This is a genomic window from Thauera propionica, assembly GCF_002245655.1.
Taxonomy (GTDB): domain Bacteria; phylum Pseudomonadota; class Gammaproteobacteria; order Burkholderiales; family Rhodocyclaceae; genus Thauera; species Thauera propionica.
The window spans coordinates 226,810-449,958 of record NZ_NOIH01000003.1 but is presented as its reverse complement, the minus strand read 5'-3'; the positions used below and the strand labels follow the sequence as shown (position 1 = coordinate 449,958).

Below are 223,149 nucleotides of genomic sequence, written 5' to 3'. Positions count from 1 at the left end.
TCGACGCCCCCGGCGGCAGCACGCTGGCAACGCAGATCGAGAAATACCGCCACTCGCCCGACGGCATCACCTACGACGCCCGCGAGAAGCTGCGCCAGATGGTGTCGGCCAGCGTGCGCGCCTACCGCGAGGGCGAGCAGACCCTGCCGGTGCGCCGCAATCTGGTGCTCGACTATCTGAACACCGTGCCGCTGTCGGCCGCGCCTGGCCATGGCGAGGTCAACGGCCTGGGCGACGGCCTGTGGGTTTGGTTCGGCGCGGATTTCGATCGCGTCAATGAACTGCTGTCAGCGCCCGACGACGAGGGCGACACGCTGAAGGCGCAGGGCCTCGCGATGCGTCAGGTGGTGGCGCTGATGATCGCCCACCGCCGTCCGTCCTGGTACCTGGCGCGCGGCCGCGAGGAGCTGACGCGCACCACCGACGCCTACCTGCGCCTGCTGACCGAGGCCGGCAGCATCAGCGCGGCGATGCGCGACGCCGCGTTGTCGCAGCCGCTGCTGTTCCGCGACCTGGTCGCCAACCCCGCGGTGCTGCCGGCGAACCCCGGCAAGGGCACGACCGCGGTGCGCGCGCGCCTGGCCGGCATGCTCGGCACCTCGCTGTACAGCCTCGACCGTCTCGACGCTGAGGTCGACACCACGCTGCACGGCGGCCTGCAGCAGGCGGTCGGCGCTTATCTCAACCGGCTGTCGGATGCCGACTTCGCCCGCAGCCAGGGCCTGATCGGCGACCGCATGCTCAATCCGGCCACGCTCGGCGCGGTGCGCTACAGCTTCACGCTGGTCGAGCGCACCCCCGGCGGCAACCGCGTGCGGGTGCAGACCGACACCACCGACCAGCCGCTCGACATCAACGAGGGCAGCAAGCTCGAACTCGGCTCCACCGCCAAGCTGCGCGTGTTGACGACCTACCTCGAGATCGTCGCCGAGCTGCACGGCCGCCTGGCCGAACTCGACGTGCCGGCGCTGCGCCAGGTCGAGGTTGCGCGCCAGGACAACCTCACGCGCTGGGCGATCGATCATCTCGCCACCGCCAGCGACCGCAGCCTGCCGGCAATGCTCGAGGCTGCGCTCGAACGGCGCTTCTCCGCCAGCCCGGCCGAGAATTTCTTCACCGGCGGCGGGGTGCATACCTTCGGTAATTTCAACCGCAGCGACGACGCGCGCGAGCCCACGCTGCGCGAGGCGCTGCAGGCCTCGATCAACCTGCCTTTCGTGCGCCTGATGCGCGAGATCGTGCGCCACACCATGTACCAGGTGCCGGGCAGCACGGCGCGGTTGATGGAAGACGCCGAGGACCCGCGGCGCGCCGAGTACCTGGCGCGCTTCGCCGACCGCGAGGGCCAGACCTTCCTGCGCCGCTTCTGGCGCAAGTACCAGGGCCGCAGTCCCGAGGAGATGCGCACCCTGCTGCTCGACGGCCTGCGCCCGAGCGCCGAGCGCCTGGCCGCGGTGTTCCGCTACCTCGAACCCGAGGCGCCGCCCGAAGCGCTCGCCGCCTTCCTCGGCCGCCGCCTGGGCGATGCCCAACTGTCGGAGTCGCGCATCGAGCAGCTCTACAGCCGTCACGCGCCCGAGGCCTTCGACCTGCCCGACCGCGGCTACGTCGCGCGCGTGCATCCGCTGGAGCTGTGGCTGGTGGGCTACCGCATGCGCAACCCGCAGGCCAGCCTGTCCGAGACGGTGGCCGCCAGCGCGGACGAGCGCCAGGCGGTCTACCGCTGGCTGTTCCGCACCCGTTCGCGCAGCGCGCAGGATTCGCGCATCTTCACCATGCTCGAGGTCGAGGCCTTCCTCGACATCCACCGCCGCTGGGCGCGGCTGGGCTACCCCTTCGGCCATCTCGTGCCTTCGCTCGCCACCGCGCTCGGCAGCTCGGGCGACCGCCCGGCAGCGCTGGCCGAACTGATGGGCATCATCGTCAATGACGGCGTACGCCTGTCGACGCGGCGCATCGACCGCGTGCGCTTCGCCACCGACACGCCCTACGAGATCGCCTTTTCGGTGCGGCCCGGCGTGGGCGAGCGGGTGATGGCACCGGAAGTGGCGGCGGCGCTGCGCGGCGCACTGTCCGACGTCGTCGAGAGCGGCACCGCGCGCCGGCTGGCGGGCAGCTTCCGCCTGGCCGACGGCAGCGCGTTGACGCTGGGCGGAAAGACCGGCACCGGCGACAACCGCATCGTCATCGGCGGCCGCCCCGGCATGGCGCTGAACCGCACCGCCACCTTCGTCTTCTACCTCGGCCCGCACCATTTCGGCTCACTCACCGCCTACGTCATCGGCCCCAACGCCGCGGCCTATCGCTTCACCTCCGGGCTGCCGGTGCAGATCCTGAAGTCGATGGCGCCGGTGCTCGTGCCTCATCTGGCGCCGGGCGCCGACATCGCCTGCCTCCCGGTCGAAGACCTGCCGTTGCCGCTCGCCGTCCCTGCGACGGCGAACGAGAGGGCTGTGCCGGTAGACGAGGAAGTGCTGCCGGGCGATGCGGGCGGGTCACCGCCGGTGGAGTCGGCCCCGGTCATGGTCGAGCCGCCCCTGCCGGATCCGGCGCAGTCGGCAACCGAAGGCGTGCTGCCGGCTGCGCCGCTGTCCGAAGGCGGCGTGGCGCCGGATGCGGCGGATGTGGGTGTGGTGGCTTCGCCGGTGCCGGACATCCCGGCCGAAGAAGGCACGGACGCTGCGCCGCCGCGCGCCCGCGCCGGCCGCATCGACGCCGGCCCGGCTATCCCCGTGCCGCCGACAGCCGAGCCTGGGCTGCCCGGTTCAGTTCCGGCGCCCGGGCCTGCAGAAAGCGCAGGAACGCATCCGCCAGCGGAGTAAGGCGCTTGCCGGTCGGGTGCACGACCTGCCACTGGGTCACGACCGGCGTGTCCTTCACCGCGAGCACGGCGATGCCCTCGTCCGGCGCATGGGCCAGGGCATGGGCTGACAGCAGCGACAGCCCCAGTCCACCCGCCACCGCCTGGCGCACCGCCTCGTTGCTGCCCAGCTCCAGCCGCGGCCGCAGCACGATGTCGTGCTCGGCGAAGAAGCTTTCCGCCGCCTGACGCGTGCCCGAGCCGGGCTCGCGCAGCACGAACTCCTCGCCCGCCAGCGCCTTGATCGGCACCGCGCGGCGGCCGGCCAGCGGGTGGTCGGCGGCAGCGATCACCACGAGCGGGTTGGCGAGGAAGGGCGTGGCGGTCACCGGCGGCGCGGCGGGCGGACGGCTCATGATGTAGAGGTCGTCGCGGTTGTCCGCCAGTCGGCGCAGCACCGCGTCGCGGTTCAGTACCACCAGCGACACCTCCACCGCCGGCCGTTCGCGGCGGAACTCGCCCAGCAGGCGCGGGATGAAGGTCTCCGCGGTGCTCACCACCGCCAGCCGCAGCTTTCCCCCGACGTCGCCGCGCAGCTCGGCCAGGGTCTCGTCAAGGCGCTCCAGCTCCTCCTCCAGCCGCGTCGCGCTGTCGACCACCGCCTCGCCGGCGGGGGTCAGGTGCAGGCGGCGCCCGATGCGCTCGAACAGCGGCAAGCCCACCTGGTCCGACAACTGGCGCAGCTGCGCCGACAGCGTGGGCTGCGTCAGATGCAGGCGCTGGGCGGCGCGCGACACGCTGCCTTCGCGGGTCACGGCGAGCAGCAGGCGCAGCTGGTGGAGGGTGAGGCGCATCTTTATATAGAGTTATGTCTATTTAAAACAAAAGAATAAATCAATTTTCTACATGTGTGCGCTGCGGCAGAATGCTGCACAAGGTTTCGCATCAAAGTTCGGCGCGAGACAGATGAATGCCACTTGCTGGAAATTGAATTCATGATCGATGCTGTTCCCTTCTTTTTCGCCCTCGGTGCCGTCGCCTCGCTGGTCAAGAGCGGGCTGCGCCTGCCGGCGGCGGTGTTCGAAACCCTGTCGATCTACCTCCTGCTGGCCATCGGCCTGAAGGGCGGGGTCGAGATCGCGCGCTCCGAAAGCGCCACGCTGTGGGTGGATGCGCTACTGGCGATCGGCCTAGGCGCGGTCATCCCGTTGCTGGTGTTTCCGCTCTTCCGCCTGCGCTTCTCGCGCCCGGATGCCGCTTCTCTGTCGGCGCACTACGGCTCGGTGAGCATCGTCACCTTCGCGGTGGGTGCGGCGGTGCTGGCCGGCCGTGGCATCGAGGTGGAAGGCCACCTGGCCCTGCTCGCCGCACTGATGGAGGCGCCGGCGCTGATCGTCGCGACGCTGATCGCGCGCTGTGGGGTGAAGTCGGCCGATGGCAGCTCCACCGCGAGCGCGCTGGTGCACGAGGTGTTCGCCAACAAGAGCGTGGTGCTGCTCGGGGGCGGCATCCTGATCGGCTGGGTTGCCGGGCCGCAAGGGCTGGAGCCGCTGTCGCCGCTGTTCGTCGATCTGTTCAAGGGCGCGCTGTGCCTGTTCCTGCTCGAGATGGGCCTGATCGCCGCTGATCGCCTGCCGGACCTGAAGAAGGCCGGGCTGTTCCTGGTCGGCTGCGCGCTTGCTCTGCCGCCGGTGCTGGCCGTGCTCGGCTGGGGCGTGGCGCAGGTGATGGGCCTGGGCGTGGGCGGGACGGTGCTGATGATGACCCTGGCCAGCAGCGCGTCCTACATCGCCGCACCCACCGCGATGCGCATCGCGGTGCCCGAGGCCAACCCCGCCCTGGGCGTGGCCGCGGCGCTGGCGGTGACCTTCCCCTTCAACCTGCTGGCGGGGATCCCGCTGTACCTGTGGTGGGCGCAGACGATGGCGGGGGCGTGAGCGGCGGCTCGACGTCGGTCTGAACCGCGTCGGCCTGCTGCGCGGTTACGATGCCCGACTCGGGCGCGACCATCTCCAGCACCGTCGGCGAGGTGCGCAGCATCGGCGCGAACTGCGCCGCCTCATCCACAATCTCGTCGGCCCCGCCCCGGGCCTGCAGCATCGCGAATACGGCCAGCGGCGCGAAGGCCAGCGCGAAATGCAGCGGCAGGCCGACCGAGCCGACCCAGCCCAGCAGCACGCCGGCCAGCATCGGCCCCAACGCCGCGCCCACGCCATGCAGGAACAGCACGCCGGTGTTGCCGGCGAGGATGTCCTGCTGGTGGAGGTGGTCGATGAGGTGCGCGACCACGATCGGATAGACCGCGAAGGCCGCCGCGCCGAACACGAAGAAGCCTGCCAGCGCGACCGAGGCGAAGCTGCCCAGCGCCACCATCACCGCGCCGCTGGCCGCGGCCACGGCGGCGACCAGACCCAGCGCGCGGCGGCGGTCGCCGCTGTCGGAGAAGCGGCCGATCGGCCACTGCAGCAGCGCGCCACCCAGGATCGCGCTGGTCATCAGGGTGGCGACGCCGGCCGCATCCAGCCCGACGCGCTCGCCGTAGATCGGCCCCAGGCTCCAGAACGCGCCCATCGCCACGCCCGACGACAGCGCGCCGACGAAGGCGGCCGGCGCGGCGCGCCACACCATGCGCAGGTCCAGCCTGGGCGTATGGCCGAGCTGGGGTTGGGGCAGGCGGGTCATCGTCACCGGCAGCAGCGACAGGCAGACGAAGATCGCCGCCACGGCGAACAGCGTGAAGGTCTCGGGGCCGTCCAGGCGCAGCAGTTGCTGCGCGCCGGCCAGCGCCAGCAGGTTGACCGCCATGTACACCGCGAACACCTGGCCGCGCCGTTCGGCGGCCGTCTGTTCGTTGAGCCAGCTCTCGATCACCGCGTAGAAGCCGACCAGCGCGACGCCGGTGATCACGCGCAGCAGCATCCAGAACGCCGGCTGCACCACCAGCGCGTGCAGCAGCATGCAGGCCGCAACCGCCGCGCCGAAGAAGGCGAAGGCGCGCACGTGGCCCATGCGCCGGATCAGGCGCGGCGCCACGAAGGTGCCGAGGAAGAAGCCGAAGAAGTAGGTGGAGCCGATCAGGCCCAGCGTGGTGTCGGAGAAGCCTTCCAGGCTGCCGCGCAGGGCAACGACGGTATTGAGCAGGCCGGAGCCGAGCAGCAGGAGGGCGATACCGGCGAGCAGGGCGCCGATCGGCAGCAGGGTAGGAAGCATGGGCGAAACCTTGTGAGCCGGCCGCACCCCGGCGGGTGCGGCGCATGGATCACGGTCGGATAACTATTTGGCCAAATAGTTTAATCGGCCTCGTGCCGCCCGCCCACCCGCGGAAACCCGCGGAAAACCGTCAACCGAAGGACGGCAGGCTCGGTTTGGCCACCGGCTTGCCCGCCGCGGCCCAGGCGTCGAAGCCGCCGAGGATGGACTTCACCTGCGCGTAGCCCATGTCCTGCATCGCGCAGGCCGACAGCGCGGCGCGGCCGCTGGTCTTGCAGTACAGCACCACCTTCAGGTCGCGCGAGTCGTACTCGGGCATGCTGCCGAGCTTGAATTCCAGCAGTCCGCGCGGAATGTTGACTGCGCCGGGGATGTGGCCGGCGCTGAATTCGTCGGGTTCGCGCACGTCGATCACGACATCCGCGTCGCGGATGGCGGCTTCGGCGGCGTCGATGCCGATCTCGTGGGTGCGGGCCTTGGCTGCGGCAACGAGGTCCTGGGCTGTCTTCATGGTGTCGTCCTGGGGGAGGGGTTGAACATGCCCGGATGTTAGCAGCGGGCACGGCTTGCCAGGCAGCCGGCCGATTTGCTAAAAAGGACGGCGGCCCGATGCGGCCGATCCGGTTCCGACGCGGGGACGACCCCGCCCGCCATGCGCAACGACGCAGCGACCGTCGGTTTTACACGGGACGACCCGTGCTGATGGAACCCCGCCCCGGGGTCGCTTTCGTTGCAGGACTTCATCGTGTCATCCAAACCCAAGCTTCGCTCCTTCGGCGATCGGCTGCGCCAGATCGCGATGTTCGAGATCGGCGGCCTGTTGCTGATCACCCCGCCCTTCGCCTGGGCCAGCGGCGTGCCGATCGCCGAGTCCATCGGCCTGCTGGCGCTGCTCGCGCTCGTGGCCGCGATCTGGAACGGCTGCTACAACACCAGTTTCGACTGGGTCGAAGGCCGGCTCACCGGCCGCACCGCCGACCGCCGGCCGTTCCGCCTGCGTTGCATTCATGCCGTCGGTTTCGAGGCCGGCCTGTTCACGATGACGCTGCCCATCATCGTGTGGTGGACCGGCATGGGCTGGATCGAGGCCGCCGTGGCCGACATCCTGCTGGCCATCACCTACACGGTGTATGCGCTGCTCTTCAACCTCGGCTACGACCGCCTGTTCCCGATTCCGCAGGACGCCGCGCGCGCTACCGGCGATGCGGCGGTCCTGGAGCGCGGGCATGGCTGAGCCCGCGCACGTCGAGTACGACGCCGACCTGTCCGGCTTCAACACCTTCGGCCTCAAGGCGCGCGCGGCGCGCCTGCTGCGCCTGCGCTCGGCCGAGGAGGCCGTCGCCGCGGTGCACGCGCCCGGCTGGGCGGATGCGCCCCGGCTGGTGCTGGGCGGCGGCAGCAACCTGGTGCTCACCGGCGACTTCGCCGGCACCGTGCTGAAGGTCGAGATCGCCGGCCGCCGACTGATGCGCGAGGAGGCCGACGCCTGGATCGTCGAGGCCGGCGCCGGCGAGAACTGGCACGACTTTGTGCGCTGGACGCTAATGCAGGGCTGGCCCGGGCTGGAGAACCTGTCGCTGATCCCCGGCACGGTCGGTGCCGCGCCCATTCAGAACATCGGTGCCTACGGGCTGGAAGTCGTCGACCGCTTCGATTCGCTCGACGCGGTTGACCTCGAGACCGGCGCCTGCCGCAGCTTCGCGCTCGACGACTGTGGCTTCGGCTACCGCGACAGCGTGTTCAAGCGCCAGCCGGGGCGCTGGCTGGTGACGGCGGTGCGCTTCCGCCTGCCGCACCCCTGGCAGCCGGTGACGCGCTACGCCGACGTCGCGCGCGAGATGGAAGCGCGCGGCGTCACCGCGCCCACACCCCTCGACGTTTCCGACGCGGTCATCGCCATCCGCCGCCGCAAGCTGCCCGATCCCGCCGAGATCGGCAACGCCGGCAGCTTCTTCAAGAACCCGGTGGTCGACGCTGCACACTGCGCGCGGTTGCTGGCCGACCATCCCGCCATGCCGCACTACCCGCAGGCCGACGGCGGCGAGAAGCTGGCGGCCGGCTGGCTCATCGAGCAGGCCGGCTGGAAGGGGCGCAGCCTCGGCCCGGTGGGCAGCTTCGAGCGCCAGGCGCTGGTGCTGGTCAATCGCGGCGGTGCCTGCGGGGCGGACGTCGCGCGCATCGCGCAGGCCATCATGGCCGATGTCGAGGCGCGCTTCGGCGTGCGTCTGGAGCCCGAGCCGGTCTTCGTCTGACCGGTCGCGGGCTGCGCGAAAGCGCCGGGCATGGCAGCATGGCGGCCCTGTCCCGATCCGATCCGCGAGCCGCCATGTCCCACGCCAATGCTGCTGCATCCCCTGTAATCGATGCGCTCGTCGCCGCCTTCGGTGCCGACGAGGTGCTGGCCGGCGACGCCAGCCCGCGCCACCTGAAGGACTGGAGCGGCGTGGCCGGTGGCGTGCCGCTGGCCATCCTGCGTCCGCGCAGCACCGACGAGCTGTCGCGCATGGTGGCGATCTGCCACGCGCACGGCCAGCGGGTGGTGGCGCAGGGCGGCCTCACCGGCCTGGTCGGCGGCGCGGTGCCGGGCGAGGGCGAGGTGGTGGTGTCGCTCGAGCGCATGAACCGCATCGAATCCATCGACGTCGATTCGGGCACGGCAACGGTGCAGGCCGGCGCCGTGCTGCAGGCCGTGCAGGATGCCTGCCGCGAAGCCGGCGCGCTGCTGGCGGTGGATCTCGGCGCGCGCGGTTCGTGCCAGCTCGGCGGCAACGTGGCGACCAATGCCGGTGGCAACCGCGTGATTCGCTATGGCAACACGCGCGAGTCGGTGCTCGGGCTCGAGGTCGTGCTGGCCGATGGCACCGTGCTGTCGATGATGAACCGCATGGCCAAGAACAATGCCGGCATGGACCTCAAGCACCTCTTCATCGGCAGCGAAGGCGTGCTCGGCATCGTCACTCGCGTGGTGCTGCGCCTGCAGCCGCTGCCGCGCGGCACCAGCACGGCGCTGGTCGCGCTGCAGGACTACACGGCGGCGCTGCGCTTCCTGCGCCACGCGCAGCAGAGCCTGTCGGGCCAGGTCAGCGCCTTCGAGATCATGTGGCGTGACTATCTGGAAACCGCGGTCGAGGCCAACCGCCTGCGCCGGCCGCTGGCGGGCGACTACCCGGTGTATGTGCTGATCGACATGCACTGCGGTCAGCCCGAAACCGACGGCGAGCGTTTCGAGGCGATGCTGGAGCAGGCCATCGAGGCGGGCTGGATTCTCGATGCGGCGATCGCGCAGTCGGTGGCGGACACCGAGGCCTTCTGGGCCATCCGCGACGGCATCGCCGAGGTGCTGCGTGACTACGCGCCGACGCTCAACTTCGACGTCTCGGTGCCGGTGGCCGACATCGGCGACTGCGCCGCCCGCGTGCGCGCTAACCTCGAACGCGACTGGCCGCAACTCAAGGCGCTGTTCTTCGGCCACGTCGGCGACGGCAACCTGCACGTCGTGGTGTGCCGGGTGCCGCGGGACGCCGACAGCCTGCACCGCATCGAGGACGCGGTGTACAGCGTCGTGCGTAAGCAGGGCGGCTCGGTGTCGGCCGAGCACGGCATCGGCCGGCTGAAGAGGGACTGGCTGCACTACTCGCGCAGCGAGGCGGAAATCGCGCTGATGCGCACGCTCAAGACCGCGTTGGACCCGCAGGGCATCCTCAACCCCGGCCGCATGATCTGACTTGCAGCCGAGCGTGAAATCCTCCACGGCGGCGCCGGTGCATGTGCACGGAACTTGAGCGCGATCATGACGCCCGGCTTGACGGACGCCTAGACTCCGCTCCCTGTCCGATCTCTGCAACATGCCGAAGGAGTTTCACATGATCCAGCCGCACTCTGGCCTGCGGGCCGCGTTCGTCGCCCTGTTGATGGTGCTGTTCATGCAGCCGCTGCTGGCCACCGCGCAGGTCACCGACATCAACTCGGCGGTCAACAAGGCCGGTCGCGAGCGCATGCTGTCGCAGCGCATGGCCAAGGCCTACTTCCAGCTTGGCCAGGGCATCGACACGGCCCGTTCGCAGCGTGTGCTCGACGCCTCGATCGCGCTGTTCGACCGCCAGCTCGTCGAGCTGAAGAACTACGCCCCCAATGCCCAGACCCGCGAGACCAGCCTCAAGCTGGAGAAGGCCTGGATCGCCTACAAGGATGTGCTGGTCGGCGCCGCGCCCTCGCGCGAGCGTGCGCCCGAGGTGCTGAAGCTGTCCGACGAGGTGCTCGGCCTCGCGCACCAGCTCACCGGCCAGTTCGAAGCGCTGTCCGGCACGCAGGCCGGTCGTCTGGTGAACATCTCGGGCCGCCAGCGCATGTTGTCGCAGCGCATGGCCAAGCTGCACCAGGCGCTCAACTGGAACCTGCCGGCAGGCACCATGCGCGAAGATCTGGCCGCGGCACGCAAGGAGTTCGCCGCCGCGATGGCCGAGCTTGAAGCCGCGCCGATCAACACCGACAAGCTCAAGAGCGACCTGAAGCTGGCGTCGCAACAGTGGTTCTTCTTCCAGAACGCACTCGACGAAAAGGGGCAGGACACGCTAACCCGCGCCACCAACGTGGCGACCACGAGCGAACGCATTCTCGAGATGATGGAGGCGGTGGTGACGGGCTACGAAGCCTTGCACTGATCCTCGCCGGCGCCTGCCGCTGCAGGCGCGCGCAGCTTCAGGCGCCCGCCAGTTCGGCATAACTTCGCGCCAGCGCTGCGGCGAGCCGTGCTGGATCGTCGACGATGCGGTAGCCCGCGTGGCCGAAGATGCGGCGCACATCCGCTTCGGACGCGCGGTCCAGGCTGAGGCAGAAGCAGCGCACGCCCTTGCGCCGCGCCTCCACCACCGCGCGCGCGGCGTCTTCCACCAGATGCCGGGCGTCGAACACGTCGATGTCTGACGGCGTGCCGTCGGACAGCACCAGCAGCGTGCGTTGCGCGCTGGTCTCCTTCGCCAGCCGCGCCGTGGCGTGACGCAGGGCCGCGCCCAGCCGGGTGGAGAGGCCCGGCCGCGCGGCGCCCAGCACTGTCGCTGGGTCCGCCGGCACGGGCTGGCCGAAATCGAGCAAGCGCAGGTAATTCACCGCCTGCCGTCCATCCGAATCGAAGCCGGCGACTTCCAGCCTGTCCTCACGCTCGCGCAGCGCATCCATCAGCAGCGCGGCGGCCTCGCGTTCCAGGTCCAGCACGCTGCGCCCGCATGGCTGCAGGTCCGCCGTGGAGGCGGACAGGTCGAGCAACAGCAGCAGGCTGGTGCGCGGCACCGCGCGGCCGTTGCGGCGGAACAGGCGCGGGTCCGGCGCCAGCCCCAGCCGGCGGTCGATGAAGACCTCGGTGGCCGCATCCAGATCCAGCTCGTCGCCTTCCCACTGGCGGCGGATGCGCTGGCTGCGGTCGAGGCGCCGGCTGCGCGCCAGCCGCAGCGGCGCACGAGCGGGCAAGGTCGGGGCGCTGGCCGAGGCGGGTGGCACGGCGCGCTCGATCACGGTGCACCAGTTGTCGCGGGCACGCTCCAGGCGGTAGTGCCATTCCGGGTAGTCGTGGCGGGCGAGTTCGGGCAGGGGCGCCGGTTCGGGCGCTTCTTCCGGCGCCTGTGGCGGTGCGGGCTGGGGTTCGCCCTGCGGTGGCGGGCGGCGCAGCGGGGTCTCGGCCTGCTCGGCGTCGGCGCCGTGCGCCCACAGGTGGCTGTTGTCGTCGTGCCAGGGCAGGGGCGGGGCGTAGGTCTGCAGGTTCATGCGCACGCGCAACTGGCCGAGATCGTTGGCCAGCACCGACACCACCTCGCGGAAAGCCTCGGCATCGTCCAGACGGCCAGCCTGCGCCTCGAACAATGCGCGGCCCTTGCGCACCCAGGCGTCGCCGCCGTCCTTGTCGTGGTCATCGGCCTGCGGGTCGAGCAGCACGCGCTGCAGGCGCGCAACCATTGCCTCGAAGCCCATCTGCGGCAGTTCCGGCTGGCCGCGCAGCAGGCGGCGGAACAGACGGCCAACGCCGGGGTGGCGGCGCATCAGCAGGCGGTCGACGCGCACATCCTCGATGGCGCCGGCCAGCGCCAGGCTCATCGGCTTGCGCTTGCCTGCCGCCTGGCGGCGCCACGAATGGCGCAGGTGGCCGATGGCGTGCAGCGTGGCGGCGAGGTGGAGCTCGTCGGCAGGTAGCGCCCACGCGGGCGGCGCCTCGGGCAGCAGCAGGGTGGCGCCGTGCAGCACCGGGCGCGGCGCAGGGCCGTCCTGCGGCGGGCGTTCCAGCGCCTGCACATCGCCATCGTCGATGCCGAAGGCGTGCATCACGTGGCTGAGGGCGGCCAGGCGCGGGGCGAGGCTGTCGATAGCGGCCACCGGCCACCACGCCGCAGGCAGGTCAGAAGGCCGATTCAAGGATGGCCCCCAGCGCACGCTGCATGTCGGGGTCGTCGGTGATCGGGGCGGTCATTGCCATGCGGCAACTATCGACCGGCGGCAGGCCGTCGCGGATCAGCACGCCGGCGTAGATCAGCATGCGGGTGGAGATGCCCTCGTCCAGCCCTCGCTCACGCAGGCGGCGCGACTGGTGGGCGATATCGACCAGCCGCATGGCCAGCGCGCGATCGATGCCGGCCTCGTGGGCGACGATGTCCGCCTCGGCCTCCGCCGCCGGGTAGTCGAATTCGAGCGCGGCAAAGCGCTGGCGGGTCGATTGCTTGAGGCTCTTGCTGTGGCTCTGGTAGCCGGGGTTGTAGGAGACGACGAGCTGAAAGTCGGGATGCGCGGCGACGATCTCGCCCTTCTTGTCCAGCGGCAGGATGCGGCGGCTGTCGGTGAGCGGGTGGATCACTACCGTGGTGTCCTGGCGCGCCTCGACCACTTCGTCCAGATAGCAGATGGCGCCGTGGCGCACGGCGGTGGTGAGCGGGCCGTCGTGCCAGCGCGTGCCCTCGGCGTCGAGCAGGTAGCGGCCGACGAGGTCGGCGGCGGTCATGTCCTCGTTGCAGGCGAGGGTGATCAGCGGCTTGCCGAGGCGCCAGGCCATGTATTCGACGAAGCGCGTCTTGCCGCAGCCGGTCGGGCCCTTGAGCACCAGCGGCAGGCGGTGGGCGTAGGCGTGCTCGTAGAGGGCGATCTCGTGGCCGGTGGGGTGGTAGTAGGGCTCGGCGGTGAGGCGGTAAGGGGTGAGGTCCATGGCGTTCGTCCGGATGGGCGCGCCCGACGCCCCGCGGGGCATCGGGCGGCCGAAGGGGCAATCAGCGATGGGCCGATGGCTGGTTGGGGATGCCCTCGATCGGGCATTCCGGCGTGCCCACGGTCGAACGGGTGATCGCTTCCACCTTCTTGCGCGTGCCTTCCGGGTCGTTGATCCATTCGCCGTAGAAGCTGTAGGGGCAGGCGGCGACGCCGGTGGGTTCCTCGCCGGAGTTGATCTTGCCGGTGTAGCCGCGGTGCAGCAGCTTGAAGAGGTGGTTCTGCGACTGCGCGTTCTTGCGGAAATCGCGGATCAGGCTGGTGGAGAGTTCGGCGTACTGGATGCCCATCTCCTCCTCGCCGCATTCGCCCAGCGTGCGACCGTCGAAGCCGACGAGGGCCGAGTGGCCGAAGTAGGAATACACGCCGTCGAATCCGGTGGCATTGGCCACGGCCACGTAGCAGTTGTTCATCCACGCCATCGCCTTGGCCACCATCACCTGCTGGTCCTTGGCCGGGTACATGTAGCCCTGGCAGCGCACGATCAGCTCGGCGCCCTTCATCGCGCAGTCGCGCCAGATCTCGGGGTAGTTGCCGTCGTCGCAGATGATGAGGCTGATCTTCATGCCCTTCGGGCCGTCGGACACATAGGTGCAGTCGCCCGGATACCAGCCCTCGATCGGCACCCAGGGCATGATCTTGCGGTACTTCTGCACGATCTCGCCCTGGTCGTTCATCAGGATCAGCGTGTTGTAGGGCGCCTTGTTCGGGTGCTCCTCATGGCGCTCGCCGGTCAGCGAGAACACGCCCCACACCTTGGCCTTGCGGCAGGCGGCGGCGAAGATCTCGGTCTCCTCGCCCGGCACCGTGGCGGCGGTGTCGTACATCTCCTTGGCGTCGTACATGATCCCGTGGGTCGAATACTCGGGAAAGATCACCAGGTCCATGCCCGGCAGGCCCTGCTTCATGCCCACCACCATGTCGGCAATCTTGCGCGCGTTGTCCAGCACCTCGGCCTTGGTGTGCAGGCGCGGCATCTTGTAGTTGACCACCGCAACGCCCACGCAATCGGCGCTGCTCGAAATATCTCCGTGTCTCATGGATTGGGTCTCCCGGTGAGGCGGGTTGCAAAGAATGTGGCCTCATTGTCGGGAGGGTGGTGCGCTGCACAAATACGTTGTTTGACGTATCGGGGCTGCTTGGGTGATTCGATGGTGAATCTGAATTGCATAGATGATTCCACCGTCCCTGATATCGTCTACGCTCGCTGCGGCGCGCAAGGGCTCGAGCGCGAAGAGACGTTGCACGAACGAGGAACACATGACTGGACACGACAAGAAGCTCATCCGTAACAGCACCGCCGACTTCCTGATCTTCACCGGTCAGGCGGGCGACCAGAGCATCGAGGCGCGCTACGAGGATGAAACCGTCTGGCTGACGCAGAAGCTGATGGCCGAGCTGTTTGCTGTGGATGTGCGCACGGTCAGCGAGCATCTGAAGAACATCTACGAGTCGGGCGAACTGGTGCGTGACGCAACTCTCCGGAAATTCCGGACAGTTCAAACCGAGGGCAGTCGGGAGGTTGCCCGCAACGTCGATTTCTACAACCTCGACGCCATCATCTCCGTCGGCTATCGCGTCAATTCGGTGCGGGCGACCCAGTTCCGCCAGTGGGCGACGCGGGTGCTGCGTGAGTTCGCCATCAAGGGCTTTGTGCTCGACAGGCAGCGGCTGGAGAACGGCAGTTTCCTGGGCGAGGACTATTTCGAGCGCCTGCTGGCCGAGATCCGGGAGATCCGCCTGTCTGAGCGCAAGTTTTACCAGAAGGTGACGGACATCTACGCCACGGCCGTGGATTACAACCGCGATGCACCGACGACCAAGGCCTTCTTCGCCAAGGTGCAGAACAAGCTGCATTTCGCTATCCATGGCCACACGGCCGCGGAGTTGATCCTGCAGCGTGCCGATGCGAGCCAGCCCAATATGGGGCTGACGCATTGGGAGAAGGCGCCCGACGGCAAGGTCCTCAGGACCGATGTGACGGTCGCCAAGAACTACCTGAGCAGGGACGAACTGGAGTCGCTGGGCCGCATCGTCAACGCCTACCTAGACCTGGCCGAAGAGCGCGCCCGTCGCAAGATCCCGATGACGATGGAGGACTGGGCCAAGCGGCTGGATGCATTCCTGGCGTTTTCCGACTACGACATCCTGCAGGATGCGGGCAAGGTCAGCGCCGAAGTGGCCAAGGCCCATGCCGAGAGCGAATTCGAGAAGTACCGCGTCGTGCAGGATCGACTGTTCGAGAGCGATTTTGATCGCGTCATCAAGCAGCTCGAGGCGGGCGGGAAGCAGGGTGGTGGCGGGGCTTGAATGCCGATTTGTCGCCCCCGTGTCATGTGGAGGTTGATGCCCCTCACGTGTCGAAGATCGGGCAAATCAGAGCGGAACGTCGTTCGTCACGCTCGGGTCGCGTTCGAGGGTGATGTCATCCGCGCCAAGCAAGGGCGAGCGTCGCATGAAGTCCACCAGAGACTCCTGCGCCTGCGACAGGCGGTCGAAGGTCTCGCGCGACATGACGACGGCGACCGACTTACCGTGCAAAGTGATGTCCTGGGGCTGGGTCTGGGCCCGCTTGACCAACTCGGCGAAGCGCGCCTTCGCTCCATGCATTTGCCAAGCTTCCATCGTTCCGTCCCCTGCATTTGATCTGCCTGATCAGATTCTGGTGGCGGGTCCGGCAACACTCAAGTCGCGACGCTGACGCTGATCATCCTTCAGAAACCCTGATAAGTTCCGACTTCTTCGATTGAAAAAGACTTGGACACTCCAGTCGTCCGAGGTGAATGGCTATGAATTTTGTCAAGAACGGCCCAGATATCCCCGAACGCCTGCTACAAGCGCATGAGGATGGGCGCGTGGTGTTCTTTTGCGGCGCGGGCGTTTCCTACCCGGCGCGGCTGCCGGGCTTCGCGGGTCTGGTGGAGAAGCTTTATACAGCCTTGGGGGCCACGCCTAGCGCCGTACAACAGGCGGCAATCAAGGCCGGGCAGTTCGACACCGCTGTGGGCCTACTGGAAGCGGACATTGTCGGTGGCCGCAAAGAAGCCAAAGTACGGAAAGCACTCGCTGAAATTCTGAAGCCCGACCTCGGCGCGCCCAATGCAACCGCGACCCACGAGGCGTTGCTGACACTGTCCAAGACCCGCGAAGGGCGCACGCGAATCATCACCACCAACTTCGATCGTCTGTTTGAGGAAGTGATTGCAGCGAAGTCGCTCCCGGTCGAGCGTTTTCAGGCACCGTTGCTACCGGTACCCAAGAACCGCTGGAATGGTTTGGTGTATTTGCATGGCCTCCTCACTTCAGCGTCGACACCGAGTGATTTGGATCGGCTGGTCGTCTCCAGCGGCGATTTCGGCCTCGCCTATCTCACCGAGCGCTGGGCTGCGCGTTTCGTCAGCGAGTTGTTCCGCAACTACACCGTCTGTTTCGTTGGTTACAGTATTAACGACCCGGTGTTGCGCTATATGATGGACGCACTGGCCGCCGATGGTCTGCTCGGCGAGGCGCAGCCCGAGATGTTCGCGTTCGGCAGTTGCTCCAAGGGCAAGGAAGAGGAACGGGCCAACGAGTGGCGGGCCAAGAACGTCACGCCGATCCTCTACCGCGAGCACAATCGCCACGCCTACCTGCACAAGACCCTGCGCGCCTGGGCCGACACCTACCGCGACGGGGTGCGCGGCAAGGAGCGCATCGTGGTCGAATGTGCCATGGCCCGCCCCTTGGCAAGCACCCGGCAGGACGACTTCGTCGGCCGCCTGCTCTGGGCACTGAGCGATCCGGGCGGCTTGCCCGCCAGGCGCTTTGCCGATCTGGACCCTGTGCCGTCACTGGATTGGCTGGAGCCCCTGAGCGAGGAGCGCTACCGGCATTGCGACCTGGGCCGCTTCGGCGTCCCGCCCAGAGCGACCGTGGATGACAAGCTCACCTTCAGCCTGACCGGACGGCCTTCGCCTTATCCCCTGGCGCCATTGATGTGTTTGGTCGATGCTGGCGCGCGCAGCAGCCGCTGGGACGAAGTGATGCGGCAACTGGCACGCTGGCTGATCCGTCATCTTGACGACCCGGCGCTGCTGCTTTGGCTGGTCAAGCGCGGCGGGCAGCTTCATGACGATCTGGTCTGGTGGATCGAACACCGTCTGGACGAGCTAGCCAAACTTGAACGCGAGGGCAACACCGCTGAGTTGGCGCGCATTTGTGAGGGCGCACCCAACGCGACCCCCGGCCCGCTAATGCGCACCCTGTGGCGGCTGCTGCTGACCGGGCGAGTGAAATCGTGGCTGCGCGACTTCGACCTGTATCGCTGGCGCGACCGCTTCAAGCGCGATGGGCTCACCACCACCCTCCGCCTGGAACTGCGCGAAACGCTGACGCCACGCGTATCACTGCGCGAGTCGTTCCGTTGGCCCGCCGAGGAAAGTGACGACTCCAAACCCGAGCGCATCAAGGATCTGGTCGAATGGGAGATTGTGCTGTCATCGGATCACGTCCACTCCAGCCTGCGCGATATGCCGAAGGATAAGCACTGGACGGCTGCCTTGCCGGAACTGCTTCCCGATTTCAGCGCCTTGTTGCGCGACGCGCTGGATCTGATGCGCGAGCTCGGCAGCGCCGAGGACAGGAGCGATCTCTCCTACATGCATCAGCCGTCGATCAGCGAGCACCCACAGAACCGGGACTTTCACGACTGGACGGCATTGATCGAGCTGACGCGTGATGCCTGGTTGGCCACGGCTTCCCGATCCCCCGAGCGGGCAGTGCTCGCAGCGGAATCCTGGTGGCACACGCCATATCCGCTGTTCCGGCGCCTCGCCTTCTTTGCCGCCGCGCAGGACGACGTGATACCCCTTCGGCGCGCACTCGACTGGCTGCTGGCGGCTGACCACTGGTGGCTTTGGTCGGTGGAAACAGAACGTGAGGCCATGCGCCTGCTGGTGGCCCTTGCACCGCAACTCGATGCAGTAATGCTGCGGGAACTGGAACAGGCTGTGCTCGCTGGGCCTCCTCGCGAGATGTTCAATGACGACATCGAGCCCGAGCGTTGGATGCGGATTGTTGACCGCGAGATCTGGCTGCGGCTGGCAAAGATCGCCGAGGCCGGCGCGGCCTTGGATGTGACAGGTAAGGAACGACTGGAGGCGCTCGCAGCCCAGTATCCAGATTGGCAACTCGCGGCAGATCAGCGCGACGAGTTTCCTTACTGGATGGAAAGTGGCTGGATGGGCGACAGGGACCCGTGGCGAGATTTTGTCTCAATACCTCGCAGCAGGCGCGGCTTACTGAATTACTTGATCGCAAATCCAGTGTTGGCCGACTCGAAGCAAGACGACTGGCGGAAACGTTGTGAAGACAGCTTTCAAGCCACAGCGTACGCCCTGTGCCATATGGCAAGACAGAACGTTTGGCCGGACGATCGCTGGCGGGATGCTTTACAGGCTTGGTCTGAAGCGAAGCTACTCGGGCGCTCTTGGCGCTACATGGCACCAGTACTCGCGGATGCAGACGATGATCTGCTGCAAACACTCGCTCATGGCGTCAGTCGGTGGCTACAAGTTATCGCCAAGACCTTCGAAGGTCACGAAGCGCACTTCTTCGGGTTGGCTCGCCGAATCCTGGCGCTGGACCATCAGGACGGCGTCGATACCGACGAGCCCGTCATGCGTGCCATCAACCACCCGGTCGGCAAAGTCACAGAAGCATTGCTGCGCTGGTGGTATCGAGGCTCGCTGGAGGACGGGCAAGGCTTGCCAGCGAAGCTCAAGCCCACATTCATCGAACTCTGCGATACTCGGATCGAAAAGTTCCGGCATGGCCGTGTCTTGCTGGCAGCCAATGTCATTGCGCTATTCCGTGTCGACCGGGAGTGGGCGATGCAGCATCTGTTGCCGCTGTTCGACTGGCACCGTTCCCAAGCCGAAGCGCGTGCGGCTTGGGAAGGCTTCCTGTGCTCGCCCCGCCTGTACCGACCCTTTATGGAAGTACTCAAGCCAGCCTTTCTCGACACCGCGCACCACTATGCGGCACTCGGCAAGCACCGGGGGCAATACGCATCGCTGCTCACATTCGCCGCCCTCGACCCGGGTGACATTTTCACCACCGCCGAGCTGGCGGCCGCTACCCGCGCACTGCCACCGGACGGTTTGCACGATGCCTCACAGGCATTGGTGAGGGCGCTCGAGGGCGCGGGCGATCAACGGGCCGACTACTGGAGCAACCGGTGTGCCCCGTACCTTCACGCCATCTGGCCCAAGACCCGGGACAACATTTGCCCAGCCATCGCCAAGAGCCTCGGCAGCCTGTGCATCGCGGCACAGGATGCGTTCCCAGAGGCATTGGCGCTGCTGCGCGCCTGGCTGCAACCTTTGGCCCATCCTGATTACTTGGTGCATCGGCTTCATGAAGCCAATCTTTGCGGCAGGTTCCCTGAACAGGCGCTCGAGTTTCTGAGTCTGGTAATACGCGAACAAGCCCAATGGCCTCCGCATGACCTGGGCGCATGTCTGGAGGCGGTCCGGACAGCCATGTCAGAATTGGAGGCTGATCCGCGCTTTGATCGACTCATGGCATATCTTCGCCGACACGGGTGAGCATGGAAGATGGATGGCGTATGCATTTCTGCCTGGGAGCTTCGGGATCAGGTCTACCTCGAAAGCATGCATTTCTCCGACCGATGACTGAATTGGGATTTAGCACCAGCCGTTCCTTGCTGGCATCGTGGCCGGCCGCTTAGGTCGATTTGCCGCCCCGTCTTTCCAACGGTCGCGCGCAAGAGACTGAGGGGCGGGTTTCTTCATCCCCCTCAGTGACTAATCATCCACGGCCTCTTCGTCGGAAACGCCTTCGACCCATCGGCCGCCCTGACCGTCGACTTTGACGGTTTCCCGCTGCAACACCCACACCCCGGCCCGTGCTTGTGCCGCGCCGCATACTCCGCGCTGGTCATTGGTGCATTGGCCGCGCGTTCGTTGGTGGCGTGGGCGCTGCGGGTAGCACCGTCCATCGTCGCCAGCGTCGGGGCGCTGAGCATGATGCGGTAGGACTCGGTGCCGCAGTGGGGGCAGGCGCAGGGTTCGTTGCGGGCGCTCATGGGGCGCAGGGCGGAGAAGTCGCCGCAGTCTTCGCAGAAGTATTCGTAGGTCGGCATGGTGGGCTCCCGGTGGCGGTGCCCGCCGCGCGGGCTGCGGCGGCGGGCGGGCTGCGGTGGAAGGCGCAGCGGTTGAGGCGGGCTCAGGTCTTGTCGTAGGCGATTGGCATGTCGACGCCGCCGCTGATGAACTTCGTCGGCCCTTCGGCGGTGGGGTTGATGTCGAAGTCGAAGATCTCGGTGGGCAGCCACAGCGTGGCGCAGGCGTTGGGGATGTCGACCACGCCGCTGATGTGGCCCTGCACCGGTGCGGTGCCGAGGATGGAGTAGGCTTGGGCGCCGGAGTAGCCGAACTTCTTCAGGTACTCGATGGCGTTGAGGCAGGCCTGGCGGTAGGCGACGTGCACGTCCAGGTAGTGCTGCTTGCCCTGTTCGTCGACCGAGATGCCTTCGAAGATCACGTAGTCCTTGTAGTTGGGCGTGATCGGGCTGGGCTTGAAGATCGGGTTCTTGATGCCGTACTTGGCCATGCCGCCCTTGATGAGGCTGACCTTCATGTGCACCCAGCCGGCCATCTCGATGGCGCCGCAGAAGGTGATTTCGCCGTCGCCCTGCGAGAAGTGCAGGTCGCCCACCGACAGGCCGGCGCCCTTCACATACACCGGGAAGAACACGCGCGAGCCGCGCGACAGATCCTTGATGTCGCAGTTGCCGCCGTGTTCGCGCGGCGGCACGGTGCGGGCGCCTTCGGCGGCGGCCTTGTCGCGGGCCTCGCCCTTCAGCTTGCCCATGTGCGCGGTCTTGGGTGCGGGCGGGTTGGCCAGCGGCGGCACGCGGTCGGGCTGGGTGGCGATGAAGTCGACCTCGCGCTCGTTCCACATGTCGAGCATCTTCTGGTCGGGCAGGCAGCCGATGAGGCCAGGGTGGATGAGGCCGGCGAAGCGCACGCCGGGGATGTGGCGGCTCTTGGTGAACATGCCCTCGAAGTCCCAGATGGACTTCTGTGCGTGGGGGAAGTGCTCGGTGAGGAAGCCGCCGCCGTTGTTCTTGGAGAAGAAGCCGTTGAAGCCCCACAGGCTTTCGTCCTTGGCGCCGATGTCGAGCAGGTCGACCACCAGCAGGTCGCCGGGCTCGGCGCCTTCGACGCCCACCGGGCCGGACAGGAAGTGCACGGTGGACAGATCCACGTCGCGCACGTCCGAGGCGTCGTCGTCGTTCTTGATGGCGCCGCCGGTCCAGTCGTAGGTCTCGAGCACGAAGTCGTCGCCGGGCTTCACCCAGCACGCCATCGGGATGTCCGGGTGCCAGCGGTTGTGCACCATCTCGTTTTCGTAGGGGGACTGCTTCAGATCGACCTTGATCAGTGTTTCAGGCATGGCACACCTCTTTTTGGTGGGTTACACGGAGAGGAACTGCTTGATGTGGGCTTCGTCGGTGTCGGCGCGCGCGCTTTCATGGACGAGGCGTCCGCCTTCGATGACGAACAGGCGGTCGGCCACGTCCATCGCGAAGGAAAGGACCTGTTCGGACACGACGATGGTGATCTGGCGGATCTTGCGGATCTCGTTGAGCGCCTTCGCGATGTCCTTGATGATCGAGGGCTGGATGCCCTCGGTGGGTTCGTCGAGCAGCAGCACCTTGGGGTCGGTGACGAGCGCGCGGGCGATCGCCAGCTGCTGCTGCTGGCCGCCGGAGAGGTTGCCGCCCTTGCGCCGGCGCATGTCCCACAGTACCGGGAACAGCGCGTAGATCTCGTCGGGCACCTTCTTGACCTTGGCGTTCTCAAGGCCGGTGTGGATGTTTTCCTCGACGGTGAGGGTGGGGAAGATCATCCGCCCCTGCGGCACGTAGGCGATGCCCTTGGCCACGCGGCGGAAGCTCTCGTCCTTGCCGACTTCCAGGCCGTCGACCTCGACGCTGCCGGACTTGAGCGGCAGCACGCCCATCAGCGACTTGAACAGCGTGGTCTTGCCCATGCCGTTGCGGCCCATGATGGCGACGGCTTCATTGCGTTCGGCCGCGAACGAGATGCCGTGCAGCGCCTCGCTCTGGCCGTAGTTCACGACGAGGTTGGATACCTTGAGCATGGTGTTCTCCGAGGAGGCTCAGTGGCCTAGATAAACGTCGATGACCTTGGGATCGGACTGGACCTTGTCCATCGAGCCTTCGGCGAGGATCTTTCCCTGGTGCATCACCGTGACCTTGTGGGCGATGCGGGCGACGAAATCCATGTCGTGCTCGATGACGATCACCGACCGGTTCTGGCAGATGCGGTTGAGCAGGTCGGCGGTGAGCTCGCGCTCGCGGGCGCTCATGCCGGCGATGGGCTCGTCCAGCATCAGCAACTCGGGGTCCTGCATCAGCAGCATGCCGATCTCGAGCCACTGCTTCTGGCCGTGCGACAGCAGTCCGGCCTCGAGGTCGAGGCGGTCGGCGAGGCCGATCATTCCGGCGACCTCGTCGACCTTGGCCTTGACCGCGTCGTCGCACTTGAAGCCGAGCGCGCCGAACACGCCGCGGCCGCGCGGGTAGGACACCTCCAGGTTCTTGAACACGCTGAGGTTTTCGTAGATGGACGGGGTCTGGAACTTCCGCCCGATGCCGGCGCGCACGATCATGTGCTCGGGCAGCCGGGTCATCTCCTGGTTCTTGAACTTGATGCTGCCGGCCGAGGCCTTGGTCTTGCCGCAGATGAGGTCGAGCAGGGTGGTCTTGCCGGCACCGTTGGGGCCGATGACCACGCGCAGCTCGCCGCGATCGACGTAGAGGTTGAGGCTGTCGATGGCCTTGAAGCCGTCGAAGGAGACCGTCAGGTCTTCCACGGCGAGGACGAAGTCGGTGTTGCTCATGATGTGGGTCTCCCTGTTCCGTCAGGCCGACTGGCTGCTGACCTTGGCGCCGATGCCGGCGGTCGGTACGGCGGCGCTGGTGGTGGTGTGCGGGACCGTCGGGGCGGCCGGGGCCGCGCTTGCGCTGGGCGGCTCGCCGCCGGTACCGCCCGGTGCCGGCGCCTGCTTGCGGCGCGCCAGCCAGGGCTTGACGTGGCTCTCGTACAGGCCGGCCAGACCGTTGGGGAAGGCCATGACCACGCCGATGAATAGCGCCGCCATCAGGAACAGCCACAGGTCGGGGAAGGTCTCGGAGAAGTAGGTCTTGCCGAAATTCACCAGCAGCGCGCCATACACCGCGCCCACCAGGCTCATGCGCCCGCCCACCGCGGCGAAGATCACCATCTCGATCGAGGGGACGATGCCGACAAAGGACGGCGACATGAAGCCGACCTGCAGCGTGAACATCGCGCCGCCGATGGCCGACAGCGCGGCCGCCAGGCAGAAGGCGAAGACCTTGAACATCGACACGTCGTAGCCCGAGAAGCGCACGCGGTCTTCCTTGTCGCGCATGGCCAGCAGCAGGGTGCCGAGCTTGCTGAGCTGGATCCAGCGGCACAGCAGGATGGCGCCCAGCAGCAGGGCGGCGGTGAGGAAGTACAGCAGCGTCTTGGCTTCGTCGGTGCGGATGTCCCAGCCCATCAGCGTCTTGAGGTCGGTCATGCCGTTGACGCCGCCGGTGTAGCCCTGCTGGCCGATGATGAGCACGGTCAGGATCAGCGCCACCGCCTGGGTGATGATGGCGAAGTACACCCCGCCCACGCGGCGCTTGAACATGGCGTAGCTGATGATGAAGGCCAGCAGCACCGGCACCGCGACCACCGCGAACAGCGTGAAGCCGAAGGAGTTGAACGGCTCCCACCACAGCGGCAGTTCGGTGAGCTGATTCCAGTCCATGAAATCGGGGATGCCCGGCGTGGATTGGATCTTGGTGCTCTCGGGGTCGGACGCCTCGAGCTTCAGGAACATGGCCATGGCGTAGCCGCCGAGGCCGAAGAACACCCCCTGGCCCAGGCTCAGCACGCCGCCGTAGCCCCACAGCATGACAAGGCCGATGGCGACGAAGCCGTAGGTGAGGTACTTGCCCACCAGGTTCAGGCGGAAGGTGTCCATCGCCAGCGGGAACACCACCAGCAGCAGGACGGCGAGGATCGCGATGCTGGCAAGGCCGCTGCGTCCCAGCCAGGTTTTGATTGCATCCATGTTGGCTCTCCGGTCTTTGATTCGGGATTCGGTCGTGTCGGTGCCGCCGGACTCAGCGGCGCACCTTGGAGGCGAACAGGCCTTGCGGGCGCAGCATCAGGATGGTCACGATCAGCAGCAGCGTGAGCACCTTGGCCATCGAGCCGGACAGGAAGAACTCGGAGATCGACTGCGTCTGCGCGATGCCGAAGGCCGAGACCACCGTGCCCCACAGGCTGGCTGCGCCGCCGAAGGTCACCACGAGGAAGGCATCGACGATGTAGAGCGAGCCGCTGGTCGGGCCGGTCGAGCCGATGGTGGTGAAGGCGGCCCCGGCCACGCCGGCGATGCCGCAGCCGATAGCGAAGGTGACGCGGTCGGTGCGCGTGGTGTTGATGCCGATCGCGTTGGCCATGCTGCGGTTGGCGACCGTGGCGCGGACCCGCAGGCCCCAGCGTGACTTGTACAGCGCGAGCAGCACGCCGCCGGTGACGACGATGGTGAGGCCGAGCACGAACATGCCGTTGATCGGGATGTCGAGCCCTTCGGCCGGCGACCACGAGCCCATCAGCCAGTCGGGCAGGGTGGGGCTCACTTCCTTCGGCCCGATGATGGTGCGGAAGGCCTGCTGCATGCCCAGGGACAGGCCCCAGGTGGCGAGCAGGGTGTCGAGCGGGCGCTTGTACAGGTGCCGGATCAGCGCCCATTCCGCCAGCCAGCCGAAGGCGAAGGCGACGAGGAAGGCGCACACGATGGCGAACGGGAAGTAGGCCTGGATCAGGCCCGGTGCGTAGCTCTCGGTGAGGCTGGAGAGCAGGAAGATGGTGTAGGCGCCGATGGTCATGAACTCGCCATGCGCCATGTTGATGACGCCCATCTGGCCGAAGATGATCGCCAGGCCAAGACCCATCAGCAGCAGCACCGCGAACAGGCTCAGGCCGGCAAAACCCTGCATCAGGGCGATGTTGTAGATTTCGTCGAACGACATGACGGACCTCCGGAGGGGTGGGCGGAAGGCGGCTGTTAACAGCCGGAAACCGCCGCGGCACACGCCGCGGCGGCCGCGTGGGTCTTACTGGTAGCCCTTGGGGAAGGGGTCCGGAACGATCAGCTCGGGCGATTCCGCCACCACCTTGAAGGTGCCGTCGGCCTGGCCCTGCGCGATGCGGGCCTTGCTGTACAGGTGGTGGTTCTCGTGGATCTTCACGTAGCCCTCGGGTGCGGTCGGCAGCTCGATGCCCGGCGAGGCGGCGACCACCTTGTCCACATCGAAGCTGCCCGCCTTCTCGACCGCCGCCTTCCACAGCCACGGGCCGAGGTAGGCCGCCTGGGTGACGTCGCCGATGACCGACTTGGGTCCGTAGGCTTTCTTGAAGGCCTCGACGAAGGCCTTGTTGTTCTCGTTGTCGAGCGACTGGAAGTACTTCATCGAGGAGTAGAAGCCCTCGAAGTTCTCGCCGCCGATGCCCAGCATCTCGTCCTCGGTCACCGACAGCGTGAGCAGGAACTGCTTGGCGCCGGTGATGCCGGCGGCCTTGAGCTGCTTGTAGAAGGCGACGTTCGATCCGCCCACCACGGCCGCGAAGATGCAGTCGGGCTTGGCGATCTTGATCTTGTTGATCAGCGAGTTGAAGTTGGTGTTGCCGAGCGGGTAGTACTCCTCGCCGACGACCTTGCCGCCCTGGAAGTTCTCGATGTGCTTGCGCGCGATCTTCATCGAGGTACGCGGCCAGATGTAGTCCGAGCCCACCAGGAAGACCTTCTGTGCGCCCTTTTCCTTCTTCGCCCAGTCGAGGCCGTAGAGGATCTGCTGGGTGGCTTCCTGGCCGGTGTAGATGACGTTCTTCGACTGCTCCAGGCCTTCGTAGAAGGTGGGGTAGTAGAGCAGGCCGTTTTCCTTCTCGAAGATCGGCAGCACCGCCTTGCGCGAGGCCGAGGTCCAGCAGCCGAACACGGTGGCGACCTTGTCATTGACCAGCAGCTTGCGCGACTTCTCGGCGAAGGTCGGCCAGTCGGAAGCGCCGTCTTCCTTGATGACGCGGATCTTGCGGCCGAGGATGCCGCCCATCGCGTTGATCTGGTCGATGGCGAGCTGTTCGGCCTGGATGGAGCCGGTCTCGGAGATGGCCATGGTGCCGGTAGCCGAGTGCAGCTGGCCGACCACGACTTCGGTGTCGGTCACGGCCAGGCCGGTGGTGTTGACCTGGGCGGTAGGCAGCGCGGCGGCGTGACCCATGCGGGAAATCGCCAGCGCGAGCGGGAGGGCGGCGGCGCCGAGCATGAACGTACGGCGCGAGGACGAAGGCAGGTGCTTGTCGGACATGGATCGCTCCTTGATGAGTGGGCTGCAACACGAATCTGGCGAGGCGGCGGGCCGGTTTGGCTGAGTGCGTCGTCGTCTCGTTGCGGTGCACAAGCTATCCATCGGGGGCGAAACAGCGAATACGTCAAACGACGTATGGGGATACGCAGGGGGGCTGGTTACCTTCTTGTGCGGCGCACAAGAGGCGCCGGGGGCGAGTCATGCCCGTTGCCGGATGTGGTGCATGCGCCGCGGCGGGCGCCCCGATCTGGTGCGCGCGCGGTCGGCAAGGTGGCGCAGGTGGGGCGGCAGCGGGCGCGCAATGCACCGCGATGGGTGGGAATGCTTCTTGCTGAAGCACCGGGATCGATCCTGACCGCCCTTCATCGCCCACTGCCGTGACCGCCCCTGCCAGCCAGCGCATCATCCACATCCGTCGCGAGTACAACAGCTGGGTCGCCGACGAGACGCTGGAGGACTACGCCTTGCGCTATGCGCCGCGCAGCTTCCGCAAGTGGTCGTTCTCGCGCATTGCCCACACCGCGCTCGGCGCCGTGTCCTTCCTGGCGATGGAGGCCATCGGCGGCACCATCGCGCTGAACTGGGGCTTCACCAATGCGGTGTGGGCGATCGGCCTGGTGGCGCTGGTGATCTTCCTCACCGGCCTGCCGATCAGCTACTACGCCGCGCGCGAAGCGGTGGACATGGACCTGCTGACCCGCGGCGCCGGCTTCGGCTACATCGGCTCGACCATTACCTCGCTGATCTACGCCTCCTTCACCTTCATCTTCTTCGCCATCGAGGCGGCGATCATGGCGCTGGCGCTGGAGCTGTGGTTCGGGTTGCCGCTGCTGTGGGGCTATCTGCTGAGTTCGCTGGCGGTGATTCCGCTGGTGACGCACGGCATCACCTGGATCAGCCGGCTGCAGGCGTGGACGCAGCCGGTGTTCGTGGTGCTGCTGCTGACGCCCTTCCTCGTCGTGCTGCTGCGCGAGCCCGAGCTGTACGCCGCCTTCACTGAGTTCGGTGGCCGCCACGGCAACGACTTCGACTGGCTGGCGGTGGGGGCGGGCTGCACCGTGGCCTTCGCGCTGATCGCGCAGATCGGCGAGCAGGTGGACTTCCTGCGCTTCCTGCCGTCGGCGGGAAAGCGCAACCGCGGGCGCTGGTGGGCCTCGGTGGTGGCGGCGGGGCCGGGCTGGATCATTCCCGGCGCGCTGAAGATGGTCGGCGGTGCCTTCCTCGCCTTCCTCGCGCTGCAGGCGATGGTGCCGCCGGACAAGGCGCTGCAGCCCACGCAGATGTACCTGGCCGGCTTCCAGCACGTGGTCGACGATCCGCGCGCGGCGATCGCGCTCGCCTGCATCTTCGTCATCATCTGCCAGGTCAAGATCAACGTGACCAACGCCTATGCGGGGTCGCTGGCGTGGTCCAATTTCTTCTCGCGCCTCACCCACAGTCACCCGGGGCGGGTGGTGTGGCTGATCTTCAACGTGCTGATCGCGCTCATGCTGATGCTGCTGGGCGTGTTCGAGGCGCTGGAGCACGTGCTGGGCGTGTATGCCAACGTGGCGGTGGCGTGGATCGGCGCGGTGGTGGCCGACCTGGTGGTGAACAAGCCGCTCGGCCTGTCGCCGCGCCACATCGAGTTCAAGCGCGCCTACCTCTACGACGTGAATCCGGTGGGGGTGGGTGCGATGCTGGCGGGCTCGGTGCTGGGCATCATCGCCTTCGGCGGCCACCTGGGGCCGGTGGCGCAGGCCTTCGCGCCCTTCATCTCGCTGCTGACGGCCTTTGCGCTGGCGCCGCTGATCGCGTGGGGCACGCGCGGCCGCTTCTACCTCGCCCGGCCGCGCGAGACGCAATGGCGCGCGGCCGAGCCGTTGCGCTGCGTGGTGTGCGAGAACCACTTCGAGGCCGAGGACATGGCGCAGTGCCCGGCCTACGGTGGCGCCATCTGCTCGCTGTGCTGCACGCTGGAAGCGCGCTGCCGCGACCGCTGCAAACCCGACGCCGGCCTGCTCTCGCGCTTCGCGCCCTTGCTGGCAGGCTGGATGCCGTCGTCGATGTCGGCGCGGGTGGCCCGCCGCGTGAGCCAGTTCGTGATGGTGTTCTTCGTCAGCAGCCTGGTGATCGCCTCGGTCGTGGGCCTGGTGTACCAGCAGGAGCTGCTGGCAGAGCAGGCGGGGGCGACCGATCTGGGGCTGGCCTTCCTGCGCATCTTCGCGGTGCTCGTGCTGCTGGCGGCGGTGGGGGTGTGGTGGCTGGTGCTGGCCAACGAGAGCCGGCGGGTGGCGCAGGAGGAGTCCGAGCGCCAGAACCAGTTGCTGCTGCGCGAGATCGACGCCCACCGTGACACCGACGCCAAGCTGCAGCAGGCCAAGGAGGATGCCGAGGCCGCCAACGCGGCCAAGAGCCGCTACGTGCGCGGCATCAGCCACGAGCTGCGCACGCCGCTCAACACCATCCTCGGCTACTCGCAGATCATGCTGCGCGATACCGACCTGCCGCGGCGCCGGCGTGAGGCGATCTCCACCATCCAGCGCAGCGGCGAACACCTGCTGGCGCTGATCGATGGCCTGCTCGACATCGCCAGCATCGAGGCCGGACGCCTGCAGTTCAACCGCCAGGAGTTCCGTTTCGGCGAATTCCTCGCCCACGTCGAGAAGATGATAGCGCTCGAGGCCGGGCGAAAGGGGCTGGCGTTCCGCACCGAGTTTGCCGGGCGCATGCCCGAGGTCGTGCAGGGCGACACCAGCCGCCTGCGCCAGATCCTGATCAACCTGCTCGCCAACGCGGTGCGCTACACCGAGCGCGGCGAGGTGGTGCTGAAGATCACCTACCAGAGCGAGATCGCGGTGTTCGAGATCCGCGACACCGGCTGCGGCATTCCCGAGGCCGACCTGGAGCGCATCTTCGAGCCCTTCGAGCGCGGCACCGGCAACCAGCCGCCGAGCGCGCCGGGCACTGGCCTGGGCCTTACCATCACGCGCCTGCTGATCGAGCTCGCCGGCGGCCAGCTCACGGTCAGCAGCTCGCCGGGGCGCGGCAGCGTGTTCCGCGTCAAGCTGCATCTGCCGCGGGTGGCGCATCCGCGGGTGGCGACGCGGCCCGAACGTGAGATCCGTGGCTACTTCGGTCCCCGACGCAAGCTGCTGGTCGTCGATGACCAGCCCGCACAGAGCCACCTGATCGCCGACATGCTGCGGCCGCGCGGCTTCCTGGTCGAGGAGTGCGAGCGCCCGGACGAGGCGCTGCGCCAGGTGGAGGCGTTTGCGCCGGACATCGTGTTCCTTGACGTGTCGATGCCGGTGACCGACGGGTGGACGCTGAGCCGCCAGCTGCGCGACGGGGGCTACAGTGGGCCCATCGTCATGGTGTCGGCCAACGCCTACGAGAACCTGCCGGACCGGCGCACCGCCGCGGGCTGCGACGACTTCATCGTCAAGCCGGTGCTGGAGACCGAACTGTTCGCCCGCCTCAGCACCTGGCTGGGACTGGCGTGGATCTATGCGGAGAGTGGCGATACGCCGCCGGTCGATGCGCCGCCGGTCGATGCGCCGGCCGCGCCTGCGGGTGAGCTTGCGGCGCTGCTGCCGGTCCTGCCCGCCGACGACCCCGTGCCCGCCCGTCCCGCGCCACTTGCGCCGGCGGCGCTGTCAGCCCTGTCCGGACACATCCGCGCCGAGCTGCGCGAGTTTGCCGATCTCGGCCACCTGCAGGGCCTGGTGCGTCGCCTCGACGAACTCGAAGCCCTGCACCCCGAACTCCGCGCCCCGCTGGAAACCCTGCGCGCGCTGACCCTGGAGCTGCGCTTTGACACCCTCATCCACACCCTCGATGGAGTCGCCGATGACTGCCCCGATGCCGTCGCTCCGTGAGCGCGAAGTCATCCTGCTGATCGACGACGCACCGGACACGGTGCGCATGATCGCCGAGGCGCTCGACGAGGCCGGCTACACCGTGCTGGTCGCCACCGACGGCGCCACCGCGCTGAAGCGGCTCGAGCGCATCACGCCCGACGCCGTGCTGCTCGACGCCTGCATGCCGGGCATGGACGGCTTCGAGACCTGCCGCCGGCTCAAGCAGGCGCCGGGGATGCGCACCGTGCCGGTGATCTTCATGACGGGGCTGGCGGAGACCGAGCGCCTGGTCGAAGGCTTGTCGGCCGGGGGCATCGACTACCTGGTCAAGCCGGTGGTGCCCGACGAACTGGTGGCGCGCTTGCAGGCGCACCTGCGCGTGGCGCGCGAGATGAATGCGGCGATGCGCGCGCGCGGCGAGGAGGCTGAACCGCCTTCGGCGCTGCTGCCCAATCCGCTGACGCAGCGCGAGATGGACGTGCTGGAGTGGGTTGCGCGCGGCAAGACCAATCGCGACGTGGCGGAAATCCTCGGCATGAGCCCGCGCACGGTAAACAAGCACCTCGAGCACATCTACGAGAAGCTCGGGGTGGAGACCCGCACCGCCGCGGTAGCCCAGTTCGCGCGGCTTGCGCGCGGCTGAGCCGTGGCTCGGGCGCCGGTCGGGCTGGCCGCTCAGCCGCCCTGCATCTTGCGTCGGGCTTCGTGGATCTCCTGCGCTTCGACGCTGAGGGTGGCTGTCGGCCGCGCGAGCAGGCGGGCGATGCCGATCGGCTCGCCGGTGTCCTCGCACCAGCCGTAGCTGCCGTTGTCGATGCGCACCAGGGCCTCGTCGATCTTGTGCAGCAGCTTGCGTTCGCGGTCGCGCACGCGCAGTTCGAGGGTGTGGTCTTCCTCGAGCGAGGCGCGGTCCGAGGGGTCGGGCGTGCTCTCGAACTCCTGCAGGTGCAGCGTCGTGCGGTGGGCGGACTCGAGCAACTGGTCGCGCTCCTCGATCAGCTTGGCGCGGAAGAAGGCCAGTTGCCGGGACGACATGTAGTCATCCAGCGGCGCTTTGCGGATCTCGGCTTCGGTCAGCAGGGCGTCGGGGACGGTGGCAGTTGCGTTCATGGTGCTTCTCCTCCTGACATGCGGCGTGGCGAACGGGGGTTCGTTCGCCGGATGACGTTCTGATCCCAACACCATACACGCGCGCGGCGGCTGAGGGGGCATTTCCGTCCGGGTGTCCGGCACAAAGTCTTGCCGCGCAGCGTCCGATGGGTCTCGCTTTCGATGCCCCAGCCTGCCCCGGGGGCCGTCCTGGAGAGCCGGCGCCCGATGATGCAGGCCGGATGAAGCCCGTAGAATCCTGCGCATGAGTTCCTTTGACGATAGCGCCGATGGCGATTGCGGCCTTGCCGCCTGTCCGGTATGTCGGGCGTCCGCCACGCGCCCGTTCATGCAGGTCGACGGCCGGACCTACCTGCGCTGCAGCGCGTGCGAGGCGACCTTCGTGCCGCCCGCGCAGCGCCCGGCGGCAGAGGTCGAGCGGGCGGAGTACGCGCTGCATCGCAATGATCCTGCCGATGCGGGCTACCGTCGCTTCCTCGACCGGCTTGCGGTGCCGCTGCTTGCCCGGCTGGCGCCGGCGAGTGCGGGGCTGGACTACGGCTGTGGGCCCGGTCCGGCGCTGGCCGACATGCTGCGCGCGGCTGGCCATGCGATGACGCTGTACGACCCCTTCTTCGCGCCGGACCCCGCCGCCCTCGCGCGAACCTACGACTTCGTCACCTGCACCGAGGTGGCCGAGCACTTCCACGACCCGGCCGGCGAGTTCGCCCGCCTCGACGGCCTGCTGCGGCCAGGCGGCTGGCTGGCGGTCATGACCTGCTTCCAGACCGACGATGCGCGCTTCGCGGGCTGGCACTACCGCCGTGATCCGACCCACGTGGTGTTCTACCGCGACGCGACCTTCCGCGTGCTGGCCGACCGCTTCGGCTGGCAGTGCGAGGTGCCGTGCAAGGACGTGGTGCTGATGCGCAAGCCGGGCGGCTGAACGCGGCGCCTAGGCCGGTGCGTCGCTTCGCGGTGTGAACACGGGGAGGGCGATGCTGGCGTGCCGGACCATGCGGTTGCGGCCGAGGCGCTTGGCCTCGTACATGGCGCGGTCGGCATTGCGGATCAGGTCCGTGGCGCTCTCCCCGTCGCGCGGATGCAGCGCCAGGCCGATGCTGGCCGAGACGTGGGCGGTGACGCTGCCGAGGGCATAGGGACGCATGAGCTCGCGCAGCACGTCGTGGCCGATGCGTTCGACCACGCCTTCGTGGGCCAGGTCGGGCAGGATGATGGTGAACTCGTCGCCGCCGAGGCGGGCAATGGTGTCGGTCTCGCGCACGCAGGTCTGCAGGCGCTCGGCGACCTGGCGCAGCAGGGCGTCGCCGGCATCGTGGCCGTAGGCATCGTTCACCGCCTTGAAGCCGTCGAGGTCGATGTACAGCAGGGCCATTGAATGCCGATGACGCCGTGCGCGCATCAGCTCGTGCTCGATCTGGTCCTGGAAGCGGTGGCGGTTGGCGAGGCCGGTGAGCAGGTCGAAGTTGGCGTGGCGCCATTCGAAGAGCTTGTCGTCGTGGGAGGCGCCTGCCAGCAAGGCTGTGGTGGTCGTGATGATCAGCCGCAGCTGCAGGTCCAGCACGGATTCGACCGGCAGCTCGAACAGCGCGATGGGGGCCAGTTCGATGACGCAGGTCAGCAGCGCGACGACGAAGCCGAACAGCACACCACGCAGCAGGCTGGCGACCAGTACCGGCAACACGCTGAGGATGGCGAGTCGCGGGCCGGCCTGACCCAGTTCGGGCAGGGTCACGACGATGAGGGTGAAGCAGGCCGCGGCGACGAGGAGCGCGGTGGCCGAGGCTTCGCCCGGGCGTTCGGCGAAGGCTTCCTTCCAGCGCCGCACGAAGCTTGCTCGACGCGGACCGAGGCGCGCCTGCAGCATCACGATGACCGGGATCAACAGCAGCATGCCCGCAAGGTCGCCGCCCCAGAAGGACAGGAAAACGCCGCCGAGTTCCGCCTGCGGCAGGCTGTCGAAGGGCGGGATGTGCAGCGAGAGGCCGGCCGACATGCAGCTTGCCACCAGCGCGACCACGGTGAAGTGCAGGGCGTCCTTGAGCGAGAAGCGGAACGCTGCCCGTTGCCAGCGCCGCCGCAGGTACAGCCCGGCCGCGCCGTAGACCGCCACCTGCCGCAGCGCCCCGGCGAGGTCGAGCGTCGCCAGCGACACCACGGGAAGATCCGGCAGGCGTACCAGACAGATTGCGATGCAGGCGAGCGGCAACGCGCGCCAGCCACCGATCATGCCGGCGGCGGTGGTCAACCCGGCAGACAGATAGAGCGCGCTGACGTCCGGACGGATCTCGAACAGCGCTGAACCCTGCCATGCCAGCCAGTAGCAGGCCAGCAGCACGCATGCCTGGCTAAGCAGGCCTGGAGTCGGGGCGGGGGGCGTCGGCGGCGTCATGCAAACAGGTCATGCGGGTATGCGACTGAGACTATACGCGCGCCAAAATATCTGTATGGACTGGTAATCCCAAAGTGGGTAGCGATCCGCCATGCACCGCGCTGGTGCAACCAGCCAGGCGCCGGGTGCCCCGCGCCGGTGCGTATGGCCGCATCGTGACTGGGCGGCATGTCCGATTTCCCGGGATTTGCACCGGATGGCAGCGCTGGCCCGCATTTTGCTGATACCGGCGCATGAACGCGCTTGTCGCCCCCTTCGCCGATCCCGCCTGCGCCCGAGCACCGCGGGGCTGGCGTGCGGACCTGTCGCTGGCCTATGCCCGCCGCGGTGAACGGAGCGTGCTCGTCCGCCGCAGCCATGTCGGGCCGCTCGTCGTGCAGCGGCCGCTCTATCCGGAAGGCGACGCCGTCTGCCACACCATCCTGGTCCATCCGCCGGCGGGCATTGCCGGTGGCGACAGTCTGCAGGTAACGGTGCAGGTGGACGATGGCGCCCATGCCTTGCTGACCACACCGGGCGCGGGCAAGTGGTACCGCAGTGCCGGCGCGCCGGGGTCCCTCGTGCAGCGCATCGCAGTGGCCGCGGGCGGCGTTTGCGAGTGGCTGCCGCAGGAGAGCATCGTCCAGGACGGCGCGCTGGGCGAGCTGGCGACCGAGGTGAGCCTGCAGGGCGACGCCTGCTTCATCGGCAGCGAGATGTTGTGCTTTGGCCGCACGGCCGCCGGTGAGCGCTTCGGCCGCGGTGAGATGGCGATGCGCATCCGCATCGAGCGCGATGGTCGCCCGCAGTGGCTGGAGCGCGGCGTGCTGCGCGGCGGCGATGCGCTGCTGGGCGCGGCCGTGGGGCTGCAGGGGCAGCCGGTCAGCGGCAGTTTCGTCGTCGCCTCGCCGCGCTGCAATGCGGACCTGCTGGCGGCGTGGCGCGACATCGTGCCCGCGGCCGGCGAAGGCGGCGTGACCCTGTTGCCCGGCCTGCTGATGGCGCGCTGGCTGGGGCCGGCCTGCGAACCCGGGCGCGAATGGTTTGCCCGCCTGTGGGCGAGCGTGCGGCCGGCGGTCGCCGGGCGGGCGGCGCAGACCCCACGCATCTGGAATACCTGATCAACCCGTTGGCGGCGCGCTGGCGCTGCGGAGGACACGATGGAACTGAGCCCACGCGAGAAGGACAAGCTACTGATCTTCACCGCCGGTCTGCTGGCCGAGCGTCGCCGCGCTCGCGGCCTGCGTCTCAACTATCCCGAGGCGGTCGCCTTCATCACCTGCGCGATTCTCGAAGGCGCGCGCGACGGCCGCACGGTAGCCGAGCTGATGAGCCACGGCGCCACCCTGCTGACGCGGGACGACGTGATGGATGGGGTGGCCGAGATGATCCCCGATATCCAGGTCGAGGCGACCTTTCCGGATGGCACCAAGCTGGTCACGGTGCACAACCCGATCGTGTGACTTCAATCAGGTGGCATAAGCGAAATGAGCGAAGCCGAACTCGAGACTGCGCGCCTGCTGGCGCGCTTCAAGCTGATGGTGCGCCGCAGCCTGGATCGCAGCGTCAACCTCGCCGCGATGCAGGCCGACCCGGCGCAGGCGGCGGCAGTGCTGGACGAGATCGAGGAACTCGCGGATGACGAGGAACTGCTGACGATGGTGGTGCGCCTGCGCGAACGCCTGCTGGCGCCCGCGGCGGAAGCCCCGGTGGAGCTGCTCCCCGAAACCGAGGTGCCGGCCGCAGTCACGCGCCCGGCAGTACGCGACTACCGTTTCGGCGCCCGCGGCGGTTGAACGCCCGATGCCAACGCAGGAGAAAAGGATGATTCCCGGAGAACTCATGCCGCGCGACGGCGACATCGAACTCAACGCGGGCCGCGCCACGCTGACGCTGGTGGTGAGCAACACCGGCGACCGGCCGATTCAGGTCGGTTCGCACTACCACTTTTCCGAGACCAACTCGGCGCTGGCCTTCGACCGCGCGGCGGCGCGCGGCTTCCGGCTGAACATCGCCGCCGGCACTGCGGTGCGCTTCGAGCCGGGACAGTCGCGCACCATCGAGCTGGTGGCGCTGGGCGGCGAGTGCGAAGTCTATGGCTTCAACGGTCTCGTGATGGGAGCGCTGGAATGAGCACGATCTCGCGCCGCGCGTATGCGGAGATGTTCGGCCCCACGGTGGGCGACAAGGTCCGGCTGGCCGACACCGAGCTGGTGATCGAGGTTGAAAGGGACCACACGATCTACGGCGAGGAGGTGAAGTTCGGCGGCGGCAAGGTGATTCGCGACGGCATGGGGCAGGGCCAGGGCGTCTCGGCCGACGTGGCGGACACCATCATCACCAACGCGTTGATCGTCGATGCGGTGACCGGCATCGTGAAGGCCGACGTCGGCCTGAAGGACGGGCGCATCTGGAAGATCGGCAAGGGCGGCAACCCGGACATCCAGCCCGGGGTGACGATCCCGATCGGCGCCGGCACCGAGGTGATCGCCGGCGAGGGCATGATCCTGACCGCGGGCGGCATCGACAGCCACATCCACTGGATCTGCCCGCAGCAGATCGACGAGGCGCTGATGTCGGGCGTCACCACCATGCTCGGCGGCGGCACCGGGCCGGCGACCGGCACCTATGCCACCACCTGCACGCCGGGGCCGTGGCACATTCACCGCATGCTGGAGGCGGCCGAGGCGTTCCCGATGAACATGGGCTTCTTCGGCAAGGGCAACGCCAGCCTGCCGGCGCCGCTGAAGGAGCAGGTGGCGGCCGGCGTGATCGGCCTCAAGCTGCACGAGGACTGGGGCACGACGCCGGCGGCGATCGACAACTGCCTGAACGTGGCGGACGAGATGGACATCCAGGTCGCCATCCATTCCGACACGCTCAACGAGTCCGGCTTCGTCGAGACCACGCTGGCGGCCTTCAAGGGGCGCACCATCCACACCTTCCACACCGAGGGCGCGGGTGGCGGCCATGCGCCGGACATTATCAAGGCGATCAGCCGGCCCAACGTGCTGCCGTCTTCGACCAATCCGACGCGGCCCTACACCATCAACACCATCGACGAGCATCTCGACATGCTGATGGTGTGCCACCACCTCGACCCCGCCATTGCCGAGGACGTGGCCTTCGCCGAATCGCGCATCCGGCGCGAGACCATCGCCGCGGAGGACATCCTGCACGACACCGGCGCGTTCTCGATGATGTCGTCGGACTCGCAGGCCATGGGCCGCGTCGGCGAAGTGGTGATCCGCACCTGGCAGACCGCGCACAAGATGAAGCTGCAACGAGGTCCGCTGCCGCAGGACGCCGGTAGCGGCAACGACAATTTCCGCGTGCGGCGCTATATCGCCAAGTACACGATCAACCCGGCGATCACGCATGGCATCGCACACGAGGTGGGCTCGATCGAGCCCGGCAAGCTCGCCGATCTGGTGCTGTGGCGGCCGGCCTTCTTCGGCGTCAAGCCGAGCCTGATCCTGAAGGGCGGCATGATCGCCGCCGCGGCGATGGGCGACCCCAACGCCTCGATCCCGACGCCGCAGCCGGTGCATTACCGGCCGATGTTCGGCAGCTTCGGCAAGGCGCTGAAGACCTCGGTGACGTTCGTGTCGCAGGCCGCGCTGGGCAACCCCGCGATCGCGGCGCTCGGCCTGCAGAAGCGGCTGGTGGCGGTGAAGGGCTGCCGCACGGTGACGAAGGCCGACATGGTGCTCAACGACGCCACGCCGACGATCGAGGTCGATCCCGAGACCTACGTCGTGCTCGCCGACGGCGAGCACCTCACCTGCGAACCGGCCGAGGTGCTGCCGATGGCGCAGCGCTATTTCCTGTTCTGACCGAATTCTGGACGCATCATGCCGATCAACAACGAAATGCTCGAAGACTTCGTCATGCCCGACGCCGCGCCGGCGGTGCTGCTGATCGAGGCCCTCTACGACGGCGGCGCGCCGGCGACCGAGGTGCTCGAGCTGGATTTCAGCACACGCACCAAGAGCCGCCTGCGCGCGCGACTCGCCTCCGGCGTCGAGGCCGGCTTGTTCCTGCCGCGCGGCACCATCCTGCGCGGCGGCCAGAAGCTGCAGTCGCGCGACGGCCGCATCGTCGAGGTACGTTCGGCGCCGGAAGACCTGCTCGAGACGCGCTGCGCGTCCTCGTTGGCGCTGGCGCGTGCCGCCTACCACCTCGGCAACCGCCACGTCGCCGTGCAGGTCGGGCGCGACGCCGGCGGCGACTGGCTGCGCATCCAGGCCGACCATGTGCTCGAGGGCATGCTGGTCGGGCTCGGGGCGCTGGTCAGCAGCCTGCGCGCGCCCTTCGAGCCGGAGGCCGGCGCCTATGCGCATGGCCACCAGCATCCGGGCGATGGCAGCGGCGCGCGCATCCACCTGATGGCGGGTCATTGAACATGCCGGTCGGCGCCACCCCGCTTGCAGCCGGTGCCGGGCTGCTGCCGCTGGTGCGCCTGCTGCAACTGGCCAGTCCGGCGCTGCCGGTGGGCGCCTACACCTACTCGCAAGGCCTGGAGTGGGCGGTGGAGAGCGGCACGGTGCGCACCGAGGCGGAAGCCGCGGCCTGGATCGGCGACCTGCTGCAGTGGAGCCTGGCGCGCTTCGAGGCGCCGCTGCTGGCCTGTCAGCTTGCGGCCTGGACGGCGGGCGATGACGTCGAGGTGGCGCGCCTGAACGGCGATTTCCTCGCCAGCCGCGAGACCGCCGAGCTGCGTGCCGAGACGGTGCAGATGGGCTGGTCGCTGGTGAAGCTGCTGGCCGAACTGGAGGCCTTCGCCGCCTTGCCCGGCTGGCGCGCACGCCTGCTGGCAATCGACACACCGTGCTTTCCCACCGCCTGGTCGGCGGCGGCTGCCGCCTGGCAGGTGCCGGTCGATCAGGCGCTGGCGGCCTACCTGTGGGCCTGGGCCGAGAACCAGGTCATGGCGGCGGTGAAGGCGGTGCCGCTGGGCCAGAGCGCGGGCCAGCGCCTGCTGGCCGCACTCGGCCAGCGCATCCCGCAGTTGGTCGGCGCCGCGTGCAGCCTGCCCGAAGCGCAGTGGAGCAACTACACCCCGGGGCTGGCGATCGCCAGCAGCCGGCACGAAACCCAATACACGAGGCTGTTCAGATCATGAGCATGAGCATTTCCGATCACCGCGGCCCGCTGCGCGTCGGCATCGGCGGGCCGGTCGGCTCCGGCAAGACCGCGCTGACGCTGGCGCTGTGCCTGGCGCTGCGCGACCGGTACAACATCGCCGTCGTCACCAACGACATCTACACCGCCGAGGACGCCCAGTTCCTGGTGCGCAATGAGGCACTGGCGCCCGAGCGCATCATCGGCGTCGAGACTGGCGGCTGCCCGCACACCGCGATCCGCGAGGACGCGTCGATCAATCTCGAGGCGGTCGATCGGCTCAACATGCGCTTTCCCGGACTGGACATCATCTTCGTCGAGTCCGGCGGCGACAACCTGGCGGCGACCTTCTCGCCCGAGCTGTCCGACCTGACGATCTACGTCATCGACGTGTCGGCCGGCGACAAGATCCCGCGCAAGGGCGGCCCCGGCATCACCCGCAGCGATCTGCTGGTGATCAACAAGATCGACCTCGCCCCGCTGGTGGGTGCCTCGCTCGAGGTCATGGACCGCGATGCGCGCAGGATGCGCGGCACGCGCCCCTTCATCTTCTCCAACCAGAAGACGGGGCAGGGGCTTGCCGATATCATCGACTTCATCGAGCGTCAGGGCATGCTGGTCGCTGCCTGAGCCGCCGCGCGCAACATTCATCTGCAGGAGAAAACACCATGAAGACCCGCTCCGCGCTTGCCGCTGTCGTCCTCGCCACCGCATCGGGCGCCGCGCTCGCCCACCCCGGCCACGAATCGGCCAGCTTCTTCACCGGCTTCACCCACCCGCTGGGCGGCCTCGACCACCTGCTGGCGATGCTGGCCGTCGGTCTGTATGCCGCGCGCCAGCCCGGCGCCACGCGCTGGATGCTGCCCGCCGGCTTCGTGCTGGCGATGCTTGCCGGCGCCGGCCTGGGCGCGATCGGGGTGGCGCTGCCGGCGGTGGAGGCGGGCATCGCTGCCTCGATGCTGGTGTTCGGTCTGTTGATCGCGCTTGCCGCGCGCCTGCCGCTGACTGTCAGCCTGCCGCTGGTTGCGGCCTTCGCGCTGTTCCACGGCCATGCCCACCATGCCGAGATGGGCGGTGCCAGCCTCGTGACCTACGCGGCAGGCTTTGCGCTCGCCACTGCGCTGCTGCACGGCGCGGGCTACGCAATTGCGCGCTGGATGCCCGAAACGCGCGTCGGCAACGCGATCAAGCGTGTCGCCGGCCTGTTGGTGGCGGGCGTGGGCGGCGCGATGCTAGGCGCCTGATTGAACGGTGCAGGCGGGGCCGATCGCGCCCCGCCTGCACGCATCACGCCGTGCGGAACTTGCCTGACAGTTCCGCCAGCCCCATCGCCAGGCGCTGCAGGCCGAAGGCCGCCTCGTCGGTCTGGCGTGAGGTGGCGACCATCTCGTCCGTGCCTTGCGACACATGCTCCACGCGGCCGGCGATCTCGCGCGCCGCTGCGGCCTGCTCCTGCAGCGCGAGGGTGATGGCATCCACTGCCTCGGTGACCTGCGTGCTGCCCTGGCGCATCTCGTGCAGTTCGTCCCCCGCGCGCGACGCGAGCGCCACGCCGGCCTGAACCCGCGACACGCCATGGTCCATGCTGCTGCCGGCGGCGCTGGCCTTGGCCTGGATGGGGCCGATCATCGAAGAGATCTGAACGGTGGCCGAGCTGGTGCGCTCGGCGAGCTTGCGCACCTCGTCGGCGACGACGGCGAAGCCGCGACCCTGCTCGCCCGCACGCGCCGCCTCGATGGCGGCGTTGAGTGCCAGCAGGTTGGTTTGGTCGGCGATCTCGCGGATCACGGTCACGATGGCCGAGATCTCGCCCACCTGGCCTTCGAGTTCGCGGATGCTTGACGCGGTCTCGGACACCGAGCTGGCGATCCGGTGCATCTCGTCGATGGTCTCGCGGATGATGCGGGTGCTTTCCTCCGAGCGCCGTGCCGAATCCAGCGTCACGGTGCGGGCTTCGCTCGCATTCGACTCGACCTGGTCAATCGACACCGACAGCTGCTGGACCGACGCGGCCATGCTGTTGGTGGCCGCCGCCTGCTGTTCGGCCGTACCCGAGACGTTCGCCGAGGCGGCGCCGAGTTCGCGTGACTGCCGCGACAGCTCGTCCATGTTGTGCCGTAGCTCGCCGATGACCTCCTGCAGGTTGTTGCGCATGATGCTCATCTGCGCGAGCAGCTGACCGATCTCGTCCTCGCCGTCGACGGCCACCGGTCGGGCGAGGTTGCCAGCGGCGATCGCCTGCGCGGCTTCGCCCGCAGCGGCGAAGCCGCGCTTGAGGCGGCGCAGCACGCTCCAGCCCATCAGGGTGCCGACGCTGACGCCGAGGCCGAACAGGATCGTGTAGATGATGAACTCGCGCTCCTGCCGATCCTCCATCAGCCGCATCTCGGCCGCGGCCTTCGCGGCGTGGTGCTCGCGCAGGGTGGCGAGCGCGGCGTGGGTGGCAGCGCCCTCGGTGCGCCGGGCGTCGAGCAGGGCCTGCAGCGCAGCCGTGCCGGTGTCGCCGGCGCGGATGCGTTCGGCGACGCTGTCGAGCTTGCGCCACCAGGCCTGCAGGGGTTCTTCGAACGCGCGGGCCTGCGCCTGTTCCTCCGGCGCGGTCGCGATCCGGCCGTATTCGGCCCAGCCGCCCTCGAGTTCGGCGCGGTTCGCGCGTGCGGCGTCGAGTTGCTGCTCCGTGGCGGCTTGCAGGCCGCCGGGCGCGGCCTGCATCGCCAGCAGTAAGGCGGTGTGGCCGACATCCAGATGCTCCGCGAGGGTGCCGAGCTGGAGTGCCGGGATCATGTTGTCGCTGTAGATGCGGTCCAGACTGTCGCGGGCCTGCATCAGGCCGTACACGCCGAGGGCGATCGACAGGTAGAAGAGCGCGGTGGCGAAGCTTGCCCAGGCCCAGAAGCGGTGCGAGATCCGCACGCGCTGCCACTGCTGGCGCAGCGTTGCGAGTGCCCCGCGGCGGACGACGCTGCCTTCGTGCAGTGCCAGCGATGCGTCCTTGCGCATGCGTGCGTACAGCGCTTCGGCGGCGGTGATTTCCTGCGCGCTCGGCGCGGTGCGCACCGAATGGTAGCCGCCGCCCGGCAGCGGATTGGCATTGGCCCGCACCCAGTAGTGGTCGCCATCCTTGCGCCGGTTCTTGACCAGCCCGCTCCACGGGCGGCCGCGCTTGAGCGTCGCCCACATGTCGCGGAAGGCCTCGGCGGGCATGTCGGGGTGCCGCACCAGGTTGTGCGGCTGGCCCATCAACTCCTCGCGTGCAAAACCGGAGATGCTGACGAAGGCGTCGTTGGCGTACTCGATGCGCCCCTTGGCGTCGGTTCGCGTGACGATCGTCGTGCCCTCCGGGACGGGCACATTGCGTTGAGTCACGGGCAAGTTGCTGCGCATGAATCGGGTCTCCTTTGTCTGTCTCGATGCGGCCGGTCTTGATGGGGCCTGCGATTGGGTTTGTCGGGGCTTACAGCGAGTCGGTGGAACGGGATGGCCGCAGCCAGGTTTCCGCGAAGTCGGCGGCGGGCAGGGGGCGGCCGAAATGGAAGCCCTGCGCTTCGCGGCAGCCGAGTGCCTGCAGGCTTGCGGCCTGGAGGGCGTCCTCGACGCCCTCGGCCAGCGGCGTGAGCCCGAGGTTCTGCGCCATGGCGATGATCGTGCGCACGATGCCGTGGTCGCTGCCGTCCTCGAACATGTCGCGCACGAAGGAGCGGTCGATCTTCAGCGTGTGCACCGGGAAGCGCTTGAGATACGACAGGGACGAATAGCCTGTGCCGAAGTCGTCGATGGAGAACGCGAAGCCTGCTTCCACCAGCGCCTGCATGACGTCCATGGCACAGCGCGGGTCGCGCATCATGCTCGATTCGGTGAGCTCGATCTCGAAGCGCGAAGGGGGCAGTGCCGCACCCTCGATGATCGCCAGCGCCCGCTCGGCAAAGTCCTTTTCGTCGATCTGGTGCGCGGAGATGTTGATGGCGACGCGGGGCGGCAGGGGTAACCCGGCGTCGCGCCATGCACACAGCTGGCGGCAGGCCTCGGCCAGCACCCATTCGCCCAGGCGCACCATCATGCCGCGTTCCTCGATGACGGGCAGGAAATCTGCCGGAGACACCCAGCCCCAGTCGGGGTCGTGCCAGCGCAGCAGCGCTTCGACGCCGGTGAGCGTGCCGTCGGCCAGCGAAACCTTGGGCTGGTAGTGCAGTTGCAGGCAGCCGTTGTGCAGTGCCTGGCCGAAGCGCTGCACCAGCTCGAGGTCGCGGCGCAGGCGCTCGCCCATCTCCGGGCTGTAGAAGCGGTGGCCGCCGCCGGCGCTCTTGGCGCGGTACATGGCGATGTCGGCATGCTTGATCAGGTTCTGCACGCTGGTGGCGTCGTCCGGATAGACCGCGATGCCGATGCTGGCGCCAAGCGGGAAATCGATGCCGCGCACGCCGACGGGCTTGCGCATTTCCGCCAGCAGGCGGAGCGCGATGGCCTCCGCGCCCTGGCGGTCGGTGTCGTCGGCGACTACGACGAATTCGTCGCCGCCGAGCCGGGCCAGCAACTCGTCTTGGCGCACCGTGTCGCGGAATCGGCGGGCGACTTCGGCCAGCACCCGGTCGCCGGCCTGATGGCCCTGGGTGTCGTTGATCTCCTTGAAGCGGTCCAGGTCAATGAACAGCAGCGCCAGCGGATGGCCCTGCGCGCGTGCGAGCGCGAGTTTCTTCTTCAGGCTTTCGCGGAAGTAGCTGCGGTTCGGCAGTTCGGTCAGGGCGTCGTAGTAGGCGAGCTTTTCGATGCGGCCGTCGCTGCGCTTGCGCTCCGTGACATCCTGCACCGTGCCGATCGCCCAGTACAGCCGGCCTTCGGCGTCCTGGCAGAGTTCGGCACGTTCCTCGAGCCAGCGCGTTTCGCCGTCGATCTCGATGCGGTGCTCGACCTGGTAGGGCTGGCCCTGGCGGGCGGTGTCCCAGGCGGCTTCGACACGTTCGCGGTCCTCGGGATGGACGCGTGCGAGGAAGTCAGCGTAGGTGACACGCGTGCCGACCGGGATGCCGAACAGGCGATAGGTTTCCTCCGACCATTCGAGCGCCTCGGGATCGGGGCCCTCCGGCTCGATGCGCCAGCTGCCGATGCGGGCGACGGCCTGCGCCTGGCGGAGCAGGGCTTCGCTGCGGGCGAGACGCTCTTCGGCCTGCAGGCGTAGCCATTCCTCGTGGCTGATCTCCTCGACCACCATCAGCACCCGGTCGCGCTCGTCGCCGAGACATACCCGCTTGAGCGTGATGCGGGCGCGGCTCTGCGTGCGGCGGCGCACGAGCTGCAGCGAGAAGATCCGGTCGCGTACCGCCGTCCCGCCGTGGAGGAGGGCACGAATCGCGGCGTCCAGGTCGTCGGCCCGCAGCACGTCGGCGAGCGGACGGTTGAGCGGCGGCGCGGTGTCCTCGCCGAGCAGGTCGAGGAAGCGGCGGTTGCACGACTCGATGGACAGTTCGGGCGAGAGCACGACGATGCCGTCGTGCATGCTGTCGAATACGAGTTCGGCGTAGTTCTTGAGGCCGAGGATGGTCTGGTCGCGCGCCTGGATGTAGGCGTCGATCGCCAGCCCCATGTCCAGCAGGACCACCTTGATGAAGGCTCGCATCGTGGCGATGAAGCCTTCGCGATCGTCGCCGAAGTGCTCGCAGATCGTCGGCAGCAGGCCGCTCAGGTACTTGGCGTAGGCACCCAGATACCACTCCGGCGCGAGGCCGACGCGCTGGTGGACGAGGCCTACGCGCAGGCGGTGCTCGAAGTAGTCGCGACCGTAGTTGCCTGCGGTCAGTCCCTGGAAATAGGCGGCCTGGGTGCGCTGCAACCGCGCCAGCCCCTCGCCGTCGGGCAACAGGCGCCGGGTCGCCTCGAATGCCTGCAGGTGGGCGTAGAAGCCGCGGGTGAAGTCGTCGGCGTGGAGATTCAGCGCGGCGTGGAGTCGGCGCAGATGGATCGCGTCGGATTCGTCAAAATCGAGGAATGCCTTGCGGCGGAGCATCTCGGCGTCGCCGAGCTCCAGCTCTCCCGCATTCGCATTCAGGCCTGCATCGTCGATCTTCACGTCGTTCGGCTCCTCGAGAGGGACGCACTGCATCCGCCGGTGGTGTAGGCGGGTGGTGGTGCATTGATTGCACCGCTTGCATCTCGCGTTCGGGGAGTCGGATCAGCCTTTACAAAGGCTTTTCTTGTTTGTGGCGAAGGACTATATACGAAGTGCGAATTTATAGTAATCGTCTATTCGAACGATATTTGTGGAATAAGGGCCCGGACTCGGCGGAAGCCGCCATGCGGGCGCGCGACGCATCGTTGCCTTCCGGCGGGGCAGCCGATCCTTGCCTTCGGCGCCGTATCATGTGGCGTACGCCTCAACTGCCCCGGAGACCGTGATGGACCTCGACGCCTACGTTCGCGCCTTGCCCAAGGCGGAGTTGCACCTGCACATCGAGGGCTCCCTCGAGCCCGAGATGATGTTCGAGCTGGCGCGCCGCAACGGCGTTGCGCTGCCGTGGGACAGTGTCGAGGCCACGCGCGCCGCCTATGCCTTCAGCGACCTGCAGAGCTTCCTCGACCTGTACTACGCGGGGGCGGCCGCGCTGATCCACGAGCGCGACTTCTTCGACCTGGCGATGGCCTACTTCGCGCGCGCGCGCGCGGACGGCGTGGTGCATGCCGAGCTGTTCTTCGACCCGCAGACCCATACCGCGCGCGGCATCGCCTTCGAGACCGTGCTCGACGGGCTGGAGCGCGCGTGTGGCGAGGCGCAGGTGCGCTGGGGCATAAGCTCGCGGCTGATCCTGTGCTTCCTGCGCCATCTCAGCGAGGAGGACGGCTTTGCCACGCTGCAGCAGGCGCTGCCGCATCTGGCACGCATTCACGGCGTCGGCCTGGATTCGTCCGAGAAGGGGCATCCGCCGAGCAAGTTCGCGCGCCTGTTCGCCCGCTGTCGCGAGCTGGGCCTGCACATCGTCGCCCACGCCGGCGAGGAGGGGCCGCCGGCCTACATCGTCGAGGCGCTGGATCTGCTCGGCGTCGAGCGCATCGACCACGGCGTGCGTGCGGCCGAAGACCCGGCGCTGATGGCCCGCCTGGCGCGCGAACAGGTGGCGCTGACGGTGTGTCCGCTGTCCAACGTGAAGCTCTGTGTCTTCCAGCGCCTGGAGCAGCACAGCCTGAAGCAGTTGCTCGACGCCGGGCTGAAGGTGACGATCAATTCCGACGACCCCGCCTACTTCGGCGGCTACATCGCGCAGAACTATGTCGACACCGCGCGGGCGCTGGGCTTGAGCCGGGCGGAGCTGAAGCGCATCGCGCGCAACAGCCTGGAAGCGAGCTTCGTGCCGGAGGCGCTGCGTCAGCCCTGGTTCGAGCGGCTGGACGCCATGCCGGCCTGAGCCGCGCCGGGGCGCTGCACTCAGAGGTGGGCGCGCACCCAGCGCACGATGTCGGCGGCACCCATTGCGCCGGCCTGGCGTGCGATTTCGCGTCCGCCGCGAAACAGCGCCAGTGTCGGGATGCTGCGAATGCCGAAGCGCGCGGCGATGGCCTGTTCCGCTTCGGTGTCGAGCTTCGCGAGCCGGACCTGGGGTTCGAGCTGGCGGGCGGCTTCGGCGAAGGCGGGCGCCATCATGCGGCAAGGGCCGCACCACGGGGCCCAGAAGTCCACCAGCACCGGGATGTCGTTGCGACCGACGTGACGGTCGAAGCTGCCGGCAGTCAGTTCCAGAGGTTCGGCGCGGAAGATCGGCTGCTTGCATTTGCCGCAGGCCGGCGCGTCGCTCAGGCGGTCGGCAGGAATGCGATTGACGGCATCGCAGTGGGGGCAGACGAGGTGGAGGGCGTCGCTCATGCCAGGGCTCCTTTGATCAGATTTTTCTTATATGCGGCCGCCGGCTGGCGATTCAAGGTGGCGTGCGAACCTTGGGGCCGATCGGTGTCCAATCGCCTGTCACCCTTCAGGAGCCCACGCCCATGAGTTCTCCCCGCATTGTCGTGATGGCCGGCAGCAGCCGGCGTGATGCGCTGTCGCGCAAGGTGGCCGCCGCATGTGTCGCTCCGCTGGAGGCGGCCGGGGCCGAAGTCGATCTGGTCGAGCTGGCTGACCACCCCGCGCCGCTCTACAACGGCGATCTCGAGGCGGAGTCGGGGCTGCCAGAGGGCATCGTTAGCCTGCAGCAGCGCCTCGCGGCCGCTGACGGGTTGCTGGTGGTGAATCCGGAGTACAACGGCTCGATCACCCCGCTGCTCAAGAACGCGCTCGACTGGTGCTCGCGGCCGAACCCGGCGGACCGTGCGCGCTCGGGCGGTGCGGTGTATGCGGGGCGCGCCGCGGCTGTGGTCGGCACCTCGCCGGGCGCGCTCGGCGGCATGCGCGTGCTGTTCCACGTGCGCGACATCCTCGGCTATCTGGGCCTGCAGGTGATTCCGCAGCAGCTCGCGATCGGCAAGGCGGGTGAGGCGGTCGGCGACGATGGGCGCCTGCGCGACCCGGCGCAGCGCGAGGCGCTCGACAAGCTGGCGCAGGCGCTGGTGGATACCGCGCGACGGCTGCGCAGCTGAGCCTGTTCAGTCGTCCTCGCCCGAGCGAGTCCGCATGGCGCGCACCAGGGCGCGAGCCTGGTTGAACACCTGCTCCGCCTGGGTGGGGTCGAAGTCGCTGGCATAGCGCTTCCTGACACCCTGCTCGTTGAGCAGCACATGCTGCGTGGGCACGACGCTGCGCTGCGCCAGGCTGCTGCGGGTGCATTCGAGCACGCAACCGTCGAGGGCGAGGATCGGCCGGCCCGACTGCGCGATCTTCACCAGATGCGGCACGTTGCCGCCCACCCCGGCAATGCAGGACATCTCGGCCTCGCCCTCGCGGTCGAGCCGCAGCGCGACGTGGTTGGCCAGCTGCGCGGCGCTGGAGCAGCCGGAGCAGGCATAGACGAGCGGCAGGTCGGGGTGGCGGCCGGACATGGCGGGCGTTCCTGGCGAAGACTGAGCGGCGATTGTCGATCGTCCGTCGGTCCGTCGCCTTGGCCGGGATCAAGTGGCGCGATGGCTGCGGGACCGGCACGGCGCCGGCGGTAGAATCCGCGACTTCGCCCTAACCGCCGGATATCTTCCGTGAGCACCAGACGCAGCTTGTACCGCGGGGCCAACCCGGCCCGCGCCCAGAGCATCGCAGAGCTTCGGGCGATGGCCGTCCGCCGCCTGCCCAACTTCTGCCTCGAGTACCTTGAGGGTGGCGCCGACGACGAGATCACGCTGGCGCGCAATCGTCGTGCGCTGGACGAGATCCTGCTGCTGCCGCGCACCCTGGTCGATGTGTCGCGACGCACGCTGGCGGTGCCGCTGTTCGGCCAGGATATTGCGCTGCCGGCCATCATCGCGCCGACCGGCTTCAACGGCCTGCTGACGCACGAGGGCGACCGCGTGCTGGCCGAGGTGGCGCGCGAGGCCGGCATTCCGCTGTGCCAGAGCATGGTGTCGACCGTGGCGCTGGAGGAGGTGGCGGCGACCGGCGTGCGCCACTGGATGCAGATCTATCCGTTCAAGGACCGCGCCAACCTCGCGTCGGTGGTCAAGCGTGCCGAGCGTGCCGGCAGCGAGGCGATCGTGCTGACGACCGACGCCTCGGTGTTCGGCAACCGCGAGTGGGACCGGCGCAACTACCGCGCGCCGATGAAGCTCAGCCTCGCCAATCTGCTCGACGTCGCGCTGCACCCGCGCTGGGTGTTCGACGTGCTGGTGCCGCACGGCGTGCCGCGCTTTCGCAACCTGGGCGATTTTCTGCCGCCGGGCATGGACAGTGCGAAGAACGCAGCCGCCTTTCTCGCGACGCAGATGGATACCTCGCTGACCTGGGACGACGTGCGCTGGCTGCGCGACCTATGGCCGCGCATGTTGCTGGTGAAGGGGGTGGTGCTGCCCGAGGATGCGCTGCGGGCGCGCGAGGCGGGGGCGGACGGCGTGATCGTGACCAACCACGGGGGTCGTCAACTCGACACCTGCCCGGCGCCGGTCGAGATGCTGGCCGCGGTGCGCGAGGCCGTCGGGCCCGGCATGACCGTGATCGTCGACAGCGGATTCCGCCGCGGCAGCGATTTCGTCAAGGCGCGCGCACTGGGCGCCGATGCGGCCTTGTCGGGACGTGCGACCCTGTACGGTCTGGCAGCGGCCGGCCACGCAGGGGCGGCGCGGGCGGTGGAGATCCTGCGCAGCGAGATGGAGCGCACGCTCGGCCTGATCGGTTGCGCGCAGATGCGCGAGGTCGACGGATGCTTCGTCAGTGCGCCGCCGGCGATCCGCGACGCGCGTGTGCTCAGGTCGTCCAGATGACCGGGGTTTCTTCCTTCAGCGAGGCTTCCATCATGTCGAGCAGCGGCCACGCACGCTGGGCGAGCCCGACCGGAGCCGCCATGCCGCTGCGGCCGGCTTCGCGATCGGCCGCTTCGTCGTCGGCCGAACGCTGGCGCTCCAGTTCGGCCTGACGCGCGCGGTCCTCCTCGATGGCTGCGCGCAGGCGGGCGATGGCGCCGGGCAGCTGCTCGACGGTGACGATGCCCTGCGTATCGGCCGGATCCTTGCCGATCAGGGCGACGAGTTTCTTCGCCGGCTCGCCCAGCATCAGCACGTCGGCGCTGGCCGCAGACTTGAAGGTGTAAAGCATGCGTGTCTCCTTGACGGTTTGTGGGCTTACAGCCCCTTGACCGCGTAGATGCCCGGTGCGTTGCGCCAGTAGCCCTTGTAGTCCATGCCGCAGCCGAACAGGAAGCGGTCGGCGATGTCGAGCCCGCTGAAGTCGGCGCGCATTCCCGGGGATGCCTTGCGGTCGTGAAGCTTGTGCACCAGCACCGCCGACAGCACCTCGGCGGCGCCTTCTTCCTTCAGGTGCTCGATGATGGCCTTCAGGGTGTGGCCTTCGTCGAGGATGTCGTCCAGCACCAGCACGGTACGGTCGCGCAGGTCCTGCGTGGGGCGCACGCGCCAGTCGAGCAGGGTGCCCTGCAGCGCATGCCCATAGCGCGTGGCGTGCAGGTAGGCGACTTCGAGCGGGAAGGGCAGGCGCGGCAGGATGCGGCCGGCAAAGATGAGGCCGCCGTTCATCACCGCATACACGAGGGGGTTGCGGTCGGCGAGGCGGGCGGTAATGGCTTCGGCCATGCTGTCGAGCGCCGCCTCCACGGTGGCGTCGTCAGCGAGGCAGTCGGCCTCGTCCATGGCGCGTTTGATCTGTTCGAGGTCTTGGGACATGTCGATGGCCGCGGGCCGGACGCCCTGCGCGTGTTCGGGCCCGCCATTTTAGCGCCTAACGCCGCGCGGAATTTGCGGCTTGTGCGCTTGTGCGCGGGACATCGGCGCGGTAAAAGAGGCGCTCATCGTCCCCTCGCCCGGAATCCGCCATGCCCATCCACGAAATCCGCCATCCGCTCGTGCGCCACAAGATCGGCCTGATGCGCGAGGCTGACATCAGCACCAAGAAATTCCGCGAACTGACTGCCGAGATCGCGCGCCTGCTGGCCTACGAGGCATGCAAGGATTTCCCGCTGGAAACAATCGAGATCCAGGGCTGGGCCGGACCGGTGGAGATCGAGCAGATCAAGGGCAAGAAGGTCACCGTGGTGCCGATCCTGCGCGCCGGGCTGGGCATGCTCGACGGCGTCCTCGACATGGTGCCGAGCGCCAAGGTGAGCGTGGTTGGGATCGCCCGCGACGAGGAGACCTTGCAGCCCGAGCCGTATTTCGAGAAGTTCGTTGGTCAGCTCGGCGAACGCATGGCCTTGATCATCGACCCGATGCTGGCCACCGGTGGCTCGATGGTGGCGACGGTCGACATGCTCAAGCGCAAGGGCTGCACCCAGGTGCGCGCGCTGGTGCTGGTGGCGGCGCCGGAAGGGATCGCGCTGATGAACGAGAGGCACCCCGACGTCGAGATCTTCACCGCCAGCATCGACAGCCACCTCAACGAGCACGGCTACATCATTCCCGGACTCGGCGACGCGGGCGACAAGATCTTCGGCACCCGCCACAACTGAGCTGCGGCACGCGGCGGCGTGCCATCCCCTTTCCTAAAACGACAATGCCCCGCCGGCCGCGGCCGGTGCCGAGGGGCGGAGAACGACCATGCGTGAAATCCCGATCCAGTCGCCCGATCCGTTGTGGCGCCAGGCGATCTCCGGAGCCCAGATCCTGTTCGTCGCCTTCGGCGCGCTGGTGCTGGTGCCCCTGCTGACCGGCCTCAACCCGAGCCTGGCCCTGCTCGGTGCGGGCGTCGGCACCTTGCTGTTCCAGCTTGTTACCGGGCGCCAGGTGCCGATCTTCCTCGGCTCCAGCTTCGCCTTCATCGCGCCGATCATCTTCAGCATCCAGACCTGGGGCGTGCCGGCAACGATGGGGGCGCTGGCCTGCGTGTCAGTGATGTATTTCCTCTTTGCCGGCCTGGTATGGAAGCACGGCGCCGAAATCGTGCACCGCTACATGCCGCCGGTCGTGGTCGGGCCGATCATCATGATCATCGGCCTGTCGCTGGCTGCGGTCGGGGTCAACATGGCGATGGGGCGCAGCGGTGACGGCAAGATCGAGCTCGTACCCTACGCCACCGCGCTGACGGTGGCGGCGATCGCCTTCGGCACCACGGTGATGGTGGCGGTATTCGCGCGCGGTTTCTTCAAGCTGGTGCCGATCCTGGCCGGCGTGGCCGCGGGTTACTTCGCGGCGATCCTGTTCGGCCTGGTCGACTTCGGCAAGGTGGCCGAGGCGCCATGGTTCTCGATGCCGACCTTCGTCGCTCCGAGCTTCGAGCTGGCGGCGATCCTGTTCATGCTGCCGGTGGCGCTGGCTCCGGCGATCGAGCACGTCGGCGACGTGCTGGCGATCGGCGGCGTGACGGGCAAGGACTACACCGAGAAACCGGGCCTGCACCGCACGCTGGCGGGCGACGGGCTGGGCGTGCTGTTCGCCGGCATGGTCGGCGGTCCGCCGATCACCACCTACTCGGAAGTGACCGGCGCGGTGACGCTGACCAGGAACTACAACCCGGCGATCATGACCTGGGCCGCGGTGCTTGCGATCATCCTGGCCTTCTTCGGCAAGTTCAATGCGCTACTGGCGACGATTCCGGTGCCGGTGATGGGCGGCATCATGATGCTGATGTTCGGCTCGGTGGCCAGCATCGGCCTGAACACGCTGATCAAGGCGCGGGTCGATCTGGACGAGCCGCGCAATCTCGTGATCGTGTCTGCGGTGCTGGTGATGGGGATCGGCGGCCTGGCACTGAACTTCGACGGCCTGACCCTGCAGGGCGTGAGCCTGTGCGGTGTGGTCGCCGTGCTGCTCAACCTCGTGCTGCCCGCTGCGAAATCGCGCGGCTGAGTACGCCGAGCAGCCGTCCCAGCACGGGGGCGGCCATGGGCAGCAGCGCCGCCAGCGGGCGGCCGCGGGCCTGGCGCAGCAGCAGCCAGCCGACCCAGGCGCGCCTGGCCAGGCGCAGGGTGAGGCGGGGTTTGAGCGCCAGAACGGTCAGCACACCAATCGACAGCAGCGGTGCCTTTTCCTTTGCCCAGGCGAGGTGCTCGCGCGCGGCATCGATGCGATCGAGCGTTGCATCGATGCCGCGCAGGCGATAAGTCATGTCGTCGCGCTGTGTTTCGGCGCGAAGCTGCAGGCGCTGCTTGCGCAGGGCGATCTCGACGAGTCTTGGGTCCATTTCAGGCCGGCCGGCGATGGTCACTCACGCGGCTTCAACGCATCGCGATCGCGCGCGAGTTCCGCGAGGCTGGCGGCAAACAGGCGGCTGCCGCGCTTGAACTCGCGCGCCGCGTTGCTGGCCGCAAGCAGTCCTCCGCCAAGGCATACCGCGGTCGAGATGCCGAGCGCGATCAGACGGTGCTCCTCCCAGAACAGCACGGTAAGGAACACCATCAGGAAGACCAGGCCGAAGCCCAGCAGCAGCCCGCACAGCACGATGTTGATCGCGAGTCCGGACAGGCGCAGCTTCTCTTCCTGAAGCTCGAGCGCCAGCAACTCGAGCCGCGTCTGCACCGTCTGCAGGCCGGCATCGACGATGCCGTGCAGACTGTCGGCCAGACGCGGCTTCGGTTCGGCAGCCATCTGCGGGATCAGCGACGGCCGGCGAGCAGGCCGAGCAGGAAGGCGACGCCGGCGGCGACGCCCAGCGATTGCCACGGATGCTCATGCACGTAATCGTCGGTGGCGCGCGCGGCCTTCTTCCCAGAGTCGATAATCGCGGCTTCCGCTTCCGAGATGCGCTCCTTGGCAGCGGCGAGGCGCTCGCCCATGCGGCCGCGGACATCGACGAGCTTGTCGCCGGTCTGGCCTGCGGTCAGCTTCAGCAACTCTTCCGCGTCGGCGATGATGGCCTTGAGGTCGCCAACCAGCTTGTCTTTCGGGGGGGTGGTGGTCGTGCTCATGATGAGTCTCCTTCTTCCGGCATGACAAATGGACTACTGCCTTACTGACACAAGGCTAACCCCCTGTGTTCCCGAAGGCAATGCGCGATCGGTAACAAAGCGCGGCCTCGCGCGGGCTTCGCGAGATGCTTGCGATGGCGCGCAGGCGCGACGCCCGGCTGCCAGGGTCGGGGAACGCAATCGGATGTCGTGCGATTTTCTGTCAGGCAATCCCGGTATAGTCGGAACAACCCGGAGGTCATTGGCGCCGCCTGCACGCAAAGTGCCGCGGCAGGGCGAGCCGGGCCGACGAACGTACGCCCTGATCTCGATGAATACACGCAACGAAACGACCGCCCCGCCTGTCGCCTTCCTCCCCGGCTACCTTTGCCGCACCTATGCCTGGGCCTATCTGAGCCCGCGAACGATGCCCTGGCTCGACCGCATGCCCGTCGTCTCCGCGATCCTGTGGGGCAACGCGGGGCGGCTGATGCGCTGGACTGTCGACCGGTTCGCGCCGGGCGACAGTGTGTTGCAGGCTGCGTGCGTGTATGGCGCGCTGTCGCCGATGCTCGCGCGTCGCGTCGGTGTTGGCGGGCGGCTCGACGTCCGGGATGTGGCGCCCATCCAGATTGCCAACGTGCGACGCAAGCTTGCGGGCCTGCCGCAGGCGCGGGCCGAGGTCTTCGATCTGGTGGAGCCGCTGGATGAGCGCTTTGACGGAGTGTGCTGCTTCTTTCTGCTGCACGAAGTGCCCGAGCCGGAGCGCCGCCGCATCGTCGCCAACCTGCTCGCCGCAGTGAAGCCGGGCGGTCGCGCGGTGTTCGTCGACTACCACCGCCCGCGCCGCGGCCATCTGCTGGCGCCGGTCATGGCGGTGGTGTTCCGCTGGCTCGAACCGTTTGCCGAGTCCTTGCTGGACGTGCCGCTCGAAACCCTCGCGGCCGAGGCGCGCGATTTCGACTGGCACAAGGAAACCCGCTTCGGCGGCCTGTACCAGCTCGTCGTCGCGACCCGGCGCTGAGGCGGTCGCCCTACAGCTGCCAGTCGTAGTCCACGGTCAGCGGCGCGTGGTCGGAGAAGCGCTGCGCCTTATAGACGGCGGCGGTGACCGCGGTGCTGGCGATCTCGGGCGTGGCGATCTGGTAGTCCAACCGCCAGCCGACGTTCTTCGCCCAGGCCTGGCCGCGGTTCGACCACCACGTGTAGCAGTCGTCGGTTGCATCCGGGTACAGGCGGCGATACACGTCGATCCAGCCCTGCTCGTCGAACAGCCTGCTGAGCCAGGCGCGTTCATCGGGCAGGAAGCCGGAGTTCTTCTGGTTCGATTTCCAGTTCTTCAGGTCGATCTCGCGGTGGGCGATGTTCCAGTCGCCGCACACGACGACCTCCTGTCCGCTTTCGAACAGCGCGGCCATATGCGGCAGGAAGCGCTCCATGAAACCAAACTTGATCTGAAGGCGCTCCTCGGAGCTGGAGCCGGACGGCAGGTACAGGGACACCACCGACAGGCGCCCGAAGTCGAGCTGCAGGAATCGGCCCTCGGCGTCGATATCGGCGAATCCCAGCCCTTCGACCACACGGTCGGGCGCGTGCCGGCTGTAGATGCCGACGCCGCTGTAGCCCTTCTTCTCGGCGTGGTGGAACCAGCCCTTCATGCCAGCGGGCTCTCGCATTTCCGCACTCAGGTCGCCAGCCTGCGCCTTCAGTTCCTGCAGGCAGACGACGTCGGCCTGTTGTTCGGGAAGCCAGTCCAGCAGGCCCTTGCTGACGGCTGACCGGATGCCGTTGAGGTTGAGGGAGATGATGCGTAACATGGGGGTTTTCCAGAAATGCTGCGCTGCAGCCGGAGAGCCGTGGATTTTAGCCGGGATTTCATCGCCCTCGCCTGCCGCAAGGGTGTGCTGCGCTTCGGCGCATTCGTCACCAAGGCGGGACGCAATTCGCCCTATTTCTTCAACGCGGGGCTGTTCGATGACGGCGCATCATTCCGCGAGCTGTGCGGCTACTATGCGCGTGCGATCCGGGCCTCGAGCGTGGCCTGCGACATGCTGTTCGGGCCGGCCTACAAGGGCATTCCGCTGGTCGCCGGCACGGCCATCCGCCTGGCGGAGGAAGGTATCGACCTGCCGTTCGCCTTCAACCGCAAGGAAGCCAAGGACCACGGCGAAGGCGGCACGCTGATCGGCGCGCCGCTACGCGGCAGGGTGCTGATTCTCGACGACGTGATCTCAGCAGGCACTTCAGTGCGCGAGTCGGTCGAGATCATCCGTGCGGCCGGCGCTACCCCCGCGGGTGTCGTGATTGCTCTCGATCGCATGGAGCGTGGCAAGGGCGAGTTGTCCGCGGTGCAGGAGGTGCGTGAGAATTACGGCATTCCGGTGATCGCGGTCGCCACCCTCGAGGACCTGATCGCCTATCTCGCAGACAGTCCGGACCTCGCCGCCAACCTTGACGCGGTGCAGACCTATCGGGAGCGTTATGGGATTGCGTCGCGCTGAACTCTGGTCCCTGTCGGGTGTGCTGCTGCTGGCGCTGTGGGCGCCAGAGGCCGCGTTCGCCCAGGCACCGCGTGCACGCACGATCTACTGCTGCGATGTCGGTGGGCAGCCGGTCTGCGGCGACATCCTGCCCGAGGTCTGCTACGGCCGTGCGTACCGCGAGGTGAGCCCGTCGGGGCTGGTGCGTCGCGTCGTTCCAGCACCGCTCTCTGCCGACGAGATCGCCCGCCGCAATGCCGAGGAGCGCCAGCGCCGCCTCGACGAAGTGGCGCGCATGAAGCAGCAGCGCCTCGATGAAGCCCTGCTCGAAACCTACCGCAGCGTCGAGGACCTCGATAGCCGCCGTGATCGCGAAGTCGCGGATCTCGACCGCACCATCCACACGCTGCGCGAGCGTGAAACCGCGCTGTTGCTGCAGCAGAAGGAGCTCATCGAGAGGGGCGCAGGCTACCCCGAAGGCCGCATGCCGGCCGACCTCGAGAACGACATTCGTAGCCTTGATGGCGAGATCGTCGCCCAGCGCAGCATCATCGACGCCAAGATGCGCGAGCGCAGCGCGGTACTCGACCGCTTCGAGGAAGATCGCAGGCGCTACCTAATCCTCAACGCGCCCGAAGGTCGCTGAGCGAGGCATGAGCCTGCCAGTGCATCACCTGCGTGTGAGGCGTTGCGCATGATCGGCGACCCCGTGCTCGATCGCGTGGCCTCGCTGCTGGGGCGTGCGCGGCGCATCCTGTTCATCACCGGCGCCGGGATTTCTGCGGATTCGGGCCTGCCGACCTATCGCGGCATCGGCGGCCTTTACCACGACCGGCTCACGGCCGAAGGGCTGACGATCGAGGAGGCGCTGTCGGGCGAGATGATGGCGCTGCGCCCCGACATCGCCTGGCGCTACATCGCCGAGATCGAGGCCAATTGCCGCGGCGCCCGACCGAACGCGGCACATCGCCTGATCGCCGCGCTCGAGCAGGAAAAACCGATGGTATGCGTGCTGACGCAGAACGTCGACGGCCTGCATGCCGATGCCGGATCGCGCAACCTGATCGAGATCCACGGCACGGTCCATAGGCTGCGCTGCAATGACTGTCCGCATGGACGCAAGGTGCCGGATTACGCCGGCCTGCAGATTCCGCCCGAATGCCCGCGTTGCGGCGGCGTCATGCGTCCTGATGTCGTGCTGTTTGGCGAGCCGTTGCCGCCGCGCGCCATCGAGCGTCTCGAACACGTACTGCAGGACGGTGTCGACCTGGTCGTCTCCATCGGCACGACCAGCGTGTTTCCCTATATCGCGGGGCCGGTCGTGTGGGCCGCGCGCGCCGGCGTGCCGAGCGTCGAGATCAATCCCGGCGACACCGAAGTCAGCCATATCGTCGATCATCGTCTGCGCCTCGGGGCTGCCGAGGCGATGGCGGAGCTGTGGCAGCGCATCCATCCGCACGAACCGGCCGAGGACTGAGCCCCGCCCGCAGCGGGCGCCGGATGTGACGCGGGCCGGAGGGCTTACGCCGCTCCGGCCCGCGCCGCGCGTTTCTGCCGCTTACAGCAGCACGCGTTCGATGCCGCCGCTGTTGGCCTTGCTGACGTAGTCCGGCAGCCAGTTCTCGCCCAGCAGGTGCTTGGCCAGCTCCACGACGATGTAGTCGGGCTCGATGCCGCCGGCGTCGTTGGCGTAGCGGTGCATGCCCTGCAGGCAGCTCGGGCAGGAGGTCAGCATCTTGACCTTGGCGTTCGGGTCGTCGCCACGCAGCTTGGCCGCACCCTTCTCGATCTCCTCCTGCTTGCGGAAGCGCACCTGGGTTGAGATGTCGGGGCGCGCGACCGCGAGCGTGCCCGACTCGCCGCAGCAGCGATCGGAGAGGTCGACGCGCGTGCCCATCAGCTCGTTGGCGACCTTGATGCCCGAATGCACCTTCATCGGCGTATGGCAGGGCTCGTGGTACATGTACTTCACGCCATTCACGCCCTCGAGCCTGACACCTTTCTCCATCAGGTACTCGTGGATGTCGAGCAGGCGGCAGCCGGGGAAGATCTTCTCGAATTCGTACTTTTGCAACTGGTCCATGCAGGTGCCGCAGGACACGATCACGGTCTTGATGTCGAGATAGTTCAGCGTATTGGCGACACGGTGGAAGAGCACACGGTTGTCGGTGGTGATCTTCTGGCCCTTGTCCTCCTCGCCGGCCGCGGTCTGCGGATAGCCGCAGCACAGGTAGCCCGGTGGCAGCACGGTCTGCGTGCCGACGTGGTAGAGCATGGCCTGGGTCGCCAGGCCGACCTGACTGAACAGGCGCTCGGAGCCGCAGCCCGGGAAGTAGAACACTGCTTCCGAATCGCCGTTGGCCTTCTGCGGGTCGCGGATCACCGGGATGACCTTGTCGTCCTCGATGTCCAGAAGCGCGCGGCTGGTCTTCTTGGGCAGGTTGCCCGGCATCGGCTTGTTGATGAAGTGGATCACCTGCGCCTTGATCGGCGCCTTGCCGAGCGTGGCCGGCGGCGTCTTCACCTGCGGCTGGATGAGGCCGAACTTCTTCGCCATCTCGTGCGCCCAGCGCTGCGCCTTGTAGCCCCAGTCCATCATGCCGACGCGCATCGCCTTGATGGTCGCCGGGTCCTTGATGGTGAGGAAAGCCATTGCCGCGGCCTTGCCCGGGTTGAAGGACTTCTTGCCCTGTTTGCGCAGCAGGTTGCGCATCTTGATCGACACGTCGCCGAAGTCGATGTCCACCGGACAGGGTTTCTCGCACTTGTGGCAGATCGTGCAATGGTCGGCCACGTCCTCGAACTCTGCCCAGTGCGCCAGCGACACGCCGCGGCGGGTCTGCTCCTCGTACAGGAAGGCTTCGATCAGCAGCGAGGTGCTGAGGATCTTGTTGCGCGGCGAATACAGCAGGTTGGCGCGCGGCACGTGGGTGGAGCACACCGGCTTGCACTTGCCGCAGCGCAGGCAGTCCTTGATGTCGTGGGCGATGTCGCCGACGTCGGTCTGCTCCATGATGATGGACTCGTGGCCCATCAGGTTGAAGCTGGGGGTGTAGGCGTTGTCGAGGTTGCCCTTGATCGGGCCATTGCGCATCAGCTTGCCGCGGTTGAAGCGGCCCTCGGGGTCGACCTTGGCCTTGTAGGCCCAGAACGCGCCCATCTCCTCGTCGGTGAGGTAGTCGAGCTTGGTGATGCCGATGCCGTGTTCGCCGGAGATCACGCCGTTCAGGCTGCGCGCCAGCGCCATGATGCGGTCGACTGCGCGGTTGGCGGTCTGCAGCATCTCGTAGTGGTCGGAGTTGACCGGCAGGTTGGTATGCACGTTGCCGTCGCCGGCGTGCATGTGCAGCGCGACGAAGACGCGGCCGCGCAGGATCTCGCGATGGATTTCGGTGATGCGCGCGAGGATGCGGGCGAACAGGGCGCCGTCGAAGGTCTGCTCGAGCAGCGGGCGCAGTTCGGTCTTCCACGACACGCGGATCGAGTAGTCCTGCAGGCGGTGGAACAGCGTTGGGTTGGCGGCGCGGTTGGAGAGTTCGCCTGCCTCGATGCCGTGCTCGGCGAAGTGCTGCTCGGCCTCGGCAAGCGGCGTGTCGAGGTTATCGAGCAGCCACTGCCAGCGCCGGCGCACCTTGGCGACCTGTTCCAGCGCTTGGGCGCGGTGGTCGGCGAGCAGCGTGTCGCGATCTACCTCCGCGTCCTTGACGTCGAGTGGCAGTTCGCCGCTCAGGAACTCGGTCAGGGCGTCGCACAGCTGGATCTTGTTCTGCGTCGACAATTCGATGTTGATGCGCTCGATGCCGTCGCAGTACTCGCCCATGCGCGGCAGCGGGATCACCACGTCCTCGTTGATCTTGAACGCGTTGGTGTGGCGCGAGATGGCCGCGGTGCGGCTGCGCTCCAGCCAGAAGCGCTTGCGCTGCTCGGGGCTGACGGCGATGAAGCCTTCGGCGCCGCGGCTGTTGGTCATGCGCACGACCTCGGAGGCAGCACTCATCACCGCGTTTTCGTCGAAGCCGACGATGTCGCCGATCAGCACCATCTTGGGCCGGCCGTGGCGCTTGGCCTTGGTGGCGTAGCCGACCGCCTTCACGTAGCGCTCGTCAAGGTGCTCGAGGCCGGCCAGCAGCACGCCGGCGGTATTGCCGGCACCGCCCGGCTTGAAGTAGTCGGTGATCTCGACGATGGCCGGCACCGCCTCGCGTACCTGGCCGAAGAACTCCAGGCAGACGGTACGTGTGATCGGCGGCATCTTGTGCAGCACCCAGCGTGCGGCCACGATGAGGCCATCCGTGCCTTCCTTCTGCACGCCGGGAATGCCGCCGAGGAACTTGTCGGTGACGTCCTTGCCCAGGCCATCCTTGCGACAGTGCGCGCCAGGCATCGACAGGACTTCCTCGCCCAGCGGCTTGTAGGTCAGGCCGTCGAAGCGGCGCAGGCGGAACCGCGCGGTGTGCTGCTCGTGGATCTTGCCGAAGTTGTGGTCGAGGCGATCGACCTCCAGCCAGTTGCCGTCGGGCGTGACCATCTTCCACCACGCCAGGTTGTCGAGCGCGGTGCCCCACAGCACGGCCTTCTTGCCGCCGGCATTCATGGCGATGTTGCCGCCGACACAGGAGGCGCTGGCCGAGGTCGGGTCGACCGCGAACACACGGCCGGCCAGCCCTGCGGCTTCGGATACGCGCTCGGTGACGACGCCCGCGCCGGTACGGATTGTGGCGTAGGGCGTGGCCATCGGCTTGCCGTCGGCGTCGGGCAGGGTCAGCTCCTCGACCGAGCCGATGTCGATCAGCTTCTCTGTGTTGATCACCACCGAGTTGGCGTCGAGCGGCACGGCGCCGCCGGTGTAGCCGGTGCCGCCGCCGCGCGGGATGATCGTCAGCCCGAGCGTGATGCATTCGCGCACCAGCGGCGCCATTTCGTCCTCGGTGTCGGGGTAGAGGACGACGAAGGGGTATTCGACGCGCCAGTCGGTGGCATCGGTGACGTGGGACACGCGGGCGTGGCCGTCGAAGCAGATGTTGTCGCGGCGGGTATGGCGCGACAGCGCCTTCAGCACCGACCTGCGCCGACGTGCCGTAGCGTCGAACCAGGCCTCGAAGCTGGACACGGCCTCGCGAGCGCGCGCGATCAGCAGTGCGACGCGGTCATTGCCCTGACGGCGCTTCTCGATCTCGTTCAGGCGGTGGTTGAGTGCGCCGATCAGCGCCTCGCGCCGCTCGCGGCTGTCCAGCAGGTCGTCTTCGAGGTAAGGGTTGCGGCGTACGACCCAGATGTCGCCGAGCACTTCGTACAGCATGCGCGCCGAGCGCCCGGTAACGCGCTCTTCGCGCAGTTCGTCCAGCACTGCCCAGGCTTCGTCGCCGAGCAGGCGCATGACGATCTCGCGGTCCGAGAACGAGGTGTAGTTGTACGGAATTTCGCGCAGACGTTGGGTCATCGGGATACCGGGTTAACAGCTGCAGGGGAGCATGCGATTTTAGCGAACCGCAGTGCACCATGCACCAAAAACAAGACCTTATGCCTCATGGGGCTTAGGTTTCCAGGTTGCGGGCCATCGTCGGGACGGCGTGTGGCGGAAACTGAATGGTGGCGTTTCGGGCCCGTCAGCAGGCGGCCGTCAGCGCAATCTCGATGCGCCAGCCCGGGTCGACCAGCCCGGCCACCTTCACGCAGGCGCGGGATGGCGCACTGCCGGGTGGCAGCCAGGCCTCCCACACCGTGTTCATGCCGGTGACGTCGGCGAGGTCGGTGAGGTAGATGGTCGCCATCAGGATGCGCGAGCGGTCGCTGCCATGCGCCTCGAGCTGGCGCGCGATGCTCTCGAGCACTTCCCGCGTCTGGCGGGTGATATCGCCGTCGGAGCTGGCCGGGACCTCGACGAGATGGATCACGCCGTTGTGGATGACGGCGTCGGCGTAGCGGGTGCTGACGCCATGGCGTTCGATTGCGGACATGCGTGTTCCTTGATGATCAAGTCCCGAGTATAGGCCAGCGCTGCCGGAGACGCGGCGCAACTCAGTTCAGCGCCCAGGCGAGGACCAGATAGCGCGCGCCTTTGCCGATCGCCATCCAGACCAGGCAGGCGAACCAGTTGAGGCGCAGCAGCCCGGCGGCAGCGCACAGGCCGTCGCCGACGACCGGCAACCAGGACAGCAGCAGACTTGCGCTGCCGTAGCGCCGCACCAGCTCAAGGCGGGGCGGTAGTTCCTTGCGCGGCAGCAGGCGGCCGAGTGCATAGGTGCTCATGCCCCCAGCGGTGTTGCCCAGCGTGGCGAGTACAAGTGCCGGGAGTGCAAGTTCCGGGCGTACCACCAGCAGTCCAGCGAACGCGGCTTCCGAGCCGCCGGGGAGCAGGGTCGCGGCGAGGAAGGCGGAAACAAGCAGCGACCCAAGGAGGATCAGATCCGTCTCAGGCATCGGCTGTGGCATCCCGGAGTGGGTTGTGAAAATACGAAATGCATAAATGTTTGACTTCAAAAAATGCAAAAAGAATAATTGCAGCGCGCCGATGCGCACATTAAAGGAGATTTTCCATGAAGAAGCTCGTTCCAGCCCTCGCCGCCGGCCTCGCCCTGCTCGTCATGAATCCGGTCGATGCCCAGGCCAATCCCCAGCACGAGCGCATGAAGCGCTGCAACGCCGAGGCGAAGGAGCAGGCGTTGAAGGGGGATGAACGCAAGGCGTTCATGAGCACCTGCCTCAAGGGCAAGCACGACCCGGCAGCCGTCGCCGGCCAGCAGGCGGCTGCGCCTGCAAGCGCGGGGCAGCCGATCAAGGCAGCCACGGTGCCGTCGCCGACGGCGGGTAACGAGGCTGCAGCGAAGGGCGCTACTGCAGGCAAGGGAAGCCAGGTCGCGCAGGCGGGGGCGCCGGCCGACAAGTCCGACAAGACGAAGGCGTGCAACCAGGCCGCCGTCGAGCAGTCGCTGAGCGGCGCGAAGCGCAAGGCTTTCGTGGCCGATTGCGTGAAGGGGTGATTCAGGTGTCCGCCGACGACGCCCGTGCCGAATGCGACGGGCCGTCGGTGGATGTCAGACGAGATCGAAGAACACCAGGTCGCGTTCGATCTCGTCGGCGGAGAAACCGCAGCCGAGGCGACCTGGGCCGCTTAGCACCATGCGCTCCTGCCGGACCAGGCGTTCGCCGCCGCCTTCGATCGAGACAAAGGTACCGTTGGTGCTCTCGTCGATGAGCGTGAAACCCTCGCGGCGGCGTTCGATGCGGGCATGCTGGCGCGACGCGCGCGGGTCCATGATCACGATGTCGTTGCCGAGCTCGCGACCGAGGAGCAGCACCGGGCGCTGTTCCTCGACGAAGAGAATGTCCTGCTGATGGCGCAGGCGCAGGCGTTGCGACAGACGTGAAGTGGGCGGAATGGACGTCACCATGCCGGCGCGCTGGCCAATCGCGAACACGGGCCACGCAAGGGCCTCGAGGGCAGGACTCTTGAGTGGCTGGGTGCCGGCGACATGGCGTGCGGCCGGGGTCAGCAGCATCACGACGGTGCCGGTTGCAAGCGCCTGTTCGGATTCGGCCACGCCCGCCAGGCGGCGCGCGACGTCGATACCTTCGCCCGAGGCCGTTGCCGTGTCGACGATGCCGTAGTGCAGGCCGATGCGTACCGGTTGGCGCATGCCGCTGAGCGCAGGCAGGCTGCGGATGCGGTCGAGCATTTCGCTGGCAGCGAGCACGCCGGCATCACAGCGCTCGAAACAGGCCAGCAGGCTGCCGTCCTGCATGGCCAGGACTTCGCCGTTGTGTGCCGCAACCGCGCGTTCGATGCGGTTCAGGCAGCGTTCGGTTGCGTGCTTGGCTTCGGTGGCCCCCAGGCGCGTGACGAAACCGTCGTCACCCACGGCAGTGGCGAAGAGTACGCAGATGTTCTTACGGTCGGCCATTTGGCATGTACAGGTCGGGGGCGGGTGGGCTTAGCGGTGCATGATGTTCAAATGCAGGGTGCCGTGCAAGTCCTTCATGATCGCATCCTACTGGCGGTCGATGTCGAGCGACGACAGGAACTGGACGGCCTGGGCGGCGGGCTTGGGCAACTCGACAGGGTCGAATGCGGTGTCGCCTTCCTCCACCTTGGTCTGCTGCGTCAGTCCGACGAAGTCGAACAGGCGGGGATCGGCCAGGTGGGACGGCACGATGTTCTTCAGCGACGTGGCCAGTGATTCGATGCGCCCCGGGAATTCGCGCGACCAGCTCTGCAACATGGCCTTGATCTGCTTGCGCTGCGCATTCTCCTGCGAGCCGCACAGGTTGCAGGGGATGATGGGGAAATCCATTGCGCGGGCGAAGCGCGCGATGTCGGCCTCGGTGCAGTAGGCCAGAGGACGGATCACGACATGGTTGCCGTCGTCGCTGACCAGCTTGGGCGGCATGGCCTTGATCTTGCCCCCGAAGAACATGTTCAGGAACAGGGTCTCGAGGATGTCGTCACGATGGTGGCCGAGGGCGATGCGGGTCGCGCCGATCTCCTTGGCCGTGCGGTAGATGATGCCGCGACGCAGGCGCGAGCACAGCGAGCAGGTGGTCTTGCCCTCGGGGATCTTGTCCTTGACGATCGAGTAGGTGTCCTCGGTGACGATGCGGTACTCGACGCCGATCGATTCGAAGTAGGCGGGCAGGATGTGATCGGGGAACCCTGGCTGCTTCTGGTCGAGGTTCATCGCCACGATGCGGAAGTTCACCGGCGCGCGTTCGCGCAGCGCGAGCAGGCAGGACAGCAGGGTGTAGGAGTCCTTGCCGCCGGAGATGCAGACCATCACCGTGTCGCCGTCGCCGATCATGTTGTAGTCGCCGATGGCCTCGCCGACGCTGCGCTCGAGCTTCTTCTTCAGGCGCAGGAAGGTGTTGGAGTGGCGGACTTCGACCTCATCTTCCGCAGCGGGGGCGAGGGTTTCAAGCGGGGCGGGGGCTGCACTCACGGGGTCGGCTCGGTCGGCGAAAAAAAGCGCCGAATTATACACTTGGCGCTGGCCGCCCGGGTTCACAGGTGGGCGCTGCGGCCGCCATCGACGGCGATGATCTGGCCTGTGATATAGGGAGCATCGAACATCAGGAAGCGCACCGTGCGCGCGATGTCGGCCGCCGAGCCGATGCGCTTGAGCAGGGTGTGGTCGATGATCTGCTGGCGCTCTTCGGCCGAGAACTGCTCGTCCTCGGGCCAGTCGATCGGGCCGGGCGAAACGCCATTGACGCGCGCTTCGGGGGCCAGTTCGATGGCCAGCGCGCGGGTCAGCCCCGCCAGTCCGGCCTTGGCTGCGCTGTACAGCGGGTAGCGCTGCAGCGGGCGCTCGGCGTGGATGTCGACAATGTTCACGATCGCGCCGTGGCGCTGCCGGAGCGTGGGCGCCAGGGCCTGCGACAGGAACAGCGGCCCCATCAGGTTCGAACCCATCAGGTCGTCCCAGGCGGCGTGGTCGATGCGGCCGACCGGCGTGGGGAAGAAGCTGGAGGCGTTGTTGACCAGGCCGTCGATGCGGCCGAAACGCCGCAGCGCGGCTGCGGCCACCTCCTCGGCAACGCCGGCGCGGCCGAGGTCGCCGCCGACGGTGAAGGCCGAATCGGCGCGGAGTGCATTGAGCGCGGCTGCCAGCGCTTCGGCTTCGCCCGCGCTGTTGCGGTAGTGCAGCGCGAGCCGGGCGCCGGTGGCGTGGAGCTGGCGCGCGATCTCGGCGCCGACGCGGCGCGCGGCGCCGGTTACGAGAATGACGGGGGCGTCGTTCGGGTCGGGAATCATCATCGTCGCTGCAGGTGTCATTGATCGTCGTGGTCGCGGCGCGAGCATGGCGGATTCGGCTTGCCGTTACAATCGCGGGCTTCTTTCTGCCGCGAGCCTGCGCCATGACTTCGCTACCCCAGCCCTCCGCCGATGCGCTCGCCCAGAGCGCGCACCTGCTTGCGCTCGTCGAGGCCGACATCGACGAAGCGGGGGGCTGGATCTCGTTCGCCCGCTACATGGAACGCGTGCTGTATGCGCCGGGCCTCGGGTATTACAGCGGCGGTGCGCGAAAGTTCGGCCCCGGCGGCGATTTCATCACCGCGCCCGAGCTCACGCCGCTGTTCGGCCAGGCGCTCGCCGCCCAGGTCGAGCAGGTGATGTGGGCGAGCGCGCCGCAGTTGATCGAAGTCGGCGCCGGCACCGGGCTGCTCGCGACCGACCTGCTGCTCGAGCTCGAGCGCCGTGGCTGCCTGCCCGACGAGTACGGCATCCTCGAACTGTCGGGCGAACTGCGCGCACGCCAGTTCGATACGCTGGCGCAGAAGGCGCCGCACCTGGCCGCCCGCGTGCGCTGGCTCGACGAGCTGCCCGCACAGTTCAGTGGTGCGGTGGTGGCCAACGAAGTGCTGGACGTGATGCCGGTGCACCTGCTGGTGTCGCGTGCGGACGGACTGTTCGAGCGCGGCGTCAGCCTGGTGGAGAATGGGGCCGGCGGGCGCCGCCTGTGCTGGGCCGACGTGCCGGCAGAGGGCGCCGTGCGCGACGCCGCGCTCGCGCTGGACCTGCCCGCGCCGGCGGGCGGCGAATACGTCACCGAGCTCAACCTTGCCGGGCGCGCCTGGGTGTCGGCTTGGGCGGAGCGGCTGGAACGGGGCGCGATGTTACTGATCGACTACGGTTATCCGCGTGTCGAGTACTACCTGCCGTCGCGCTCGAATGGCACCCTGCTGTGTTACTACCGTCACCATGCCCACGGCGACCCCTTCCTGTGGCCGGGCCTCAACGACATCACCGCCTTCGTCGATTTCACCGCCGTGGCCGAGGCCGCTTTCGACGCCGGGCTGGACGTGCATGGCTACACCACGCAGGCGCAGTTCCTGTTCAACTGCGGCGTGCTCGAATGTCTGGCGCGGCGCGGCCCGCAGGAAAGCGCCGACTACATTCGCGCCGCGCGCGCGGTGCAGCGCCTGACCGCGCCGCAGGAGATGGGCGAACTGTTCAAGGTGCTGGCGGTCGGGCGCGGCATTGACGGGCCGTTGCTCGGCTTCGTGCGCGGCGATCGCCTGCACGGGCTCTGAGCCCGTCCGGCGGTGGGCTTACAGGTTCCGCTCTTCCAGCCAGTCGGCGATGCGGGCGGCCACCGTTTCCCAGCCACGCTCAAGCATCAGGCCATGGCCCATGTCGGGGAAGATCTCCGCGCGGCGGGCGTAGGTGGTCGCGGTCATGTGCACCTGGTCCGGCGGGATCAGCGCATCATGGCTGGCGCCGAGGATCAGCATGGGCACCTGGTGCATGCGACCCGGGTGGGGCAGGTTGAACAGGGTCATGTCCCAGATTGCGCGATGCGACTCGGGCTGGCTGAGGCGGTAGTAGCGCTGCAGATCGTCTTCATCCACCGGCTGGTGGAACAGCGCCTCGCGCAGGCTGTCGATGTCGACGTCGTTGCCGGTCATGATGCGGTTGAGGTCGGTCAGTAGCGTCGGACGCTTCAGCATCAGGCCGAAGGCCGAGCCCATCAGCCCCTGTGGCGGCACGGACGACATCAGCACCGCCGCCGGTGCGTCGTGCTGTTCGAGATACTTCTGTACGACCATGCCACCCATCGAATGGCCGACGAGGACCGGCGGAGCGGGCAGTCGGGCCGCGACTTCGGCAACGTCGCGCACGTAGTCGTCGATGGAATACGAGTCCAGATGGTCACGGCGCCGGCTGTGGCCGTGGCCCGACAGCGACACTGCATAGGCTGCCCAGCCGCGTTCGGCGAACCAGGGCAGGAAATGCTCCTCCCAGCACCAGGCCGACACGTAGGCTCCGTGGACGAACAGCAGGGGCGCCGGCCGCGGCTGGCCGGAGGGGGTGCGGCACAGCACCTCGAGTTCGCCGAACCGGCCCGCGTTCATCGCGCGCCCTCGCAGTGGGTGCCGTACGTGGGGCTGGGTGCAGCGAGGGCGGTGGCGTATTCGGAGTGAAGGTGTTTCGTCATGAGGTGTCCGTCGATCGGGTTTTCGGAGGCGGGGTGCGCCCCGGCTTGCCGCGCCTCGTGGGCGCAGGTCTAATCCGGTTTTTGCTGCGGGGGCGCAGATGCTCAAGTGGGTGCTGGTCGTGGTTCTGCTGGTGCTGGTCACCGGACTGTTGCGGCCCGACACCGCCAAGCGGCTGCGCCTGGGCCGGCTGCCGGGGGATCTTGCCTTCCGCTTTCGGGGGCAGTCCTATCATTTTCCGTTTACCACCACGGTGCTGATTTCCCTGGTGGCATGGTTGATTCTGCGATCGTTGTGAGCGGCGGGGAAGGGCATTCGGTCACGTTCCGGGTGTAGACCCGGCGTTCGCGGCGGCGGCGCCATCGCGCAGCCTGAGCGCACGCACGGCTGCCACGCGGGCTTCGTGCACCGCCTGCGGAATGCGGGCCTTGTCGCTGCAGCCGCGCGCGATGGCGCCGGCATCGACGCCGCGCACGGCGGCGAGTGCCGCAAGCCACAGCGCGCGTGGCGCCCACTCGGGGCGCGGGCCGCCGCCGCGGCCGTGGTGGTCGCAGGCCGTGGCATCGAGTGCGAGGATGAAGCGCTCCGGGCGCCGCAGCGCGTCGCAGCGCTCCATGACCTTCACCATGGTCTCCGGACGCAGCACCGGGGCTTCGCCGAAGACACCGTGTTCGCGGGCAACCATCTCCGCCAGGTCGCGGCATTCGGATGGCGCCTTCAACCGGGTGGAGACTTCCCTCGCGCGCCGGGCGCTGGCATCCTCGTGGCGGTAGTGGTGCGGCAGGATCTCGGGCGGCGTGTCGGCCTTGCCCAGGTCGTGCATCAGGCAGGCCCAGCGTACCGCCAGCGGCTGCTGCGTGGCGGCGGCGTAGTCGATGACCATCAGCACGTGTTCGCCGGTGTCGATTTCGGGATGGTGATTCGCCATCTGCGGCACGCCGAACAGGTGTTCGAGTTCGGGCAGGATGTGGGCGAGCGCACCGCATTCACGCAGCGCGCGGATCATGCGCGACGGCTTGCCTTCCATCAGTCCGCGCGCGAATTCTTGCCACACGCGCTCGGCCACGAGATGGTCGACTTCTCCGGCCGCGACCATGTGCCGCATCAGCGCGAGCGTTTCCGGCGCGATGCTGAAGTCGGCGAAGCGGGCGGCGAAGCGCGCCACGCGCAGGATGCGCAACGGGTCTTCGGCGAAGGCGGGCGACACGTGGCGGAAGATGCGCGCCTCGAGATCCTGCACGCCGCCATGCGGGTCGATCAGGCGACCGTCCTCGTCGCGTGCGATGGCGTTGATCGTCAGGTCGCGGCGCAGCAGGTCTTCCTCGAGCGTGACTTCGGGCGCGGCGTAGCACACGAAACCGGTGTAGCCGTTGCCGGACTTGCGTTCGGTGCGGGCGAGGGCGTACTCCTCCTGCGTCCGCGGATGCAGGAACACCGGGAAGTCCTTGCCTACCGGGCGAAAGCCCCGCGCCAGCATGTCTTCGGGGGAGCTGCCGACCACGACCCAGTCGCGGTCCTTGACCGGCAGTCCGAGCAGGGCGTCGCGCACGGCGCCGCCCACCACATAGCATTGCATCAGCCGTACAGGTCCTCGGCGGGGATGGATTCGGTCTCCGCGCGTGCAGCCGCTGCCCAGTCCTGCATGTGCGGGTTCGAAAGCATGGCCGCGAGGTACTCGCCAGCTGCGCCGTCCGGCTGCACGCCATAGGTCTGGAAGCGGAAGCACACCGGTGCGAACGCCGCGTCGGCGAGCGAGAAGCGGCCGAACAGGTAGGGGCCGCCCTGACCGAAGCGCGCGCGGCAGTCATTCCAGATCGCGACGATGCGCGCGATGTCGGCGTCGACTTCCGGCGTGTGGCCGAAGCCGCGGTAATCCTTGCGGATGTTCATCGGCATCTTGCTGCGCAGCTGCTGGAAGCCGGAATGCATTTCGGCAGTGACGGCCCGTGCCGTGGCGCGCGCCACCGGGTCGGCCGGCAGCAGTGCCGGCTGCTTCTCGGCCAGGTATTCGCCGATCGCCAGCGAATCCCACACCACGACGCCGTGATCGTTTAGGCAGGGCACCTTGCCCGAGGGTGAGTGCGACAGGATGCGCTCGCGGCTGCCGGGAATGAACAGCGGAATGTCGATTTCGCCGAAGGCAATCCCGCTTTCGCGTGCTGCCAGCCAGGCGCGCAGGGACCAGGACGAGTAGTTCTTGTTGCCGATGATGAGTTTCATGGCTTGCTCCGTGGTGGTGAGGCCTTACCGGCGCGCGTGGCGACGGAAGGGGTAATAGTGGGCGCGCATGGCTTCGGTTCCAAGCCAGGTAGGCACGACGGCCTCGACCGCAGTGGGTACGAGACCGAAGGGCAGCGGATCGCCCGTGGCGACGTTGTCGACGCGCATCGAGCGCACGTTGTCACGGCTCATCAGCGGTTGCGGCGCCAGTTCCATCAGGCGCGCTTGCAGCATGGCCAGCCCTTCGGGCAGGGCGATGACCGGGCGCGGCTTGCCGACCAGGTCCGAGATGTACTCGACCAGCTGGCGCAGGGTGTAGACGGCCGGACCGGCCAGCTCGTAGGTCTGGCCGGCCGCCTCGGGCGAGGTGAGGCTGCGCCACACGACCTCCGCAACATCCTCGACATGCACGGGCTGGAAGCGGGTGCTCGCGCCTGCGAGCGGCAGCACCGGGAAAACGGCGGCAAGGTCGGCGAACATGTTCAGGAAGCGGTCGTCACGGCCGAAGATCACCGAGGGGCGCAGGATGACCCAGTCGAGATCGGCGCCGGTGCTGCGGATCGCGGCTTCGCCGGCCGCCTTGGAACGCTGGTACTCGGACGGGCCGTCGCCGCTCGCGCCGAGCGCGCTGACATGCACGAGGCGCTTCACCCCGGCGCCGCGGCAGGCGGCGACGATCTTCTTCGGCAACTCGACGTGGGCGCGGGCAAAGTCGGGCCCGTAGGGCTCGCCGCTGCGCGAATGCAGCACACCCACCAGGCTCACCACCGCGTCCGCGCCGGCGAACAGGCGGGCGAGGGTGTCGGGGTCATGCACGTCGGCCTCGACCACCTCGACGTTGGGCAGCAGGAGGATGTGGCCGGCCCGGCTGCGGCGCCGGGTGGGAACGAGCACGCTGACGCCGGCTGCGGCCAGCCGGTTGGCGATGGCCCGGCCGACAAAGCCGGAGCCGCCTACGAGTACGACGCGTTTGACTTGCATGGTGGAAGCTCGCTGTTGTTGTTTGCGTGAAGGTTCATGTTCATTCGCTCGCCGGGCGCGGACCGACCACCCCCAGCCGGTCCTTGAGCGACTGTGGCCGGCGGTCCAGCAGGGTGCCGTAGATCACGGCATTGGCCATCACCTTGCGGACGTAGTCGCGTGTCTCGTCGAAGGGGATGGTCTCGGCATAGATGGCGCCTTCGAGCGGCTTCTCGTCGCGCCAGCGGCGCGCACGGCCCGGGCCCGCGTTGTAGCCGGCGCTGGCCAGCACCGGGTGGTTGTCGAGGCCTTCGAGGATCAGGCGCATGTAGCTGGTGCCGAGCAGCACGTTCGTGTCCGGGTCGGATAGCATGCGCTGGTTGTAGTTGCGCAGCCCGATCTGGCCGGCGACCCATTTGCCCGTGGCCGGCATCACCTGCATCAGCCCCTGGGCGCCGGCGCTGGAGCGTGCCGGTACGACGAAGCGGCTTTCCTGGCGCATCAGACCGTAGATCCAGGCGAGGTCGAGCCCCTGGCTGCGTACCTGTGGCTCGATGAGGTCGCGATAGGGGGTCAGGAAGCGCAGTTCGTAGTTCGCGCGTGGGTTGGCGAGCTCGGCGGTATTGATCGCACGGTCGTAGAGTTCGTTGCGCAGGGCGATCTGTGCGGCGGCGAGGCGGAAAGGTTCGTCGCGGTCGCGCAGCGCCCAGACCCATTCCCGCACTGCCTCGGTGCGCATGTCGAGGCGGTACAGTGCCAGTGCGCGCTGCAGGCCCGGGTCGTTCTCCGCTTCGGCGAGCCCCGTCGCAGGCAGCGAGCCATCGGAGGGCGGCGGCGAGAACGGCTGGCCAAGTTCCTCGCCGGCAAGAATGCCGTAGAAGTGCGGTTCGCCGGCGATGCGGGTGAACAGGGACTCGGCCTCGGTTCGCTTGCCGGTCGCAGCATGCGCGCGTCCGAGCCAGTAGATCCATTCGGGCGCTTCGCGCTCGCCATCGGGAAGCGCCTCGATCGCCTCGCGCACGCCCTGCCAGTCGAGCGCGCGCAGGGCGGCACGCACCCGCCAGGCGCGCTGCAGCGCCGTCAGCTCGACGCCGGCCGTCGCGCGGTACAGACCCGGTGCCTCGGGGAACTGGTCCAGCGCTGCGTGCATCGCGATGACGGCCATGATGTGGCCGCGTTCCTCGCTGCCGAGGCGGTCCTGCAGGCGCAGCAGGCGATCGTAGGCCCCGCGCGAGTCGTCGCGTGCGACACGCGTGAGTGCGGCCAGCACCAGCTCGCGGGCGCCGCGGGTGACGGCAAAGTTGGCGGGCAGGCGGTCGAGCCAGGCGGATGGTGACTTCAGGGCGTGCTCGGCCTGTGCGGGTGCGGGCGCCGATTCGGCGGGCAGCCAGCGCCAGGTCAGGCGCGCGTCGTCGGGTTTGCGCGTGTCGATCTGACGGCGGGCGCGCTGCCACACTTCGTCCTCGCTCACGAGGCCGGATTCGAAGGCGGCGCGCAGCGGTGTGTCGCAGGCGGCAGGGGCGTCGTCCAGTGTGCGCCATTGCCGTGCGACTTCGTCCAGCGCACTACGGTCGCCGGTCATCAGACGTGCGGTCCAGGCGGTGCAGCGCATCTCGTAATCGGGGTTGCGCAGCGCCGGGTAGAGGGCGACAAAGCGCGCCCATTCGCCGTCCTTGGCCAGCCGGCGCAGCCAGTCGGCGCGCAGGCGCTCCGCGAGCACGGTGCCGGCCTCGGCACGCAGGAAGGCGTCGAGCTCGCCTTCGGGCGCAGGTTCGGGGCGCGCGAGTACATTCACCAGCCGCCAGTAGCGGACGTAGGCGTCCAGGACATGGGACCCTGTGCTCGCGGCCAACTGCTCGAGCGCGCGCTGGTCGCCCTTGCGCAGCGCTTCGCGAGCGGCGACGATTCGGTTGTCGCCGGGCTCGGACATCGCCTGCCCCGGCGCCGCTGTCGATGCAAGCAGCCCGACTGTCAGCAGCGCGGCTTTGACGCCATTCTTCATGCTCTTCTTGCTCTCCATTGCGACCTAACATACCACAGTGATGACGCCTGTTTTCGACCCGTGGGAAGACCTTGTGCAGCGCCGCAACGGAATGCGGCAACAGGCCCTGAAAGCCCGGCTGGACCTCAGTGCCGGGCACAGGCGGGACCTCACGAAACGGCTGGTGTTCCACCTCGATGCGGTGATCGGCGAACTGGCTCCGCGCTCGCTCGGATTCTGCTGGCCCTACCGCGCTGAGCCCGACCTGCGCGACTGGGTTGCGGACTGGCTGGCGAAGGATGCGGCGCGGATCGCGGCGCTGCCGGTGGTGGTCGAGAAGGACGCCGCAATGCATTTCCGGCGCTGGGTCCCCGGGGCGCCAATGGTCCCCGACCGGCATGGCATTCCGCATCCGGCAGAGGCGGTGGAGGTGCAGCCGGAGGTTGTGCTCGTGCCACTGAACGCCTTCGATGCAGCCGGCTATCGGCTTGGCTACGGTGGCGGCTACTTCGACCGCACGCTGGCGCAGATGCGCACGATCGCGATCGGCGTCGGCTTCGAACTGGGGCGGGTCGACAGCGTGCTGCCGCAGCCTCACGACCTGCCGATGAACTGGATCGTCACCGAGTCGGGCGCGGCGCGGGCGGCTTAGGGCCCTGCGGCTTCAGCTGGCGAGAAACAGGCGGTAGGCGGGGTTGTCCGTCTCGGCGACGTACTCGTAGCCGAGACGCTGCAGGAAGTCGTCGAACGCCACCTTGTCCTCGGGCGGCACCTGCATGCCAACCAGCACGCGGCCGAAATCCGAACCGTGGTTGCGGTAGTGGAACAGCGAGATGTTCCAGTCCGAACGCAGGTTGGAGAGGAAATTCATCAGCGCGCCGGGCCGCTCGGGGAACACGAAGCGGTAGACGACCTCGTTCTCGGCCTGCGGCGAGTGGCCGCCCACCATGTAGCGCACGTGGGTCTTGGCCAGTTCGTCGTCGGTGAGGTCGATGGCGGGCAGTTCGTGGCGCTCGAGCATCTCGACCAGGCGGCCGGCCTCGTTGCGGTTGTGCACGGTGACGCCGACGAAGATGTGCGCCTGCCTGGCGTCGGCGTAGCGGTAGTTGAACTCGGTGATGTTGCGGTTGCCGAGCACGCTGATGAACTTGCGGAACGAACCCGGCTTCTCCGGAATCGTCACCGCCAGCACCGCCTCGCGCTGTTCGCCCAGTTCGGCGCGTTCGGCGACGAAACGCAGGCGATCGAAGTTCATGTTTGCCCCCGAGGCCACGGCGACCAGGTTCTTGTCGCGCAGCTTGTGGCGCCTGGCGTATTCCTTGGCACCGGCCACAGCCAGGGCGCCCGCGGGCTCCAGGATGGAACGGGTGTCCTCGAACACGTCCTTGATTGCGGCGCAGATGGCGTCGTTGTCGACCACGATCATCTCGTCGACGTATTGCTGACACAGACGGAAGGTCTCGGCGCCCACTTCCTTGACCGCCGCACCGTCGGCGAAGATGCCGACCTGATCGAGCGCGATGCGCCTGCCCGCCGCCAGCGACTGGGTCATCGCATCGGCGTCCACCGCCTCGACGCCGATGATCTTCGTCTCCGGACGCAGGCGCTTGATGTAGGCCGCGACGCCGGCGATCAGGCCGCCGCCGCCGACACAGCAGAACACCGCGTGGATCGGCTTCGGATGCGCGCGCAGGATCTCCATGCCCACCGTGCCCTGGCCGGCGATCACGTCCGGGTCGTCGAAGGGATGGACGAAGGTGAGCTTCTCTGCCTTCTCGAGTTCGAGTGCGTGCGCGTAGGCATCGGAATAGGATTCACCTGCGAGCACGACCTCGCCGCCGCGCGCCTTGACCGCGTCGATCTTGATCTGTGGCGTGGTGCTGGGCATCACGATGACTGCGCGCACACCGAGCTTTGCGGCGGACAATGCCACGCCCTGGGCGTGGTTGCCGGCGGAAGCGCAGATCACGCCGCGCTTGAGAGCCTGCGGAGACAGCTTGGCCATCTTGTTGTAGGCCCCGCGGATCTTGAAGCTGAACACCGGCTGCATGTCCTCGCGCTTGAGGAAGATGCGGTTGTGCGCGCGTGCGGACAGATTGGTGGCGAGGTCGAGCGGCGTCTCGACGGCAACGTCGTAGACCTGCGCATTGAGGATGCGCTCGAGATAATCCGTGGGGGTGCTCATGAGGGGCTCGCGGTGAAGCTGAAGCAGCAAAAGGATCGAGGTTAGCAGCCGATGCCGCGCTGCGGCAAGGCAGGTGTCTTGCGACGCAGGGTGGTGGAACGCGAGGGGCGAGTGGCTCAGGCCCTCGGGTCGCTGCCGTCGGCCTGCTGCATTGTTCGCATCTGGCGGTCGATGAGCTCCTGCATCGTGTCGACGCCGCGCAACTGCAGGATCGTCGAGCGCACGGCTGCTTCGAGCAGCACCGCCAGGTTGCGGCCGGCGGCGACCGGCAGCACGACCCGTGCGACCTTCACGCCAAGGATGTCCTTGGTTTCCTGCTGCAGCGGCAGGCGCGAGGGGTCGCCGGCACCCGGCTGGCGGCGCTCGAGGTGGCACGCCAGGCGCAGGCGCATCTTCCGCCTGCAGGCGGTCTCGCCAAAGATGGTGCGGATGTTGAGGATGCCCAGGCCGCGGACCTCGATGAAGTCCTGCAGCATCGGCGGGCAGCGGCCTTCGAGCACGGTCGGGGCTACGCGCGAGAACTCGACGACGTCGTCCGCGACGAGGCCATGGCCGCGCGAAATCAGCTCCAGTGCAAGTTCGGACTTGCCCGCGCCCGAATCGCCGGTGATCAGCACGCCGACGCCGAGCACGTCCATGAACACGCCGTGAAGCGAAATCTTCTCGGCCAGTTCGCGCGACAGGTACAGGCGCAGCTGGTCGATCACGCCGGCCGCGGGCTGCGGCGTGGTGAACAGCGCCACGTCGTGCGCTTCGCACACACCGTGGATGATGTTGGACGCGGGACAGCCGTCGGCGATGATGATGGCCGGGGGGCGCGCCGACAGGATCTCGTTGAGGTGATGGGCGACCTTCTCGGTCGTCTGGCGCTGCGCCCAGGCCAGCTCTGCGGCGCCCATGATCTGCAGGCGCGTGGGGTGTATCAGATTGAGGTGGCCGACGAGGTCCGCCGGCCAGATGCGCTCTTCGGCGACGGCCAGCGTGGCGTCGAGCCGCCCGCTGACGTGGGTGAGTTCAAGGCGCTCGCGCTGGGCCTCAAACAGCCGCGCGACGCTTGTCTGCCGCATCGGTGCCCCAGTTCAGGAACATCTGGTGAATGTGTTCGGCATCGGGTGCGTTCAGCAGCGCTTCACGGAAGCTGCGGTCGCTGAACATCTGCGCGAGTTCGGACAAGAGCTGCAGGTGGGTCTCGTTGGCCTGCTCGGGCACCAGCAGCACGAACAGGAGATTGACCGGGCGGCCGTCGGGCGCATCGAACTGCACCGGGGCGGCCAGACGCAGGAAGGCGCCGGCGGCTTCCTTCAGACCCTTGATGCGGCCGTGCGGAATGGCGATGCCCTGGCCGAGACCGGTGGAGCCGAGCCGTTCGCGAGCGAACAGGCTGTCGAACACCAGGCTGCGGGCAATGCCCTGATTGTTCTCGAACAGCAGGCCGGCCTGTTCGAATACGCGCTTCTTGCTGCTCGCGTCGAGATCGACCACCACATTGGACAGTGGCAGGAGTTGAGGTATCAGGCTCATTCGCTGTGGAGCTTGCGCAGCGCCGTTACCGCTGGCGCCGCGCTGGGCGATCGGACGGACCGGGATGCGTTGAAGCCGCGTCTTGAAAACGCGCGCATTATACCCACACCCCGGACATAAAACCGCAACCCGGCAATCAGGCCTCGGGCTCCTGGTGCTTCAGGGCTTCGTGGTTGTGGTCCGCCATCTTCTGCTTGTACTTCTGGACCTGGCGGTCAAGCTTGTCGGCCATCGAGTCGATGGCGGCATACAGGTCGGCGTCGTCGCTCTCGACGAAGAGGTCCTTGCCGCGCACGTGCAGAGTGACTTCGGCCTTCTGCTTCAGCTTTTCGACGGAAAGGATCACCGCCACGCTGGTGACGTTGTCGAAGTGGCGAATGACGCGGTCGAGCTTGGTGCTCACGTAGTCACGGATAGCCGGGGTGACTTCGACGTGGCGCCCGGTGATGTTGAGATTCATGGTAACTCCTGTTGTTGTCAGATCGATTTGCGCAGACTGACCGGCGGGATATTCAGTGATTCGCGGTACTTCGCGATGGTGCGCCGTGCGACCACGATACCCTGCTGGCCCAAAACTTCTGCAATCCTTGCGTCGGACAGCGGCTTCTTGCTGTCCTCGGCGTCTACCAGTTGGCGAATCAGCGCACGAATCGCCGTGGAAGAGGCCGCTCCGCCGGTGTCGGTGGAGACGTGACTGCCGAAGAAATACTTGAGTTCGAACACACCGCGCGGCGTTGCCATGTATTTCTGTGTTGTCACGCGCGAAACGGTGGATTCGTGCAGCTCGAGCTGGTCTGCGATCTCCCGGAGAGTGAGTGGCCGCATCGCCACGTCTCCATGATCGAAGAACTGCCGCTGCTGGTCAACGATGGCCTGGGAGACCCGCAGGATGGTGTCAAAACGCTGCTGGACGTTCTTGATCAGCCAGCGTGCTTCCTGCAGCTGACCGGTGAGTCCGCCGCCCTGGCCGCGGTTCTGTTGCAGCAGGCTGGCGTACAGGCGATTCACGCGCAGGCGTGGCATCGCGTCCTGGTTGAGGCTGACGGTCCACCGGCCGCGGATCTTGCGCACGATGACGTCCGGCAACACGTAGCGCGTTTCGGAGGCCGAGTGGCGCGATCCGGGGTGCGGGTCGAGGCTGCAGATCAGGGCGTGGGCGGCGCGCAACTGGTCGTCGTCGCATCCGGTGTGTTTCTTGAGGCGGGCGAAGTTGCGCTCGGCGAGCAGTTCGAGGTGACGGTCGACAATCTCGAGGGCCAGCATCTGCGTCGGCGTTTCGGGCATTGCGCGCAGTTGCAGCGACAGGCATTCCTGCGGACTGCGTGCGCCGATGCCGGCGGGGTCGAGGTGCTGCACGTGACGCAGCGCGATCGACAGCTCGTCGAGATCGATGTCGAGCTCGGGCGGCAGCAGCTCGAGCAGTTCCTCGAGCGGCTGGTGCAGGTAGCCGTCGTCGTCCAGCGCCTCGATGATGAAGCGCACCAGCGCGCGGTCGCGGTCGGACAGCGGCGACAGCGCCACCTGCTGGTCGAGGTGGTCGCGCAGCGACAGTTCGGCCGCCTGGAACTCCTGGAAGTCGGTGTCGTCGTCATCGTCGCGCTTGGCCTGGGTGCCGCTGCCGACGTTGGACCAGTCGATGCCTTCCTCGTTGTCCTCGCGCTCGGCGCCCTTGCCGGCTTCCCCGTCGCCGGCAGCCTCGGCGCTGCTCTCGCGTTCGCGCTCCCGCTCACGCTCGGCGGGCGGCGTGCTGGTGGCGAGACCGGGCTGCGGCACGAAATCGTCGATCTCCTCGCGCTCGAGCATCGGATTCTCGAGCAGGAAGCGTTCGATCTCCTGGTTCAGCTCGAGCGTGGACAGCTGCAGCAGCTTGATCGACTGCTGCAGCTGCGGCGTCAGCGTAAGGTGCTGCGAGAGCTTGAGCTGGAGACTGGGCTTCATGCGGGCACTAGAGGCGGAAATGTTCGCCGAGGTAGACCTGGCGCACCTTCTCGTTAGCGATGATTTCGTCCGGCTGGCCGCTGGCGAGCACACGACCTTCGCTGATGATATAGGCGCGATCGCAAATGCCGAGTGTCTCGCGCACGTTGTGGTCGGTGATGAGCACACCGATGCCGCGTTCCTTGAGGAAGCGGATGATCTTCTGGATGTCGATGACCGCGATCGGATCGACGCCGGCGAAGGGTTCGTCGAGCAGGATAAGGCGCGGGTCGGTGGCGAGCGCGCGGGCGATCTCGCAGCGGCGGCGTTCGCCGCCCGACAGCGAAATCGCGGTGTTATCGCGCAGGTGGGTTATGCCCAGCTCCTCGAGCAGTTCCTGTAGGCGTTCGTCGATGCGGCGCGGCTCCAGGCCCTGCAGTTCGAGCACCGCGCGGATATTCTCGGCCACGGTGAGCTTGCGGAATACGCTCATTTCCTGCGGCAGGTAGGACAGCCCGAGGCGGGCGCGGGCGTGGATCGGCAGGTGGGTGAGGTCCTTGCCGTCGAGCCCGATCTGGCCGCCGTCGGCACGCACCAGGCCGACGATCATGTAGAAGCAGGTGGTCTTGCCCGCTCCGTTGGGGCCGAGCAGGCCGACGACCTCGCCCGAGCCGACCTCGAAGCCGACGTCGTGCACCACCGTGCGCGCCTTGTAGCGCTTCTGCAGACCGGCGACCTTAAGCAGACTCATCGTAGGGCTCTTTCAGCAGCTTGCGGATCAGATCGGGCGCAAAGCCGCGGGTTTGCAGGAAGCGCGCCTGTCGGGCCCACTCGCGGGCATCGGCAGGTGCCTCGCGGAAGCGGCCGTGCAGCACACTGCGGGCACGCTCCACCTCGGACTCGGTGCATTCGCCGGCGATGGCCTCGTCGATCAACTCGCGCTCGATGCCGCGACGGGCCAGCTCGTTGCGCAGCCGGCTCGCGCCGAAGCGCGCGGCCTTGCCGCGCACGAAGGCTTCCGCGAAACGGCTGTCGGACTGCAGCCCGAGTTCGCTCATGCGCGCGATGACGGCCTCGATCTCGTCGGCTTCGCCATGCGCGGCGAGCTTGCGCGCCAGCTCGGCGCGCGAGTGATCGCGGCGGGCGAGGTGGCGAAGGGCGCGCTCGCGCAGGCTGGGCTCGGCCATGGTTCCGGCGGTCAGGCCTCGGCCGCGGCCGGGGCGGGAGCGGCCGGCGGCAGTTCGGGCAGGCCGACCGCGACGCGGACCTTGTTCTCGATCTCGCGTGCCAGCGCCGGGTTGTTGCGCAGGAACTCGCGCGAGTTGTCCTTGCCCTGGCCGATCTTGTCGCCGTTGTAGGCATACCAGGCGCCCGATTTATCGACGATCTTGTGCTCGACGCCGAGATCGATGATCTCGCCTTCGCGCGAGATGCCCTCGCCATACAGGATGTCGAAGTGCGCTTCCTTGAACGGGGGCGAGACCTTGTTCTTGACGACCTTGACGCGGGTCTCCGAACCGACGACCTCGTCGCCCTTCTTGATCGTGCCGGTGCGGCGGATGTCCATGCGCACCGAGGCGTAGAACTTGAGCGCGTTGCCGCCGGTGGTGGTCTCGGGGCTGCCGAACATCACGCCGATCTTCATGCGGATCTGGTTGATGAAGATCACCAGCGTGTTGGTGCGCTTGATGTTGGCGGTGAGCTTGCGCAGCGCCTGCGACATGAGGCGGGCCTGCAGGCCGGGCAGCTGGTCGCCCATCTCGCCCTCGATTTCGGCCTTGGGTGTCAGCGCGGCGACCGAGTCCACCACGACCACGTCTACACCGCCCGAGCGCACCAGCATGTCGGCGATCTCGAGCGCCTGTTCGCCGGTGTCGGGCTGGGAGATCAGCAGGTCCTGGATGTTGACGCCGAGCTTCTCCGCATAGCCGACGTCGAGCGCGTGCTCGGCGTCGATGAAGGCAGCGGTGCCGCCCAGCTTCTGCATCTCGGCAATGACCTGCAGCGTCAGCGTGGTCTTGCCGGACGATTCCGGGCCGTAGATCTCGACCACACGGCCGCGCGGCAGGCCGCCGAGGCCGAGTGCGATGTCGAGCCCGAGCGAGCCGGTGGACACGGTCTGGATGTCGCGTTCGACGTTGCCGTCGCCCATGCGCATGATCGAGCCCTTGCCGAACTGCTTTTCGATCTGCGAGAGCGCGGCGGCGAGCGCCTTGGCCTTGTTGTCGTCCATGAAAGTCGTTCCTGAGTGATTGGCGAATTATGGCACAGAGCTTGCTGTGATGCTGTCGGGCATCTCTGACGGCGACAGTGTAAGACCTGTAAATGAATACAGCAATGCCGCGAGCCGGCGCCCGCCAGCCGCGTCAGCGAGCAAGTGCGATCACTTCGCCGAGCGCGTGGATCACGGTCTGACGACGCACGGCCGTGCGATCCCCCGCCAGCTGGAGCGTGCGGACAAGGGTCGGTGCTTCGCGTTGCGCCCAGGCTACGCACACCATGCCGACCGGTTTCTGCGGCGTGCCGCCGGTCGGACCGGCAACGCCCGACACCGCAACCGCCAGGTCCGCCCTGCTGCGCGTCAGCGCGCCCTCGGCCATCTCGACCACTGTGGCTTCGCTCACCGCGCCGTGGCGGGCGAGGGTTTGAGGAGAGACGCCGAGCATGTCCGTCTTGGCCGCATTCGAGTAGGTCACGAAGCCGCGGTCGAACCAGGCCGAGCTCCCGCTGGTGGCGGTGACGAGCTGTGCGATCCAGCCGCCGGTGCAGGATTCCGCAGTGGCCAGCATCCAGCCGCGCGCGGCCAGCGCGTTGCCCACCGCGACCGAGAGCGCGTCGAGTTCGGCGTCCATTTCCCCGTTCCCTGCCCGATCAGGCGCCGAACAGCGCGACCAGCGCCGCCAGCGCCAGCAGGGTGTAGCCGGCTGCGACGAGGTCGTCGAACATCACGCCGAAGCCGCCCTTGAAGCTGCGGTCCGCCCAGCGCACCGGCGGCGGCTTGACGATGTCGAAGAAGCGGAACAGCGCGACCGCGGCGGCTTGCCACAGCAGCGTCTTGGGCGCAAACACCAGCACCAGCCAGGTGGCGACCATCTCGTCCCATACGATGCCGCCATGGTCCGGGACGCCCAGCGCCTGTCCGGTGCGTTCGGCGGCGATCACGCCGGCGATGAACAGGCTGGCGAGCAGGGCGAGGAAGACGAACTCCGACAGCGGGGTGCGGATCAGCGGGTACAGCGCCCAGGCCAGCAGCGTGCCGACCGTGCCTGGTGCCCACGGTGACAGTCCGGCGCCGAAGCCGAGGGAGATGAAGTGGGTCGGGTGGCTCAACAGCAGGCGCGGGGTGGGGCGCATGAGGGGGTCCTGGTCGGTGTTGCGGGGCATGAGGGCGTGGCCGCTTGCGCGGACGCGCTCAGGCGAAATGATCGTAGCCCGATGCGCCGGCGGGTGCCAGTGTGCCGTCGGGTTCGCGCAGCAGGCAGACGCCAGCCTGTCCGGTGATCTGGCCGATGCGGTGCAGTGGCAGACCAAGGCTGGTGGAAAGCTCGGTCAGCGCGGGGCGTGCGCTCGCAGGTGCGGCAAACAGGAGCTCGTAGTCATCGCCGCCCGACAGCAGGCAGCGTCTGGCGATGGCCGCATTGGCGCCGGTCGCACGCAGCGCGTCGAGCGGCAGGGCGGCGGCATCGACAATGGCGCCAACCGCGGACGCTTCCAGGATATGGGCGAGGTCGCCGAGCAGTCCGTCGGACACGTCGAGCATCGCCGTCGCGATGCCCCGCAGTTGCAGGCCAAGTTCGACGCGCGGTTGCGGACGCTGCAGTGCGTCCACGCAGCGGGCGCGCCCGGCTGCATCCAGCGCGACCTCACCGTGCAGCGCGGCCAGTCCCAGCGCGGCCAGCCCGGGTTGGCCCGAGATCCACAGTTCGTTTCCGGCGCGGGCGCCGGTGCGGGTGATTGCTTGTCCCGCGGGGACTTCGCCGACGATGGTGACCGAGAGGTTCAGCGGGCCGCGGGTGGTGTCGCCGCCTGCGAGGTCCACGCCGAAGGCGTCGGCGCAGGCGAACAGGCCGCGCGCGAAGGCCGCGATCCAGGGGTCGTCGGCCGCCGGCAGGGCAAGCGCGAGGAAGGCCCAGCGCGGCTCGGCCCCCATCGCGGCCAGGTCGGAGACGTTGACCGCGAGGGTCTTCCAGCCGAGGTCCTCGGGGTCGGTGTCGGCGAAGAAGTGGGTGCCGCTGACCAGCATGTCGGTCGAGACTGCCAGCTGCACGCCGGCACGCGGGCGCAGCAGCGCGGCATCGTCACCGACCGCGAGGTCCGTATGCTGCGGGGACCGGGTGAAATGGCGCCGGATCAGGTCGAATTCGGAAGGCATTGCACGTCGGGGCCAGCACTGCGTCGGGGGCTGGCGCTGCATCGAGGGGGTGCAAGCTTAACGCAGATGAGGCGCTGGGGTTGCGCAGGGTTCGCGTGCCGGCAGTCAGGCTCTGTACGTCCTGCCGGACGCACAGGGCTGGGGGATGGGCGGCTGCGGCGGGTCGTGCAGGGGGCGCAGCGCTCAGGCGCGACGGCCGGCGATGCGTGCCTTGAGGGCGTCCCAGTCGACCGCGTCGAGCGTGTTCTTGACCAGCAGGCCGAGGTCGGTGTCGCCCTCCATGCGCAGGCGGCGGCTGAAGAACAGCGTGTCGGGGTCCTCCTCGCGCAGCGCCAGCGCCATGAAGTCGCGGGTGGTGGCGGAGATGATCAGGTCCGGTTTTCTGTCCGCCACCGGCGTGGCGCGGCGGAAGCCCTTGCCCGTGAGGGTGAAGTCGAGCGTGAGGCCGGCATCGAGCACGCGCATCTGCAGGTGATGGCCGGTGAGCGGCGCAAGCGTGTCGCGCGGCAGGATGCGATCGAGCGCAAGGTTCAGTGCCAACGTCAGCGCGTGCGTGGGGGGCTGCTGCGGCAGGCGCGACACCAGCTTCGCCACCGGAGCCGGCACGGTGAAGTCGGGAATGCGAAGGTTCTCCAGGCGTTCGCTGATGCGCTGGCGCAGGCTGCCGGGCAGCAGTTCAGTCGGCAGCGGGAGGCGGGGCAGGGCGGGAAGGGCTGGCATGTTCGGTCTCCGGAGGCGAGGCGGGCGGGGGACGAAAGCGGGCGTGGCGGGCAAGTCGGTTGGCTGGGGAGGGCCGTCGCCGCCATGTCAGGCCGCGACGTATTGTTCGACGCCGGCGCGGCCGTGCCAGAAGCCGTTGCACGGCGCCTCGACCATCAATGCGCGACTGGCGGCGAGGGCGTCGGCCGGTGTGCGGGCGCCATCGAGTGCAGCGCGGAAAAGCTCCGCGATGGCGCGGGTGTTCGCGCCCTGCGGGCTGATGCGCAACACCTCGGCGCTGCCTTGCACGGCCGCCAGGTCGCCGAGCAGGTTATGCACGCGCGCCGACTGGGTCTGCACGCCGTTCAGGGTCAGGAAGGGCTCGCCTTCGCGGGTGCGCAGCGTGATGCCGTCCATCAGCGACAGGCAGCGGAACTCGCAGGTGTCCTTCTGCAGGTTGAAGTGGCGGGCGGTGAAGCAGCGCGCCGAGTGCGCCAGCGGCAGGCGGCCATAGGCGAAGACTTCGGTCTCGACCGGTGCTGCGATCGCGGCGCGGACTTCGGCCAGCGCAGCGCCCGACATCTCGGGGGCGACCGCCCAGCGCGTGGCGCCGGAATCGATCATCAGTTGCAGCGTCGCCGGGTTGAAGATGTTCAGCGTCGGGCCGGCGATCCAGTTCCTGATGCCGGCTTCGGTCAGCAGGCGCACCGCACCCATGTCGTTGGCCTCGACGCGGAAACCCGGATCGCCTTCGGCGCACTGGCGCACGATGCGGCGCAGCACCTTGAGGTCGGATTCGGATTCGATCAGGCCTTGCGTGCTCATCACCACTTCCTTGCCGGCGGCGGTGAGCACCTTGCCGACCTCGAGCCAGTCGTCCAGGCGCAGTTCGTGGCGGCGGGAGCACACGGTCTCGCCGAGATAGATGCTGTCGACCGGCGCTTCGGCCATGTCGGCGTAGAAGTCGAGCACGCTCTGGTGCGGCCAGTAATAGAGCAGGGGGCCGAGGGCGAGTTTCATCGGGCGGATCTCAGTTCGTTCGGGTGATGCGGGGTGAGGCGGCTTGCGCGACGCTCACTTCCACGGGCGGTAGTAGGCGCCCAGCGTGTGGCTCTGGCCTTCGGAGACCTTGTTGAGCTCGGCCATCCACGCTGGCAGCACGCTGAAGCCTTCGGCGCCGCCCGCCTTCAGCTTGTCGAGCGCGGCGCGCCATACCTTGGTGACCTGGGCGACGTAGGCGGGGCTGCGCTGGCGGCCTTCGATCTTGATCGCGCGGATGCCGATGCGGGCGAGCTCGGGCAGCAGCTCGAGGGTGTTGAGGCTGGTCGGCTCCTCGAGCGCGTAGTACGTCTCGTCGTTGACTTCGAAACGGCCCTTGCACAGCGTCGGGTAGCCGGCGCGCTCGCCCTCGGCGAAACGGTCGATGAGGATGCCGTTGAGGCGCGTCTCCATGCCGCGCGGCGTGTCTTCCCAGCGCACGTGCTTGCCCGGCGAGCAGGCGCCGTTGCAGTTGGGCGACTCGCCGGTGGCGTAGGCCGACAGCGCGCAGCGGCCCTCGACCATCACGCACAGCCCTCCGAAGCCGAAGACCTCGATCTCGACCGGCGTGTTGGCGACCACGCTCTCGACCTGCGCCATCGACAGCACGCGTGGCAGCACCGCGCGCTGGATGCCGAAGTGCTCGTGGTACCAGTTGATCGCCTCGTAGCTCGTCGCCGAGCCTTGCACCGACAGGTGCAGTCGCAGTTGCGGGTGCGTCTTGGCCGCGTAGGCCATCAGGCCGGGGTCGGCGAGGATGAGCGCGTCCAGGCCGAACTCGGCGGCGCGGTCGATGGCCTGCGTCCAGCTCGGCCAGTTGCCGGTCTGTGGATAGGTGTTGAGCGCGAGCAGCACCTTTTTGCCGCGGGCGTGGGCGTAGGCGATGCCTTCGCGCATCTGCGGCGGGTCGAAGTTGAGACCGGTGAAGTTGCGCGCGTTGGTGGCGTCCTTGAAGCCGAGATAGACGCAGTCGGCGCCGTGGTCGATGGCGGTCTTCAGGGCCGGCAGGCTGCCGGCGGGGCAGACGAGCTCGATCGGGGAGGCATTCATGGGGGCAGGGTCGGGGCAAAAAAAGCCCCGCAACCATAGTGCCCAAAGCACGCAGGGGCTTTGACTCGCGTCAAAGCCCCTGCAATGGACCGTACGCCGGTGCGCTCAGCGCATGGTGTGATGCGTCGCCGCGGCAGCGTGGTGGTGACCGGCGTGCGGTCGGTGGTGCGAGGGTCGGCCGAACAGGCCGCCGACCAGCATGCCGAGGGCGCTTGCTGCCAGGCCGAAGAGCTGCGGCTCGATGTCGCCCTCGGGGACGAAGAGTTCGAACAGGATCCAGGTCGCCAGCCCGCAGACGATTGCCAGCGCTGCGCCGAGGTTGTTGGCGCGCTGCCAGAACAGGCCGGCGGCCAGCGGCACGAAGGCGCCCGCGAGCGTGATGCGATAGGCGTTCTCGACCATCTGGTGGATGGTCGATTCGGTGCTGGTGGCGTACCAGGTGACGAGCACGGTGAAGATCACGACGGTGACGCGCGTCGCCCACAGGAACTGGTGGTCACGCATCTGGGGGAAGAAGCCGCGCAGCACGTTCTCGGAGAACGTCACGGACGGCGCCAGCAGCGTGCCCGACGCGGTGCTCATGATCACCGACAGCAGTGCGCCGAAGAACACGACCTGCGCGGCGAAGGGCATGTACTGCAGGATCAGCGTCGGCAGGATCAGCTGCGAGTCCTGTTCCATCAGCCTGCCGACCATGTCGGGGTCGATGATCGTCGCGGTGTAGGCGAGGAACAGCGGCACGGCGGCGAAGAAGAAATAGCTGACGCCGCCGAGCGTGGTGCCCCACACCGCGACCGTCTCGTTCTTCGACGAATTGACGCGCTGGAACACGTCCTGCTGCGGGATGGAGCCCAGCGCCATGGTGGCGAAGGCGGCGATCCAGGCAATCATGTCGACCATGTCGAGCGTGGGCAGCCAGTCGAGCTTGCCGTCCGCTGCCGCCTTGGAAACGACGACATCGAAGCCGCCCGCCATGTCGCCGGCTAGGCTGGTCACGTAGAGCAGGCCCAGCACGATCACGATCATCTGCACGAAGGTGGTCATCGCCACCGACCACATGCCGCCGAACAGGGTGTAGACCAGCACCACCGCCGCGCCGATCAGCATGCCCTGGTTCATCGACACCACGTCGGCCGACAGCACGTTGAACACCAGGCCGAGCGCGGTGATCTGGGCTGCCACCCAGCCGAGGTAGGACAGCACGATGCAGATCGACAGGATCAGCTCGGTCGTGCGGTTGTAACGCATGCGGAAGAAGTCGCCCAGCGTCAGCAGGTTCATGCGGTACAGCGGGCGCGCGAAGATCAGGCCGAACAGCACCAGGCACACCGAGGCACCGAGCGGGTCCGAGATCAGGCCGCGAAAGCCTTCGTCGATGAAGGTGGCGGAGATGCCGAGCACGGTCTCCGCGCCGAACCAGGTGGCGAACACCATGGCCAGCACCACGATCATCGGCAGGTTGCGACCGGCGGTGATGTAGTCACGCGCGTTGTGTACGCGGGTGGCCGCATACAGGCCGATGCCGATGGAAACGACGAGGTAGGCGACGACAAGCCAGAGCAGCATCATGAGGCCCTTCGTGAAAGCGCAGCCAGGCGCGTGTTGTTTGCGAAAATCAGGCGCGAGTTTAGCAACATGCTGCGCTGCGGGGGCGCAGGTTTTCCATTGCTGGCAAGGGATCTGGCGATGGTTTATTGCACTTTTGCAACGCTCGGGTCGGCGGATGGTGCCGGCATGGTCTCGCGACCCAGGGCGGACTGCGCGAGCTTCACGATCCGGGCTGCGCAAAGGCCGTCAGGATCGAGGTCGGGGCGGTACTCGACGATCTCCATCGCGACGAAGTCGGGACAGGCGCGCAGCCGGCGCAACTCGGCCGCGAGCGAGGCGACACCGAGGCCGTCGGGCTCGGGGCAGGTCACGGCCGGCAGCTCGCCCGGGTCGAGGGCGTCCAGGTCCAGGCTGAGCCCGAAGCCGCGACCGCCGGCGCGGGTGATCGCCAGCGCGTCGCCCATCACCGCATGCAGCCCGCGGCGATGCACCTCGTCCATGGTGAAGATGCGCACCCCCAGTCGCTGCAGCAGGGCGTGCTCCTCGGCTTCCCAGGCGCGCGCGCCGACGACGCAGCAGCGCGCAGGATCGAGGCAGGGGCCGGGAAGATCGGTGAGTTCGGGCGCGCCCTCGCCGAGCAGGGCAGCCAGCGGCATGCCGTGGATGTTGCCCGAATGTGTCGTGTGCGCCGTGTGGCTGTCGAGGTGGGCGTCGATCCAGATCAGTCCGGGCGCTTGGCCGATGCGGTGCCCGACGCCACGCCAGGTGCCGGTGGCGATAGCATGGTCGCCGCCGAGGACGAGAGGAAATTCGCCGGCCGGAAGTCCGGCAATCGCGTCCGCGAGCCGTGTTGCGAAGGCACCGTTGACCTGAAGGCTGGTGCGCATGTCGTGCGCCGTGTCAGACAGTGGGCTGGGTTCGAGGGTGGCGCTCCAGCGTGCGGTGCGCCCGGCTGCGCGCAGGCTAGCCACGAGCCCACTGCCTTCGAGGGCTGACGGTCCGCGCGCGCTTCCCGGATCGGGTGCGCCAAGCGCACTGGCGGCGCCGAGCAGGGCGAGTGCCTGCTCTGGCTGTTGCGGGGTGCCGGCCGGGAGCGTCATCGCCAGTCTCCGTCAGGTTCTTGCGCACTGCCGGCCAGGCAGGCGCTCCGCGCGTTGGAGCGCGGACGGCGCCCGACGTTCAGCCGAACAGACGGTAAAGCTCCAGGGTGAGCAGTGCGGCGGCAATGGCGCCGATCACCGCGAGCATGCGCCCCTGCAGCCGCTGTCCGGCGGCCAGGCGCTCCATGCGCTGTTGTTGTTCAAGCTGCTGCCGGCCGGCGTCCGTCAGCGCGTGATGCACAAGGCGCGGCAGCTGTGGCAGCGTGCCGGCCCAGGCCGGGGCTTCTTCCTTCACGCCGCGCATCAGTGCGCGCCAGCCCATCTGTTCGTCCATCCAGCGCTGGAGGAAGGGCTTGGCGGTTTTCCACAGGTCGAGCTCGGGGTCGAGCTGGCGACCCAGGCCCTCGATGTTGAGCAGGGTCTTCTGCAGCAGCACGAGCTGCGGCTGCACTTCCATCTCGAAGCGGCGCGCGGTCTGGAACAGGCGCAGCAGGGTCTTGCCGAACGAGATGTCCTTCAGCGGTTTGTCGAAGATCGGCTCGCACACGGTGCGGATCGCGGCCTCGAACTCATCCACGCGCGTCTTCGCCGGCACCCAGCCAGCCTCGATGTGGGCGAGCGCGACGCGGCGGTAGTCGCGCTTGAAGAAGGCGAGGAAGTTCTGCGCAAGGTAGTTCTTGTCCACCTCGTTGAGCGTGCCCATGATGCCGAAGTCGAGCGCGATGTAGCGCCCGTCCTGATGCACGAAGATGTTGCCCGGGTGCATGTCGGCGTGGAAGAAACCGTCGCGGAACACCTGGGTGAAGAAGATCTCCACGCCCGCGCGCGACAGCGCCTTCAGGTCGGTGCCCTGGGCGAGAAGCGCTGGCGTCTGCGAGATCGGCACGCCGCGCATGCGCTCCATCACCATGACCTTGCTGCCGCACCAGTCCCAGTAGACCTCGGGCACGATCAGCAGCGACGAGTCCTTGAAGTTGCGCCGCAACTGCGAGCAGTTGGCCGCCTCGCGCATCAGGTCGAGCTCGTCGTGCAGGTACTTGCTGAACTCGGCGACGACCTCGCGCGGCTTCAGGCGCCGGCCTTCGGGCCAGATCTTCTCGAGCAGGATCGCAGCCACTTCCATCAGCGCGAGGTCATGTTCGATCACGCGCTCGATGCCCGGGCGCAGCACCTTGACCGCGACCTCGGTGCCGTCGGGTAGGCGGGCGAAATGCACCTGTGCGACCGAGGCCGAGGCCACCGGGGTGCGCTCGAAGTCGTCGAACACCTCGTCGATCGGCCGTCCATAGAAACCTTCCAGCACGCCGAGCGCCTGCTCGGTGGGGAAGGGCGGTACGCGATCCTGTAGCAGCGCGAGCTCGTCGGCGAGGTCGGGCGGCAGCAGGTCGCGCCGCGTCGACAGCATCTGGCCGAACTTGACGAAGATCGGGCCGAGCGATTCGAGCGCCTTGCGCAGGCGCACCGCGCGCGATTCGGAAAAGCGGCGCCAGAAGAACACGGTGTGCCAGATGCGCGCCAGCCTGCCGCTACTGTCGGCGTCGAGGATCATGCGGTCGAGGCCGAAGCGCAGGCCGACGGAAACGATCTTGGTGAGGCGGAAGAGACGCACTTTGCAGAGCCAGGCAGCCGGAAAGGCCGGACTTTAGCCCGAAAGCCCGAAACGGTGGAAGTCGCGCCCGGTGCTGTGCGCCCGGGCCGCATCGAAATGCCCGCTCACAAGCCGGGCCGGGGAGGGCGACGCGATCCGCTATAATCGCGCGTTTAGTTTGCCTACCGAGTGCCATGAGCGCCGACCCGAAAGTCCTGCTGACCGATCTGCTGAAGACCGCGCTGAAGAGCGTGGCGCCGGATCACGCCGATACCGCCATCCTGCTGGAGCGCCCGAAACAGGCGAGCCACGGCGACTTCGCCACCAACCTCGCGCTGCAGCTGGCCAAGCCGCTCAAGCGCAATCCGCGCGACCTGGCTGCACTGCTGCTGGCCGAACTGCCGGCCACCGGCCTCGTCGCCAAGGCCGAGGTCGCCGGCGCGGGATTCATCAACTTCACGCTCGCGTCCGATGCCAAGACTGCGGTCGTGCGCGACGTGCTGGCCAAAGGCGTGGACTTCGGCCGCGGCGCGGCCAAGGGCGTCAAGGTGCAGGTCGAGTTCGTGTCCGCCAACCCGACCGGCCCGCTGCACGTCGGTCATGGTCGCGGAGCGGCCTATGGCGCCTCGCTGTCGGACGTGCTGGCCTTCGCCGGTTACGAGGTCACGCGCGAGTATTACGTCAATGACGCCGGCCGCCAGATGGACATCCTGGCGCTGTCGACCTGGCTGCGCTACCTGGCCTTCTTCGGCGTCGAGATCCCGTTCCCGCCCAATGCCTACCAGGGCGACTACGTGATCGACATGGGTCGCGACATGCGCGACGCCCACCAGGACCGCTTCGCCGGGGTCACGCGCGAGCAGGTGCTCGCCGGCACGCCCGGCCTGCCGCCCGCCGAGCGCAAGGACGATGAGGCCAAGCAGCAGCGCGAGGAGCATCTCGACGCGCTGATCGCCAACGCCAAGAAGCTGCTCGGCGACGACTACGGCTGGGTGCATGGCTTCGCGCTCAACGAGCAGCTCGGCGACGGCCGCGACGACCTCGGCGAGTTCGGCGTGCGTTTCGACAAATGGTTCTCGGAACAGAGCCTGTTCGACACCGGCCTGGTCGAGCGCGCGGTGACCCAGCTCGAGAAGCAGGGTCACATCTACGTGCAGGACGGCGCCAAGTGGTTCCGCTCCACTGCCTTCGGCGACGAGAAGGACCGCGTCGTGCAGCGCGAGAACGGCTTGTACACCTATTTCGCCTCCGACATCGCCTACCACCTCAACAAGTACGAGCGCGGCTTCGACCGCATCATCGACATCTGGGGCGCCGACCACCACGGCTACATCCCGCGCGTGAAGGGCGCCATTACCGCGCTCGGCCTGCCGCCGGAAAAGCTCGAGGTGGCCCTGGTGCAGTTCGCGGTGCTTTACCGCAATGGCCAGAAGACCTCGATGTCCACGCGCTCGGGTGAGTTCGTCACCCTGCGCGAGCTGCGCAAGGAAGTCGGCAACGACGCCTGCCGCTTCTTCTACGTGCTGCGCAAGTCCGATCAGCACCTGGACTTCGATCTCGATCTCGCCAAGAGCCAGAGCAACGAGAACCCGGTCTACTACGTGCAGTACGCCCACGCCCGCGTGTGCTCGGTACTGAACCAGTGGGGCGGCGAATCGTCCGAACTGGCAGCGGCCGACCTCGGCCTGCTGCAGAACGAGCGCGAACTGGCGCTTTGCGCCCGCCTGTCGACCTTCCCGGAACTGGTGCAGAACGCCGCAGCCGATTACGCACCGCATCAGGTGGCCTTCTACCTGAAGGATCTCGCCGCCGATTTCCACAGCTGGTACAACGCCGAGCGGATGCTGGTTGAGGACGAGGCGGTCAAACTTGCCCGTCTGGCGCTGGCTGCGGCGGTGCGCCAGGTGCTGGTCAGCGGCCTGGCGCTGCTCGGTGTGTCCGCGCCGGAGACGATGTGATTTTCGGAGACGCATGTGAGTCGTGATCGCAAGCCTGTCCTCAAGCCCGCGCGCGCGCCGTCGCGCAGTGGCGGCGGCACGCTGATCGGCATCTTCATCGGCCTGGTGTTCGGGGCGCTGATCGCGGCCGGGGCAGCGTGGTACTTCACCCGTTCCAATCCCTTCCAGGCTGCGCCGGTTGCGCCGCGCGTACCCTCGGCGGATCAGCCGCCGGCGGCGCTGCCCGGCAAACCGGGCGACCGGCCGGTGGTGAAGCAGGACTTCGAGTTCTACAAGATCCTGCCGCAGGGCGATAACGTGCCGGCGGCCGTCGACCCCGCTGCCAAGCCCGCGCAGCCGCCGAAGCTGCCGGCCCAGCAGGCGCCCGCGCCGGTGCAGGAGGCCGCGGCCAAGCCGGTCGAACGCCTGTACCTGCAGGTCGGTGCGTTCGAGAACCCGGGCGAGGCGGACAACCTCAAGGCCCGCCTGGCGCTGGCCGGTATCGAGGCGAGCGCCCAGCGCGCCCAGCTGGCCGATGGCCGGGTGGTTCACCGCGTGCGCATCGGCCCGTTCTCGAGCCCGGAGGACATGAACCCGACCCGCGCCCGGCTGGCTGCGGCCGGCTTCAATGCCTCGGTGAGCCGCAGCAATCCCTGACATCCTCGTCGGGAACGCCCCGCGCGTTCCGGCGTCTGAAAGCCGTCATCGAACCTGGAGCCTTGAATGAACCGTCGTGATGCCCTGAAACAGCTCGCCGCCTTTGCCGCGGTCCTGCCCGTCGCCAACGGTGTGTGGGCGCGGGATGCGTTCACCGTCCTCAATCCTGCGCAGAAGACAGATGATCCCTCGAAGATCGAGATCATCGAGTTCTTCCATTACGGTTGCCCGCATTGCCGCGACTTCGATCCGCTGGTCGAAGCCTGGAGCAAGAAGCTCCCGGGCGACGTGAGCTTCCGCCAGGTACCGGCGATCTGGAACAACCCGCAGCTGGCCGGACTGGCGCGCCTCTTCTATGCCGCCCAGGTGTCGGGCGACCTGCATGCGATCCACGGCAAGGTGTTTGTGGCCGTGCAGGAAGAGAAACGCCCGCTGCATTCCGAAGAGGGCGTACGCGAGTGGATCAACGGCAAGGTCGCCGACGCCGGCAAGTTCATGGACACGTACAAGTCCTTCGGCGTCAATTCGATGCTGCAGCGTGCCGACCAGCTTGCGCGCGCGATGCGCATCCAGGGTGTGCCGACGGTGGTCGTCGATGGCCGCTTCGTGACCTCGGCGTCGATGGCAGGCAGCCACCAGAACGCGCTGAAGGTCACCGATGAACTCATCGAGCGCATCCGAAAGGAGCGCGGCGGCAAATGAGCGACACGCGACCCGAGCAGACACCGCTCGCGGAAGCGCTGGGGGGCGATCGGCGCGGCAGCCAGCGCTTCGTGGCGCGGCGCCGCGGCGAACCGTGCTTCTGGGTCGTGATCGGTGGCGAGCGCATCGCCCTCAACGACATCTCGCCCGAAGGTTTCTCGTTTCAGGCGGATGATCCGCAGGCCTTCTGCGAGGAGCTCGATTTCGTGCTGCTGCGCGACAGCGTGCCCGACGAGATCCGCGGGCGGGCGCGCCGCGTGAATTACCTGGCGGGGTCAGCCCAGCTCGGTTGCCGGTTCGTGACGCTCCAGGGCGATGGTGTCGAACGCTTGCGCGACTGGTTGATTGCCCACGTGATCATGAGCGCCACCGTGCGCATCACCGAGAAGGATGCTGCGGCGATCGTCAATGGCCCGTCGCTGATCTGAGCCTGCCCCCGCAGCGCATCAGCCAGAAAGAAGAAAGCCGCTGTCCCCCGAAGGGGCAGCGGCTTTTTTGCGGGCGCCGTGCTGCGATCAGGCTGCGGGGCGTGGTGCAGCCCCGCGGCGGGCCCGGGCTTTCTGCATGAACCAGACGAGGCCCAGCAGGATGAAGGCGGGGATGAACATCCACTCCTTCGTCGGGCGCTCACCCGACGGCAGTTCGATGGTCGTGATGGTGAAACCCTGCTCCAGGCCGAGTTTTTCCGCCTGGCTGCCGAAGCGCACTGCGGCAACCTGCACGTCTTCGCCCAGCGCCATCACCGTCAGGCCCATCTTGCCCAGGCGCTCGCGTGCGTTGGCGGCGGGCTCGCCAAGGGGCAGCAGCACGCCCTTCGAGATCTCCTGCCCCTCGAGCGTTAGGCCTTCGATCCACACACGCAGATTCCCATTGCGCGGCGCCTCTTCCACCAGGCGGGAGAGCTCGGTTGGCGGCACTTCCTCGAAGGGCGGATACAGCATGTCCATCCAGAAGCCCGGGCGGAACAGCGTGAAGGTCACGAGCAGCAGCAGGATCGACTCATGGACGCGGTTCCTGGTGACGAAGAAGCCCTGCGTGGCCGCCGCGAACATCATGCTCGCGATCGTGGCCGTCGCGATTGTCAGGATCAGGTGCCAGGTGCTCGTGATGCCGATCAGCAGCAGTTCGGTGTTGAAGATGAACATGAAAGGCAGGATTGCCGTTCGTGCGCTGTAGCCGAAGGCGGTGAAACCGGTCTTGATCGGATCGCTCTTGGCGATGCCCGCCGCCGCGTAGGACGCCAGGCCCACCGGCGGCGTCACGTCGGCCATCAGGCCGAAATAGAACACGAACAGGTGGACCGCGATCAGCGGCACGAGCAGGCCGCTCTGGGCGCCCAGCTCGACGATCACCGGCGCCATCAGCGTAGACACCACGATGTAGTTCGCGGTGGTAGGCAGGCCCATGCCTAGGATCAGGCAGATCACCGCGACCAGGACCAGCATGATCATCAGGTTGCCGCCCGACAGCACCTCGACCAGTTCGGTCATGGCCAGGCCGATGCCGGTCAGCGTCACCGTGCCGACGATGATGCCGGCGGTCGCGGTGGCGATGCCGATGCCGATCATGTTGCGGGCGCCGGTCACGAGACCATCGAACAGGTCCTGGAAGCCGTGCCTGAGCGTGGCACCAAAGTCGCCCGTGCCGCGGAAGAAGGCGAACAGCGGACGCTGGGTGACGAGGATGAAGATAAGGAACAGCGTGGCCCAGAAGGCCGACAGCGCCGGCGAGAGCTGCTCGACCATCAGGTTCCAGATCAGCGCCGCGACCGGCAGCAGGAAGTGCAGGCCGGATTTCAGGGTCGGGCCGATCTCCGGCAGGTACTCCATGGTCTCGCCGGGCTTCTCCATGTGCAGCTCGGGGTACTTCGCCGCGTAGCGCACGATGGCGATGTAAGCGCCGAGCATCAGCAGGCCGACGATCAGGAAGGCCGCATCGCCGGCCAGGCCCTTGATCCAGCCGAAGCCCCAATAGACGATCGCCGACAGGATGATGAGGCCGGACACCGTCATCGTCGTGGTGATCGCGACCCTCTGCCAGGGCAGGGGCTCCCTGCGCGGGAGGCCCTGCAGGTTCATCTTCAGGGCTTCGAGGTGCACGATGTAGAACAGCGCGATGTAGGAGATGAGCGCCGGCACGATGGCGTGCTTCATCACCTGTACGTAGGTGATGCCCACGTACTCCACCATCAGGAAGGCGGCTGCGCCCATCACCGGCGGCATGATCTGGCCGTTGACCGAGGAGGCGACCTCCACCGAGGCTGCCTTGTCCGAGCGATAGCCCACGCTCTTCATCAGCGGGATGGTGAAGGTGCCGGTGGTGACGACGTTCGCGATCGACGAGCCGGAGATGAGACCGGTGCTGGCCGAAGCGACGACGGCGGCCTTCGCCGGTCCGCCTCGCATGTGGCCGAGCAGGGCGATGGCCGACTTGATGAAGTAGTTGCCCGCGCCCGCCGTCTCGAGCAGGGCGCCGAACAGCACGAACAGGAAGATGAAGCTGGTCGACACGCCCAGCGCCACGCCGAACACGCCTTCGGTGGTCAGCCACAGGTGGCTCATGCCCTTGGCCAGTGAGGCGCCGCGGTGGGCGATGACGTCTGGCATGTACTGGCCGAAGAAGATGTAGCCGAGGAAGACCACGGCGAGGATCACCATCGGCAGGCCGAGCGCGCGACGGGCAGCTTCCAGCAGCAGGGTCAGGCCGATGACGGCCGCCACCAGGTCCGTAGTGGTCGGCATGCCCGGGCGGCCGGCGAGTTCCTTGTAGAAGATGAACAGATAGGCCGCGCAGAATGCGCCGGCCGCAGCCAGCACCCAGTCGACGATGGGGATGTGGTCGCGCGGCGAGCGTTTGAAGGCGGGATAGGCCGCAAACGCGAGGAAGACGGCGAAGCCGAGGTGGATCGCGCGTGATTCGGTGTCGTTGAACACGAACACGCCGAGCGAGAAGGGCAGGGGCGAGGCGATCCAGAGCTGGAACAGGGACCAGGCCAGGGCCACGACCAGCAACAGCTGGGCGGTCAGCCCGGTGGGCTTGCGACCCCCGGTGTCCGCTTCGGCCACGATCTGTTTGAGTTGTTCGTCGGTCAGCTCGATGCTGCGCTGTTCTTTCTTGTCAGGGCCGGCCATGCGCCACCTCCCTCATTGTGTGTTGCTGGGTCGAACACGAAAAACGGCGAAGGGCTGGTGGCCCGCCGCCGTTTCGCAAAATGATTGCGCCGCCCGGGTCGCGGGCGGCGCGCGGCGGAATTACATCCAGCCCTTTTCCTTGTAGTACTTCACCGCGCCTTCGTGCAGCGGAGCGGACATGCCGTTCTTGATCATGTCCTTCGGCTCGAGGTTGGCGAAAGCCGGGTGCAGCTTCTTGAAGTCCTCGAAGTTCTCGAACACCGCTTTCACCATGGTATAGACCGTGTCAGCCGGCACCTTGGTCGAGCTCACGATGCTGGCCACGACGCCGAAGGTCTTGGTGACTTCCGGGTTGTTGGCGTACATGCCGGCGGGGATGGTCGCCGGCGCGAAGTAGGGGTACTGGGCCAGGATCTTGTCCACGCCCGGGCCGGTGATCGAAACCAGCTTGGCGCCGCAGGTGGTGGTCGGGTCCTGGATGTTGGCCGCCGGGTGGCCGACGACGAAGGCGAAGCCGTCGATCTTGTTGTCGCACAGGGCGGCGCCGTGCTCGTCGGGCTTCAGCTCGGAGGCGAGCGAGAAGTCAGCGAAGCTCATGCCCATCGCCGGCAGCAGCACTTCGAGGGTGGCGCGCTGGCCCGAGCCCGGGTTGCCGATGTTGAAGCGCTTGCCCTTGAAGTCCTCCATCTTGGTGATGTTGGCTTCCTTGCGCGACAGCACGGTCAGCGGTTCGCCGTGCAGCGAGAACACCGAGCGCAGGTCGGCGAAGGCGCCGCCGTCCTTGAACTGGACCTCGCCCTTCAGCGCGTTGTACTGGATGTCGGACTGCGACACGCCGAAGTCGAGTTCGCCGGCCTTGATGGTGTTGACGTTGTACACCGAGCCGCCGGTGCTCTCGACCGAGCAGCGGATGCCGTGCTGGGCGCGGTCCTTGTTCATCAGGCGGCAGATGGCACCGCCCGCGGCGTAATAGACGCCGGTGACGCCACCGGTACCGATCGTGACGAACTTCTGTTGGGCCTGCGCAGGCGTGGCGCCGAGCGTTCCGAAAAGGGCGAAGGCGGCGGCCAGAGCGGTGATTTTCTTCATCTGTTCATCCTCGGGAAGGAAGTGTCTGAGTTGACGCGTCGCGCCTTTGCAGGCCCCCGCGCATGCGCTTTGGCGTACGGGGTGGCCCCGTGGCGGGACGACAGGCGGAGGATTGCATAGGTCGACTGGATTTGTCAGCTTCGGGTAGTCCGCAATAAGTGAGGGCCGCGCCAGGTGGACGTCGGCCGGGCAAGCGGGTACCTTGCGCGGCTGCGGGCTGCAGTCGAGTAGGACCGTGGCGCCCGCGCCCATCGCGGCATCCAGCCCGCGCCGTTCGATCCTGACTGCCGATACGCCATGCATCTCGCTGACCGCAGCTCCTCAGACTCCTCCGTTGCCGTGCTGCGCGATGCATTGGGTGCCCTTCACCGACCGGCAGGGGCCGACGCGCGCATCGTCTCGCTCGTACCCTCGCTCACCGAACTGCTGTTCGAACTGGGCCTGGGCGCGCAGGTGGTGGGGCGCACCGGGTTCTGCATTCATCCGCGTCAGGCCCTGCGCGCCGTGCCCAAGGTCGGCGGAACGAAGGACGTCAAGATGGACCGCATGCGCGAACTGGCGCCGACGCATGTGATCGTCAACATCGACGAGAACCGGCGCGACACCATTGATGAGCTGGCAGCTTTCGTGCCCAACATCGTAGTCACGCATCCTTGCGGGCCGCGGGACAATCTCGAGTTGTTCGATCTCTTCGGTGGCCTGTTCGGCTGCGAACACGCCGCGCAGGCGCTCGAGGCCGATTTGCGTTCCGCGCTCGACGAGGCGGCGGCGGTGAAGGCCGCGCTGCCCGCGGAACGTGTGCTCTATCTCATCTGGCGCGAGCCGTGGATGACCGTTGCGCGCGACACCTACGTGTCCGCCATGCTGGCCGAAGTTGGCTGGACGACCTTGCCTGAGGTGCAGGGGGGCGCCAGCGGCGCCGGGCGCTATCCGGTGTTCGACTGGTCGGCGGACTGGCTCGGCGAGGTCGAGCGGGTGTTCCTGTCGAGCGAGCCCTATCACTTCCAGCTGCACCATGCGGACGAGGTGACGGCGCTGAGTGGCCGTCCGGCGACATTGATCGACGGCGAGATGGTGTCGTGGTATGGCAGCCGGGTGGTTGCCGGCTTGCGCTATCTGGCGGGGCTGCGTCGGCAGTTGGTCGATTTCGCGCGCTAGTCGTCCGCCAACTGCGCGACGAGGCGTTCGGGCGTCAGGACAGTGAAGCGGTCGCGCACGAGTCGGTGTCGGGCCAGTTTCAGCAGGGCTTTGTCGCGCGTGACGAGATGGCTCGCGCCGGCGTCACGGGCGATCTCGAGGAACTTCTGGTCGTCGCTGTCGCGGCAGGCCGGCAGGGGCGCGGCATCGGCCGGCGGCGCGTCCGCCAGCAGGTTCAGGCGCGCGCGGTAGGCGTCGTGCAGTGCTGCCTGCGTGTCCGGCTCGACGCCGAACTGCGGATAGGCGAGCACGAGGCGCAACTCTCCCAATGCGTCCGTGCGACCATGAAGTGAGCAACGGCCGTCCTCGATGAACGCGCGCAGCGGGGCTAGGCGCGGATCGCAGAACATCCACAGCGCGAGGACGGTGTTGGTGTCGAGGACGAGCCTGGCGGTCATGTCGGCGGAGGTGGGAAAAAAAGAAAAAGGGGAGGGTCACCCCTCCCCTGCCTGTAGAGCCGGCGCCTGTCAGGCAGCGGCTTTCTTGGCGTCGATGCGGATCTTGACGAAGGTGCCCGGCGCGTCTTCCAGCACCTTGAGCTTGCCCTTCGCCGGATCGCGCGGCTCGGTCTGCTCGCTGTCCATGGCGGTCAGCCAGGCCTGCCAGTCAGTCCACCACGAGCCGGCGTTCTGCTGCGCGCCGGCCAGCCAGTCGTCGGGCGTGGCGGGCAGCTTGGCGGCCGGGTTGATCCAGAAGCCGTACTTATTGGCCGCCGGCGGGTTGACGATGCCAGCGATGTGGCCAGAGCCACCGAGCACGAAGCGGACCGGGCCGCCGAAGTTGCGGGCACCTGCGTAGGTGCTCTTCCACGGCGCAATGTGGTCTTCGATGGTCGAGATGAAGTAGCACGGGGTCTTGATCTTGCCCAGGTCGATCGCAACACCGTCGATGGTGATGCCGCCCGGCTCGACGAGGCGGTTCTCCATGTACAGCTTGCGCAGGTAGAAGCTGTGCATCTTCGCCGGCATGCGGGTGGAGTCCGAGTTCCAGTACAGCAGGTCGAACGGGAACGGGTCCTTGCCGAGCAGGTAGTTGTTGACCACGAAGGACCAGATCAGGTCGTTGGCACGCAGCATATTGAAGGTGCCGGCCATTTCCGAGCCTTCGAGGTAGCCGCGCTCGAACATCTTCTTCTCGAGGCTGGACACCTGCCCTTCGTCGATGAACACACCGAGTTCGCCCGGGTCGGTGAAGTCGGTCATCGTGGTGAAGAAGGTGGCGGCCGAGATGCGGCTGGCCTGGCGCTTGCCGGCCAGGTAGGCCAGCGTGGTGGCGAGCAGGGTGCCGCCCAGGCAGTAGCCGGCGGCGTTGACCGACTTTTCGCCCGTCTGCTGTTCGATGGCGTCCAGCGCGGCGATGATGCCTTCCTGCACGTAGGATTCGAAGGTCTTGTCGGCGTGGCGCTCGTCGGGGTTCACCCACGAGATCACGAACACGGTGTGACCCTGGTCCACACACCACTTGATGTACGAGTTCTTCTCGCGCAGGTCGAGGATGTAGAACTTGTTGATCCACGGCGGCACGATCAGCAGCGGCTTCTTCAGCACCTTGTCGGTGCTGGGCGTGTATTGCAGCAGCTGCATCATGTCGGTCTGGAATACGACCTTGCCCGGCGTGGTGGCGACGTTCTTGCCCAGCTCGAAGGCCGTGGTGTCGGTCATCTTCACGCGCAGGTTGCCGCCGCCTTCCTCGACGTCGCGCAGCAGGTTGTTCAGGCCCTTCAGCAGGTTCTGGCCGTGGCTCTTGACCGTCTCGCGGAAGACCTCGGGGTTGGTCATCGCGAAGTTCGACGGCGACAGCGCGTCGATGTACTGGCGGGTATAGAAGTTGACCTTCTTCTGCGTCTGCTCGTCCAGGCCATCCACGCAGCACACGGTGTCATGGATGTGACGTGCGGCGATCAGGTAGGACTGCTTGATGAAATCGAACAGGAAGTGCTCTTCCCACTCTTCGTCCTTGAAGCGCTTGTCCGACTTCTCGGGCGCGGCGACCGGCGCGGCGTGCAGGCCGGCAAAGCGCATCATCGAGTGCTGCCACAGCGAGAAGTAATCCCACACCAGGTTCATCTGCGCCTGGGCGAGCTTGTACGGGTTGGACAGCAGCTTCGCCATCATGTCCATGAAAGCCTGGGCGATGCCCAGTTCGTCAGCCGGGGCGGCGATGCCCTTCTTGAGCTGGCGATTGACGTGATCGCTGATCAGGTGCGAGGCACGGCGCGCGACCTCGGCATAGGTCTTGGCGACCTCCTGCGGATCGGGCAGTTCGGCGTGAGGGGTTTCGTTCGAGGGTGCAGCCATGTTGTTTGAACTCCTGGTTGGCGACCGGCGGGTCTCTCTCAATTGATTTTGACGAAACGGGTCAGACCATCCGCGCCGACCTCCCGGCGAAGCGCGCCCCGCTTCTCCAGATGGTTGAGGTGAGCAATCGCCTCCCCCATGGCGAACATGACCTGATGGGTATCGAGCTCGCGCGGAAACAGCATCGCCAGCAGCTCCCCCGCCGTTTTTGCTGCAGTGCACTCAGCCAGCAGCGCATCGCAGCGTTCGCGGTGGTGGGCAACGAGTTGTTCCACTCTTGACCGAGTACCCTTGAAAGGTTTGCCGTGGGATGGTAGCACGAGCGTGTCGTCGGGCAAGTTGCAGAGTTCCTGAATGGAGTCAAGAAAATAGCCGAGCGCGTCGTCGTGCGGCGTTGCAGCATAAACACTGACATTGGTCGAGATGCGGGGCAGCAGCATGTCGCCCGAAATGAGCAATCCGAGTTCGGCGCAGTAGAGGCTGGCGTGCTCCGGCGCGTGGCCGTAGCCGACGAGGACGCGCCAGGTGCGCCCGCCGATCGACAGCGTGTCGCCGTTGCGCAGGCGGTGGTAACGCGAGGGCATTTCGGGCACACCGCGGCGATAGGCGTTGCCGCGCGCGGCCAGCGCGTCGGCGCGCGAGGTGTCGAGGCCGTGGGCGCGGAACTGGGCGACCATGTCGGGCACCGAGTAGCCTGGCAGCTGGTGCCAGATCGCCTGGCCGGCCAGGTACTCGCCCAGCGTCATGTGCAGGCTGGCGCCGTCGCGCGCAGCCAGCCAGGTCGCCAGCCCGAGGTGGTCCGGGTGGTGATGGGTGACGATGACGCGAGCGACGGGCTGGGGCGCTGCGTCGAGGATCTGCGCCCATGCCGCGCGCGAGCGGTCCGCACCGTAGCCGCAGTCGACGATCACGCGTTCGTCGCCGTCGTCCAGCAGCCAAAGGTTGATGTGGTCCAGCGCGAAGGGCAGGGCCATGCGCACCCAATGGATGCCGGGTGCGACTTCAAGCGTGTGCCCCTCTGCGGGCAGGTCGGGGAAGGGGTAGTGCAGTACGGACATGGAACTCCCGGTGTCATGGGGCACGCAAGCGCGTCGATTTGCGTTGCTCAAATCGTTGAAATCTGCTTAACTTTTGCCAGTCGTTGTAAGTTTTCTTATATAAAACAATATCTTGTCGATTGAGCGGGATTTTCCCCGCGCAATGACCAGCCGCGGATTGCAATGGGCGACGAACAAACCTACACCATCACCGAACTGGCGCGCGAATTCGACATCACGCCGCGTGCCATCCGTTTCTACGAAGACCAGGGCCTGCTTACCCCGGCACGTGCGGGGCGGGCCCGGGTCTACACCAAGGCCGACCGCACGCGCCTGAAGCTGACCTTGCGCGGCAAGCGCCTCGGCCTGTCGCTGGCCGAGATCCGCGAGTTGCTCGACATGTACGGCGACGTACGCAATTCGGCGCAGCAGCTAGAAAGTTTCCTCAAGGTGCTCGCCGAGCGTCGCGCCGCGCTCGAGCAGCAACGCCTGGACATCGAGGCCGTGCTGCTCGAGATCGACATGCTGGAACAGCAGTGCCACGCCTTGCTCGGCCATAACGCCGAGGGCGCGGCAGCCGCCCAGGCCGAACTGGCCCGTCATATCGACAAGGCGAGCATCGGCTGAAGCGCGGGGCCTTGCCCCGCTTTTTTTGGACTCAAGCTTACGTTGACGTAAACGTAAAAACAACGAAAATACCGTCACAGCAATAAATACACCCACGGAGACACCGACCATGCGCCCGGAAATGCCGCAGTTCCAGCCCAAGGACCCCGACTACGCCGCCCGTGTCCGCGCCAGCTTCGACCTGCAGCACGCGATGACGCTGATCGGCGCGCAGCTTGCGGTGGTCGAGCCGGGCTTCGTCGAGATCCATCTGCCGCACAAGGCGGAGATCACGCAGCAGCACGGGTACATCCACGGCGGCGTGGTGGGCATGATCGCGGACTCGGCGGCGGGCTATGCGGCCAATACGCTGACGCCCTCGGACACGAGCGTGCTCACGGTCGAGTACAAGCTCAACCTCGTCGCGCCGGCCGACGGTCAGCGCCTGGTGGCGCGTGGCGAGGTCATCAAGCCGGGGCGCACGCTGATCATCACCCGCGCCGAGGTGTTCGCCATCCGCGACGAGCGCTGGACCTTGTGCGCGATCATGCAGCAGACCATCATGGCCATGCAGGGCAAGAGCGAGCGCGGGGGCTGATGCGAGCCTGTTTTCATTCGTGCGCGCCAGCCGAACCGTTTCGGAGAGACTGAGATGACTGTCCGCCTGCGCGCGCTCACCGCGTCCGACACGAGCGAACTGGAGCACGTGCGCCAGTTCTTCCGCAACTACGCCGCCTGGCTCGGCGTGGACCTGAACTACCAGGGGTTTGCCGACGAGGTCGCGAACCTGCCGGGTGCCTATGGCGAGGCCGACGGTCGCCTGTTCTTTGCGGAGTACGACGGCCGTCCCGCGGGCTGCGTCGGCGTGCGCCGCTTCTCGGAAGGCGTGTGCGAGATGAAGCGCCTCTACGTCGATCCGGATGCGCGCGGCCATGGCCTGGGGCGCCAGCTTGCGCTGGCAGCCATCCGTACGGCGCAGGAATTGGGCTACCGCCGCATCCTGCTCGACACCCTGCCGGCGATGCGCATTGCGGTGAAACTGTACCGCGAGCTCGGTTTCACCGAGGCGCCGGCCTACTACCCGAGCCCGATCGAAGGCACGATCTTCCTCACCCTCGACCTGTCGAAGTGGTCCGAGGACGAGGTTCGCAACGAGAACCTCTTCCACCTGTTCGACTACAACCAGGCCTGGTCGCGCCAGATGCAGCAGCTCGATGCCGGCTTCTTCGAGAAGCTGTCGCACCTGCAGAGCCCGGAGTACCTGTGGATCGGCTGTTCCGATTCGCGCGTGCCGGCCAACCAGATCGTCGGGTTGCTGCCGGGTGAAGTGTTCGTGCATCGCAACGTCGCCAACGTGGTGGTGCACACCGACCTCAACTGCCTGGCCGTCATCCAGTACGCGGTGGACGTGCTGAAGGTGAAGCACATCATGGTGGTCGGCCACTACGGCTGTGGCGGCGTCAAGGCGGCGCTGGATCGCGCCCGCGTCGGCCTGGTCGACCTGTGGCTGCGCCATGTGCAGGACGTGCATGTGCGCCACCTGCAGGCGGTCGACACCCTGCCGCCCGAACTGCGCCACGACCGCCTGTGCGAACTCAACGTCATCGAGCAGGTGGCCAACGTCGCGCAGACCGTGGTCGTGCAGGACGCCTGGCGGCGCGGCCAGCGCCTCACCGTGCATGGCTGGATCTACGGTCTGAAGGACGGCCTCATCCGCGACCTGGGGCTGAACGTCAGCCGCAGCGAAGACTTGATGCCGCGCTATGCCGCGGCGCTCGAAGCGCTCGGGCCTTGAGCGCAACCCACAACACCGATTCAACAGGAGAACCGCATGTCCGATCCCGTCGTCATCGTTTCCGTCGCCCGCACCCCGCTGGGCGGTTTCCAGGGCGAACTGTCCAGCCTGACCACGCCGCAGCTCGGCGCAATCGCCATCAAGTCGGCGGTCGAGCGCGCCGGCCTCAAGCCCGAGCAGGTCGAGGAAGTTATCATGGGTTGCGTGCTGCCCGCCGGTCTGGGCCAGGCGCCCGCCCGCCAGGCCGCGCTCGGCGCGGGCCTGCCGCTGTCGGCCGGCTGCACCACCATCAACAAGGTGTGCGGTTCGGGCATGAAGGCCACCATGCTGGCCCACGACCTGATCCTGGCAGGCAGCAACGAGGTGATGGTCGCCGGCGGCATGGAATCCATGTCCAACGCGCCCTACCTGCTGCCCAAGGCGCGCGGCGGTTATCGCCTCGGTCACGGCCAGATGTTCGACCACATGTTCCTCGACGGCCTGGAAGACAGCTACTCCAAGGAGAACAAGGGCCGCCTGATGGGCACCTTCGCCGAGGAGTGCGCCAGCCACTTCAGCTTCAGCCGCCAGGCGCAGGACGAATTCGCCATCGCCTCGACCACCCGCGCGCAGGCCGCGATCAACAACGGCGACTTCACCTGGGAAGTGGTGCCGGTCACCGTGTCGGGCCGCAAGGGCGACGTCGTCGTCGACAAGGACGAGCAGCCGCTGAAGGCGCAGATCGACAAGATCCCGGGCCTGAAGCCCGCGTTCAAGAAGGACGGTACGGTCACGCCGGCCAACTCGAGCTCGATTTCGGACGGCGCCGCGGCGCTGGTGCTGATGCGCAAGTCCACCGCCGACAAGCTGGGCCTCAAGCCGGTCGCGACCATCGTCGGCCACGCCACCCATGCGCAGGAGCCGGCCTGGTTCACGACGGCCCCGGTGGGCGCGATGCAGAAGGTGCTGGCGAAGGCCGGCTGGTCGACCGACGACGTCGATCTGTGGGAGATCAACGAGGCCTTCGCGGTCGTCACCATGGCGGCGATGCACGAAATGAAGCTGGCGCACGACAAGGTCAACGTCAATGGCGGCGCCTGCGCGCTGGGCCATCCGATCGGCGCCTCGGGTGCGCGCATCTTGGTCTCGCTGATCGGCGCGCTGCGCAAGCGCGGCCTCAAGCGCGGTGTCGCCAGCCTGTGCATCGGTGGCGGCGAGGCGACGGCGATGGCGATCGAGGTCGAGGCCTCGGTGGGCTGCGGCGGCTGATTGCCTGTGCTTTGAACCGCCAGCCGCGCCGGGGGTTCGTTCCGCAGCCTGCGGAACTCGCCCTGCGGGCTCGGACAGTCCTCGGCGGCTTCACGAACCCCCGACGCGGCCGGCTTGGCCGTGTCGCATATTGACGAGCAATGGAACGGTGCGTCCGTTCCAGTAGAGGTTTCATCATGATTCTGACCCAGGAACAGGAACTCATCCGCGACTCGATGCGCGCCTTCGCGCAGGAGCGCCTGGCCCCCTTCGCCGCCGAATGGGACCGCAACCACACCTTCCCGCGCGAGGCGCTGAACGAGCTTGCCGAACTCGGTGCGCTCGGCATGGTGGTGCCGGAGGAGTGGGGCGGGGCCGGCATGGACTACATGAGCCTGGTGCTGACGCTGGAAGAGATCGCGGCCGGCGACGGTGCCACGTCGACCATCGTCAGCGTGCAGAACTCGCTGCCCTGCGGGATCATCAACCGCTTCGGCACCGATGCGCAGAAGGAAGCCTGGCTGAAGCCGCTCGCCCGTGGCGAGAAGCTCGGCTGCTTCTGCCTTACCGAGCCGCACGTGGGCTCGGATGCGTCGGCCATCCGCACTTCCGCGGTGCGCGAAGGTAACGAGTGGGTGCTGAACGGCGTCAAGCAGTTCATCACCACCGGCAAGCACGCCGATGTCGCCATCGTGTTCGCGGTGACCGACAAGGCCGCCGGCAAGAAGGGGATCACCTGCTTCCTGGTGCCGGCGAACGCGCCGGGTTATCAGGTAGGCCGCATCGAGGAGAAGATGGGCCAGAAGGCCTCCGACACCACCCAGATCCTGTTCGAGAACTGCCGCATCCCGGCTGACTCGGTGATCGGTGCGGAAGGCGAGGGCTACAGGATCGCGCTGTCGAACCTCGAGGCCGGCCGCATAGGCATCGCTGCCCAGTGCCTGGGCATGGCCCGCGCCGCGCTGGAAGCGGCGGTGAAGTATGCGCAGGAGCGCGAGAGCTTCGGCAAGCCGATCTTCGAGCATCAGGCGGTGAACTTCCGCCTCGCCGACATGGCGACCCAGCTCGAAGCCGCGCGCCAGCTCGTGTGGCACGCCGCCAGCCTGAAGGACGCCGGCCGGCCGTGCCTCAAGGAAGCCTCGATGGCCAAGCTGTTTGCCTCCGAGATGGCCGAGCGCGTGTGCTCGGACGCCATCCAGGTTCATGGCGGCTACGGCTACGTCACCGACTTCCCGGTCGAGCGCATCTACCGCGACGTGCGCGTGTGCCAGATCTACGAAGGCGCCAGCGACATCCAGAAGCTGGTGATCGGGCGCGCGCTGGCAGCTTGATGCCGAGGGACGGGCGCGGCGGCATGGCGCCCCGCCCGTCCTGCGGCGCGATCGTCAGACGGGCCTGGTATCGTGGATCTGCCGGTCGCGGCCCGAAAGCAAGCCGAATACGGCCATGACGAGGGCGAGCGCGAGGCAGCCGGCCAGCGGTACGTCCCAGCTGCCGGCGGCGTCGTGCATCCAGCCGATCAGTGGCGGGCCACTGGCCGCCAGCAGATAACCGATGCACTGCGCCATGCCTGAAAGGGCAGCGGCCTGCTCGGGGCTGCGCGTGCGCAGGCCCATGAACATCAGGCTCAGCGTCACGCCGGCGCCGGCGCCGAAGCCGAAGCAAACCACCCACAGCGTTGCCAGTGACGGGTGCGCCAACAGCCCGCCGAGCGCCAGCACGATCAGCAGCGACACCGCGACCGCGATCGCCTTCTGGTTGCGGCTGCGCTGGATCAGCGGGCCAAGCAGCAGGCCCGGGACGGCCGATGCGAGTTGCATCAGGCCGTGCAGCGATCCGGCGCCGGTGGCCGAATGGCCGTGCGCGAGCAGGATCGTGGGCAGCCAGCCGACGATCACGTAGTACACGAAGGAATTCAAGCCCATGAACAGGGTGACCTGCCAGGCGAGCGCCGATGTCCATACCGGCGCGGCGCGAGTCCCGGCAGTCGTCATCGCGGCCGGATTGTGCCGGCCGGACAGGCGCGTCCACCAGACGGCGAGCGCCGCGAGCGGCAGCACGATCATCGTCGCCAGCGCGCCGTCCCAGCCGAGTCCGAAACGGGTCGCCAGCGGCGTCATCGTCGCCGAGGCCAGGGCCGCCGCCACGCCCATCGTCAACGCATAGGCGCCGGTCATGCTGGGGATGCGGGTGGGGAAGTCGCGCTTGATCAGGCTCGGCAGCAAGACGTTGCCGAGCGCGATGCCGATGCCGATCGCCGCCGTGCCGGCGAAGAGACTCCACTGCGGCCCGAGTGAACGCAGGGCGATGCCGCCCGCGATCAGTACCAGTGCGGCGAACAGCACGGCTTCGAGGCCGGTGCGGCGCGCAAGGCGCGGTGCCAGCGGCGAGATGAACGCGAAGGCAAGCAGCGGCAGCGTGGTGAGCAGGCCTGCCAAGGTGGTGTCGAGGTCGAGGGCGGGCTGCAGGATCGGCAGCAGCGGCGGCAGTCCGGTGATCGGTGCGCGCAGGTTGGCGGCGATCAGCAGGATGCCGGCGAGGATCAGGAGCAGACGGGCGTCGCGCGGGGTGGGGTGTCGTGTGTCGGTCATGTGGGGGTGTGTCCATGACGTGGTCTGGCCTGGTGCATGCGCGCCAGGCCGGTGTCGCCAGCGTTCTTCGGGTTGCGGGATGGGTCGGTCGTGGGCCGTCGTGATGCGGGCTGGCCCGAGGCGGCGCGCGGCGCGGTTCTCACGCCGGCGTGATCAGCTCCCTGACCTTCGACTCGATGAGCTCGATCAGATTGCGCTGCACCTGGGTCATCGGGCGCCGTGCGCTGACGGCCCATGACAGATGTGTCAGCAGGCCGGGGTCGCGGATCGACCGCAGCACGAGATCGTTCTGCAGTCGCGGCGAATGGGCGTCGAATGCGCTGGCAGGGAGGATGCCGGAGCCGAGTCCGTCCGCAACCAGGTCGAGGATGGCCGGCGTGGCCTCCGCCTCGATGGTGATGTGAGGCTGCAGGCCGAGTCGCTGCATCTCGGTCTCAACGATCATCCTGATCGCATTCGGGCGGCCAGGCAGGATGAGCGGCAGCCTGGCCACCTCGCGCAGGCTCACCGGGCCGGTTTCGCTGGTCTGCCGCCTGGCCTGCAACAGGTGGAGCGATTGCGACAGCAGGGGATGGATTTCGAGGTCGGGCGAAGGCCGGGCCTGATAGAGCAGCGCGATGTCGAGGCGGCCCTGGATCACCGATTCCTGCATCGTGAAGGACAGGCCCTCGTTGATCGACAGGATGGCGTCGGGCATCAGTTCGCGGAAGGCATGCGTCAGCGGCACCGTGAGTACGCGCGAGACGCTGGGGGGCATGCCCACCGCCACCCGCCCGACCTCCCCGCCGCGCGCGCGCGCCAGCTCCTCGCGGACACGCTCGATCTGGTGCAGCACGCCGCGGCCGTGTTCGAGCAGGATCTTGCCGGCCTCGGTGGTCGTCACGCCGCGTCCATTGCGCAGCAGCAGCGGCTGGCGCAGTTCGATCTCGAGCTGGCGGATCTGCCGGCTGAGTGCCGGCTGCGCGATGTCCAGCGCGATGGAGGCACGGGTGAAGCTGCCCAGTTCGGCGACGTGGACGAAGTACTCGATCTGCTTGATATCCATTTCCGATCGACGCTATTTATTATCCCTTCTATGATTCTATATCAAAATGCGATAGCAGATAGAGTCAGTCCACCCTATTGAACAGAGGGGGGTGGTTCCAGAATTGGCGGCATGCAAACACCCATTCCCACCCTGTTCATGCGCGGCGGCACTTCGCGAGGCCCGTTCTTCCGGGAAAGCGATCTGCCTGCGGATGTCGCGACGCGCGATCGAGTCCTGCTTGCCGTGATGGGGTCACCCGACCGCCGTCAGATCGACGGTCTGGGCGGCGCCAGTCCGCTGACGAGCAAGGTCGGTATCGTGCGCCCCGGCTCCCGGCCGGGCGTGGATCTGGACTTCCTGTTCGCGCAGCTGCAGCCCGAAAAGGACACGGTCGACACCACGCCCAACTGCGGCAACATGCTGGCGGCCGTCGTGCCCTTCGCGCTCGAGACGGGCATGGTCCGCGCGCAGGGCGAGGAATCGACTTTCCGCGTGCTGACCCTCAATACCGGCATGGCCTGCGACATCACCGTGCAGACCCCCGGTGGTCGGGTGAGCTACGAGGGTGACGCCCGCATCGACGGTGTACCGGGTAGCTCGGCGCCGATCAAGATCAATTTTCTTGATACCGCAGGTTCGGTCTGTTCCGGCCTGCTGCCCACCGGCAAGGTGCGCGATGTCATCGATGGCGTCGAGGTGACCTGCATCGACAACGGCATGCCGCTGGTGATCTTCCGCGCCGCCGACGTCGGCCGTACCGGCTACGAGAGCGTGGCCGAGCTGAACGCCGACACCGAACTCAAGGCGCGCATCGAACGCCTGCGAATCGCGTGCGGCCATGCGATGGGCCTGGGCGACGTGAGCGCCAAGAACTACCCCAAGATGACGCTGGTGGCGCCGCCGCGCGACGGCGGCAGCCTGACCACGCGCAGCTTCATCCCGCACGTCTGCCACGACGCCATCGGCGTGCTTGCCGCGGTGACGGTCGGCACGGCCTGCGTGCTGCGCGGCTCGACCACCGAAGGCATCGCCGTGGTGCCCGAAGGTCTGGCGCGCACCGTGTCGGTGGAGCACCCCACGGGCGAGTTCTCGGTCGAGCTGGCGCTGGACCCGGCCGATCCGCAAAACGTTACCCGCGCTGCGCTGTTGCGCACCGCTCGCCTCATCATGCGCGGCGAAGTCATGGTGCCGGCATCCATCTGGAAAGGAGACAAGCAATGATCATCGACATCCACGGTCACTACACGACTGCGCCGAAGGCGCTGGAAGACTGGCGCAACCAGCAGATCGCCGGCCTGAAGGACCCCTCGGTCGCGCCCAAGGTCTCCGACCTGAAGATCAGCGATGACGAACTGCGCGAGACCATCGAGAAGAACCAGCTGCGCCTGATGAAGGAGCGCGGCTCGGACCTGACGATCTTCTCGCCGCGCGCCAGCTTCATGGCCCACCACATCGGCGACTTCAACACCAGCGCGACCTGGTCGGCGATCTGCAACGAGCTGTGCTATCGCGTCTCGCAGCTGTTTCCGGACCACTTCATCGGCGCCGCCATGCTGCCGCAGTCGCCCGGTGTCGACCCGAAGACCTGCATCCCCGAGATCGAGAAGTGCGTCAATGAATACGGTTTCGTCGGCATCAACCTGAACCCGGACCCCTCCGGCGGCCACTGGACCAGCCCGCCGCTGCACGACCGTCACTGGTACCCCATCTACGAGAAGATGGTCGAGCTCGACATCCCGGCCATGGTGCACGTGTCGACCAGCTGCAACGCCTGCTTCCACACCACCGGCGCGCACTACCTCAACGCGGATACGACCGCCTTCATGCAGTGCCTTACCAGCGACCTGTTCAAGGACTTCCCGACGCTGAAGTTCGTGATTCCGCACGGCGGCGGCGCGGCACCCTACCACTGGGGCCGTTTCCGCGGCCTGGCGCAGGAACTGAAGAAGCCGCTGCTCACCGAGCACCTGCTGAACAACATCTACTTCGATACCTGCGTGTACCACCAGCCCGGCATCGACCTGCTGACCAAGGTCATCCCGGTCAAGAACGTGCTGTTCGCCTCCGAGATGATCGGTGCGGTGCGTGGCATCGACCCCGAGACCGGCCATTACTACGACGACACCAAGCGCTACATTGAAAGCGCCAACCTGACCGCCGAAGAGCGCCACATGATCTACGAAGGCAACGCCCGCCGCGTGTATTCGCGCCTGGATGCCGCGCTGAAGGCCAAGGGCCTGTAAGAGGAGAGGGGAAGATGACGCAACTGAACCAGCTCGGCATCGTCAAGCGCAACATCGTCCGCGCCGACAAGGCAGCGGTCGAAAAGCTGTCGCGCTTCGGCGTCGCCACCATCCACGAGGCCATGGGCCGCGTCGGCCTGATGAAGCCCTACATGCGCCCGGTCTACACCGGCGCCAGGATGTGCGGCACCGCCGTCACCATCCTGCTGCAGCCGGGCGACAACTGGATGATGCACGTCGCCGCCGAACAGCTGCAGGAAGGCGACGTCGCCGTCGCCGCGTGCGCCACCGACAACGCCGACGGCTTCTTCGGCGACCTGCTCGCCACCTCGTTCAAGGCGCGCGGCGCGCGCGGCCTGATCATCGATGGCGGCGTACGCGACGTGGCCGATCTCGAGCAGATGGGCTTCCCGGTGTTCGCCAAGGCCATCCACGCCAAGGGCACCATCAAGGCCACGCTCGGCTCGGTGAACGTGCCGGTGGTGTGCGCCGGTGCGCTGGTCAATCCGGGTGACGTCGTCATTGCCGACGTCGACGGCGTGGTCGTCGTGCCCGCCGCCATCGCCCAGCAGGTGGCCGATGCCGCCGAGAAGCGCGAGTCCTTTGAAGGCGAGAAGCGCGAGAAGTTCGCTGCCGGCGTGCTCGGCCTCGACCTCTACAAGATGCGCGAGCCGCTGGAAAAAGCCGGCCTCAAGTACATCGACTGAGGTTCAGCCGCCGACTACAAAAAGGGACGGTCCGACCGGCGCCGGCTGCACCGCACCGGCGGCCCCCACCCCCAGCCATAACAGAGAGAACACCAGAGGACACGCATGCAATTCGAAAAGACCCCCGGCTGGCTCGATTGGTACGCCGGCCCGAGCAAGCCCCGCTTCACGCTGCCGGCCGGCGCGGTGGATGCGCACTGCCACGTGTTCGGCCCCGGCGCGGAGTTTCCCTACGCCCCCGAACGCAAGTACACCCCCTGCGACGCGAGCAAGGCGCAGCTCTTCGCGCTGCGCGACCACCTCGGCTTCGCCCGTAACGTGGTCGTGCAGGCCACCTGCCACGGCGCCGACAACCGCGCCATGGTCGATGCGTGCAAGGCCTCGAACGGCAAGGCGCGTGGTGTCGCCACGGTGCGCCGCAGCATCACCGACCAGGAACTGCAGGATCTGCACGCCGCCGGCGTGCGCGGCGTGCGCTTCAACTTCGTCAAGCGCCTGGTGGACTTCACGCCCAAGGACGAACTGCTCGAGATCGCCAACCGCATCGCCCCGCTGGGCTGGCACGTGGTGATCTACTTCGAGGCGGTCGACCTGCCCGAGCTGTGGGACTTCTTCACCGCGCTGCCCACCACCGTGGTCGTCGATCACATGGGCCGCCCGGACGTCTCCAAGCCGATCGACGGGCCGGAGTTCGAGCTGTTCGTGAAATTCATGCGCGAGAACCCCAACGTCTGGTCCAAGGTCAGCTGCCCCGAGCGCCTGTCCGTCACCGGCCCCAAGGCGCTGGACGGCGAGCAGCATGCCTACCGGGACGTCGTGCCCTTCGCCCGCCGCATCGTCGAGCAGTTCCCCGACCGCGTGCTGTGGGGCACCGACTGGCCTCACCCCAACCTGAAGGACCACATGCCCGACGACGGCCTGCTGGTCGACTTCATCCCGCACATCGCGCCGACCGCCGAACTGCAGCGCAAGCTGCTGGTCGATAACCCGATGCGTCTCTACTGGCCGGAGGAGTGCTGATCATGGCTTTGGACAAACCTTACCTGGACATTCCCGGCACGATCATTTTCGATGCCGAGCAGTCGCGCAAGGGCTACTGGCTCAACCAGTTCTGCATGTCGCTGATGAAGGCCGACAACCGCGCCCGCTTCAAGGCGGACGAGCGCGCCTATCTCGACGAATGGCCCATGACCGAGGAGCAGAAGCAGGCCGTGCTGGCGCGCGACCTCAACTGGTGCATGCGCACCGGCGGCAACATCTACTTCCTCGCCAAGATCGGTGCCACCGACGGCCTGAGCTTCCAGCAGATGGCGGGCAGCATGACCGGCATGACCGAAGAGGAATACCGCGACATGATGATCAAGGGCGGCCGTTCGCCCGAGGGCAACCGCTACCTGGGCGAAGACGGTGACGCCCAGCCGCAGCACCAGCCGCAAGGTGCGGCGGGCAAGAACAAGGGAGCCTGACAGCATGGCCAAGATTTCCGCATCGGTTTACACCTCGCACGTGCCGGCCATCGGTGCCGCCATCGACCTGAAGAAGACCGGCGAGGCCTACTGGCAGCCGCTGTTCGCCGGCTACGAGTACTCGAAGGAATGGATGAAGGAGAACACGCCCGACGTGATCTTCCTCGTCTACAACGACCACGCCACGGCCTTCAGCCTGGACATGATCCCGACCTTCGCCATCGGCACGGCTGCAGAGTTCATCCCGGCCGACGAAGGCTACGGCCCGCGTCCGGTGCCCAAGGTCATCGGCCATCCGGAGCTCGCCTCGCACATCGCGCAGAGCGTCATCCAGGACGATTTCGATCTCACCATCGTCAACAAGATGGAAGTCGACCACGGCCTCACCGTGCCGCTGTCGCTGATGTTCGGCGAGCCCGACGCCTGGCCGTGCAAGGTCATCCCCTTCGCGGTCAACGTCGTGCAGTATCCGGTGCCGTCGGGCCGCCGCTGCTTCCAGCTCGGCCAGGCCATCCGCAAGGCGGTGGCGTGTTTCGACGACGACATCAAGGTGCAGATCTGGGGCACGGGCGGCATGAGCCACCAGCTTCAGGGCGCGCGTGCCGGCCTGCTCAACCGCGAGTGGGACAATGCCTTCCTGGATCGCCTGATCGCCGACCCGGCGGGGCTGTCCGAAGTGCCGCACATCGACTACGTTCGCGAGGCCGGCTCCGAAGGCATCGAGCTGGTGATGTGGCTGATCGCACGCGGCGCGATGAGCGACATCCAGGGCGGTCCGGCGCCCACGGTCAAGCACCGCTTCTATCACATTCCCGCGTCCAACACGGCCGTGGGCCACCTGATCCTGGAGAACAACTGATGAGCAAGACGATCAAGGTCGCACTCGCCGGTGCCGGCGCATTCGGCATCAAGCACCTGGACGGCATCAAGAACATCGACGGCGTCGAAGTGGTTTCGCTGATCGGCCGTGACCTGGAAAAGACCCGCGAAGTCGCCACGCAGTACAAGGTCGGCCACGTCACCAATGACCTCGCCGAGACCCTGGCGCTGCCCGAGGTCGATGCCGTGATCCTGTGCACCCCGACGCAGATGCACGCCGACCAGTCGATCCAGTGCCTGAAGGCCGGCAAGCACGTGCAGGTCGAGATCCCGCTCGCCGACACGCTGAAGGGCGCCGAGGAAGTCGCACGGCTGCAGAAGGAAACCGGCCTGGTCGCGATGGTCGGCCACACGCGCCGCTTCAACCCCAGCCACCAGTGGGTGCACAACAAGGTCAAGGCGGGTGAGTTCAACGTCCAGCAGATGGACGTGCAGACCTACTTCTTCCGCCGCACCAACATGAACGCGCTGGGCCAGCCGCGCAGCTGGACCGACCACCTGCTGTGGCACCATGCCGCCCACACCGTCGATCTGTTCGCCTATCAGGCCAACAGCCCGATCGTGCAGGCCAATGCCATCCAGGGCCCGATCCACCCGACGCTGGGCATCGCGATGGACATGTCCATCCAGCTCAAGGCCGCGAACGGCGCCATCTGCACGCTGTCGCTGTCCTTCAACAATGACGGCCCGCTCGGCACCTTCTTCCGCTACATCGGCGACACCGGCACCTACATCGCCCGCTACGACGACCTGTTCAACGGCAAGGAAGAGAAGATCGACGTCTCCAGGGTCGACGTGTCGATGAACGGCATCGAGCTGCAGGACCGCGAGTTCTTCGCCGCCATCCGCGAAGGCCGCGAGCCGAACTCGAGCGTGCACAAGGTGCTGCCGTGCTACCAGGTGCTGCACCAGCTCGAGCAGCAACTGAACGCCGCCTGAGCCCGATGCATCGCGCCTGATCCGTCCCGATCAGGCTTTCCGGCTCCATCCTCACGGCTGGAGCCGTTGTCATTTTCTGCAGGAGCCCCGCATGCAACAACGCAAACTCGGTCCCTTCCAGGTCGGTGCCATCGGCCTGGGCTGCATGAACCTGAGCCACGCCTATGGCGTGCCGCCTTCGCCCGAAGTGGGCGAAGCCGTGTTGCTGCGGGCGCTGGAACTGGGCGTGACGCACTTCGACACCGCCGCGCTGTACGGCTTCGGCGCCAACGAGACGCTGGTGGGCCGTGTGCTGGGCAAGCACCGTTCGCGCTACACGCTGGCGAGCAAGTGCGGCATGACCGGCGTGGATGGCAAGCGCGTCATCGACGGCCGTCCCGCGACCATCAAGCGCACCTGCGAAGAGGCGCTGCAGCGCCTGCAGACCGACGTCATCGACCTGTACTACCTGCACCGCTGGGACAAGGTGGTGCCGATCGAGGACAGCATGGGCGCGATGGCCGACCTGGTGCGCGAGGGCAAGATCCGCAGCATCGGCCTGTCCGAGGTGTCGGCCGACACCCTGCGCCGCGCGCATGCGGTGCACCCGGTCGCGGCGCTGCAGACCGAATATTCGCTGTGGACGCGCAACCCCGAGATCGCGGTGCTCGACGCCTGCCGTGAGCTGGGCGTCTCCTTCGTCGCCTTCAGTCCGGTGGCGCGCGGTTTCCTCGCCGGCGCGCTGACCGATCCGGCGCAGGTCGCCGCCTTCGAGGCCAAGGACATCCGCCGCGCGATGCCGCGCTTCCAGAGCGCGCATTTCGCTGCCAACCTGCGACTGCTCGACGGCTACCTCGGGCTCGCGCGCGAGGCCGGCTGCACGCCCGCGCAACTGGCCCTGGCCTGGTTGCTGGCCAAGGGTACGGACATCCTGCCTATTCCCGGCACGACCAGCCTCGCGCACCTGGAAGAGAACCTGAAGGCCGCCGACATCGCGCTGGCGCCCGACCTCGTCGCGCGGCTCGAGGCCCTGATCAACGCCCGGACCGTCTCCGGCCCGCGTTACCCGGCCGCCACGCAGGTCGAGATCGATACCGAAGAATTCGCTGCGTGAGCGGTGCCGCGGACAACGACTCCCTCTACGGTTCCGTCATCCACCCGGATGCGGAGCCGGTTCCCTCGACCCCCGCGCCGCCTTCCCGCGGCCGGGGGTTCTTTTTGAATCCCTGACCTGCGTGCCGGTCGCAAGCCCGGCCGCCGGAGCCTGACGTGCTCGACATCCTCGCCATCACCACCCCGGTCTTCATCCTGATCGGCCTCGGCTTCGGCGCCGTGCGCCTGGGCCTGTTCTCCAAGCCCGACATGCGCGTGCTCGGTACCTTCGTCATCCGCTTCGCGTTGCCGGCGATGCTGTTCCAGGCCCTGTCGCAGCGGCCCTTCCGCGAGGTGATGAACTCCGGCTACCTGCTCGCCTATGCGCTGGGCTCGCTCGCGGCGATGGCGGCGACCGTGCTGCTGGCGCGCTGGGTGTTCAAGCGCAGCTTCCGCGACAGCGTCGTGTTCGGCATGGGGGCGTCGCTGTCGAACAGCGCGTTCATCGGCCTGCCGGTGGCGCTGCAGGTGCTGGGCCCGATCGCCACCGTGGCGATGGCGCTGACCATGCTGGTCGAGAATCTGCTGATGCTGCCGCTGGTGCTGATCCTGGCCGACAGCGCCGGCAACAGGGGCGCGAGCATCCTGCGCATCCTGCGCGACATCGCGCTCAACCTGCTGAAGAACCCGATGATCATCGCGATCGCCATCGGCTTCAGCTTCGCGCTCACCGGCATCCGCCTGCCGCAGCCGCTGTTCAAGGCGATCGACATGCTGTCGCTGGCCTCGGCCGCGATCGCGCTGTTCGTCATCGGCGGCAACCTCGCCGGCAGCACGGTGAAGGGGATGGGGCGCGAGGTCGCCCTTGTGACTGGCGGCAAGCTCCTTCTGCACCCGCTGGCGGTGTTGCTGGCGGTGTTCCTGGTTCCGGGCATTTCCGCCGAGCTGCAGGCCGCCGCGGTGTTCTTCGCCTGCGTGCCGATGTTCAGCATCTACGCCATCCTCGGCCAGAAGTACGGCCTGGAAGGCCTGTGCTCCGCGGTGCTGGTGATGGCGACCGTGGTCTCCTTCATCACCATCAGCGCGTTCATCTGGCTGGTGAAGGTCGGCGGGGTGATCCCGGGGCTGGGCTGAGCCCCGGGTACCGCCTCACAGCCCGGGAAGGCTGTCCTCGGGCGCGCCCCAGGCGAGCCAGCCGCCGTCGGCGACCAGGGTGCTGCCGGTGACGAAGCTGGCACGCTCGGAGGCGAGGAAGGCGATGACCTCGGCGATCTCTTCCGGGCGCGCCATCCGGCCCATCGGCGTGCGGGACAGCAGGCTGCGGGCGTTCAGCGCACCCTTCGCTTCCAGTTCGGCCACCAGCGCGGTGCGCACATAGCCCGGCGCGACGGCGTTGACGCGCACGCCGTGGCGAGCCCATTCGCAGGCCATCGAACGCGTCATGCCGACGATGCCCGCCTTCGCCGCTGCATAGGCGTTGCGCTGGGGAATGCCGGCGAAGCCCGCGATGGAGGAGAGGTTGACGATGCTGCCGCATCCCTGCGCAAGCATCACCCGACCCACCGCCTGCGACATCAGGAAGGTGCCGCGCAGGTGCACGCCGATCACCCGGTCGAAGGCCGCGAGCTGCTGATCGACGGTGGCGGCGACCTGCTCGGGGACGCCGGCGTTGTTCACCAGCATGTCGATGCGGCCGAAGCGGTCCACGACAGTGTCGACCAGCGCCGCGACATCCTCCTGCACGGTCACGTCGGCACCCAGGCCGCAGTGGTGTTCGCCCAGCGCTGCCGCGCGTGCCTGCGCCGTATCCGCACGCAGGTCGGCGACGACCACATGTTCGACTTCCTGGGCCAGGCGCTGGGCCGTGGCCCAGCCGATGCCGTCGGCGCCGCCGGTGACGATCGCCACCTTGCCCTTCGTCGGTGAGCTCATGCTTCAGGTCCTCCGCAGGCTGGGCATGTCGACCATGCGGATCAGCCGCGTTTCCTGGGCGGTGATCAGGTGGCCGGAGGCAGCAAGGTACTTCGGGAAGTCGGGGTGCGTGTCGCGCGCCCGGCAACGCGCCTCGTAGTCCGCCATGCTGTCGTAGGCCCACAGATGGACGAACTGGTTCTGTGCGCCGACGAGGCTGGTGTAGAAACCGACCGGGTGACCGAGGGTCTCGAGCAGGATCGGCATCGCGAGACGGTCGAAGACCTCGATGAACTCGTTCATCTTGCGCAGCTGGATGGTGTAGATACGGTGATCCACCAGCGGCTTGTCGAGCGGGCGGGGCAGGGCCTCAGGCAACACGGACCATCTCCTTGCGCTCGATCTGAATGGCGGGGATCTGCACCGTTTCCAGCGCACCGGCGATGTGACGGCCCGTGATGTAGCCGAAGGTCATGATCGGCCCCAGCGTGATGCCGGCGCCGGGGTAGTTGCCGCCCATCACGCTGGCGCGGTCGTTGCCCACCGAGAACAGGCCGGGGATGGGGGCGCCGGTGTCGTCCAGCACTTCGCCGACCACGCTGGTGCGGATGCCGTCGAAGGTGCCGAGATCGCCCATCACCACCTTGATCGCGTAGTACGGCCCCTTGCCGACCGGTGCGACGCAGGGGTTGGGCTTGTTTTCCGGGTCGGCCAGGTAGCGGTTGAAGGCGGTGGTGCCGCGGCCGAACTGCAGGTCGTGGCCGCCGGCCGCGCCCTGGTTGTAGGCGGCGACGGTCTTCTCCAGGCCCTCGGCATCGATGCCGGCGTTGCGCGCCAGTTCGGCCAGCGTGTCGCCCTTGATCAGGTAGCCGTTGCGGAGGAACTTGCCGACCGGCATCGGCGCGGGCTTCACATAGCCCAGGCCGTACTTGCTCAGCGTGGCCTGATCGCACACCAGCCACATCGCGGTTTCCTTCTCGTCCTTGCAGGCCTCGATCATGGCGGCGCCGACGTCGTGGTAGGACTCGGACTCGTTGCAGAAGCGCTTGCCCTTGCGCGTCACACCGATGATGCCCGGCTTGTAGCGGTCGAGCAGGTGGGGAAAGACGCCGAAGCGGCCCTTGCCCAGCGGCACCCGCGACACCGGCATCCAGGCCGAGGCGTTGGGATAGCGGATCTCGACCACGCCGCCGACCTGCTCGGCCATGCGCGCGCCGTCACCGGTGTTGCCGGCCGGCACGGGCGACAGGTGTTCGCCGCCGCGCTGCAGGTGCGGGTAGGCCTTCCTGATGCGTGCGACATCGTGTGAGAAGCCGCCACACGCCAGTACCACGCCGCGCCTGGCGGTGATGTGCACGGTATTGCCGTCCGGACCGTCGGCCAGGGCGCCCACGATGCGGCCGTCGTGCAGCGCCAGTTCCTTGGCGCCGGTGCGCGTGTAGATGGGAATGCCTAGGTCGAGGCAGGACTTCGCCAGCCGCGCGGCCAGCGCATTGCCGCTGGTGACGTTGATGCCGCGTCGGTACAGCGCCAGTTCCTTGACGTGGGTGGCCAGCCGCCGGGCGACGTAGGTGAAGGATTTCAGCGACTTGGTGGCGTTGAAGAAGTGCTTCAGATCGGCATTGGACGAATTGAACATCATGCCGATGAAGGTGATCGTTTCCAGCGGCGGACGCAGGCGCCCCATGTGCTCGCCCAGCGCGCGGATGTCGAAGGGCGCGGCGAGGATCGAGCGGCCGATGTCGACCCCGCCCGGCACGGTGGGGTGGTAGTCGGGATAGAGGGTGGGGACGAATTTCACCGCGGTCTCGCGCTCGAAGAACTCGACCATCTCCGGGCCGGCGTCGAGAAAGGCCTCGGCCGCGACGGCGTCGTAGAAGGCGCCGGTCTCGTTCTTCATGTATTCGACGGCGGCCTCGCGGCTATCCTGGATGCCGGCCTTCTTCGCATGCGGGTTGCCGGGAATCCAGAGCACGCCACCGGAGAAGGCGGTGGTGCCGCCGAAGACGTCTTCCTTCTCGATCACGACGACATCGAGGCCGTGCTTCTTCGCGGTGATGGCAGTGGACAGGCCGCCGGCGCCGGAGCCGACGACGAGCAGATCGCAGCTGATCCGGCTCGGGGGAACGGGGTGGTTCATGGTCTCTTCCTTGATATGGGGGGGCGGGTGCCGTTCAGGCTGCCTTGCCGGTCTGGTTGTAGCCGGGGCGCGGCACCAGATCCATCAGCATGCAGTCCATGCCGCCATCGACCAGGATCTCGGCGCCATTGACGTATGCGGCACGATCGCTGGCGAGGAAGGCGGCGACGTTGGCGATATCGACCGGCTCGCCGATGCGGCGGCTGGCGGTGACGGCCGCGCGCTTCTGCTCGAAGCCCGGCTCCTCGTAGAACTTCGCCGACAGCGCGGTACGGATCATGCCGGGGCATACCGCATTGCTGCGGATGCCCTGCGGGCCCCATTCGGCCGCCATCTGGCGCGACAACAGCAGCACGCCGGCCTTGCTCGCGCTGTAGGCGCCGCTATTGGTCTGCGGATTGAGCGCCGAGATCGAGGCGACGTTGACGATGCTGCCGCCGCCGCGTTCGCGCATGTGCGCGGCGAAGCTGCGCGCGCACAGCAGGTAGCCGGTCAGGTTCACGGCCAGCACCTGGTTCCAGTCGGCGAGGCTGACGTCGGCCAGCGGCGCGGCGCGCAGCAGGCCGGCGTTGTTGATCAGCGCCTGGCAGGGGCCCAGTTCGCCTTGCACGCGCTGAGCGGCAGCCTGCACTGCCGCCTCGTCCGCGGTGTCGAGGGCGAGGCCGAGGGTCGTGGCACCGGCAGCGTTGAGTTGCGCCGACAGGCGCGACACGCCTTCGGCATTGAGGTCGAGCAGGGCGACGCGTGCGCCTGCAGCGGCAAGGGTCTCGGCGATGGCGGCGCCGATGCCGCTGGCCGCGCCGGTCACGACGCAGACCTTGCCTTCGAGGCCGAGCCAGTTGTCGATCATGTTGGTGTCTCCCATGGGGGTCTTGGTGTGAGGTCATGTTAGGGAGGTCTATCGTCCGATCAAATCGACAAATGCTTCGGTGAGCCGGATAATTCGTGCATCGGTGGCAAGGAGTTCGATGGCGTGAAGACCCTCCCAAATTACGATCTGTATGGCACGGAGGCCAAGCCCGCGTGGCTGGATTCCTTCAGTTTCGAGTGGATTCCCGAGCGTTCCGCGCCCAATAACTGGGAAATCGACGCTCACACCCACGACGCGATGATGCAGCTGCTGTATGTCTGCAGGGGGAGCGGTGAGGCGCTGATCGACGGGACGAAATGGGCAATCGAGCCCCTGTGCCTGATCGTGATCCCGGCGCACGTGGTGCATGGCTTTCATTTCTCGCCCGAGATGGACGGGCCTGTGGTGACGGCGCCGCAGCGGCCGCTCGAGGCGCTTGCCGCCGTCGGGCGGCCGGAACTGTTGTCGGTGCTGCGCACGCCGGCGGTGATCCCGGTGGCGGAGGAGGCGCGCCATGCGGATGCGCTGATGCCGCTTTTCCTCGCGCTGGAGCAGGAGTCGCGCGCCTATGCGCCGGGGCAGATCGCCGCAGGCAGCGCACTGCTGCTGGCGCTGTTCGTGCAGATTGCGCGCATCGGCGAGAACCGCGAGGCGGGCGCCGGCGTTGAGCGCTCACGCCGCGCGGCGCGTATCGAGCGCTTCCGTGCGATGGTCGACCGCCACTTTTCCGAGCATCTGCCGGTCGAGCACTATGCGGCGGCACTGGGGGTCTCGGCGGGGCAGCTCGCACGCCTGTGTCGCGAATCGCTCGGCATGTCGCCGCTGGATGTCATCAACGCGCGCCTGATGCACGAGGCACAGCGCGAACTGGTGTATTCGACCCTCGCCGTCAAGCAGATCGCCGGCTTTCTCGGCTTCGAGGACGAGGCCTACTTCGGTCGCTTCTTCAAGAAGCACGCCGGCCGTACGCCGACGGCATTCCGCGAGCTGGCCCGACGGCAGCTGGCCGACGAGCGCTGACGCGCCCTCGTCGGCAGGCGCGCCGGCGAGGGTGGCAGTGGTCGGCGGTTCAGCCCTGCAGGCGGAACCGGCGTACGGTTTCGCGCAGTTGCGCCGAGAGCGCGGCGAGTTGGCGCGTGGCCTTGTCCACGTCGCGTGCCGAGGTGCTGTTGCGGCCGCTCATGTCCGCGATCTCGGCGATGCCGCGGGCGATGTCGCTGCTGGTCTGCGATTGTTCCTGAAGAGCGCTGGAGACGTCGCTGACAGTCGCCACCACCTTTTCCGATGCGGCGTTGATGCGGGCGATGGCCTCGCCGGCTTCGCCCGCCAGCGCGACGCTCGCTTCCACGCTGCGCACCTGGGTGTCCATCGCCTTCACCGCCGAGTCGGTGCCCGCGGTGATCTGGCCGACGATGCGGGCGATGTCCTGGGTCGATGCGGCCGTGCGCTCTGCGAGCTTGCGCACCTCGTCGGCGACGACGGCGAAACCGCGCCCCTGTTCCCCGGCGCGAGCGGCTTCGATCGCGGCGTTGAGCGCGAGCAGGTTGGTCTGGTCTGCCACTTCCTTGATCACGGTGACCACCGAGGCGATGGCCTGGCTGTGCTGGCCGAGATCACGCACGGCAGCAGACGCCTGGTTCACCGAGTCGGCGATGCGCTCGATGTCGCCGACCACGCGACGGATCACCTCGGCCCCGGTGCGCGACGCCGCGCCCGAGTCGGTTGCGATGTCCTTGGCCTCGGCGGTGAAGTTCGAGACCTGGCCGATCGAGCCGCTCATCTGGTCGATCGCGGCGGCGATCGCCTCGGCGGCGCTGGACTGCTGGACGGTCGCGGCCGAGATCGTGCCGGTGCTGCTGGCCAGGTTCTCGCTTGCCGAGGCGATCTGTTCGGCGTTGTTCTGGATCAGCTGCACCATGTTGCGCAGTTCCAACTGCATCGTCTGCAGGGCCGCGGTGAGGCTGCCGATCTCGTCGTCGCGCTGTACCTCGATGCGGCTGCCGAGGTTGCCGGAGGCAATGTCGTTGGCGAAGCGGCGGGCGTCGTCCAGCGGACGCATCAGGAAGTTGCGTGCGAAGATCACGCCGCCGATGCCCGACAGCGTCGCGGCGGCGACGATCATCAGGATCATCAGCGTGAGCGCATCGTGGAAGTTCGCCTGCTCGGCCTCGTAGTCACTGCGCGCATGCTCCAGCTGGGTTTCGATCAGCTGGCGCAGAACCTCGGTGATCGGGTCCAGCGTCGGGTAGAGGGTCTGTTCGGCGATGCCGTGGATCTCGAACAAGGCGTTGAGCTTCAGGCGCTCGACCATCAGGTCGACCAGGGCGTTGCCCTTTTCCATCGTGGGCTCGGCCTTGGCGATCAGGGCGCGCTCCGCCTCCGACAGGTGGGGGCTGGCGGTATAGGCCTTCCATTTGTCGTCGATCAGGCTGCGCGCCCGCGCCATCGTCGCGGCGGCCGCGTCGGCCTGGATGGTGCCGTCGCGCACCTTCTGCGTCGCGTCGACGATGGCTACCGCGTATTCGTCGGAGATGACCTTGAGGTCGCGCAGGGGGATCACGCGATCGTTGTAGACCTCGTTGAGTCCATTCAGCGTCGAGTACATGCCGCGCAGGCCGAGCAAGCCGAGCGCGACCGCTAGCACGATCTGGAAGGCGATGGCGATGTACAGCAGATTGCGTACGGAAAGGCTGCCGCTGCGGGCGGACGTATGCGTGCTCTTCATGAGTCTCCCCTGTTTATTGTTCGAGATTCCGGCGCAGGCGCGTGTGCAGCCGCATCCGCGCGGGCGGCTGATGGTAGAGGAGCCCAACGGCGCCCGCGCTCATGAAACGCGATAGCAGCTAGAACGCTTCATGCATAACACGAGCCGGTGGAGTACGAAAAAGCGCCGAACCCCGGCGGCGTGACCGGGTGTTCGGCGCGGGATCGAGGCGTGCCGGCCGCGAATTACTTCGAGTAGCTGGCCATCAATGCGGCGGCCTCGTCATGCAGGCGCTGACCGTCGAGCCCCTTCTCGTTCGTCTCCTTGATCCAGTCGCCGGCGATGCCGGCCGTCGCCGCCTTCCAGCGCTCGACCTCGGCGGGGGGCAGCACATAGACCTTGTTGCCGTTGGCAATGGTCTGATCGCGACCGACGGTGGCCTGCGCATGCAGCACCGCCGCGGCCTGGGCCGAGAACTCGCGGCCGGTGCTGTCGTCGATGATCTTCTTCAGGTCGTCAGGCAGGCTGTCGTACTTCTTCCGGTTCATCGCGATGATGGTCGTCGCGGCCGACATGCGGTACTCGGCGTTGGCATCGAAGCTGAACCGGGTCAGCTCGTGCAGCTTGGCCGAGGGCACGGACTCCCACGGATACAGCGCGCCGTCGATCACGCCCTTGGCGATGCCCTCGGACATCTGCGGCGCCGGCATGCCGACCGGCGTGGTGCCGAGCGCGGCAAGCAGCTTGTTGCCCAGGCGCGAGGGCGTGCGCACCTTCGCGCCCTTGAGGTCCTCGAGCCGGGTCACTTCCTTGCCGTTCATGTGGAAGGCGTAGGCGCCGGGCGTCCAGGTGGCGAGCGGCTTCATGCCGGGAAACTCGTCGAGCGCGTTCTTCTGCACGAAGTCCCACATTGCGCGGGCCGTCGCCTCGGGCGTGGTGGTGAAGAAGGGCAGTTCGAACACTTCGAGCTTGGGGAAGCGGCCGGCGTTGTAGCCCGGCATGGTCCAGATCACGTCGGCCACGCCGTCGCGTACCTGCGTCAGCAACTGCGTCGGCGTGCCGCCCAGCTGCATGGCGGGGTAGATCTGGCACACCATGCGGCCCTTCGATTCGGCGGCGATCCGGTCGCACCAGGGCACGATGACATGCACGTGGTAGGGGTTGGTGGTGGGCATGAAGTGGGCGAACTTCAGCGTCACTTCCTGCGCTTGCGCGGCGGCCGGGGCCAGCGCCGCGGTGGCGAGGCCGAGGGCGATGCGGCGAATCTTCATGGTGGTCTCCTGAGGACGTTGGGGGGCGCTCAGTTCGAGTACTTCTGCACCAGCGCAGCGGCTTCGTCGTGCAGCTTGCGGCCATCGAGGCCCTTGGCGTCCATGTCCTTGATCCATTCCTGGGCGACCGGGGCGGTGGTCTGCTTCCAGCGCTCGAGCTCTTCCGGTGCGAGCTGGTAGACCGTGTTGCCGTTCTTCAGCGTGATGTCACGGCTCGCATTGCCGGCCTCCGCCAGCTGGCCCGCAGCGAAAGCGGAGACTTCGCGGCCGCGGTTGTCGTCGATGACCTTCCTCAGGTCGGCCGGCAGGCTGTCGTACTTCTTCTGGCTCATGACGAAGATCGTCGTCGCCGTGCTGAGCGCGATCTTGCCGGTCGGCTCGGCGTGGTACTTGGTCAGTTCCTGGATCTTCAGGGCGGGCACGACTTCCCACGGCAGCAGGGCGCCGTCGATCACACCCTTGGCAAGACCTTCGGTCATCTGCGGTGCCGGCATGCCGACCGGGGTGGCGCCGAGTGCGGCGAGCATCTTGTTGCCCAGGCGCGAGGGCGTGCGCACCTTCAGCCCCTTCAGGTCCTCCAGCGCGTTGACCTGCTTGTTGCGGAAGTGGAGCAGGTAGGGACCGGCGGACCAGGTGGCGATCGGGCGCAGGCCGGCGAACTCGCTTGCCGCGCTGCCTTCGATGAAATCCCACAGCGCACGCGAGGTGGCTTCGTAGCTCGTGCTGAAGAACGGCAGCTCGAACACCTCGGTGATCGGGAAGCGGCCCGGCGTGTAGCCCGGCAGCGTCCACACGATGTCGGCGACGCCGTCGCGCACCTGGTTGAGCAGTTGCGGCGGCGTGCCACCGAGGCTCATTGCCGGATAAAGCTGGCATTTCATCCGGCCCTGCGACTGCGCTTCGATCTTGCCGCACCACGGCTCGATGAACTTGACGTGGGCCGGCGTCGTGGGCGTCAGGAAGTGGGCGACCTTGAGCACGACTTCCTGTGCCTGGGCGGCGCCCGGAACGAGTGCTGCGGCAGCGATACCGAGGGCGAATTGGCGGGCCTTCATGGGCGTGTCTCCTGTTTTCATGGGTTCTGGCTGCATTCGGCAACCGTTATGAAGTGAGGACATGGTAGGTCGGACGGTTTGCGGATAAAAACCACAAATCGCTCGATGAATAGGACAAAACCGGCACTCGAGCTTTGGCGGGCGATGCGGGCCGGGTGCGTCGGGATGGGGAGACAGCAGCCTGCGTGTCGGGTAAATTGTGCGCCAGGCGAACAGTTGCGCGCCTCCCGCCTTGGCGTGGGCAGGTCCGGGGCATAGATTGCAGTGATGCGGCAATCAGATGGAGCTGTTCGTCGCAGGGCTGCGTGCCCGAGTTCCGGTTTCTGTAGAGTGTGACGGCACGCCGCACCCTGCACCCATCGATTGCGTGCCGCATACGAGCCAAACAGGAGACATTCATGAAGCGTCGTCTGATGATGAAGACCGCCCTCGCAGCGCTGGCTGCCGTCAGCTTCGGCACGGCGGTCTATGCCGCTGACTTTTCCGAGCGTTCGCTCAAGTTCGGGGTGCAGAACCCGAAGGGTCATCCGGCGGAGATCGGCGCGCAGAAGTTCGCCGAACTCATCGCCGAGAAGTCCGGCGGCAAGATCAAGGTCCGGGTGTTCGCTGGTGGGGTGCTGGGCGGTGACCAGCAGACCGTCTCGGCGCTGCAGGGCGGCACCATCGAGATGACCGCGCTGAACTCCGGCATCCTGGCCTCGCATGTCAAGGAAATGGCGATCTACGATTTCCCCTTCCTGTTCGGCAACGCGCAGGAAGTCGACGCCGTCGTCGATGGCCCGTTCGGGCAGAGCCTGCACAAGAAGCTGGAAGAGAAGGGCATCGTCGGCCTCGGCTACTGGGACCTGGGGTTCCGCAACATCACCAACGGCGTACGCCCGATCAACAAGGTCGAGGACATCGCCGGCCTCAAGTTGCGCGTGATCCCCAACCCGATCAACCTCGACTGGGTGAAGGCGCTCGGCGCCAACCCGGTGCCGCTGGCCTGGCCGGAGGTGTATACCGCGCTGGAGCAGAAGGCGATCGACGGCCAGGAGAACCCGGTCACCGTGATCCACGCCAACCGGTTCAACGAGGTGCAGAAGCACCTGGCGCTGACCAACCATGTGTATAACCCGCAGTCGATGATCATCAGCAAGAAGGTGTGGGACACCTTCAGCGCCGACGAGAAGAAGGCTTTCCAGGATGCCGCCGCCGAGGCGATCGCGCATCAGCGCAAGGTGTCGCGCGAGCAGGCGTCGACCGCGATCGAGGCGCTGAAGAAGGCGGGCATGCAGGTGACCGAACTGCCGCCCGAGGAGGTGGCCAAGCTGCGCGAGAAGATGAAGCCGGTCCTTGCCGCGCATGCGGCTGCGGTGGGGCAGGAGACGGTCGACGCGATCAACGCCGAACTGGCCAAGCTGCGCAAGTAAGCGCCGCTGGCATCGCGGGCCGCGGGTGGGGCGCATGCGCCCGCTGCGCGGCCCCTCTTGCATTCAAGAACCCCTGCAACGGAGCCTGCCCGCATGAGCAAAGTCCTCGTCATCAACGGTCCCAACCTCAACCTGCTTGGCACGCGCGAGCCGCACATCTACGGCTCGACCACGCTGACCGACGTCGAAAACGGCCTGCGTGCCCAGGCCACGGAGCTTGGCCTGGAACTGGAGTGCTTCCAGAGCAACCACGAAGGCGGGATCGTCGACCGCATCCACGAGGCGCGCACCGAGGGTGTGAAGTTCGTCATCATCAACCCGGGCGCCTACACGCACACCAGCGTGGCCATTCGCGATGCCTTCGGCGGCGTGGCGATTCCCTTCGTCGAGGTGCACATCTCCAACGTGCACAAGCGCGAGGCTTTCCGCCATCACTCCTACCTGTCCGACATCGCCGAGGCGGTGATGGCCGGCTTCGGCACCCTGGGCTACAACCTCGCGTTGCAGTTTGTCGCCAGCAAGCTGCGCTGAGCCGGCAGGCGTCACTCGCTACACCAGCGCCTCCAGCTCCGCGCGCAGCCAGCTGTGCGCGGGATCGTGGCGGTGGCGCAGGTGCCAGATCATGTACATCGGCATGCGCGGCGCGTCGAACGGCGGGGCGCAGTGCGCCAGCCCCTGCATCGCACCGGATTCCAGCGCGCCGGGGACGGTGGCGAGCAAGGTGCTGCCGCGGATGAAGGCCGGGATGCCGGAGAAGCCCGGCACCATGACGGCGAAGCTGCGGCGGATGCCGCGTTCGGCGAGCTCGTCGTCGAGATCCAGCGTGCGGCGGGGCATGTAGAGCACGGTGACGTGGTCGGCGGCGAGGTAGTCCGCCAGTGTCGCGGGCGCCTTGCGCTGGCTGGCGTCGTAGAACACGCGGTAGCCGTCGTCGAACAGGCGCTTGTGAAGGATGTCGCTGGCATCCGGCGGGCGCGGTGAGATCACGAGCTGGCAGCGCTCCTCGCGCAGCATGTCCGCGTCGGGGATGTCCGAGGAAATCACGCGCAGCGACACCTGGGGTGCGCGCGCGCGTAGCCTCGCCAGCAGGCGCGGCAGCAGCAGGTCGCGCTGGAAATCGTTGGCGGCGATGGTGAAGGTGGTGCGCAGGCTTGCGGGGTCGAAGTTCTCGGCCGTGGCGAAGCGGCGCATGTCCTCCAGCAGCACGCGGGCTTCGCGCGCCAGCAGTTCGGCGCGGGCGGTGGCGACGATGCCACGCCCGGACTTGACTACCAGCGGGTCGTCCACGATGGCGCGCAGCTTGCCGAGCAGGTGCGATACCGCCGACTGGGTGACGCCGAGGCGCTCGGCGGCGCGGGTGATCGAGCCTTCTTCCACCACGGCGACGAGCAGCTGCAGCAGTCGGCCATCGAGGTGTGAATAATCGAAATCGCTCATGAATTTGATGAGTGTTAATGCGTTTATCGATGCATTCGACTCCGTGATACTGCCATTTCCCGCATGAGGATGGAGAGGAGATTCGAATGAACGCGGCATCGCAGAAGCTGGAGATCCCGGGCACCCGGGTGTTCGACGGCGAACTCGCGCAGAAGGGCTATGCGCTCAACAAGATGTGTTTCTCCTTTAACAGTGCCGAGAACCGTGAGGCCTTCCGCCAGGACGAGGCGGGCTATTGCAGGCAGTTCGGACTCAATGCGGAACAGTACGAAGCGATCCGTACGCGCAACGTGCTGGGCCTGCTGGCGGCGGGCGGCAACGTGTATTACCTCGCGAAGTTCGCCGGCATCCTCGGGCTCGATGTGCAGGACCTGGGGGCCGCGCAGACCGGGATGAGCAAGGACGAGTTCAAGGCCATGCTGCTGGCCGCGGGCAAAGGCATCTGAGGAAGGAAACCGACACATGGCAAAGATCGTAGGCGCAATCACCACTTCGCACGTCCCGGCCATCGGCCGCGCCATCGCCGGCAAGCTGCAGGACGACCCGTACTGGAAACCCTTCTTCGACGGCTTTCCGCCGGTTCATGCCTGGCTCGACAAGGTCAGGCCCGACGTTGCGGTCGTGCTCTACAACGACCACGGGCTCAACTTTTTCCTCGACAAGATGCCGACCTTCGCCGTTGGCGCGGCACCCGAGTACCACAACGCCGACGAGGGCTGGGGCATCCCGACCCTGCCGCCGTTCAAGGGGCACCCGGAGCTTTCGTGGCATGTCATCAACGAGCTGGTGGCAAGGGAGTTCGACCTCACCACCTGCCAGGAAATGCTCGTGGATCATGCCTACTCGCTGCCGCTGAAGCTGCTGTGGCCGAACGACGAGAAGTGCCCGGTGCCGACCGTGCCGGTGTGCATCAACACCGTGCAGTATCCGCTGCCGAGCGCGAAGCGCTGCTACAAGCTGGGCAAGGCGCTTGGCGAAGCGATCGGGTCGTGGGACAAGGATCTGCGCGTCCTCGTGATCGGTACCGGTGGGCTGTCGCACCAGCTCGACGGCGAACGTGCGGGTTTCGTCAATCCGGAGTTCGACAAGGCCTTCATGGACAGCCTCGTCTCGGACCCGGAGTGGGTGACCCAGTTCAGCAACGAGCAGATCGTGGAGAAGACCGGCACGCAGGGCGTCGAGTTGCTGATGTGGGTGGCAGCCCGGGCCGCCCTGCCGGGCAGGGTGGGGTTGGTGCATTCGAACTACCACATCCCCATTTCCAACACGGCCGCGGGCTTGATGGTGATGGAGGTTGCGGCCTGATCCGGGCGGGCGTGAGGTCTTCAGGCCGTGCGGGTGCGTGCGCAGAGGGACGATGGCCGGCCTGAATCACCCAATGGGGATACGTATTGCAATAGCGGGTATTCAGCTATTTCAAAATTTTATAACTGATAGTGTTTATCCGGACTTTTTCCCGCCGGGCCAACGCGCGAGACTCGTGATGTCTGGAAGACTTGTGGTGTTCCGTGCCGCAGACTTCCTTGTTGCAAGAACATCACGAGGAGACATCTATGAAGATTCGTTCGCTGGCGCTGGGTCTTGCTGCCGCCGCTCTGGTCCCGACCGTTGCCCAGGCCGAGGAAGTCATCCTGAAGGTGGCGCATTTCCTGCCGCCGGTTTCTCCCGCCCATACCAAGTTCATCAGCCCGTGGTGCGACAAGATCGCTGCCGAGTCGCAGGGCAAGATGAAGTGCCAGATCTATCCGGCAATGAGTCTCGGTGGCACGCCGCCGCAGTTGCTGAACCAGGTCCGCGACGGCGTGGCCGACATCGTGTGGACGCTGCCGGGCTACACCCCGGGCCGTTTCCCGACCTCCGAAGTCTTCGAGCTGCCCTTCATCACCACCACCCATGAGGCCTCGTCGCGCGCCATGTGGGACTTCGTGCAGGCGCACTCGATGAAGGAATTCGCCGGCATGAAGCCGATCGCGACCTGGGTGAACGGTCCGAACGTGCTGCACTTCCGCGACAAGGAAGTGAAGACGCTGGAAGACCTCAAGGGCATGAAGGTGCGTGCGCCGTCGCGCCTCGGCACCAAGCTGCTGGCCGCGCTCGGCGCGACTCCGGTCGGCATGCCGGTGCCGCAGATGGCTGAGAGCCTGTCCAAGGGCGTGATCGAAGGCGCACTGATCCCGTGGGAAGTCGTCCCCGCGACCAAGACGCACGAACTGACCAAGTTCCATGCCGAAGCGGGCGGGTCGCATGCGATGACCACCGCGACGATGATCTTCGTCATGAACCAGAAGAAGTACGACAGCCTGTCGCCTGAACTGAAGAAGGTCATCGACGACAACAGCGGCCGCGAGACCTCGGCCTGGGTGTCGGCGCAGTTCAAGGATGCGGACGCGGGTGGCCGCGAGGCTGCCGTCGGTCGCGGCAACACCGTCTATGCCCTGCCGGCCGAAGAGATGGCCAAGTGGCAGGCGGCTTCCAAGCCGGTCGCCGAGGAGTGGATCAAGGAGATTTCCTCCAAGGGCGTCGATGGCCAGAAGCTGTTCGACGACGCCAATGCGCTCGTGACCCAGTACTCCAAGTAATCCAAGCAACCCGACGAAGGCCGGCCCCTGCGCCTCGACGGCGCGGCCGGCCTTGTTGATCAGAGCCTGAAAAATGCCGGAAGGAGACGTGTGATGGCGGAGGCGATGGACCAACCGTATGTGGCTCCGACAGGGCCGGTTGGCAAGAGTATCGAATGGGCCTGCGCGGCGATGGCGATTCTCGCCGGCGTGATGTTCTGCATCGAGTCGGTGATGTCGGTTGTGAGCGTGGTCGGACGTGCCACGATCGGAGAGCCGGTGCCGGGCGACTACGAACTGGTGCAGATGCTCTCGGCGATGGGGATCGCGATGTGCCTGCCCTACTGCCAGCTGAAGAAGGGTCATGTGTTCGTGGATTTCTTCACCCTGTGGGCCCCGGCCGGCCTGAAGCGTCTCCTCGATTCGATCGCGGCGTTGCTCATGGCGTTCTGCGCCTTCGTGCTGGCCTGGCGGATCTGGGAAGGCATGCTGGAGATGCGTGAATACGGCGAGACCTCGATGGTGATCTCGCTGCCGGTGTGGTGGGGCTATGTCCCGGTGGTGCCGGCCTTCGTGCTGCTCGGCATCGCGGCGCTGTACACCTTTGTCCAGGAACTGCGCTCGGGAGCGGCAGCATGAGTGGAACGACGATCGGCCTGATCATGGGCGTGGTGATGATGTCGATGCTGGCGCTGCGCGTGCAGATCGGCATCGCGATGTTCCTCACCGGTGCCATCGGCTACATCTGGGTGTCGGGGCTGGACCCGCTGCTCGCCTATCTGAAGAACGCGCCCTATGGCCGTTTCTCGCTGTACGACCTGTCGGTGGTGCCGCTCTTCCTGCTGATGGGGCAGTTCGCCACCCACGGCGGGTTGTCGCGTGCGCTGTTCAAGGCGGGCAATGCCTTCATCGGCCACTGGAAGGGTGGCATGGCCATGGCGGGCGTGGCCTCGTGCGCCGGCTTTGGCGCGATCTGTGGCTCCTCGCTGGCAACCGCCGCGACGATGTCGCACGTGGTGCTGCCCGAGCTCAAGCGCCATCAGTACAAGCCCAGCCTGGCGACGGGTTCGTTGGCTGCCGGCGGCACGCTCGGCATCCTGATCCCGCCGTCGGTGCCGCTGGTGATCTACGCCATCCTGGCAGAGCAGAACATCGCCAAGCTGTTCCTGGCCGCCTTCGTCCCGGGCATCCTGGCGGCGGTCGGCTACATGCTGGTGATTGCCATCGTGTGCCGCGTCGATGCCGCTGCAGGCGGTCCGGGCTCGCCCAAGCACAGCTGGGCCGAGCGCCTCAGGACGGTGATCGATACCTGGCCGGTGCTGCTGATCTTCCTGGTGGTGATCGGCGGTATCTACGGCGGTCTCTTTACCCCGACCGAAGCCGCGGCCGTCGGTGCGCTGGCGACCGGTATCGCTGCGTGGCGGTCGGGCGGCCTGAAAGGGCGCGGTTTCATGGAGTGCATCTATGGCACCGCCACGGGCACCGGCATGATGTTCCTGATCCTGCTCGGGGCCGATACGCTGAACTCGTTCATGGCGCTGTCGCAACTGCCGGCCGAGGCCGCGGCCTGGGTGCAGGAGATGGGCTTCGGTCCCTTCACGGTGCTGTTCGCGATCATCCTCATCTACCTGGTGCTGGGCTGCGTGATGGACAGCCTGTCGATGATCCTGCTGACGGTGCCGATCTTCCTGCCGATTATCCTGGGCCTGGACTACTGGGGCCTGGGCATGGAAGAGAAGGCGATCTGGTTCGGCATGGTCGCGCTGGTGGTGATGGAGGTGGGCCTGATCACGCCGCCGGTGGGGATGAACGTCTACATCATCAACGGGGTGGCGAAGGACGTGCCGATGGCGACGATCTTCCGCGGCGTGCTGCCTTTCCTCGCCTCGGACATCATCCGCATCTTCCTGCTGGTGTTCTTCCCGAGCATCTCGCTGGTGGCGCTGTGGGCCGTATCCTGAGCTGAGCATCCGTGATGTCTGACGCGTCGGCCGGTCCGGGCCTCCTTGGAGGGGCAGGACCGGCCGACGCATTTGCAGCACGAGGCGCCATCGGCTAGGCTCGGGGCGTCGTCCGATGCGGTGCCCCGAGGTGGTGCCACCCACGCTGTGTTCTTCCATTTCAAAGCGAGCCCATGACTGCGCGAGACCTGGTTCCAGAACCGCTCAACCCCCTCGGTATCGACGGGGTGGAATTCATCGAATTCGTCACCGGCCGGCCACAGGCGCTGGGCGGCGTGCTGCAGCGGCTCGGCTTCGCGCCGATCGCGCGCCACCGCTCGCGCGAGGTCGTGCTCTACCGCCAGGGGGCGATGAATCTCATCGTCAATGCCGAACCCGGCGGGGCCGATCCGTCAGCCACCTTCGTCTCTGCGGTCGCCTTCCGCGTGCGTGACGCCGCCTACGCCATGCGTCATTCGCTCGATGCCGGTGCATGGGAGGTGCCGCGCCGCGCCGCAGCGATGGAGCTGAACATTCCGGGCATCCTCGGCAGCGGCGAAAGCGCGATCTATTTCGTCGACCGCTACAAGGACTTCTCGATCTACGACGTCGACTTCGTGCCGCTGCCCGGCACGGACTCGAACCCGCCTGCCCTTGCCGGGCTGCATTACTTCGGTCTGGTGCAGGCGGTGGGTGCCTTCCGCAGCAGCGAGTGGGTGGATTTCTACCGTCAGATGCTGGGCTTCCGGCAGCTGACCGAGGCGGACTTTGTCGGCATCCTGCCCAAGGGCACGCTTCTGCAGAGCCCCTGTGGCCGCTTCTACCTGCAGCTTATCGAGCCGCCGGAAGGGGCCGAGGACATCCATTGGGACGATGGCCTGGTACGCATCGGCCTGGGGACGCCCGACGTGCTGGAGGCGATGCGGGTGTTGCGCGAGCGCGGCGTGGTCTTCATCGACGAGGGGGCACTGCATCCGGGCGAGAAGGGCGCGCTGACGCAGGTCTATCTCGGCAGCGTCACCTTCGAACTCGTCGCCAGCCGGTTCGCCGCGGGCTGAGCCCGGCGACGCTCGTCATTTCCTGCGGAGGACGTCTTGGATTTCGATTCTGTCGCGCTCGACACCAGCGCCATGGCCGGCCCGCTCGAGGTACGCCTGGGAGCGGCCATGGCCAGCGGCTTCCGGCAGGTCGTGGTGTCGGCTGCGGATCTGGTGAGCCATCCGCGCGGGGTGGACGAGGCGGTGGCGCTGGTGCGCCACAGTGGCGTCCGGGTGCAGGCCTTGCGCCAACTGCAGGACTACGAAGGACTGTCGGGGCCGTTGCACCAGTACAAGGTGAACATCGCCAAGGGGCTGCTCAACCTGTGCCGTGCCGTCGGGGCGCCGCTACTGCTGGTCACGGCCAGCACCGTCGCGGAGGCCAGCGACGACGCCGAGCACGTGGCGCGCGACCTGGCCAAGCTCGCCACGCTGGCCGTGCCCAAGGGTATCGACATCGCCTATCAGGCGCAGCCCGGCTCGCGCGTCGCGGCGGACGTGGTGAGCGCCGAGGCCTGCGTGAATGCGGCCGATCGCGCCAACCTTGGCATGGCCATCGACACCGGCCATCTCTTCACTGGCGATGGCGGGCTCGATGCGCTCGATCGCTGCTATGCAGACCGCCTGTTCCTGGTCGGCCTGAGCGACACGATCGCGATGCGCGCGGGCGACGCCGCATCACCCGCCGCAGGGGAGCGGACGCAGGACTACGTGCGCGTATTCCCCGGCGACGGCAGCAGCGCCGAAGCCCTGCTGGAACTGATTCGCCGTCTGCGGGTGATCGGCTTCCACGGCGGCTTCTGCCTCAACGCCGCGAATGCCGACCATGCCCAGCTGCCGGCCGCCTTCGTGGCCGAACAGGCGCGCGACTCGCTGCACTGGCTGCTCGCCCGCCTGCGTCACATCGATCTGCCACGCCGCCGGACGCCGCGCCCCTCACTGCCGAAGGGCTGAGTACGCCGCGCCGTCCTCGCACGGGCGGTTCCGGGCTGAGGGCGTCGCGCTCAGCGGTTCGTGCGCAGGTGGGCCATCATGCGCGCCGGCGCGTTCGCTGCGCCGTACCCGTCATAGGCACCGTTGCGCTGCACGATCTCGAAGAAGAAGCGTTCGGCGAACACCTGGGTGTAGACATGGAAGTACTCGCCCTCGGCCGTCGCGTCATACAGGATGCCGAGTGCAGCCATGCGGGCGACGAGCGCGTCGTCCAGCACGAAGCGGGTCGGCAGGTCGTCGTAGTAGTTCGGCGACACCGGGATGAAGCTGACGCCGTTGGCACGCAGCCGCTCCACCGTGGCGAAGATGTCGGCGCAGCTGAAGGACACGTGGTGCACGCTGGCGCCCGCCAGTTGCGTGATGGTGCGCGCGGTGGTGGTGGTGTCGCTGTCCGACACGTCGAGCACGAAGCGCAGCTTGCGGTCTGCCGTTGCGACCCCGCGGGTGCTGATCAGGCCGTAGGGATCGACGAGGTCCATGCTTTCGCCGGGCTCGCCGCCGAGGATGGCACGATAGAACAGGGTCCAGGCATCCTGGCGCAGCTGCGGCAGGCCCTGCGCGATGTGGTCGACCGCCTGGAGGTCGGTGGGCGAGAGCGCGCTTGCGGTCTCGTCCTCGAGCAGGAAGTCGATCTCGAACAGCCGCTTCGAGCCTTGAGTGGACGGTACGAAGTAGATCAGGCTGCCGTCGGGTGCGCGAATCGCTGGAATCTTCAGCTCGTTCGGGCCGATGCGGCCTTCGAAGCGGGGGCAGCCGAAGGCGGTGGCGCGGTTCAGGGCGCGCAGGCTGTCTTCGGTGGCGATGCCCAGTGCGCAGATCGAGGGCCCGTGCTGCATGAAATGGCTGCGCGCGAAGGAACCGGGCTCCGCATTCAGGATGATGTCGATGTCGCCCTGGCGGTACAGCGTGACGGCCTTCGAGCGGTGCTCGCCGGCGCGGCGAAAGCCCAGCGCGTCCAGCACCTGGGCCAGCGCGCGTTCGGATTCGGTGTCGACGGCGAACTCGATGAAGGCCAGGCCGTCCAGTGCCGGGATGCGGGGCGGGCTGAACAGTTCGACGCGCGCAGCGGCGGCCTCGCGTGCCTGGTTCAGTAAGACCTCATCGCCGGGGGCGGCGAGCCGGCGTTCCACGGCTTCCTCCAGGTACAGCAGGGAGCGGTAGGCGTCGATTGCGGTCGGGCGGGTCGGCGCCGCGCGGAAATGGTCGTTGAACACCTCGAGCGACAGCGGCCCGGTGTAGCCGGCGAGCAGGACCTTCTCCAGAAAAGTGACCAGGTCGAAATTGCCCTGTCCCGGGAAACAGCGGAAATGGCGGCTCCACTGCAGCACGTCCATGACCTTGTAGGGGGCGTCGGCCAGTTGCAGGAAGGCGATCTTGTCGCCCGGAATGTCCGCGATGGCGGCGGGGTCGTCGCCCAGCGACAGGATGTGGAAGCTGTCGAGCAGGATGCCGAGGTGCGGGTGGTTGGCCTCCTTCACGATCTTCCAGGCGTGCTGGTAGTGCCGGATGTGGCGCGACCACGCCAGCGCCTCGAAGCCGATCGTGATGTTGCGGCGGGCAGCGCGCTCGGCCAGTTCGTAGAGCTGGGCAGCCGAGCGCGCATCGTCGGCGATGGCGTCCGGCGCGCAGCTCGAGCACACCAGCAATTGCGGGGCGCCCAGTGCTTCCATGATGTCGAACTTGCGCTCGACGCGATCGAGGTTGCGCCTGAACTGGGCGTCGCTGACGCCTTCGAAGTCGCGGAAGGGCTGGTAGAGGTCGATCCCGAGGCCCAGGTCGTGACACAGGCGGCGCACGTCGGCCGCGGTGCCGTGGTAGTTGATGAAGTCGTTCTCGAAGATCTCGACTGCGTCGAAACGCGCCGAGGCGATGGCCTCGAGCTTTTCCTCGAGCGTGCCGCTGAGGCACACGGTGGCGATGGAACGACGCATCGGTCGGGTTTCCTGGGTCGAGGCGGGAGGCCGCGTCAGCGCACCACCAGCACCGGTACGCTGGTGCGCTTGAGGACGTCGGCGGTGACGCTGCCGAGCAACAGCTCGACGACGCCGCGGCGGGCGTGCGAGGCCATGTGGATCAGGTCGCAGCCGCGTTTGCGTGCGGTTTCGACGATCTCGTCGGCGGGCGAGTCGCTCTCGACGTAGAAGCACTCGGCCTCGACTCCGGCCTGTCGCGCCAGCGCGCCGACCGGGCGCAGGAAGCCCTGCGCCATCTCCGTGCGGGCGGCCTCGTCGCGGGTGGACTTGCCCAGGCCGGCCGCCACGGCGCTGTCGGTCAGCACGTAGAGCACGGTGGCGCGGGCTCCGTGGATCTTGGCGAAGTCGAGGGCGCGCCTGGCGGCGTCGGTCGACATGTCGGAGCCGTCGATCGGAATCAGGATGTGCTTGTACATGGTGATCAGTCCTTCTTGTTCGCGACCATCGACAGGAAGTGCGCGCGCATGCGTTCGGCGTCGGGTTCGAGGCCGGTGAAGTGGCGGAAGGCGCCGACGGCCTGGAACACCGCCATGCCGCCGCCGTCGAGCGTGCGGCAGCCCTTGGCGCGGGCCACGCGCAGCAGTTCGGTCTCGAGCGGAAAGTAGACGATCTCCGCCACCCAGATGCGGCCGTCGATCAGCTCGGCCGGCAACGGCAGGCCGGGCAGCTTGGCCATGCCGGTGGGGGTGCAGTGGATCAGGCCGTCGGTCTCGGCCATTGCGGTCGCGAGGTCATTGCCCGCGATGCAGCGCCCGGCGCCGAAGCGCGCGCACAGGCTGGCCGCGAGCTCGCGCGCGCGCGCCGGGTCGATGTCGAACACCGTCAGTTGCCGCGCGCCCAGCCCGAGCGCCGCATGCGCCACCGCGGCACCGGCGCCGCCGGCACCGAGCTGCACCACCCTGTCCATCTTCGCGCCCGGCAGGCCGCGGCGGAAACCCTCGGCAAAGCCCGAGCAGTCGGTGTTGTGTCCGATCAGGCGGCCGTCCCTGATCACCACGGTGTTCACCGCATTGAGTGCACGCGCCTCGTCCGACAATTCATCGAGCAGCGGCACGATCGCCTGCTTGCACGGGAAGGTGATGTTCAGTCCCGAGAAGCCCATGCGCCGGGCGGCGGTCAGCAACTCGGGCAGGTCGTCGGCCGTCAGGCCCAGCGGGTCGAGATCGATCTTCTTGTAGACGTAGCGGAAGCCCTGGGCTTCGCCCTCCTGCTCGTGCATTGCCGGCGTCAGCGAGGCCTGGATGCCCGAGCCGATCAGGCCGCAGACCATGGAGGGAAGCGAAGGCGTGTTCGGCGTATTGCTCATCGGGTGTTTCCTTGGAGAGGCGTTGTGGGTGCGTGCCTAGGTCAGCCAGCGCAGCGGGGTCAGGATCAGCTCGGGGAAAAGCACGAGCAGGAACAGCACCGCGAACTGGGCGAGCAGGAAGGGCCAGACGCCGCGCACGATCTCGTCCATGCTCATCTTTCCGGTGCCGGCCACGACGTTGAGTACGGTGCCGACCGGCGGGGTGATGAGGCCGATCGAGGTATTGATGATGAACAGCACGCCGAAATACACCGGGTCGATGCCCGCAGCCTTCACCACCGGCATCAGCACCGGTGCGAGGATCAGGATGGTGGGCGTCATGTCCATGCTGGTGCCGACCAGGATGATGGTGATCATGATCGCCAGCAGCAGCAGCGTCGGGCTGTCGAGCAAGGGCTCGAGCAGCTCGACCAGCAGGAAGGGCAGCTCGGCCACCGTCACCATCCACGACGACACCATCGCCGCGGCGACCAGCAGCATCACCACCGAGGTGGTCTTGGCGGCCGACACCACGACGTCGTAGATCTGCGACAGCTTGAGCTCGCGGTAGATGACGATGGCGACGAACAGCGCATAGACAGCCGCGACCACGGCCGCCTCGGTCGGCGTGAAGATGCCGAACTTGAGGCCGAGGATGATGATCAGCGGCAGGCCCAGCGCCCAGCTGCCCTCGATGACCGCACGGCGGATTTCTCGTGCGGATTTCTTCGGCTGGGGTTGCACGTCTTCGCTGCGGGAGTAGATCCACCACGCTGCCGCCAGCGCCAGGCCCATCATCAGGCCGGGGAGGATGCCGGCGAGGAAGAGCTTGGAGATCGACACGCCGGTGGCGACGCCGAACACGATGAAGCCGATCGAGGGCGGGATCACCGGGCCGATGATGCCACCGGCGGCAATCAGGCCTGCGGAGCGCTTCCTGTCGTGGCCGGCGGCGACCATCATCGGCACCAGCAGTGCAGACAGCGCAGCGGCGTCGGCCACCGCGGAGCCGGACAGCGAGGCGAGGATGCAGGACGCGAGGATGGCGACGTAGCCCAGGCCGCCTTTGACGTGGCCGACGGTGGCGAGCGCGATGTTGACGATGCGCTTCGACAGCCCGCCGGCGTTCATGATCTCGCCCGCCAGCATGAAGAAGGGCACGGCCAGCAAGGGGAAGCTGTTGGCGCCGTTGATCAGGTTCTGCGCCACGATCTGGGCGTCGAACATGTCGAGGTGCATCATCATCGCCACGCCCACCAGCAGCAGGGCAAAGGCGATGGGCAGGCCGAGGGCGATGGTGCCGATCAGCGAGGTGATGAAGATGGTGACGGCCATGTCGTGTCTCCTCAGGCCTTGGCGCCGGGCGCACTGCTTTTGCCCGCGTGTTGTTGTTCGTGCTGCAGGCGCTCGACTTCCTCGGCTGCGTCGTTGCTGGCGACCATGACCAGTTCGTGATCGCCGGTACGGCCGAAGGCAATGCGCACCGCCTCGTAGAGCAGGACGGCCGCGGCCGAGATGCCGAACAGCACGCCCACGCCATAGAACGCGCCCATGGACAGGCCGGTTGCGGGTGCGGGGACGGAAAGGTTGATCTGCGTCTGCTGCCAGCTGCCGGTGGTGATCAGCCAGCAGACATACAGCATCAGCGTGTGGCCGAGCAGCAGGGCGAAGCGGCGGCCCAGCGGCGGCAGGCGGCGGATCAGCGTGTCGACACCGAGGTGGGCATGTTCGCGCAACGCCACGATGGCACCGAGGAAGGTCATCCACACGAACAGGAAGCGGGCCAGCTCTTCGGACATGGTCAGGCCCGAGTTGAAGGCATAGCGCATCACCACGTTGCCGAACACCATGACGACCATGCCGACCATGCACAGGAACATCAGCAGCTTGAGCAGCCGGAAGTAGCCATCGACGAGTGTTTTCATTGTTCCTCCTGGGTGGCGGAGTCCCGCCTGGATGTGCCCGAACTCTAGTCTTCGGGAGACTTGCGTGAAAGGCTGCATTGTCCCTATTGTGCGCAGTGCGCACAAATACCGGGTGGCGCCAACAGAGGGGGCAGCGACATGAAGCATGTGCCGAACAGGAGTGCCGGTGCGCCAAACGGCGGCGCGCTGCCGGGCGAGCCGGATGCCGAGGTGCCCGAGGGCGATGACCTCGCGGACTACGCCACCGATCGCAACTTCGTGACCGCACTGGCACGCGGGCTGGCGGTGATCCAGGCCTTCACCAACCAGGGCCGGCAGATGTCGATCTCGCAGATCAGCTACCGCACGGGCATCACACGCGCGGCGGTGCGGCGCTACCTGCACACGCTCACCGCACTGGGTTACGCGCGCTGCCATGACGGCACCCGCTTCTCGCTGACGCCCAAGACCGTGTCACTGGGCAATGCCTATCTCTCGGGTACGCCGCTGTCGGGCAAGGGGCAGCCGGTGCTGGACAAGCTCAGCGAGACGGTGGGCGAAGCCTGCTCGATGGCGGTGCTCGACGGCACGGACATCGTCTATATCGCCCGCGCGGCGGCGTCGCGGATCATGTCGCCGTCGCTGAACGTCGGCAACCGCCTGCCCGCCTATGCGACCTCGATCGGCATGGTGCTGCTGGCCCACCTTCCCGAGGCCGAACTCGACGCCTGCCTGGAGCGCACGAGCTTCCTGCCTTTCACCCAGAACACCATCGTCTCGCCCGCCGAGCTGCGCAAGGTGCTGCAGCAGGTGAGGACGCAAGGCTACGCCATCGCCAACCAGCAGATGGAGATCGGTCTGCGCTCGATCGCAGTGCCGGTCCGCGACAAGGCCGGCACGGTCGTCAGCGGCATCAACATCATCGGCCCGACCTCGCGCATGGGCATCGAACACATGCGCACGCGCTTCCTCCCGCTGCTGCGGGAGGCGGCGGAGGCGCTGCGGCTGTGAGGGCCTGATGCGGCAATGTCGTGCACGGCCGGCCGAGACAAACAGAAAACGGGCGACACCTTGTGGGTGACGCCCGTTCTGACATGCGGCGCCGCTTTCCGGCGCGCGATGAGGCTTACTTGAAGGTCGGGTCGAACGGCAGGCCGACGTAGTTCTCGGCGATGGTCGTCTTGCCGGCGGTCGAGCTCATCAGGTAGTCCAGCTCGGCGATCTGGATCTTGTGCTCGATCGGGTCGTCGTTGAACTTGTGCATGATCGAGGTGAACCACCACGAGAAGCGCACGGCGGCCCAGACGCGGCGCAGCGCGGTCTCGGAGTAGCGGTCGAGCAGGTCATCGCGGCCTTCGGTGTAGTGGGCGATCAGCGCGGTCGACAGGTAGTACATGTCGGACGCGGCCAGGTTCAGGCCCTTGGCACCGGTCGGCGGCACGATGTGGGCGGCGTCGCCGACCAGGAACATGTTGCCGAAGCGCATCGGCTCGGTGACGAAGGAGCGCAGCGGGGCGATGCTCTTCTCGAGCGAGGGGCCGGTGACGAGCTTGGCGGCGATGTGCTCGGGCAGGCGCTTCTTCAGCTCTTCCCAGAAACGCTCGTCGGACCAGTCCTCGACCTTCTCGTCCAGGCCGACCTGCAGGTAGTAGCGGCTGCGGGTGTGCGAACGCTGCGAGCACAGTGCGAAGCCACGCTTGTGGTTGGCATAGATCAGCTCTTCGTGCACCGGCGGGGTGTCGGACAGCAGGCCCAGCCAGCCGAAGGGGTAGATGCGCTCGTACTCGGTGATCATGTCGCGCGGCACCGAGGCGCGCGAGGCACCGTGGTAGCCGTCGCAGCCGGCGATGTAGTCGCAGTCGACCGTGATCTGCTGGCCGTCCTTGAAGAACTGCAGCTGCGGCTTGCCTTCGAGGAAGTTGATCGGGCGCACGTCGCCGGCGTTGAAGATGACGGTGATGTTCTCGTCCTTCAGCACCGCGTCGTACAGGTCCTTGGTCAGCTCGGTCTGGCCATACACCATCACTTGCTGGCCGCCGGTGAGCGACTTCATGTCGATGCGCTCTTCGCGGTCGTTGAAGGTCAGCACGATGCCGTCGTGGACCAGCCCTTCCTTGTCCATGCGCTCGCTCACCTTGGCGCGGCGCATCAGGTCGATCATGCCCTGCTCGAGGATGCCGGCGCGGATGCGGGCTTCGACGTAGGCGCGGTCCTGGCGTTCGAGGATGACGCTCTTGATGCCCGACAGGCTGAGCAGGCGGGCGAGGCACAGGCCCGAGGGGCCGCCGCCGATGATGCCGACTTGTGTTTGCATGAGTCTCTCTCCATTTGTGGGATTGTTGTCGCGGGGACGGACTGAACTATAGGTACCGGAACCTTGCTCCGCTTGAATTCCACATCGTGAATGCTTGTACTTTTAGAAAGTCGTGGCATGCTGCCTGTGCCCTTTTCACATGGATCAAGGACGAAGCGATGGCCCTGCCCGGCGTGCCCACCTACAAGCTGTTCGGCGAGAAGGAACTGTGGCCGACGCCCGAACCGGTGCACTATGAGACGATTGCCGCGCGCAGCGCGCTGCATGACTGGGAAATCACCCCCCACAGCCATGACGGCTTGATACAGATCGTGTTTCTGCTTTCGGGCGAGGCGCGCATGACCTTCGAGACGCGCAGCTTCGAGCTGCAGACGCCGTGCCTGGTCATGGTGCCGGCGCGCCATATCCACGGCTTTCGCTTTTCGCCTGACATGGTGGGGCACATCGTGACGCTGCCGCAGGCGCTGCTGGGCGAACTGCTTGCACTTTCGCCTGATCTGCGGGTGGCATTCGACTCGCTGCGCTACCTGCCGCTGGCCGAGGGCGAGGAAAGTGTCGAACGCATGCGACTGCGCTTCGAGCAGTTCGGACGGGAGTACGCGGGCCATCAGCCCGGGCGCATCAGCATGCTGATGGCGATCCTCGGACTGGTGGTGGTGGAGCTTGCCCGCGCCGGCGGGGCAACCGCCGAGCGCGCGTCGCAGGACCGCATCCGGCAGCGCGTGGAGCGCTTCCACATGCTCATCGAGCAGCACTTCCGCGACTGGCAGCCGGTGAGCTTCTACGCGCAGCGCCTGGGCGTGTCGCCCCAGCAGCTCAACGCGAGCTGCCGGCGCGAGGCCGGCACCAATGCGCAGAACCTGATCCACGAACGCCTGCTGCTGGAGGCGCGACGCTTGCTCGCGTATTCCGATCTCGACGTGACCGGCATCGGCTACTCCCTCGGCTTCCGCGATCCGGCCTACTTTTCGCGCTTCTTCGCGCGGCACCAGGGGCTCACGCCCACCGAGTTCCGGCAGGCGTTCTCCGCTGCAGCGCCGTCGGGCACGGCGCCCTGAACAGCGCGCGTCACAGCCCGGCGCACTGATCCTCCTTGTTGCCGCGCACGCGGTTGCCGCCGCCGGTGATCGGGTGCTGGTTCGACTTGCACTGCAGGTTGCCATCCACCCGGTTGCGATTCACATGCACCGCGCCGCTGTTCGCGAACAGCTGGAGGTCGCCGTCGACCTCGGCGGCATCCACCTTCACCGAACTGCCCTGTTCGAGCTGGACATTGCCGCCCATGTAGGAGCCGCCAAGCAAGGACACCTGGCGTGCGCCCTCGGCCTGGATGTTGCCTTCGACCTTCACGTCGCGGGCCAGCAGGGTGGCTGCGCGGGCAACCCTGACGTTGCCGTCGACGCGCGTGCCGTTCAGCGTGCAGGTGCGGCCCGAGGGCACGCGGATGTCGCCGTCGATGGAGACAGCGCCCATGCTGCCGCTGCAGTCGACCTCGTCCGCGGAAGCGGGGAGGGATAGCAGGGTCGTGCCGAGCATCAGGCTGGCGAAGCGGATCGTCGCATTCATCGTCGTTTCCCGTTCCTGGTGACATGCATGCTTCATTCTAGAGGGGCTTGCGTCGCTCGGGCGCTTCGATGTCGTGACAGGACGCCTCGCGCTGGCTAGGCGCATCCTGGATCGATGTGTGCGGTTTGTTGTCGTATCCGGTGACCGGCAGGTCTAAACTGTCAGTCGTAACGAACCCGACGAGGTGTAGCCATGGACGGAATCTCGAGCAGTGCCGCGATGCAGCCGCGCGAGCTGATGCGCCAGTCCGAGGCGCGGATCACCGATCCCCGCGCCTTGCAGGCGCCCACGCGGCCCGACGCGCCGGCTTTGCCTGCTGCTTCGGAACCGGCCAGTGCCGTCGTTACGCTCAGTGATGGGGCGCGCAGCCAGGCCAGCCGCCCCGCGCAGCCCGACCAGAACACGCCCGAAGCCCGCGCCGCTGCGGCCGTGCAGGGGGCGCCGGCTGAGGATGGGCAGGTCAGCTACACGGCGCAGCGCGCAGTGGAGGCCTACCGCGACGTCGAACAGGCTGCCGTCGCACGCGATGCCGCCACGCCGCCGGGCCAGCAGGCCCCCAGCCTGTTGCGCGGCTGATGTCTCTGTCGTTCTAGTCCAGCAAAAGAGGAACGGGGCCTTGCGGCCCCGTTCCTCTTTTGCTGGACTGCGTACGTCCGATCAGGGGTAAAGCCCGCGCTCGGCGCGCGCTTCCAGCACGCGCTGGCAGGCGATGATGAAGGCAGCGGTCCGCAGCGAAACGTGCTTTTCCTGCGCGAGCTTCCAGATCGCAGAGAAGGCGCCGACCATGATGCGTTCGAGGCGCTCGTTGATCTCGTCCTCGGTCCAGAAGAAGCTCGAGAAGTCCTGCACCCACTCGAAATACGACACGGTCACGCCGCCCGCGTTGGCGAGCACGTCGGGCACGACGAGGGTGCCGCGCTCGCGCAGCACGTCGTCCGCCGCCGGGGTCGTCGGGCCGTTGGCGCCTTCGACCACGATGCGGGCACGCACGCCGGCGGCGCGCTCGACCGTGAGCTGCCCTTCGAGCGCGGCCGGGACCAGGAACTCGCACTCGAGCCGCCAGAAATCCTCGATGTCGATCGGCGAGGCGCCTGCAAAGCCCTTCAGGCCGCCGTTTTCTGCGGCGTGTGCCATCGCCGCCGGGATGTCGATGCCGGCTTCGTTCACCAGCGTTGCGGTGTGATCGGCGACTGCGATCACGCGCGCACCGGCCGCGTGGAACAGTCGCGCACCGATGCCGCCGACGTTGCCGAAGCCTTGCACCACCACCCGCGCGCCTTCGATCGGCACACCCATCTGGCGGCCTGCCTCGCGCGCGGTGATGAACACCCCGCGCCCGGTCGCTTCCTGCCGCCCGAGGCTGCCGCCCAGTGCGATCGGCTTGCCGGTGACGACGCCGGTAGCGGTGCCGCCGCGGTTCATCGAGAAGGTGTCCATCATCACCGCCATCGTCATCGCGTTGGTGCCGACGTCGGGCGCGGGGATGTCCTTGTCGGGGCCGATGATGATGCCGATCTCGGAGGTGTAGCGGCGGGTGATGCGCTGCAGCTCGCCCTTGCTGACGGTCGTCGGATCGACGCGGATGCCGCCCTTGGCGCCGCCGAAGGGCAGGCCGACCGCGGCGTTCTTGACCGTCATCCAGCCGGCCAGCGCCATGACTTCGTTGAGCGTGACGTCCGGGTGGAAGCGCACGCCGCCCTTGCCGGGGCCGCGCGACAGGTTGTGCTGCACGCGGTAGCCCTCGTAGTGGGCCACAGTGCCGTCGTCACGCTCGATCGGCACATCGACGATCAGCGTGCGCTTCGGGTGCTTCAGCGTTTCGATCCAGCGCTCCAGCGAACCCAGGTAGGGGCGCACGCGCTCGATCTGCTCGACGAAGCTGGCCCAGGGTTCCGGTGCGGCCGGGTTCAGGTAGGACAGGCCGGCAAGCCGCTCGAAGCCTTGCTGGGTGTTGGGTGTCGCGCTCATGTTCGCCTCTCCGGGGCAGGGGTGATGCGCGAATTCTGACCCTCGCGGCCCCGGGGCCGCATGCCGTTGCCTCATTGGGTCATGCGTTGGATGCATAACCTTGGCGCATTGTCGCGCGGGCCGCTTCAGCCTTGCCGGACGGGTTGCTCGACCTGTGCGGCAAGGTGTTCCCACAGCCGGTTCAGTTCGGGCCGGGCATTGGCGCGGTCACGGTACAGGCGCACCTCCATCTCCAGGCTCCACTCCGGGCCGCCCGCGCTCACGACCTCCCCACGCTCGAGTTCGCGGCTGACGGCGCTGGCGGGCAGGAAGGCGAGGCCGTGGCCGGCCAGCAGCATCGCCTTCAGGCTCTCGGCCATGTCCGATTCGTACTGCAGCGCGAGGTGTGCGGGCTGGCTGGCGCGGTCGAGGATGGTGTCGACCATGCGTCGCAGGTAGGTGTTGGGGCCGTAGCGCAGGAAGGGAATGGGCGCGGCGGCCGTGCCCGGCAACTGCCATCGAGCGCTGCCGGCGAGGCGGCGCGGCAGGTAGGGGCGGACATGCTCGACCCCCAGGCTCAGGCCCTCGAAGCGCCCGGGGTCGAGCCATACCGGGTGTGCCGGATGGTGGTAGCACAGCAGCAGGTCGCAGCCGCCTTCCACCAGCATCATCACGACGTCGTGGACGTTGCCCGCCACCAGGCGCGTCGGCACCTCGCCGAAGCTCGCCTTCAGGCGGCCGACCCAGGCCGGGAAGAAGGCGAAGGCGAGCGTGTGCGGCACGGCCACCACCAGCGCCTCGCTGGCGATGGCCTGGTGGCCGCGCACCTGCGCCCGTGCGGCGTGCAGACGGTTGAGCAGGTCGATCGCCGGGCCCTTGAAGGCCTCGCCGGCTTCGGTCAGCCGGGTCGGATAGGTACTGCGGTCGACCAGCGCCACGCCCAGCCAGGCCTCGAGCGCGCGGATGCGGCGCGAGAAGGCCGGCTGCGACACGTGGCGTTGCTCGGCCGAGCGCGAGAAGCTGCCGCTCTCGGCCAGGCTGAGGAAGTCTTCGAGCCACTTCAGTTCCATCGTCGGGTGTCCTGTTGCCGGATCGTGGCCCGGGAATGGTTCAGCATGCGGGGAAGCTCACGGCCAGGCCGCCGCGCGAGGTTTCCTTGTACTTGTCCAGCATGTCGCGGCCAGTGTCGCGCATCGTCAGGATCACCTGGTCGAGCGAGATCGCATGTGCGCCGTCGCCGCGCAGGGCGAGCTGGGCGGCGTTGATCGCCTTCACCGCGGCCATCGCGTTGCGTTCGATGCAGGGAATCTGCACCAGGCCGCCGACCGGGTCGCAGGTCAGCCCCAGGTTGTGCTCCAGCCCGATCTCGGCCGCGTTCTCGACCTGCTCGGGCGTGCCGCCCAGCACTTCGGCCAAGCCCGCGGCAGCCATCGCGCAGGCCGAGCCCACCTCGCCCTGGCAGCCGACCTCGGCGCCGGAGATCGACGCGTTCTTCTTGCACAGCGCGCCCACGGCCGCAGCCGCGAGCAGGAAGGTCTCGACGTCACGCTCGCTGCTGCCGGGCATGAAATCCATGTAGTAGTGCAGCACCGCCGGAATGATGCCGGCCGCGCCGTTGGTGGGCGCGGTGACGACGCGGCCGCCGCCGGCGTTCTCTTCATTGACGGCCAGCGCGTAGAGGTCGATCCAGTCGAGCGCCGCCATGGTGTCGCTGATCAGGTTGTGGCCGGTACCGCGCTCGGCGAGCTTGCGGTGCAGGGCGGCGGCGCGACGACGAACCTTGAGGCCGCCGGGCAGCACGCCTTCCTGCGTGATGCCGCGCGCCACGCAACTGCGCATCGCCGCCCAGATGCGCTGCAGCGCGGCGCGCGTGTCGGCCTCGCTGCGCCATGCGCCTTCGTTGGCCAGCATCAGCGCGCTGATGCGCAAGCCGTGGCGGTGGCACTGCGCAAGCATCTCGGCGCCGGTGTCGAAGGGGTAGGGCAGCGCCACTTCGGCCTCTGCTGTGCTGCCGGCCTGCGCCTGTGCCTCGTCCACGACGAAGCCGCCCCCGACCGAGTAATAGGTGTTCTCATAGACCGCGGAGGCGTCGGCGTCGAACGCGGTAAGGCGCATTGCATTCGGGTGGTACGCGAGGCTGACCGGCAACAGCCGCATGTCGCGCTCCCAGTCGAATGGCAGCATGTGCCTGCCCAACAGCGCGAGCTGGCCGTCGCGTCGCACCTGCTCGACGGCGGTGGTGAGGAAGTCCGGTTCCACCTCGTCCGGCCGCGCGCCCATCAGTCCCGCCACGACGGCACGGTCGGTGCCGTGGCCGATGCCCGTCGCCGACAGCGAACCGTAAAGCCTCACTTCGATGCGGCAGACGCGGTCGATCAGGCCCTGCTGCGCCAGCGTCGCGGCAAAGTCGTGCGCGGCACGCATCGGTCCGACCGTGTGCGAGCTGGACGGGCCGATGCCGATCTTGAACAGGTCGAGGACGCTGATGAACATGGGTGTTTCCGGGGGCAATTCCACTTCGATGCCGCATTCTGCGTCCGCGCGGACACAGCCTCAATCGGTTGTTTCCCGCCCCTGGATTCTGGCGAAGCGGGTCGCTGCGTGCACCCCGGCGCTCACTCCCCGCCGTGTACCTCGGCGAACTTGCGCTCCATCTCGCGCCGCATCGCGCGGCGCACTTCGGCTTCGGCGAAACGGCGGCGCTCGTCCGGGGTACTGGGTTCCAGCGTCGGCACCTTGGTCGGGCGGCCTTCGTCGTCGACCGCGATCATGGTGAAGAAGCAGCTATTGACGTGGCGCACGACCTTGCCGCGGATGTCCTCGGCGACGACCTTGATGCCGACTTCCATCGACGAATTGCCGGTGTGGTTGACCGAGGCGAGGAAGGTGACGAGTTCGCCGACGTGGATGGGCTGGCGGAACATCACCTGGTCGACGCTGAGCGTGACGACGTAGTGGCCGGCGTAGCGCGCGGCGCAGGCGTAGGCGACCTGGTCGAGCAGCTTGAGGATGGCGCCGCCGTGCACCTTGCCCGAGAAGTTGGCGGTGTCGGGCGTCATCAGGACGGTCATGGTGAGCTGGTGGGCGGGCAGGTCCATTGCGGTGTCTCTGGCTTGGGTGATCGATGAGGGCGGCGCAGTGTCGCCCCTGGCGAAGCGTGGCGCAAGGCTAGAATTCGGCTCCTGATCGAGTCCGTCCGCAGCCATGCACAAGACCCTCACCGCCTTCGCCCACGCCGACACCCCCGCCAGCTTCGACCACCCGCGCCCCGACCGCCTGGTCGACGGCAACCCGCTGCGTACCACCTGGAACCACTTCGAACGCGACGGCATGTCCGCCGGCCTGTGGTCCTGCGAGCCGGGGGCGTGGCGCATCGCCTTTGCCGACGATACCGACGAGTTCTTCCACGTGCTGTCCGGCCGCATCCGCATCACCGACGAAGGCGGGCTGACGCGCGTCTTCGGGCCGGGCGAGGCCTGCGTGATTCCGGCGGGCTTCAAGGGCGTGTTCGAGGTGCTGGAGGCGGTGACGAAGCACTATGTGTTCGTGAAGCGCGGCGAGATGGGCTGAGCTTAACCCGTGCCATCCCTCGCGCGCCAACCGTCTCAGTTCGCGTCGAGGCTCAGCAGCCATTCCCGCGCCGCTTGCCGGCCCGGCGCGTCGAGTACGCTGACATGGTCCGCGGAGACCTCCAGGTAGGCGCTTTTCGGGTGTTCCGGGGCGCGGGCGTGCGCGTATTGCGGACCGCCCCTGCTGAGTCGATCGCTGGTGCCGATGATCCATGCGAACGGAACCGCCTTGTAAAAGCCATCTGCCGATCGCCCCATGTTGCCGATCCCGTCCGGGTCGAAGTAGCTCAGGTAGATGCGGGCACGCATCCGGATCTTCTGCTCCCTGTCCTGGTTAATGTCGTGGAAGCCTGAGGTCTCTTCGCCCTTGCCCTCATTCACCATCGCGCGGGCCTGGTCGACCGACTCGCGGGTCCGCCCGCGCTCGTAGAAGATCTCCGGTGTATGCCCCGGGCCGATCGCCATGACGCCATCCGCGTCGCCGTGGTTTGCCATGTATGCGATCGCCGCATTGGCGCCGAAACTGTGCCCCGCCACGATGACTCGCTGAAAGCCCTGCTCGCGGAAACGCGTGACCTGGCGCGCGATCTCGGCCAAGGCCTCGGTGTAGTCGGCGTCGTAGTTGCGCCGCTGCGACCACGGCATTTCCAGCGACTCGTACTCGCACAGGTCCGACAGGGCTTCACCGAAGCCGGCCACGAAGCGTGGATTGCCCCATTTGCCGTGCATCAGCACGATTGCGCAGGATTTATCCGCGGCCCATGCGACGGGTGAGGACAGCATCGCCAGGACGAGAAGTAACAGCAGCGGCGTGCGTGACATGGCGAGTTCCTCCTCTGAAACGACTCCGGCACAGCTCATCCGGGCCACATAGTGCGATCTAGCACATGCCATGCGGGACTTCAAAGTGCGCGTGCGCATGGAGCGCGCTGCTCCGTCTATGCTTAGGTTGAACGACGTGCGACTCACCGAGGCAATGCCACCATGCCGGCCTACCCTTACATCCTCGTCGTTGGCACCACCTTCAGCCTTCCGCTGCCGTGGTATCGGCCGTTCCGACGCCTGGCCGACATGGTGGGGCGCGAGCTGGCGCGCAGCGGATTCGGGCTGATCACCGGCAACACGCCGGGGGTGGATAGCGTCGCCGCGCGTGCCTTCTGGGCGGAATGCCTGCGCCGGGGCCTGGCGCCGGGGTCGGGCTACCTGCAGCTGTGGCTGCCGCACTTCCAGCGTGGCTACTTCCTGCCGGGCGAGGGCTTTGCCGCGCCGGCCGAGTGCACCGTGCGCCTGTCGGACTACGACGATTGGATCGAGCAGGCGATCGGGCGTGCCGGCGCCGCGGTGATGATCGGCGGGCGCAGTGGCTCGCTTGCCATTGCGCGGCGCTTCATCGACGCCGGCAAGCCGGTGCTGCCGATTCCCTTCGCCGGCGGCGAGTCGCGCGAGGTGTTCCACGAGATCCTGCGGACCTGGGGCGAGGCGCCCGTGCCGGGGCTGAGCCAGACGCAGTTCCTGAGCCTGGCCGTGCCCTGGATCAACAGCACCGGGCCGCTTGCGCGGCTACTGCTGGGTACGCTTGCCGGGCAGGCCGACATCTTCATCTCCTACCGCCGTGCGGACACCGGCATGGCCGCCGGCCGCCTGCGCGACGACCTGATCGAGCATTTCGGCGCGCGTCGCGTGTTCATGGACCTGCACGGCATCGACCCGAGTGCGGACTGGCGCGAGACGATCGGTGGGGCGATCGCGGCAAGCAAGGTCGGCGTGGTGCTGATCGGGCGCGGCTTCATGGCGGCTGACGCACAGGGCCGGCCGCGATTGTGGGACGAGGGCGACGTGTTGCGGTTCGAAATCGAGTCCCTGCTTGCAGGGCAGAAGCGCATCCTGCCCGTGCTGGTGGACGACGCCCAGTTGCCCCCGGAAGACGCCTTGCCCGAGGCGCTCAGGCCCTTGCTGCGCTACCAGACCCCGCGCATCGACAACGCCAACTGGCAGGCGGTGAGTGCGGCGGTGGTGAGGGCAATCGATGCGGTGTTGACGCCCTCGTCGGGGTGAGTCTGGCGAAATCAGCGCGGCGGCGCAGGCTGCGACGTTTTCGCTGGAGCGCCCGTCCGGTAGGCGCTCGGCGCCACTCCGGTCCACTCCCGGAACGCCCGCGCGAAGCTCTTCTCGCTGTCGAAACCCACCGCGGCCGCGACCTGTTTCACCGGCTTGCGGGTCTGTAGCAGCAGCTTGATTGCGCGTTCGCGTCGGGCCTCGTTCTTCAGCCGCTGCAGTGACACGCCTTCTTCCTTCAACTGCCGGTGCAGGGTGCGGACCGAGGTGTTGAGTTGGGCGGCGACGTCCTCGGCGGTGTGCGCGGCCGCGGCATCGGCGACCAGGATCTGGGCGACGCTATGGACCAGCAGGCGGTCGCGGCGGTACTGCAGCACGGTGAGTGGCAGCGCGCGCTGAAGCATGGCCTGCAGCGCCTTTTCGTCTCGCCGCACCGGCAGTTCGAGATAGCGCGCATCGAAAGACAGGCTCGCGGCATCGGCGTCGAAACGCACCGGGCCGGGGAACAGGTAGTGGTAGGCGTCGGCGTGGCGCGGGGCGGGGAAGGGGAAGGTGGTCTCGGCGAGCGCAATGCGCGAATCCACCAGCCAGCAGGCGTAGCCCAGCAGGTAGCGCAGGGTGGAGACGAGGCAGAACTCGCGCAACTCGCCCAGCGCGGTGTGCTCGACGATGCGGATGGTGGCGCTGCCGCGCTGCTGGTTGAACGTGAGCACGATGTCGTCGGTGAGCAGGCGGTGGTGCCGGCACCAGCGCTTGAGCGCCACTTCCAGCGTCGGCGCGGTGAGCGAGGCGCGGCACAGCATGCCGTAGCTGCCCCAGGGCAGCCGCCGCGAGAACCAGCCCAGGGTCTCGTCGTCGAGTTCCTGCATCGCCGCGCCCGACATCACTTCCATCTGCGCCGCGGTAACGCGTGCGTCGGGGTCGTCCAGCAGTGCGGGCGGGATCTGCGCCTGGGCGAGCGCCTTGGCGGGATCCATGCCCAGTCGGCGGTAGCCGGTGACGATCGCGCGGATGAAAGCGATCGGCGTGGCCGCGCGACCAAGGGTCAGTTCGGCAGGCGATGGGGTCAGGATCTTCATGTGCCGGAATGCTAGCTGGTGTGGCACGAATTGCAACCATGATGGCACTCATGGACCGCGGTGCGCCGCTAATCTCGGTCCATCCTCGGGCATGCGCCGTCCATAATGGATTTGCGCAAGACGCCCGTCGCGCCAGGACAACCTTGAGAAGGAGACACCCCATGAACGTGCCCAGCCTGAACTTCCACTTCGGCGAGACCATCGACGCGCTGCGCGACACGCTGCAGGCCTTCTGCGCGGCAGAGATTGCCCCGCGCGCGGCCGAGATCGACCGCGTCAACGAGTTCCCTGCCGACCTGTGGAAGAAGCTCGGCGACCTCGGCGTGCATGGCATGACCGTGAGCGAGGAGTACGGCGGCACCGACATGGGCTACCTGGCCCACATCGTGGCGATGGAAGAGATCTCGCGCGCGTCGGCCTCGGTCGGCCTCTCGTACGGTGCGCACTCCAACCTGTGCATCAACCAGATCCGCCGCAACGGCACCGAGGCGCAGAAGCAGAAGTACCTGCCCAAGCTGATCTCGGGCGACCACGTCGGCGCGCTGGCGATGTCCGAGCCCAATGCCGGTTCCGACGTCGTGAGCATGAAGCTGCGCGCCGACCGCAAGGGTGACCATTTCGTGCTCAACGGCAGCAAGATGTGGATCACCAACGGCGGCGACGCCGACACCCTGGTGGTCTATGCCAAGACCGACGTCAATGCCGGCCCCAAGGGCATCACCGCCTTCATCATCGAGAAGGGCATGAAGGGCTTCAGCTACGGCACCCACCTCGACAAGCTCGGCATGCGCGGCTCCAACACCTATCCGCTTTTCTTCGACGACGTCGAGGTGCCGGTCGAGAACGTGCTAGGCGGCGAGGCCAACATCGGCCGTGGCGTGCAGGTGCTGATGAGCGGCCTGGACTACGAGCGCGCCGTGCTGTCGGGCGGCCCGCTCGGCATCATGGCCGCGTGCATGGACGTGGTCGTGCCCTACATGCACGAGCGCAAGCAGTTCGACACCCCGATCGGCGAGTTCCAGCTCATGCAGGGCAAGATCGCCGACATGTACTCCACCTGGAGCGCCTGCCGCGCCTATGCCTACGCGGTGGGCCAGGCCTGCGACCGCGCCGACCATGCGCGCACGCTGCGCAAGGACGCCGCCGGCGTGATCCTCTACACCGCCGAGAAGGCTACCTGGATGGCGGGCGAGGCGATCCAGGCGCTGGGCGGCGTGGGCTATACCAACGAGTATTCGGTGGGCCGCCTGTGGCGCGACGCCAAGCTGTACGAGATCGGCGCCGGCACCAGCGAGATCCGCCGCATGCTGATCGGCCGCGAACTGTTCTCCGAAACGCGCTGAGTCTCCGACGGAGCGGAAAGATGGCCGAGCCGATCGACTTCTATTTCGACTTCTCCTCGCCCTACGGCTACTTCATGGCGGAGAAGATCGACGCACTGGCGGCGGCCCACGGCCGCAGCGTGCGCTGGCATCCCTTCCTGCTGGGGGCGGTGTACAAGGTGACGGGCGAGGTTCCGCTGCCCTCGAAGCCGCTCAAGGGCGACTACTCGAAGCATGATTTCGAGCGCTCGGCCCGTTTCCTCGGCCTGTCGTGCCGCATTCCCGAGGCCTTTCCGATCGGCACCCAAATCGCGGCGCGCGCCTTCTACTGGCTCGACGAGCGTGACCCGGTCGCAGCACGCGCCTTCGCGCTGGCCGCCTACCGTGCCTATTTCGGCGAGGGGCGCGACATCTCGCAGGAGACGGCGGTGCTCGACCTCGCGGCGGCCCACGGTGCCGACCGTGCCGGGTTGGCCGAGGCGCTTGCCGGCGAAGCCGTCCGCAACCGGCTGAAGGATGAGTGTGCCCAGGCCATCGCGCGCGGCGTGTTCGGTTCGCCCTTCGTCATCATCGACGGTGAGCCTTTCTGGGGCGTTGACCGCATCCCGCAGATCGAGCGCTGGCTGCAGACGGGCGGGTTCTGACATTGGAGGCGCCGTGCCGGCTGCGTAGCCCGGGGCGAGCCTGAATCAAGTAACGGCCGGACTGCGGGGGCGACCGAGATCAGCCACGCAGGACGAGATACGAGGACGAGGGGACATGAGCACGATCAAATCTGCCATCAACACGCGCAGCGAGGATTTCCAGGCCAATGCGGCCAGCCTGCGCGCCCAGGTCGAGGACCTGCGCGCCAAGGCGGCGCAGGTCAGCCTCGGCGGAGGTGAGTCGGCGCGCGCCAAGCACACTGCGCGCGGCAAGCTGCTGCCGCGTGACCGCGTCGGCCACCTGCTCGACCCGGGTACGCCCTTCCTCGAGGTCGGCCAGATGGCGGCCTACGGCATGTATGACGACGAGGCGCCGAGCGCCGGCGTCATCACCGGCATCGGCCGCGTGCAGGGCGTCGAATGCATGATCGTGGCCAACGACGCCACGGTGAAGGGCGGCACCTACTACCCGATGACGGTCAAGAAGCACCTGCGCGCGCAGGAGATCGCCGAGCAGAACAATCTGCCCTGCATCTACCTGGTCGACTCCGGTGGCGCCTTCCTGCCCAAGCAGGACGAAGTCTTCCCTGACCGCGACCACTTCGGCCGCATCTTCTTCAACCAGGCCAACATGTCGGCCAAGGGCATCCCGCAGATTGCGGTAGTGATGGGCTCGTGTACCGCGGGTGGCGCCTACGTGCCGGCGATGTCGGACGAGACCGTCATCGTCAAGAACCAGGGCACCATCTTCCTCGGCGGCCCGCCGCTGGTGAAGGCGGCCACCGGCGAGGTGGTGAGCGCCGAGGATCTCGGCGGCGGCGATGTCCACACCCGCCTCTCCGGCGTGGCCGACCATCTGGCCGAGAACGACGCCCACGCGCTCTACATCGCGCGCCGCATCGTCTCCAACCTCAACCGCACCAAGCCGATCAACCTCGCACTGGGCCAGGGCGAGGAGCCGCTGTACGACCCGGAAGAGATCTACGGCATCATCCCCACCGACACCCGCAAGCCCTTCGACGTGCGCGAGATCATCGCGCGCGTGGTCGATGGCTCGCGCTTCGACGAGTTCAAGGCGCGCTACGGCACGACGCTGGTGTGCGGCTTCGCCCAGCTCCACGGCTACCCGGTGGGCATCGTCGCCAACAACGGCATCCTGTTCGGCGAGTCGGCGCAGAAGGGCGCGCACTTCATCGAACTGTGCGGCCAGCGCGGCATCCCGCTGCTGTTCCTGCAGAACATCACCGGCTTCATGGTCGGCCGCAAGTACGAGAATGGCGGCATCGCCAAGGACGGCGCCAAGATGGTGACCGCGGTGGCCACCGTGCAGGTGCCCAAGATCACCATGCTCATCGGCGGCTCCTTCGGTGCCGGCAACTACGGCATGTGCGGCCGCGCCTACTCGCCGCGCTTCCTGTGGATGTGGCCCAACTCGCGCATCAGCGTGATGGGCGGCGAGCAGGCAGCGAGCGTGCTGTCCACCGTGCGCCGCGACGGCATCGAGGCCAAGGGCGGCAGCTGGAGCAAGGAAGAGGAAGAGGCCTTCAAGGCGCCCATCCGCGAGCAGTACGAGTTCCAGGGCCACCCTTACTACGCCACCGCGCGCATGTGGGACGACGGCGTGGTCGATCCGGCGCAGTCGCGCCGCATCCTCGGCCTCAGCCTGTCGGCCGCGCTCAACGCGCCGATCCAGCCGACGAAGTTCGGCGTGTTCCGGATGTAAGGGGGCAAGATGAGCTACGAGACCCTGGAGATCGTCCGCGAAGCCGGCGTCGCGACGATCTGGATGAATCGTCCGGACGTACACAACGCCTTCAACGCGCAGCTGATCGCCGATCTCACCGCTGCCTGCATCGAGCTCGATGCCGACGACACGGTGCGGGCGGTGGTGCTGGCCGGGCGGGGCAAGAGCTTTTCGGCCGGTGCCGACCTCAACTGGATGAAGGCCGCCGGCGAGGCGAGCGAGGCGGAGAACTTCGCCGATGCGATGAAGCTCGCCGGCATGCTGCGCACCCTGGCCGAGATGAAGAAGCCCACCATCGCCCGCGTGCATGGCGCGGCGCTGGGCGGCGGCATGGGCCTCGCGAGCGCCTGCGACATCTGTATGGCCGGCGACAAGGCGGTTTTCGCGACCTCCGAGGTCAAGTTCGGGATCATCCCGTCGGCGATCAGCCCCTACGTGCTCCGCGCCATCGGCGAGCGCCAGGCCTACCGCTACTTCCAGACGGCCGAGCGCATCAATGCGACACGCGCGGCCGAGCTGGGGCTGGCGCACGATGCCGTCGCCACGGAGGAGCTGGATGCCAAGGTGAAGGAAGTGGTTGAGGCCCTGCTGCAGGGCGGCCCGAAGTCGCAGGCCGCGGCCAAGGACCTGATCCGCGCAGTGGCCAACCGGCCGGTGAGTGACGCGCTGGTCATGGATACCGCACGCCGCATCGCCAGCCTGCGCGCCACCCCCGAGGCGAAGGAGGGGCTCGCCGCCTTCCTCGACAAGCGCCCCGCAGCCTGGATCGCGCAGGGCTGAACGCCGGAATTGGGCCGAAATTGCGCCCAGCCTCGCGCCGAACCGACACAAGACACGCTGGAGACAACATGTTCGACAAGATCCTGATTGCGAATCGCGGGGAAATTGCCTGCCGCGTCATCAAGACCGCCCGCCGCATGGGTATCAAGACCGTTGCGGTGTATTCCGAGGCGGACGCCAAGGCCCGCCACGTGCGCCTGGCCGACGAGGCCGTGCTGATCGGCCCGGCGGCGGCGCGCGAGAGCTACCTGGTGATCGACAAGATCATCGCTGCGGCCAAGCAGACCGGCGCCCAGGCCATCCACCCCGGCTACGGCTTCCTGTCCGAGAACGAGGACTTCTGCCACGCCTGCGAGCGCGAGGGCATCGTCTTCATCGGCCCGCCGGTGTCGGCGATCCGCGCCATGGGCTCGAAGTCCGAGGCCAAGAAGCTGATGGAAGCGGCCGGCGTGCCGCTGACCCCCGGCTACCACGGCGACGACCAGGAACCTGCCTACCTGCACCAGCAGGCCGACGCCATCGGCTACCCGGTGCTGATCAAGGCCGCGGCCGGCGGCGGCGGCAAGGGCATGCGCCTGGTGGAGAAGTCCGAGGATTTCATCGACCTGCTCGCGTCCTGCAAGCGCGAGGCCATCTCCAGCTTCGGCGACGACCACGTGCTGGTCGAGAAGTACATCACCAAGCCGCGCCACATCGAGATCCAGGTCTTCGGTGACACCCACGGCAACGTGGTGTACCTGTTCGAGCGCGACTGCTCGGTGCAGCGCCGCCACCAGAAGGTGCTGGAAGAGGCGCCCGCGCCCGGCATGACGCCCGAGCGCCGCGCGGCGATGGGCAAGGCCGCGGTCGATGCGGCCAAGGCGGTGGGTTACGTCGGTGCCGGCACGGTCGAGTTCATCGCCAACCAGGACGGCTCCTTCTACTTCATGGAGATGAACACCCGCCTGCAGGTCGAGCACCCGGTGACCGAGATGATCACCGGGCTCGACCTGGTGGAGTGGCAACTGCGTGTGGCCTCGGGCGAGAAGCTGCCGCTGGAACAGGAGCAGCTGCAGATCCGCGGCCATGCGCTCGAAGCCCGCATCTACGCCGAGGACCCGGCCAAGGGCTTCCTGCCCTCCACCGGCAAGCTGGTGCACCTGGCGCCGCCCGCTGAATCGCTGCACGTGCGCGTCGATACCGGCGTCGAGGAAGGTGACGAGATCAGCCCGCACTACGACCCGATGATCGCCAAGCTGATCGTGTGGGACATCAACCGCGACCGCGCGCTCGCCCGCATGCTGCAGGCGCTGGCCGACTACCGCGTGGTGGGTGTTGCCAACAACATCGAGTTCCTGTCGCGCCTGACCGCCTGCCCGGCATTCTCCGGTGCCGACCTTGACACCGGCCTCATCGAACGCGAGAAGGCTTACCTTTTCCCCGTCGAGGAAGGCGTGCCGGACGAGGTGCTGCAGATTGCCGCGCTCGCAGAACTGCTGCGCGAGGCGGCCCTGGCCGACAAGCGCGCCCAGCGCACGGCCGATGCGCGCTCGCCCTGGCATGCGCGGGATGGCTGGCGCATGAACGCCACCGCGCGTCGCACCCTGCTGTTCCGCCATGGCGAGACCGACCGCGCGGTCGAAGTCGCCTACCTGCCCGGTGCCTGGCGGCTGACGGTAGACGGCCGCGGCGTCGAGGCGCGCGGCGAACTGAACGCGCGCGGCCTGCTGCGCGTCGAGCTCGACGGCACCCGCATGGACGCCACGGTGATCGCGGCGGCAGGCCGTCGCCATGTGTTTGCCAAGGGCCGTGCCTGGCAACTGGCCGCGGTCGACCCGCTGCATCACGGCGGCGAGGGCGGCGGGGCCGAAGGCGGCCTGCTGGCGCCGATGCCGGGCAAGGTCATCGCGCTGGTCGCCGCCGAGGGCGCCAAGGTGGAGAAGGGCGCGCCGCTGCTGATCCTGGAGGCGATGAAGATGGAGCACACCATCACCGCGCCGTCCGCAGGCACCGTCAAGGCCTTCCGCTTCGGCGTCGGCGATCAGGTGGGCGATGGCGCGGAGCTGGTGGAGTTCGAAGTCGCGGCCTGACCGCCGGGGCGTCACAACCGAGCGCAGGGTAAGGAGTTGGACCTCGGGCGCGACCCGGCCGCAAGAGCCGGCGCGCCCCGGATGCAGAGGAGATAGAACGCGATGAGCAGCAGCCAGAGTTACGTCCATGGCGCGTCCGACAAGCAGCTGATCGGCCAGACCATCGGCCGCTTCTTCGACGAGGCCTGCGCGCGTCATGCCGAGCGCGAGGCGCTGGTCGTGCGCCACCAGAACGTGCGCCTCACCTATGCGCAGCTGAAGAGCAAGGTCGACGCGCTTGCCTGCGGCCTGATGCGCCTTGGCCTCGAACCGGGCGAGCGCATCGGCATCTGGTCGCAGAACACCATGGAGTGGGCGCTGACCCAGTTCGCCACCGCCAAGGCCGGACTGGTACTGGTCAACATCAACCCCGCCTACCGCCGTTCCGAGCTCGAGTACGCGCTCAACAAGGTCGGCTGCCGCGCGCTGGTGCTGTCGCCGGCGTTCAAGTCCAGCAACTACCTCGAGATGATCGCCGACCTCGCGCCCGAGCTCGGCCACTGCGAACCCGGCCTGTTGCGCAGCCATCGGCTGCCTTCGCTCGAGATGGTGATCCGCATGGGTGCGGACACCTCGCCCGGCATGCTCAACTTCGATGACCTGCTGCGTGCGCCGACGCGCGACGAACTGACTGCGCTCGAGGGACTGTCCGACAGGCTGCAGTTCGACGACCCGATCAACATCCAGTTCACCTCCGGCACCACCGGCCACCCCAAGGGCGCGACGCTGTCGCACCACAACATCCTCAACAACGGCTACTTCGTCGGCGAGGCGATCAAGCTGGTGCCGGGCGACCGCCTGTGCATTCCAGTGCCGCTCTACCACTGCTTCGGTATGGTGATGGGCAACCTCGGCTGCCTGACCCACGGCGCCACCATGGTCTACCCGGCCGAGGCCTTCGAGCCGCTGGCGGTGCTGGAGACGGTGGCGCAGGAAAAATGCACCGGCCTCTACGGCGTGCCGACGATGTTCATCGCCGCGCTCGACCATCCGCGCTTCGCCGACTTCGATCTCTCGAGCCTGCGCACCGGCATCATGGCCGGCAGCCCGTGCCCGATCGAGGTCATGAAGCGGGTGATCGGCAAGATGAACATGGCCGAGGTGACCATCGCCTACGGCATGACCGAGACCTCGCCGGTGAGCTTCCAGAGCGGCACCGACGACCCCATCGATCGCCGGGTGTCGACGGTGGGCCGCATCCAGCCCCATCTGGAAGTGAAGATCGTCGATACCGAAGGCCGCATCCTGCCGCGCGGCACGCCGGGCGAGTTGTGCACCCGCGGCTACTCGGTGATGCTCGGCTACTGGAACGACGAAGCCAAGACCCGGGAGGCGATCGACGCCGGCGGCTGGATGCATACCGGCGACCTGGCGGTGATCGACGACGAGGGCTACTGCAACATCGTCGGCCGCATCAAGGACATGGTGATCCGCGGCGGCGAGAACATCTATCCGCGCGAGATCGAGGAGTTCCTCTACGCCCATCCCAAGGTGCTCGACGTCCAGGTGGTGGGCATCCCCGACCAGAAGTTCGGCGAGGAGCTGTGCGCCTGGATCATCGTGCGCGAGGGCGAGCGCCTGTCTGAAGACGAGGTGCGTGCCTATTGCCAGGGGCAGATCGCGCACTACAAGATTCCGCGCTACATCCGCTTCGTCGACAGCTTCCCGATGACCGTGACCGGCAAGATCCAGAAGTTCCAGATCCGCCAGAAGATGAAAGAAGAGCTGGGGCTGGACGAGGCGCAGACCGCCTGACATCGAGGACGCATCCATGACCACATCCAAGTTGCCCGCCACCGTCCGCATCGTCGAGATGGGCCCCCGCGACGGCCTGCAGAACGAGAAGCAGCTCGTTTCCACCAACACCAAGGTCGAGCTCGTGCGCCGCCTCGAACGCGCCGGGCTGAAGGCGATCGAGACCACCTCCTTCGTGTCGCCAAAGTGGGTGCCACAGATGGGCGACAACAGCGAGGTGCTGACCCGCGTGCTCGCCGCTGCCGCGCTCGGCGTCGCCTATCCGGTGCTGACGCCCAACCTGAAGGGCTTCGAGGCCGCGCTGGCGGCCGGTGCGCGGGAGGTCGCGGTGTTCGGCGCCGCCTCCGAGTCCTTCAGCCAGAAGAACATCAACTGCTCCATCGCCGAGTCGCTCGAGCGCTTCCGTCCCGTCACCGAGGCGGCGCAGGCGGCGGGCGTGAAGGTGCGCGGCTATGTCTCCTGCGTGGTCGGCTGCCCCTACGAGGGCGCGGTGGCGCCGCAGGCAGTGGCGGACGTGGCGGCGACGCTGATTGAGATGGGCTGCTACGAGGTCTCGCTCGGCGACACCATCGGCGTCGGCACGCCGGCGAGCATCGTCCGCATGCTGGAGGCGGTGGCGAAGCGTGTGCCGGTCGAAAAGCTCGCCGGCCACTATCACGACACCTACGGCATGGCGGTCGCCAACGTCCATGCCTCGCTGCAGATGGGCGTGGCCGTGTTCGATGCCTCGGTCGGTGGGCTGGGCGGCTGCCCCTACGCGGCCGGCGCCTCGGGGAACGTGGCCACCGAGGATGTGGTCTGGCTGCTCAACGGCCTCGGCGTCGACAGCGGCATCGACCTCGATGCCCTGGTGGATACTGCGGCGTGGATCAGCGCCCAGCTCGGCCGCGAACCGGCCTCGCGCGTGGCGCGCGCGGTGCTGGCCAAGCGGGCCAAGGCCGCCTGCGCCTGATCGGGAACGTGTCGCGGCGGACTCGTTCATAATCAGGGCTTCTTTATGGAGACGGTGCGCATGGATGCGCCGTCCAAACCCCTGCAGAGACTGTCGCAATGAGTATTCCTTCCCCCTGTACCAACATCTGCCGCATGAGCCCGGACACGGGCTGGTGCGAGGGCTGCCAGCGCACGATCGACGAGATCACGCGCTGGAGCCGGACCAGCGACGACGACCGCCGCACCATCCTGGCTGCGGTGGCCGAGCGCCGAGAGTGGCTGGCCGAGGCCGGCCAGGGCGTGGAGACGCGGGCATGAGCGGCGACGCGCTGTGCGTCGGCGTGTGCATGATCGACTGGGATTCGGGGGTTTGCCTGGGTTGCGGCCGCACGGCGGACGAGATCAACGGCGTGCCGGTCGCGCCGCCGCCCGAAGCCTTGCAGCCCGCTTCCGGGGAGCCCGCCGCGCTGCCACCTAACGTGGCGGCGCAGGTCGGGGAGGGTAGCGATTGAGCGCGCCCCCGCGCCTGCCCGACACGCTGCAGGTCTTCGAGCGTGGCTGGCTGTCGGCCAACAACGTGCTGCTGTTCGACGGCGGCGAGGCGACGCTGGTCGACAGCGGCTATGTAACGCATGCCGGGCAGACGGTGGCGCTGGTTCGTGCCGCGCTCGACGGGCGCCAGCTCGGGCGGCTGATCAACACCCACTCGCATTCCGACCACATCGGCGGCAATGCCAGCGTTCAGCGTAGCTTCGGCTGCACGATCACGGTGCCGGTCGGCATGGCACAGGCGGTGCGGCATTGGGACGAGGCTGCGCTGCTGCTGTCCACCGCCGCGCAGCATGGCGAGCGCTTCGAGGCCGACGCCACGCTCGCCCCCGGCGACCGCTTCGTCGCCGGCGAACTCGAATGGCAGGCCATCGCCGCGCCCGGCCACGACATGGACGCGCTCGCCTACTACAACGCCGAGCGCCGCATCCTGATGTCGGGCGATGCGCTGTGGCGCGACGGCTTCGGCATCCTGTTCGCCGACGTGCTCGGCACCGGCGATGGCCTCGGCGAGGCGCGGCGCACGCTGGAAGGCATCGGTCGGCTCGCGGTGGATGTCGTCATCCCCGGCCACGGCGCGCCTTTCACCGAGTTCGACGACGCCCTCGAGCGCGCCTTCGCCCGCCTGCAGGCCTTCGAGGCCGACGGTGCCCGGATGGCGCGCAATGCCATCCGCGCCTGCGTCACCTTCAAGCTGCTGGACGTGCGCAGCATGGCGCTCGATGAGCTGCCGCGCCATCTCGACGAGACGCCGCTGTACCGTGAAGCCAACCAGCGCTTCCTCGGCCTCGACCCCGAGGCGCTCGCCAGCTGGCTGGTGAAGGAGCTCGAGCGCGCGGGCGTGGCCCGCCGGCAGGGCGCACAGCTCGAAATCTGCTGAGAACGACTGCCATTCCGCTTTAGACCAGCTGCAACAAGCGGATACAATCGTACTTTCTGAGCTTCTGGAATCACACGCATGCAAGCAGCAGTGGATTGGATCAACGGCTGGGTGTGGAGCCCGGCACTCGTTTACCTGTGCCTCATCGTGGGCCTGTACTTCTCGGTTCGCACCCGTTTCATGCAGGTTCGCCACATGGGCGAGATGGTCAGGCAGATGTTCACCGGCAAGAGTTCTTCGGCCGGAGTGTCGTCCTTCCAGGCGCTGACGATCGCCCTGTCCGGGCGCGTGGGTACCGGTAACATCGCCGGCGTCGCCACCGCGATCGGTTTCGGTGGTCCGGGCGCGATCTTCTGGATGTGGATGGTCGCCTTCCTCGGCGCGGCGACGGCCTACATCGAGTCGACGCTGGGCCAGATCTACAAGACCGAGCACCATGGCCTCTATCGTGGCGGTCCGGCCTACTTCATCGAGAAGGGACTGGGCTGGCGCGCGTACGCGATCGTGTTCGCGGTGGCGACGATGATCGCCTGCGGCATCCTGCTGCCGGGCGTGCAGACGAACAGCATCGCTGCCGGCATGCAGAATGCCTTCGGCGTTGCACCGGCGGTCACCGGCACCATCATCGTCATCCTGCTGGGCCTGATCATTTTCGGTGGCGTGCGCCGCATCGCGCAGGTCACGCAGATCGTGGTGCCCTTCATGGCGCTGGGCTACATCCTCGCTGCGGCGGTGGTCGTGCTGCTGAACATCGAGAAGCTGCCGGGCGTGATCACGCTGATCCTGTCGTCGGCGTTCGGCATCGAGGCCGGTTTCGGCGCAATGATCGGCCTGGCGATCCAGTGGGGCGTGAAGCGCGGCGTGTATTCGAACGAAGCCGGCCAGGGTACCGGCCCGCATGCTGCGGCCGCGGCCGAAGTCAGCCATCCGGCGGCGCAGGGCCTGGTGCAGGCGTTCTCGGTGTATGTGGACACGCTCTTCGTGTGCACGGCGACGGCCTTCATGATCCTGATCACCGGCACCTACAACGTGACAGGGGCGGACGGCACCCAGGTGTTCACCGGCCTGGCCAACATTGCTGCAGGCACCGGCTACACGCAGGCCGCGATGGAAGCGGTGCTGCCGGGTTTCGGCGCCGTGTTCGTGGCGATCGCGCTGTTCTTCTTCGCCTTCACCACGGTGCTGGCCTACTACTACATCGCCGAGACGAATCTCGCCTATCTCACCCGCAACATCCGCTCCGATGCGCTGATGTTCGTGCTTCGGATCGCACTGATCGGCTCGGCACTGTACGGCTGCGTGCGTACCAGCGATCTCGCCTGGGGCATGGGCGACATCGGCGTGGGTGTCATGGCCTGGCTCAACATTGTCGCCATCCTGGTGCTGCAGAAGCCTGCGCTGCTGGCGCTGAAGGACTATGAGGCGCAGCAGGAGAAGGGGCGCTTGCAGCCCGAGTTCGATCCGCGCGCGCTGGGGATCGAAAATGCGGACCTGTGGGTCGAACGCGCAGAGAAGCGCAACGGTCGCGCTTGATCGGCGGTCGGTGCGAATCGGTACGTGCCGGTTCGCGCCGATCGTGGCTGAAGGAGAAGCATGCAGATCGTACTGATCAGCGGCCTGTCGGGTTCGGGCAAGAGCATTGCGCTCAACGTGCTCGAGGATGCCGCTTACTACGTCGTGGATAACCTGCCAGCGGCGTTGTTGCCGCAGCTGGTGACGCATCTGCGAGGGGGCGGCTGGAAGCGCGTGGCCATTGCGGTCGACATGCGCTCGGGGGCGAGCATCGCGGCCCTGCCGAACCAGGTCGATGCCTTGCGTGAAGCCGGGCACGACCTGCGCTTCATCTTCCTCGAGGCGCGCGACGACGCGCTGCTGGCGCGCTTTTCGGAAACGCGGCGGCGCCATCCGCTGGCAGGCGAGGGCGTCACGGTCGAGGAGGCCATCCAGCGCGAGCGCGACGCCCTGGCGGAGATCGCCGAGCTCGGCCACCGCATCGACACCAGCGACCTGCATCCCAATACGCTGCGTGCCTGGGTGAAGGATTTCATCCAGATCGAGGCCAGCGAAGGCCTGACCCTGATGTTCGAGTCCTTCGGCTTCAAGTACGGCATTCCGCTCGATGCCGATCTCGTGTTCGATGTACGTTGCCTGCCGAACCCCCACTACGATCCGGCTTTGCGTCCGCTGACCGGCCGCGATGTGCCCGTGATCGAGTTCCTGCAGAAGCTGCCTGAAGTCGGAAGGATGGCGGAGGATATCCGCAAGTTCATCGGCAACTGGCTGCCGGCTTACGTGCGGGACAACCGCAGCTACCTGACGGTGGCGATCGGTTGTACCGGTGGGCAGCACCGCTCGGTCTATCTGGCCGAATGGCTGGCGGCGCGCTTCCGCGACCAGGTGCGGGTGATCGTCCGCCATCGGTCCGCCGCGCGGCGTGCGGCAGACCGCGAGGCGGCCGCCGCGCAGTCCGCCGGGCCGGTCGCCCCGCCGGCGTCGTGAGTCTTGCGCCTGCCGCCTGGCGGGCCTTGCTGCGCCCGGGCGACGTGCTTGTCGTGCTGGGCGGTCTGCTGTTGTGCGGGTATTCGCTGATGGTGCTGTGGCAGGGAGGGCGGCCGGACGCCGCCATTGTCCGCGCGGGTGGCAAGGTCGTCGCCGAGGTCGATCTGAGAACTGCCCGCATCATTGACGTGCCCGGCCCGATCGGCACCACCCGCATCGAGATCCAGCCCGGCCGCGCCCGCGTTGCGGCAGACCCGGGGCCGCGACAGTACTGCGTGCGCCAGGGTTGGCTGACACAGGCGGGGGCGGTGGCGATCTGCGCACCGAACGAGGTCAGCCTGAGCCTGAGCGGCCGGGGGGCGGACTATGACTCGCTCAACTATTGAACTCGTACCCACGGAGAAGGACCGCCGTATTGCCCGCCATGCGGCGGCGGCGATCGTGCTGACGGTGGCCGAGGCGGCCATCCCGCTGCCCCTGCCGGGCGTGAAGCCGGGTTTGGCGAACATCGTGACGCTGATCGTCCTGGCGCGCTGGGGATGGCGCGAGGCGGTGTGGGTGGCGCTGCTGCGCGTGCTGGCGGGCAGCCTGCTGCTGGGACAGTTTCTGGCGCCCGGCTTTTTCCTGAGCCTGTCGGGCGCCATTGCCAGCCTTGTCGTGCTGGGCGTGGCGATGCACTTGCCGCGACGCTGGTTCGGACCGGTCAGTCACAGCATCCTGGCCGCGTTTGCGCATATCGGCGCGCAGCTCGTCGTGGCCCGCCTGTGGCTGGTGCCGCACGACGGCGTGTTCTATCTGCTGCCGGTCTTCGCCTTGGCTGCCGTGGTTTTCGGGCTGGTCAATGGCCTGGTCGCGGCGCGTCTGCTCGAGGAGCTGCACGGCGCTGCGCCCGCCGCGTCGAAAGCTTCAGCGACAAGCCCGGAACGCTGACGGCGCACTTGCGTCCAACCTGGCACCTCGGGGTGCAAGGCAAGGATGGAGGCACGCATGAAGGGTGGCTGGTGGCGCTGGTTGTCCGCTGCGATTGCGGCAGTGTGCGGAGTTGCATTCGGCTGGGTGGCGGGCGTCGGTGTGGCGCGCGCGGATTCCCCTCTCGTGGCGGCGAGCGAGCCCGCCGCCCGGGTTGTCGGTGTGACGGACGCCGATCAGACGTTCTTCGAGAACCACTCCAGCAGGCGCTTCCAGCCATCCTCGGCTTCGGTCTTGCGGAAGCTCGGGCGGTAATCGGCGTGGAAGGCATGCGGGGCGTCGGGATAGACGATGATATCGCCCGGCTTGCCTGCCGCCTTGATGGCCTCGCGCATGGCTTCGACATCGTCGAGCGGAATCCCCTGGTCCTGCCCGCCGTAGAGGCCGAGCACCGGTGCATTCAGGTTTGCTGCGATGTCGATCGGATGCCTGGGCTGGTTGTCGGACGGCGCGCCGTCGAGGCGGCCGTACCAGGCGACACCGGCCTTCAGCCTCGGGTTGTGCGCGGCGTACAGCCACGTGATGCGCCCACCCCAGCAGAAGCCGGTGATGGCAAGGCGTGCAGCGTCGCCGCCACGGGTGGCGGCCCACTCGGCGCAGGCGTCGAGGTCGGCCATGACCTGCGCGTCCGGCACCTTCGATACGATCGAGGACAGGATGTCTGCCACGTTCTCGAGCTTGGTCGGGTCGCCCTGGCGGAAGAACAGCTCGGGCGCGATCGCCAGGTAACCCTGTTTGGCCAGGCGGCGGCAGACGTCGCGGATGTGCTCATGCACGCCGAAGATTTCCTGGACAACCAGCACGACCGGCAGCTTGTCGCCTTGTGCCGGGCGGGCGAAGTAGAGGGGTAGCTCGCCGCCGCTGACTTTGACCGAGGCATTGCCGGCATCGAGGCCTGCAGCGTCGGTACTGATCACGGTGCTGGCCTGGACCGGCTGCACGGCAAGGGCGAAACCCGCTGCTGCGACGGTAGTGACGAAGCCGCGACGATCCATGCGCGCGGCGGGCAGCAGGCTGTCGAATTCGGTCGTGGAGAGATCGGTATCGCGTACGTTCATATTCTTCTCCCGGTGAGAGGCAGTTAAGGGGGCCACGCAGGCCTCGAACCATCGAGGCCTTGGGCTGACCATGCTGCCATAAGGATGTTCCCGGAAATGGAATGACCTCAGAGATCCAGTACCAGCATCGGGCTTCTGGCGCGCGAACAGCACGGCAGGAGTTGGTCGTTGGCCGCCTGCTCTTCCGGGGTGAGATAGTTGTCCTTGTGGTCGGGCACCCCTTCGAGCACGCGGGTCAGGCAGGTGCCGCACACGCCTTGTTCGCAGGAGAACGGAATCTCCACGCCGGCCGCGGCGAGCGCGGTGATGATCGTCTTGTCCTTTTCGACCTTGATGACGCGGCCCGAGCTGGCAAGCTTGACTTCGAAGCTTTCGTCGCTGTCCGACGGGCCGACATCGGCCGCGAAGAACTCGTAATGCAGTTGTGCCTCGGGCCAGCCTGCGGCGCGGGCGGTGTCGAGCACGGCGTTCATGAAGCCCTTGGGGCCGCAGACATACAGATGCGTGCCATCCTCCACCTTGTCCAGCGTCGCGGCGATGTCGAGCTTTTGCGCCGCGTCGCCATCGTCGAAATGAAAATGCACGCGTGAGGTGAAGGCTGAGCCCCGAATGCGGTTGCGGAAGGCCGTGCGCGCGGGCGAACGTGTGCAGTAGTGCAGGTCGAATTCGGCGCCGCTGATGGCCAGGCGCTCGGCCATGCACAGGATGGGGGTGATGCCGATGCCGCCAGCCAGCAACAGGCTGCGGCGGGCTTCGTGGGCAAGCGGAAAATGGTTTTTCGGTGCGCTGATCTGCAGGATGTCGCCTTCATTCACGAGGTCGTGCATGGCCAGCGAGCCCCCGCGCGAGGCCGGGTCGCGAAGCACGCCGATCAGGTAGCGGTGGGTTTCGGCGGAGTCGTTGCACAGCGAGTACTGGCGCACCAGGCCGTTGGGCAGGTGCACGTCGATGTGGGCGCCGGCAGAGAAGGGTGGCAGGGCGTCACCTTGGGCATCGACCAGTTCGAAGGTGGCGATGTCGGTCGCTTCGGCCGTCTTGCGCACGACGCGCACGGTAAGGGTGGGTGTCTTCATGTTGGGGCTTCCTGGCTGGGTGGATGACGCCGGGTCATCCACCGCGGGGAGATCAGGCGCTGGCTTCTGCGGCCGCGTCGCGTTCCTGCTCGATCATCTTGTCCAGCATGCGTCGGGCCTGCACGCCACCGGCGTCAGTGTTGAGGCTCAGCAGCTTGCGCTCGGGCCAGGTCAGCAGGTTGCGCTGCTGCGACTCGAGCATCTCCAGGTCTTCGGCGAAGACCTTGCCTTGTGCTTCGCGGATGCTGGCGGTGAGCGCCTTGTCGCGCGGCTGGAAGTTGCGCGCCAGACCCCAGAAGTACCACATGGTGGTCTCGGTCTCGGGGGTGATGAAATCAACCACGATGCCCGATGCCTTGAATGCGGGGTCGGCGTCGAAGCCGCCCTTGCCGGCATGGGCAACGCCGACGTCGATCAGGATCTGGCCGGGCGCGGTGTAGCGGCAGATCTGCCAGCGATCGCAGGGCACGTCGTCGGCCAGATGGTTGCCACGCAGGGCGGCTTGCCAGAACGGCGGCGGCATCACGTTTTCCATGTAGCGGCTGGTGATGACGGTGTCGCCGTCGACCTTGGTGGTCGGGAGTGCCTCGTCGAGTTCCTTCTGGCCGATGCTGGTGGCGTGCACGTACTTCTCGTGCGTCAGGTCCATCAGGTTGTCGATCATCAGGCGGTAGTCGCAGTGGATGTGATAGCGACCGCCGCCGAAGGCCCAGTCCGGGCTTTCGGCCCAGGCCAGATGCGGCAGCTTGGCGGGGTCGGCCTGCGCCGCGTCGCCCGGCCACACCCAGATGTAGCCGTAGCGTTCGATGACCGGAAAGCTGCGGATGCACGGAAAGCCGCGCACCCGCTGACCGGGCATGGCGATGGTCTTGCCGTCGCAGCCCATTTCCAGGCCGTGGTAGCCGCACACCAGCTTGCCTTCGACCACGCGGCCCAGCGACAGCGGTGCACCACGGTGCGGGCAGAAGTCCTCCACCGCGGCGGCGGCGCCTTCCTGAGCACGGTAGAACACGATCCGTTCACCGCAGATCATGCGACCGAGCGGCTTGTCATCGATTTCGTCGGGCGTACAGGCGACGTACCAGGCGTTCTTCGGAAACATTCGGTTCTCCTCCGGATTTTATTTGGAATACTGTTTGACGAGGGCAGCGGCTTCGTCGTGCAGGCGCTGGCCGTCGGCGACTTCCTTGATCCATTCTTCGGTGACGACACGGCTGGCGGCGTCCCACTTGGCGAGTTCGTCCTGCGGGATCGCATACACCGTGTTGCCGCGCGCCACGGTCATTTCTCGTGCGGCAACATCGGACGGTGCGAACTGGGCCGACACCCAGGCCGAGGTGTCGCGTCCGCTGTTGTCGTCGATGACCTTCTTCAGGTCCGCCGGCAGGCTGTCGTACTTTTTCTGGTTCATCACGAAGATCATCGTCGCGGCGGTCATCGTGCGTTCGTTGGCGACCTCGGCGTGGAACTTGGTCAGTTCGTGAGTCTTGGTCGGCGGCACCACTTCCCATGGCACCAGCGCGCCTTCGATCACGCCCTTGGCGAGGCTTTCCGGCATTTGCGGCACCGGCATGCCGACCGGCACCGCGCCCAGCGAGGCGAGCAGCTTGTTACCCAGGCGCGAGGGGGCGCGCACCTTCATGCCCTTCAGGTCGGCCAGTGTCTTTACTTCCTTGTCGCGGAAGTGGAAGACGTAGGGCCCTGTCACCCAGGTGGCGATCGGCTTCACCCCGGCGAACTCGCTCATCGCATTCTTCTGCACGAAATCCCACAGCGCACGCGACGAGCCTTCGCGGTCGGCGGTGAAGAAGGGCAGCTCGAACACTTCCGATACCGGGAAGCGGCCGGCGGTCCAGCCAGGCAGGGTCCAGGTGATGTCGGACACACCATCGCGGACCTGCTGGAACAACTGCGCTGGCGCGCCGCCGAGTGACATCGCCGGGTAGATCTGGCACTTCAGGCGCTGCTGCGACGCGGCTTCGATCTTCTCGCACCAGGGCACGATGAACTTGGTGTGGGCCGCCGAGATCGGCGGCAGGGAGTGCGCCAGCTTGAGCACGATCGGCTCGTTCTGGGCAGTGGCGGGCAGGGCGAGGCCGAGCAGGGCCGTGGCGATCAGGGTCTGTTTCAGACGCATGGTATGTCTCCTCTCGTTGTGGGGGGCGGATGGAATGCGTTGCACTGCCGGTTCCGCTGTCCGGCAGCGTGGTTCAGCTATCGACGATCAGGCTGGCGCCCGGGATCAGCGCCTTGATGCCGGGGTTGGCGAGGGTGGCGTGCAGGTTGCGTTGTGCAATGCGCGCGTGCTCGCGCATCAGGGCTTCCGCACGGCTTCCCTCACGCGCAGACAGCGCCTCGACCAAGGCGCGGTGCTGTGCATTGGCGATGCGCAAGGTGTTCAAGGCGTCGGGGGCGACGGCTTGCACGCGCAGGAAACCATTGGGGGAGGCGAAGGGCAGGGATTTGGCACGGTCGAGCTGGCGACGTAGCACGTCGCTGTCGCAGGCCTGCTCGAGCAGTTCGTGAAAACGGGCGTTGCCGGCGACGTAGGCGGCGAAGCGCGTGTCACTGAGGCCGCTGTCGTCCGCCAGCACGGCGTCGATCTCGTCGACACAGGCCGTCAGGCGGGCCAGCCGTTCGGACGAGACGCCGCGTTCGGCCGCCAGTCGGGCGGCGAGTCCTTCCATCGTGCCGCGAATCTCGATCGCATCGCGAATCTCGTCGAGTGAAAAGGCGCGCACACGGAATCCACCCGAGCGAATCGGCTCGAGCAGTCCTTCTTCCTGTAGCCGGACCAGAGCAGTCCGGATAGGGGTACGCGAGATGCCGGTCAGCTCGGCAACGACGGGCTCCGAAATTCGCTCGCCAGCGGAGAGCTCACCATCGAGGATCATTTCGCGCAGGCGAAGCAGCGCGCGTACCGTCTGGGAGGCGTTTTCTTCGCTAGAGGGTGTAGGTGTTTCAGGCATGGCGGCTTCCTGATGTATACATCTAAAAGTCTATACGCCCAATTTATCTGCGTAAATGGTGTTTTTATATTTTTTATGTATACATCCAGGCGTACTGTCTTGCGGAGCTCGCCGGTGAAGCGGTCAGTAAACGAAAAAAAGCCCCTGCGTTATCGGCAGGGGCTTTGCGGGTGCGAACGGGTTCAGCGACGGCGCGGCGGCGGTGCCGAGGCCGTACCGGCCGGGCGGCCGGGCAGGTGGCGGAAGGTGATCCGCCCCTTGGACAGGTCGTAGGGCGACATCTCGAGCGAGACGTTGTCACCGGCGATGATGCGGATATGGTGCTTGCGCATCTTGCCGCCAGAGTAGGCGATCAGGTTGTGGCCGTTGTCCAGCGTGACGCGATAGCGTCCGTCGGGCAGGACTTCGGTAACCGATCCGTGCATTTCAATGAGTTCTTCCTTGGCCATGTTCGGGCTCCTTGTCGTTGTGCCGGCGCATGCCTGAAGTGTGCGGCGGCTAGGCGCTCGTCTCCGCCGGGGCGAGCATGAGGCCGGAGGGCTGCGCGTGTGGCGCAGCGGGCGGACCGGCCGGGCCTGCGAAAAAGGGGCAGGCCGCACGAAAATCTGGAACGATTGCACGCATGCGCCACAAGGCACGGACGTGAGCGGCGCGTTGGATACCGGTGGCGCGCTGCATTACGGGCGATCCTGCCTGTGAAGGAGGATCGCATCTGTCCAGCGGCGCATCGGCGCAGCCGGAGGTGTCTCGGAGAAACCGGGCTGTCCCTCGAGGGAACGCCGGATGACACGGCAGTGGGTTGCGGGGGAGGAGAACAACTTCGCACGCCACGCGATGTCATCCAGATCACGTGTGCACGATGCCGCTGCGGCCTTGGCGCAAATCCGGCTTGATCCCGGGTTCAACGCTTCAAAGGCCAGTCCTCTGCACCCGACATAATACCCGCCGTGGGGGTGGCCTGTCCAATCGGCGGTTGTAGGCCGGTCCCGGTTCAGTGCTGTGGGCGCTGGCGCAGGAGGTTGTCGAGCCGGTTGGCGAAGGCCTGGCGGTCGCTGGCACCGAAGGCAGCGGGCCCGCCGGTGTCGACGCCGGTGCTTCGCAGCGTGTCCATGAAGTTGCGCATGTCCAGCAACTCGCGGATGTTCTCCTTGCCGTAGAGCTCGCCTCTCGGGGAAAGCGCGTGGGCACCCTTGGCGACGATCTCGGCTGCCAGAGGAATGTCGGCGGTGATCACGAGGTCGCCCGTCGCGACATGGGCGGCAATGTACTTGTCTGCTTCGTCGAAGCCGCCGGGCACCTGGATCATGCGGATCAGCGGCGAGGCCGGCACGCGCAGGTACTGGTTGGCGACCAGCGTCAGGTGCCGTTTCGTACGCTCGGCTGCCCGGAAAAGGATGTCCTTGACGACGACGGGACAGGCGTCGGCATCGACCCAGATGTGCATGGCGCGAGCGTCCTTGGAAAAGAAAATGCCCCGGCCGAAGCCGAGGCATTTTCCTGATTCTGGTAGGCCGTGCGGGACTCGAACCTGCGACCAACGGATTAAAAGTCCGCTGCTCTACCAACTGAGCTAACGACCCAAAAGCGAGCGCGAATTTTAGGACTCCAGGCGATGCGCGTCAAGTTCGGATTTGCGCGCCGCCGTGTGGGGCCAGTGCGGGGAAATCTCGTAATGCCGGCGCTGGTCAGGTTTCGCGCATCATCATCCAGTACTGGATCTTCATCGTCACCGCGGAGCCGATGATGATGGCGGCGGTCGTGATGACCGAGCCGAGCGCCAGCGTAGACAGACCGGTAATGCCTTGGCCGATGGTGCAGCCAAGGGCGGTGACGCCGCCGAAGCCCATCAGGATGCCGCCGATCATGTGGCGGACGAGGTCGGGCGCATCGCGGAATCCCTCGATGCGGAAGCTGCGCGTGACGATAGCGTGCAGCGCGGCGCCGGCGATGACGCCGAGCGCGCTCGCGATGCCGAAGGTGACGACCCGGCTGCTGTCGCTCCACAGCATCAGCAGCTCGAGCGTGAATGCCATCGGTGCGACGAAGGTGAGCGACTCGGCGCGACCGCTGCTGGTGCCGATGAAGGCTTCCTCCAGCGTTTCGGGGTGTTCGGCGACATAGCCGATGTGCCCGGAGACGTACCAGGCGGCTACGACCGTCGCACCGATTACGGCGCCGCCCAGCAGGACGTCAGCCCGACGCGCCTCGCGACTGGCGAGCGCCCAGATCAGCAGGGCGCCGCCGATGACGCCTGCGGCCAGTGTCAGCGCAGTTGACGCTTCAAGGCCGGCGGCCGCAATGAACGAGGGAATGTCCTGCCCGTGCGACAGGTCGGTGGCGACGCTGTCGAGATAGCGCACGCGCCATACGCCGAACAGGCCGCGCAGCGTCATGTATGCGCTGATGCCGAGAAAGACGAACACGACGAGCGACTTGAGGTTGCCGCCGCCGATGCGGATCAGCGTCTTGCTGCCGCAACCGGAGGCGAGCGTCATGCCCACGCCGAAGGCGAGGCCGCCCACGATGTGCGACAGCCAGATCAGCCGGCCGCCGGTGTAGATGGATTTGGACGGATCGAACACGCCGGCGAGTTGCAGCGCGGCGGTGCCGAGGACCGCGACGGCGACGGCCAGCGCCCACATGCGCATGCGGCTCCAGTCGCCCATGTTGACGATGTCGGAGACCGCGCCCATCGTGCAGAAGTTGGTACGGTTGGCGACGAGTCCGAATACCGTGCCGATGGCGAAGGCGAGCCACACGATGGTGGAGGCGGAGACGAGCGTTTCTTCCATGATGCGATCTGCGGCGAAATGGCCGGCCATTCTAGGTTAAAAGACCGGTCTCGTTGCAAGATGCCCGACACACGGTCGGAGCGCCCGTTCCCCGGGGTGTGCGCGCGCTCAGTCCGTGCGCAGCTGATAGGGGGTCGGATCGGGAACGCCCGCAGCCTCGAAGCCGGCGGCGCGCAGGCGGCAGGCCTCGCAACGGCCGCAGGCGCGGCCGTCGTCGTCGGCCTGGTAGCAGGTCACGGTGATGCCGTAATCGACTCCGAGCGCCACGCCGCGGCGAATGATTTCGGCCTTGCTGAGCTGGATCAGCGGAGCGTGGATGTGCAGCCTTGCCCCTTCGACGCCGGCCTTGGTCGCCAGGTTCGCCATGGTCTCGAAGGCCCGGATGAACTCGGGGCGGCAGTCGGGGTAGCCGGAGTAATCCACCGCATTGACGCCAACGAAGATGTCCTGCGCGCCCAGCACTTCCGCCCAGGCCATCGCGATCGACAGCATCACCGTGTTGCGGGCGGGCACGTAGGTGACAGGAATGCCGCTGTTGTCCTCGTCCTCGGGGACTGCGATGCCCGGGTCGGTCAGCGCGGAGCCGCCGAACTGCCCGAGGTTGACGCGCGCCAGGCGGTGCTCCTTCGCGCCGAGAGCCTGGGCGACACGTGCCGATGCGGTCAGCTCGGCGGCATGGCGCTGGCCGTAGGCGACCGACAGCGCATAGGTCTCGAAACCCATGTCGCGGGCGATGGCGAGGCAGGTGGCGGAGTCAAGGCCGCCCGAGAGCAGGACGACGGCGCGTTTGGCTTGGTTCATTGAAACGGGTTCCGCAGGGGATGGACGCAGCGCGGATCAGCTCAGCGCCCGCGCGCGTCGTTCCACAAGATCTTGTGCAGTTGCAGCTGGAAGCGCACGGGCAGGCGGTCGCGCACGATCCACTCGGCCAGTTGGGCCGGATCGATCTCGCCGGCAACGGGAGAAAGCAGCACGGTGCAGCGCTCGGCCAGCCGATGGGTGGCGATCTGCTGCTTCGCCCACGCGTAATCGTCCGTGTTGGCGATCACGATCTTGAGTTCGTCGTCGGCCTTCAGGTGAGCAATGTTGTCGTACAGGTTGCGCTCAACTTCACCTGAACCGGGCGCCTTGAGGTCCATGATGCGCGAAACGCGGGGGTCGACCGCGCCGATGTCGAGCGCGCCGCTGGTTTCGAGCGAGACCGCGTATCCGGCGTCGCACAGGGCGCTCAGCAGCGGCAGGCAGCCTTTCTGTGAAAGTGGCTCGCCGCCCGTGACGCACACATGCTTGAGGCCGTGGCGCGCAACGTCGGCGAGAACCTCGTCGAGCGAACGGCTTTCACCGCCGGTGAAGGCGTAGGCGGTGTCGCACCAGCTGCAGCGCAGCGGGCAGCCGGTGAGCCGGACGAACACGGTGGGCAGGCCGACCCACGTCGACTCGCCCTGGATCGAGGCAAATACTTCGGTAATGCGCAGCTTGACGGCAGGTGCCGTCATCGTCGCTGTCGTCACGTCGACGCCTCAGCGCTGACCCAGGCGCTGCCTGGCGACCTGTGCGGCGTTGCTCTGCGGATAGCGGTCGACCAGCGCCTGCAGGGTGCGACGGGACGTGGGCGCATCGCCCAGTGCCTGCTGGGTGTTGGCCAGGCCGAGCATGGCGTCGGGCGCCACGTTCTCGTTGGGCCAGCGCGTCAGCACGGTGTTGAAGTGCTTGTTTGCCGCATTGATGTCCTTGGCCTGCAGGGCGGCGTTGCCGGCCCAGAAGTGGGCTCCGGCACTGAAGTTGCCCGAAGGGTACTTTGCGACGAAGGCATCGAAGGCAGCGAGCGCCTCGCCGTGCTTGCCGTCCTTGAGCAGGTTGAGTGCGGCTTCGTACTCGCCGGACTCCGCCGCCGGATCGGCATTGGCTGCGCCAGCGCCCGGGCCGGAGCTCTCGAGCTGGCGCAGACGGGTATCGAGATCGACGTAGAAGTCCCGCTGCCGCTGCTTGAGGGTTTCCACCTCGTTCACCAGCAGTTCGATCTGGCCCCGCAGGCGGGCCACTTCGGCACGCAATTGCTCGTTCTGGTTGGCGAGCTCGAGTTGGCCACGGCTGGTGGTTTCGAGCCGGCCTTCGAGATCCTGGCGCATGTCGGTGATCTGGCGACGGGCCTCCGCGTCATCGAACAGACCCGCTTGCGCGGGTCCGGTCGATGACAGAGCGAGCAGCACCGCCAGCGGCAGCAGGCGCTTCATCTCAGAACTCGCCCGAGTACAGCATGTCGCCGCGACGGTTCTCGGCGTAGCAGGCTTCCGAGGCGGCGTCGCAACGCGGCTTCTCTTCACCCAGGCTGACGGACTCGATCTGCGCTTCCTTGGCACCCAGCAGCATCAGCGCCTGCTTGATGACGTCGGCACGCTTCTGGCCCAGCGCCAGGTTGTACTCGCGGCTGCCGCGCTCGTCGGTGTTGCCCTGGATGAGCATCTTCATCTGCGGGTTCTGCACCAGGAAGCGGGCGTGGGCTTCGACCAGCGGCTTGGCTTCCGACTTGATGACGTAGCTGTCGAAGTCGAAGAACACGCTGCGCTTGGACAGGATGTTGTTCGGGTCGGTCAGGGCCGCGATGCCCGAACCCGACGGGCTACCCGCGGTGACGGTGGTGACACCGGCGCCCGAGCGGTCTTCGACCTGGGAGGCAGTATCGGTGCCGGTGCTCGAGCACGCGGCGAGGACGAGCGACAGCAGGGCGGGGAGTGCGAGTTTCTTCATGGGTGATGCTCCGGTTACTTGAGTTGAAGACAGCAGTGATTACAGCTTTTTTATTGCCGCGGCTGCGGGCCCCACGCGGGCTCGCGCACATCGGCTGCCTGCACCGTCAGGCGTTGCTTCACCCGTCCATCCGACGACACCGCGGACAGCACGCCCCGGCCACCGCTTTCGGTGGCGTAGAGGATCATGCGGCCGTTGGGAGCGAAGCTGGGGGATTCGTCACGCGCCGAATCGGTGAGGATCGTCGTCTGGCGGGTGGCAAGGTCCTGCACGGCCACCTGGAAGCGACCTGCATTGCGGGTGATGAAGGCCAGCAGCGTGCCATCCGCCGAGAGGCGCGGAGTCACGTTGTAGCTGCCGTCGAAGGTCACCCGCTGGGCACTGCCGCCGCCAGCGGAGATACGGTAGATCTGCGGGCTGCCGCCGCGATCGGAGGTGAAGTAGATGTTGCTGTCGTTGCCCCAGAAAGGCTCGGTGTCGATGCCAGAGGAGCTTGCCAGGCGGCGCACGCCCGAGCCGTCGGCGTTGAGGATGTAGAGTTGGGACTGACCGTCCTTGGTCAGCACGACGGCGAGCTGATTGCCATCGGGCGACCAGGCGGGCGCCGAGTTCGAGCCCTTGAAGTTGGCAACCACGCGTCGCTGGCCAGTGGCCAACGTATGCACATAGACGATCGGCTTCTTCTGTTCGAAGGACACATAGGCCAGGCGCTGGCCGTCGGGCGACCAGGCGGGCGAGATGATCGGCTCGCGCGAGCGCAGGGCCGTGGCAGCGTTCATGCCGTCGGCGTCGGCGACCTGCAGCTCGTAGTTGGTGCCGCTCTTGATGACGTAGGCGACACGGGTCGAGAAATAGCCCGGCTGCCCGGTCAGTTTCTCGTAGACGAAGTCGGCGATGCGGTGTCCGATCAGGCGGTTCTGCGAGGCCATCATTGGCATGGCCATGGCGCCGAGCTCTAGTTGCTTCTGCGTGTCGAACAGTCGGAAGCGCACGTCGTAGCGTCCGCCGCCGAGCGCAATGACGCTGCCGGTCAGCACCGCATCGGCGCCGCGGCCGCGCATGGCGGGCAGGTCGGGCATGACCGATTCGGGCAGGGCAAGCGGGCCGAGGTCAACGAGGCGGAACAGGCCGCTGCGGTCGAGGTCCGCGCGTACCACGTCGGTGACGCTGTTCGGCAATTGACCTTCATTCTCGAAGATCGGAATGATCACCGGGAAACGCGAAGCGCCTGCGCCCGTGATCTCGATCGACAACTGGGCGCGGGCACCGAAGGCGAGGCTGGCGAGCGCCAGGACCAGCAGGAGGCGGAAAGCGGTGAGGAATCGGGTCATGTGGGGTACTCCAGCCGCGGATTATATAGACATATTAAGTAGATAAGGCAGGCTTACTCGTCTGCCAACGGGCGGAACTTGAACTCGATCGTGCGCTGGAACAAGCTCGGGTTGGCGGGCAGCGGCAGCGGGCTCGAGCGCCGTATCGCGCGCTCTATCGCCTCGTCGAGCGCCGGGACGCCCGAGGAGCGCTTGAGCCGGATGTTCAGCACCTCGCCCGAAGGCAACTGATCGACCTCGAATGTGGCCTCCGGGTTTCCGCTGAGGCCGGGCGGGCGCAGCAGGTTGCCACGCACCTTGATGGCAATGGCCTGCTTGTACTTGTCCATGTCACCCTGCGCGCCGGCGCGCGCGGATTCCTGCTTGAGCAGGCCCTCGAGGCGCGCGTCCTGCGCGGCCTGGGTTTCCTGCGCGAGCAGTTGCTTCATGTAGTCGTCCTGAACCGGCTTGGGCTCGGGCTTGGCCTGCGGCTTGGGCGTTGGTTTCGGCTCCGGCTTGGGTTGCGGCTTGGGCGGTTCGGGCTTGGGTTCCGGTTTGGGTTGGGGTTTCGGTTCCGGCTTCGGCTCCGGCTTTGGCGCAGGTTTGGGCGGCTCCGGTTTCTTCTCCGGTGCCTTTGTTGCGATCTCGGGCTTGGGCGCGGGCTTGGGGAGCTCGGGCTGCGGCTTGGGTTCCGGCTTCGGCTCCGGTTTCACTTCGGGCTTCGGCTCGGGCTTGGAGGCCGGAGGAGGCTCAGGTTTGGGCGCGGGGGCGGGGGCGGGCGCGGCGATGCGTGGCGCGCTGGCAAGGCTGACCTCCAGCGCGGCCGGCGGTGCGCTCTGCCAGCGGATGCCGAAGAACAGGAAAAGGAACAGGCCCAGGTGGACCGCGATGGTCAGCCCGAGCGATTGCCATTTGCCCGGCGCTTCGCGGGGCGGCGCTGCGCGTTCCCTCATCGACTTGCGGTGCTCGACTGGGTCTGCAGGCTGATCTTCTGCACGCCTGCGTTACGGGCGGCTTCGAGCACGTCGATGACCTTCTGGTAAGGCAGCTTGCTGTCGGCCGCGACGAGGAAGGATTGCTCGGCGTTCTTGGCCAGCGCTTCGCTGATTGCGCGCTGGAACTCGGTATTGCTCACCGGTCTCGAGGTGCCGCTGGTGCTGGCGCGAAGGGCCAGCGCACCGTCGGCCTTGACCTCGATGACGATCGCCTCGGTCGGCGGTGCCGACACCTGTCCGGCCGAGGGCACGTTGATGGTGCCGGTCTGGATCATCGGCGCGGTGACCATGAAGATCACGAGCAGGACCAGCATCACGTCGATGTAGGGCACGACGTTGATCTGGTTCATGAGACGGCGTTGGCGCATCGCTAGCCTCCGGGTCCGTCAGCGCAGGTTGCGCTGCAGGATGTTGGAGAACTCTTCCATGAAGCTCTCGAAGCGAATGCCGAGGCGGTCGATGTCGTGCGCGAAGCGGTTGTAGGCGACGACGGCCGGGATCGCGGCGAACAGGCCGATAGCGGTGGCCACGAGGGCTTCGGCGATGCCGGGAGCGACCTGGGCGAGCGTTGCCGTGCCGACGCTGGACAGGCCGCGGAAGGAGTTCATGATCCCCCACACGGTGCCGAGCAGGCCGATGTAAGGCGACACCGAGCCGACCGAGGCGAGGAAGGCAAGATGCGCCTCGAGATCATCGACCTCGCGCTGGTAGGTAGCGCGCATGGCGCGACGGGCACCGTCCAGGATGGCCGAGTGGTCGTGCCCCTTGGCGCGCAGCTTGGTGAATTCGCGGTAGCCGGCCTCGAAGATGCGCTCCATGCCGCCGGTCTCGTGGCGGGTCGCTGCCTCGAACAGGGTGTTGAGGTCGCCGCCGCTCCAGAAATCGCGCTCGAACTCGTCGGTCTGGGTGCGCGCGGCGCGGATCTGGAACGATTTGCGGAAGATCCAGTACCAGGAGACCAGAGAGAGGGTGGCGAGCAGCGCCATCACCAGTTGAACGAGGACGCTGGCCTGGCTGATCAGGCTGAGGATGGAAAGATCGTGAGTGACGGTCATGCGAAGCTTCTTTCGAAGAGGGCGTGCAGGTTGGCCGGCATGGGGGCCGGTTTCTGGCGATGGGTGTCGATGCAGGCCACCAGGACCTGCGCTGTAAACAGAAGTTGCCCTTGGCGACGGATCTCCTGGTTGAACAGGAGGCTGGCGCGACGCAGCGTCCCGATGCGGGTGACGACTTCAAGCGCGTCGTCGAGACGGGCGGGAACGAGATAGTCGGCGTGGACCGACCGCACGACGAAGGCCGTGCCGGTGGATGACATCATTGCCTGCTGCTCGAAGCCAAGCGCCCGCAGCCATTCGGTGCGGGCTCGTTCGCAGAAACGCAGATAGTTGGCGTAATAGACCACGCCTGCTGCGTCGGTGTCCTCATAGTAGACGCGGACAGGCAGCATGAAGAACGGCTGCGGAGGCGACGTGTCGCCTTGCGCAGCCGCTGCGGCAGGGGTATTCGGTTGCATCGCAGCATTCTATCCGAGCCCCCGTGCAAGGGAAGGGGGGTGTCGATGCCGAGTTTTGCAAAACGTAATCAACCGTGCCCGCCGCCAGCCCAGCCGTATTGCAGGAAGTGCTATCCTTGGCCGAAAGTCTCTCAGGACTGCATCGACACATTCGGGACGGACGGCAGCGTGGCACTTCCTTTTTTCGGTCGGAAACCAACGGGTAGCATCGCGCCTGAGGGGAAAGGTCCGTCCGCTAAAGGCGACAGCTTCTCGCTTCCCCCGCCGCCTACCGAGCTGTCAGAACTCGATTTCACCGCGACCGAGGCTGGGCGCGGTCTGGTCGCGGTCGAGGTTCAGGAGGTCGGCGCAGGCATTGGTGCAGCCTATGAGGAAGCGGCGGTCCTCTACGCGAACGGCAACGTGGCTGAAGCGGAGCAGGTGCTGGTCGCCACGCTCGACGAGCCCTCTTCGAACCCGGGCGAGGGGCTGTGGATGATGCTGCTCGATCTCTACCGTTTGACGGGCAAGCGCCAGCAGTTCGAGTCGCGGGTGCTCGATTACGCGACGCGCTTCGAGCGTTCGCCGCCGCCCTGGGTGGATCTGTCCGCAAGCGTGGCGAAACCTGCTCAGCCTCGGCCTTCGACCGTCAGCCTTGCGGGCAGCCTTTCGGCGCAGGCTGAGGCGCAGTTGCGCCAGATTGCAGTGGCCGCGCGCAGGACGGGTTCGGCCCGCATTGACGTGGGTCGTCTGAAGGGCCTGGGTGATGGCGCCTGCGGGCAGCTGCGTGCGGTGCTCGACGAGCTTGCCGCCGAGCGCATTAAGGTCACGCTGGCCAATGTGGGGCCGCTGGCGCAGGAGCTGGCAAAACGCGTCGAAGCCGGGCGCGCGGAAGACCGGGACACCTGGCTGCTGCTGCTCGAACTGTTGCAGCATTCGGGCGATCAGGAGCGCTTCGAGAACCTCGCGATCGATTATGCAGTGACGTTCGAGGAGTCTCCGCCGTCGTGGAAGGACCTGCCTCCCCCGGCGGCGCCCGTTGCCGCGACGGCCCCCGTGACGACACCCGCCCCACAGTCGGCTAACGAACAGGATGGCTTCGTTCTGGAGGGTGAACTCTGTGGCGCCTCGAACGACGCGCTCAAGCGTTTTGCGGCCTACGTTGCCGACAGGCGTGAGGTTGCGGTGGACTGTACGCAGTTGCGCCGGCTGGATTTCGTCTGCGCGGGGCAGTTGTTCAACATCCTCGCCACGCTCCAGGCTCAGGGTAAGCTCGTGGGCCTTCGCAACGTCAATGCCATGGTTGCCGCGCTGCTGCGGGTCATGAGCGTCGACCAGGTTGCGCACGTCACGCTGCGCAGTTAAAACTCATCGCATCATCGACGCCGGCCGTCTGCCGGCGAGGAATCGGCATGGAACAGTATCGCGGCACCACCATCCTGTCGGTGCGGCGCGGCAATCGCGTTGCGCTGGGCGGGGACGGCCAGGTCACCCTGGGCAACATCGTCATCAAGGCGTCTGCGCGCAAGGTGCGCACGCTCTATAACGGCAATATCCTCGCGGGGTTCGCGGGGGGCACGGCCGACGCATTTACGCTGTTCGAGCGCTTCGAGGCCAAGCTCGACAAGCATCAGGGCAACCTGCTCCGCAGTGCCGTGGAACTGGCCAAGGATTGGCGCACCGACCGCATGCTGCGGCGGCTCGAGGCCATGCTGGCGGTGGCCGATCGCGAACATTCGCTGGTGATCACCGGCAACGGCGATGTGCTCGAGCCCGAGCAAGGCATCGTGGCCATCGGCAGTGGCGGCGCCTACGCGCAGTCGGCAGCGCGTGCGCTCATCGAGAACACCGCGCTCGAGCCGAAGGAGGTCGTGTCGAAGGCGCTTGGCATCGCCGCCGACCTCTGCATCTACACCAATCACCATCACACCATCGAAGTGCTGGATTGAGGTTGAACGCATGACCCAGATGACCCCGCCGGAGATCGTCTCCGAACTCGACAAGCACATCGTCGGGCAGGACAAGGCCAAGAAGGCGGTCGCGATCGCCCTCCGCAACCGGTGGCGCCGGGCCCAGGTCGCCGAGCCGCTGCGCAGCGAGATTACGCCCAAGAACATCCTGATGATCGGGCCCACCGGCGTCGGCAAGACCGAGATCGCCCGTCGTCTGGCACGGCTGGCCAACGCGCCCTTCATAAAGATCGAGGCGACGAAATTCACCGAAGTGGGCTACGTCGGCCGCGACGTGGATACGATCATCCGCGACCTGATCGAGATCGCCATCAAGGACGGCCGGGAACGCGCGATGAAGTCGGTGCGCGACCGTGCGCTCGATGCCGCCGAGGACCGCGTGCTCGACGCGCTGCTGCCGCCGGCCCGCCCCGTTGCATTCAACGCGGAACCGGAGCCCGCGCCCGATTCGGCGACACGGCAGAAATTCCGCAAGAAGCTGCGCGAAGGCGAACTGGACGACAAGGAGATCGACATCGAGGTCGCCGCGCCGTCCATGCAGGCCGAGATCTTTGCGCCGCCGGGCATGGAGGAACTCACCCAGCAGATCCAGGGCATGTTCCAGAACCTGGGTGGCGGCAAGCGCAAGCAGCGCAAGCTGCAGATTCGCGAGGCACTGAAGCTGCTCGCCGATGAGGAGGCCGCACGCCTGATCAACGACGAGGAGGTCAAGCTCGAGGCGGTCCGCGCGGTGGAGCAGAACGGCATCGTCTTCCTCGACGAAGTGGACAAGATCGCCGCGCGCAGCGACGTGCATGGCGCCGACGTGTCGCGCCAGGGCGTGCAGCGCGACCTGCTGCCGCTGGTGGAAGGCACGACGATCTCCACCAAGTACGGCATGATCAAGACCGATCACATCCTGTTCATTGCCAGCGGTGCCTTCCACCTCTCGAAACCGAGTGATCTGATCCCGGAACTGCAGGGCCGCTTCCCGATCCGGGTCGAACTCGAGTCGCTATCGGTGGAGGATTTCGAGCGCATCCTCACGAGCACCGACGCCTGCCTGACCCGCCAATATGAGGCGCTGCTGGCGACCGACGGCGTGACCCTGAGCTTCACCGCCGACGGCATCCGCCGGCTCGCCGAGATCGCTTTCCAGGTCAACGAGAAAACCGAGAACATCGGGGCTCGCCGCCTGTACACGGTGATGGAGAAGCTGTTGGAGGAGGTATCGTTCGAAGCCGGCAAGGGCTCGCTCGACAAGGTGGTGGTCGATGCGGCGTATGTCGATTCACGTCTGGACATGCTGGCACAGCGCGAGGACCTGGCGCGCTACGTGCTCTGAGCGGCAGGGCGGTTTCCTGCCCGGAACGCGCCCCGGCGGCGGATGGCCGCAGCCGGGGCGTCATTTTTTCTGGCTTTGGCATGCGTCGTGCCCCTAGGGGCGGTTCATGCCCCCTTGCAAATTTCCCATGCTGATCCGAATCGTCGAAATCCTTTTCCCGCTGTTCTCGATCACCGCGCTCGGCTATTTCGTCGGACGCCGCGTCAAACCGGATCTGTCCCACGCCAACAAGCTGAACATGGATGTGTTCGTGCCGGCGCTGGTGTTCGCGGCGCTGGCGAACAAGGCGTTCGACATTGGTGCCTTCCTGCCGCTGATCGGCGCGGCGACGCTGATGGTGGTCGGCACCGGCTTGGCGGCGTGGGCGTTGGCTCGCGCGATCGGCATCGATCCGAAGACGCTGGTGCCGCCGATCATGTTCAACAACTGCGGCAACCTGGGCCTGCCGCTGGCGGTGCTGGCCTTCGGCGAGGCCGCGCTGGCACCGATGGTGGTGCTGTTCATGGTGTCGAACCTCATCCATTTTTCATTCGGCGCCTGGTTGCTCGATCACCGGGTCCGTCTGCTCACGGTGTGGAAAGTCCCGTCGGTGGTGGCGACCTTCCTCGGCCTCGCGGTCAGCCTGACGCACTTCGAGGTCTGGCCGCCCCTGCTGACGGCCATCCGCATGCTCGGCGAGATCTCCATCCCCCTGATGCTGTTCGGGCTGGGCGTGCGGCTTGCGGATTCGCGCATCAGCGCGCTTGGCATCGGAGTGCTGGGCGGAGGCCTGGCGCGTCCGCTGATCGGGCTTGCGCTGGCGTGGGCGGTGCTGCAGGTGATCGAACTGCCGCAGCGCGAACAGGCCCTGGTGCTGGTGTTCGGGGCCCTGCCGCCGGCGGTGCTCAACTTCATGTTCGCCGAGCGTTACCAGCAGGAGCCGGGCAAGGTGGCGTCGATGGTGCTGATCGGCAACCTCGCGGCGGTGGTGTTCCTGCCGCTGGCGCTCGCGCTCGTGCTGGACTGACATGGTTCAGGCGAGCAGCCTGCGGCGAGGCAACCTCTACGCGCCCTTGCCCGAAGCGGGCGTCGAAGAGCACTTCCAGACGCTCTTCGCGGGAACCGCTTGCCGGGTCGAGCGCATCGTGTCGCACCGCCATGCCAGTCCGCCGGGATTCTGGTACGAGCAGGCCGAGGACGAGTGGGTCGTGCTGCTGCAGGGCAGGGCGGAACTGGGCCTGGATGATGGCGGGCGAATTGCGCTGACGCCCGGCGACTGGGTGGAGATTCCCGCCGGCTGCAGGCACCGCGTACTGTCGACAGCTCCGGCGACGGTGTGGCTGGCCGTGCATGGCGCACGATCGGAAGCGGCGGCCGACTGAGCCGGGGGGCGGTCAGGGTTCCGCCTTCATGGCTGAGCCCCGGGATTTGCCTGCCTGCCCCAGCAACTGACCCATCAGGTCGACCGGCACCGGAAACACCAGTGTCGAGGTCCTGTCGCCTGCCACCTGGGTCAAGGTCTGCAGGTAGCGCAACTGCATCGCCGCAGGCTCGCGCGACAGCATTTCGGCCGCCTCGAGCAGCGATTGTGCAGCCTGTTTCTCGCCTTCCGCGTGGATCACCTTGGCGCGACGTTCGCGTTCGGCCTCCGCCTGACGCGCGATGGCGCGGACCATGCTCTCGTTGAGATCGACATGCTTGATCTCGACGTTGGCCACCTTGATCCCCCAGGCGTCGGTCTGGGCGTCGAGAATCTGCTGCACGTCGAGGTTGAGCTTCTCGCGCTCGGCCAGCATCTCGTCGAGTTCGTGCTTGCCGAGCACCGCACGCAGTGTGGTCTGCGCGAGCTGGCTGGTTGCCATCAGGTAGTTTTCCACCTGGATGATGGCCTTCTGCGGATCGACGACGCGGAAATACACCACCGCATTGACCTTCACCGAGACGTTGTCCTTCGAGATCACGTCCTGCGGCGGCACGTCCATCGTCACCACGCGCAGGTCGACCTTCACCATCTGCTGCAGGCCGGGGATCACGATGACCAGGCCCGGCCCCTTCACGCGCCAGAAGCGGCCGAGCAGGAAGATTACACCGCGCTCGTACTCGCGCAGGATCTTGATCGAGGCGACGACGAGGAAGATCAGCAGCACCAGCAAGGGCGCGAGGCCGAACTGGAGATCGAGCATCATGGCGTACTCCCGGGAAGGTGGGTGGTATCGGTGGGGGAAACGTGGAGGACGAGGCCCTCCATGCGCTCGACGCGGACAAGGGCGCCGGGCACGAGCGGGCGATTGGCCCGGGCGCGCCAGTTCTCGCCGTGCACCGCGATCCACCACGTGCCGTCCGGTGCAGGGGCGATAACCGTGCCGCGTGCGCCGAGCATCTCCTCGCGCCCACTGACCACGGCGCGGCGCAGGCTGCGTGCCGCGAGGTTACCGATGGCGAGCAGGATCGCGGCGCTGGCCAGGGCCAGGCCCACGATCAGTGCCAGCGGGATGCCGAATCCCGGCACCTCGGCGTCCATCAGGAACAGGCCGCCGACGACGAAGGCGATGATGCCGCCGATGCCCAGCGCGCCGAAGCTGGGCAGAAAAGCCTCGGCCAGCATCAGGCCGGCGCCGACCGCCAGCAGCAGCACGCCGGCCCAATTGACCGGCAGCAGCTGGAAGGCATAGAGCGCGACTAGCAGCGAGATCGCCCCGGCGATGCCTGGTACGCCGACGCCGGGTGAGGTGAACTCGAAGAACAGGCCATAGATGCCGATCATCATCAGGATCAGCGCCACCTGCGGGTTGGCGAGCACGGCGAGGATGCGGTTGCGCCAGTCCGGTTCCTGCCGTTCGATGGCAAGGCCCGCCGTGGCGAGCGTACGTTTGCCGTCGAGGACGGCGACCTCCCGCCCGTCGAGTTTGTGCAGGAGGTCGACGGTGTCAATGGCGATGATGTCGATCACCCCCTTCGCCAGCGCTTCCTCGGCGGACAGGCTGGCCGCCTCGCGTACCGCGCGCTCGGCGAAATCGACATCGCGACCGCGCAGTTGCGCAAGGCTGCGGATGTAGGCCGTGGCGTCGGACATGGACTTGGCGGTCATGGCATCGGCCGGGCCGCGGGCCGGTGCGGGGCGTGAGGTCGCGGGGCTGGCAGGTGCCTTGTCTGTCGTCCGCTCATCGGGCGTGGCGGAGGTCTCCGTCTCTTCTTCCCGCGGCGGAGTGCTGCCGGGTTGCGGGCCGCCGAGGCCGATCGCGACCGGCGTCGCGGCACCGAGGTTGGTCGCCGGCGCCATCGCGGCGATATGGCTGGCGTAGAGGATGTAGGTGCCCGCGCTCGCCGCCCGTGCGCCTTCCGGGGCGACGAAAGTTGCGACCGGTACGGGCGAGGCGAGGATGTCCTTGATGATGGTGCGCATCGAGGTGTCGAGCCCGCCGGGGGTGTCCATCTCGATGACGACCAGCTGCGCGCCGCGCGCGGTGGCCTGAGCCAGTCCCTTGTGGATGTAGTCGGCGCTGGCCGGGCCGATGACGCCGTCGATCGGCAGTACAAGCGCGAAGCCGGAGCTGCCGTTGGCGGCGAGGAGGGTCAGGCCGGCACCGCCGAGCAAGAGAAACAGCAGGGCGACGGCATGGCGGAAGACAATCCCACGGCGGGTCGACATCGACACTCTCCTCGGGCGGTCGCGGCATCAGTGTGGCGAACCCTGATGATCGGAGTATAGGAGGGGGGACGAAGTTCGGCGCTTCGGTTGTCTTTGTGGCGATGGTGCCGGTGACCGGCAGGGCCAGTCATGCCACATGTCCGCCCGCCGCGCGGCGATCTCAGTAGCCGCCGAAGCGGTCGATCCGACGCCGATCACGCTTCGTCGGGCGGCCGTGCAGGTCTGCGCCCGGTGGCGCGGCGAACTTGCGCAGCTCGCGCCCGCGTTCGCGCTGTTCGACGCTTTCCGTCGTTTCTTCGTAGAGCGTTTGCGCAACCGTCGCCGATCCGCGTTTGTCGGCAATCGCGCGCACCATGACCGAGCGCGTCTCCTCACCGATGGTGACGTCGACCCGGTCGCCGACCTTGACCTCACGAGCGGGCTTCACCGCCGCGCCATTGAGCTTGATCTTGCCGCCATCGACGGCCTCGGTCGCCGCGGTGCGATGCTTGAAGAAACGGGCTGCCCACAGCCATTTGTCGAGACGGGTTGTGCTGAGTACCGGGCCAGTCACCTGCAAGTCGTCCTGCCGAGTGGATCGTCGGGACATTATCTGCCGTGAGGGCGCCCGCGCAAAGGAGGATGAGGGTGCGGGGGACGAGGACAGCAGCGCCGTCCCGAGCGCTGCCAACCCACCGGTACAAAAAAATCGGACCACGCTTTGGTGGTCCGATGCTGTCTGCTGGGAAGCTTGCCGGCTTTACTGGCGCAGACGGCGGCGCGCCAGGGCTGCCAGCCCGAGGCCGAGCAGGGCGAGCGTGCCGGGCTCAGGGACGGTTCCGCCGTTGTCGCCACCGACGTCCGACTGACGGGCGCCCATCACATAGGCGTAGGTCAGGGTTGCCGACTGACCCGCTTCAAGATCGCCAATGAACCATGCCATCTGCAGGCCGTAGTCGCCGTCGTTGAAAGGGGTGGCCGAACCGAACACCGGGCCGTAGCCGGCCAGAACGTTGTAGGGATCATCGTTGTTGCAGCAGGAGGTGTTGATCCCGGTGTTCGAGCGGTAGACGTTCTGCAGGTCGAGGATGCCAATCGTCAGACCGGTACTCAGCCCCGCGGCGGAGACGAGGTCCTCGGGCGCAAACAGGGTGTTGCCACGCGTGTTCCGGGTGTCATACGAGTTGAAACGGTTGACGTCCGGATCCGGGTCGAGGTGGCGGCCGAACACCAGGTCGCCGAGGCTCTGCAGGGCGGTGATCACCGTCTGCACGACGACGCGCTCGTCGCCGTTGTTGAAGAAGTAGCTGTTGGTGATGCTCAGCGAACCGGCGAGGCTGCCGGTCCAGCTTGCCGCGTTGTCGTAGCCTTGGGCGGCGCCGCCCGTCAGCAGCGTCGGCGAGGCAAATCCGAAGTCTTCAGTCCACGCATTGTTGTTGACGCGGAATCCGGTCTGCGCACTGTTGATCGCGAAGCCTTCGCTCGGGGTGCCCGGGGTCAGGTAGTCGTTCGCGATGCCGCCGGGCGCGAAGTTCTGGGTGCCGGTCGAGTCGTGCAGGATGCCGGGCGACGTGGTGCCGTTGCTGCCGAGGGTGCCATAGTCGCTGATGCCGACGCGCACGTAGTCACCGGTGAGGGTGAGCGGCGCGGCCATGGCACTTGCAGCAAAGCCGGTCGTGAGCAGCGCGGAGAGAAGAAGACGTTTCATTGTTCAGCCCCTTGAGTTGGTTTGTGCGTGATTCAGACTGCGCAGGAAAGGGGGCGGTGGGTATGCCCTGCGGCCCTCTCCTTTGTCGCGATGCCGCTCACCGCGATGTCCTTGCCTGAGGCGTGAGCTCGAAGCATTATTTATGCCGGGTAGCAAAACGTTTAATTTTCAATGGTCTAAGGGCGCCCGCTGGAGTGGTGTGTAAAAAACACCGACGCCAGGCAGATTGCGGCGGGCAGGGGCGGACGTAAAAAGGCCGGGTGACGGCACCTTTCTGAGGTGTCGTCACCCGGCCCAGGGCGGGAAGGGGGCGTTCAGCCGATCATGCCCGCGCCCACCGTGTTGTTGGTGCTCTCGTCGATGATGATGAAGGCGCCGGTGGCGCGGTTGTCGGCGTACCGGTCGGCGACGATCGGCTGCGCGAGCTTGAGCGTGACGCGGGCGATGTCGTTCATAGCAAGGCCTGTGGTCGCCTCATGCTCGAGCGTGTTCACATCCAGCCGGTAGTCGATCTTCGCGAACTTGGCCTTCACCTCGCGCGTGGTGTGGCGCACGAGGTAGGTGCGAGCGGGTGACAGCGGGGTCTCCGACAGCCAGCAAACGGTGGCGTCGATCTGCTTGACGGGTTCGGGTGCCTCGGCGGACTTGACGATGAGGTCGCCGCGCGAGATATCGATTTCGTCTTCCAGCAGCAGGGTCACCGATTGTTCATGGATCGCGCGCGGGAGATTTTCGCCGCCGAGCTCGATGCGTCTGACGCGGCTCGTGGCTCCCGAGGGCAACACAGTGACGGCGTCGCCAACGGCGATCTCGCCGGATTCGACACGCCCCATGAAACCACGGTAATCGTGCAGATCCGGGTTGGCGGAGTCCTGCGGGCGGCACACGAACTGCACCGGGAAACGGAAGTCCTCGGCCTGCTCGGTGTGGGCAGCGGGCGCGTTCTCGAGGATGTCGAGCAGCGTCGGGCCTTCGTACCAGGACAGGCGCTCGCCGCGGTCGACGATCATGTCGCCTTCCAGGGCCGAGATGGGGATGAAGCGCACGTCCTTGATGCCGAGCCTGGCGGCGAAGGCGAGGTATTCGGCCTTGATGCGCTCGAACACGGCCTGGTCATAGTCGACGAGGTCCATCTTGTTGACCGCGACCAGCAGGTGGGGGATGCCGACCAGGCTGGCGAGGTAGGAGTGGCGGCGGGTCTGGGTGAGCACGCCTTTGCGCGCATCGATGAGGATGATGGCGAGGTTGGCGGTGGAGGCGGCGGTCACCATGTTGCGGGTGTACTGCTCATGGCCGGGGGCGTCGGCGATGATGTACTTGCGCCGGCCGGTGGAGAAGTAGCGGTAGGCGACGTCGATGGTGATGCCCTGTTCGCGCTCGGCCTGCAGGCCGTCGGTGAGCAGGGAGAGGTCGACCGCGCTCATGCCGCGCTTGGCGGAGGTCTTCTCGATGGCGTTAAGGGTGTCGGCGAGGATGGTCTTGGTATCGAACAGCAGGCGGCCAATCAGGGTGCTCTTGCCGTCATCGACGCTGCCGCAGGTGAGGAAGCGCAGCAGGCCGTTGTCGATCTCGGGCAGGTTCTCAGGGGCGGACATGGTTTGGATTCCTTTGCTCATGCTTTGAATTCTGTGTGGCGCGTGGTGAGTTTTCTGGGGCGTTGTGTTGGGGGCAGAAGCTTTGGGGGTGATACGGTCTTGGATCTTCGATCCGCCGGGGACGCGCGGGGTATTCCTTCCGGGGCTGCGAAACTCGCTCGATTCCTCGCTCGGACTGTCCGAGCGAAGCGAGTTCCGCAGCCCCGGAAGGAACACCCCGTGCGCGTCCCCGCAACGAGCCGCCGAGCACCAACACTCAAGCCACCAAAAAAACCTTCAGAAATACCCTTCCTTCTTCCGCTGCTCCATCGACGCCTCCGAAGTCTGGTCATCCATCCGCGTCGCTCCACGCTCAGTAATCGTCGTCGTGGCCGTCTCGGCCAGGATCTTCTCCACCGTATCCGCATCCGACTCCACCGGCGCCGTGCAGGTGATGTCGCCCACGGTGCGGAAGCGCACCAGCACCTCCTCCACCACGTCGCCGTCCTTGGCCGGTGTTAGCTCGGTCACAGGCTGCAGCAGCCCGCTCTTGCGCACCACCGGGCGCACATGCGCGAAGTAGATCGACGGCAACTTCAGTTGCTCGCGCTGGATGTACTGCCAGACGTCGAGCTCGGTCCAGTTGCTGATCGGAAAGGCGCGGATGTTCTCGCCCTTGTGGCTGCGCGCGTTGTACAGGTTCCACAACTCCGGGCGCTGGTTCTTCGGGTCCCACTGACCGAACTCGTCGCGGAAGCTCATGATGCGTTCCTTGGCGCGCGCCTTCTCCTCGTCGCGGCGGGCGCCGCCGATGCAGGCGTCGAAGCCGAATTCCTCGATCGCCTCGAGCAGCGTCACCGACTGGTGCTTGTTGCGCGACTCGCCTGGGTGCTTGAGCACCACTGTGCCACGCGCCATCGAGTCCTCTACCGAGCGCACGATCAGGCGCTCGCCCAGCTCAGCGGCGCGCTTGTCGCGGAAGTCGGTCACTTCCTTGTAGTTGTGGCCGGTGTCGATGTGCATCAGCGGGAAAGGGAAGCGGCCGGGGCGGAAGGCCTTCTCGGCCAGGCGCAGCAGGCAGATCGAATCCTTGCCGCCGGAGAACAGCAGCACCGGGTTGGCGCATTGGCCGGCGACTTCGCGCAGGATGTGGATGGCTTCGGCCTCGAGCCAGTCGAGGTGGGACAGCGTCTGTTTGGTCAGCGTCGACATGATCAGTTTACCGTTGCGGATGCTTGTTCGGGTGTGTGCGGAAGGCGCGCAGTGCGGCCTTGAGGCCGGCGCGCAGGGCGCCGAGGCGGTGTTGCAGGCTGCGGCGACCGGCGCCCACGACCGGCGCGTGCGGGGTCTGGGCGGGGTGCTTGCCGTCCATCGCTTCAGCCCTTTTTGACGTGGAGGCCGCACTCCTTGGAGGCGGGGTCTTCCCACCACCAGCGGCCGGCGCGCACGTCCTCGCCCATGGCAATGGCGCGCGTGCAGGGCGCACAGCCGATGCTGGGGTAGAACTGGTCGTGCAGCGCGTTGTAGGGCACCTCGTGAAGGCGGATGTAGGCCCAGACTTCCGTTTCGCTCCAGTCCGACAAGGGGTTGAACTTATCCAGCCCGTTGGCGCTGTCGAATTCGCGCAGCGGCAGGCCGCTGCGGGTGACCGACTGGGCGGCGCGCAGGCCGGTGATCCAGGCCTTCTTGCCGGCGAGCGCACGACGCAGCGGCTCCATCTTGCGCACGCCGCAGCAGGCCTTGCGCAGCTCGACCGAGTCGTAGAAGGCGTTGATGCCGTGGCTGCGGACGAAGGTCTCCACTGCGGTCGCGTCCGGGAAGTAGATCTTCAGCTTGGTGCCGTAGCGTTGCTCGACCTCGCCGATCAGCGCGTAGGTCTCGGCCGGCAGGCGCCCGGTGTCGAGCGAAAAGATCTCGATCGGCAGCGCGTTCGACAGGATCAGGTCGCTCAGCACCATGTCCTCGGCGCCGAAGCTGTTGGCGAAGGCGAGCTCGCCCTGGCCACCGAATTCCGCGACTGCCTCGCGCAGCAGGGCCAGGGCGGCGGCCGCCTTGGCGCCGACGGTAGCGCGCAGCGCGTCGGTCAGCGCGGGGCGGGTCGCCGGGTTGCTCGTAGCAGGACGCAGGATGGAGACGCTCGCGTTCATCAGGCGGCTTCCTTGTGCAGCGGACGACGAGGCTGGCGGCGGAACAGCGGTTCCGGGCGGTCGACCGCGCCCTGGTAGGGTTCGGTGAAGTCGATCAGGCTGGCGAGTGCCGCCTCCAGCTGGGCCGGCGTGTATTTGTCCTCCTGCGGTTGCAGCACGCTGAAGCCGCAGCGCAGCAGGAAGAAGAACTGGTCGCGCAGCACGTTGCCGATCGCACGCAGTTCACCGCCATAGCCCAGGCGGGTGCGCAGCAGGGTGGCGATCGAGTAGCCGCGGCCGTCGGCGAACTTGGGGAAGTCGACCGCAATCAGCGGCAGTGCCGACAGGTCCCCGGCCAGCTCGGTCGGGTCCTCGTTGCCTGCCAGCCAGACGCCGAGTACGCCTGCCTCGGCCTTGGGCAGCAGTTCTTCGCGGCGTGCCTGCCACACCGCCAGCGGCACGATCACGCGGCCGGCGGGCAGGACGATGGTGGCAGCTTCGTCCCCCTCGGCAAGGCGCAGCACGGTCCACTCGTCTACATGCACGCGGCCGTTCTTGATGATGTCAGACATGGGCGATCTCCTTGGCTTCGAGGCGCGCGGCGCGCTCGGCATAGACGCGGGTCTTGAAGGACTCCACGCCGATGCGGCGGACGGTGTCGATGAAGCGCTCGTCGTCCTGGCGGTTGTCGATGAAGTTGTTGATCAGCGAGGTGATCACGTCCGGCATCTCGGCGGCGGCGAAGGACGGGCCGATGACCTTGCCCAGCGTGGTCTGGTTGCCCTGTTCGCCGCCGATCGTCACCTGGTAGAACTCCTCGCCGTTCTTGTCGACGCCGAGTATGCCGACGTGGCCGACGTGGTGGTGGCCACAGGCGTTCATGCAGCCCGAGATGTTGATCTCCAGTTCGCCGATGTCGAACAGGTAGTCGAGGTTGTCGAAGCGGTCCTGGATGGCGTTGGCGATCGGGATCGACTTGGCGTTGGCGAGCGCGCAGAAGTCGCCGCCCGGGCAGGAGATGATGTCGGTGAGCAGGCCGATGTTGGGCGTCGCCAGGCCGATCGCGCGGGCGTCCTGCCACAGTGCGAAGAGGTCGGCTTCGCGCACGCTGGCGAGCACGATGTTCTGTTCATGGGTGCTGCGCACTTCGCCGAAGGCGTAGCGGTCGGCGAGTTCGGCGACGGCGTCGAACTGGTCTGCCGTGAGATCGCCCGGCGCCACGCCGTAGGGCTTGAGCGATAGCACGACGCTGGCGTAGCCCTGCACGCGGTGGTCGCGCACGTTGCGCCGCGCCCAGGCGGCGAAGGCCTTGTCCTCGGCGAGTCGCGCGCGATAGCCGGCATCCTGCGCCAGCGCGCTCAGCACCGGATCGTTGAAGCGGCTGGCGACACGCTCGATCTCGGCCTGGGTCAGCGTCGACGGGCCGTCCTTGAGGTGGGCGAATTCTTCCTCGACCTGGCGCGCGAACTCGGGCACGCCCAGCGCCTTCACCAGGATCTTGATCCGCGCCTTGTAGGCGTTGTCGCGACGACCGTGCAGGTTGTAGACGCGCAGGATCGCCTCGCAGTAGTTGAGGATCTGCTGCCACGGCACGAAGGCGGCGACTTCCTCGCCGATGATCGGCGTGCGCCCCAGACCACCGCCCACCAGCACGCGAAAGCCCAGTTCGCCAGCGGCGTTGTGCACGATGTCCAGCCCGATGTCGTGCACCCGGATCACCGCGCGGTCTTCCTTCGCGCCATTGACCGCGATCTTGAACTTGCGCGGCAGGAAGGCGAACTCGGGGTGGAAGGTGCTCCACTGGCGCAGGATCTCGCACCACGGGCGCGGATCGACGATCTCGTCCGCGGCCACGCCGGCGAACGGGTCGGAGGTGACGTTGCGGATGCAGTTGCCGGAGGTTTGAATGGCGTGCATCTGCACCTTGGCCAGCAGGTCGAGGATCTCGGGCACGTCCTCCAGGCGCGGCCAGTTGAACTGGATGTTCTGACGCGTGGTGATGTGGCCGTAGCCGCGGTCGTAGGTGCGGGCGATGTGCGCCAGCGTGCGCAGCTGCTTCGAGTTCAGGTTGCCGTAGGGCACGGCGATGCGCAGCATCGGCGCGTGGCGCTGGATGTAGAGGCCGTTCTGCAGGCGCAGCGGACGGAACTCGTCCTCGGTCAGTTCGCCGGCGAGGTAGCGGCGGGTCTGGTCGGCGAACTGGGCAACGCGCTCATCGACGATGCGTTGATCGTATTCGTCGTATTGGTACATGTTCTGTCTCTCGTCGAGGGGAGCCGCGGAGGCGCCGGATTGCGATTCTTTGGGCCGATGCGCCGTGACGGGGCACCGATTCCTGGGAGTGCCGCGATCGTAGAGGCTTGTCTTAGGGCTCAGAAGGTGTTCAGGGTTAAACTCTAAGAATTGAAAGTTATAAAAGTTCGGTCATGAACCTGCAGCAATTGCGCTACATCCACGAGGTCGCCCGACGCGGGCTGAACGTCTCCGAAGCGGCCGACGCCCTGTTTACTTCCCAGCCCGGCGTGTCGAAGCAGATCCGCCAACTCGAGACCGAGCTGGGCATCGAGATCTTCGAGCGCCACGGCAAGCGCCTCGTCGCCGTGACCCAGCCCGGGCGAGCGGTGCTGGCGATCGCGGAGCGTGTGTTGCGCGACCTCGACAACCTGCAGCAGGTGGGTGACGAGTTCGCCAACGAAGGTGTGGGCAGCCTGTCGATCGCCACCACTCACACCCAGGCGCGTTATGTGCTGCCGTCGGTGATCCGCGACTTCATGCGGCGCTACCCGCAGGTAAAGCTGTCGTTGCATCAGGGCAGCCCGCGCCAGGTGTGCGAGATGGTGCTCGACGGCACCGCCGACATCGCGATTGCCACCGAGGCCATCGCCGACTACGACGACCTGGTGATGCTGCCCTGCTACCAGTGGAACCGCTGCATCGTCGCCACGCCGCGCCATCCCATCCTGCGCGAGGCGCCGCTCACGCTGGAGGCGATCGCGCGCTATCCGCTGATCACCTACGACGACGCCTTCACCGGCCGCAGCCTGATCAACAAGGCCTTCCTCGGGCGCGGGCTGAAGCCCAACGTGGTGTTGTCGGCGATCGATTCGGACGTGATCAAGAAGTACGTCGAGATGGATCTTGGCATTGGCATCCTCGCGCGCATGGCCTACAACCCGGAGGAGGACCGGCGCCTGGGCATGGTCGATGCGTCGCACCTGTTCGAATCGAGCACGACGCGGATCGGGCTGCGCAAGCGCGCGTGGCTGCGCGCCTATATATATGCCTTCATCGAGGGCTTCGCGCCGCACCTGACGCGGCGCATCGTGGATGCGGCGCTCGCCGGCGGCGGCACGGACGCCGGCCTGTAGGCGGGTCGGCGGGCCCGTGAGGCGTCAGCCGCGCTCGAACCAGCGTTTCAGGCGCACGCCGCGCAGGCCGGCGCCAAGGCCCACGATGAGGCGGACACGGGCCTTCAGTGGATCGAGCGCCACGCACTGCAGCCAGTTGTTGGGACGGCCCGTCAGCTCTGCGGTCACGCCACTGCCGCAACGACTGGCCAGTACCACCGGCACCGACGCGGGCAGTTCTTCTTCGATGGCGGTCTCCCAGCTTTGCGGCAGGCTCGCATTGCCCGGCAGCCCGAGCACGAGTCCGGCCGCGCCGGTCAGCAGGCTGGCGCGTGCCAGTGCGCGCACGACGGCGGAAGCCAGCGCCGCGGAACTGCCCGCGCCGACGGTGAGCAGTTCGACCGGGGGCAACACCTGCACGCTGTCGGGCAGGCTGAGGCGGCTGTAGCGGTAGGGCGCAAGGGCCTGCAGTTGGGCGTCGGACGCGCTGACGGTGAGCGCCTCCGGCGTGCTGAACGCATCGACGGCGCTGGGGTGGCGCTTGGCGATGAGGGGGGCCGGCAGGATGCGGTCGCCCAGCACGGCGAGTACGCCGGCGCGGCCGGCGGCAGGGCGGCAGGCCAGTTGCACCGCCTGGTACAGGTTCAGCGGGCCGTCGGCCGACAGCGCGGTGGCTGGGCGCATCGCGGCGGTCATCACCACCGGCTTGGCGGTGGCGAGCGTGATGTGCAGGAAGTAGGCGGTCTCTTCGAGCGTATCGGTACCGTGCGTGATCACGACGCCGTCGATCTCCGGATCGTCCGCCAGGGCCTGCACGCGACGCAGCAGGATCAGCCAGTGCGCCGGACCCATGTCCTTGCTGTCGATCGCAAACAGCTCCTCGGAGCGGATGTCGGCCAGCGTCGCCAGTTGCGGCACGGCCGCGAGCAGGTCGGTCGCGCCAAGCTGGCCGGCGGCGTAGTCCTTCGTTTCGGTTGGCGAGCTGGCGACACCGGCAATGGTGCCGCCGGTGGCGAGCAGGGCGATGCGGGGCTTGCGCGTGCTCAAGGTGTCGTGGTCCGCAGTGGATGGTTCGGTACAGGGCTTCCGGGGGAGGGCGAGGCTGCAGTGCTCATTCACGCAAGGCCATGATGCGCCGCTCACGCTCCTGTTCGAGGAGCCGCGCGGCCGCCTCGGCTGGCACGCCGAGCGATTCGAGGGCGGCGCCCGCCAGCTTGAGGGCGGACTCCAGCGTCTCGGGCACGACAACCGATGCGCCCGCCTCGCGCAGGATAAGCGCGTGCTTCTCGTCGCGTGAGCGCGCGATGATACGCATCTCCGGGGCGATGCGTCGAATGCCCTGCGTTGCGTGCGTGGCCGCGGCGGTATTGTCCATGGTCAGCACCACCGCGCGTGCGCGCTCGATGTGGAGCTTGCGCAGCAGTTCCGGCCGGCTCGCATCTCCGAACACCACGGGCGTACCCGCGCCACGGTGGCGGTTGAGCAGCTTGGTGTCGTGCTCGATCGCGATGAAGGAGACCCCCTGCTCGGAGAGCATCTGTCCCACCATCTGGCCGACCCGTCCGTAGCCCGCGACGATCACGTGGTCGTGCAGTTCGCCCAGTTCCGCATCGGGTGGCGGGGCATCGGGGACGATGCTGCGGTCCAAGGCGTCGCCCAGCGCCTGGCCAAGGCGGGCAACGAGCGGCGTCACCAGCATCGATACGCCGACGACGATCAGCATGAACTGGCCGACCGGCCGCGAAATCAGCTCGAACCCCAGGGCGAGGCCGATGACGATGAAGGCGAACTCGCCGCCCTGGCCGAGCAGCAGGCCGCCTTCGACCGAACGCCCCCATGACATGCCGAACACGCGCAGCAGCACGGCGACGATGACGCCCTTGAGGGCCAGCAGGCCGAGGACCGACAGCGGAATCCACACCGGCTGTTCGGCGAGGGCTCGCAGGTCGATGCCCATGCCCACCGACAGGAAGAACAGCCCCATCAGCAGGCCCTTGAAGGGCTCGATGGTGATCTCGACCTCGTGGCGGAACTCGGTTTCGGCGATGATCAGGCCGGCCAGCAGGGCGCCGAGCGCCATCGACAAGCCCGCCGACCAGGTCAAGGCCGCGACGCCCAGTGTCGTCAGCAGCGTGAGGGCGGTAAAGGTGTCGGGCTGGCGGTCGGAGGCGATCTGGTGAAAGAGCGGACGAATGACGCGACGCCCCACGAGATACAGCACCACCACCGTAAGCACGCCCTTGAACGCCGCCAATGCGAGCAGGGAGCCGAAGCTGCCTTCACCACCGGTCGCGCCAAGGATGCTGATCAGCACGAGCAGCGGGACGACGGCGAGATCCTGGAACAGCAGGATGGCGAACGAGGACTGGCCCAGCGGGGTGCCGAGCTCGCGGCGCTGGATCAGCAGCTGCATCACGATCGCCGTCGATGAGAACGCGAGCACCGTACCGAGGATCACCGACGCTTCGATCGCATTGCCGAACTGTGCGGAGACGAGGCCGATCGCAACCGCTGTCAGCAGTACCTGCAAACCGCCGAGGCCAAAGACGAGCCGCTTCATCGACCACAGGCGCTCGACCGACATGTCGAGGCCGATCATGAACATCAGGAAGATCACGCCCAGCTCGGCGAGAAACTCCACGTCCTCCGGCCGGCCGAAGGTCAGCCACGCCAGCCAGGGGAGGTCCGCCGCAAACGAGGCCAGCCCATAGGGACCCATCAGCGTGCCCACGGCCAGGAAGCCGAGCACGGGGTTGATCTTCAGCCGGCCGAGCAGAGGTATCAGTACCCCGGCAAGGGTGAGGAAGAGGATGACTTCCTTCAGGAAGGGAACCGAATCGTGAGCGTCCATGAGGGCGGGAAATGGATCCAATGTTTGATTTTACGTGACGCTCCCGCCTTCGCTCCGGCACTTAGCGCGCCTCGGGCGCACCCGTCGCAGCCTCTTCCTGCTGCTGCAGCAGCCACATCTGCGCGTAGGCGCCCCCTTTCGCCAGCAGCGGGGTGTGGCGACCGCGCTCGACGATGCGCCCGCCGTCGAGCACGATGATCTCGTCCGCATCCATGATCGTCGACAGCCGGTGTGCGATGACCAGCGCGGTGCGGCCCTGCGCGGCGCGCTCGATCTGCGCCTGGATCGCCTTCTCGGTCTTGGAGTCGAGGGCCGAAGTGGCCTCGTCGAAGATCAGGATGGCAGGGTTCTTCAGCAGGGCGCGGGCGATCGCCACACGCTGCTTCTCTCCGCCCGACAGCTTCAGACCGCGCTCGCCGACGCGCGTCTCGTAGCCGTCGGGCAGCTGGCGGATGAAGTCCTCGAGCTGGGCGGCGCGCGCGGCGGTCTCGACCTCTTCGCGTGTGGCTGTCGGGCGGCCGTACTGGATGTTGTAGAGCAGGGTGTCGTTGAACAGCACCGTGTCCTGCGGGACGATGCCGATGGCTGCGCGCAGGCTGTCCTGCGTTAGCTGACGGATGTCGTAACCGTTGATGCGGATGGCGCCGCCCTGCACGTCGTAGAAGCGGTAGAGCAGGCGGGCGAGCGTCGATTTGCCCGAACCGGAGTGCCCGACCACCGCCACCGTGCTGCCGGCAGGGATGTCGAAATCGACGTCGAACAGGATCGGGCGCTTGGCGTCATACGCGAAGCTGACATTCTCGAAGCGCACGCTGGCCGGACCAGCCGGCAGGCGCAGGGCGTCGGGTGCATCGGCGATCTCGCGGTGCTGGTGCATCAGGCCGAACATGCGCTCGATGTCGGTCAAAGACTGGCGGATCTCGCGGTACAGCACGCCGAGAAAGTTCAGCGGAATATAGAGCTGGATCAGGAAGGCATTGACCAGGACGATGTCGCCGATCGTCATCTCGCCGCTGGCCACGCGGATCGCCGCCTGCCACATCATCGCCGTTACGGCGACCGCGATGATCGCGGCCTGGCCGACGTTGAGCGCGGACAGGGAGTACTGGTTGGTGATCTGGGCCTGGGTCCATTTGTTCAGCTGTTCGTCGTAGCGCCTCGCCTCGAACGCCTCGTTGTTGAAGTACTTGACGGTCTCGAAGTTGATCAGGCTGTCGATGGCGCGCGCGTTCGCCGCGGAGTCCAGCTCGTTGGCCTGGCGGCGCAGCGTCGTGCGCCAGTTGGTGACCTTGACCGTGAACACGACGTAGATCACCAGCGCGGCGAGTGTGATCAGCGCGAAAACGGCGTCGTATTGCACCAGCAGGATGCCGATCACCAGGCCGATCTCGATCAGCGTCGGCAGGATCGAGTAAAGCGTGTAGCTGATCAGCGACCCGATCGAGCGCGTGCCGCGCTCGATGTCGCGCGTCAGGCCGCCAGTCTGGCGCTCGAGGTGAAAGCGCAGCGACAGCGCATGCAGATGGCGGAACACGCGTAGCGAGATCTCGCGCACCGCCTGTTGCGTAACGCGGGCGAAGATGACCTCGCGCAGCTCGGTAAGCAGTGAGGTCGAGAAGCGGAACGCCCCGTAGGCCAGCAGCAGCGCCGCCGGCACCACGATGAAGGCCTGTTCGCGCGTGATCGTGAGATCGTCGATCAGGTGCTTGAAGATGATCGGCACCGTGACGTTCGCGCCTTTCGCGGCCAGCAGACAGGCGAGCGCGAAGATCACGCGGCCCTTGTAGGCCCAGATGAAGGGAAACAGGCTTTTCAGGGTCTGCCAGTCGTGACGTTCGGTGGGTTCGGCGGCGGGCAGGGCGGCGGAGGGGGCGCGTCTCATTCAGGCGATCCGGGGTGGGGCGGCGGAAGCGCTCGATTCTGTTGCTCTGCCGATCGGGAGTCAAACCCGCGGTTCCTGCCGCTCTTCGCCATAAACAACGCTTGACAGGCAATAAAGAGAACGTATGATTCAAACAAACGTTTGAAAGAGATTGCCGATGTCCACCGAATCCCGCACGTCACAGCCCGAAACGCGCGATCGCATCCTAGATGCGGCCGAGCGGCTGTTCGTCGAGCACGGCTTCGAAGGCACGTCGATGCGCATGATCACTGGGGCGGCGAATGCCAATCTCGCGGCGGTGAATTACCACTTCGGCAGCAAGGACGCGCTGATCCAGGCCGTGTTTCGCCGCCGGCTGACGGCGCTGAATGAGGCGCGGCTTGCCGCGCTCGACCGGCTGGAAGCCGAGGCCGGCGGGTCGCCGCTGAAGCCAAGCCGCATCGTCGAGGCCTTCTTCGGCACGGCGCTGGCACTCGCAGCCGACACCGAACATGGCGGCAACCTCTTCATGCGCCTGCTCAGTCGGACCTATAACGAACCGAACGCCTTCGTACGCCAGTTCCTCGCCGAGGAGTACGCCGAGGTCATGGATCGCTTTCTGGGTGCGCTGTTCCGCGCGCTGCCGGGAGTACCGCGTGGCGAGGTGATGTGGCGCTTCCATTTCATGATGGGGGCGATGTCCTTCGCCATTGCAGGCATCGAGAGTGTGCATGCGATGGCGGGCATGCCTTACGAGGCTGATGACCCGTCGAAGCTGTTGCCGCGCCTGATGAGCTTCCTGCTCGGGGGCTTGCGCGCGCCGCTGCCCGAGTTCGGGGCGACCGATCCCGACTGATTTCAATGACAGGGCGCCAGTCAGAACCCGAGCGCCCGGCAAGAGGAGAACATGATGGTCTGGTTGTTGCTGGTTTCCCTCCCTCCCTTGGCAGGTGCGCTCGCCTACGGGCGAGCGCCACTTTTTGCCTGGCTGCTGGCGGGCCTGGTGTGGCTTGCGGCAATGGGCTGGGCGGCTGACTGGCCGGTGGCGGTGACGCTGCTGGCGCTTGCCGCGTATGGTGGCGCGATGAGCCTGTTCCTCGTCGACTCTCTGCGTCGGCAGTGGGTGACCGCTCCGATCTTCAAGGCCTTCCGCAAGGCGCTGCCGACGATGTCGCAGACCGAGAAAGATGCGCTCGAGGCCGGTACGGTGTGGTGGGAAGGCGAGCTTTTCCGCGGCGAACCGGACTGGAAGAAGCTTCAGAACTATCCCTGGCCTCGGCTCACGGCCGAGGAGCAGTCGTTTCTCGACAACGAGGTCGAGGAGCTGTGCCGCATGACCAACGACTGGACGTGCACGCAGCAGCAGGACATGCCGGCCGAGGTGTGGCAGTTCATCAAGGACAAGGGATTCCTCGGGATGATCATTCCGAAGGACTACGGCGGTAAGGGTTTTTCGGCCTATGCCCACTCGCAGGTGATCACCAAGCTGTCGACCCGTTCGTCTGCGCCCGCGGTCACCGTGATGGTGCCGAACTCACTTGGCCCTGCGGAGTTGCTGCTGCACTACGGTACGCCCGAGCAGAAACAGCACTACCTGCCTGGCCTTGCCTGCGGTCGCGAGATCCCGGCGTTCGCGCTCACCAGCCCATGGGCGGGATCGGACGCCGCGTCCATTCCCGATGCCGGCGTGGTGTGCAAGGGCGTGTGGAACGGCGAGGAAGTGCTGGGCATGCGCGTGAGCTTCGACAAGCGTTACATCACGCTCGCGCCGGTGTGTACCGTGTTCGGCCTGGCCTTCCGCCTGTACGACCCCGATGGGCTGCTGGGTGGCGACAAGGATGTCGGCATCACCTGCGCGCTGGTGCCGCACGAGCATCCCGGTGTGGACATCGGTCGTCGCCACTTCCCTCTGAATGCGGTGTGGATGAACGGGCCGGTGCGCGGCAAGGAGGTCTTCATGCCGCTCGAATTCATCATCGGCGGGCCGAAGATGGCCGGCCAGGGCTGGCGGATGCTGATGGAGTGCCTGGCTGCCGGGCGCTCGATCTCGCTGCCGGGCTCGAACACCGGCATGCAGAAGCTGACTGCGCGTGCAGTGGGCGCCTACGCCCGCGTGCGCTATCAATTCAAGACCCAGATCGGCCGTTTCGAAGGTGTAGAGGAGGCGCTGACGCGCATCGGCGCCAACACCTACCTGTGCGACTCGGCGCGCGTGATGACGGCGGGCGCGATCGACCTGGGCGAAAAGCCGTCGGTCGTGTCTGCGATCGTCAAGTATCACGTGACCGAGCGCGCGCGCCAGGTTGTCAACGATGGCATGGACGTGATCGGCGGCAAGGGCATCTGCCTTGGCCCGCAGAACTTCCTCGGCCGTGCCTACCAGCAGATTCCGGTCGGCATCACCGTGGAGGGGGCCAACATCCTCACGCGCAGCCTGATCCTGTTCGGCCAGGGTGCGATCCGTTGCCATCCGTTCGTGCTCGAGGAGATGGGTGCAGCGCAGCGCAATGATGCGCGCGCCTTCGACAAGGCCTTGTGGGGCCATGTCGGCTTTACCGTGTCGAACGCAGCGCGTGCGGTGGTGATGGGACTGACCGGCTCGCACTTCGTGAAGGTTCCGCCGGATGTCGCGCCCGAGACGCGCCGCTACTACCAGCAGCTCACGCGCTTCTCGGCCGCCTTCGCCTTCATCGCCGACATCTCGATGGGCACCATGGGCGGCGCGCTCAAGCGCAAGGAGAAATTGTCGGCCCGCCTGGGCGATATCCTGTCGCTGATGTATCTGGCCACGGCGACGCTGAAACGCTACGAGGCCGACGGCCGGCCGGCGGCCGACGCGCCGCTGATGCACTGGGCGATCTGGGACTGCATGTTCCGCATCCAGCAGGCCTTCGAGGGCGTGATCGCGAACTTCCCGAACAAGCTCTTCGCTATCGTGCTGCGTCGCCTCGTCGTGTTCCCGCTCGGCCGGCCCTACGTGGTGCCGTCCGACAAGCTGGGGCATGAGGTCGCCGCGCTGCTGATCACGCCATCGGCCACCCGCGACCGGCTGACGTCCGACGTCTATCTGCCGACCGACATCGAGGAGCCGGTCGGCGCGCTCGAAGCGGCCCTGGCGGCGACGATTGCGGCGGAACCGATCGAGGCCAAGCTCAAGCAGGCGCAGCGTGACTGCAGCTTCAAGCCTGGCCTGCTGACCGATGGCGACGTGGATGAAGTGTGGCGCCGGGCGCGCGATGCCGGCGTGATCACCGAGGAAGAGTATCGCGTCGTTGAACGCCGCAACCTGCTGCGTGACAAGGCCATCCGTGTCGATGACTTCCCGTATGACTTCGGACTCAAGGCTGCGCTGGACGAGGTACCGACGGTGGCGCCGGCGCTGAAGGAGGCCGCATGAGTCGTGATGTGTTCATCGTCGATGGCGCGCGCACGCCCTTCCTGAAGGCGCGTACCGGCCCCGGTCCCTTCACCGCGGCGGACATGGCCACCGCGGCGGGTACGGCGCTGCTGATGCGCCAGTCCTTCGCGCCCGACCAACTCGACGAAGTGATCCTGGGCTGCGCCAGCCCGGCCGCGGACGAAGTGAACATCGGCCGCGTGGTGGCGCTGCGCATGGGTTGCGGCAATGCCGTGCCTGGCTGGACGGTCATGCGCAACTGCGCTTCGGGCATGCAGGCGCTTGATTCGGCGATCGCCAACATCCAGTGCGGCCGTTCGGGGCTGGTGCTGGCGGGCGGTGTCGATGCCCTGTCCCACGCCCCGCTGTTGTTCTCCGAGAAGATGGTGCGCTGGCTGGCGAACTGGTACGCGACCAAGACGGTCGGCCAGAAGCTGGTGGCGCTCAAGTCCCTGCGTCTGGCTTACCTCGCACCGGTCATCGGCATCATGAAGGGCCTGACCGATCCGATTGTCGGCCAGTTGATGGGGCAGACCGCCGAGAACCTCGCCTTCAGGTTCGGCATCACGCGCGAGGACATGGACGCCTTTGCGGTGCAGAGCCACCAGCGCGTGGTCGCCGGGCAGGACGCCGGCCACTACGCCGACGAGATCGTGCCGCTGATCGGCCGCGACGGCACCGTCTATGCCTCCGACGATGGGGTACGGCGGGACTCGTCGATGGCCGGACTGGCCAAACTGAAGCCCTTCTTCGACAAGAAGTACGGCCGCGTCACCCCCGGAAACAGTTCGCAGATCACCGACGGGGCGGCGTGGCTGCTGCTGGCGTCGGCCGAGGCGGTCGAGCGTCATGGACTGCAGCCGATCGGACGCATCGTCGACAGCCAGTGGGCCGGGCTCGCGCCGGACCAGATGGGGCTTGGCCCGGTGCATGCAGCGATGCCGATTCTGCAGCGCCACGGGTTGGCGCCGAACGATGTCGATGCCTGGGAGCTGAACGAAGCCTTCGCGGCACAAGTGATCGCCTGCTTGCGCGCGTTCGATGATGACGAATACTGCCGCACGCATTTCGGTGTGGAGACAGCGCCGGGGGCGCCCGACATGGCTCGCCTGAACGTCGATGGCGGCGCTGTGGCGCTGGGGCATCCGGTCGGCGCGAGCGGTGCGCGCATCGTGCTGCACCTGCTGCACGTGCTGCGTCGCACCGGCGGCAAGCGCGGGATGGCGTCGATCTGCATCGGCGGGGGACAGGGCGGCGCGATGCTGGTGGAGACCATGCAATGACGCATTTCACACAACAAACCTGGAAGCACTGGCGACTGCGCCAGGAGGACGGCGGTCTGGCCTGGCTGGAGATCGATTGCGTCGATGCTGCAGCCAACACGCTGTCGGCCGAGGTTATGGCCGAGTTCGCGCAGGTGCTCGATGTGCTGGACGCCCGCTCGCCGAAGGCGCTGGTGATCGCCTCGGGCAAGGCTGCCGGCTTCATCGCCGGCGCCAATATCGAGGAGTTCACACAGCTCGATTCACCAAGCGCCGCGCGCGCTCTGGTGGAGCGCGGCTGGAGCCTTTTCAACCGCCTCGCCGCGGTGCGCTATCCCACGCTCGCGCTGATCCGGGGACATTGTCTGGGCGGTGGCCTGGAACTGGCGCTGGCGTGCCGCTATCGCATTGCGGTGGATGAACCCGGCACCAAGCTCGCCCTGCCGGAGGTGATGCTGGGGATCGTCCCGGGCTGGGGCGGCATCCTGCGCCTGCCGGCCATGATCGGTCCGGCGGCTGCGCTCGACATGATGCTGACCGGCAAGGGCGTCGACGCGAAGAAGGCGAAGCGCCTCGGGTTGGTGGACGACTGCGTGCCCTTGCGCGTGATGGAATCCGCCGCGCGCATCATGGCGCTGTCCGATGCCCCGCCGCGCAAGCTGCCGCTGCAGGAGCGCGTGCTGCGCTATGCGATGAATGGCCCGCTGCGCAGCAAGGTGGCCGACAAGGCGCGCAAGCAGACCGCCGCCAAGGTCAGCCGTGACAACTATCCTGCGCCTTTCGCCATCATCGACATCTGGGAGAAGTACGAAGGTAATGCGCTCGCCGTGCCGGCCGGCGATCCGTCCTCGCTCGAGGCGATCTTCGCCTCGCCCACGACCAAGAACCTTGTGCGTGTGTTCTTCCTGCAGGAGCGCCTGAAGGCCTTCGGCAAGGACAGCGATTTCGCGCCGAAACATGTGCATGTGGTCGGTGCTGGCGTGATGGGGGGCGACATTGCTGCGGTGTGCGCGCTGCGCGGCATGCGGGTGACGCTGCAGGATCAGTCGGTCGAACGCATCGCACCGGCCATCCAGCGGGCCGCGAAGCTGTTTGAACGCCGCTACAAGGGCGATGCGCGTCAGGTCCGATTCGCGCTCGACCGGCTCATTCCAGACCCGCAGGGGCAGGGCGTGCCGCGTGCCGACCTCATCATCGAGGCGATCTTCGAGAACCTCGAGGTCAAGCGCAGCCTGTTCGCCGATCTCGAGCGCCGTGCGAAGCCCGAGGCGGTGCTTGCCACCAACACCTCCAGCCTGCGGCTCGAGGACATCGCCACGGTGCTGCAGGACCCTTCGCGGCTCGTGGGCATCCATTTCTTCAACCCGGTGCCGATGCTGCCGTTGGTGGAGGTGGTGCAGGGCGAGGCGACCGATGCCGCGGTCCTGCGTCGTGCGACCGGCTTCGTGCGTGCCATCGACAAGCTGCCGCTGCCGGTCAAGAGTGCGCCCGGCTTCCTCGTCAATGCGGTGCTCGGGCCCTACATGCTCGAGGCGCTGCGCTGCGTCGAGGAGGGGCGCTCGCCGGAAACCGTCGATGCCGCACTGGTACGCTTCGGCATGCCGATCGGGCCGGTCGAACTGGTCGATACCGTCGGGCTCGACATCGCGGTCGCCGCAGGCAAGGCACTGGCCGGAGAGGGCGCGACGCCACCGCAGCGACTGCTGCGCCTGGTCGAGGAAGGCAGACTCGGACGCAAGAGCGGCGAGGGCTATTACCGCTGGGTGGATGGCAAGGCGCAGAAGGGCGAGGCCGGCGCGGCCGGGCCCGAACTGGCCGAGCGTATCCTCGCGCCGCTGCTCGCGGCGGCCGAGCGCTGTGTCCGCGACGGGGTGGTGGCGGATGCCGATCTGGCCGATGCAGGCGTGATATTCGGAACGGGATTTGCCCCGCATACCGGCGGGCCGTTGCATTACAGCCGCAGTCGCGGGAAAACCCGGATTGGCGGGGATCCGGTGGTGGCGGAAGGTGCGCCGCAGACTGTCACCCAGGAGTGAATCATGAGCGAGTTGTCCGTTCAGGCCTCTGAACTGCCCCACGACAAGCAGCCGGCGCTGCGGGTCATGCCGATGCCGGCAGACCTGAATCCGGCAGGTGACGTGTTCGGCGGCTGGGTGATGTCGATGGTGGACATTGCGGGGGCGATTCCCGCAGTGCGCAGGGCGCGCTCGCGGGTTACGACCGTGGCAGTCAACTCCTTCGTCTTCAAGCAGCCTGTGTCGGTCGGCGACCTCGTGAGCTTCTATGCGGACGTCAGTTCGGTCGGGCGTACGTCGATCACGGTCGATGTCGAAGTCTTTGCCGAACGCGATCCGGAGAATCCGGTTGTGGTCAAGGTGACCGAGGCGCGACTGACCTATGTCGCGCTCGACGACCGCGGGCGCAAGCGCCCGGTGCCTGCCGAATGAGTTTTGTTGGTGAGTAGTGCGTTTTTTCAGTAGAGCGGGACAAACCCGCAAGTCATGACAACGTGAGGGGACATCACATGCAACTGAAGCGTCTGGCAATGAATGTGGCTGCGGCGACCGCCGCACTGGCGGCGGGTAACGCGATGGCCGCGGGTTTTGCGCTGCAAAACCAGAACGGGGCGGGGACCGGCTACGCCTACGCCGGTTCGGCAGCGGTGGCCGAGGATGCGAGCACGATCTACTTCAACCCGGCGGGGATGCTCTACCTGAGCGAAGGTCACCATGTCACGGGTGCGCTGACCGTGCTGGATCGCTCGCTCGAGTTCTCGGACAAGGGGACGAATGCCCTGCGCGTGGCTGCGCCACCTGTTCCCGCCTATCCGCTCGACAACGACGGCGGTAACGCGGGCGGCAAGTCACTGGTACCCGCCGTGTTCTGGGCCATGTCGGTGAACAAGGACCTGCGGCTCGGTCTCGGGATCTCGCCGACCTTCGGCAACGCCACCGAGTGGGACGATACCTTCATGGGGCGCTACCAAGGCAACTATTCGGAGATCAAGGCGATCAACATCAACCCGAGCATTGCGTTGCGGGTCAACGACGTGGTTTCGCTGGGTTTCGGCGTCAACTACGTGAAGTTCGAGGCCGATCTGCGCGGTATGCAGCCCGTCGTTGCACTGCTGCCGGCTACGGTGGATGTCGAGAGCAAACTGTCGGGTGACGATACCGGCTGGGGCTGGAACGCAGGCGCAATGTTTCAGCTGACGCCGGCGACACGTGTGGGCGTCACGTACCGCTCAACGATCGACTTGAATGTTGAAGGCAAGCTGGAGGCTGGGCCCACATCGAGGCCGGCGAAAGTGTCTATCGAGCTTCCGGATACCGCTTCGCTGGCCATTTCCCATCAGGCAACCGACAAGCTCCAGATCCTCGCCGACTATACGTGGACTGGTTGGAGTTCTCTGCCCCGCTTGCGTGTTCTGAATGGTGCGACAGGTGCGCTGATCAACAACGAAGAGTTGGGCTTCAAGGACAGCTACAGGGTCGGCCTTGGCATGCAGTACCAGTACACCGACGCGCTGCGGCTGCGCGCGGGTGTTGCGTACGACCAATCGCCTGTGCGCAAGGCCGAGGACCGCACCGTCCGCCTGCCGGACTCCGACCGCACCTGGCTGGCCGTCGGCTTCAATTACAAGCTGACCAAGCAGACCTCGATCGATGCCGGTTACGCGCGTCTGTTCTTCGACAAGGAGAAGATCGACCGCCGTACTGTGCTCGGCACGACTCAGACCGCGCAGTTTGTTCGTGGGTCGTTCGACACTTCGGTCAACATCTTCTCGGTCCAGCTCAACCACGCTTTCTAACCCCGCCAGAGGGCCGCGGCCGGGCCCGGTGGCCTGGCCGCTTCGCATCCGGAGAACCGCATGAGTCGTCTCATCATCCGCAAGGTTGCCGTGCTCGGCGCCGGCGTCATGGGCGCGCAGATTGCCGCCCATTGCGCCAATGCCGACGTGCCGGTGATCCTCTTCGATCTGCCGGCCAAGGAAGGCCCGGCAAACGGCGTCGTCGACAAGGCCGTCGCCAGCATGAAGAAGCTCGATCCGGCGCCGTTCGCGGCGAAGGATCGCGCGCAGTACATCGAGGCCGCCAACTACGGCACCGACCTCGCCCGACTGGGCGAATGCGACCTGGTCATCGAGGCTATCGCCGAGAAGATGGAGTGGAAGCTCGATCTCTACGCCAAGGTTGCCCCGCATCTGAAGCCCGGTGCCGTGTTCGCGTCGAACACCTCGGGTCTGTCGATCAATGCCCTCTCCGCCGGCATGCCGGCCGGCGCGCGCAGCCGCTTCTGCGGCATTCATTTCTTCAATCCGCCGCGCTACATGCCGCTGGTGGAACTGATCCCCACCGCCGACACTGATCCGGCGATGCTTGATGCGCTGGAGGCCTGGCTGACGACCCGCCTCGGCAAGAGCATCGTGCGCGCCAAGGACACGCCCAACTTCGTCGCCAACCGCGTCGGCGTATTCTCGATCCTGGCGGTGCTGCACCACACCCAGCGTCTGGGCCTGGCCTTCGATGAAGTCGACCTGCTGACCGGTCCGCGCATCGGCCGTCCCAAGAGCGCCACCTTCCGCACGGGCGACGTCGTCGGTCTCGATACGCTGGCGCACGTCGTTGGCACCATGCAGGCGACGCTGCCCAACGACCCCTGGCATGCGCATTTCAGCACGCCCGCGTGGCTGCAGGCGCTGATCGCCAAGGGTGCGCTGGGGCAGAAGACCAAATGCGGCATCTACCGCAAGCAGGGCAAGCAGATCCAGGTGCTCGACCTGAATCTGCAGGACTACCGCGACAGCGGCGGCGAGGTCTTCCCCGAGGTCGAGGCGATCCTGAAGCTGAAGAGCCCGGCGGAGAAGTTCGCCCAGCTCGCAGCGCATCCGCACCCGCAGGCGCAGTTCCTGTGGTCCATCTTCCGCGACGTGTTTCATTACTGCGCGGTGCATCTGGGCGACATCGCCGACAATGCGCGCGATGTCGACCTGGCGATGCGCTGGGGCTTCGGCTGGGCGCAGGGGCCGTTCGAGACCTGGCAGGCCGCGGGCTGGCGCGAGGTGGCGGCGATGATCCAGGAGGACATCGACCACGGTCGCGCGATGTCGAGCGTGCCGCTGCCACCATGGGTGTTCGAGCGCGACGGTGCGCATGCGCCCGCGGGCTCCTTCAGTGCCGCGGAGAACGCGCTGAAGGCGCGCGCGGCGCTGCCCGTGTATCAGCGCCAGCTCTATCCGGACCGGGTTCTGGGCGAGGCGCCGGACGACCGCGGCGAGACGCTGTGGGAGAACGGCGGCGTGCGCCTGTGGCGGCGCGCCGACCTGGATGCGCGCATTGGCATCGTGTCGATCGTGTCGAAGATGCACGCGATCGGCGACGAGGTGATGGATGGTCTGCTCGAGGCGATCGCGCGTGCCGAAGCCGACCTCGACGGCCTGGTGATCTGGCAGCCGGCGCCGTTCGCGGTCGGTGCCAATCTGCAGCAGGTGGGCGAGGCCTGCCGCGCCGGTCAGTTCGATCTGCTCGAGAAGATGGTGGCGAAGTTCCAGCGCGCGTCGATGAGCATCAAGCATGCGCAGGTGCCAGTGGTCGCGGCGGTGCAGGGCATGGCGCTGGGCGGCGGCTGCGAGTTCGTGATGCACGCCGCGCACCGCGTGTTCGCGCTCGAAAGCTACGTCGGCCTGGTCGAGGCCGGCGTCGGCCTGATTCCGGCGGGTGGCGGCAGCAAGGAGTTCGCCTTGCAGGCCCACGCCCTGGCGCTGCGTGCGGCCGGCGGTGATGTGTTCCCCTACATCCAGAACGCCTTCCAGACGATTGCGATGGCGACTGTCGCCAAGAGCGCGCTGGAGGCGATCCAGCTCGGCTTCGGGCGGGCGGGGGACGACGTGGTGTTCAACGCTGCCGAGATCCTGTACGCCGGGATTCGCCGCGCGCGGGCGATGGCCGAATCGGCCTGGCGCCCGGCGCTGGTCAATCCGGCGGTCACCGTGGCGGGGCGCAACGGCATCGCGACCTGCGAAATGATGCTGGTGAACATGGCCGAAGGGGGCTTCATCTCGGCGCACGACTACCGCGTCGCCAAGGCGGCGGCCACCGCGCTGTGCGGTGGTGAAGTGGAGACCAACAGCCGCGTCAGCGAGCAGTGGATCCTGGACGTCGAGCGCGCGCAGTTCGTAGAACTGCTGAAGACCGAGAAGACCCAGCAGCGCATCGCGCACATGCTCGAGACGGGCAAGCCCCTGCGCAACTGACGGAGAAGAATCGATGAGCAAACAGATTCAGGACGCCTATATCGTCGCCGCGGTGCGCACGCCGGTTGCGAAGCGCAACGGTGCCTTCCGCAACGTGCGGCCGGACGACATGCTGGCGAAGGTGCTGCGCGAGGTGGTCGCGAAGGTGCCCAATCTCGATGGCAACGAGATCGGCGACGTCATCACCGGCTGCGCAATGCCGGAAGCCGAGCAAGGCATGAACGTGTCGCGTATCGGCTTGCTGCTGGCCGGCCTTTCGGACAGGGTGCCGGGTGTCACGATCAACCGCTTCTGCGCCTCGGGTCTGCAGGCAGTGGCCGATGCCGCCAACCGCATCCGCCTTGGCGAGGCTGACGTGATGATCGCCGCCGGCACCGAAAGCATGAGCGCGATGCCGCAGATGATGGGCAACAAGGTCAGCCTCAATCCGGAGATCTTCGCGCACGCCGAGAACGTCGCCATCGCCTACGGCATGGGGCTGACGGCGGAGCGGGTGGCGCAGCAGTGGGGCGTCAGCCGCGAGGATCAGGACGCGTTCGCCGTCGAGTCGCATCGTCGCGCCTGCGCGGCGATTGCGGCCGGGCAGTTCGAGGCCGAGATCGTGCCGTATGCGGTGAAGTCACACGTGCCTGGCGAAGGCGGCACGGTACGCATCGTCGAGCGCATGCTGGCGCAGGACGAGGGGCCGCGGCCGGATTCGGCATTGGACAAGCTGGCCAAGCTCAAGCCGGTGTTCGCCGCGCGCGGCTCGGTGACGGCGGGCAACAGTTCGCAGATGTCCGATGGTGCGGCCGCGGTGCTGCTGATGAGCGAGGCGGCAGTGAAGCGCTATGACGTGAAGCCGATCGCGCGCTTTGCCAGCTTCGCCGTGGCCGGTGTACCGCCCGAGGTCATGGGCATCGGCCCGATCGAGGCCATCCCGCGCGCCCTGCAGCGTGCAGGGGTGGGCATGGGCGACATCGGCTGGACCGAGCTGAACGAGGCCTTCGCCGCCCAGGCGCTGGCGGTGATGCGCCAACTGGAGATGGACCCGGCCAAGGTCAATCCGCTGGGCGGGGCGATCGCGCTGGGGCATCCGCTAGGCGCGACGGGGGCGATCCGCACTGCGACACTGATGGCCGCCATGCAGCGCGATCCCGGCCTGCGCTACGGCATGATCAGCATGTGCATCGGCACGGGCATGGGCGCAGCAGGGGTGTTCGAGCGCGTCTGATTCGGCCTTTCGCATGGCGTTCGGGGAACGGCAGCTTCGGCTGCCGTTCCCCATTCCCACCCTTCGGATAACACGGATGACGTGCACGTCACCTGATCGATCACCGTGATCGGTTGGTAACAATCTTTTATAATCCGCGGGTTTGTTTGATGCGGGAGCGCGTCGACAGCCTTCGGATTGCAGTCTTGCCGGGGGTTCGTTCGCCTCCCGCCCATTGTCACGACAGTTTGGGCGAGAGACGCATGATAAGAATCAAACGCGGACTGGACCTGCCCATCACCGGCGCCCCGGCGCAGCGTATCGAGGCCGGCAGGCCGGTGCGCAGTGTGGCCGTCATCGGCTTCGACTATCACGGCATGAAGCCGACGATGTCGGTTCAGGTCGGTGATCGGGTGAAGCTGGGCCAGGTCCTTTTTTCCGACAAGAAGACCCCCGGCGTGGTCTTCACGGCGCCCGGTGCGGGCACGATCAGCGCGATCCATCGCGGCGAGCAGCGCGTGCTGCAGTCGGTGGTGATCGATCTCGAAGGTGAGGACGCGGTCGAGTTCGCGCGTTACACCGATGGCGAGCTCGAGACGCTGGCGCAGGACAAGGTGCGCCAGAACCTGATCGACTCCGGTCTGTGGACCGCCCTGCGCACGCGCCCCTACAGCAAGGTGCCGGCGGTGGACGGCACGCCGAGCTCGATCTTCGTCACCGCGATGGACACCCATCCGCTCGCCGTCGATCCGACTGTCGTCATCGCCGAGCACGCCGCGGACTTCGCGCGCGGTCTCAAGGCCCTCGCTCGCATCGCCCGTGTCGTCGTGTGTCATGCCGAAGGCACGCAGATGCCCTGTTCCGGGCTGGCCAATGTCAGCGCCGAGACCTTTGCCGGCCCGCATCCGGCAGGCCTGGCGGGCACCCACATCCATTTCATCGACCCGGTCGATGCGCACAAGTCGGTGTGGTACCTGAACTATCAGGACGTGATCGCCGTCGGCAAGCTGTTCTCCACCGGCCGCCTGTGGACCGAACGTGTCGTGTCCATCGCCGGCCCGATGGTCGACAAGCCGCGCCTGGTGCGTGCCCGTCTGGGTGCCAGTCTGGACGAGCTCACTGCCGGCGAGCTGCTGCCGGGCAAGAAGGTGCGCGTGATCTCCGGCTCGGTGTTCGGTGGCCGCACCTCGCGCGGCGCCTGCGCCTACCTGGGGCGCTACCACCTGCAGGTTTCCTGCCTGGAGGAAGGCACCGAGCGCGAGATGCTGCATTACCTGCGCGCGGGTGTCGACAAACACTCGGTGATGAACCTCTACATCTCCAAGCTCTCGCCGGGCAAGCTGTTCAACTTCACGACCACCACCAACGGCAGCCCGCGTGCGATGGTGCCGATCGGCAACTACGAAGAAGTCATGCCGCTCGACATCCTGCCGACGCAGCTGCTGCGCTCGCTCATCGTCAGCGACACCGAGATGGCGCAGAAGCTGGGTTGCCTGGAGCTGGACGAGGAAGACCTGGCGCTGTGCACCTACGTGTGCGCCGGCAAGTACGAATACGGTCCCATCCTGCGGGATAACCTCACACGCATCGAGAAGGAGGGTTGAGAATGGGTCTGCGCTCCTGGCTCGACAGCATCGAGCATCATTTTGAAAAGGGCGGCAAGTACGAGAAGTTCTACGCTCTGTACGAAGCCATCGACACGGGTCTGTTCAAGCCCGGCAGTGTCACCCGCACCACCTCCCACGTGCGCGACGGTCTCGACCTCAAGCGCATGATGATCACGGTGTGGCTGTGCACCTTCCCGGCGATGTTCTTCGGCATGTGGAACGTCGGCTACCAGGCCAACACCATCCTCGCCGGCAGTGCCGAGCTGATGGCGGCGCAGGACGGCTGGCGCATCGCGCTGACCAGTGCGCTGGCGGGGCTGGACCCGGCCAGCCTGTGGGCAAACTTCCTGCACGGGGCGACCTACTTCCTGCCGATCTACCTGACGACCTTCATCGTCGGTGGCTTCTGGGAAGTGCTGTTCGCCGCGATTCGCCGCCATGAGGTGAACGAGGGCTTCTTCGTCACCTCGGTGCTGTTCGCCCTGACCTGCCCGCCGGACATGCCGTTGTGGCAGGTGGCGCTGGGCATCAGCTTCGGCGTGGTGATCGGCAAGGAAGTGTTCGGCGGTACCGGCAAGAACTTCCTCAACCCGGCGCTGACCGGCCGTGCCTTCCTGTACTTCGCCTATCCGGCGCAGATGTCGGGCGACGCCGTGTGGACCGCGGTGGATGGCTATACCGGCGCGACCATGCTGTCGCTCGGCGCCAGCGGAGGTATCGAGGCGGTGGTCGGCAACGGCATCGACTGGATGAGCGCCTTCCTCGGTACCGTCCACGGTTCGATCGGCGAGACCAGCACGCTGGCCATCCTGATCGGCGGTGCGGTGCTTCTGCTGATGAAGATCGCGTCCTGGCGCATCGTCACCGGTGTGTTCCTCGGCATGGTGGGCATGAGCCTGCTGTTCAACGCCATCGGCTCTGACACCAACCCGATGTTCGCCGTGCCCTGGTACTGGCATCTGGTGATGGGCGGGTTCGCCTTCGGCATGATCTTCATGGCGACCGACCCGGTGTCGGCGTCGATGACCAATACCGGGAAGTGGATCTTCGGCGCGCTGGTCGGTGTCATGACCGTGCTGGTGCGCGTGGTGAACCCTGCCTTCCCCGAGGGCATCATGCTGGCCATCCTTTTCGCCAACCTGTGTGCGCCGCTGATCGATCACTTCGTGATTGCGGCCAACATCAAGCGGAGGCTTGCGCGCAATGTCTAAGAAAGAATCGACGAGCCGTACGCTGCTGGTGGCGCTGGCGGTCAGTCTCGTCAGCTCGGTCTTCGTTGCCGGTGCGGCGGTTTCGCTGAAGCCGGTGCAGATCGAGAACCGCCAGCTCGACAAGCAACGCAGCATCCTGTCCATCGCCGGCCTGGGTGATGCTGAAATGTCGGCGCGCGAGGTGAAGGCTGTGTTCGGCAGCCGCATCAGGGCGCGCGTGATTGATCTGGAGACGGGCGAGTATGCGGACGCCCATGATCCGAACCTGTTCGACCCGCTGAAGGCAGCGCGAGACCCGAAACTGTCCGATGCGCTGCCCGGCGAAGAGGACATCGCGCTGATCAAGCGCCGCGAACGCTTCACCACCGTGTACATGGTCGAGCAGGATGGAAAGCTCGAGTCCCTCATTCTGCCGGTGCGGGGCTACGGGCTTTGGTCGACACTCCATGGCTTCGTCGCAGTGAAGAACGACCTCAACACGGTGGTCGGCCTCGGCTTCTATCAGCATGCCGAGACGCCGGGCCTTGGCGGCGAAGTCGACAACCCGAAGTGGAAGGCGCTGTGGCCGGGCAAGACCCTGTTCGACGAGCAGGGCAAACCGGCGATCCGCATCGTCAAGGGGGGCGTGGATCCGGCGAACCCCGAGGCGACACATCAGGTCGATGCACTTGCTGGTGCCACGCTGACAAGCAACGGCGTCGACCGGCTGCTTCAATTCTGGCTGGGTGAGCAGGGCTTCGGGCCCTACCTGGCCAAACTTCGTACCCAGGGGGTCTGATCATGTCCAAACCCACCATGAAGGAAGTCCTACTCAACCCGATCTTTGCGAACAACCCGATCGGTTTGCAGATCCTAGGCATCTGTTCTGCGCTCGCGGTGACATCCAACCTCAAGACCGCGCTGGTGATGTCGATTGCGCTGACGCTGGTTACGGCGTTCTCGAGCATGTTCATTTCGATGATCCGAAGCCAGATTCCGGGCTCGATCCGGATGATCGTGCAGATGGTGATCATCGCTTCGCTCGTGATCGTGGTCGATCAGATCCTGCGGGCATATGCCTTCAGCCTCGCCAAGCAGCTGTCGGTGTTTGTCGGCCTGATCATCACCAACTGCATCGTGATGGGGCGCGCCGAAGCGTTCGCGATGCAAAACCCGCCGCTGCTGTCCTTCATGGACGGGATCGGCAACGGCCTCGGCTACAGCGTCGTGCTGCTGACCCTGGGCGTGATCCGCGAGCTGTTTGGCGCCGGCAAGCTGTTCGGGGTCGAGATCATCGCGCTGGCCAAGGATGGCGGCTGGTACGTGCCCAACGGCCTGCTGCTGCTGCCGCCGTCCGCGTTCTTCCTGATCGGCCTGCTGATATGGGCGCTGCGTTCGTGGAAGAAGGACCAGGTCGAGAAGCCGGCGTTCAAGATGGCGCCGCAGGTCGTGACCAAGGAGGCCTACTGAAATGGAACACTATCTGAGCCTCTTCGTCCGGGCCGTGTTCATCGAGAACATGGCACTCGCCTTCTTCCTCGGGATGTGCACCTTCATCGCCATCTCGAAGAAGGTCGAGACCGCGATCGGCCTCGGTATCGCGGTGATCGTGGTGCAGACCATCACGGTCCCGGCCAATAACCTGATCTACACCTACCTCTTGCGCGAAGGCGCGCTGGCGTGGGCGGGACTGCCGGACGTCGATCTGTCCTTCCTTGGCCTGCTGTCCTACATCGGCGTGATTGCCGCGATCGTGCAGATCCTCGAGATGCTGCTCGACAAGTACGTGCCCAGCCTCTACAACGCGCTGGGCGTGTTCCTGCCGCTCATCACGGTGAACTGCGCGATCATGGCGGGCTCGCTGTTCATGGTCGAGCGTGATTACAACCTTGCTGAAAGCACGGTGTATGGCATCGGCTCTGGCGCCTCGTGGGCGCTGGCGATCGCGCTGCTGGCGGGCATCCGCGAGAAGCTGAAGTACAGCGACGTGCCCGAGGGTCTGCAGGGACTGGGCATCACCTTCATCACCATCGGGCTGATGTCGCTGGGCTTCATGTCCTTCTCCGGCGTGCAGCTCTAAGGACGGGATGAACACATGAATACCGAAATCGTACTCGGCATCGGGATGTTCACCGCCATCGTGCTTGCGTTGGCCGTGTTCATCATCGTTGCCCGCTCCAGGCTGGTGGCCAGCGGCGACGTCACCATCGACATCAATGGCGAGAAGAAGATCACCGTCCCGGCCGGCGGCAAGCTGCTGCAGACCCTGGCCGAAAGCGGGCTCTTCCTGCCCTCGGCCTGCGGCGGTGGCGGCACCTGCGCGCAGTGCAAGTGCGTCGTCAAGGAAGGCGGCGGCTCCATGCTGCCGACCGAGGAATCGCACTTCACCAAGCGCGACGCCAAGGAAGGCTGGCGCCTGTCCTGCCAGACCCCGGTCAAGCAGGACATGAAGGTCGAGGTGCCGGAAGAAGTCTTCGGCGTGAAGAAGTGGGAATGCACGGTGGAGTCCAACCCCAACGTCGCCACCTTCATCAAGGAACTGACGCTGCGCCTGCCCGAAGGCGAGGACGTCCACTTCCGCGCTGGCGGCTATGTGCAGCTCGAGTGCCCGCCACACGTCGTCAATTACAAGGATTTCGACATCCAGGACGAGTATCGCGGCGACTGGGACAAGTTCAACATGTGGCGCTTCGTCTCCAAGGTGGACGAGACCGTGATCCGCGCCTACTCGATGGCGAACTACCCGGACGAGAAGGGCGTGGTGAAGTTCAACATCCGCGTCGCGTCGCCCCCACCGGGCCGTGACGACATTCCGCCGGGCAAGATGTCCTCTTGGGTGTTCAACCTCAAGAAGGGTGACAAGGTCACGGTGTATGGTCCGTTCGGCGAGTTCTTCGCCCGCGACACCGACAACGAGATGGTCTTCATCGGCGGCGGTGCGGGCATGGCACCGATGCGTTCGCACATCTTCGACCAGCTCAAGCGCCTGAGCAGCAAGCGCAAGATCAGCTTCTGGTACGGCGCGCGCTCGATGCGCGAAGCCTTCTACGTCGAGGAGTTCGACAAGCTCGCCGCCGAGAACCCGAACTTCAAGTGGCACCTCGCGCTGTCGGACCCCCTGCCCGAGGACAACTGGACCGGCTACACCGGCTTCATCCACAACGTGCTGTACGAGAACTACCTCAAGGACCATCCGGCCCCCGAGGACTGCGAGTTCTACATGTGCGGCCCCCCGATGATGAACGCGGCAGTGATCAAGATGCTGCTGGATCTCGGCGTCGAGCGCGAGAACATCATGCTCGACGACTTCGGCGGCTGAAGGCCGGGGCCACGCGACACCACGGGGCGCGCCGCGCGCCGTGTCAGAATGCCCGCTGTTGCGCCCGTGCGCATGGCGGGCATTTTTTCTGGAGGATTTCCCGATGGCGGATACCGTTCTGCTCGATGTCACCGATGGCATCGCCACCCTGACGCTCAACCGGCCGCAGGCGCTCAATGCCCTGTCGATCGCGATGATGCCCGACCTGGCCGCGGCCGCGCGCGAACTTGCGGCGCGCAAGGACTACGGCGTGGTCGTCGTGCAGGGGGCGGGAGACCATTTCATGGCCGGTGGCGACCTGAAGGACTTCGCGGGCCAGCTGCATCTGTCGCGCGAAGCGCGTCTGGCGGAATTCAAGGCGCTGATCGTGCAGCACATCAACCCCACCGTGGAGATCCTGCAGAGCCTGCCGCAGCCGGTGATCGCAAAGGTGCGTGGCGCATGCGCCGGTTTCGGCCTGTCGCTGATGCTGGGCTGCGACCTCGCGATCTGTGCGGACAACGCCAAGTTCACCACCGCCTATGCCTCGATCGCGCTGTCGGGTGACGGTGGCGCATCGTATTTCCTGCCCCGCATCGTCGGCCGGCGCAAGGCGGCCGAGTTGCTGTTGCTGGCCGAGCGTTTCGATGCCGCCGAGGCGCTCCGCCTGGGGCTGGTGAACCGCGTCGCGCCCCTCGACCGGCTCGACGACGAGGTTTCGGCACTGGCGAGTCGCTTGCTGTCTGGGCCGCAGCACGCCTACGGCGAGATCAAGCGCCTGCTCACGGCTTCGCACGACAACCAGCTCGAATCGCAGCTGCAGAGCGAGGCGGAAGCCTTTGCGCGCTGCGCAGCCGCCGACGATTTTGCCGAGGGCGTTACGGCCTTCCTGGCAAAACGTGCGCCGTCGTTCGGCGGGCGCTGACTTCGGCGACTGATGTTGGCGCCTGACGTTGGCGACTGAAGTCGGCTGCACGGGCGGTCATTGCGACAGGCGGTAGGCCAGTCGTCCGATCGCCTCGTGCACCGCGAACCAGCCGGTATAGGCGCTGTTCGCATTTGGGAGCTGGCCGGGCAGGAAATGCTCGCCGGATGGCTCGCCATGGTCCGCGAGCCATCCGGTCGGCGCAGGAGTCACGATCATTCCCGCTGCTTCGAATGCCGCCTGCGCGCGAGGCATGTGCATGGCGTGGGTGACGAGGAGCACGTGGCGCACGTCCGCATCACGCAGGATCTGCGCCGAGAAGAGCGCGTTCTCGCGCGTGTCCCGCGAGCCGACCTCGGCCCAGCGCACGGACAGGCCGAAGTCTTCCTCGAGTGCGGATTTCATCAGGACCGCTTCGGCGGTCTCGCCGGCGAGGCCACCGCCACTGACGAGCAGTGGCAGGCCTGTCGTGCGCGCGAGCCGGGCGCCGTAGCGGACCCGCTCGAGCGCGAGGCGGTTCAGGGTCTCGCCGCCGTATTCAGGCGCATAGTCGCGCCGCCCTGCGCCAAGGACCACGATGGCCTGCGCCGCTGTGGCCGCCTCTATCGACAGGGGTTGCGGGTCTTCAAGTTGCTTCGCCAGCCAGCCGACGCTCGCCGGCAGGGTCAGCAGCAGGTTGAGCGCGATTCCGCCCCATGCCAGCGCTCGCCCCAGGCGCGGGTGGCGACGCAGCAACAGCAGGCCGACGACCACCGGTAGCAGTGGCAGCAGTGGCGGCAGGATGGCCGCGGCGAGCAGCTTCTTGAGCCAGAACAGTAGGGCAGGGAGGGAAAAATCCATCTTGGTTTGTCGTCGGCAGGGGCGGACAGTATTATCGGGCCAATTCACTCGTGCCCACCCGTGTCCATGACCCTTCCTTCTCGAACGCAGACGACCGTGGGCTTCCGGCATCCAGGCCCCGGTCGACGTTTGTCGGCGAGGAAGAGGTGGTGAGCTTGCGTCAGCTCCTGTGGCTGCTGGTGGTATTGTGCGTCGGCTTTGCCGCCTGGCAACTGCTGCGCGCGCTGATCGTCGCGCGGCGCACGCCGTCGCGTGCAACGGGCGCACCGAAGGCAACGGTGGTCGATGACGATGGCGCTGAGGACGACGGCTTCGATTACGCCCCCGAGCTCCGGCCGGGTCCGGTATCACCCCCTCCAGTAGCGCCCCAGCCTGTGCCGGAGCGCTCACCGGAAAGTTTTCAACTCGAACTCGAGGCCCGCCACCTGCGGCGGGAGGTAGCCGAG

General features: G+C 67.0%; 216 protein-coding genes and 1 tRNA gene (2 of these 217 cut by a window edge). 103 read left to right on the top strand and 114 right to left on the bottom strand.

The features are described from left to right. A protein-coding gene (locus tag CGK74_RS03530) for a transglycosylase domain-containing protein (RefSeq protein WP_094267116.1) crosses the window boundary here: on the top strand, nt 1–2,822 show its 3' portion. It extends 643 nt beyond the left edge of the window; the window shows 2,822 of its 3,465 coding nt (coding positions 644–3,465); its start codon lies off the left edge, out of view; the stop codon is at nt 2,820–2,822. On the opposite strand, the gene CGK74_RS03525 is transcribed toward CGK74_RS03530, so the two are convergent. Then, nucleotides 2,725–3,654: a LysR family transcriptional regulator gene (locus CGK74_RS03525; RefSeq protein WP_094267115.1), complete on the bottom strand. Its 930-nt coding sequence runs from the start codon at nt 3,652–3,654 to the stop codon at nt 2,725–2,727. The genes CGK74_RS03530 and CGK74_RS03525 overlap by 98 nt on opposite strands. A gap of 141 nt (nt 3,655–3,795) precedes the next feature. Between CGK74_RS03525 and CGK74_RS03520 the strand changes: the two genes are divergently transcribed. Next, nucleotides 3,796–4,737 (top strand): sodium-dependent bicarbonate transport family permease, encoded by a 942-nt coding sequence (locus CGK74_RS03520; protein ID WP_004260418.1) that lies wholly within the window; start codon nt 3,796–3,798, stop codon nt 4,735–4,737. Here the strand turns inward: CGK74_RS03520 and CGK74_RS03515 are convergent. Together CGK74_RS03515 and CGK74_RS03510 are read right to left on the bottom strand one after the other, a co-directional pair. After that, nucleotides 4,676–6,010 (bottom strand): MFS transporter, encoded by a 1,335-nt coding sequence (locus tag CGK74_RS03515; protein WP_094267114.1) that lies wholly within the window; start codon nt 6,008–6,010, stop codon nt 4,676–4,678. The genes CGK74_RS03520 and CGK74_RS03515 overlap by 62 nt on opposite strands. 130 nt (nt 6,011–6,140) lie before the next feature. Further along, nucleotides 6,141–6,521, bottom strand: coding sequence for a rhodanese-like domain-containing protein (locus tag CGK74_RS03510; protein ID WP_004260426.1), 381 nt, complete (start codon nt 6,519–6,521; stop codon nt 6,141–6,143). A gap of 234 nt (nt 6,522–6,755) precedes the next feature. Here CGK74_RS03510 and CGK74_RS03505 point away from each other — a divergent pair, with 234 nt between their 5' ends. The 4 genes from CGK74_RS03505 (at nt 6,756) to CGK74_RS03490 (ending at nt 10,671) form a co-directional block, all read left to right on the top strand. Further along, nucleotides 6,756–7,244, top strand: a complete 489-nt coding sequence (locus CGK74_RS03505; RefSeq protein ID WP_094267432.1) for a PACE efflux transporter — start codon at nt 6,756–6,758, stop codon at nt 7,242–7,244. Continuing rightward, nucleotides 7,237–8,262 carry a UDP-N-acetylmuramate dehydrogenase gene (gene murB / locus CGK74_RS03500; RefSeq protein WP_094267431.1) on the top strand — a complete coding sequence of 342 codons (1,026 nt, stop codon included), beginning with the start codon at nt 7,237–7,239 and terminating at the stop codon, nt 8,260–8,262. The genes CGK74_RS03505 and murB overlap by 8 nt, the downstream gene beginning before the upstream one ends. A gap of 74 nt (nt 8,263–8,336) precedes the next feature. After that, a complete protein-coding gene (locus CGK74_RS03495; RefSeq protein ID WP_094267113.1) occupies nt 8,337–9,734 on the top strand; it encodes an FAD-binding oxidoreductase in 1,398 nt (465 codons plus the stop codon). Nucleotides 9,735–9,873: 139 nt separating this feature from the next. Further along, nucleotides 9,874–10,671, top strand: a complete 798-nt coding sequence (locus tag CGK74_RS03490) for a type IV pili methyl-accepting chemotaxis transducer N-terminal domain-containing protein (RefSeq protein WP_240498605.1) — start codon at nt 9,874–9,876, stop codon at nt 10,669–10,671. A gap of 37 nt (nt 10,672–10,708) precedes the next feature. On the opposite strand, the gene CGK74_RS03485 is transcribed toward CGK74_RS03490, so the two are convergent. The 3 genes from CGK74_RS03485 to CGK74_RS03475 form a co-directional block, all read right to left on the bottom strand. Continuing rightward, entirely contained in the window at nt 10,709–12,409 is a 1,701-nt protein-coding gene (locus CGK74_RS03485; protein WP_133091764.1) for a nitric oxide reductase activation protein NorD, read from the bottom strand. Then, on the bottom strand, nt 12,393–13,190 hold the full coding sequence (locus CGK74_RS03480) for a CbbQ/NirQ/NorQ/GpvN family protein (protein WP_094267110.1): 798 nt from the start codon (nt 13,188–13,190) through the stop codon (nt 12,393–12,395). The genes CGK74_RS03485 and CGK74_RS03480 overlap by 17 nt, the downstream gene beginning before the upstream one ends. 61 nt (nt 13,191–13,251) lie before the next feature. Further along, on the bottom strand, nt 13,252–14,289 hold the full coding sequence (locus CGK74_RS03475) for an aliphatic amidase (protein ID WP_094267109.1): 1,038 nt from the start codon (nt 14,287–14,289) through the stop codon (nt 13,252–13,254). Between the two features lie 220 nt (nt 14,290–14,509). On the opposite strand from CGK74_RS03475, the gene CGK74_RS03470 reads away from it, so the two are divergent. Next, the gene (locus CGK74_RS03470) at nt 14,510–15,559 is read left to right on the top strand and encodes a virulence RhuM family protein (RefSeq protein ID WP_094267108.1); all 1,050 of its coding nucleotides are present in this window, start codon (nt 14,510–14,512) and stop codon (nt 15,557–15,559) included. A gap of 66 nt (nt 15,560–15,625) precedes the next feature. On the opposite strand, the gene CGK74_RS03465 is transcribed toward CGK74_RS03470, so the two are convergent. Next, nucleotides 15,626–15,874: a type II toxin-antitoxin system Phd/YefM family antitoxin gene (locus CGK74_RS03465; RefSeq protein WP_094267107.1), complete on the bottom strand. Its 249-nt coding sequence runs from the start codon at nt 15,872–15,874 to the stop codon at nt 15,626–15,628. 164 nt (nt 15,875–16,038) lie between these two features. On the opposite strand from CGK74_RS03465, the gene dsr1 reads away from it, so the two are divergent. Then, nucleotides 16,039–19,836, top strand: coding sequence for an anti-phage defense-associated sirtuin Dsr1 (gene dsr1 / locus CGK74_RS03460; RefSeq protein WP_094267430.1), 3,798 nt, complete (start codon nt 16,039–16,041; stop codon nt 19,834–19,836). Between the two features lie 212 nt (nt 19,837–20,048). On the opposite strand, the gene CGK74_RS03455 is transcribed toward dsr1, so the two are convergent. The 7 genes from CGK74_RS03455 to urtA form a co-directional block, all read right to left on the bottom strand. Then, nucleotides 20,049–20,393, bottom strand: coding sequence for an FmdB family zinc ribbon protein (locus CGK74_RS03455; RefSeq protein ID WP_094267106.1), 345 nt, complete (start codon nt 20,391–20,393; stop codon nt 20,049–20,051). Nucleotides 20,394–20,476: 83 nt separating this feature from the next. After that, complete coding sequence (gene fmdA / locus CGK74_RS03450) at nt 20,477–21,709, bottom strand: formamidase (RefSeq protein ID WP_004292547.1); 1,233 nt, start codon at nt 21,707–21,709, stop codon at nt 20,477–20,479. Nucleotides 21,710–21,730: 21 nt separating this feature from the next. After that, nucleotides 21,731–22,420, bottom strand: coding sequence for an urea ABC transporter ATP-binding subunit UrtE (urtE, locus tag CGK74_RS03445; RefSeq protein ID WP_048707688.1), 690 nt, complete (start codon nt 22,418–22,420; stop codon nt 21,731–21,733). Nucleotides 22,421–22,438: 18 nt separating this feature from the next. Continuing rightward, complete coding sequence (gene urtD / locus CGK74_RS03440) at nt 22,439–23,182, bottom strand: urea ABC transporter ATP-binding protein UrtD (protein ID WP_094267105.1); 744 nt, start codon at nt 23,180–23,182, stop codon at nt 22,439–22,441. 21 nt (nt 23,183–23,203) lie between these two features. Next, nucleotides 23,204–24,424, bottom strand: coding sequence for an urea ABC transporter permease subunit UrtC (urtC, locus tag CGK74_RS03435; RefSeq protein ID WP_094267104.1), 1,221 nt, complete (start codon nt 24,422–24,424; stop codon nt 23,204–23,206). 52 nt (nt 24,425–24,476) lie between these two features. Further along, nucleotides 24,477–25,391, bottom strand: coding sequence for an urea ABC transporter permease subunit UrtB (urtB, locus tag CGK74_RS03430; RefSeq protein WP_094267103.1), 915 nt, complete (start codon nt 25,389–25,391; stop codon nt 24,477–24,479). An 84-nt stretch (nt 25,392–25,475) separates the two neighbouring features. Further along, complete coding sequence (urtA, locus tag CGK74_RS03425; RefSeq protein WP_094267102.1) at nt 25,476–26,726, bottom strand: urea ABC transporter substrate-binding protein; 1,251 nt, start codon at nt 26,724–26,726, stop codon at nt 25,476–25,478. A gap of 377 nt (nt 26,727–27,103) precedes the next feature. Between urtA and CGK74_RS03420 the strand changes: the two genes are divergently transcribed. Further along, nucleotides 27,104–30,586, top strand: coding sequence for an ATP-binding protein (locus CGK74_RS03420; RefSeq protein WP_094267101.1), 3,483 nt, complete (start codon nt 27,104–27,106; stop codon nt 30,584–30,586). Next, a complete protein-coding gene (locus tag CGK74_RS03415) occupies nt 30,558–31,211 on the top strand; it encodes a response regulator transcription factor (RefSeq protein WP_094267429.1) in 654 nt (217 codons plus the stop codon). Before CGK74_RS03420 ends, CGK74_RS03415 begins: the two co-directional genes overlap by 29 nt. A 32-nt stretch (nt 31,212–31,243) precedes the next feature. Here the strand turns inward: CGK74_RS03415 and dksA are convergent, their stop codons facing one another. Continuing rightward, a complete protein-coding gene (dksA, locus tag CGK74_RS03410; RefSeq protein WP_094267100.1) occupies nt 31,244–31,678 on the bottom strand; it encodes an RNA polymerase-binding protein DksA in 435 nt (144 codons plus the stop codon). 244 nt (nt 31,679–31,922) lie between these two features. On the opposite strand from dksA, the gene CGK74_RS03405 reads away from it, so the two are divergent. Beyond that, the gene (locus tag CGK74_RS03405; RefSeq protein WP_240498604.1) at nt 31,923–32,603 is read left to right on the top strand and encodes a class I SAM-dependent methyltransferase; all 681 of its coding nucleotides are present in this window, start codon (nt 31,923–31,925) and stop codon (nt 32,601–32,603) included. A 9-nt stretch (nt 32,604–32,612) separates the two neighbouring features. Here the strand turns inward: CGK74_RS03405 and CGK74_RS03400 are convergent, their stop codons facing one another. Beyond that, nucleotides 32,613–34,070, bottom strand: coding sequence for a diguanylate cyclase domain-containing protein (locus CGK74_RS03400; protein WP_094267098.1), 1,458 nt, complete (start codon nt 34,068–34,070; stop codon nt 32,613–32,615). A gap of 233 nt (nt 34,071–34,303) precedes the next feature. Between CGK74_RS03400 and CGK74_RS03395 the strand changes: the two genes are divergently transcribed. The 9 genes from CGK74_RS03395 to CGK74_RS03355 are packed head-to-tail and all read left to right on the top strand — an operon-like array spanning nt 34,304 to nt 40,417. Beyond that, the gene (locus tag CGK74_RS03395) at nt 34,304–35,170 is read left to right on the top strand and encodes an urease accessory protein UreD (protein ID WP_094267097.1); all 867 of its coding nucleotides are present in this window, start codon (nt 34,304–34,306) and stop codon (nt 35,168–35,170) included. 39 nt (nt 35,171–35,209) lie between these two features. After that, nucleotides 35,210–35,512: an urease subunit gamma gene (gene ureA, locus CGK74_RS03390; RefSeq protein ID WP_094267096.1), complete on the top strand. Its 303-nt coding sequence runs from the start codon at nt 35,210–35,212 to the stop codon at nt 35,510–35,512. A gap of 24 nt (nt 35,513–35,536) precedes the next feature. After that, nucleotides 35,537–35,845, top strand: a complete 309-nt coding sequence (locus CGK74_RS03385; RefSeq protein WP_094267095.1) for a hypothetical protein — start codon at nt 35,537–35,539, stop codon at nt 35,843–35,845. Between the two features lie 28 nt (nt 35,846–35,873). Beyond that, nucleotides 35,874–36,182 carry an urease subunit beta gene (locus CGK74_RS03380; protein ID WP_094267094.1) on the top strand — a complete coding sequence of 103 codons (309 nt, stop codon included), beginning with the start codon at nt 35,874–35,876 and terminating at the stop codon, nt 36,180–36,182. Further along, a complete protein-coding gene (gene ureC, locus CGK74_RS03375; RefSeq protein WP_094267093.1) occupies nt 36,179–37,885 on the top strand; it encodes an urease subunit alpha in 1,707 nt (568 codons plus the stop codon). Before CGK74_RS03380 ends, ureC begins: the two co-directional genes overlap by 4 nt. Nucleotides 37,886–37,903: 18 nt before the next feature. Continuing rightward, complete coding sequence (gene ureE, locus CGK74_RS03370) at nt 37,904–38,452, top strand: urease accessory protein UreE (RefSeq protein WP_094267092.1); 549 nt, start codon at nt 37,904–37,906, stop codon at nt 38,450–38,452. Between the two features lie 2 nt (nt 38,453–38,454). Continuing rightward, nucleotides 38,455–39,174 (top strand): urease accessory protein UreF, encoded by a 720-nt coding sequence (locus CGK74_RS03365; RefSeq protein ID WP_094267091.1) that lies wholly within the window; start codon nt 38,455–38,457, stop codon nt 39,172–39,174. Then, entirely contained in the window at nt 39,171–39,803 is a 633-nt protein-coding gene (gene ureG, locus CGK74_RS03360; protein ID WP_206186164.1) for an urease accessory protein UreG, read from the top strand. The genes CGK74_RS03365 and ureG overlap by 4 nt, the downstream gene beginning before the upstream one ends. Before the next feature lie 38 nt (nt 39,804–39,841). After that, complete coding sequence (locus CGK74_RS03355; protein WP_094267089.1) at nt 39,842–40,417, top strand: HupE/UreJ family protein; 576 nt, start codon at nt 39,842–39,844, stop codon at nt 40,415–40,417. Nucleotides 40,418–40,460: 43 nt separating this feature from the next. On the opposite strand, the gene CGK74_RS03350 is transcribed toward CGK74_RS03355, so the two are convergent. Together CGK74_RS03350 and CGK74_RS03345 are read right to left on the bottom strand one after the other, a co-directional pair. After that, entirely contained in the window at nt 40,461–42,557 is a 2,097-nt protein-coding gene (locus tag CGK74_RS03350; RefSeq protein ID WP_094267088.1) for a methyl-accepting chemotaxis protein, read from the bottom strand. A gap of 70 nt (nt 42,558–42,627) precedes the next feature. Then, a complete protein-coding gene (locus tag CGK74_RS03345; RefSeq protein ID WP_165770034.1) occupies nt 42,628–45,234 on the bottom strand; it encodes an EAL domain-containing protein in 2,607 nt (868 codons plus the stop codon). Nucleotides 45,235–45,559: 325 nt separating this feature from the next. Between CGK74_RS03345 and CGK74_RS03340 the strand changes: the two genes are divergently transcribed. Further along, nucleotides 45,560–46,564: an adenosine deaminase gene (locus CGK74_RS03340; protein ID WP_094267086.1), complete on the top strand. Its 1,005-nt coding sequence runs from the start codon at nt 45,560–45,562 to the stop codon at nt 46,562–46,564. A 20-nt stretch (nt 46,565–46,584) separates the two neighbouring features. On the opposite strand, the gene trxC is transcribed toward CGK74_RS03340, so the two are convergent. Next, nucleotides 46,585–47,019, bottom strand: a complete 435-nt coding sequence (gene trxC, locus CGK74_RS03335) for a thioredoxin TrxC (RefSeq protein ID WP_094267085.1) — start codon at nt 47,017–47,019, stop codon at nt 46,585–46,587. Between the two features lie 122 nt (nt 47,020–47,141). Between trxC and CGK74_RS03330 the strand changes: the two genes are divergently transcribed. Then, nucleotides 47,142–47,729 (top strand): NADPH-dependent FMN reductase, encoded by a 588-nt coding sequence (locus CGK74_RS03330; RefSeq protein ID WP_094267084.1) that lies wholly within the window; start codon nt 47,142–47,144, stop codon nt 47,727–47,729. A 6-nt stretch (nt 47,730–47,735) separates the two neighbouring features. On the opposite strand, the gene CGK74_RS03325 is transcribed toward CGK74_RS03330, so the two are convergent. Beyond that, nucleotides 47,736–48,128 carry a putative zinc-binding protein gene (locus CGK74_RS03325; protein ID WP_094267083.1) on the bottom strand — a complete coding sequence of 131 codons (393 nt, stop codon included), beginning with the start codon at nt 48,126–48,128 and terminating at the stop codon, nt 47,736–47,738. 150 nt (nt 48,129–48,278) lie between these two features. Here CGK74_RS03325 and CGK74_RS03320 point away from each other — a divergent pair, with 150 nt between their 5' ends. Then, the gene (locus CGK74_RS03320; protein WP_240498603.1) at nt 48,279–49,493 is read left to right on the top strand and encodes an alpha-hydroxy acid oxidase; all 1,215 of its coding nucleotides are present in this window, start codon (nt 48,279–48,281) and stop codon (nt 49,491–49,493) included. Here CGK74_RS03320 and CGK74_RS03315 read toward each other — a convergent pair. Together CGK74_RS03315 and CGK74_RS03310 are read right to left on the bottom strand one after the other, a co-directional pair. Further along, nucleotides 49,477–49,824 carry a DUF1840 domain-containing protein gene (locus CGK74_RS03315; protein WP_094267081.1) on the bottom strand — a complete coding sequence of 116 codons (348 nt, stop codon included), beginning with the start codon at nt 49,822–49,824 and terminating at the stop codon, nt 49,477–49,479. The genes CGK74_RS03320 and CGK74_RS03315 overlap by 17 nt on opposite strands. Before the next feature lie 26 nt (nt 49,825–49,850). Further along, a complete protein-coding gene (locus CGK74_RS03310) occupies nt 49,851–50,408 on the bottom strand; it encodes a hypoxanthine-guanine phosphoribosyltransferase (protein ID WP_094267080.1) in 558 nt (185 codons plus the stop codon). 149 nt (nt 50,409–50,557) lie between these two features. On the opposite strand from CGK74_RS03310, the gene upp reads away from it, so the two are divergent. Together upp and CGK74_RS03300 are read left to right on the top strand one after the other, a co-directional pair. Then, nucleotides 50,558–51,190 (top strand): uracil phosphoribosyltransferase, encoded by a 633-nt coding sequence (gene upp / locus CGK74_RS03305; protein WP_094267079.1) that lies wholly within the window; start codon nt 50,558–50,560, stop codon nt 51,188–51,190. Between the two features lie 88 nt (nt 51,191–51,278). Beyond that, nucleotides 51,279–52,526, top strand: coding sequence for a uracil-xanthine permease family protein (locus CGK74_RS03300; RefSeq protein ID WP_094267078.1), 1,248 nt, complete (start codon nt 51,279–51,281; stop codon nt 52,524–52,526). Here the strand turns inward: CGK74_RS03300 and CGK74_RS03295 are convergent. The 3 genes from CGK74_RS03295 to CGK74_RS03285 are packed head-to-tail and all read right to left on the bottom strand — an operon-like array spanning nt 52,489 to nt 53,584. Beyond that, nucleotides 52,489–52,860 (bottom strand): YqjK family protein, encoded by a 372-nt coding sequence (locus tag CGK74_RS03295; RefSeq protein ID WP_094267077.1) that lies wholly within the window; start codon nt 52,858–52,860, stop codon nt 52,489–52,491. The two genes, CGK74_RS03300 and CGK74_RS03295, sit on opposite strands and share 38 nt — an antisense overlap. A gap of 20 nt (nt 52,861–52,880) precedes the next feature. Continuing rightward, nucleotides 52,881–53,264 carry a phage holin family protein gene (locus CGK74_RS03290; protein WP_094267076.1) on the bottom strand — a complete coding sequence of 128 codons (384 nt, stop codon included), beginning with the start codon at nt 53,262–53,264 and terminating at the stop codon, nt 52,881–52,883. An 8-nt stretch (nt 53,265–53,272) separates the two neighbouring features. After that, nucleotides 53,273–53,584: an ElaB/YgaM/YqjD family protein gene (locus tag CGK74_RS03285; RefSeq protein WP_094267075.1), complete on the bottom strand. Its 312-nt coding sequence runs from the start codon at nt 53,582–53,584 to the stop codon at nt 53,273–53,275. Nucleotides 53,585–53,894: 310 nt separating this feature from the next. Here CGK74_RS03285 and rquA point away from each other — a divergent pair, with 310 nt between their 5' ends. Further along, on the top strand, nt 53,895–54,587 hold the full coding sequence (rquA, locus tag CGK74_RS03280; RefSeq protein WP_094267074.1) for a rhodoquinone biosynthesis methyltransferase RquA: 693 nt from the start codon (nt 53,895–53,897) through the stop codon (nt 54,585–54,587). Nucleotides 54,588–54,597: 10 nt separating this feature from the next. On the opposite strand, the gene CGK74_RS03275 is transcribed toward rquA, so the two are convergent. After that, nucleotides 54,598–55,380: an exodeoxyribonuclease III gene (locus CGK74_RS03275; RefSeq protein WP_094267073.1), complete on the bottom strand. Its 783-nt coding sequence runs from the start codon at nt 55,378–55,380 to the stop codon at nt 54,598–54,600. Nucleotides 55,381–55,419: 39 nt separating this feature from the next. Here CGK74_RS03275 and pyrE point away from each other — a divergent pair, with 39 nt between their 5' ends. Genes pyrE through CGK74_RS03260 form a run of 3 tightly spaced genes read left to right on the top strand, consistent with a single transcriptional unit; the run spans nt 55,420 to nt 57,520 of the window. Then, complete coding sequence (gene pyrE, locus CGK74_RS03270) at nt 55,420–56,064, top strand: orotate phosphoribosyltransferase (RefSeq protein WP_094267072.1); 645 nt, start codon at nt 55,420–55,422, stop codon at nt 56,062–56,064. Next, nucleotides 56,045–56,689 (top strand): hypothetical protein, encoded by a 645-nt coding sequence (locus tag CGK74_RS03265; protein ID WP_240498602.1) that lies wholly within the window; start codon nt 56,045–56,047, stop codon nt 56,687–56,689. The genes pyrE and CGK74_RS03265 overlap by 20 nt, the downstream gene beginning before the upstream one ends. A gap of 48 nt (nt 56,690–56,737) precedes the next feature. Next, on the top strand, nt 56,738–57,520 hold the full coding sequence (locus tag CGK74_RS03260; protein ID WP_094267070.1) for an NAD-dependent deacylase: 783 nt from the start codon (nt 56,738–56,740) through the stop codon (nt 57,518–57,520). Nucleotides 57,521–57,601: 81 nt separating this feature from the next. Here the strand turns inward: CGK74_RS03260 and CGK74_RS03255 are convergent, their stop codons facing one another. The 3 genes from CGK74_RS03255 to CGK74_RS03245 form a co-directional block, all read right to left on the bottom strand. Further along, nucleotides 57,602–61,483 (bottom strand): DUF3683 domain-containing protein, encoded by a 3,882-nt coding sequence (locus CGK74_RS03255; protein ID WP_094267069.1) that lies wholly within the window; start codon nt 61,481–61,483, stop codon nt 57,602–57,604. 166 nt (nt 61,484–61,649) lie between these two features. Further along, entirely contained in the window at nt 61,650–62,000 is a 351-nt protein-coding gene (locus CGK74_RS03250) for a RidA family protein (RefSeq protein WP_094267068.1), read from the bottom strand. Between the two features lie 61 nt (nt 62,001–62,061). Then, entirely contained in the window at nt 62,062–62,463 is a 402-nt protein-coding gene (locus CGK74_RS03245; protein ID WP_094267067.1) for a YqaA family protein, read from the bottom strand. 116 nt (nt 62,464–62,579) lie between these two features. On the opposite strand from CGK74_RS03245, the gene CGK74_RS03240 reads away from it, so the two are divergent. Beyond that, the gene (locus CGK74_RS03240; protein WP_094267066.1) at nt 62,580–63,023 is read left to right on the top strand and encodes a PsiF family protein; all 444 of its coding nucleotides are present in this window, start codon (nt 62,580–62,582) and stop codon (nt 63,021–63,023) included. Between the two features lie 54 nt (nt 63,024–63,077). Here CGK74_RS03240 and CGK74_RS03235 read toward each other — a convergent pair whose 3' ends face one another. The 3 genes from CGK74_RS03235 to CGK74_RS03225 form a co-directional block, all read right to left on the bottom strand. Then, on the bottom strand, nt 63,078–63,944 hold the full coding sequence (locus CGK74_RS03235) for an FHA domain-containing protein (RefSeq protein ID WP_094267065.1): 867 nt from the start codon (nt 63,942–63,944) through the stop codon (nt 63,078–63,080). Nucleotides 63,945–64,031: 87 nt separating this feature from the next. Then, the gene (gene ttcA / locus CGK74_RS03230; protein ID WP_094267428.1) at nt 64,032–64,976 is read right to left on the bottom strand and encodes a tRNA 2-thiocytidine(32) synthetase TtcA; all 945 of its coding nucleotides are present in this window, start codon (nt 64,974–64,976) and stop codon (nt 64,032–64,034) included. 62 nt (nt 64,977–65,038) lie between these two features. Then, nucleotides 65,039–65,794, bottom strand: coding sequence for a pteridine reductase (locus CGK74_RS03225; protein ID WP_094267064.1), 756 nt, complete (start codon nt 65,792–65,794; stop codon nt 65,039–65,041). 101 nt (nt 65,795–65,895) lie between these two features. Between CGK74_RS03225 and CGK74_RS03220 the strand changes: the two genes are divergently transcribed. After that, nucleotides 65,896–67,071 carry a class I SAM-dependent methyltransferase gene (locus CGK74_RS03220; RefSeq protein WP_094267063.1) on the top strand — a complete coding sequence of 392 codons (1,176 nt, stop codon included), beginning with the start codon at nt 65,896–65,898 and terminating at the stop codon, nt 67,069–67,071. Nucleotides 67,072–67,089: 18 nt separating this feature from the next. Here the strand turns inward: CGK74_RS03220 and CGK74_RS03215 are convergent, their stop codons facing one another. Further along, nucleotides 67,090–67,893 carry an alpha/beta hydrolase gene (locus CGK74_RS03215; protein ID WP_094267062.1) on the bottom strand — a complete coding sequence of 268 codons (804 nt, stop codon included), beginning with the start codon at nt 67,891–67,893 and terminating at the stop codon, nt 67,090–67,092. Nucleotides 67,894–68,074: 181 nt separating this feature from the next. Here CGK74_RS03215 and CGK74_RS03210 point away from each other — a divergent pair, with 181 nt between their 5' ends. Beyond that, a complete protein-coding gene (locus CGK74_RS03210; protein WP_094267061.1) occupies nt 68,075–68,272 on the top strand; it encodes a DUF2905 domain-containing protein in 198 nt (65 codons plus the stop codon). Between the two features lie 21 nt (nt 68,273–68,293). On the opposite strand, the gene CGK74_RS03205 is transcribed toward CGK74_RS03210, so the two are convergent. From CGK74_RS03205 to CGK74_RS03190, 4 genes are read right to left on the bottom strand one after another with little or no spacing between them, the layout of a single operon-like run. After that, entirely contained in the window at nt 68,294–69,550 is a 1,257-nt protein-coding gene (locus CGK74_RS03205) for a multifunctional CCA addition/repair protein (RefSeq protein WP_094267060.1), read from the bottom strand. Beyond that, nucleotides 69,550–70,194, bottom strand: coding sequence for a glutathione S-transferase family protein (locus CGK74_RS03200; protein ID WP_094267059.1), 645 nt, complete (start codon nt 70,192–70,194; stop codon nt 69,550–69,552). The genes CGK74_RS03205 and CGK74_RS03200 overlap by 1 nt, the downstream gene beginning before the upstream one ends. A gap of 24 nt (nt 70,195–70,218) precedes the next feature. Beyond that, nucleotides 70,219–71,175 carry a complex I NDUFA9 subunit family protein gene (locus CGK74_RS03195; RefSeq protein WP_094267058.1) on the bottom strand — a complete coding sequence of 319 codons (957 nt, stop codon included), beginning with the start codon at nt 71,173–71,175 and terminating at the stop codon, nt 70,219–70,221. Nucleotides 71,176–71,215: 40 nt separating this feature from the next. Continuing rightward, complete coding sequence (locus CGK74_RS03190) at nt 71,216–73,156, bottom strand: lytic transglycosylase domain-containing protein (RefSeq protein WP_094267427.1); 1,941 nt, start codon at nt 73,154–73,156, stop codon at nt 71,216–71,218. A 40-nt stretch (nt 73,157–73,196) separates the two neighbouring features. On the opposite strand from CGK74_RS03190, the gene CGK74_RS03185 reads away from it, so the two are divergent. Further along, the gene (locus tag CGK74_RS03185; RefSeq protein WP_094267057.1) at nt 73,197–73,787 is read left to right on the top strand and encodes a 5-formyltetrahydrofolate cyclo-ligase; all 591 of its coding nucleotides are present in this window, start codon (nt 73,197–73,199) and stop codon (nt 73,785–73,787) included. Nucleotides 73,788–73,799: 12 nt separating this feature from the next. Here the strand turns inward: CGK74_RS03185 and ilvA are convergent, their stop codons facing one another. The 17 genes from ilvA to ubiB all read right to left on the bottom strand — a co-directional run bounded on the left by ilvA (nt 73,800) and on the right by ubiB (nt 90,174). Then, nucleotides 73,800–75,320 (bottom strand): threonine ammonia-lyase, biosynthetic, encoded by a 1,521-nt coding sequence (ilvA, locus tag CGK74_RS03180; RefSeq protein WP_094267056.1) that lies wholly within the window; start codon nt 75,318–75,320, stop codon nt 73,800–73,802. A gap of 116 nt (nt 75,321–75,436) precedes the next feature. Continuing rightward, entirely contained in the window at nt 75,437–76,387 is a 951-nt protein-coding gene (gene hprK, locus CGK74_RS03175) for an HPr(Ser) kinase/phosphatase (RefSeq protein WP_094267055.1), read from the bottom strand. After that, complete coding sequence (gene ptsN, locus CGK74_RS03170) at nt 76,356–76,841, bottom strand: PTS IIA-like nitrogen regulatory protein PtsN (protein ID WP_094267054.1); 486 nt, start codon at nt 76,839–76,841, stop codon at nt 76,356–76,358. The genes hprK and ptsN overlap by 32 nt, the downstream gene beginning before the upstream one ends. A gap of 136 nt (nt 76,842–76,977) precedes the next feature. Then, a complete protein-coding gene (hpf, locus tag CGK74_RS03165; RefSeq protein WP_094267053.1) occupies nt 76,978–77,301 on the bottom strand; it encodes a ribosome hibernation-promoting factor, HPF/YfiA family in 324 nt (107 codons plus the stop codon). Between the two features lie 17 nt (nt 77,302–77,318). Continuing rightward, a complete protein-coding gene (locus CGK74_RS03160) occupies nt 77,319–78,779 on the bottom strand; it encodes an RNA polymerase factor sigma-54 (protein ID WP_094267052.1) in 1,461 nt (486 codons plus the stop codon). Nucleotides 78,780–78,786: 7 nt separating this feature from the next. Further along, nucleotides 78,787–79,509, bottom strand: a complete 723-nt coding sequence (lptB, locus tag CGK74_RS03155; RefSeq protein ID WP_094267051.1) for an LPS export ABC transporter ATP-binding protein — start codon at nt 79,507–79,509, stop codon at nt 78,787–78,789. Continuing rightward, a complete protein-coding gene (gene recX, locus CGK74_RS03150) occupies nt 79,496–79,945 on the bottom strand; it encodes a recombination regulator RecX (RefSeq protein ID WP_094267050.1) in 450 nt (149 codons plus the stop codon). Before recX ends, lptB begins: the two co-directional genes overlap by 14 nt. An 11-nt stretch (nt 79,946–79,956) precedes the next feature. Further along, nucleotides 79,957–80,991 carry a recombinase RecA gene (recA, locus tag CGK74_RS03145; RefSeq protein WP_094267049.1) on the bottom strand — a complete coding sequence of 345 codons (1,035 nt, stop codon included), beginning with the start codon at nt 80,989–80,991 and terminating at the stop codon, nt 79,957–79,959. A 133-nt stretch (nt 80,992–81,124) separates the two neighbouring features. After that, the gene (locus CGK74_RS03140) at nt 81,125–81,610 is read right to left on the bottom strand and encodes a CinA family protein (RefSeq protein ID WP_094267048.1); all 486 of its coding nucleotides are present in this window, start codon (nt 81,608–81,610) and stop codon (nt 81,125–81,127) included. 19 nt (nt 81,611–81,629) lie between these two features. Beyond that, nucleotides 81,630–82,112 carry a phosphatidylglycerophosphatase A family protein gene (locus CGK74_RS03135; RefSeq protein ID WP_094267426.1) on the bottom strand — a complete coding sequence of 161 codons (483 nt, stop codon included), beginning with the start codon at nt 82,110–82,112 and terminating at the stop codon, nt 81,630–81,632. Nucleotides 82,113–82,170: 58 nt separating this feature from the next. Further along, entirely contained in the window at nt 82,171–83,130 is a 960-nt protein-coding gene (gene thiL / locus CGK74_RS03130) for a thiamine-phosphate kinase (RefSeq protein WP_094267047.1), read from the bottom strand. Between the two features lie 183 nt (nt 83,131–83,313). Continuing rightward, the gene (gene ubiT, locus CGK74_RS03125) at nt 83,314–83,850 is read right to left on the bottom strand and encodes a ubiquinone anaerobic biosynthesis accessory factor UbiT (RefSeq protein ID WP_094267046.1); all 537 of its coding nucleotides are present in this window, start codon (nt 83,848–83,850) and stop codon (nt 83,314–83,316) included. An 87-nt stretch (nt 83,851–83,937) separates the two neighbouring features. Then, nucleotides 83,938–84,849 carry a U32 family peptidase gene (locus tag CGK74_RS03120; RefSeq protein ID WP_094267045.1) on the bottom strand — a complete coding sequence of 304 codons (912 nt, stop codon included), beginning with the start codon at nt 84,847–84,849 and terminating at the stop codon, nt 83,938–83,940. 54 nt (nt 84,850–84,903) lie between these two features. Then, nucleotides 84,904–85,917, bottom strand: coding sequence for a ubiquinone anaerobic biosynthesis protein UbiU (ubiU, locus tag CGK74_RS03115; protein ID WP_094267044.1), 1,014 nt, complete (start codon nt 85,915–85,917; stop codon nt 84,904–84,906). A 105-nt stretch (nt 85,918–86,022) separates the two neighbouring features. Beyond that, nucleotides 86,023–87,483, bottom strand: a complete 1,461-nt coding sequence (locus tag CGK74_RS03110) for a high affinity choline transporter 1 (RefSeq protein ID WP_094267425.1) — start codon at nt 87,481–87,483, stop codon at nt 86,023–86,025. Nucleotides 87,484–87,608: 125 nt separating this feature from the next. Further along, nucleotides 87,609–88,565, bottom strand: coding sequence for an arginase (locus CGK74_RS03105; protein WP_094267043.1), 957 nt, complete (start codon nt 88,563–88,565; stop codon nt 87,609–87,611). A 79-nt stretch (nt 88,566–88,644) separates the two neighbouring features. After that, complete coding sequence (ubiB, locus tag CGK74_RS03100; RefSeq protein WP_094267042.1) at nt 88,645–90,174, bottom strand: ubiquinone biosynthesis regulatory protein kinase UbiB; 1,530 nt, start codon at nt 90,172–90,174, stop codon at nt 88,645–88,647. Nucleotides 90,175–90,347: 173 nt separating this feature from the next. On the opposite strand from ubiB, the gene argS reads away from it, so the two are divergent. From argS to CGK74_RS03080, 4 genes are all read left to right on the top strand, one after another. Beyond that, a complete protein-coding gene (argS, locus tag CGK74_RS03095; RefSeq protein WP_094267041.1) occupies nt 90,348–92,111 on the top strand; it encodes an arginine--tRNA ligase in 1,764 nt (587 codons plus the stop codon). 15 nt (nt 92,112–92,126) lie between these two features. After that, the gene (locus tag CGK74_RS03090; protein WP_094267040.1) at nt 92,127–92,747 is read left to right on the top strand and encodes an SPOR domain-containing protein; all 621 of its coding nucleotides are present in this window, start codon (nt 92,127–92,129) and stop codon (nt 92,745–92,747) included. Between the two features lie 66 nt (nt 92,748–92,813). Next, complete coding sequence (locus tag CGK74_RS03085) at nt 92,814–93,449, top strand: thiol:disulfide interchange protein DsbA/DsbL (RefSeq protein WP_094267039.1); 636 nt, start codon at nt 92,814–92,816, stop codon at nt 93,447–93,449. Further along, complete coding sequence (locus CGK74_RS03080; RefSeq protein WP_094267038.1) at nt 93,446–93,877, top strand: PilZ domain-containing protein; 432 nt, start codon at nt 93,446–93,448, stop codon at nt 93,875–93,877. The genes CGK74_RS03085 and CGK74_RS03080 overlap by 4 nt, the downstream gene beginning before the upstream one ends. A gap of 87 nt (nt 93,878–93,964) precedes the next feature. On the opposite strand, the gene CGK74_RS03075 is transcribed toward CGK74_RS03080, so the two are convergent. Together CGK74_RS03075 and CGK74_RS03070 are read right to left on the bottom strand one after the other, a co-directional pair. Further along, the gene (locus CGK74_RS03075) at nt 93,965–96,580 is read right to left on the bottom strand and encodes a TRAP transporter permease (protein WP_094267037.1); all 2,616 of its coding nucleotides are present in this window, start codon (nt 96,578–96,580) and stop codon (nt 93,965–93,967) included. A gap of 120 nt (nt 96,581–96,700) precedes the next feature. After that, nucleotides 96,701–97,669 (bottom strand): TAXI family TRAP transporter solute-binding subunit, encoded by a 969-nt coding sequence (locus tag CGK74_RS03070; RefSeq protein ID WP_094267036.1) that lies wholly within the window; start codon nt 97,667–97,669, stop codon nt 96,701–96,703. A 297-nt stretch (nt 97,670–97,966) separates the two neighbouring features. Between CGK74_RS03070 and CGK74_RS03065 the strand changes: the two genes are divergently transcribed. Further along, nucleotides 97,967–98,827, top strand: a complete 861-nt coding sequence (locus CGK74_RS03065) for a helical backbone metal receptor (protein ID WP_094267035.1) — start codon at nt 97,967–97,969, stop codon at nt 98,825–98,827. Here the strand turns inward: CGK74_RS03065 and CGK74_RS03060 are convergent. From CGK74_RS03060 to CGK74_RS03050, 3 genes are all read right to left on the bottom strand, one after another. Continuing rightward, nucleotides 98,824–99,264, bottom strand: a complete 441-nt coding sequence (locus CGK74_RS03060; protein WP_094267034.1) for a PIN domain-containing protein — start codon at nt 99,262–99,264, stop codon at nt 98,824–98,826. The two genes, CGK74_RS03065 and CGK74_RS03060, sit on opposite strands and share 4 nt — an antisense overlap. A 69-nt stretch (nt 99,265–99,333) precedes the next feature. Then, complete coding sequence (gene phaC / locus CGK74_RS03055) at nt 99,334–101,163, bottom strand: class I poly(R)-hydroxyalkanoic acid synthase (protein WP_004259898.1); 1,830 nt, start codon at nt 101,161–101,163, stop codon at nt 99,334–99,336. 38 nt (nt 101,164–101,201) lie between these two features. Further along, nucleotides 101,202–102,221 (bottom strand): MBL fold metallo-hydrolase, encoded by a 1,020-nt coding sequence (locus CGK74_RS03050; protein ID WP_094267033.1) that lies wholly within the window; start codon nt 102,219–102,221, stop codon nt 101,202–101,204. A gap of 162 nt (nt 102,222–102,383) precedes the next feature. Here CGK74_RS03050 and CGK74_RS03045 point away from each other — a divergent pair, with 162 nt between their 5' ends. From CGK74_RS03045 to CGK74_RS03025, 5 genes are all read left to right on the top strand, one after another. Further along, nucleotides 102,384–102,827 carry a MerR family transcriptional regulator gene (locus CGK74_RS03045; RefSeq protein ID WP_094267032.1) on the top strand — a complete coding sequence of 148 codons (444 nt, stop codon included), beginning with the start codon at nt 102,384–102,386 and terminating at the stop codon, nt 102,825–102,827. A gap of 109 nt (nt 102,828–102,936) precedes the next feature. Further along, on the top strand, nt 102,937–103,404 hold the full coding sequence (locus CGK74_RS03040) for a PaaI family thioesterase (protein WP_206186163.1): 468 nt from the start codon (nt 102,937–102,939) through the stop codon (nt 103,402–103,404). Nucleotides 103,405–103,419: 15 nt separating this feature from the next. Continuing rightward, nucleotides 103,420–104,601, top strand: a complete 1,182-nt coding sequence (gene can / locus CGK74_RS03035; RefSeq protein ID WP_276206038.1) for a carbonate dehydratase — start codon at nt 103,420–103,422, stop codon at nt 104,599–104,601. A 36-nt stretch (nt 104,602–104,637) separates the two neighbouring features. Further along, the gene (locus CGK74_RS03030; RefSeq protein ID WP_094267030.1) at nt 104,638–105,849 is read left to right on the top strand and encodes an acetyl-CoA C-acetyltransferase; all 1,212 of its coding nucleotides are present in this window, start codon (nt 104,638–104,640) and stop codon (nt 105,847–105,849) included. Nucleotides 105,850–106,025: 176 nt separating this feature from the next. Further along, nucleotides 106,026–107,159: an acyl-CoA dehydrogenase gene (locus CGK74_RS03025; protein ID WP_094267029.1), complete on the top strand. Its 1,134-nt coding sequence runs from the start codon at nt 106,026–106,028 to the stop codon at nt 107,157–107,159. A 54-nt stretch (nt 107,160–107,213) separates the two neighbouring features. Here the strand turns inward: CGK74_RS03025 and CGK74_RS03020 are convergent, their stop codons facing one another. Then, complete coding sequence (locus CGK74_RS03020; protein ID WP_094267028.1) at nt 107,214–108,419, bottom strand: MFS transporter; 1,206 nt, start codon at nt 108,417–108,419, stop codon at nt 107,214–107,216. A 139-nt stretch (nt 108,420–108,558) separates the two neighbouring features. Next, the gene (locus CGK74_RS03015) at nt 108,559–109,464 is read right to left on the bottom strand and encodes a LysR substrate-binding domain-containing protein (protein ID WP_004259914.1); all 906 of its coding nucleotides are present in this window, start codon (nt 109,462–109,464) and stop codon (nt 108,559–108,561) included. Between the two features lie 111 nt (nt 109,465–109,575). Between CGK74_RS03015 and CGK74_RS03010 the strand changes: the two genes are divergently transcribed. The 9 genes from CGK74_RS03010 to CGK74_RS02970 all read left to right on the top strand — a co-directional run bounded on the left by CGK74_RS03010 (nt 109,576) and on the right by CGK74_RS02970 (nt 117,885). Next, the gene (locus CGK74_RS03010) at nt 109,576–110,667 is read left to right on the top strand and encodes a 4-oxalomesaconate tautomerase (protein ID WP_094267027.1); all 1,092 of its coding nucleotides are present in this window, start codon (nt 109,576–109,578) and stop codon (nt 110,665–110,667) included. Further along, nucleotides 110,664–111,689, top strand: coding sequence for an amidohydrolase family protein (locus tag CGK74_RS03005; RefSeq protein WP_004259921.1), 1,026 nt, complete (start codon nt 110,664–110,666; stop codon nt 111,687–111,689). The genes CGK74_RS03010 and CGK74_RS03005 overlap by 4 nt, the downstream gene beginning before the upstream one ends. A gap of 14 nt (nt 111,690–111,703) precedes the next feature. Further along, nucleotides 111,704–112,396 (top strand): 4-carboxy-4-hydroxy-2-oxoadipate aldolase/oxaloacetate decarboxylase, encoded by a 693-nt coding sequence (gene ligK / locus CGK74_RS03000; protein ID WP_094267026.1) that lies wholly within the window; start codon nt 111,704–111,706, stop codon nt 112,394–112,396. Nucleotides 112,397–112,501: 105 nt separating this feature from the next. Further along, nucleotides 112,502–113,416, top strand: coding sequence for an amidohydrolase family protein (locus CGK74_RS02995; RefSeq protein ID WP_094267025.1), 915 nt, complete (start codon nt 112,502–112,504; stop codon nt 113,414–113,416). Nucleotides 113,417–113,418: 2 nt separating this feature from the next. After that, nucleotides 113,419–113,862: a protocatechuate 4,5-dioxygenase subunit alpha gene (gene ligA, locus CGK74_RS02990; protein ID WP_004259931.1), complete on the top strand. Its 444-nt coding sequence runs from the start codon at nt 113,419–113,421 to the stop codon at nt 113,860–113,862. Nucleotides 113,863–113,866: 4 nt separating this feature from the next. Then, nucleotides 113,867–114,721 carry a class III extradiol dioxygenase subunit beta gene (locus CGK74_RS02985; protein WP_094267024.1) on the top strand — a complete coding sequence of 285 codons (855 nt, stop codon included), beginning with the start codon at nt 113,867–113,869 and terminating at the stop codon, nt 114,719–114,721. After that, entirely contained in the window at nt 114,721–115,680 is a 960-nt protein-coding gene (locus CGK74_RS02980; RefSeq protein ID WP_206186162.1) for a Gfo/Idh/MocA family oxidoreductase, read from the top strand. The genes CGK74_RS02985 and CGK74_RS02980 overlap by 1 nt, the downstream gene beginning before the upstream one ends. Nucleotides 115,681–115,771: 91 nt before the next feature. Continuing rightward, on the top strand, nt 115,772–116,773 hold the full coding sequence (locus tag CGK74_RS02975) for an aldo/keto reductase (RefSeq protein WP_094267023.1): 1,002 nt from the start codon (nt 115,772–115,774) through the stop codon (nt 116,771–116,773). 155 nt (nt 116,774–116,928) lie between these two features. Continuing rightward, the gene (locus CGK74_RS02970; RefSeq protein ID WP_094267022.1) at nt 116,929–117,885 is read left to right on the top strand and encodes an AEC family transporter; all 957 of its coding nucleotides are present in this window, start codon (nt 116,929–116,931) and stop codon (nt 117,883–117,885) included. Between the two features lie 15 nt (nt 117,886–117,900). Here CGK74_RS02970 and CGK74_RS02965 read toward each other — a convergent pair whose 3' ends face one another. Genes CGK74_RS02965 through CGK74_RS02950 form a run of 4 tightly spaced genes read right to left on the bottom strand, consistent with a single transcriptional unit; the run spans nt 117,901 to nt 121,652 of the window. After that, complete coding sequence (locus tag CGK74_RS02965; protein WP_094267021.1) at nt 117,901–118,683, bottom strand: SDR family NAD(P)-dependent oxidoreductase; 783 nt, start codon at nt 118,681–118,683, stop codon at nt 117,901–117,903. A 3-nt stretch (nt 118,684–118,686) separates the two neighbouring features. Next, entirely contained in the window at nt 118,687–119,043 is a 357-nt protein-coding gene (locus CGK74_RS02960; RefSeq protein WP_094267020.1) for an NIPSNAP family protein, read from the bottom strand. Continuing rightward, on the bottom strand, nt 119,033–120,802 hold the full coding sequence (locus tag CGK74_RS02955) for an FAD-dependent oxidoreductase (protein ID WP_094267019.1): 1,770 nt from the start codon (nt 120,800–120,802) through the stop codon (nt 119,033–119,035). Before CGK74_RS02955 ends, CGK74_RS02960 begins: the two co-directional genes overlap by 11 nt. Nucleotides 120,803–120,836: 34 nt before the next feature. Further along, nucleotides 120,837–121,652, bottom strand: coding sequence for an SDR family NAD(P)-dependent oxidoreductase (locus CGK74_RS02950; protein ID WP_206186161.1), 816 nt, complete (start codon nt 121,650–121,652; stop codon nt 120,837–120,839). A 123-nt stretch (nt 121,653–121,775) separates the two neighbouring features. Here CGK74_RS02950 and CGK74_RS02945 point away from each other — a divergent pair, with 123 nt between their 5' ends. After that, nucleotides 121,776–122,672, top strand: coding sequence for a helix-turn-helix domain-containing protein (locus tag CGK74_RS02945; RefSeq protein ID WP_094267017.1), 897 nt, complete (start codon nt 121,776–121,778; stop codon nt 122,670–122,672). A gap of 49 nt (nt 122,673–122,721) precedes the next feature. Here CGK74_RS02945 and CGK74_RS02940 read toward each other — a convergent pair whose 3' ends face one another. The 3 genes from CGK74_RS02940 to CGK74_RS02930 all read right to left on the bottom strand — a co-directional run bounded on the left by CGK74_RS02940 (nt 122,722) and on the right by CGK74_RS02930 (nt 126,682). Further along, nucleotides 122,722–124,377, bottom strand: a complete 1,656-nt coding sequence (locus CGK74_RS02940; protein WP_094267016.1) for a methyl-accepting chemotaxis protein — start codon at nt 124,375–124,377, stop codon at nt 122,722–122,724. 224 nt (nt 124,378–124,601) lie between these two features. Continuing rightward, complete coding sequence (locus CGK74_RS02935) at nt 124,602–125,627, bottom strand: TRAP transporter substrate-binding protein (protein ID WP_004259972.1); 1,026 nt, start codon at nt 125,625–125,627, stop codon at nt 124,602–124,604. A gap of 29 nt (nt 125,628–125,656) precedes the next feature. Further along, nucleotides 125,657–126,682 (bottom strand): TRAP transporter substrate-binding protein, encoded by a 1,026-nt coding sequence (locus CGK74_RS02930; RefSeq protein WP_094267015.1) that lies wholly within the window; start codon nt 126,680–126,682, stop codon nt 125,657–125,659. 398 nt (nt 126,683–127,080) lie between these two features. Here CGK74_RS02930 and CGK74_RS02925 point away from each other — a divergent pair, with 398 nt between their 5' ends. After that, nucleotides 127,081–128,094, top strand: a complete 1,014-nt coding sequence (locus CGK74_RS02925; RefSeq protein WP_094267014.1) for a TRAP transporter substrate-binding protein — start codon at nt 127,081–127,083, stop codon at nt 128,092–128,094. A 93-nt stretch (nt 128,095–128,187) separates the two neighbouring features. After that, nucleotides 128,188–128,625, top strand: coding sequence for a type II 3-dehydroquinate dehydratase (aroQ, locus tag CGK74_RS02920; protein ID WP_094267013.1), 438 nt, complete (start codon nt 128,188–128,190; stop codon nt 128,623–128,625). A gap of 18 nt (nt 128,626–128,643) precedes the next feature. Here the strand turns inward: aroQ and CGK74_RS02915 are convergent, their stop codons facing one another. Beyond that, nucleotides 128,644–129,531 carry a LysR family transcriptional regulator gene (locus CGK74_RS02915; protein ID WP_094267012.1) on the bottom strand — a complete coding sequence of 296 codons (888 nt, stop codon included), beginning with the start codon at nt 129,529–129,531 and terminating at the stop codon, nt 128,644–128,646. A gap of 86 nt (nt 129,532–129,617) precedes the next feature. Here CGK74_RS02915 and CGK74_RS02910 point away from each other — a divergent pair, with 86 nt between their 5' ends. From CGK74_RS02910 to CGK74_RS02880, 7 genes are all read left to right on the top strand, one after another. Then, on the top strand, nt 129,618–129,977 hold the full coding sequence (locus CGK74_RS02910; RefSeq protein WP_094267011.1) for a protocatechuate 4,5-dioxygenase subunit alpha: 360 nt from the start codon (nt 129,618–129,620) through the stop codon (nt 129,975–129,977). Between the two features lie 16 nt (nt 129,978–129,993). After that, on the top strand, nt 129,994–130,836 hold the full coding sequence (locus CGK74_RS02905) for a class III extradiol dioxygenase family protein (RefSeq protein WP_004259997.1): 843 nt from the start codon (nt 129,994–129,996) through the stop codon (nt 130,834–130,836). A gap of 248 nt (nt 130,837–131,084) precedes the next feature. Beyond that, entirely contained in the window at nt 131,085–132,110 is a 1,026-nt protein-coding gene (locus CGK74_RS02900) for a TRAP transporter substrate-binding protein (protein ID WP_004260001.1), read from the top strand. A gap of 93 nt (nt 132,111–132,203) precedes the next feature. After that, on the top strand, nt 132,204–132,728 hold the full coding sequence (locus tag CGK74_RS02895; RefSeq protein ID WP_004260004.1) for a TRAP transporter small permease: 525 nt from the start codon (nt 132,204–132,206) through the stop codon (nt 132,726–132,728). Continuing rightward, nucleotides 132,725–134,050: a TRAP transporter large permease gene (locus tag CGK74_RS02890; protein ID WP_094267010.1), complete on the top strand. Its 1,326-nt coding sequence runs from the start codon at nt 132,725–132,727 to the stop codon at nt 134,048–134,050. Before CGK74_RS02895 ends, CGK74_RS02890 begins: the two co-directional genes overlap by 4 nt. Nucleotides 134,051–134,223: 173 nt before the next feature. Then, nucleotides 134,224–135,087 carry a VOC family protein gene (locus CGK74_RS02885; protein ID WP_094267009.1) on the top strand — a complete coding sequence of 288 codons (864 nt, stop codon included), beginning with the start codon at nt 134,224–134,226 and terminating at the stop codon, nt 135,085–135,087. A 36-nt stretch (nt 135,088–135,123) separates the two neighbouring features. Further along, the gene (locus CGK74_RS02880) at nt 135,124–136,020 is read left to right on the top strand and encodes a sugar phosphate isomerase/epimerase family protein (RefSeq protein ID WP_094267008.1); all 897 of its coding nucleotides are present in this window, start codon (nt 135,124–135,126) and stop codon (nt 136,018–136,020) included. 50 nt (nt 136,021–136,070) lie between these two features. Here the strand turns inward: CGK74_RS02880 and CGK74_RS02875 are convergent, their stop codons facing one another. The 5 genes from CGK74_RS02875 to CGK74_RS02855 are packed head-to-tail and all read right to left on the bottom strand — an operon-like array spanning nt 136,071 to nt 141,242. Beyond that, entirely contained in the window at nt 136,071–137,990 is a 1,920-nt protein-coding gene (locus tag CGK74_RS02875) for a bifunctional sugar phosphate isomerase/epimerase/4-hydroxyphenylpyruvate dioxygenase family protein (protein ID WP_094267007.1), read from the bottom strand. A gap of 35 nt (nt 137,991–138,025) precedes the next feature. Next, a complete protein-coding gene (locus tag CGK74_RS02870; RefSeq protein ID WP_094267006.1) occupies nt 138,026–138,448 on the bottom strand; it encodes a universal stress protein in 423 nt (140 codons plus the stop codon). Between the two features lie 5 nt (nt 138,449–138,453). After that, complete coding sequence (locus CGK74_RS02865) at nt 138,454–139,338, bottom strand: shikimate dehydrogenase (RefSeq protein WP_094267005.1); 885 nt, start codon at nt 139,336–139,338, stop codon at nt 138,454–138,456. Between the two features lie 36 nt (nt 139,339–139,374). Next, a complete protein-coding gene (locus tag CGK74_RS02860) occupies nt 139,375–140,652 on the bottom strand; it encodes a TRAP transporter large permease subunit (protein ID WP_094267004.1) in 1,278 nt (425 codons plus the stop codon). An 11-nt stretch (nt 140,653–140,663) separates the two neighbouring features. Next, a complete protein-coding gene (locus tag CGK74_RS02855) occupies nt 140,664–141,242 on the bottom strand; it encodes a TRAP transporter small permease (protein ID WP_094267003.1) in 579 nt (192 codons plus the stop codon). Nucleotides 141,243–141,380: 138 nt separating this feature from the next. Between CGK74_RS02855 and CGK74_RS02850 the strand changes: the two genes are divergently transcribed. Then, nucleotides 141,381–142,232 (top strand): IclR family transcriptional regulator domain-containing protein, encoded by an 852-nt coding sequence (locus CGK74_RS02850; protein WP_094267002.1) that lies wholly within the window; start codon nt 141,381–141,383, stop codon nt 142,230–142,232. A 115-nt stretch (nt 142,233–142,347) separates the two neighbouring features. Here the strand turns inward: CGK74_RS02850 and pobA are convergent, their stop codons facing one another. Then, nucleotides 142,348–143,535, bottom strand: a complete 1,188-nt coding sequence (pobA, locus tag CGK74_RS02845; RefSeq protein WP_094267001.1) for a 4-hydroxybenzoate 3-monooxygenase — start codon at nt 143,533–143,535, stop codon at nt 142,348–142,350. A gap of 158 nt (nt 143,536–143,693) precedes the next feature. Between pobA and CGK74_RS02840 the strand changes: the two genes are divergently transcribed. Further along, nucleotides 143,694–144,593: a helix-turn-helix domain-containing protein gene (locus CGK74_RS02840; RefSeq protein WP_094267000.1), complete on the top strand. Its 900-nt coding sequence runs from the start codon at nt 143,694–143,696 to the stop codon at nt 144,591–144,593. Between the two features lie 10 nt (nt 144,594–144,603). Here the strand turns inward: CGK74_RS02840 and CGK74_RS02835 are convergent, their stop codons facing one another. Then, the gene (locus CGK74_RS02835; RefSeq protein WP_094267422.1) at nt 144,604–145,101 is read right to left on the bottom strand and encodes a DUF4097 family beta strand repeat-containing protein; all 498 of its coding nucleotides are present in this window, start codon (nt 145,099–145,101) and stop codon (nt 144,604–144,606) included. A gap of 192 nt (nt 145,102–145,293) precedes the next feature. Between CGK74_RS02835 and CGK74_RS02830 the strand changes: the two genes are divergently transcribed. Continuing rightward, on the top strand, nt 145,294–145,677 hold the full coding sequence (locus tag CGK74_RS02830) for a hypothetical protein (RefSeq protein WP_133091761.1): 384 nt from the start codon (nt 145,294–145,296) through the stop codon (nt 145,675–145,677). A gap of 81 nt (nt 145,678–145,758) precedes the next feature. Here the strand turns inward: CGK74_RS02830 and CGK74_RS02825 are convergent, their stop codons facing one another. The 4 genes from CGK74_RS02825 to CGK74_RS02810 form a co-directional block, all read right to left on the bottom strand. Beyond that, entirely contained in the window at nt 145,759–147,069 is a 1,311-nt protein-coding gene (locus tag CGK74_RS02825; protein WP_094266998.1) for a Glu/Leu/Phe/Val family dehydrogenase, read from the bottom strand. 125 nt (nt 147,070–147,194) lie between these two features. Continuing rightward, complete coding sequence (locus CGK74_RS02820; protein WP_094266997.1) at nt 147,195–148,118, bottom strand: LysR family transcriptional regulator; 924 nt, start codon at nt 148,116–148,118, stop codon at nt 147,195–147,197. Between the two features lie 40 nt (nt 148,119–148,158). Further along, nucleotides 148,159–149,541 carry an L-serine ammonia-lyase gene (locus CGK74_RS02815; RefSeq protein ID WP_094266996.1) on the bottom strand — a complete coding sequence of 461 codons (1,383 nt, stop codon included), beginning with the start codon at nt 149,539–149,541 and terminating at the stop codon, nt 148,159–148,161. Nucleotides 149,542–149,663: 122 nt separating this feature from the next. Then, the gene (locus CGK74_RS02810) at nt 149,664–150,146 is read right to left on the bottom strand and encodes an acyl-CoA thioesterase (protein ID WP_094266995.1); all 483 of its coding nucleotides are present in this window, start codon (nt 150,144–150,146) and stop codon (nt 149,664–149,666) included. 106 nt (nt 150,147–150,252) lie between these two features. On the opposite strand from CGK74_RS02810, the gene CGK74_RS02805 reads away from it, so the two are divergent. Then, nucleotides 150,253–150,618, top strand: coding sequence for a cupin domain-containing protein (locus CGK74_RS02805; RefSeq protein ID WP_094266994.1), 366 nt, complete (start codon nt 150,253–150,255; stop codon nt 150,616–150,618). Nucleotides 150,619–150,653: 35 nt separating this feature from the next. Here CGK74_RS02805 and CGK74_RS02800 read toward each other — a convergent pair whose 3' ends face one another. Continuing rightward, nucleotides 150,654–151,439 carry an alpha/beta hydrolase gene (locus CGK74_RS02800; RefSeq protein ID WP_206186160.1) on the bottom strand — a complete coding sequence of 262 codons (786 nt, stop codon included), beginning with the start codon at nt 151,437–151,439 and terminating at the stop codon, nt 150,654–150,656. Between the two features lie 162 nt (nt 151,440–151,601). Between CGK74_RS02800 and CGK74_RS02795 the strand changes: the two genes are divergently transcribed. Continuing rightward, entirely contained in the window at nt 151,602–152,672 is a 1,071-nt protein-coding gene (locus CGK74_RS02795; RefSeq protein WP_094266993.1) for a toll/interleukin-1 receptor domain-containing protein, read from the top strand. A gap of 11 nt (nt 152,673–152,683) precedes the next feature. Here the strand turns inward: CGK74_RS02795 and CGK74_RS02790 are convergent, their stop codons facing one another. Continuing rightward, nucleotides 152,684–153,751, bottom strand: a complete 1,068-nt coding sequence (locus CGK74_RS02790) for an AraC family transcriptional regulator (RefSeq protein WP_094266992.1) — start codon at nt 153,749–153,751, stop codon at nt 152,684–152,686. 161 nt (nt 153,752–153,912) lie between these two features. On the opposite strand from CGK74_RS02790, the gene CGK74_RS02785 reads away from it, so the two are divergent. From CGK74_RS02785 to CGK74_RS02720, 14 genes are all read left to right on the top strand, one after another. Beyond that, nucleotides 153,913–155,094, top strand: a complete 1,182-nt coding sequence (locus CGK74_RS02785; protein WP_094266991.1) for an isovaleryl-CoA dehydrogenase — start codon at nt 153,913–153,915, stop codon at nt 155,092–155,094. Nucleotides 155,095–155,114: 20 nt separating this feature from the next. Continuing rightward, nucleotides 155,115–155,717: a 2-hydroxychromene-2-carboxylate isomerase gene (locus tag CGK74_RS02780; RefSeq protein WP_094266990.1), complete on the top strand. Its 603-nt coding sequence runs from the start codon at nt 155,115–155,117 to the stop codon at nt 155,715–155,717. Between the two features lie 115 nt (nt 155,718–155,832). Then, nucleotides 155,833–157,440 (top strand): carboxyl transferase domain-containing protein, encoded by a 1,608-nt coding sequence (locus CGK74_RS02775; protein WP_094266989.1) that lies wholly within the window; start codon nt 155,833–155,835, stop codon nt 157,438–157,440. Nucleotides 157,441–157,449: 9 nt separating this feature from the next. Continuing rightward, nucleotides 157,450–158,241 carry an enoyl-CoA hydratase/isomerase family protein gene (locus CGK74_RS02770; RefSeq protein ID WP_094266988.1) on the top strand — a complete coding sequence of 264 codons (792 nt, stop codon included), beginning with the start codon at nt 157,450–157,452 and terminating at the stop codon, nt 158,239–158,241. Between the two features lie 68 nt (nt 158,242–158,309). Continuing rightward, nucleotides 158,310–160,310 carry an acetyl/propionyl/methylcrotonyl-CoA carboxylase subunit alpha gene (locus tag CGK74_RS02765; protein WP_094266987.1) on the top strand — a complete coding sequence of 667 codons (2,001 nt, stop codon included), beginning with the start codon at nt 158,310–158,312 and terminating at the stop codon, nt 160,308–160,310. Nucleotides 160,311–160,412: 102 nt separating this feature from the next. Next, on the top strand, nt 160,413–162,104 hold the full coding sequence (locus tag CGK74_RS02760) for an AMP-binding protein (protein ID WP_094266986.1): 1,692 nt from the start codon (nt 160,413–160,415) through the stop codon (nt 162,102–162,104). Nucleotides 162,105–162,120: 16 nt separating this feature from the next. Next, a complete protein-coding gene (locus CGK74_RS02755) occupies nt 162,121–163,056 on the top strand; it encodes a hydroxymethylglutaryl-CoA lyase (RefSeq protein ID WP_094266985.1) in 936 nt (311 codons plus the stop codon). Nucleotides 163,057–163,154: 98 nt separating this feature from the next. After that, nucleotides 163,155–163,355 carry a DUF1289 domain-containing protein gene (locus tag CGK74_RS02750; protein WP_094266984.1) on the top strand — a complete coding sequence of 67 codons (201 nt, stop codon included), beginning with the start codon at nt 163,155–163,157 and terminating at the stop codon, nt 163,353–163,355. Further along, the gene (locus tag CGK74_RS02745) at nt 163,352–163,549 is read left to right on the top strand and encodes a DUF1289 domain-containing protein (RefSeq protein WP_094266983.1); all 198 of its coding nucleotides are present in this window, start codon (nt 163,352–163,354) and stop codon (nt 163,547–163,549) included. Before CGK74_RS02750 ends, CGK74_RS02745 begins: the two co-directional genes overlap by 4 nt. Beyond that, nucleotides 163,546–164,466: an MBL fold metallo-hydrolase gene (locus tag CGK74_RS02740; protein WP_094266982.1), complete on the top strand. Its 921-nt coding sequence runs from the start codon at nt 163,546–163,548 to the stop codon at nt 164,464–164,466. Before CGK74_RS02745 ends, CGK74_RS02740 begins: the two co-directional genes overlap by 4 nt. A 78-nt stretch (nt 164,467–164,544) precedes the next feature. Continuing rightward, nucleotides 164,545–165,999 (top strand): alanine/glycine:cation symporter family protein, encoded by a 1,455-nt coding sequence (locus CGK74_RS02735; protein WP_094266981.1) that lies wholly within the window; start codon nt 164,545–164,547, stop codon nt 165,997–165,999. Between the two features lie 60 nt (nt 166,000–166,059). Further along, nucleotides 166,060–166,965, top strand: coding sequence for an RNase adapter RapZ (gene rapZ / locus CGK74_RS02730; RefSeq protein WP_094266980.1), 906 nt, complete (start codon nt 166,060–166,062; stop codon nt 166,963–166,965). After that, complete coding sequence (locus CGK74_RS02725) at nt 166,962–167,351, top strand: NusG domain II-containing protein (protein WP_094266979.1); 390 nt, start codon at nt 166,962–166,964, stop codon at nt 167,349–167,351. Before rapZ ends, CGK74_RS02725 begins: the two co-directional genes overlap by 4 nt. Beyond that, entirely contained in the window at nt 167,332–167,895 is a 564-nt protein-coding gene (locus tag CGK74_RS02720) for a Gx transporter family protein (protein ID WP_240498601.1), read from the top strand. Before CGK74_RS02725 ends, CGK74_RS02720 begins: the two co-directional genes overlap by 20 nt. Nucleotides 167,896–168,110: 215 nt before the next feature. Here the strand turns inward: CGK74_RS02720 and CGK74_RS02715 are convergent, their stop codons facing one another. The 18 genes from CGK74_RS02715 to ybgC all read right to left on the bottom strand — a co-directional run bounded on the left by CGK74_RS02715 (nt 168,111) and on the right by ybgC (nt 182,326). Next, the gene (locus CGK74_RS02715; protein WP_094266977.1) at nt 168,111–168,992 is read right to left on the bottom strand and encodes a dienelactone hydrolase family protein; all 882 of its coding nucleotides are present in this window, start codon (nt 168,990–168,992) and stop codon (nt 168,111–168,113) included. 107 nt (nt 168,993–169,099) lie between these two features. Next, nucleotides 169,100–170,065 carry a PDR/VanB family oxidoreductase gene (locus CGK74_RS02710; RefSeq protein WP_094266976.1) on the bottom strand — a complete coding sequence of 322 codons (966 nt, stop codon included), beginning with the start codon at nt 170,063–170,065 and terminating at the stop codon, nt 169,100–169,102. A gap of 52 nt (nt 170,066–170,117) precedes the next feature. Then, entirely contained in the window at nt 170,118–171,167 is a 1,050-nt protein-coding gene (locus tag CGK74_RS02705; protein WP_094266975.1) for an aromatic ring-hydroxylating dioxygenase subunit alpha, read from the bottom strand. Between the two features lie 18 nt (nt 171,168–171,185). Continuing rightward, the gene (locus tag CGK74_RS02700) at nt 171,186–172,202 is read right to left on the bottom strand and encodes a TRAP transporter substrate-binding protein (protein ID WP_094266974.1); all 1,017 of its coding nucleotides are present in this window, start codon (nt 172,200–172,202) and stop codon (nt 171,186–171,188) included. 73 nt (nt 172,203–172,275) lie between these two features. Further along, a complete protein-coding gene (locus CGK74_RS02695) occupies nt 172,276–173,034 on the bottom strand; it encodes a GntR family transcriptional regulator (RefSeq protein WP_094266973.1) in 759 nt (252 codons plus the stop codon). A 182-nt stretch (nt 173,035–173,216) separates the two neighbouring features. Beyond that, nucleotides 173,217–173,483, bottom strand: a complete 267-nt coding sequence (infA, locus tag CGK74_RS02690) for a translation initiation factor IF-1 (RefSeq protein WP_068639481.1) — start codon at nt 173,481–173,483, stop codon at nt 173,217–173,219. A gap of 542 nt (nt 173,484–174,025) precedes the next feature. Further along, complete coding sequence (locus CGK74_RS02685) at nt 174,026–174,478, bottom strand: YaiI/YqxD family protein (protein WP_094266972.1); 453 nt, start codon at nt 174,476–174,478, stop codon at nt 174,026–174,028. A 60-nt stretch (nt 174,479–174,538) separates the two neighbouring features. Further along, nucleotides 174,539–174,614, bottom strand: a tRNA-Lys gene (locus CGK74_RS02680). 105 nt (nt 174,615–174,719) lie between these two features. After that, entirely contained in the window at nt 174,720–175,826 is a 1,107-nt protein-coding gene (locus tag CGK74_RS02675; protein ID WP_094267421.1) for a YeeE/YedE family protein, read from the bottom strand. 108 nt (nt 175,827–175,934) lie between these two features. Continuing rightward, nucleotides 175,935–176,627: a 7-cyano-7-deazaguanine synthase QueC gene (queC, locus tag CGK74_RS02670; RefSeq protein WP_094266971.1), complete on the bottom strand. Its 693-nt coding sequence runs from the start codon at nt 176,625–176,627 to the stop codon at nt 175,935–175,937. Between the two features lie 41 nt (nt 176,628–176,668). Next, nucleotides 176,669–177,322, bottom strand: a complete 654-nt coding sequence (gene queE, locus CGK74_RS02665) for a 7-carboxy-7-deazaguanine synthase QueE (RefSeq protein WP_094266970.1) — start codon at nt 177,320–177,322, stop codon at nt 176,669–176,671. A gap of 24 nt (nt 177,323–177,346) precedes the next feature. Continuing rightward, on the bottom strand, nt 177,347–178,060 hold the full coding sequence (ybgF, locus tag CGK74_RS02660) for a tol-pal system protein YbgF (RefSeq protein ID WP_094266969.1): 714 nt from the start codon (nt 178,058–178,060) through the stop codon (nt 177,347–177,349). A 1-nt stretch (nt 178,061) separates the two neighbouring features. Further along, nucleotides 178,062–178,574 carry a peptidoglycan-associated lipoprotein Pal gene (gene pal, locus CGK74_RS02655; protein ID WP_094266968.1) on the bottom strand — a complete coding sequence of 171 codons (513 nt, stop codon included), beginning with the start codon at nt 178,572–178,574 and terminating at the stop codon, nt 178,062–178,064. Between the two features lie 50 nt (nt 178,575–178,624). Next, a complete protein-coding gene (gene tolB, locus CGK74_RS02650) occupies nt 178,625–179,905 on the bottom strand; it encodes a Tol-Pal system beta propeller repeat protein TolB (protein WP_094266967.1) in 1,281 nt (426 codons plus the stop codon). Between the two features lie 53 nt (nt 179,906–179,958). Then, complete coding sequence (locus CGK74_RS02645; protein ID WP_094266966.1) at nt 179,959–180,837, bottom strand: energy transducer TonB; 879 nt, start codon at nt 180,835–180,837, stop codon at nt 179,959–179,961. Further along, entirely contained in the window at nt 180,834–181,247 is a 414-nt protein-coding gene (tolR, locus tag CGK74_RS02640) for a protein TolR (RefSeq protein WP_094266965.1), read from the bottom strand. The genes CGK74_RS02645 and tolR overlap by 4 nt, the downstream gene beginning before the upstream one ends. Before the next feature lie 18 nt (nt 181,248–181,265). Continuing rightward, the gene (gene tolQ, locus CGK74_RS02635; RefSeq protein ID WP_094266964.1) at nt 181,266–181,934 is read right to left on the bottom strand and encodes a protein TolQ; all 669 of its coding nucleotides are present in this window, start codon (nt 181,932–181,934) and stop codon (nt 181,266–181,268) included. Then, a complete protein-coding gene (gene ybgC / locus CGK74_RS02630; RefSeq protein WP_206186159.1) occupies nt 181,931–182,326 on the bottom strand; it encodes a tol-pal system-associated acyl-CoA thioesterase in 396 nt (131 codons plus the stop codon). The genes tolQ and ybgC overlap by 4 nt, the downstream gene beginning before the upstream one ends. A gap of 234 nt (nt 182,327–182,560) precedes the next feature. On the opposite strand from ybgC, the gene CGK74_RS02625 reads away from it, so the two are divergent. The 5 genes from CGK74_RS02625 to CGK74_RS02605 all read left to right on the top strand — a co-directional run bounded on the left by CGK74_RS02625 (nt 182,561) and on the right by CGK74_RS02605 (nt 187,026). Then, complete coding sequence (locus tag CGK74_RS02625; protein ID WP_094266962.1) at nt 182,561–183,736, top strand: STAS domain-containing protein; 1,176 nt, start codon at nt 182,561–182,563, stop codon at nt 183,734–183,736. A gap of 47 nt (nt 183,737–183,783) precedes the next feature. Next, on the top strand, nt 183,784–184,320 hold the full coding sequence (gene hslV / locus CGK74_RS02620; protein ID WP_094266961.1) for an ATP-dependent protease subunit HslV: 537 nt from the start codon (nt 183,784–183,786) through the stop codon (nt 184,318–184,320). Nucleotides 184,321–184,330: 10 nt separating this feature from the next. Then, the gene (gene hslU / locus CGK74_RS02615; protein WP_094266960.1) at nt 184,331–185,665 is read left to right on the top strand and encodes an ATP-dependent protease ATPase subunit HslU; all 1,335 of its coding nucleotides are present in this window, start codon (nt 184,331–184,333) and stop codon (nt 185,663–185,665) included. 127 nt (nt 185,666–185,792) lie between these two features. Next, nucleotides 185,793–186,671 carry an AEC family transporter gene (locus CGK74_RS02610; RefSeq protein WP_094266959.1) on the top strand — a complete coding sequence of 293 codons (879 nt, stop codon included), beginning with the start codon at nt 185,793–185,795 and terminating at the stop codon, nt 186,669–186,671. Between the two features lies 1 nt (nt 186,672). Beyond that, nucleotides 186,673–187,026, top strand: coding sequence for a cupin domain-containing protein (locus CGK74_RS02605; RefSeq protein WP_094266958.1), 354 nt, complete (start codon nt 186,673–186,675; stop codon nt 187,024–187,026). Between the two features lie 12 nt (nt 187,027–187,038). Here the strand turns inward: CGK74_RS02605 and CGK74_RS02600 are convergent, their stop codons facing one another. From CGK74_RS02600 to CGK74_RS02560, 10 genes are all read right to left on the bottom strand, one after another. Continuing rightward, nucleotides 187,039–187,827, bottom strand: a complete 789-nt coding sequence (locus tag CGK74_RS02600) for a slipin family protein (protein WP_094267420.1) — start codon at nt 187,825–187,827, stop codon at nt 187,039–187,041. Then, the gene (locus tag CGK74_RS02595; protein ID WP_094266957.1) at nt 187,827–189,293 is read right to left on the bottom strand and encodes an NfeD family protein; all 1,467 of its coding nucleotides are present in this window, start codon (nt 189,291–189,293) and stop codon (nt 187,827–187,829) included. The genes CGK74_RS02600 and CGK74_RS02595 overlap by 1 nt, the downstream gene beginning before the upstream one ends. 160 nt (nt 189,294–189,453) lie before the next feature. Beyond that, nucleotides 189,454–189,882 (bottom strand): RNA-binding S4 domain-containing protein, encoded by a 429-nt coding sequence (locus CGK74_RS02590; protein WP_094266956.1) that lies wholly within the window; start codon nt 189,880–189,882, stop codon nt 189,454–189,456. A 150-nt stretch (nt 189,883–190,032) separates the two neighbouring features. Continuing rightward, nucleotides 190,033–190,980: a PEP-CTERM sorting domain-containing protein gene (locus CGK74_RS02585; RefSeq protein ID WP_094266955.1), complete on the bottom strand. Its 948-nt coding sequence runs from the start codon at nt 190,978–190,980 to the stop codon at nt 190,033–190,035. 314 nt (nt 190,981–191,294) lie between these two features. Beyond that, nucleotides 191,295–192,575, bottom strand: a complete 1,281-nt coding sequence (gene cysN, locus CGK74_RS02580; protein WP_094266954.1) for a sulfate adenylyltransferase subunit CysN — start codon at nt 192,573–192,575, stop codon at nt 191,295–191,297. Between the two features lie 276 nt (nt 192,576–192,851). Then, nucleotides 192,852–193,766, bottom strand: a complete 915-nt coding sequence (cysD, locus tag CGK74_RS02575; protein WP_094266953.1) for a sulfate adenylyltransferase subunit CysD — start codon at nt 193,764–193,766, stop codon at nt 192,852–192,854. Between the two features lie 7 nt (nt 193,767–193,773). After that, on the bottom strand, nt 193,774–193,926 hold the full coding sequence (locus CGK74_RS18905; RefSeq protein ID WP_165770033.1) for a hypothetical protein: 153 nt from the start codon (nt 193,924–193,926) through the stop codon (nt 193,774–193,776). 4 nt (nt 193,927–193,930) lie between these two features. Beyond that, on the bottom strand, nt 193,931–194,701 hold the full coding sequence (locus CGK74_RS02570; protein ID WP_094266952.1) for a phosphoadenylyl-sulfate reductase: 771 nt from the start codon (nt 194,699–194,701) through the stop codon (nt 193,931–193,933). Further along, the gene (locus tag CGK74_RS02565; protein ID WP_094266951.1) at nt 194,701–195,252 is read right to left on the bottom strand and encodes a DUF934 domain-containing protein; all 552 of its coding nucleotides are present in this window, start codon (nt 195,250–195,252) and stop codon (nt 194,701–194,703) included. Before CGK74_RS02565 ends, CGK74_RS02570 begins: the two co-directional genes overlap by 1 nt. After that, the gene (locus CGK74_RS02560; protein ID WP_094266950.1) at nt 195,245–196,933 is read right to left on the bottom strand and encodes a nitrite/sulfite reductase; all 1,689 of its coding nucleotides are present in this window, start codon (nt 196,931–196,933) and stop codon (nt 195,245–195,247) included. The genes CGK74_RS02565 and CGK74_RS02560 overlap by 8 nt, the downstream gene beginning before the upstream one ends. 173 nt (nt 196,934–197,106) lie before the next feature. Between CGK74_RS02560 and cysB the strand changes: the two genes are divergently transcribed. Continuing rightward, complete coding sequence (gene cysB, locus CGK74_RS02555) at nt 197,107–198,048, top strand: HTH-type transcriptional regulator CysB (RefSeq protein ID WP_094266949.1); 942 nt, start codon at nt 197,107–197,109, stop codon at nt 198,046–198,048. A gap of 24 nt (nt 198,049–198,072) precedes the next feature. Here the strand turns inward: cysB and CGK74_RS02550 are convergent, their stop codons facing one another. From CGK74_RS02550 to CGK74_RS02540, 3 genes are all read right to left on the bottom strand, one after another. Further along, nucleotides 198,073–199,074 carry an asparaginase gene (locus CGK74_RS02550; RefSeq protein WP_094266948.1) on the bottom strand — a complete coding sequence of 334 codons (1,002 nt, stop codon included), beginning with the start codon at nt 199,072–199,074 and terminating at the stop codon, nt 198,073–198,075. 64 nt (nt 199,075–199,138) lie between these two features. Further along, entirely contained in the window at nt 199,139–200,878 is a 1,740-nt protein-coding gene (locus CGK74_RS02545) for a cation:proton antiporter domain-containing protein (protein WP_094266947.1), read from the bottom strand. A gap of 61 nt (nt 200,879–200,939) precedes the next feature. Then, nucleotides 200,940–202,760 (bottom strand): ABCB family ABC transporter ATP-binding protein/permease, encoded by a 1,821-nt coding sequence (locus CGK74_RS02540; RefSeq protein ID WP_094266946.1) that lies wholly within the window; start codon nt 202,758–202,760, stop codon nt 200,940–200,942. Between the two features lie 157 nt (nt 202,761–202,917). Between CGK74_RS02540 and CGK74_RS02535 the strand changes: the two genes are divergently transcribed. From CGK74_RS02535 to CGK74_RS02465, 15 genes are all read left to right on the top strand, one after another. After that, nucleotides 202,918–203,595: a TetR/AcrR family transcriptional regulator gene (locus CGK74_RS02535; protein WP_094266945.1), complete on the top strand. Its 678-nt coding sequence runs from the start codon at nt 202,918–202,920 to the stop codon at nt 203,593–203,595. A gap of 54 nt (nt 203,596–203,649) precedes the next feature. After that, nucleotides 203,650–206,136: an acyl-CoA dehydrogenase gene (locus CGK74_RS02530; protein ID WP_094267419.1), complete on the top strand. Its 2,487-nt coding sequence runs from the start codon at nt 203,650–203,652 to the stop codon at nt 206,134–206,136. Further along, nucleotides 206,133–207,419 carry an acetyl-CoA C-acetyltransferase gene (locus CGK74_RS02525; RefSeq protein WP_094266944.1) on the top strand — a complete coding sequence of 429 codons (1,287 nt, stop codon included), beginning with the start codon at nt 206,133–206,135 and terminating at the stop codon, nt 207,417–207,419. The genes CGK74_RS02530 and CGK74_RS02525 overlap by 4 nt, the downstream gene beginning before the upstream one ends. Next, complete coding sequence (locus CGK74_RS02520) at nt 207,416–209,434, top strand: 3-hydroxyacyl-CoA dehydrogenase NAD-binding domain-containing protein (protein ID WP_094266943.1); 2,019 nt, start codon at nt 207,416–207,418, stop codon at nt 209,432–209,434. Before CGK74_RS02525 ends, CGK74_RS02520 begins: the two co-directional genes overlap by 4 nt. Before the next feature lie 3 nt (nt 209,435–209,437). Next, on the top strand, nt 209,438–209,845 hold the full coding sequence (locus CGK74_RS02515) for an acyl-CoA thioesterase (protein WP_094266942.1): 408 nt from the start codon (nt 209,438–209,440) through the stop codon (nt 209,843–209,845). A gap of 77 nt (nt 209,846–209,922) precedes the next feature. Beyond that, a complete protein-coding gene (locus tag CGK74_RS02510; RefSeq protein ID WP_094266941.1) occupies nt 209,923–211,209 on the top strand; it encodes an OmpP1/FadL family transporter in 1,287 nt (428 codons plus the stop codon). Between the two features lie 60 nt (nt 211,210–211,269). After that, entirely contained in the window at nt 211,270–213,651 is a 2,382-nt protein-coding gene (locus CGK74_RS02505; RefSeq protein ID WP_094266940.1) for a 3-hydroxyacyl-CoA dehydrogenase/enoyl-CoA hydratase family protein, read from the top strand. 13 nt (nt 213,652–213,664) lie between these two features. Further along, nucleotides 213,665–214,864: an acetyl-CoA C-acyltransferase gene (locus tag CGK74_RS02500; protein ID WP_094266939.1), complete on the top strand. Its 1,200-nt coding sequence runs from the start codon at nt 213,665–213,667 to the stop codon at nt 214,862–214,864. Between the two features lie 242 nt (nt 214,865–215,106). After that, on the top strand, nt 215,107–216,447 hold the full coding sequence (locus tag CGK74_RS02495) for a Na(+)-translocating NADH-quinone reductase subunit A (protein WP_094266938.1): 1,341 nt from the start codon (nt 215,107–215,109) through the stop codon (nt 216,445–216,447). A 2-nt stretch (nt 216,448–216,449) separates the two neighbouring features. Next, nucleotides 216,450–217,661 carry an NADH:ubiquinone reductase (Na(+)-transporting) subunit B gene (locus tag CGK74_RS02490; RefSeq protein ID WP_094266937.1) on the top strand — a complete coding sequence of 404 codons (1,212 nt, stop codon included), beginning with the start codon at nt 216,450–216,452 and terminating at the stop codon, nt 217,659–217,661. Then, nucleotides 217,654–218,439, top strand: coding sequence for a Na(+)-translocating NADH-quinone reductase subunit C (locus tag CGK74_RS02485; protein WP_094266936.1), 786 nt, complete (start codon nt 217,654–217,656; stop codon nt 218,437–218,439). Before CGK74_RS02490 ends, CGK74_RS02485 begins: the two co-directional genes overlap by 8 nt. A gap of 2 nt (nt 218,440–218,441) precedes the next feature. Beyond that, entirely contained in the window at nt 218,442–219,110 is a 669-nt protein-coding gene (locus CGK74_RS02480; protein WP_094266935.1) for an NADH:ubiquinone reductase (Na(+)-transporting) subunit D, read from the top strand. 1 nt (nt 219,111) lies between these two features. Continuing rightward, a complete protein-coding gene (nqrE, locus tag CGK74_RS02475; RefSeq protein WP_020690580.1) occupies nt 219,112–219,720 on the top strand; it encodes an NADH:ubiquinone reductase (Na(+)-transporting) subunit E in 609 nt (202 codons plus the stop codon). Between the two features lie 15 nt (nt 219,721–219,735). After that, nucleotides 219,736–220,959 (top strand): NADH:ubiquinone reductase (Na(+)-transporting) subunit F, encoded by a 1,224-nt coding sequence (nqrF, locus tag CGK74_RS02470; protein WP_094266934.1) that lies wholly within the window; start codon nt 219,736–219,738, stop codon nt 220,957–220,959. A gap of 103 nt (nt 220,960–221,062) precedes the next feature. Then, nucleotides 221,063–221,863 carry an enoyl-CoA hydratase/isomerase family protein gene (locus tag CGK74_RS02465; RefSeq protein ID WP_094266933.1) on the top strand — a complete coding sequence of 267 codons (801 nt, stop codon included), beginning with the start codon at nt 221,063–221,065 and terminating at the stop codon, nt 221,861–221,863. A 57-nt stretch (nt 221,864–221,920) separates the two neighbouring features. On the opposite strand, the gene CGK74_RS02460 is transcribed toward CGK74_RS02465, so the two are convergent. After that, a complete protein-coding gene (locus CGK74_RS02460) occupies nt 221,921–222,703 on the bottom strand; it encodes a YdcF family protein (protein ID WP_094266932.1) in 783 nt (260 codons plus the stop codon). 149 nt (nt 222,704–222,852) lie between these two features. On the opposite strand from CGK74_RS02460, the gene CGK74_RS02455 reads away from it, so the two are divergent. Next, nucleotides 222,853–223,149, top strand: partial view of a DUF2802 domain-containing protein gene (locus CGK74_RS02455; RefSeq protein WP_206186157.1) — the 5' portion only. It continues 246 nt past the right edge of the window; 297 of the gene's 543 nt are visible here — the first part of the coding sequence; it begins with the start codon at nt 222,853–222,855; its stop codon lies off the right edge, out of view.

Excerpts from the sequence above, each read along its gene's own strand:
- CGK74_RS03490 (WP_240498605.1), top strand. The coding sequence starts at position 9,874 with ATGATCCAGCCGCACTCTGGCCTGCGGGCCGCGTTCGTCGCCCTGTTG.
- CGK74_RS03045 (WP_094267032.1), top strand. The coding sequence starts at position 102,384 with ATGGGCGACGAACAAACCTACACCATCACCGAACTGGCGCGCGAATTC.
- recA (WP_094267049.1), bottom strand. The coding sequence starts at position 80,991 with ATGGACGACAACAAGGCCAAGGCGCTCGCCGCCGCGCTCTCGCAGATC.
- CGK74_RS02600 (WP_094267420.1), bottom strand. The coding sequence starts at position 187,827 with ATGCTCGATCTCCAGTTCGGCCTCGCGCCCTTGCTGGTGCTGCTGATC.
- CGK74_RS02930 (WP_094267015.1), bottom strand. The coding sequence starts at position 126,682 with ATGAAGGCCCGCCAATTCGCCCTCGGTATCGCTGCCGCAGCACTCGTT.
- CGK74_RS02605 (WP_094266958.1), top strand. The coding sequence starts at position 186,673 with ATGGTTCAGGCGAGCAGCCTGCGGCGAGGCAACCTCTACGCGCCCTTG.
- CGK74_RS02520 (WP_094266943.1), top strand. The coding sequence starts at position 207,416 with ATGACGCATTTCACACAACAAACCTGGAAGCACTGGCGACTGCGCCAG.
- CGK74_RS02910 (WP_094267011.1), top strand. The coding sequence starts at position 129,618 with ATGAACGCGGCATCGCAGAAGCTGGAGATCCCGGGCACCCGGGTGTTC.
- CGK74_RS03105 (WP_094267043.1), bottom strand. The coding sequence starts at position 88,565 with ATGACGCTCCCGGCCGGCACCCCGCAACAGCCAGAGCAGGCACTCGCC.
- CGK74_RS02585 (WP_094266955.1), bottom strand. The coding sequence starts at position 190,980 with ATGAAACGTCTTCTTCTCTCCGCGCTGCTCACGACCGGCTTTGCTGCA.
- nqrF (WP_094266934.1), top strand. The coding sequence starts at position 219,736 with ATGAATACCGAAATCGTACTCGGCATCGGGATGTTCACCGCCATCGTG.
- CGK74_RS02500 (WP_094266939.1), top strand. The coding sequence starts at position 213,665 with ATGAGCAAACAGATTCAGGACGCCTATATCGTCGCCGCGGTGCGCACG.
- CGK74_RS02870 (WP_094267006.1), bottom strand. The coding sequence starts at position 138,448 with ATGTACAAGCACATCCTGATTCCGATCGACGGCTCCGACATGTCGACC.
- CGK74_RS02860 (WP_094267004.1), bottom strand. The coding sequence starts at position 140,652 with ATGGCCGTCACCATCTTCATCACCTCGCTGATCGGCACCATCGCCCTC.
- CGK74_RS02515 (WP_094266942.1), top strand. The coding sequence starts at position 209,438 with ATGAGCGAGTTGTCCGTTCAGGCCTCTGAACTGCCCCACGACAAGCAG.
- CGK74_RS03455 (WP_094267106.1), bottom strand. The coding sequence starts at position 20,393 with ATGCCGACCTACGAATACTTCTGCGAAGACTGCGGCGACTTCTCCGCC.
- CGK74_RS03160 (WP_094267052.1), bottom strand. The coding sequence starts at position 78,779 with ATGAAGCCCAGTCTCCAGCTCAAGCTCTCGCAGCACCTTACGCTGACG.
- CGK74_RS02760 (WP_094266986.1), top strand. The coding sequence starts at position 160,413 with ATGAGCAGCAGCCAGAGTTACGTCCATGGCGCGTCCGACAAGCAGCTG.
- CGK74_RS02810 (WP_094266995.1), bottom strand. The coding sequence starts at position 150,146 with ATGGACCTGCCCGCCCACCAGCTCACCATGACCGTCCTGATGACGCCC.
- CGK74_RS03245 (WP_094267067.1), bottom strand. The coding sequence starts at position 62,463 with ATGCCTGAGACGGATCTGATCCTCCTTGGGTCGCTGCTTGTTTCCGCC.
- CGK74_RS03205 (WP_094267060.1), bottom strand. The coding sequence starts at position 69,550 with ATGCAATGCTATGTGGTGGGCGGCGCCGTGCGCGACGCCCTGCTCGGA.
- CGK74_RS02820 (WP_094266997.1), bottom strand. The coding sequence starts at position 148,118 with ATGGAACTGAAGTGGCTCGAAGACTTCCTCAGCCTGGCCGAGAGCGGC.
- CGK74_RS03040 (WP_206186163.1), top strand. The coding sequence starts at position 102,937 with ATGCGCCCGGAAATGCCGCAGTTCCAGCCCAAGGACCCCGACTACGCC.
- CGK74_RS03005 (WP_004259921.1), top strand. The coding sequence starts at position 110,664 with ATGATCATCGACATCCACGGTCACTACACGACTGCGCCGAAGGCGCTG.
- CGK74_RS02995 (WP_094267025.1), top strand. The coding sequence starts at position 112,502 with ATGCAATTCGAAAAGACCCCCGGCTGGCTCGATTGGTACGCCGGCCCG.
- CGK74_RS02485 (WP_094266936.1), top strand. The coding sequence starts at position 217,654 with ATGTCTAAGAAAGAATCGACGAGCCGTACGCTGCTGGTGGCGCTGGCG.
- phaC (WP_004259898.1), bottom strand. The coding sequence starts at position 101,163 with ATGGCTGCACCCTCGAACGAAACCCCTCACGCCGAACTGCCCGATCCG.
- nqrE (WP_020690580.1), top strand. The coding sequence starts at position 219,112 with ATGGAACACTATCTGAGCCTCTTCGTCCGGGCCGTGTTCATCGAGAAC.
- CGK74_RS02535 (WP_094266945.1), top strand. The coding sequence starts at position 202,918 with ATGTCCACCGAATCCCGCACGTCACAGCCCGAAACGCGCGATCGCATC.
- CGK74_RS02460 (WP_094266932.1), bottom strand. The coding sequence starts at position 222,703 with ATGGATTTTTCCCTCCCTGCCCTACTGTTCTGGCTCAAGAAGCTGCTC.
- CGK74_RS02975 (WP_094267023.1), top strand. The coding sequence starts at position 115,772 with ATGCAACAACGCAAACTCGGTCCCTTCCAGGTCGGTGCCATCGGCCTG.
- CGK74_RS02865 (WP_094267005.1), bottom strand. The coding sequence starts at position 139,338 with ATGAGCAATACGCCGAACACGCCTTCGCTTCCCTCCATGGTCTGCGGC.
- CGK74_RS03285 (WP_094267075.1), bottom strand. The coding sequence starts at position 53,584 with ATGAGCACGACCACCACCCCCCCGAAAGACAAGCTGGTTGGCGACCTC.
- CGK74_RS03325 (WP_094267083.1), bottom strand. The coding sequence starts at position 48,128 with ATGTCCGGCCGCCACCCCGACCTGCCGCTCGTCTATGCCTGCTCCGGC.
- ptsN (WP_094267054.1), bottom strand. The coding sequence starts at position 76,841 with ATGAGCCTGATACCTCAACTCCTGCCACTGTCCAATGTGGTGGTCGAT.
- hpf (WP_094267053.1), bottom strand. The coding sequence starts at position 77,301 with ATGAATCTCAACATCACCGGGCGCCACGTCGAAGTCACCCCGGCTATC.
- CGK74_RS02915 (WP_094267012.1), bottom strand. The coding sequence starts at position 129,531 with ATGAGCGATTTCGATTATTCACACCTCGATGGCCGACTGCTGCAGCTG.
- CGK74_RS03065 (WP_094267035.1), top strand. The coding sequence starts at position 97,967 with ATGCATCTCGCTGACCGCAGCTCCTCAGACTCCTCCGTTGCCGTGCTG.
- CGK74_RS03385 (WP_094267095.1), top strand. The coding sequence starts at position 35,537 with ATGAGCGAAGCCGAACTCGAGACTGCGCGCCTGCTGGCGCGCTTCAAG.
- CGK74_RS02705 (WP_094266975.1), bottom strand. The coding sequence starts at position 171,167 with ATGTTTCCGAAGAACGCCTGGTACGTCGCCTGTACGCCCGACGAAATC.
- CGK74_RS03195 (WP_094267058.1), bottom strand. The coding sequence starts at position 71,175 with ATGCAAGTCAAACGCGTCGTACTCGTAGGCGGCTCCGGCTTTGTCGGC.
- CGK74_RS03415 (WP_094267429.1), top strand. The coding sequence starts at position 30,558 with ATGACTGCCCCGATGCCGTCGCTCCGTGAGCGCGAAGTCATCCTGCTG.
- CGK74_RS03365 (WP_094267091.1), top strand. The coding sequence starts at position 38,455 with ATGCCGGTCGGCGCCACCCCGCTTGCAGCCGGTGCCGGGCTGCTGCCG.
- CGK74_RS03520 (WP_004260418.1), top strand. The coding sequence starts at position 3,796 with ATGATCGATGCTGTTCCCTTCTTTTTCGCCCTCGGTGCCGTCGCCTCG.
- hslU (WP_094266960.1), top strand. The coding sequence starts at position 184,331 with ATGACCCAGATGACCCCGCCGGAGATCGTCTCCGAACTCGACAAGCAC.
- urtA (WP_094267102.1), bottom strand. The coding sequence starts at position 26,726 with ATGTCCGACAAGCACCTGCCTTCGTCCTCGCGCCGTACGTTCATGCTC.
- CGK74_RS03300 (WP_094267078.1), top strand. The coding sequence starts at position 51,279 with ATGCGTGAAATCCCGATCCAGTCGCCCGATCCGTTGTGGCGCCAGGCG.
- CGK74_RS03515 (WP_094267114.1), bottom strand. The coding sequence starts at position 6,010 with ATGCTTCCTACCCTGCTGCCGATCGGCGCCCTGCTCGCCGGTATCGCC.
- CGK74_RS02985 (WP_094267024.1), top strand. The coding sequence starts at position 113,867 with ATGGCCAAGATTTCCGCATCGGTTTACACCTCGCACGTGCCGGCCATC.
- CGK74_RS02925 (WP_094267014.1), top strand. The coding sequence starts at position 127,081 with ATGAAGCGTCGTCTGATGATGAAGACCGCCCTCGCAGCGCTGGCTGCC.
- CGK74_RS03220 (WP_094267063.1), top strand. The coding sequence starts at position 65,896 with ATGACTTCGCTACCCCAGCCCTCCGCCGATGCGCTCGCCCAGAGCGCG.
- CGK74_RS02890 (WP_094267010.1), top strand. The coding sequence starts at position 132,725 with ATGAGTGGAACGACGATCGGCCTGATCATGGGCGTGGTGATGATGTCG.
- CGK74_RS03475 (WP_094267109.1), bottom strand. The coding sequence starts at position 14,289 with ATGAGACACGGAGATATTTCGAGCAGCGCCGATTGCGTGGGCGTTGCG.
- CGK74_RS02980 (WP_206186162.1), top strand. The coding sequence starts at position 114,721 with ATGAGCAAGACGATCAAGGTCGCACTCGCCGGTGCCGGCGCATTCGGC.
- CGK74_RS02750 (WP_094266984.1), top strand. The coding sequence starts at position 163,155 with ATGAGTATTCCTTCCCCCTGTACCAACATCTGCCGCATGAGCCCGGAC.
- CGK74_RS02825 (WP_094266998.1), bottom strand. The coding sequence starts at position 147,069 with ATGAGCGCGACACCCAACACCCAGCAAGGCTTCGAGCGGCTTGCCGGC.
- argS (WP_094267041.1), top strand. The coding sequence starts at position 90,348 with ATGAGCGCCGACCCGAAAGTCCTGCTGACCGATCTGCTGAAGACCGCG.
- CGK74_RS02505 (WP_094266940.1), top strand. The coding sequence starts at position 211,270 with ATGAGTCGTCTCATCATCCGCAAGGTTGCCGTGCTCGGCGCCGGCGTC.
- ureG (WP_206186164.1), top strand. The coding sequence starts at position 39,171 with ATGAGCATGAGCATTTCCGATCACCGCGGCCCGCTGCGCGTCGGCATC.
- CGK74_RS03250 (WP_094267068.1), bottom strand. The coding sequence starts at position 62,000 with ATGTCCGCAATCGAACGCCATGGCGTCAGCACCCGCTACGCCGACGCC.
- lptB (WP_094267051.1), bottom strand. The coding sequence starts at position 79,509 with ATGAGTCTGCTTAAGGTCGCCGGTCTGCAGAAGCGCTACAAGGCGCGC.
- CGK74_RS02790 (WP_094266992.1), bottom strand. The coding sequence starts at position 153,751 with ATGAAGATCCTGACCCCATCGCCTGCCGAACTGACCCTTGGTCGCGCG.
- CGK74_RS02885 (WP_094267009.1), top strand. The coding sequence starts at position 134,224 with ATGACTGCGCGAGACCTGGTTCCAGAACCGCTCAACCCCCTCGGTATC.
- rquA (WP_094267074.1), top strand. The coding sequence starts at position 53,895 with ATGAATACACGCAACGAAACGACCGCCCCGCCTGTCGCCTTCCTCCCC.
- CGK74_RS03235 (WP_094267065.1), bottom strand. The coding sequence starts at position 63,944 with ATGGCCGACCGTAAGAACATCTGCGTACTCTTCGCCACTGCCGTGGGT.
- rapZ (WP_094266980.1), top strand. The coding sequence starts at position 166,060 with ATGCAGATCGTACTGATCAGCGGCCTGTCGGGTTCGGGCAAGAGCATT.
- CGK74_RS03135 (WP_094267426.1), bottom strand. The coding sequence starts at position 82,112 with ATGCGCCCCACCCCGCGCCTGCTGTTGAGCCACCCGACCCACTTCATC.
- dksA (WP_094267100.1), bottom strand. The coding sequence starts at position 31,678 with ATGAACGCAACTGCCACCGTCCCCGACGCCCTGCTGACCGAAGCCGAG.
- CGK74_RS02850 (WP_094267002.1), top strand. The coding sequence starts at position 141,381 with ATGAAGCATGTGCCGAACAGGAGTGCCGGTGCGCCAAACGGCGGCGCG.
- hslV (WP_094266961.1), top strand. The coding sequence starts at position 183,784 with ATGGAACAGTATCGCGGCACCACCATCCTGTCGGTGCGGCGCGGCAAT.
- urtB (WP_094267103.1), bottom strand. The coding sequence starts at position 25,391 with ATGTCGTTCGACGAAATCTACAACATCGCCCTGATGCAGGGTTTTGCC.
- CGK74_RS03395 (WP_094267097.1), top strand. The coding sequence starts at position 34,304 with ATGAACGCGCTTGTCGCCCCCTTCGCCGATCCCGCCTGCGCCCGAGCA.
- CGK74_RS03465 (WP_094267107.1), bottom strand. The coding sequence starts at position 15,874 with ATGGAAGCTTGGCAAATGCATGGAGCGAAGGCGCGCTTCGCCGAGTTG.
- infA (WP_068639481.1), bottom strand. The coding sequence starts at position 173,483 with ATGGCCAAGGAAGAACTCATTGAAATGCACGGATCGGTTACCGAAGTC.
- CGK74_RS02530 (WP_094267419.1), top strand. The coding sequence starts at position 203,650 with ATGGTCTGGTTGTTGCTGGTTTCCCTCCCTCCCTTGGCAGGTGCGCTC.
- CGK74_RS03200 (WP_094267059.1), bottom strand. The coding sequence starts at position 70,194 with ATGAAACTCATCATCGGCAACAAGAACTACTCGTCCTGGTCCCTGCGC.
- CGK74_RS03355 (WP_094267089.1), top strand. The coding sequence starts at position 39,842 with ATGAAGACCCGCTCCGCGCTTGCCGCTGTCGTCCTCGCCACCGCATCG.
- CGK74_RS02815 (WP_094266996.1), bottom strand. The coding sequence starts at position 149,541 with ATGTTCATCAGCGTCCTCGACCTGTTCAAGATCGGCATCGGCCCGTCC.
- tolR (WP_094266965.1), bottom strand. The coding sequence starts at position 181,247 with ATGCGCCAACGCCGTCTCATGAACCAGATCAACGTCGTGCCCTACATC.
- CGK74_RS03025 (WP_094267029.1), top strand. The coding sequence starts at position 106,026 with ATGATTCTGACCCAGGAACAGGAACTCATCCGCGACTCGATGCGCGCC.
- CGK74_RS02840 (WP_094267000.1), top strand. The coding sequence starts at position 143,694 with ATGGCCCTGCCCGGCGTGCCCACCTACAAGCTGTTCGGCGAGAAGGAA.
- CGK74_RS03190 (WP_094267427.1), bottom strand. The coding sequence starts at position 73,156 with ATGAAGAATGGCGTCAAAGCCGCGCTGCTGACAGTCGGGCTGCTTGCA.
- upp (WP_094267079.1), top strand. The coding sequence starts at position 50,558 with ATGCCCATCCACGAAATCCGCCATCCGCTCGTGCGCCACAAGATCGGC.
- cysB (WP_094266949.1), top strand. The coding sequence starts at position 197,107 with ATGAACCTGCAGCAATTGCGCTACATCCACGAGGTCGCCCGACGCGGG.
- CGK74_RS02800 (WP_206186160.1), bottom strand. The coding sequence starts at position 151,439 with ATGTCACGCACGCCGCTGCTGTTACTTCTCGTCCTGGCGATGCTGTCC.
- CGK74_RS02775 (WP_094266989.1), top strand. The coding sequence starts at position 155,833 with ATGAGCACGATCAAATCTGCCATCAACACGCGCAGCGAGGATTTCCAG.
- cysN (WP_094266954.1), bottom strand. The coding sequence starts at position 192,575 with ATGTCCGCCCCTGAGAACCTGCCCGAGATCGACAACGGCCTGCTGCGC.
- CGK74_RS02895 (WP_004260004.1), top strand. The coding sequence starts at position 132,204 with ATGGCGGAGGCGATGGACCAACCGTATGTGGCTCCGACAGGGCCGGTT.
- CGK74_RS03080 (WP_094267038.1), top strand. The coding sequence starts at position 93,446 with ATGAGCGACACGCGACCCGAGCAGACACCGCTCGCGGAAGCGCTGGGG.
- CGK74_RS03215 (WP_094267062.1), bottom strand. The coding sequence starts at position 67,893 with ATGAACGCGGGCCGGTTCGGCGAACTCGAGGTGCTGTGCCGCACCCCC.
- ligK (WP_094267026.1), top strand. The coding sequence starts at position 111,704 with ATGACGCAACTGAACCAGCTCGGCATCGTCAAGCGCAACATCGTCCGC.
- CGK74_RS02940 (WP_094267016.1), bottom strand. The coding sequence starts at position 124,377 with ATGAAGAGCACGCATACGTCCGCCCGCAGCGGCAGCCTTTCCGTACGC.
- CGK74_RS03275 (WP_094267073.1), bottom strand. The coding sequence starts at position 55,380 with ATGTTACGCATCATCTCCCTCAACCTCAACGGCATCCGGTCAGCCGTC.
- CGK74_RS03510 (WP_004260426.1), bottom strand. The coding sequence starts at position 6,521 with ATGAAGACAGCCCAGGACCTCGTTGCCGCAGCCAAGGCCCGCACCCAC.
- CGK74_RS02780 (WP_094266990.1), top strand. The coding sequence starts at position 155,115 with ATGGCCGAGCCGATCGACTTCTATTTCGACTTCTCCTCGCCCTACGGC.
- tolB (WP_094266967.1), bottom strand. The coding sequence starts at position 179,905 with ATGACCCGATTCCTCACCGCTTTCCGCCTCCTGCTGGTCCTGGCGCTC.
- CGK74_RS03495 (WP_094267113.1), top strand. The coding sequence starts at position 8,337 with ATGTCCCACGCCAATGCTGCTGCATCCCCTGTAATCGATGCGCTCGTC.
- CGK74_RS02595 (WP_094266957.1), bottom strand. The coding sequence starts at position 189,293 with ATGTCGACCCGCCGTGGGATTGTCTTCCGCCATGCCGTCGCCCTGCTG.
- CGK74_RS02510 (WP_094266941.1), top strand. The coding sequence starts at position 209,923 with ATGCAACTGAAGCGTCTGGCAATGAATGTGGCTGCGGCGACCGCCGCA.
- CGK74_RS02685 (WP_094266972.1), bottom strand. The coding sequence starts at position 174,478 with ATGCACATCTGGGTCGATGCCGACGCCTGTCCCGTCGTCGTCAAGGAC.
- CGK74_RS02590 (WP_094266956.1), bottom strand. The coding sequence starts at position 189,882 with ATGTCCCGACGATCCACTCGGCAGGACGACTTGCAGGTGACTGGCCCG.
- CGK74_RS02785 (WP_094266991.1), top strand. The coding sequence starts at position 153,913 with ATGAACGTGCCCAGCCTGAACTTCCACTTCGGCGAGACCATCGACGCG.
- CGK74_RS02830 (WP_133091761.1), top strand. The coding sequence starts at position 145,294 with ATGGACGGAATCTCGAGCAGTGCCGCGATGCAGCCGCGCGAGCTGATG.
- ybgC (WP_206186159.1), bottom strand. The coding sequence starts at position 182,326 with ATGCTGCCTGTCCGCGTCTACTATGAGGACACCGACGCAGCAGGCGTG.
- CGK74_RS03050 (WP_094267033.1), bottom strand. The coding sequence starts at position 102,221 with ATGTCCGTACTGCACTACCCCTTCCCCGACCTGCCCGCAGAGGGGCAC.
- CGK74_RS02570 (WP_094266952.1), bottom strand. The coding sequence starts at position 194,701 with ATGAACGCGAGCGTCTCCATCCTGCGTCCTGCTACGAGCAACCCGGCG.
- urtD (WP_094267105.1), bottom strand. The coding sequence starts at position 23,182 with ATGAGCAACACCGACTTCGTCCTCGCCGTGGAAGACCTGACGGTCTCC.
- CGK74_RS03525 (WP_094267115.1), bottom strand. The coding sequence starts at position 3,654 with ATGCGCCTCACCCTCCACCAGCTGCGCCTGCTGCTCGCCGTGACCCGC.
- tolQ (WP_094266964.1), bottom strand. The coding sequence starts at position 181,934 with ATGACCGTCACTCACGATCTTTCCATCCTCAGCCTGATCAGCCAGGCC.
- CGK74_RS02855 (WP_094267003.1), bottom strand. The coding sequence starts at position 141,242 with ATGAAAACACTCGTCGATGGCTACTTCCGGCTGCTCAAGCTGCTGATG.
- CGK74_RS02835 (WP_094267422.1), bottom strand. The coding sequence starts at position 145,101 with ATGAATGCGACGATCCGCTTCGCCAGCCTGATGCTCGGCACGACCCTG.
- CGK74_RS18905 (WP_165770033.1), bottom strand. The coding sequence starts at position 193,926 with ATGGACGGCAAGCACCCCGCCCAGACCCCGCACGCGCCGGTCGTGGGC.
- CGK74_RS03480 (WP_094267110.1), bottom strand. The coding sequence starts at position 13,190 with ATGGACCTCACCCCTTACCGCCTCACCGCCGAGCCCTACTACCACCCC.
- CGK74_RS03315 (WP_094267081.1), bottom strand. The coding sequence starts at position 49,824 with ATGCTTTACACCTTCAAGTCTGCGGCCAGCGCCGACGTGCTGATGCTG.
- CGK74_RS02965 (WP_094267021.1), bottom strand. The coding sequence starts at position 118,683 with ATGAGCTCACCGACGAAGGGCAAGGTGGCGATCGTCACCGGCGGCGCC.
- CGK74_RS03470 (WP_094267108.1), top strand. The coding sequence starts at position 14,510 with ATGACTGGACACGACAAGAAGCTCATCCGTAACAGCACCGCCGACTTC.
- pal (WP_094266968.1), bottom strand. The coding sequence starts at position 178,574 with ATGAAGAAACTCGCACTCCCCGCCCTGCTGTCGCTCGTCCTCGCCGCG.
- CGK74_RS02700 (WP_094266974.1), bottom strand. The coding sequence starts at position 172,202 with ATGCGTCTGAAACAGACCCTGATCGCCACGGCCCTGCTCGGCCTCGCC.
- CGK74_RS02955 (WP_094267019.1), bottom strand. The coding sequence starts at position 120,802 with ATGAACCACCCCGTTCCCCCGAGCCGGATCAGCTGCGATCTGCTCGTC.
- thiL (WP_094267047.1), bottom strand. The coding sequence starts at position 83,130 with ATGCCTTCCGAATTCGACCTGATCCGGCGCCATTTCACCCGGTCCCCG.
- CGK74_RS02560 (WP_094266950.1), bottom strand. The coding sequence starts at position 196,933 with ATGTACCAATACGACGAATACGATCAACGCATCGTCGATGAGCGCGTT.
- hprK (WP_094267055.1), bottom strand. The coding sequence starts at position 76,387 with ATGCGGCAGACAAGCGTCGCGCGGCTGTTTGAGGCCCAGCGCGAGCGC.
- CGK74_RS03265 (WP_240498602.1), top strand. The coding sequence starts at position 56,045 with ATGGGATTGCGTCGCGCTGAACTCTGGTCCCTGTCGGGTGTGCTGCTG.
- CGK74_RS03260 (WP_094267070.1), top strand. The coding sequence starts at position 56,738 with ATGATCGGCGACCCCGTGCTCGATCGCGTGGCCTCGCTGCTGGGGCGT.
- CGK74_RS03010 (WP_094267027.1), top strand. The coding sequence starts at position 109,576 with ATGCAAACACCCATTCCCACCCTGTTCATGCGCGGCGGCACTTCGCGA.
- CGK74_RS02735 (WP_094266981.1), top strand. The coding sequence starts at position 164,545 with ATGCAAGCAGCAGTGGATTGGATCAACGGCTGGGTGTGGAGCCCGGCA.
- CGK74_RS03060 (WP_094267034.1), bottom strand. The coding sequence starts at position 99,264 with ATGACCGCCAGGCTCGTCCTCGACACCAACACCGTCCTCGCGCTGTGG.
- ureA (WP_094267096.1), top strand. The coding sequence starts at position 35,210 with ATGGAACTGAGCCCACGCGAGAAGGACAAGCTACTGATCTTCACCGCC.
- ilvA (WP_094267056.1), bottom strand. The coding sequence starts at position 75,320 with ATGAGCACCCCCACGGATTATCTCGAGCGCATCCTCAATGCGCAGGTC.
- CGK74_RS02875 (WP_094267007.1), bottom strand. The coding sequence starts at position 137,990 with ATGCGTCGTTCCATCGCCACCGTGTGCCTCAGCGGCACGCTCGAGGAA.
- CGK74_RS02905 (WP_004259997.1), top strand. The coding sequence starts at position 129,994 with ATGGCAAAGATCGTAGGCGCAATCACCACTTCGCACGTCCCGGCCATC.
- CGK74_RS03295 (WP_094267077.1), bottom strand. The coding sequence starts at position 52,860 with ATGGACCCAAGACTCGTCGAGATCGCCCTGCGCAAGCAGCGCCTGCAG.
- CGK74_RS03120 (WP_094267045.1), bottom strand. The coding sequence starts at position 84,849 with ATGAAACTCGCCCTCGGCCCCCTGCTCTATTACTGGCCGCACCAGAGC.
- CGK74_RS02525 (WP_094266944.1), top strand. The coding sequence starts at position 206,133 with ATGAGTCGTGATGTGTTCATCGTCGATGGCGCGCGCACGCCCTTCCTG.
- CGK74_RS02900 (WP_004260001.1), top strand. The coding sequence starts at position 131,085 with ATGAAGATTCGTTCGCTGGCGCTGGGTCTTGCTGCCGCCGCTCTGGTC.
- CGK74_RS02480 (WP_094266935.1), top strand. The coding sequence starts at position 218,442 with ATGTCCAAACCCACCATGAAGGAAGTCCTACTCAACCCGATCTTTGCG.
- CGK74_RS03075 (WP_094267037.1), bottom strand. The coding sequence starts at position 96,580 with ATGGCCGGCCCTGACAAGAAAGAACAGCGCAGCATCGAGCTGACCGAC.
- CGK74_RS03255 (WP_094267069.1), bottom strand. The coding sequence starts at position 61,483 with ATGACCCAACGTCTGCGCGAAATTCCGTACAACTACACCTCGTTCTCG.
- CGK74_RS03350 (WP_094267088.1), bottom strand. The coding sequence starts at position 42,557 with ATGCGCAGCAACTTGCCCGTGACTCAACGCAATGTGCCCGTCCCGGAG.
- CGK74_RS03290 (WP_094267076.1), bottom strand. The coding sequence starts at position 53,264 with ATGGCTGCCGAACCGAAGCCGCGTCTGGCCGACAGTCTGCACGGCATC.
- CGK74_RS02795 (WP_094266993.1), top strand. The coding sequence starts at position 151,602 with ATGCCGGCCTACCCTTACATCCTCGTCGTTGGCACCACCTTCAGCCTT.
- CGK74_RS03405 (WP_240498604.1), top strand. The coding sequence starts at position 31,923 with ATGAGTTCCTTTGACGATAGCGCCGATGGCGATTGCGGCCTTGCCGCC.
- queE (WP_094266970.1), bottom strand. The coding sequence starts at position 177,322 with ATGACGGCACCTGCCGTCAAGCTGCGCATTACCGAAGTATTTGCCTCG.
- CGK74_RS03140 (WP_094267048.1), bottom strand. The coding sequence starts at position 81,610 with ATGGACGCCGAACTCGACGCGCTCTCGGTCGCGGTGGGCAACGCGCTG.
- CGK74_RS02935 (WP_004259972.1), bottom strand. The coding sequence starts at position 125,627 with ATGAAGATTCGCCGCATCGCCCTCGGCCTCGCCACCGCGGCGCTGGCC.
- urtE (WP_048707688.1), bottom strand. The coding sequence starts at position 22,420 with ATGCTCAAGGTATCCAACCTCGTCGTGAACTACGGCCAGAGCGAGGCG.
- CGK74_RS02545 (WP_094266947.1), bottom strand. The coding sequence starts at position 200,878 with ATGGACGCTCACGATTCGGTTCCCTTCCTGAAGGAAGTCATCCTCTTC.
- CGK74_RS03185 (WP_094267057.1), top strand. The coding sequence starts at position 73,197 with ATGACGCCTGTTTTCGACCCGTGGGAAGACCTTGTGCAGCGCCGCAAC.
- recX (WP_094267050.1), bottom strand. The coding sequence starts at position 79,945 with ATGGCCGAGCCCAGCCTGCGCGAGCGCGCCCTTCGCCACCTCGCCCGC.
- CGK74_RS02490 (WP_094266937.1), top strand. The coding sequence starts at position 216,450 with ATGGGTCTGCGCTCCTGGCTCGACAGCATCGAGCATCATTTTGAAAAG.
- CGK74_RS02755 (WP_094266985.1), top strand. The coding sequence starts at position 162,121 with ATGACCACATCCAAGTTGCCCGCCACCGTCCGCATCGTCGAGATGGGC.
- CGK74_RS03225 (WP_094267064.1), bottom strand. The coding sequence starts at position 65,794 with ATGATGATTCCCGACCCGAACGACGCCCCCGTCATTCTCGTAACCGGC.
- CGK74_RS02805 (WP_094266994.1), top strand. The coding sequence starts at position 150,253 with ATGCACAAGACCCTCACCGCCTTCGCCCACGCCGACACCCCCGCCAGC.
- CGK74_RS03240 (WP_094267066.1), top strand. The coding sequence starts at position 62,580 with ATGAAGAAGCTCGTTCCAGCCCTCGCCGCCGGCCTCGCCCTGCTCGTC.
- CGK74_RS02495 (WP_094266938.1), top strand. The coding sequence starts at position 215,107 with ATGATAAGAATCAAACGCGGACTGGACCTGCCCATCACCGGCGCCCCG.
- CGK74_RS02765 (WP_094266987.1), top strand. The coding sequence starts at position 158,310 with ATGTTCGACAAGATCCTGATTGCGAATCGCGGGGAAATTGCCTGCCGC.
- CGK74_RS03310 (WP_094267080.1), bottom strand. The coding sequence starts at position 50,408 with ATGTCCCAAGACCTCGAACAGATCAAACGCGCCATGGACGAGGCCGAC.
- CGK74_RS02645 (WP_094266966.1), bottom strand. The coding sequence starts at position 180,837 with ATGAGGGAACGCGCAGCGCCGCCCCGCGAAGCGCCGGGCAAATGGCAA.
- fmdA (WP_004292547.1), bottom strand. The coding sequence starts at position 21,709 with ATGCCTGAAACACTGATCAAGGTCGATCTGAAGCAGTCCCCCTACGAA.
- ubiU (WP_094267044.1), bottom strand. The coding sequence starts at position 85,917 with ATGAATGCCTCCCCGATCGAGCTCGTCTGCCCCGCCGGCAGCCTGCCG.
- pobA (WP_094267001.1), bottom strand. The coding sequence starts at position 143,535 with ATGCAAACACAAGTCGGCATCATCGGCGGCGGCCCCTCGGGCCTGTGC.
- CGK74_RS02720 (WP_240498601.1), top strand. The coding sequence starts at position 167,332 with ATGACTCGCTCAACTATTGAACTCGTACCCACGGAGAAGGACCGCCGT.
- CGK74_RS03330 (WP_094267084.1), top strand. The coding sequence starts at position 47,142 with ATGAGTTCTCCCCGCATTGTCGTGATGGCCGGCAGCAGCCGGCGTGAT.
- CGK74_RS03400 (WP_094267098.1), bottom strand. The coding sequence starts at position 34,070 with ATGACGCCGCCGACGCCCCCCGCCCCGACTCCAGGCCTGCTTAGCCAG.
- CGK74_RS02710 (WP_094266976.1), bottom strand. The coding sequence starts at position 170,065 with ATGAAGACACCCACCCTTACCGTGCGCGTCGTGCGCAAGACGGCCGAA.
- CGK74_RS02540 (WP_094266946.1), bottom strand. The coding sequence starts at position 202,760 with ATGAGACGCGCCCCCTCCGCCGCCCTGCCCGCCGCCGAACCCACCGAA.
- CGK74_RS02745 (WP_094266983.1), top strand. The coding sequence starts at position 163,352 with ATGAGCGGCGACGCGCTGTGCGTCGGCGTGTGCATGATCGACTGGGAT.
- CGK74_RS02715 (WP_094266977.1), bottom strand. The coding sequence starts at position 168,992 with ATGAACGTACGCGATACCGATCTCTCCACGACCGAATTCGACAGCCTG.
- CGK74_RS02695 (WP_094266973.1), bottom strand. The coding sequence starts at position 173,034 with ATGCCTGAAACACCTACACCCTCTAGCGAAGAAAACGCCTCCCAGACG.
- ureE (WP_094267092.1), top strand. The coding sequence starts at position 37,904 with ATGCCGATCAACAACGAAATGCTCGAAGACTTCGTCATGCCCGACGCC.
- cysD (WP_094266953.1), bottom strand. The coding sequence starts at position 193,766 with ATGTCGACGCTGACCAAACAGACGCTGTCCCACCTCGACTGGCTCGAG.
- aroQ (WP_094267013.1), top strand. The coding sequence starts at position 128,188 with ATGAGCAAAGTCCTCGTCATCAACGGTCCCAACCTCAACCTGCTTGGC.
- ybgF (WP_094266969.1), bottom strand. The coding sequence starts at position 178,060 with ATGAAGCGCCTGCTGCCGCTGGCGGTGCTGCTCGCTCTGTCATCGACC.
- CGK74_RS03110 (WP_094267425.1), bottom strand. The coding sequence starts at position 87,483 with ATGCTGCTCTGGCTTGTCGTCGCCTACCTCGTCGTTTCCATCGGCATC.
- CGK74_RS02675 (WP_094267421.1), bottom strand. The coding sequence starts at position 175,826 with ATGGAAGAAACGCTCGTCTCCGCCTCCACCATCGTGTGGCTCGCCTTC.
- trxC (WP_094267085.1), bottom strand. The coding sequence starts at position 47,019 with ATGAGCGACGCCCTCCACCTCGTCTGCCCCCACTGCGATGCCGTCAAT.
- CGK74_RS02770 (WP_094266988.1), top strand. The coding sequence starts at position 157,450 with ATGAGCTACGAGACCCTGGAGATCGTCCGCGAAGCCGGCGTCGCGACG.
- CGK74_RS03085 (WP_094267039.1), top strand. The coding sequence starts at position 92,814 with ATGAACCGTCGTGATGCCCTGAAACAGCTCGCCGCCTTTGCCGCGGTC.
- CGK74_RS02610 (WP_094266959.1), top strand. The coding sequence starts at position 185,793 with ATGCTGATCCGAATCGTCGAAATCCTTTTCCCGCTGTTCTCGATCACC.
- CGK74_RS03070 (WP_094267036.1), bottom strand. The coding sequence starts at position 97,669 with ATGAAGAAAATCACCGCTCTGGCCGCCGCCTTCGCCCTTTTCGGAACG.
- ligA (WP_004259931.1), top strand. The coding sequence starts at position 113,419 with ATGGCTTTGGACAAACCTTACCTGGACATTCCCGGCACGATCATTTTC.
- CGK74_RS02950 (WP_206186161.1), bottom strand. The coding sequence starts at position 121,652 with ATGATCGACAACTGGCTCGGCCTCGAAGGCAAGGTCTGCGTCGTGACC.
- ureC (WP_094267093.1), top strand. The coding sequence starts at position 36,179 with ATGAGCACGATCTCGCGCCGCGCGTATGCGGAGATGTTCGGCCCCACG.
- CGK74_RS03380 (WP_094267094.1), top strand. The coding sequence starts at position 35,874 with ATGATTCCCGGAGAACTCATGCCGCGCGACGGCGACATCGAACTCAAC.
- CGK74_RS03340 (WP_094267086.1), top strand. The coding sequence starts at position 45,560 with ATGGACCTCGACGCCTACGTTCGCGCCTTGCCCAAGGCGGAGTTGCAC.
- queC (WP_094266971.1), bottom strand. The coding sequence starts at position 176,627 with ATGAACCAAGCCAAACGCGCCGTCGTCCTGCTCTCGGGCGGCCTTGAC.
- CGK74_RS03030 (WP_094267030.1), top strand. The coding sequence starts at position 104,638 with ATGTCCGATCCCGTCGTCATCGTTTCCGTCGCCCGCACCCCGCTGGGC.
- dsr1 (WP_094267430.1), top strand. The coding sequence starts at position 16,039 with ATGAATTTTGTCAAGAACGGCCCAGATATCCCCGAACGCCTGCTACAA.
- urtC (WP_094267104.1), bottom strand. The coding sequence starts at position 24,424 with ATGGATGCAATCAAAACCTGGCTGGGACGCAGCGGCCTTGCCAGCATC.
- CGK74_RS02465 (WP_094266933.1), top strand. The coding sequence starts at position 221,063 with ATGGCGGATACCGTTCTGCTCGATGTCACCGATGGCATCGCCACCCTG.
- CGK74_RS03210 (WP_094267061.1), top strand. The coding sequence starts at position 68,075 with ATGCTCAAGTGGGTGCTGGTCGTGGTTCTGCTGGTGCTGGTCACCGGA.
- CGK74_RS03015 (WP_004259914.1), bottom strand. The coding sequence starts at position 109,464 with ATGGATATCAAGCAGATCGAGTACTTCGTCCACGTCGCCGAACTGGGC.
- CGK74_RS02565 (WP_094266951.1), bottom strand. The coding sequence starts at position 195,252 with ATGTCTGACATCATCAAGAACGGCCGCGTGCATGTAGACGAGTGGACC.
- CGK74_RS03020 (WP_094267028.1), bottom strand. The coding sequence starts at position 108,419 with ATGACCGACACACGACACCCCACCCCGCGCGACGCCCGTCTGCTCCTG.
- ubiT (WP_094267046.1), bottom strand. The coding sequence starts at position 83,850 with ATGCCAGCCCTTCCCGCCCTGCCCCGCCTCCCGCTGCCGACTGAACTG.
- murB (WP_094267431.1), top strand. The coding sequence starts at position 7,237 with ATGGCTGAGCCCGCGCACGTCGAGTACGACGCCGACCTGTCCGGCTTC.